The following is a 230,686-nucleotide window of genomic DNA, read 5'->3' on the forward strand; positions in this document are numbered from 1 at the left end:
AATTCCCAAGATTCAAGTCTAAAAAGAGATCAATGCCGAAGTTCTATCAGGACAACGTTAAAATACAATTCAGTAATACCCACGTTAAGTTTGAAGGCTTTTCTTCCAACAGGAAAGCAAATAAGCAGAAAATGAATTGGGTAAGACTTGCAGAACATGGACGTATTCCAACAGATGTTAAATATATGAATCCGAGAATATCCTTTGACGGATTGAACTGGTGGATCAGTGTATGTGTGGAATTTCCTGATTGCAAGGAAACACTTAATGATGATGGAGTTGGTATAGACTTAGGAATCAAAGATTTGGCTGTCTGCTCTGATGCTGTTAAATATAAGAACATTAATAAGGGTCAGAAAGTAAAGAAACTAGAAAAACAGAAACGCAGATTACAGCGTAGTATCTCTCGTTCTTACGAGAAGAATAAGAAAGGGGAAAGTTACTGCAAAACCAATAATGTAATCAAAAAGAAAAAACTTTTATTAAAACGAAATCACAGATTAACAAACATCCGTAAAAACTATTTGAATCAGACCATATCTGAGATCGTAAATCGAAAGCCAAGATTTATCTGTATTGAAGATCTGAATGTCAGCGGAATGATGAAAAATAGACATTTATCCAAAGCAGTTCAGGAACAAGGATTTTTTTGGTTTAGAAAACAGCTTGAATACAAATGCAGTGATAAAGGGATCCAGCTTATTGTGGCGGATCGGTTTTATCCATCATCAAAGCTTTGCAGCTGTTGTGGAAACATCAAAAAAGATTTGAAATTATCTGACAGGGTTTATAGATGTGCGTGCGGGAATATAATTGACAGAGATTTCCAGGCATCTATAAATCTCAAGGCTTATGGAGAACGATTTGCAAGCTGACACTGAAACGTTAATGCGAATATATACGGATACGTTAGTCCGGAATTTACGCCTATGGAGAGTACAAGAACTTGTGAGTAGATAGATATTTATATCATCAAAAACATACTCGTTGAAGTAGGAATGAAACATAGAAGTTCATAACTTTTTATAAGTTTTCAGTAACGACAGATTATGGAAGCATACACTCTGGATTGGCAAAAAGGACAGCTTATTCAGGATAGGATGCAAGAAGCAAATTACAAGAGGATAAGTGATAAAAAAATAGATGATACTATGAAGGTTCAGATTATGAATCTGAAAGAATACGAACAGATTAAGGAATATATTCCACATAAGAAGAATCTTCTATACGGTATGAATCATGTCAGGTACTGTAAAGTAGATTCGTTTCATGATTGCGTACAGGGAATTATGCGGGTGCCAGATTTGAAAAATCATGAAATGTTCGTATTTGGCTTTTGCATGTATAAGCAGACTCTTTATTTTGTGGAGGAAACAAATCAGATTCAACTTCTTATGGAACATGTGAAGAATGATGTCTATAAAAACTGCAGACTTCATGAAGTTTTGCTTATGATCTTAAACTATCTGATTGATGATGATGTGTACAGAATGCAGAAGATTGAAGAACAACTGGAGAAAATCGAAGAAAATGTAATTGGACATGTCCAGAAACATCTGGATGAAAGAATTATGAAGTATCGGAAACATTTTTCGGAACTGATGGTTTCTTATGATCAGATGACCAATATGGGTGAGCATATGCAGATTTATATGAACAGAAATGGAATCCAGGATGAAGAAATGGGTTGGGAGCGTTATGTTCATAGAACTGAGCGTTTGCATCAGTATGCCGCGGAGATGAAAGAGTATACTCAGCAGATCCGTGAAATTTATCAGACCCAGATTACCTTGCAGCAAAATAGAGTTATGAATTTTCTGACAGTAGTGACGACAATATTTATGCCATTGACATTGATTACCGGGTGGTATGGAATGAACTTTTATAATATGCAAGAACTTCACTGGCAATATGGATATATTTGTGTCATCATAATATCAATCGTAGTAATTATTGCGGAATGTATTTACTTTAAAAAGAAAAAAATGTTATAAAGCAGGAGGAGAACAGGAATGAGCAAGCCGGACAAGATAAAAATCGGACTTTTAGGACTGGGAACAGTTGGAAGTGGGGGATATAAGTTAATTGAAAAGCAAAAAGAGGAGTTTTGTAAAAAGGCAGGAGCAGATGTTGAGATTGTAAAGATTCTTGTACACAATATGGAGAAAAAGCGTGAAGGTGTGGATCCATCTCTTCTTACCGATAACTGGAGAGATATTATTGATAATGATGAGATTCAACTCGTAATTGAGGTGATGGGTGGAATTGAGCCGGCAAGAACCATGATTCTGGATGCTTTAAATGCAGGGAAAAATGTTGTGTCTGCTAATAAAGATCTGATTGCTGAGCACGGAAAAGAACTTCTGGATGCAGCAGAAGAGCATGGTGTGGATTTTCTGTTTGAGGCTGCAGTAGCCGGAGGAATCCCGATCATCCGGCCGTTAAAGCAATGTCTGGCGGCAAATGAGATTGATGAAGTCATTGGAATCATGAATGGTACAACAAACTATATCCTGACAAAGATGTTTGAAGACAATATGGATTTTGATGAAGCATTGGCAAAAGCGACAGAGCTTGGATATGCAGAGGCGGACCCGACAGCAGATATTGAAGGATTAGATGCCGGACGTAAAGCAGCAATTCTGGCTTCCATTGCATTTCATTCCAGAGTTGTGTTCAAGGATGTATATACAGAGGGAATTACAAAGATTTCTTCAAGAGACATAGCATATGCAAAAGAATTTGGCAATGTTATCAAATTACTTGGCGTGGCTCATAATACAGAAGATGGAATTGAAGTGGGTGTTTATCCGATGATGATTTCACAGAATCACCCACTGGCATCTGTCAGAGATTCTTTTAATGCCGTATTTGTGCATGGAGATGCAGTTGGAGATGTAATGTTCTATGGACGTGGTGCTGGAGAGCTCCCGACTGCCAGTGCAGTTGTCGGAGATGTGATCGACGTAGTGCGTGACACGCAGTATCACTGTACCGGAAGAATCAGTTGTACCTGTTATCGGACAACACCAGTCAAGGATTTTAAGAATGTGAAAAATAAATTTTTCCTCCGTATGCAGGTGGAGAATAAACCTGGAGTTCTGGCTTCCATTGCCATGGTATTTGGTGTTCACAAGGTCAGCATTACAAAAGTCATGCAGAAGGAACAGTGCGAGAACGCTGATGTAGCTGAACTTGTTATTGTAACAGAGGCTGTCAAAGAAAGCCAGATGCTGGATTCTCTGGAGCATCTCAAAGATATGGAGACAATTCGCGAAGTCAGCAGTGTCATTCGTGAATATTAGTAGAAATATTGGAGGGTTAGGTTTGGAAGAAAGTGTAAAGGTCAATCCGCTTGCAACAGAGAAGGTCGAACGGTTGATATTAAAATTCTCCATCCCGGCAATCATCAGTATGCTGGTCAGCTCGCTTTATAATATTGTAGACCAGATATTTATTGGACAAGGTGTAGGACTTCTTGGAAATGCAGCGACTAATATCGCATTTCCAATTACGATTATTTGTACTGCAACGGCATTGCTTCTTGGGATTGGAAGTGCTTCAAATTTTAATCTGTCCTCGGGGGCAGGAGAGCAGGAATGTGCGTGCAGGTATGCAGGAACAGGACTTGCAATGCTGATGCTTTGCGGTGTGACGATCGCGGTCGTCGTATTATTGTTCTTAGATCCGCTGCTTCATGTATTCGGTGTTACAAAAGACGTCCTGCCTTATGCACAGGATTATACAGGGATTACAGCATTTGGCATTCCTTTTCTGATCCTGACGACAGGGGGGAATCATCTGATCCGTGCAGACAGAAGCCCGACTTATTCTATGACTTGTATGCTTACGGGGGCAATCATCAATACGATTCTGGATCCACTGTTTATTTTTGGATTCCATTGGGGAATTAAAGGAGCTGCATGGGCAACTGTAATCGGTCAGATCGTGTCTGGGTGTCTGGTAATTGTGTATTTTGTACGTTTTAAAAAGATGGGACTGACAGTGGAGATGCTAAAGCCCCGTGGAATGTATATCAAAGGCATTCTCACACTTGGTATGGCTTCATGCATCAATCAGATAGCTATGGCAATCGTGCAGATCGTGTTAAATAATACATTGAGATATTATGGTTCTCTTTCTGTATATGGATCAGATATTCCACTGGCGTGTGTCGGTGTAATTGCAAAAGTCAATATGGTGTTTATGGCAATCTGTATCGGTCTTGCCCAGGGATGCCAGCCAATCTGGGGTTTTAATTATGGAGCAGGCAATTATGTGAGAGTCAGACACACATATAAGCGATCCATGCAGATAGCGCTTGTGGTCGGCGGTATCTGTTTTGTGTGCTTTCAAGTATTTCCAAGACAGATCGTCAGTATTTTTGGAAATGGAAGCGAAGAATATTTCCGGTTTGCAGAGAGGTATTTCCGCATTTATATGTTTATGACGTTTGTAAATGGAATCCACCCGGTCTGCTCGCAGTTTTTCACTGCAATCGGAAAAGCTACAAAGGGAGCAGTTGTGTCTCTGACGAGACAGATATTATTTCTTTTGCCACTCATTATTATATTCCCGATATTTATCGGAATTGATGGTGTAATGTATGCAGGTCCGATCGCGGACGGAACGGCAGCAGTAGTTGCAATTGTGCTTGCGAGAAGTGAGATAAAAAAGATGAGCTGATAAGTAAAGAGAAGGTTGTCAGGATCTGGGATTAAAAGAAAGGATAAGGCGTATGCAAAAGAAGAGAACGATAGGATTTATGTTCAAGCAGATAAATAATGTGTATGAGAAGGAATTTAATAACCGGCTGCGTACGCTTGGCATTACCGCATCACAGTGTGCAGTACTGGATTATCTGTTCGACTGTGAGAAAGAAGAAGTGACACAGAGGGACATTGAAAAAGGATTGAATCTCAGAAATCCTACCGTGACCGGTCTGCTGAAACGGCTGGACGAAAAGGGATATATCTTATCAGTTCCAAGTAATACGGATAAGCGCTGCAAGAACATTTACCTGACGGAGAAAGCTTACGATATCCAGAGACGCATGGAGAATCAGAGACGGAAGCTGGATAAGATGCTGACAATCGGAATGAATAAAAAAGAAATTGAGGCTTTGGAGAAGATGCTGAACAAAGTATTGTATAATATTGCAGAGCCGTAGGAAATATAAAAGGTATCATGTATGAAAATGCATGGTGCCTTTTTTGATAAAAGACAATCATTTAAAACAGTTGCATTAAACTAACCACCTATGATATTATAAACATGCAAATGATAATCAAAATCAATTACGGATGAGGATATGCAATGTCAAAAGAAGTAGTGTCTTATATGTTATCTGGTATGGATAATATGAAAAGTCTGCAGGTTCAGTTAATTCTGCAGTGTGCGCCGTTTCTGAAAGGAATCAAGATTGCCTGTATTTTGAATATTACGGAAGAAAACAGTAGAGAGCTTTATGAAATCCTGGAAGGAACAGGGATCAAATTTAAAATTCTGACAAGAAATCATGGAAAATGTCTTGTATTTTTGTACCGGCGCGAGTCGTTTTCCAGATATTTGAAACGGACAGATGTCAGGGAGTTTTTAGGTTCCTACGGATATGAGGACGTGGAACCGGAGAAGATGCTGGAACGTCTCTCGAAACGTGTCTGTCAGTATTCAGATGGAGAAATCTGTTTTCCGCATGAGATAGGAGCATTTTTAGATTATCCGATCGATGATGTAAAATGTTTCATTGAAAAAGATGGAAAAGACAGTCTGTTTTCCGGATACTGGAAAGTCTATAACAATCCAGGGAGAGCAAAAATGATTTTCTGGGCGTATGATAAGGCAAAGACCAGTGCGGTAAATGAATATCTGATTGGAAAGAACATTCGAGATATTGCATATGTGGCAGCGTGTTAAATGATAGTTGATTAAATAGAACAGCAGGAGGATAATAAATCATGAGTATTTCAGTAGTATATTGGAGCGGAACAGGTAACACACAGGCAATGGCAGAGGCAATTGGAGAAGGAATTGAAAGTGCAGGAGCACAGGCAAATGTAATCTCTGTAGATCAGGCAAATGTAGATGTGCTGGCAGAAGAAGATGTGTTTGCCCTTGGTTGCTCTGCTATGGGAGCTGAGGAGTTAGAAGAGTCTGAGATGGAGCCATTTGTAGCTGAGCTTGAAGGAAAAGTAAGTGGAAAGAAGATTTTGTTATTCGGATCCTATGGTTGGGGAGACGGAGAATGGATGAGAAGCTGGGTAGAACGTATGACGGCAGCCGGAGCCGAGATGGCAGAACCAGAAGGCGTAATCGCAAATGAGACACCGGGAAGTGATGATTTGGATGCATGCAAGGCGGCAGGAGCAAAACTTGTTGATTAATATGGAACAGGATACAGCAGATCAGGAATGGAAGAAAGCAAGACATAAATTATGCTGAAATATTCGTGGTCTGTGGCATTGCTAAAAGGACAGGTGATAAAAATGAGTGTAGTAATCATTGGCGGCAATGAAAGAATGGAACAGCAGTACAAGCAGATCTGTAAAAAGCATAAATGTAAAGCAAAAGTATTCACGAGAATGTCCGGTAATCTGAAGACACAGATCGGACAGCCAGATTTGATCATCTTATTCACATCAACTGTGGCACATAAAATGGTACATTGCGCATTGAAAGAAGCAGAGCGTTACAATATCCGCGTGGAGCGTGCACATTCCAGTAGCGCAAGTGCATTGGAAAATGTACTTCAGGGCTGCTGTTAATAAGGATATGTTTTCACAAAATAAAAAGAGGAATGTAAAAAAATAACATTGCATTCCTCTTTTTTTTGTATGCAATTCATGGTACAATAATCAAATGGTTTGATGCTACAAAGCAATAAATGATAAGAATGCAGGAGGAAAGGCAAATGAGTTATGCCGATCAGGTATTTATAGATATGTGCCGCGACATCATCGACAATGGAACAGACACAAGAGGGGAAAAAGTGCGTCCGGTGTGGGAGGATAAAACACCGGCTTATACAGTAAAGAAATTTTGTGTGGTAAACCGGTATGATCTGTCTAAGGAATTTCCGGCACTGACACTTAGAAGAACTGCGATTAAGAGCTGTACAGATGAACTTTTATGGATATGGCAGAAGAAATCGAACAACATTCATGATCTGAACAGCCATATCTGGGACAGTTGGGCAGATGAAGATGGATCGATTGGAAAAGCCTATGGATACCAGATGTCTGTAAAACATCAGTACAAGGAGGGAATGTTCGATCAGGTAGACCGTGTGATCTATGATCTGAAGAACAATCCGTACAGCAGAAGGATCATGACGAATATTTATGTACATCAGGATCTTCATGAGATGAACCTGTACCCGTGTGCGTACAGTATGACATTTAATGTTACGAAAAAAGAAGGACATGAGAAGCTTTCTCTGAATGGAATGCTCAATCAGAGATCCAATGATGTACTCACTGCGAATAACTGGAATGTATGTCAGTATGCAGTGCTTCTTCATATGTTGGCACAGGTGTGTGATATGGAAGTCGGGGAACTGGTACATGTGATTGCAGATGCACATATTTATGACCGCCATATTCCACTCGTGGAGGAATTAATAAAAAGAGAGCCGCTTCCGGCACCGAAGTTCTGGTTAAATCCGGAAGTGAAGAATTTCTATGCTTTTACACCGGATGATGTGAAACTGATCGATTATGAGACACATGAGCAGATTAAAAATATTCCGGTGGCAGTTTAAGATAAAAATAAAGTAATAAAAAACAGGGGGAAACCGGCATGAATTTGATTGTGGCAGTGGATAAAAATTGGGCAATTGGAATGGACAATAAGTTACTTGTAAGTATTCCGCAGGACATGAAGTTCTTCCGGGAAACGACAAAGGGGAAGGTCGTTGCCATGGGAAGAAAGACATTGGAAAGTTTTCCGGGCGGACAGCCTTTAAAGAACCGAGTCAATGTTGTTCTGACATCAGATAAAAAATACAATGTGAAAGGAACTGTTGTGGTCCACAGCATTGACGAAATGGTGGAAGAACTGAAAAAATATAACGATGAAGATATTTTTGTGATCGGGGGAGAGAGCATTTACAGACAGCTTCTGCCATACTGTAAGACGGCATATATTACAAAGATCGATCACGCTTACCAGGCGGATACATTTTTCCCGGATCTGGATCAGGACCCACAGTGGCAGATGACCAAGATCAGTGATGAGCAGACGTATTTTGATCTGGAGTATGTATTTACAATTTACGAGAGGGTATCATGAGAATTTTAAATGTAACAGCGCAGAAACCGAACAGCACCGGCAGTGGGATTTTTTTGTCGGGGCTTATGACGGAATTTGCAAATAAGGGACACACACAGGCACTGGTAGCCGGTGTGTATCCTGAGGAGGAAACACCGGTACCGGATCGGGTCACATTTTATCCGGTATATTTTGAACAGGGGAAACTGAACTTTCCGATTGTAGGAATGTCAGACGAGATGCCATATCCGAGTACCAGATACCGGGATATGACACCAAAGATGGAAGCGGCATTCAAAGAAAGTTTTATGAAACAGCTGGATGAGGCAGTAAGAGATTTGAATCCAGATCTGATTTTGTGCCATCATCTTTATCTTTTGACTGCCATCGTACGGGAACATTTTCCAGACCGGAAGGTCTTTGGCTTTTGCCATAATACAGATTTGCGGCAGATGCAGAAGACAGATTTGGAACGGGAGTACATTACGGGGCAGATTCGAAGACTTGATCGGATTTTTGCACTGCATGCAGAGCAGAAGCGGACCATTCAGGATATTTATGATGTGCCGAAAGAAAAAATACAGGTGATTGGAATGGGGTATAACAGCCATATTTTCAAGAATGAAAGCCTGCGTGTGAATGACGGTGTGACAAGAATTGCATTTGCCGGAAAGATTTCGGTGAAAAAAGGAGTGGAAAGCCTGATCCGGAGCCTGGATTATCTGGAATATGAAAAGGAAAGGATTGAGCTTTTTCTTGCCGGAGGAGCCGGGAATAAAGAAGAGTATGAGCAGATAGTAGAGCTTGCGAAAAAATGTCCGTATAAGGTGACATTTTTAGGCAATCTTCCACAGAAAGAGCTGGCAAAGGTCTACAATTCCTGTGACATCTTTGCACTTCTGTCATTCTCTGAAGGACTGCCTCTTACGGTCATTGAGGCGCTTGCATGCGGAGACAGAGTAGTCATGACAGACTTGCCCGGAGTGAAAGAATGGATTGATACTTATGCGCCGGGGGCAGATATAAGATATGTGACACTGCCATTGATACGTAATGTGGATGAGGCAGTTCCTGCGACACTGCCGGATTTTGAAAGGCGGATCGGTCAGAGAATCTGGGAGTCTGTGGAGGCAGGTAAAACAAAAGAAGTAGATGTCAGCGGACTTTCCTGGACAAAAATTGCAGGCGAAGTGCTGAAAGTATTATCTCTGATATCATAAAATATATCAAGAAAACAGATGAAAAATGTCATTGACAGTAACACAAAGTTATGATTATAATATATAAAAATATTCGATAAAACAGTTTTGTGAAATGCAATGACGGGGAGGAGTACATAAATACCGGAAGCTAAGAGAGAAGACGGGTGGTGTAAGTTTTCATGAAGGGTTTATGGAAGTAGCCTCTGAGCAGTGAACCGAAAAGATGAATGGCTGATAGTGCTTTTGAAAGAAAGCATCTATAGTTACATGATCTGAGTAGACTTCAACGTCTGTCCCGACGTTACAAGGGAGCAATATCGGATAATCGTTATGGTTTCCCGTATTGACATGAGTGCAGAGAGAATTCTCTGAATTTAGGTGGTAACACGGATGGGATATTCGCCCTAAGCTATTTCGCTTAGGGCGTTTTTCTATATCTGACGGGAAATGCATACTCTGTTGGATATCATGACGAAGCAAAATCTGGGAATGTTAAAGGAGGAAGACATTTATGAAGAAAATCAGTGGCAATAAGTTATTAGTAAAAGCCTTAAAAGAAGAAGGAGTAGATACTCTGTTCGGTTATCCTGGGGCATGTACCATTGATATCAGTGACGAACTTTACAAGCAGGATTTTACGAAAGTAATCTTGCCAAGGCAGGAAGTGGCACTTGTCCATGAGGCCGATGCCTATGCAAGATCTACCGGAAAAGTCGGTGTTTGCCTTGTCACAAGTGGTCCGGGAGCAACGAACTTGGTAACAGGTCTTGCAACAGCATATTATGATAGTGTTCCGCTTGTGTGCTTTACCGGTCAGGTGTCCAGACATCTGATTGGAAATGATGCATTTCAAGAGGTTGACATTGTAGGAATTACAAGAAGTATCACCAAATATGGAGTAACGGTGCGAAATAGAGAAGACCTTGGGAGAATATTAAAAGAAGCATTTTACATTGCAAGAACAGGACGTCCAGGTCCGGTCCTTATCGATCTTCCAAAAGATGTTATGGGAGAACTTGGAAGCGCAGAATATCCGGAAACTGTTAATATCCGTGGTTATAAGCCGAATACAAGCGTACATATCGGACAGTTAAAACGTGCGATCAAAATGCTTGGACGTGCAAAAAAACCATTATTTTTAGCAGGTGGAGGTGTGATTATTTCCCGTGCAAACGAAGTATTTACCAAATTGGTGGAGAAGACGAATATTCCGGTCGTAACAACAGTAATGGGACGCGGGGCAATTCCGACAAACCACCCACTCTACATCGGAAATCTTGGAATGCATGGAGCATATGCCTGCAATATGGCTGTCAGTGATTGTGATCTGCTGTTTTCAATCGGAACTAGGTTCAATGACCGAATTACCGGAAAGCTGCATTCATTTGCACCGAATGCACAGATTGTACATATCGATATTGATACAGCTGCAATTTCAAAAAATGTACAGGTAGATATTCCGATTGTTGCAGATGCAAAAGATGCGATCGAGAAGATGTTAGAGTATGTAGAGCCGAATGAGACATCAAAGTGGCTGGAACAGATTGAAAGCTGGAAAGAGGAACATCCTCTGAAAATGAAAGAAAAACCGATCATGACACCTCAGGATATTATCGAGACGATCAACCGTATGTTTGATGAAGCAATTATTGTAACTGATGTAGGACAGCATCAGATGTTCACGGCTCAGTTTGCTGAGATTACACAGAAGAAGAGACTTCTTATGTCAGGTGGACTTGGAACAATGGGGTATGGACTTCCGGGAGCGATTGGTGCTAAAATCGGTAATCCGGATGTACCGGTCATTTCCATCTCCGGTGACGGTGGGATGCAGATGAATATTCAGGAACTTGCAACAGCAGTATTAGAGGAACTTCCAATCATTAGCTGTATTTTTAATAATTATAACCTTGGAATGGTTCGCCAGTGGCAGAAATTATTCTATGGAAAACGTTACTCTATGACGAATTTACGATCCGGTGCTGCAAGCAGAAGGGCAGCAGATGATGAGAATTTTGAATATCCGGAGTATACACCGAACTTTATCAAACTGGCAGAAAGTTATGGCGCAGTAGGAATCCGTGTGGAGAAAAAAGAAGATATTGAGCCTGCATTCAGAGCAGCACTTGAAAATAAACACAGACCGACGATTATCGAGTTTATGATCGATCCGGAGGATCTTGTATACCCAATGATCAAACCGGGCGGAACTCTGGAAGAGCTGATCATGGATTGTTAGAAAGGAGAAAGGAATTATGAGTGGAACAAATAATGGAATGAAAAAACGCTGGATATCACTTTATGTAGAAAATCAGGTAGGTGTTTTGTCTAAAATTTCCGGACTCTTTTCTGGAAAGTCATATAATCTGGACAGCCTTACTGTAGGAACAACAGAAGATCCGACTGTATCCAGAATGACAATAGCAACGGTCAGTGACGATGAGACGTTTGAACAGATCAAAAAGCAACTCAACCGTACGGTAGAGGTTATTAAAGTCATTGATTTTACAGATGTTTTTGTAAGAATGAAAGAAATTATGTACATTAAAGTTCAAAAATGTACACCGGAGGATAAGGTGGAATGTTTCCAGATCGCAGAGACGTTTAAGGCAAAAGTTATTGACTACGGAAGAGATAGTCTTTTGCTGGAATTTGTACAGACAGGAACCAAAAATGACGCAGTTATCAAGCTGATGAAAGAAGAGTTCAAGAGTATTGAAGTTGTGCGTGGAGGAAGCGTTGGAATTGAGTCTATTAGTATGATGGAAAGATAATCCAAAAAAAACAGAGCGCACTCTTGAATTTCGGATATGATGGTATTATAATAATGTCAGTAGAATAGTTAAAAATTAAAGTTATATAGATGAACGGAGGAAATTATCATGGAGAAAAAGAACATTGACTGGTCAAACATCGGATTTGGCTACATGCAGACAGATAAGAGATATGTATCCAACTACAAAGACGGAGCATGGGATGAAGGAACTCTTACCTCCGACGCAACCATAACAATCAGCGAGTGCGCAGGTGTACTTCAGTATGCGCAGACATGCTTTGAAGGAATGAAAGCTTACACAACAGAAGACGGACATATCGTAACTTTCCGTCCGGATTTAAATGCAGCAAGAATGGCTGATTCAGCAGCAAGACTTGAGATGCCGGTATTCCCAGAGGACAGATTCGTAGATGCAATCAAACAGGTCGTAGCAGCTAATGCAGCATATGTACCGCCTTACGGGTCAGGAGCTACACTTTATGTAAGACCGTATATGTTTGGTTCCAGTCCGGTTATCGGAGTAAAACCTGCAGAGGAGTATCAGTTCCGTGTATTTGCTACACCAGTTGGACCATACTTTAAAGGCGGCGCTAAGCCGATCACAATTAAGGTTTCAGACTTTGACCGTGCCGCACCGCATGGAACAGGTCATGTAAAAGCAGGTCTTAACTATGCAATGAGCCTTCATGCAATCGTGACAGCACATGGAGAAGGATACGATGAGAATATGTATCTGGATGCTGCAACAAGAACAAAAGTAGAAGAGACAGGTGGAGCAAACTTTATCTTCGTAACAAAAGACAATAAAGTCGTAACACCGAAGTCATCTACAATCCTTCCTTCTATTACAAGACGTTCTCTGATGTATGTAGCAGAGCATTATCTTGGACTGGAAGTAGAAGAAAGAGAAGTATACCTTGATGAAGTAAAAGACTTTGCAGAGTGTGGACTTTGTGGAACAGCAGCAGTTATTTCACCAGTTGGCAAGATTGTAGATCATGGAAAAGAAATCTGCTTCCCAAGTGGAATGGAAGAGATGGGACCAGTTACAAAGAAGCTGTATGAGACATTGACAGGAATCCAGATGGGTCACATTGAAGCACCAGAGGGCTGGATCTGCAAGATCTGCTAGGATTGAGAAAAAGCCAGGCACAAGAACAATCACAGACTCTACATTGTTTTCAGATAATATAAGATTCATATGCGAGATGAGGTTGACGGGAAAATGAGAATTTTGTAAAATGATGTCAAGACATATGGAGCGGGACAGAAACGCGAAAATCTGTCCCGCTCTTTTCGCAATATAAATAGAAACTGTGAATATAAGATTTGAATTCACATACAGAAAATAAAAGAACAGAGGTTTTGAAGTATGTTTGGCAATCAGCTGACCTATGCCTTTTACCGGAATCCGGGAGAGGACATGATGCGGGGACTCTGCTTTTGATGGAAAAGTATCATATTCCATTGATTCTGTTATCTATGGGCAAGAAATGAAAAGGAACTTGGAGAGATGCTGGAGTTTGCCAATGCAGCAGCATCTATTGTAACAACAAGAAAAGGGGCGCTTCGGGTAATGCCCAAGTTAGAGGAGATTTTGCATGTGCAAAGAGGAGTGTAAGTCAGAAGAAATGAAATATCGCCTGGCGGAAGCTGTGAAAGTCTGCATGAAGACGACATCGGTGGAGAAGATTACGGTAAAGGAAATCGTAGATGCGTGCGGAACGACCAGACAGACATTTTACCGGCATTTTCAGGATAAATACGACCTGGTTAACTGGTATTTTGATAAGATCATTCTGGAATCATTTGAACATATGGGAGAAGGCGAGACCATCTATGAAGGACTGGTGAAAAAATTTCAGTATATTCAGAAAGAGAAACTTTTCTTTAAAATGGCATTTAAATCTGATGATCAGAACTGTCTGAGAGACCATGATTTTGAACTGATTCTGGCATTTTATTCAGACCGGATCCAGGAAAAATCCGGAAAGCCATTGTCGGAAGATTTAAAATTCCTGCTGGAAATGTATTGCCAGGGTTCTATTTACATGACTGTACAATGGGTGTTTGGAAGGGTGAAACGCACGCCGGAGGAACTGGCAGCAGATCTCGTGAAAGCAATGCCGGAAGAACTGGCGGGGGTGTTTGAAAGACTGGATCTTTTATGATCCGGTCACGTTACATTTTCATAATTTTGTAACTTTCATTTTTTTAATAACATTGTTAAAATAAAAACATAAGAGCTGAATAAGAGCAAATTATGTCATGTAAGAAAAGGAGAGATTGAAATGGCAAACAGAATTATGCTGAATGAGACATCTTATCACGGAGCAGGAGCAATCAAGGAGATTGCAACAGAGGCAAAATCAAGAGCATTTAAGAAAGCATTTGTATGCTCTGATCCAGACCTGATCAAATTTGGGGTAACAAAGAAAGTGACAGATGTATTAGATGAGGCTGGACTCGCATATGAGATTTATTCTGACATCAAAGCCAATCCTACGATTCAGAACGTACAGAATGGTGTTGCAGCATTCAAGAGTGCTGAGGCTGATTACATTGTAGCAATCGGTGGAGGATCTTCCATGGATACAGCAAAAGCAATCGGTATCATTATTGCTAATCCGGAATTCGAGGATGTAAGAAGTCTGGAAGGTGTTGCGCCAACTAAGAAACCTTGTGTACCGATCATTGCAGTTCCGACAACAGCAGGTACAGCAGCAGAGGTTACGATCAACTACGTTATTACAGATGTAGAGAAGAAGAGAAAATTTGTCTGTGTTGACCCACATGATATGCCGGTCATCGCAGTTGTAGACCCGGATATGATGTCCTCTATGCCAAAAGGACTGACAGCTTCCACAGGTATGGATGCTCTTACACATGCAATCGAAGGATATACAACAAAGGCTGCATGGGAGATGACAGATATGTTCCATATCAAAGCAATCGAGATTATTTCCAAATCCTTAAGAGGAGCAGTTGAAAATGAGAAAGAGGGTCGTGAGGGAATGGCTCTTGGACAGTATATCGCAGGAATGGGATTCTCAAACGTAGGTCTTGGAATTGCTCATTCTATGGCTCATACACTTGGAGCTGTTTATGACACACCACATGGTGTTGCATGTGCTATGATGCTTCCAATCGTTATGGAGTACAATGCTGACTGCACAGGCGAGAAATACAAAGAGATCGCAAGAGCTATGGGTGTCAAAGGTGTTGATGATATGTCTGTAGAAGAATACAGAAAAGCAGCAGTAGACGCTGTTTCGCAGCTTTCTATCGACGTTGGAATCCCAACAAAACTGGAAGCGTTAAAAGAAGAAGATCTTGACTTCTTAGCTGAGTCTGCACACGCAGATGCATGCGCTCCGGGTAATCCGAAAGACGCAAGCGTTGAAGATCTGAAGAATTTGTTCAGAAAATTAATGTAATGATGCCAGAGCGGATTGTGGGAGTGCAAAGCATGGAGTAATCCGCATGCATCATGCATTATTACATAATCTAAGATAAGAGAACTCCTGACATTGATATCCAGTGCCAGGAGTTTTTAATATTCCGAAAAATAAAATGAGAAGAAAACAGTATAAAACAGTTGACAACTGTTATATACTGTTTTATACTGTTTATAACGAAGGAGGAGTTTTATGGATATCATAGTAAACCATTCATCCATGCAGCCAATCTATGAACAGATTGGAAATCAGATAAAAGAAAAGATCATGCATGGTATATTAAAAGCAGATACCCCGCTCCCGTCAGTTCGTACTTTAGCTAAAGAACTTAAGGTCAGTGCATTGACCGTGAAAAAAGCATATGATGCTCTGGAAGAAGAAGGATTTGTAATTACGATTCATGGAAAAGGAAGTTTCGTAGCATTTGCAGATCAGGGGCTGATGCTGGAGAAGAAGAAAAAGGAAGTGGAAGCTGATTTGGAGATGGCCATCCGAAAAGGCAAAAGCTGTGGAATGACGGATCAGGAATTACTGGAGTTGTTTCAGATTGTTTTGGAGGATTGATAAGTATGTTGAAATTTGAAGGTGTGAAAAAGCACTATGAAGATTTTGAACTGGATCTTACCCTGGAAGTACCGGAAGGTTATGTTACCGGACTGATCGGAGCCAATGGTGCAGGAAAAAGTACAGCGTTTAAAGCAGCATTAGGTCTGATCAGACCAGACGCAGGTGTTGTAAAGATGCTGGGAAAAAATGTAGAAGATTTTACAGTGCAGGATAAAGAGTGGATTGGAGTTGTTCTGGCTGATTCCGGTTTCAGTGGATATTTACGTGTGAAAGATATACTTCCGATGCTTGAAAGTATGTACCATAAGTTTCAGAAAGAAGATTTCCTGGAAATGTGCAAAAAATACCAGTTGCCATTAGACAAAAAGATCAAGGAGTTTTCAACGGGAATGAAACGTAAATTACAGATTGCAGCGGCAGTTTCACATGGCGCAGATGTGTTGCTTCTGGACGAACCGACCGCAGGACTTGATGTTATGGCAAGAGATGATATGCTGGAAATTTTAAGAGAATATATGGAAACTCCGGGACGTTCTATTCTGATTAGTTCACACATTTCCACAGATCTGGAAGGAATCTGTGATGACATTTATATGATTGATGAAGGAAAGATTCTTTTGCATGAAGAGACCGACAAACTTTTGGATCAGTATGGACTTTTAAAGGTGAAGGCAGACCAGTACGAGGCGCTTGAAAAGGAGTACATTTTGGCGCATAAGAAAGAAGAGTATGGTTATAGCTGCCTGACAAATGAACGGCAGTATTATCAGGAAAACTATCCGGATATCACTATTGAAAAAGGGAAAATTGATGATGTGATCATTATGATGAAAAGGGGGAAGCAAGAATGAAAGGATTGTTGATCAAAGATTACAAACTCATGTTGGGACAAAAATCCTTTTTGGGAATGGCAGCTCTTATGGCGGTGTTATATCTCGTTATTTATAAAGACCCTACATTTGCTGTTGTATTCATTACGGTCATGTGTACTATGTTTACAATTAGTACACTAAGTTATGATGAATATGAAAATGGAATGGCTTATTTGTTCACACTTCCAATCAGTAGAAACATATATGTATTAGAAAAGTATGCATTTGCATTGGTGAATAGCATCGTGACAGGAGTGATCATGTATGCTATGGCATATGGTGTCGTTAAAATCCGTGGACTGGCGATATCACAAAGTGATATGTATTCAGGTCTGGCCGGTGCCTGCTTTGTATCAATTATTATGATAAGCTATATGATTCCGTTGTATATAAAGTTCGGAATGGAAAAGAGCAGAATTGTGTCAGTAAGCGGAATGGCAGCCATATTTTTAATACTGTACCTCGGAATAAAAATATCAAAAGAACGAAATGGGTCGATAATGAAAATCATAAGTCGAGCTGAAAAATTAAGTGATGGAATTGTAATTTTACTGATTTTTGCAGTTTCGGTTATCCTAATTTGCATTTCAGTAGTGTGCGCAATGAAAGCAATGAAAAAGCGCGAATTTTAAAAAGGGACAGGTGTGAGAAACAGTAAAGACTGAGAATACGTGATGGTAAAAAAATTGGGGACGGGGTTTTTTTAGAAAAACCCCGTCCCCAATTTTTAAAAAATGCAGTTTTATTGTCTGTGGCTTGCAATTATCAGCCGTACTGTCCGGTACAGATAAGGCTTATATTCTTCGATGGACAGTGGTTCGTTATATAAAATCGAATTATATGCCGTGGATCCGGTCAGTTCTACGATGGTGAATAGCATAACGTCCGGACATTCGTATTTGTAAGAATCTTCATTAACGAGATTGAGAAATTCTTCATAAAAATCTGGTTCAGTCCGTTCTTCGGTGAGAAGGGCGGAGCGAAGTGCGCCCATGACTAGATTCTTGGAAATAAAGTTTAACAATGCCTTATTGCTGGCGAGAGCATCTATAATGTAATCAATGATAAAGATTAATTGTTCTTCCAGCCCGGAAATGTCTGCTTTCCGTAATGCTTTTGCTGCTTTCTCAAATAGTTCATGAGTCTTGAAAGCGGTAAGTTTATTCTTGATATCATATTTGTCTTTAAAATATAAATAAAAAGTTCCTTTTGCAACACCGGCTTTTTCTACAATATCAGAAATAGCAGTAGCATGGATACCTTTTGTGGTAAAAAGTTCGTATGCGGTGTTGAAGAGGGCTTCTTTTTTCTTCTTTTTATTTTCGTCTACTTTTCCCATGATTATCCTCTTTTCTGTTCAACAGCAATTATAACTGTACGGCAAGGTAATGTGCAAGTTAATTTTTTGCTTAAAGGTAGAAAACGTGAGTGTATTTCTAATGTATGATTGTAAAAGTAATGTGTCATATTTTTGTTGATGAAAATATCTTAGCACAAAAATGACTAATAGTCAAAAAATATATTGACTATTGGTCATTTTTGGTGTATTATTCTGTTTGAAAAAGAAAATGACTAACGGTCATAAATGAAAGGGAGAAGGAGTTATGGTTAACTTTGGAAAGAAAGTGGTGAAATACAGAGTATTGATACTGATACTTGGCGTGCTGTTGCTGATTCCGTCAGTCTTCGGTTATCTGAATACCCGGGTCAATTATGATGTGCTGACTTATCTTCCAGACAATATCGAGACGATGAAAGGACAGGATATTCTAGTGAATGATTTTGGAACCGGAGCATTTTCTATGTTCATTGTTGATGGTATGGAAGAGAAAGATGTAGCGGAACTGAAAGAGAAGATTGAAAAAGTCGATCATGTGGCAAATGTAATATGGTACGACTCTATTGCAGATATTTCCGTGCCGATGAGTATGTTGCCGGACGACATTTACGATGTATTTAATTCTGATACCGGAACGATGATGGCGATTTTCTTTGATGAGGGAACATCTTCAGATGGAACGATGGATGCAATTGCACAGATTCGGAAAATTGCCGGCAAGCAATGTTTTTTAAGTGGAATGTCCGCAGTAGTTACGGACACGAAGAATCTGGCAGAAAAAGAGACTCCGGTCTATGTACTGATTGCCGTTATTTTGGCGGTCATTGTACTTGGACTGACAATGGAATCATTTTTCGTACCATTACTTTTTATGCTGAGTATCGGAATGGCAATCATTTACAATCTGGGAAGTAACTATTTTATGGGAGAAATTTCTTATATTACGAAAGCGTTGGCAGCGGTATTGCAGCTAGGTGTTACGTTAGATTATTCCATTTTCCTGATGCACAGTTATGAAGAACAGCAGGTGAGATACGACGGAGATAAGAAGCGTGCCATGGCACATGCGATTTCCCAGACATTTTCATCTGTTATGGGAAGTTCCATTACAACAATTGCCGGATTCATTGCATTATGCTTTATGTCCTTTACACTGGGACTGGATATTGGAATCGTTATGGTAAAAGGAGTTATCTTTGGAGTGATTGCATGTGTGACCATTCTTCCGTCTATGATTCTTTGTTGTGACAAAATCATTGAGAAGACGAAACACAAACCATTCCTCCCGGATATTGGAAGAATTTCTGACAAGGTTACGAAACGATACCTGGTATATGTAGTATTGTTTTTGCTATTCTTATTTCCTGCAATTTATGGAAATAACCATACAGCAGTTTATTACAACCTGGACGAGACATTACCAAAGGATCTGCCAAGTATCATTGCAAATGAAAAGTTAAAAGAAGATTACGATATGAATACAACGCACATGATTCTGGTGGACAGTTCCGTATCTTCAACAGATGTCAATAAAATGATAAAAGAAATGGATAAGGTAGACGGTGTCAAATGGGCACTTGGGCTGGACTCTCTTGTAGGTCCGTCAGTTCCGTCTGATATGATTCCGGAGTCCGTATCCAGTATGCTGAAAAATGATAAATATCAGCTGCTTCTTGTAAACTCTGAATATAAGGTAGCATCTGATGAAGTCAATGCCCAGATTAAGACATTGAATAAGATTTTGCACAAATATGATAAGACCGGAATGCTGATTGGTGAAGGACCGCTGACCGCAGATCTGATTGATATTACAGATCAGGATTTTAAGACAGTCAGTGCAGTATCCATTGGAATTATATTTGTCATTATCCTTGTGTTATTCAAATCCATTTCACTTCCGGTCATTCTGGTAGGTGTTATTGAATTTGCAATCTTTGTAAATATGGGAATTCCTTATTACACAGGCACGAAGCTTCCGTTTGTTGCTTCTATCGTTATCGGAACGATTCAGCTGGGATCTACGGTTGACTATGCAATCCTGATGACGACAAGATATAAGCGTGAACGAAACCATGGGGCAAATAAACATGATGCCATTACGACAGCCCACCGTGTATCAGCACAGTCCATTATGGTCAGTGCCTTAAGCTTCTTCGCAGCGACCATCGGAGTCGGACTTTATTCCAACATTGATATGATCAGTTCGCTGTGTATCCTGATGGCAAGGGGAGCACTGATCAGTATGGTAGTCGTAATCTTCGTACTGCCATCCATGTTTATGGTATTTGACAAAGTAATCGTAAAAACAAGTAAAGGTTTTCTGCCGAAAGAGGCATAAGATTCACAGGAGGGATCACTATGAACGGAAATAAAAAAATCGCAAAAAAAATTGTAGCAGGATCTATGGCAGTTATGATGGCTGCCGGACTTGCCGGAACATATGAATATCACAATAATGTCATGCAGGTACAGGCAGCAGAGCAAAAGGACAAAGACACTCAGGAATTAAAAGAGACTGCGGAAAATGTATTGGCAGACCACGCAACAGATTCTGAGGATACAGGATTTTCAAAAGAGGAATCTGTGTATGTAAAAGCAGATGCAAGTGGAAATGTAAAGAAAACGACGGTATCTGAATGGCTGAAAAATCCGGAAAAAGGAACCATTTCTGACACATCTGAATTGAAAGATATTAAAAATGTAAAAGGTGACGAAACATTTGAGACAGGAAGCAACAACAACGTAAGCTGGAAGTCTGAAGGAAATGACATTTACTATCAGGGAACAATAGATAAAGAGCTCCCGGTAGATGTGAAAGTATCCTACAAACTGGATGGAAAGAGCATTTCCCCGAAAGATCTGAAAGGTAAAAGCGGAAAGGTTGAGATTCAGTTTAGCTATGACAACAAATCAAAACAGACTGTCAATGTAAATGGTGAAGATGTAGAAATGTACACACCATTTACCATGGTCAGTGCAATGATGCTTTCCTCTGATGAGTACAGCAATGTGTCTGTTGAAAATGGAAAACTTATTTCTGACGGAGATAAAAAGATTGTAGTCGGAGTTGCATTCCCGGGACTTGCAAATAATCTGAATCTGAAAGATCTGGATATGGACATTGATATTCCGGAGACAGTAACAATTACAGCAGATGTCAAAGATGCAACAGTCGGAACAAGTATTACAATGGCTTCCGCAGAGCTGATGAATGAATTCGGACTGGACGACATCGACAGCTTTGATGACTTGCAGGATTCTATCGATGATCTGGAAGATGCAACAAATCAGTTGGTAGATGGATCAAAGGAAGCAGCAGATGGATCAAAAGAGCTGGCAGACGGAGCTGGAACATTGAATGACGGAGCCGGAACACTGGCAAGTGGAGCCGGAACACTGGCGGACGGTGTGAATACACTGGATGAAAAGAGTGGAACACTGGTCAGCGGAGTGAACACACTGGCGAGCGGAGTGCAGGCATACACTGGTGGAGTAGAAGAATTATATGCTGGAAGTAATAAACTGGCAGTAGGAGCAGAAAGCGCAGCAACAGGAGCTGCAGGAGTGGCAACAGGAGCTGCTGGAATAAATCAAGCAATTAATGGAGAGGGTGGAGTGAGTGACTCTGTAAATACACTTGCTGGATATGCGACATCAGTAAATAATGGTTTAGGAGGAATTAGTGCTGCAGTTAATGGAGGGGTAAGTGCATTGCAGTCTATTACCCAAGATAGTATAAAAGCAAGTGTGACTTCAACAGGCGCAACAGCTAAAATAACTATTACAAAAGATGAGATTGCAGCTAAAATAAAAGATACAGACTCCACATTATCAGCGAATCAGATTAATGCTCTTGCAAATGCAGTTTATGCCCAGGTATCAGACGAGAGTGCAATAGAAGTACAACAGGGTACAGTTGAGTTAAATGATACTGGAAAAACAATTGCAAATGGCGCCTCTCAAGCATTAGGAGGGTTGAAACAAGTTCAGATAGGAATGCCAACCATTACAAAAGGTGCAGAAGGTGTTGCAACAGGACTTAGTGCATTATCTGGAAATATGGAGCAGCTTGGAACAGTAACAGCAACAGTTGCAGACGGAAGCACATCACTGAAAGAAGGTGTTGGACAATTACAGACAGGAATTGGAGCACTTCAGGCAGGTGCTAAAAAGCTTCATGATAATAGCAGTACATTAAATGCTGGTTTGACAACTCTTAAAGATGGCGGTGCCCAGCTTGCAAATGGTGTTAGCCAGTTAGCAAGTGGTGCTAATCAGGTTGCTGACGGAGCCGGAACATTGGCTGGTGGAACTCAGACATTATTAGATGGAGCCAACACATTAGCAGATGGAAACCAGACTCTGGCAGATGGAATGCAGGAGTACAAAGAAGAAGCAATTGATAAATTGACAGATCTCTTTAATGGAGATATTAGCGGTGTGACAGATCGAATTGATGCAATGACTAACCTTGCAAAAGAGTATAAATCATTTGCAGGAATCAGTGACGGAGTATCCGGAACAACAAAATTCATCATCGAGACAGAAGGTATCGATGACTAGTTATTTCTTCATTACAAATGTAAAGAGAAATAAACAAACACAGGGCGGGAGTGAAAAGACTTCCGTCCTGTTCAATCTTATTTCTTAAGGAAAAGATAAGAAAATATTTCTTGAGATTATCACATGACTATGCGATTCTATCTACACGCAGACGATGGTTCTAATTATCTGCAAAGTATCTATATTAATTTCATTCATTTTCGGAGCCGGAAGAATCGGCAGTAATTCCCAAAGTGATGATAAGCAGACAGATAAATGAAGTAAAAAAATGATGTGAAATTATGTTCATATACTGGAATATACTGAAAGTATATGTTAATCTATAAGTAGAAATCATAGCATTTTCTTTTGAACAGACATTTATCTGCAAAAAGAAAGCAGAAGCTATAGCAACAAATTCCGAGCATCAGGCGAAGCTTTTAAAAGAACTGGGGCTGTAGACGACATGTTTAATGTATATACTAGTAGTTTTCGATAGTTTTCAGAAGCAAAATCTGCATTGTTTACTAGTTGGCATATCCGGAAAAATAAGATATAATGGACGATGGTAACGGATGCGCTACCTGGAATATGATACGAAAGTATAGAAGGAGTCTTTCTGAATATGGAAGCTTATACGAGTTTTGCGAGGGTATATGATATCTTTATGGATAATGTGCCATATAAAGAGTGGGCGGATTATCTGGGGAAAATATTAAAGGAATATGGAATTGATGACGGGCTTGTTCTGGATCTTGGCTGTGGAACTGGAAGCATGACAGAAATGCTGGCTTCATCCGGTTATGATATGATCGGTGTGGATAATGCAGAAGAGATGCTGGAGATTGCCATGGAGAAGAAGGTCGAGAGTGGACATGATATTTTGTATCTTCTTCAGGATATGCGGGAATTTGAATTATATGGAACGGTCAGAGCGGTTATAAGTGCCTGCGATTCTGTGAACTATATTACGGACGATGAGGACCTGACGGAAGTTTTCCGGTTGGTGAATAATTATCTGGATCCGGAAGGGCTGTTTGTATTTGATTTTAATACGGAGTATAAGTATCGGGAGATACTTGGAGAACAGACAATTGCAGAAGACCGTGAGGAATGCAGCTTTATCTGGGATAATTATTACGATGAAGACGAACGGATCAATGAATATGAACTGACTCTTTTTGTGCGGGACGAAGAACAACCACAGCTTTATCGTAAGTATCAGGAAGAACATTTTCAGAGAGCATATACGCTGGAGCAGATCAGACATATGCTTACGGAGGCAGGACTTGAATATGTAACTGCCTACGATGACTATACAAAAGAAAGTCCACATGACCGGAGTGAGAGAATCTGCGTCGTGGCAAGAGAACATGGGAAAGGATTGGCATAAGATAGATGATGGAAGATTATATTGTAAGAGCGACGGCAGCAGGAGGACAGATGCGTGCATTTGCTGCGACAACGAAAAACCTTGTAGAGTCTGCAAGAGTGCATCATAATACAAGCCCGGTTGCGACTGCGGCACTTGGAAGGACACTGACAGCAGGGGCAATCATGGGAAGTATGATGAAAAATGATACAGATATGCTGACACTTCAGATTCGTGGAGACGGCCCAATCGAGGGCATCACTGTAACTGCAGACAGCCATGCAAATGTAAAAGGATATGTTGGAAATCCGGACGTGATGCTTCCGCCAAAGAATGGCAAGCTGGACGTCGGAGGAGCAGTTGGTATCGGTCTTTTACAGGTGATTAAAGATATGGGACTGAAAGAGCCTTATGTGGGACAGACAATTCTTGTAAGCAGTGAGATCGCAGAAGATCTGACTTATTATTTTGCGAGTTCCGAGCAGGTACCTTCCTCAGTGGGACTTGGTGTTCTGATGAATAAAGATAATACTGTACGCTGTGCAGGTGGATTTATTATTCAGTTGATGCCATTTGCAACAGAAGAGACTATCAGCCAGTTGGAGGAGAATCTGAAGGATGTGACTTCTGTTACAGATTTTCTGGACAAGGGCTATACACCGGAGCAGATGTTAGAGAAACTGATCGGACATCTGGATCTTGAAATCACAGATACTATTCCAACACAGTTTTACTGTAATTGTTCGAAAGAACGCGTAGAGCAGGCAGTTGCAAGTATCGGAAAGAAAGACATTCAGGAAATGATCGATGAAGGAAAAGACATTGAAGTAAAATGTCATTTTTGCAATACGGCATATAACTATACAGTCGAAGACTTGAAGAACATTCTGAAAAGAAGTAAGAAATAATCAGGTGAATAGACCGGATAATAGAATAGTAGAGAGAGAATTGCGGTCAAATTTATGACCGCAATTCATTATAAGATATTAGATGTAAATTTATATGGAGGAAGATTATGAGACATGGTTTTATAAAAGTCGCGGCAGCAACACCGGATATCCGGGTAGCGGATGTGGATTACAATAAAGGGCAGATTATAAAGCAGATGGATGAGGCAGCAGAAGCAGGTGCCAAGATTATTGTATTTCCGGAGCTTTGTATTACAGGATATACATGCAGTGATCTTTTCCTTCAGGATATTTTATTAAATAGTGCGAAAAAAGCACTTGTAAAAATTGCAGAACATACAAAAAATCTGGATGCGCTTGTGTTTGTGGGAGTCCCTATTGCAGTTGGCGGGGAACTTTATAATGCAGCAGCAGCTTTGAACCATGGAAATATATTAGGTTTCACAACGAAGAGCTTTCTGCCCAATTATGGGGAATTCTATGAGATGCGCCAATTCCGTCCGGGACCGAAAAAAGCAGAGAAAATTCTGTTTGGCGGAAAAGAGATTCCATTTGGACCGCAGCTTTTATTTGTGGAAAATCAGATGGCTAATCTGATCGTGTCAGCAGAAATCTGTGAGGACGTGTGGTCACCGGTTCCACCGAGCATTGAGGCGGCAAGAGAGGGAGCGACTGTGATCGTCAACTGTTCGGCCAGTGATGAGACGATTGGAAAGGCTTCTTACCGGGAGGCATTAATTTCCGGGCAGTCTGCAAGGCTGATCAGCGGGTATATCTATGCCAACGCAGGAGAAGGTGAATCGACTACAGATCTTGTATTTGGCGGACATAATCTGATCGCGGAAAATGGAACGATTCTGGCAGAGGCGAAGAGATTTTCGAACGGGATTATTTATACAGAATTTGATGTACAGAAAATTGCGAATGAACGCAGAAAAAATACGACATTTACAGAGACACAGGAACATGAGCTTCCGAGGATTCCGTTTGGATTAGAACAGACAGAAACTATTCTTACAAGAACATTTCCGTCCAGACCATTCGTTCCTCGTGATGATCAGGAGAGGGCAAAGCGCTGTGAGGAGATTTTAACAATTCAGGCGATGGGACTGAAAAAGCGGCTTGCACATACTCATGCAAAAAGTGCAGTAGTTGGAATATCCGGAGGTCTGGATTCCACATTGGCACTGCTTGTGACAGCCAAGGCATTTGATGCACTGGGACTTGAGCGCAGCGGTATTACGGCAGTGACCATGCCGTGTTTTGGAACGACAGACAGAACGTATCAGAATGCATGTAAAATGTCTCTGAAAGTCGGAGCAACTCTCAGAGAAGTCAGAATCGGTGATGCAGTCATGCAGCATTTTAAAGATATTGGACATGACCCACAAGACCACAGCGTAACTTATGAGAATTCACAGGCAAGGGAACGGACACAGGTGCTTATGGACATTGCTAATCAAACGGGAGGACTTGTAATCGGAACCGGAGATATGTCAGAGCTGGCACTTGGCTGGGCAACCTACAATGGAGATCATATGTCTATGTACGGAGTAAATGCTTCCGTGCCAAAGACGCTGGTCAGACATCTGGTTCATTATTATGCAGACACTTGTGAGGATCCATCATTGAAAGAAGTGCTTTATGATGTGCTTGATACGCCGGTAAGCCCGGAGCTTCTGCCGCCAAAAGACGGTGAAATCGCGCAGAAGACAGAAGATCTTGTAGGGCCATATGAACTTCATGACTTTTTCCTGTATTATTTCCTGAGAATGGGATATGAGCCAGGAAAGATTTACCGGATTGCGAAGCTTTCCTTTGCCGGGGAGTATGACGACGAGACAATTTATAAATGGCTTCGTACATTTTGCTGGAGATTCTTTTCACAGCAGTTTAAGAGGTCCTGCCTGCCGGACGGTCCGAAGGTCGGAACAGTCGCTCTATCTCCGAGAGGCGACTGGAGAATGCCAAGTGATGCGTGTGTAGCATTGTGGATACAGAATCTTGAAAAAGAGGCGGGAAAATAACGTCTATAAAGGTAATAAGAGATCAAAAAAGGAACATAGCCGAATTATAAAGATTATGGGAATGTTCCTTTTTTGTTGCCAAGCATACGACAAAAAGGTCCGGTGGACCTTTTTTAGTTTTACAAGTAAATGAAAAGTTTTATAATTGGATGTTCTTGAAAAGATCGCCAAGGCTTGTTCCGATGTCTTCGCTCTTTGGAATCTCAACCTTAACTTCTTCCTCCTCCTGGATGGCTTCCTCAAGAGCTTTCATGCTCAGGCTGATCTTGCCATCTTTGACACCGATGACTTTGACCTGAACTTCATCACCTACATTCAGGACATCTTTTGGGAATTTGATACGTTTCTGGCTGATCTGGGAAACGTGTACAAGTCCGGAAAGTCCGTCTTCCAGACGTACAAATGCACCGTAGTTCTGGAGGGATTCTACGGTTCCGGTAAGAACGCTTCCTACTTTGATGTTTGCAATCTTTTCTTCACGCTCTTTTTTCTCTTTTTCTTTGAGAAGTTCACGGGCGGAAAGTACCAGCCGGTTATTTGCCTGATCTACATCAATGACCTGAACTTCGATATCTTTTAACAGATAAGATTCCAGATCTTCGATATAGGATAAAGAAAGTCGGGAAGCAGGAATAAATCCACGGATTCCTTCTACCATTGCGATAGCACCGCCATTTACAATTCCTTCGATTTTTACAGGGAGTACAGTTCCTTTTTCGAGGTAGGACTGAACTACATTCCATGGATTGGCATCATCAAAATGATCTTCCAGATCTGCCATAGTTACATTTTCTTCGTTGAATTCTTCGCTCATAGTATATTCCTTCCTATCAGTAAAATTGTTGCTTTTAGTATAGCATAAATAAACTGCTTGTACAAAGAAAATTAACTATGTTAGAATATGTTGTAGAAAATAAGTAACAGTTCGAGTGAGATATACGAATTATTGGAAAAATGATGAGTATAGCTGAATGCAATCAGAAAAACTGATATGGACTGCTCGAATTAGCAAGAAGATAATAGGGTGATATATATGGGAAAGAAAAAAGAAAAGATTTATGTGATCGGACATAAGAATCCGGATACAGATTCTATCTGTTCCGCGATTGCCTATGCAGATCTGAGGCAGAAAGTGACCGGACAGGTTCATGAGGCAAAGCGGGCAGGACATGTGAATGATGAGACTGCTTATGTACTGGATCGTTTTGGGGTAGAGGCTCCTAAGCTTCTTACAGATGTCAGACTTCAAGTGAGAGATCTGGATATTCACGAGATGCCGGGGCTTAAGCCCAATGCGTCCATTCGTGATACATGGGAGCGTATGCGGCAGGAGCAGGCAAAGACACTGCCAATCGTGAAGGATGATGAGCTGGTAGGAGTAGTATCTACCGGAGATATTGCAAAATCTTATATGGATGTGTATGATAGTGAGATATTATCAAAAGCGAGAACTCAATATCGGAATATTATCAAGACACTGGACGGTACAATGATAACAGGTAATGAGCATGGGTATTTTATGAGAGGAAAAGTAGCAATCGGAGCCTCAAGTCCGAATCTTATGGAAGAGTTTATTGAAAAGGACGATCTGGTGATATTAGGAGATCGTGAGGAAGCGCAGGCATGTGCCGTGAATATTGATGCCAGCTGTATGGTTATCTGCAAAGATGCAGAAGTTTCTCCGAAATTGATTCAGAAGGCAAAAGAACAGAGTATAGTGATCATTCAGACTCCGTATGATACATTTACGACAGCAAGACTGATTAATCAGAGCATTCCGGTGAAGTTTTATATGACCTCTGGACCACTGACTATGTTCCGGATGAATGATTATGTTGATGATATTAAAGATATTATGGCGAAAAAGCGTTTCAGAGATTTCCCGATTCTGGATCGTCATGGCAGATTTAAAGGATTCATTTCCAGACGTCGTTTCCTCGGTGCCAGCAAGAAAAAAGTAATCCTGGTGGATCATAACGAACGGTCACAGGCAGTTGATGGAATTGAGGAAGCAGAAATCATTGAGATTATTGATCATCACAGACTTGGAGATATCGAGACAGTCAGCCCGATTACGTTCCGTAATCAGCCAGTGGGATGCACGGCGACGATTATTAACCAGATGTATGAGGAGAATGAGATCGAAGTTCCAAGAGAGATTGCCGGGCTTTTATGTGGCGCAATTATTTCGGATACATTATTGTTCCGTTCACCGACCTGTACGCCGTTAGATGAAAGGACTGCGAAAAAACTGGCAAAAATTTCAGATATTGACCTGGAGCAGATGGCGCAGGAAATGTTCAATGCAGGAAGCAACTTGAAAGGCAAGAGTGCAGAGGATATCTGTTTCCAGGATTTCAAGCAGTTTACAGTCAACGACACGATATTTGGTGTAGGACAGATCACGTCCATGAGCAAAGAAGAACTGGCAGCTATTCGCGATATGATGACGGAGCATTTGCCAAAGGTACTGGAAGCACATAACCTGAATATGATTTATTTTATGTTGACAGATATTCTGGCAGAATCCACGGAGCTTTTGTGTGTGGGAACCGGTGCGAGAGGAATTGCCCTCAGCGCATTTGATCTTCCGGATAATGCAAAGAGTCTGATATTAAAAGGAGTTGTGTCCAGAAAGAAACAGCTGATACCAGTGCTGGTCGAGACCATGCAGCGGATGTAGAAAGGATAACGTACTATGGGAAAAGAATTATGGAAACCGGGGAATATGGTGTATCCGCTCCCGGCGGTTATGGTAAGTTGTGCGGACAAAGAAGGGCATGACAATATCATTACAATTGCATGGACAGGGACAATCTGTACAAATCCGGCAATGTTATATATATCCGTGCGTCCGATGAGATATTCTTATCATTTGATTAGGGAAAGCGGAGAATTTGTAGTGAACCTGACGACAAAAGATCTGGTAAAAGCGACGGATTGGTGCGGGGTGCGTTCAGGAAGAGATGTGGACAAATGGAGTGAAATGCATCTGACTCGCGGAAATGCCCAGACACTTATCTATGCTCCGATAATTGAGGAAAGCCCAGTCAATATTGAGTGTCAGGTCGTGAAAGTCGAAGAGTTGGGTTCACACCACATGTTTCTTGCAAAAGTGACCGGCGTGCAGGTGGATGACCGGTTCATGCAGGATAATGGAAAATTTGCACTGAACAAAACAGGACTTCTGGCATATTCCCACGGGGAATATTTTGATCTTGGAAAATCACTTGGAACATTTGGCTACAGTGTGAAAAAGAAGAAAAAGGTGAAAAAGAAAAAATAATAAAGCGCAGGATTTCATATATATAAAGAGACTGGTAGTGCAAAGGTAACAGGTCTCTTTATTATGAAAGAATGGAAATTAAAAAAAGTGATACAGATTCTTACAGCGTGTCTGGCAATGATAGTTGTTTTAAATGTTTCAGGAATTTCTATGAAAACAATGCAAACAATTGATATTAATAAGAAAGAATCAAAAACGAACAGACGAGATTCAAATCTGCAAATGGAGTCAGAAACACGGGAAACAATATCCCGGATTTTGAATGAGCAGATACAGACAGAGCTGCCTCAGATTGCCATTACATTTGATGACGGACCCAGTATGTGCACACCGGCACTTCTTGACGGATTAAAAGAGAGAGGTGTGAAGGCAACATTTTTTCTAGTAGGAGAAAATGTTGAGACCTATCCGGATATTGTGAAACGAATTTATGAAGAAGGACATTTAATTGGAAATCACACGTATCATCATGTTGAGATTACGAAACTTTCTGATGAAGAAGCAATGTATGAAATTAACAAGACTGATGAGCTGATTGCGGCAATTACCGGACAGCGCGTGCAGTATATCCGTCCGCCCTTTGGGGTCTGGAAGAGAGAACTGGAGAATTATCTGGACGTATTACCTGTCATGTGGACGGTAGACCCTTTGGACTGGACTACGGAAAATGCAGATGAAGTTGTGAATAAAGTAGTGTCGCAGGCGAAGGAGAATGATATTATTTTATTACATGATTGTTATAAATCCTCGGTAGAGGCGGCGCTTCGGATCGTAGATCTTTTAAAGGCAGAAGGCTTTGAATTTGTGACAGTAGATAAACTGATTCTTGAGTAAGGAAAACCAGAAGAAATCAGGAAGAATGGAGATAGAAAAAGCATGGATTTGTTTGAATATGCAAGACAGAAAAATATGGATCAGGAGGCACCGCTGGCGTCCAGGCTTCGGCCGACAACGCTGGAGGAAGTGGTAGGACAGCAGCATATTATTGGAAAAGACAAGTTGTTGTACCGTGCAATCAAAGCAGATAAGTTAAGTTCTATTATCTTTTATGGGCCGCCGGGAACCGGTAAGACGACACTGGCGAAAGTGATTGCCCATACGACAAGTGCAGAATTCACCCAGATCAATGCAACGGTGGCGGGCAAGAAAGATATGGAAGAAGTGGTACAGAAAGCGAAAGAGACGCTGGGCATGTATCAGAAGAAGACCATTCTTTTTGTAGATGAGATTCATCGTTTTAACAAAGGACAGCAGGATTATCTGCTTCCATTTGTGGAGGACGGAACAATTATTCTGATTGGAGCTACCACGGAGAATCCTTATTTTGAGGTCAATGGAGCATTAATTTCCCGTTCCAGTATCTTTGAACTTCATCCGCTTGAAAAAGAAGATATCAAAACACTTTTGAAGCGGGCAGTCTATGATCAGGAAAAAGGTATGGGAAGCTATCATGCGGAAATTGACGAGGAAGCACTGGAGTTCCTTGCAGACATTGCAGGAGGAGATGCGAGAAATGCATTGAATGCTATTGAACTCGGGATTCTCACGACAGAGCGAAGTGCGGACGGAAAGATCCATATTACACTTGACGTGGCGTCCGAGTGCATTCAAAAACGTGTAGTGCGCTATGACAAGACAGGAGACAATCATTACGATACAATCTCTGCATTTATCAAAAGTATGAGGGGGTCAGACCCTGATGCGGCAGTATATTATCTTGCAAAAATGCTATATGCAGGGGAGGACGTGAAATTTATTGCCAGAAGGATCATGATCTGTGCATCGGAAGATGTTGGAAATGCAGATCCGATGGCGCTACAAGTGGCTGTGTCAGCAGCCCAGGCAGTAGAGCGGATCGGAATGCCGGAATCGCAGATCATTTTATCTCAGGCAGTGACATATGTGGCAACAGCACCAAAGAGTAATGCGGCAGTCAAAGCAATCAGTGCCGCTATGGAAAACGTAAGAAATTATAAAACTACGGTGCCGGCGCATTTGCAGGATGCTCATTATAAGGGTTCACAAAAACTTGGACATGGTGTGGGTTACAAGTATGCACATGATTATCCGAACCACTATGTGGAACAGCAATACATGCCTTCCGAAATCCAAAAAGCAAAGTTTTATGAGCCGAGTGACAATGGACATGAAAAAGAAATAAAAGAATGGATGGAGTTTTTAAAGAAGAATTCATAGAAAAGCTTGAATTTTTTATAGAGAAAACGTATAATCGAAGCAGAATCTGTACTGTCGTCAGAAATGTGGCGCCAGAGTGTATGTTATTATCAGGAGGAAAAATAAAATGAAGGTATACGATTCAGTAAACAAAACAGAAGTAGAAGTAGACGGAACACAGGGTCTTGTTGACATCATGGTATCCGGACGTCAGGTAGATGTTTATCTTAAAGGAGAGAAATCTGATGCAGATGGATATCTGACATGGGATGTTGAGCACTGGTCAAGCATTGACAAGCAGAGATTTATCCGCTGCTATTCTTACAAAGGAAGGGTTCTGAGCGAGTCTACAGGACACAACATCTACGATTTACAGAACGACTTCAAGCCAGAAGAGGCAGAGAAGATCGAGTTAAGCTAATATAAAAAATCAAAGTAGCTGAAAACAAAAGAATTTAAATCTGTAATAAAGAAACTGACAGATGCAATTTTTCCCAATTGCATCTGTCAGTTTCTTTCGTATAATGGAAAGATTATTTTTTTTCATATTTATTTCACAAAAAAAGTAAGAAATGTTGTTGACAAAAGTCAAATCGAGTGATACATTAATAGTCGAAAGGTGTTAGCACTCCAATATAATGAGTGCTAACAAATCCGAAAGAAGGAGGCATATGATGATTCAGGAACAGGAACTGAGCGAACGAAAATTAAAGATCCTTCAGGCAATCATTAAGAATTATCTGGAGACAGGCGAGCCGGTGGGTTCCAGAACAATTTCCAAGTACACGGATCTGAACTTAAGTTCAGCAACCATTCGTAATGAGATGGCGGATCTGGAAGAACTTGGATATATTTTACAGCCTCATACGTCTGCCGGACGTATTCCTTCGGATAAAGGCTACAGACTCTATGTAGATATGCTGATGGAGCAGAAAGAACAGGAACTAAGTGAGATGCAGGAACAGATGCTTGAGAAAGCAGATAAGATGGATCAGCTTTTGAAACAGGCAGCAAAAGTTCTGGCGAACAGTACAAACTATGCGACACTGGTTTCTTCACCGATGAACAATCGCAACCGGATTAAGTTCATACAGCTTACGATGGTTGATGAGGAACAGATGATTGCAGTGATCGTGCTTGATGGAAATGTGATCAAGAATAAGATCATACATGTAGATGAGCCAATCAACAATGAGAACTTGTTAAAACTCAACATGCTTCTGAACACAACACTTAATGGCATGTCTATAGAAGAGATTAATCTTGGACTGATCGCGAGACTGAAAGAAGGAGCCGGAATCCACAGCGAGGTTGTGGGGAATGTATTGGATGCAGTCGCAGATGTTATTCAGGTCGATGAAGACATGCAGATCTACACAAGCGGTGCAACAAATATTTTTAAATATCCGGAACTTAGTGATAAGCAGAGTGCGCAGGAAATTATCAGTGCATTCGAAGAAAAGCAGCAGCTTACAGATCTCGTTACGCAGACCTTATCCAATGAAGAGAACACAGGCATTCAGGTATATATCGGAGATGAGGCTCCGGTGAAGACTATGAAAGATTGCAGTGTTGTCACCGCCACTTATGAATTAGGGGACGGTGTAAAGGGAACGATAGGTATTATCGGACCGAAAAGAATGGATTATGAGAATGTGTTAAAGTCAATGAAGCGTCTCCAGAGTGAACTGGATCAGATGTTTCATAAAGAGGAATAGAAAGGTGGAATTGATCCTTGGAAGATAAAGAAAAGAAAAGTCAGGAAGATATGGTAAAAGAAGCCGTAGAAGAGGCAAAGAAAGAAGCAGAAGCTTCAAAAGATGAAGCAGAAGAAGCCAAGACAGAAGAAGTTTCTGAAGAACAGGAAGCAGGGACAGAGGATCAGACAGAAGAAAAAGCTTCAAAAAAATTCTTCGGCAAGAAGGATAAGAAAGACAAAAAGGACGAGAAGATTGAAGAACTGACAGACAGACTTACTCGTCAGATGGCAGAGTTTGATAACTTCCGCAAACGTACAGAAAAGGAAAAATCCCAGATGTACGAAGTAGGAGCGAAAGATATCATAGAGAAGATTCTCCCGGTGGTAGATAACTTCGAAAGAGGATTAGATGCAGTTCCGGAAGAGAAAAAAGAAGACCCGTTCATTCAGGGAATGGAAAAGGTCTACAAACAATTTATGACAGTTCTGGAGAGCGTTGAGGTTAAGCCGATAGAGGCACTTGGCAATCAGTTCGATCCGAATTTCCATAATGCAGTGATGCATGTGGAAGATGAAAACTTCGGAGAGAATGAAGTCGCAGAAGAGTTCCAGAAAGGTTATATGTATCGTGACTCAGTAGTGAGACACAGTATGGTAAAGGTAGCAAATTAAGGAGGAATAGATTATGGGCAAAATTATTGGTATTGACTTAGGAACAACAAACAGCTGTGTAGCCGTTATGGAAGGTGGACAGCCAACAGTTATCGCAAATACAGAAGGAGCAAGAACAACACCATCAGTTGTAGCATTTACAAAGACAGGTGAGCGTCTTGTTGGTGAGCCTGCAAAACGTCAGGCAGTTACAAATGCAGAGAGAACAATCTCTTCTATTAAGAGAGAGATGGGATCTGATTACAGAGTAACAATCGATGATAAGAAATATTCTCCACAGGAGATTTCAGCTATGATCCTTCAGAAATTGAAAGCAGATGCAGAAGGATACTTAGGAGAGAAAGTAACAGAGGCTGTTATCACAGTACCTGCTTACTTCAACGATGCTCAGCGTCAGGCAACAAAAGATGCTGGTAAGATTGCAGGACTTGATGTAAAACGTATCATCAATGAGCCTACAGCAGCAGCACTTGCTTATGGACTTGACAATGAGAATGAGCAGAAGATCATGGTATATGACCTTGGTGGTGGTACATTTGATGTATCTGTTATTGAGATTGGTGATGGAGTTATCGAAGTATTATCAACAGCAGGTAACAACAGACTTGGTGGAGATGATTTCGATCAGAAGATTACAGACTACATGATTGCTGAGTTCAAGAAACAGGAAGGCGTTGACTTATCTACAGATAAGATGGCACTTCAGAGATTAAAAGAAGCTGCAGAGAAAGCGAAAAAAGAGCTGTCTTCCGCAACAACAACAAACATCAACCTTCCGTTCATCACAGCAACTGCTGAAGGACCGAAGCATTTTGATATGAATCTTACAAGAGCTAAATTCGATGAACTGACACATGATCTTGTTATGAAGACATCTGAGCCGGTACAGAGAGCTCTGTCTGATGCAGGAATTACAGCATCTGAACTTGGTCAGGTACTTCTTGTTGGCGGATCAACACGTATCCCTGCTGTACAGGAAGAGGTAAAACGTCTGACAGGTAAAGAGCCAAGCAAATCTCTGAACCCAGATGAATGTGTAGCACTTGGAGCATCTGTTCAGGGTGGTAAACTTGCCGGAGATACAGGCGCTGGAGATATCCTTCTTCTTGATGTAACACCATTGTCACTGTCTATCGAGACTATGGGTGGAGTTGCTACAAGACTGATCGAGAGAAATACAACAATTCCTACAAAGAAGAGCCAGATTTTCTCAACAGCAGCAGATAACCAGACAGCTGTTGACATCAATGTTGTACAGGGTGAGAGACAGTTCGCAAAAGACAACAAGTCTCTCGGAAGATTCCAGCTTGATGGAATCGCACCAGCTCCAAGAGGAGTACCGCAGATTGAGGTTACATTCGATATCGATGCCAATGGTATCGTAAATGTATCTGCAAAAGACCTTGGAACAGGTAAAGAGCAGCACATCACAATCACAGCAGGATCTAACATGTCTGATGATGAGATTGATAAGGCTGTAAAAGAGGCTGCAGCATTTGAGGCTCAAGATAAGAAACGTAAAGAGGGAATCGATACAAAGAATGAGGCAGACGCTTTAGTGTTCCAGACAGAGAAAGCTATCCAGGAAGTTGGAGATAAACTGGATGCTAACGATAAAGCTGGTGTAGAGGCTGACTGCAAAGCACTGAAAGAGATTCTTGAAAAAGTAAATATGGACGATATTACAGACGCTCAGATTGCTGAGATTAAAGCTGGTAAAGAGAAGCTTTCTGAAAGTGCTCAGAAACTGTTCACAAAGATGTATGAGCAGGCAGGAGCAGCTGCACAGGGAGCACAGGGAGCAGGTGCTCAGGCAGGACCAGAGGCAGGACCGGCACCGGATGGATTCCAGGGAGACGATGTAGTAGACGGAGATTATAAAGAAGTCTAAAGCATAAAAAGGCGGAATAATACCGCATCGAATGCGAAGGCTGTTCCGCGGAATGTGACTGAATTTTAAGGAGGTCAGGTTTCGCGGAACTTCCTTTTGTTAAGGAGAGAAAGTAATGGCAGAAGCAAAGAGAGATTACTATGAGGTTCTCGGCGTCAGTAAGGATGTCGATGAAGCGACTTTGAAAAAGGCATATCGTAAAGTTGCCAAAAAGTATCATCCGGATATGAATCCGGGAGATGCAGAGGCGGAGAGGAAGTTTAAAGAAGCTTCGGAAGCATATGCTATACTTAGCGACCCTGAAAAGAGACGTCAGTATGATCAGTTTGGTCATGCAGCATTTGAAGGAGGAGCAGGAGGAGCCGGCGGATATGGCGGCTTTGATTTTAATGGAGCTGATTTCAGTGACATATTTGGTGATATCTTTGGGGACATATTTGGTGGTGGAAGAAGCAGAAACCGCAGCCAGGGACCGATGAAGGGTGCAAGCATCCATAAGGCAGTAAGAATTTCATTTGAAGAAGCAGTATTTGGATGTGAGAAGAAGATTGATGTAATTTTAAAGGATCCGTGCCCAAAATGTAATGGAACAGGTGCAAAACCAGGAACGACTCCGGAGACATGCTCAAAGTGCGGCGGAAAAGGTCAGGTTGTATACAGCCAGCAGTCACTGTTTGGTATGGTACAGAATGTACAGACTTGTCCGGATTGTCACGGAACTGGTAAGATTATTCGTGAGAAATGTCCGGATTGTGCCGGTACAGGATATATTTCCAGTAAGAAGAAGATTTCTGTCAAGATTCCGGCAGGAATTGATGACGGACAGAGTGTAAGAATTCGTGATAAAGGTGAACCGGGAGTGAATGGCGGACCAAGAGGAGATCTTCTTGTGCAGGTCACAGTATCCAGACACCCAATTTTTCAGCGTCAGGATGTACACATTTTCTCAACGGTTCCGATTTCCTTTGCACAGGCAGCACTTGGTGCAGATATCCGCATCAAGACAGTAGATGGAGAAGTTATCTACAATGTGAAACCAGGTACTAAGACAGATACGAAAGTACGCTTGAAAGGAAAGGGTGTTCCATCACTTCGTAATCCGCAGGTTCGCGGTGATCACTATGTAACACTGGTGATCCAGACACCGGAGAAGTTGAGCCATGAGGCAAAAGAAGCACTTCGTAAGTTCGATGAACTGGCGGGAAATACACTAAATCAGGCAGGAAAAAATGACGGTGAGAAAGAAAAGCCGGAAAAGAAGAAAAAAGGATTTATGGATAAAGTAAAAGAAGCCTTTGATGATTAAGTTCATCAGGGGCTTCTTCCCGTTGTGCCAGAAAAATGAATCACCTGTTATGCGGTGGACATGACTTGAGTTAGAAAAAAATAGAATATTTTAGATGAAATGAAGAAGAGTACGATATTGATTTATGAAAAGCCGTAATAATCTGTGAAAAATGCAGGAATCGAGCCGTCAATATTAACAAAAAAACGGTATGAATTTGTAAAATAAACACAATTGACATACTAGCATGTAAGCTGTAAGATTGAATCAAGAAAACAAAAACCAAACAAAAGAGGAGGAAGCAAAATGAAAAAATTAATTGCAGCAATGTTATGTGCAGTCATGACTTTTGGGTTATGTGCATGTAGTTCCGGATCATCTGGCAGTTCAGGTTCTGGAAGTAAAAAAGAGGGATACAAAATTGGATTCACAGATAACTACAACGGAAATAGTTATCACCAGTCCATGGAAAAGTATATGACAGAGACAGCAGATAAGCTGAAGGATGAAGGTCATATCAGTGAACTTACAATTGTTGAAGCTAATCAGGATGCTGCAACACAGATTTCACAAATTCAGGATTTTGTAATGCAAGGATATGATTTGATCGTTGTTGATCCATGTTCAACGAGTTCCTTGAACAGTGCAGTTCAGGAAGCCTGTGATGCAGGAATTCCAGTACTTGTTATCAATGATGGTCCAATCGATTTTGAAGATGATAATTTATATCAGCTTAACTTTAATTTCGTTGATCTTGCAGAGACATTGACAAAAACTGTTTGTGAGAAAATTGGTGGTAAGGGAAATATTATCGAACTTCGTGGTACGGCAGGAACAACATGTGATACAGATATGCATCAGGGCGTTTTAAATGCTTTGAAAGATTATCCAGATGTAAAAGTTGTTTCAGAGATTTATACAGATTGGACAGGATCTAAAGCGCAGAGTGAACTGAACAGTGTACTTCCGACACTTGATAAGGTGGATGGTCTTGTGACTCAGGGAGGAGATGCTTATGCAGCAGTTCAGGCATTTATTTCAGCAGGATATACAGAACTTCCGGTAATTGCAGGAGATAACAGAGGTTCTTTCTTAAAATGGTGGATGAATGAAGCACCAGAAGGTTACGAAACTATTTCAGGAGCATGTAATCCATGGGACGGCGCTATTGCAATGTATATTGCAGTTGATATTCTGAACGGTGAAAAGGTTGAGAATAATATGAATTGTCCATTTGGATACGTTGAAGCAGATGACTTATCTGAATATTCTGACATAGCAGAAGATGATGTTGCAGCAACAACATATGAGTGGAATAAAATTAAGTCTGATATTGAAAGCGGCAAATAAGAAGTGAAATAAAGGTTGGGGGAATGGATGCCGTATAGGCACATTTCCCCTTTTTTGAAAGGACGAGATGTAATGAATGCTGTAGAAATAATGCAACAATTATTGGCTAATGCTGAGTTTATTGACATGACAAGGATTATGGAGGAAGGAATGCCATATTGGCCGACACAACCAGCATTTGAAGCAGAAACAATTGAATCTCAAGAATTGGGAAATGAGTCTTATTTTCGAAAGATTGTAATGTGTGAACATACAGGAACACACATTGATGCCGGATGTCATTTTGTTCCGGGAAAACAGAGTGTTGATGAAATACCAGTAACACAGATAATTGGACGTGCTTTGAATATTGATGCAACTGATACACCGGCTTGTGGAGTTGCAGATGTAAATGTTATTAAAAGATTTGAAAAACAATTCGGATCTGTTCAGAATGGGGATATTGTTTTTTTTAGATTTGGATGGGATGAAAAATACGGTTCAGATAACTACATGCAGGATTGGCCGGGACTTTCGTTGGATGCTGGAAAGTATCTTTTTCAAAAAGGCGTAAAAGCAGTTGGATGTGATTGCATGGCATTGGATGCATTTGGAAGTGATAATCCTAATCATCCGTATTTGCTAGGTAATGACGTAAATATATTAGAAAATGTTGACAAATTGGGAATATTACCGCCGATATTTTCAATAATTGGTTTGCCGTGCAAATTTAAAAACGGTTCGGGTTCACCGATTAGATTAATTGCGGTTATAGATAAAGAAATGTAAGAAGAAAGGGAGTGAATGCAAGTGCAGCATAAAAAAGGACAAAATCCGTATTTTAAACTTAAAGATATTGCAAAAACATTTGGAATTACCAAAGCATTAAGTGGTGTTACACTGGACATTTATGCAGGTGAGGTCATAGGTCTTGTGGGGCCAAATGGTGCGGGAAAATCAACTCTTATGAAAATTTTGACCGGTATTCTTCCGCAGACAGATGGAACAATCGAGATCGAAGGCAGAACAGAAGAACATTATAATACAAAACTTGCAAAAAAATATGGTGTTGCCTGTGCATATCAGGATTTATCTCTTTGTACAAATTTAAGTGTGTATGAAAATTTTGCACTGTTAAATGTAAGTCATAAAATTGTAGATAAACCAGGGTGGAGAACACAGGCAAAGAAAAATGCGAAAGAACTTTTGGAAAAATATTTTCCGGGGAATGGAATTGATGTTACAAAACCAGTTTCAAAGTTGAGTCTGGCAGATCAACAAGTAGTTGAAATTTGTAAGACATTGATGACGGACAATTTGAAAATTTTGATTCTAGATGAACCTACGAGTGCGTTGTCAACCGACAAAGCAGGACAATTACATAAAGTTGTAGAAGAATTAAGTCAGAAAGGTGTTGCTGTAATCTACATTTCACATAAATTAGATGAAATAGGAATCGTATCTGATCGTATCGTGATTTTGAGAAATGGACAAAATGTTGGAGAATTTTCTTCAAAAGAAGTTACACAAGACGATCTTATAGGACTTATGGGCGGTGAGAAGAAAGAAAAAAAAGAACATACCACTAAAGAAAATATAATTGGAGAAAATCTTGTTGAAATCAAAGGACTTACAACTAATATTTTAAATAACATTGATATTCACATCAAAAAAGGTGAAATTGTTGGTATTTCTGGATTAGCAGGTTCAGGTCAACAAGAACTGTTGCAGGCAATTTACAGTGCAAAAAGCCATATCGGAACAGCTGGAAAAAATGGTGTTCAAATCAATAGCACAATCGCATATGTGTCCGGAGACAGAACAAAGGAAGGAGTATTTCCATTATGGGATATTCGAAATAATATATTGATTGCAAATCTGGATAGAGTAAAAGGTAAAATTCTTCTAAATAAAAAAGAATGTGACGACAGTGCTAATTACTGGTATGACAAACTGAAATTCCGTGCAGAGGGTATAGAAAGTAATATTATGTCTCTTTCAGGTGGTAATCAACAGAAAGCGTTGATTGCCAGAGGAATTGCATCGGAAGCAGATATTATTATTTTGAATGATCCGACAGCAGGTGTAGATATTGGAACAAAACAAGATATTTATGCACTTCTTGATGAAGTAAAACGCATGGGAAAAGCAGTTATCTTATATTCTACAGAAGATGCGGAAATTGAAATTTGTGATCGAGCATATATTATTCATGAAGGCGCAATTACAGAGGAACTCAAGGGAGAAGACATTACAGTATCAAACATTGTAAAGGCTTCATTTAAAAAAGTTGAAAAGCGCGAGAAAACTGAGAAAAAGAATTCTCTAATAGGACGTCTTTTGACTTCTCGAATTGCACTTCCATTGCTGACTATGTTGCTTATATTTGCAGCTAACGTAGCAAATAACCCTAATATGATGTCATATATGGGATTGCGAATGAAGTTGAATTCTACTTTGCCGTTAATTTTTGCATCACTTGGACAGATGTTCATTATTTTGTCAGGTGATTGTGATATGGGTAATGGGTACTCGATTGCACTTGTAAATGTAATTGTTGGAGTGCTTCTTACAGGAAATCCATTAGTTGGTATTGTTGGCTTGCTTATTTTCATAGCAGCTTACATGGGAATGGCAGCATTGATTCATTTGAGAAATATCCCTGCAATTGTAGTTACGCTTGGAGCTCAGTTTGTATGGTATGGCATTGCGTTAATTATATGTCCGACACCTGGTGGAAAATGTCCTGAGCTTATTAGCAATATTCTGAGAATTCAGACTCCGGTTGTTCCACTGCCGATTATTATTGCAGTTCTTGCTGGACTATTATGCTGGTTCATATTGTACAGAAGCAGATATGGAATGGTAATGCGCGGAATTGGTAATAATCCTAATTCAGTGGAAAGATCAGGATGGAATTATCTGACGGCGAAAATGACAAATTATGGAATGGCAGGTTTAATGGTAGTTCTGTCAGGTATGACATTCACAGCTTCCTGTAATGGTGCAGATGCAAATAGTTCTGTGAATTATTGTATGCTTTCTATTGCAACGGTTATCCTTGGAGGATGCGAGATGGCTGGTGGAATTGTTGAACCAGCAGGTGTTGTTATTGCTGCGATTGCTATGAACCTGATTAATTCATTACTTACCGCAATGAAAGTAAATTCTAATTATCAGACAGCGATCATTGGATTGATATTGATTGCAGTGCTTGCATTTAAATTTGTAATTCACAGAAAGGAGGCTGCAAAGAATGAATAAAATAAAAGAAATTACACAAAAAAATGCATGTATTTGGCCAATTGCAGGTTGTGTTGTTCTGTTAATCATGATTACAGCAGTAACAGGAAGCTTTAATTTAAGTGTTATAGCATCTGGAGCTAAGTTATGTGTATTTGCATTGTTACTCGGTCTTGGACAGATGATTGTAGTTACAAGTGGTGATGGAGCAATTGATCTTTCACAGAAATATATCCTGACTTTAACAGCATATGTATCCTGTACAGTAATGGCTAAAAATGTATTGTTAGGTCTGGTTGCAGCTATTATTGTTGGTGCTCTTTGTGGATTTATCAGTTCTTGTGTAAATGTATTTTTGAAAGTGCCTGCAATGATTACAACTTTGGCAACAGGGTATTTATTTTATACAGTTATTTTAGTTGTATCTTCAAAGTGGTCAAGTATTCCGGCTAAAGGATTTGTTAAATTTGTAAATAAAAATCTTATCGGAATTAATATGATGACAATCGTATGTATAGTAGTAGCAGTTATTTTATGGTTCTTACTTTATCGTACCAAATATGGTCATCAATTACATGCAGTAGGACAAAAACGTGAAGCAGCAAGGCTTGCCGGAATTCATGTGGGAAAAACAGTTATAATAGCATTTGTTATTAACGGTGCACTTTGTGGACTTGCTGGAGCTATGGCAGCAGCATATTGCGGAGGAGCAAATCAAGATTTGGGAACTACTTATTTCCTGCCTTCCGTTGCAGCAGCATTTGTAGGAGGCACGAATGCAGCAGGAGGTAAATCCAGTGTAGTAGGAGTTAGTATAGGAGCATTAATGATGACATTGATGTCAACATTCTTAAATGCTGCAAAGTTAGATGTAGGTGTACAACGTTTGATTCAAGGTGTATTCCTTGTATTCTTGCTTGTGGTAGCAGTGTCTGATGCATCAAAGAAAAAGTAGATAGTAGATAGTAGATAGACATATATAAAGGAGATAATAAGAATGAAAGCAGTACAGATTGTAAAACCGAATGATTTACGCATTGTTGATATGGAAAAGCCTGGGATCGATCAGGAAAAAAATGTTCTGATCAAGATGACAGCATCTGGAATTTGTGGAAGTGATGTGGGAATTTATCACGGCACAAATGCAGCAGCAACATATCCACGTGTTATTGGACATGAAATTGTTGGTGTAGTAGACGAAATTGGCGAGGGTGTTACAAAAGTAAAAGTAGGAGATCGAGTAATCATTGATCAGATTACTGCATGTGGACATTGTTATGCCTGCAAAAAGCACAGACCTAATGTGTGTGGTGAACTGAAAGTAAAGGGAGTTCACATTGATGGAGGATATCGGGAATATATTGCTGTAAAAGAAGATGATTGTTATCTGCTTCCAGATGATCTTTCTGATGAAGATGCTGTTATGATAGAGCCTACCACAATTGCGGTGCAATGCTTGAGTCGTGCACAGATTGAAAAAGAAGATACAGTACTTTTGATTGGTGCAGGAGCTCTCGGAAGCAGTATTTTAAAAATTCTAAAACTACACGCACCTAAAAAGATCATCGTGTCTGATATTGAAGACTCAAAGTTGGAAGAAGCATTAAAAAATGGGGCAACAGATGTAATTAATAGTAAGCATGAGGATGTATCAGAAAAGTGTCACGAATTGACAGATGGTTATGGTGTAACACTTACAATTGATGCAGCATGTGTAAAGGGAAGCCTTTTGACTGCGCTGAAAGCAACCGGAAATGCAGGAAGAGTTATCACCATGGGATTCAGTGTTGCACCAGATGAAATAAACCAGTTCCTGATTACTTCAAAGGAATTGGATGTACGTGGAAGCAGACTGCAGAATGGAAAGTTCCAGGAAGTGATTGATCTTGTAAAAGAAGGTAAGATTGATTTGAAGGGAAGTATATCTCACAAATTTTATTTTGAAGATGCACAGAAAGCATTTGATTTTGTGGATACGAAAGATCCATCTATTCGAAAAATTGTATTAACATTTGAAAAATAATATTAAGAAATATTTCTGATAAAGTCCTTGAAAAAGCAGCATGCGAGTCGGATAATAATAAGGTATTGTTAGAAAAAAACTTAGTAATGAAGAGGAAAAAGAAATAATATGCATGTTACAGAACGTTTAAAAGGAGAAAGCAGCAAGGAGTATGCGATGCGTGTAATCCGGGAGAATATAATCAGTTTGGAACTGGAACCGGGAACAAGTGTCAGCGCGAATGAGCTTGCATCAGAAATACCTGTATCACGTGGCCCAATCAGAGAGGCATTAAGTGAATTGAGTAAAATTGGGATTGTTGAAGTGTATCCGCAAAGTGGATGTAAAATATCTATGATTGATTATACAGTTGTAGAGGAAGCCAGATTTCTGAGAAATACATTAGAATGTGCTATTGTTAAAGAAGCATGCCAGGTGGCTGAAGCTGTTAATATATTGAGACTTCAGGAAAATGTAAATCTTCAGAAGTTTTATATGGAAAATCATAAAACAGAAGAATTATTGGAAATGGATAATGAGTTTCATAAATATCTATTTCAGTTTACAAATAAAATTGAAATTTATAATCTTATGAAAAATTTTGATATTCATTTTGATCGAATCAGAAGTGTATCTATTCGTTCAGTCAAAAATCTTAAAATAGTGGAAGATCATGAGAAGATTTTAGACTGTATTAGAAATTCTGATGAAGAAGAGGCTTCCAAAATTATGAACATCCATTTAATGCGTGATAAAATTGATAAAGAAGAGCTGAAAGAAAAATATGGCCGATATTTTAGATAAACACTCTTTTTTGTCAGCACAATGACTACACAATAGTAGAGAAAGAGGCAAAAAATGGAAATGACGATGCGTTGGTTCGGAACGAACTATGATACAGTTACACTGGAACAAATCAGACAGACTAGATATGCAACAGGCGTGATAACTACTTTGTATAACAAGATGCCGGGTGAAGTCTGGGAACTGGATGAAATATTGAAATTGAAAAAAGAAGTTGAAGATGCAGGACTTCATTTATCCGGTATTGAAAGTGTAAATGTCAGTGATGCAATAAAGACTGGTGGACCAGATAGAGACAAAGATATTGATGCATACATAAAAACACTGGAAAACTTAGGAAAAGCAGATATCCATATGGTTTGCTATAATTTTATGCCAGTATTCGACTGGACAAGAACAGAATTAGATCGAAGAAGAGAAGATGGCTCTACGGTTATGGCTTATAATCAAGAAGCTATTGATCAGATGGATCCGGAAAAAATGTTCGATGCAATTAAAGATGATATGAATGGTACGGTTATGCCAGGCTGGGAACCAGAACGTATGGAAAAAGTGAAAGAACTTTTCAAACTTTATAAAGATATTGATGAGGATAAATTATTTGATAACTTAAAGTATTTTTTGGAGGCGATTATGCCTGTTTGCAATAAATATGATATAAATATGGCAATTCACCCGGACGATCCAGGCTGGAGTGTATTTGGACTTCCGAGAATCATATCTTCACAGGAAAAATTAAAACGTATGATGGATATGGTACCGGATAAACACAATGGAGTAACATTCTGTATGGGATCTTACGGCACTAATCTGAAAAATGATTTAATTTCAACGATTCATATGCTGAAAGGAAGAATACATTTTGCACATATTCGAAATCTTCGTTTCAATGATGGAATGAAAGATTTTGAAGAAAGCGCACATCTGAGTGAAGATGGAACATTTGACATGTATGCTGTAATGAAAGCGCTTTATGAGACAGGATTTGACGGACCAATTCGTCCGGATCATGGAAGAATGATCTGGGGTGAGAAAGCAATGCCTGGTTATGGACTATATGACAGAGCATTGGGGGCTGCTTATCTTTGCGGACTTTGGGAAGCGGTTAAGAAAGAAGCAAGAGGTGAATAGTATGAAATTAACATTAGAAGGTATAAAAGAAAAAAAAGACTGGGAAAGTGCTGGAGTGAAACTTCCGTCATATGATATTGATACGATTGTTGCAAGAACAAAAGAATCACCAGAGTGGGTTCATTTTGGAGCAGGAAATATTTTTCGTATTTTTTTAGGCGGCATCGCAGATAAGTTGATTTCCGAAGGAGAAATGGAAAAGGGAATAACATGTGTAGAGACATTTGATTTTGATGTAGTAGATAAGATTTATAAGCCATATGATAATCTTGTCCTGGCAGTTACATTAAAAGCAGATGGTTCTACAGATAAGCAGATTCTTGGATCTTTAACAGAAGCTGTTAAGGCACAGTCGAATGTGAAAGAGGAATGGGACAGACTGATTGAGATTTTTAAGAACCCTGAACTGAAGATGATTTCTTTTACAATTACAGAAAAAGGTTATGCATTAAAAAATGCAGAAGGTAAATATTTCCCATTTATTGAACAAGATATCGAAAACGGACCGGAAAAAGCAGTATCGGCAATGGCTGTTGTATGTGCGCTTTTAAATGAGCGTTTCAAAGCGGGAAGAAGTCCGTTGGCAGTTGTATCTATGGACAATTGCTCTCATAATGGAGAAAAGCTTAGAAGTTCCATTCTTACTATGGCTTCAGAGTGGAAGAATAAAGGATATGTATCAGAAGAATTTGTTGAATACATTTCTGATGAGGATCAGGTGTCATTTCCGTGGTCAATGATTGATAAGATTACACCAAGACCGGCAGAAAGTGTATGTGAGTCTTTAAAAGAACTCGGAATTGAGAATATGGAGCCGGTTATTACTTCTAAAAATACATATATTGCACCGTTTGTAAATGCAGAAGGACCGCAGTATCTTGTAATAGAGGATAAGTTCCCGAATGGAAGACCAGCTCTTGAAAAGGCAGGAGTATATCTGACAGATAGAGATACTGTAAATAAAGTAGAACGTATGAAAGTAACAACATGTTTAAACCCATTACATACAGCATTAGCTGTCTATGGATGTCTGTTGGGATACACACTGATCGCAGATGAGATGAAAGATGTAGAGTTAAATAAACTTGTGCATGAAATCGGACCTGATGAGGGCATGCCGGTTGTTACAAATCCAGGAATATTATCTCCAGAAGCTTTTGTTGATGAAGTAATTAATGTTAGAATACCAAATCCGTTTATGCCGGATACACCACAGAGAATTGCAACCGATACTTCTCAGAAAGTAGGAATTCGTTATGGAGAAACAATCAAATCTTATGTTTCTAAATACGGAGATGCAAAAAAACTGAAAGCAATTCCGCTTGCCATTGCGGGATGGTGCAGATATTTGCTTGGAGTAGATGACAATGGAGAAAAATTTGAAAGATCATCAGATCCGATGCTTTGTGAACTGACAGATATTCTGAAAGAAATTGAAGTTGGAAAGCCAGAAACTTATAAGGGACAACTTAAAACAATTCTTTCTAATAAAAATATATTTGGCAGTGATCTGTATGAAGCAGGAATCGGAAATCTTATTGAAGAGATGTTTAAAAAAGAAATTGCAGAACCAGGTGCAGTTCGTAAAACATTAAAAGAATATTTATAAATCAATTTGTAAATGCTAAATAAAGGGATGTTATATCATTTGTAATCTGAAAAAATGGTATAACATCTCTTTTTGTGTCAACTATAAATTCAAGTCGGAGATTGGACTCCCACTGAGACAAATTTGCTATTACTCACCACCTGAAGAGGTGGGAGTCTTCTCGACTGAGATAAACCACGCGCTAAGCGGACTGACGTCTCATACGGCCTGCAATAAGCGCAAGACTTAAGAACGCGAGGGCGAAGAGGAGCTGTATGCCGTAGCAGGTGTACAGGGTGTGAATCTGTGTTCCACTGAATGTGTTGTGGCTTTTCAGCAGGTTATTTGCAACTTCGTACCAGTAGACCGGAAGAAACTGGGCAATTTTCTGTACACTTTTTCCGAGGATATCCATACTGACGAAGACTCCGCACAGGAAGGACATTCCAAGGCTGACCACATTGACGACTGCACTGATCAGTTGTTCTTTGTCTGTAAATGTGGAGACAAAGAATGCCAGGCTTAGTGCGGACAGAGACATCATAAAACTGTTGGTAAGATAGTATGTAAGGTTTGTGTCAGCCAGAAATGTTTTTCCATACAATATGATTGGAAGGAGTGTGCATAAAAACCAGACGGCAAGTCCGATGACTGTGCAGCCGAGCGCAAGCTGCAGGTTGTACTTCCGGTTGGAAATGGAAGTACACAGTATTCGTGAGCGGACTTCTGGATTGTTGAATGACATCATGATTGTTATAATGACATAGCATAGAATGGACAGGATAATGTAAGGCATATACTGATACATGTATGCGTGCATCGGAATATTTCCACCATATCCGTTCTGATCCAGCATCGTTACATGAGATTCTTCTGTCATAGCCTCCTTAAGCATTACAGTGGCATCTTCGGCTGAATAACCGGAGGCAAGAAGCATATGCATTTCCTGAACCCATGCATTGACCTGACTGTCTACATAGTAACCACTTGTACTGCCCGGAACTTTTGTGACGGTAAGACTTGCAGTTTTGCTTTTACAGCTTTGAGTGAAATCTTTTGGAATCGTCAATACATAATAGACGTGCCGGTAGAACAGGTTATCCTGAATGGCAGTTTTGGTATCCGGAATATCAATCAGATTGTGCCGGGAAGCCAGATAATCGGTCAGGGCTTCGGACACCGGACTTTTGTCATGGTCAATGACTGCAATGTCGAGTTTTGTCTGTTCAAACATTTTATCGGTATCTGTAAGTTCACTTTTTTGTACAGCAATTGTAATTGTGAGAAAAATGATAATATACATGAAAACATATCCGAGATTTCTTTTTGTAATTGTCAAAAATCCTTTAAATACTGTCATAACGTTCCCTCCTTACTCCTAAGAATGCAATACCAAGGAAAAGAATACTCATGATCAGCAGAGTAATCATACATCTCTGGTATCGTAACGTGTCATTGTAGACACTGATGCAATAGTAAGCATCACTTAAAACAGCCGCCGGATTGATACGGTTCAGAATGGGGGCATTCTGTTCTATTACATCTTTCATATTGCCAAACATCAGACCAGACAAAAAACCGGTCAGTAAAGTTGTGGAGGTACAGATGCCGATTTTTGCTGAAAATGTAAGTTTTCCGATGCAGCCGATCATGAGTCCCAGGCAGATTCCGATGAGACTTCCCATAAAATTCGTGGCAAGGATAGCCAGATAATTATTTCCCAGGTCAATGTCAAGAATACAGTTCAAATAAAAAGTCAGAATCATTACATTTATGAAATGTATAAAAATCAGCACCAACATATCAATAAAAATAAGAAATTGTTTTCGGTAAGGGGTGATACTTCGTCTGGCTCCTAAGGGACTTAAGTTCGCCTGGGTATCATGTACTGCTTCGATACTTAGATATGCACCGGACATACAAGCATAGGCAATCAGGGCGAAGAAATACAATACAGTCGGATTTAATGTTTTTCCACCGACACTTTTTTCCGTGATGAAACTGCCATTCGTCTGCAAGGAAGCAACAGCATCAGTCAGACGCTCCGGATGAGTCTTGGCAATTACTTTGAACAGATGTGCATTCTGGTTATAAGTATTTAAAAGAGAAGTCAGAATACTTTGGCTGACTCCATTTTTTGTAATCGTAAGAGACGGGGTCTCTTTTACATAGTAGATTCCAAGAATCTCATCATTTTCCAGTTTCTTTTTCGCGTCTTTTTCATTCTTTACGTCTTGAATATCTAGAACGCTACCGTTCATGGCGTCAAGGAAATCTGCAAAAAATGTACCGGATGACTTCGTTTCAAGCTTATTGATAACAGCAACGGGTACCGGATCCCAGTCGGAGTCTCCGGTGGCAGATATGCCGATATTTCCAAAGGAAATGTAGAACAGTGTGCCGAGAATCATTGGGAATGCAAGTGCCCAGAACATCATAGGCCGATTCCTTGTAATCTGTAGAAAACGATATTTTATTAAATGCCACATAAAAATTCCTCCTAGTATAATAATGATGTAGTCAATCAAGACTACTTGGTTAATAAGTTTCTATAAATCAGATAACAGAAGAAGGGATTCTTCCTTCATCAGATGTTATCCATAATAATGATCATGTCTGACGGTTCCTGATAGACACTAGATAAAACATAAGGTATCATCTCTTAGGATAGGACAAAGAATGTATTTCTCCTTGGGACACTGATTATCAGTGGATACCTGTAATTAAGTCAATTAGTCCATTCGACAGGGTTTTATGTTTTAGCTGGTTGGGAGCCGGAAGGCCATACCCGAATAACGCGCTAGGTTGTGTACCTGCCAGATTGGAAATGGATTCCTATCAGAAAGGAGCTATTGCTCATGTCAAACAAAGTTTTCTTTAATCTCGATGATTTATTCATCTCTGTTGGTATTGATATCGGTGCTGATTTCTCATGGATGTCTATAGCACTTCCAAACCAACAATTCGTAGGAAAACCTTACAAAATCCTACATAACAGTATTGATTCCCTTACAACCGCTGTTTCTAAAATAAAAGAAGCAGAAGAGTTGTATTCTTTGGAAAGTCACATTTTCCTCGAATCCACGGGAATTTATCATTACCCACTCTTCTGCTATCTTCGTGATAAGGGTTTTAACTGCTCGGTTATTAATCCTATCATCACTAAGAATAGCACAAACATCAACATACGAAAAGTACATAATGATCGTTTTGATTCTAAAAAAGCTGCTTTGGTTGGTTTGAAACCTGATTTAAAGGTTTCACTTATGCCTTCAGATCTTGCTCTAAACTGCCGTAACCTATGCCGTGAATACTACGATTTAATGGATAATCGCAGTGCCTATGTGAATAAGCTTCAGGGTGAATTACGCATGGTGTTTCCACAGTATCTTGACATCTTTTCCAAGGTTACTATCAACACTTCTCTTACATTATTGGAGACTTATACCTCTCCATCAGCTTTTCTTAAAGCAGACAAGCAAGAGATTATTGATATCATCAAATCAACAGCTCGCTTTGGACTTACATATGCTCAAAATAAGTATAATGCCATAATTCAGGCGGCAACTGATGCAAATCAGTTTGGTTACATCATAGACAGCAACATCAAGCGTATTCGCCTTTGTATCAGCTTCATACGTAAATATGATGAAGAAATCAACAACATTCTTGAATCGCTCCATGAGCTTGTTGATGCTAATGAAGATGCCGACTTTGTCAAGCAGATTCATTTGATTGAAACATTTAAAGGTGCTGGTTTCTTGTCTGCTGTATCCATCATGGGTGAGATTGGTGACTTTTCAGCATTTTCAAAACCAAAACAACTTTTCGCTTATTTCGGTCTTGATCCGGCAGTAAAACAATCCGGAAAATTTGAAGGTACCAAGGTTCAAATGTCTAAGCGTGGTTCTGCCATAGCTAGACGTGTGATTCACACGTTAACCTTACAAAGCATCAGTATCTCCCGTAATGGAGAAGCTAAAAATCCAGTTCTTCGTGAGTACTACCTCAAGAAATGTGACTCAAAACCAAAGCTCGTAGCAATGGGAGCTGTTTCACATAAGGTATGCAATATGATATTTGCAATACTCAGAGACAACAAACCATTTAAAATCATTGCTCCTCAGGAGCATATCAAACAAAACAAAGCTGCTAAATGCGACACAGCTGCGTAAAACACTATAAACACAATGATTCAATATCTTTCAAAAAATGATATTTTCACCAAGGGGGAAGTTTGCNCATTTAAAATCATTGCTCCTCAGGAGCATATCAAACAATACAATGCTGCTAAATGCGACATAGCTGCATAAAATACTATGAACCCAATGATTCAATATCTTTCAAAAAATGATATTTTCACCAAGGGGAAAGTTTGCCCTTTTTTAGTCAGAAAACAAAATAATTTTTTTCTCATTTAACTATTGACATTTATTAGCTGGACTTAGTCCCGAAGTTCTTTTCCCGTGATTTCCAAGAAGACATCGTTGAGTGTTGGAAGTTCTGAAAATACACGCCCGAAAGAAATGTTGTGATCTCCCAGGTATTTTAAGAGGCTGATCAGATTGTGTTTCCCTCCACTTAGGCGGATTTTTAATACCTGTTCTTCATAGGTCAGTTCAAATACATTTGGCATTGTACGGATTTCAGAGAGTGTTTCCGGATTTAGGTTTATAGCTTCGATGGTGATCGTCTCACCGGTTTTGATCATATTTTTCAGCTCTTCACATGTTCCGGTCGCAAGTACATGGCCATGATCAATGATTGCAATACGGCTGCAGATCTGTTCAACTTCTTCCATATAATGGGAGGTATAAATGATTGTAGATCCCTGACGGTTCAGTTCTAAGATTCCTTCCAGGATCCGGTTCCGGCTCTGTGGATCGACAGCTACCGTTGGTTCGTCCATGATGATAAGCTTTGGCTTGTGGGCAATACCGCAGGCAATGTTGAGTCTTCTAAGAAGACCGCCGGACAATTTTCCGGGACGTTTTTTTGCATATTCCGCAAGTCCAACAAAATCCAGTGCTTCGTCCACCAGCTTTTTACGCTTTTGTTTGTCAGTTACATACAGACCACAGAAATAGTCTACATTTTCACGGACACTCATCTGATGAAACACAGCCACATTTTGCATGACAACACCAATCTCTTTTTTGATATCGTAACTGTCCGGGGTCATGTTTTTGCCAAAAATCTGAATCGTACCTTTGTCATATTTCAATAGCGCCAGCATACAGCCGATCGCGGTGGATTTTCCGGAGCCGTTTGGTCCCAGAAGTCCAAAAATCTCCCCTTCTTTAATGTCCAGGTTCAGGTGATCTAGTGCGATCAGATCACCATATCTTTTTACAAGATTTTCAATATGGATCATAGGAAATTCCTCCAGTTCTTAGTTTTGAGACTTGCATATTTCTTACTTGTAATTATAAATGTCTTATGCTTATAATGTTAGTGGCAGACGTCATAAAACGATGTGACAAATGTCATGTTTTGCTTTTTAGAAAAGTTAGGAGAGAACAAATATGAGAAGAATGACAGGGCAGCTTCTGTTAATTTTATATAGTTTTCTTTTTTTGTTGCTTTCGCCGGCTGACTTGAATTTTGTGGTGGGCTTTCTGGTGTCATGGATCTGTATTGGCATGCAGATGTTCTTAAAAGATGACTGGGAAAGGTATGTTCTGTTAATATGTATTTTAGCCGGAAGTTGGTACTGTGTGGGAATCTGTGAATTCCTGCCGGTTCTTTTTTATGGATTCTGGACGAAAGAGAAACGGGGTATCATGATACTCGCTGTGGCAGGAGGGATATTTACAGGTGCGTCAGGGAATGTGAATCTAAGTCATGGGCAAATGTATCTTTTGATAGTTGGAATTTTACTGTCGCTTGTGTTGAAGTTAAAAGAAGAGGCTTATGAGGAGTTGGAACAGGAATACCGGAAAACCCGTGATGACAGTAAGGAAAGGAATCTGCTTTTACAAGAAAAGAATCGCAGCCTGATTGAGAAGCAGGACTATGAAATTTATACGGCAACACTTCAGGAGCGAAATCGCATTGCAAGAGAAATTCATGACAATGTGGGACATTTGCTATCAAGATGCATCCTTATAGTGGGTGCAATGAAGATTGTAAATGAAGACGAAAAACTGTCCTCTTCCATTGAACAATTGGAGGAGTCGTTGAATACAGCCATGACCAGTGTGCGGGAGAGTGTCCATGACCTTCATGATGATTCTGTGAATCTGAGAGAAGTGACAGAAGAACTGGTGGGAGAGTTTACATTTTGCCCGCTAGATTTATCTTATGATATGGGATATGATGTTCCAAGAGAGATTAAATACGGCTTTATCGCAATTGTAAAAGAGGCACTTCACAATATTGTAAGGCACAGTGATGCAAGTAAAGTGAAGATAGTCATGCGGGAGCACCCAGCGCTTTATCAGCTGATTGTGGAAGATAATGGGACTGTGAAAGAACCAATACAAAGTGGCGGAGCAAAAACTGTATCCAGGGAATTTCAGTCTGGACAGGGTATGGGACTTCGCAATATGAGCGACCGCGTCCGGATGCTTGGAGGCATGATGCAAATTGTAAGAAAAGAGGGATTTCGTATTTTTATTACGATTCCCAAGGAGGTATCTTAAAATGAGAATCGTGATTGCAGATGATGATATGCTTGTATCAGGAGCACTTAGGACGATTCTGGAAAAAGATCAGGATATAGAAGTTCAGGGTATTGCCTCAAATGGGAAGGAAGCTATAGAACTTTACCGGAAATATGAACCAGATGTGCTGCTGATGGATATCCGCATGAGTCCAATGAGCGGTCTGGAGGCATCGGAAGAGATTTTAAAAGAAAAACCAGAGGCAAAGATATTGCTCCTTACAACATTTTCTGATGACGAGTATATTGTAAAAGCGTTGAAATGTGGTGTGAAAGGATATCTTTTAAAACAGGATTATGCAAGTATTCTGCCGGCAATCCGGGCAGTGTGCACGGGGCAGACGGTGTTCGGAACTCAGATCATATCCAGACTGCCGGAACTTTTAGAGCGAAAGAGTGCTTTTGATTATGAGACTTATGAGATTACAGAAAAAGAACGCGCTGTTATGAAGCTTGTGGCAGACGGAAAGAGCAATAAAGAAATTGCAGGGGAAATGTTTTTAAGCGAGGGAACGATCCGAAATTATATCAGTGGGATTTTGGATAAATTGAATTTAAGAGACCGTACACAGCTTGCAGTTTTTTATCTCAGAAATTGCACATAAAATCATTGGCAATATCAGAATTGCAGCTGTGGATGAAAAATATAGAAAATAGAAAAAAGAAGGAGAAATTGATGATGCAGAGTTTTGTACAGTATACCCCAACGAAAGTTGTATTTGGAAAAGCCACACAGAAGGAAGCTGGAAAGCTGGTCAGTGAATTTGGGATAACGAAGGTATTTCTTGTATATGGCGGTGGAAGTGCAATCGATACAGCAAAAGGAATTGCGATAGGTGCTGCAAATCCGGGCACAGATATCTGGGAGTTCTGGAAGAAGATTATGATGCTATGAGTGAAATCATGTGGTGCGGAAGTATTTCCCATAACGGAATTACCGGACTTGGAAGACCAAAGGATTTTCTGTGCCATAAGCTGGGACATCAGCTTGGTGCAAAATTTGACGAAGCCCACGGTGCAACATTGTCTGCAGTCTGGGGAAGCTGGGCGAGATACGTCTATCATCTGGACGAGGCAAGATTTGCAAATTACGGAAGAAAAGTATGGAACATGGATGAGGAAAATGATGAAAAAACGGCTGTGGAAGCGATTGAGAAAACCGAAGAATTCTTCCGGTCTTTGCATATGCCGACTTGTCTGGGAGATATGAAAATGGGTGTACAGCCGGATGAAGTATTAAAAGAAATGGCTGGCAAGGCGACTGCAGGGGATACCATGAAAGTGGGCGCTTTCCAGAAAATGGGCGCTTTCCAGAAAATGGGGGAAAAAGAGTTATATGAGATTTATAAAAAGGCAAACCACAGATAATCTAAATATTGACTGGCATGCATTTTACAGAAATGTATTTGCCTTAATTATTCCAATGGCGCTCCAGAATCTGATCAACGTCGGAGTGACTGCAGTTGATGTTATGATGCTTGGAAGAGTGGGAGAAAAAGTGTTGTCTGGTTCTTCGCTGGCAGGACAGATCCAGTTTATTATGATGCTGATTTTTTTCGGCATCACATCTGGAGCAACAGTACTGACAGCGCAGTACTGGGGAAAGAAAGATATCAGAACTATTGAGAAGATTCTTGGTATGGGACTTACAATCTCACTTGCAATTGCGGTAATTTTTATGACATTGGCCTTGACTATTCCGGGCCCTTTGATGCGTATTTTTACATCGGATCCGGAAGTAATTGCAGAGGGAGTGAAATACTTACGGATTGTTGGAATATCTTATCTTTTCATAGCGGTAACGCAGGTTTATCTGAATATTATGAGAAGTATTGAACGGGTGATGATTGCTACTTTTGTATATTTTATGTCTTTGGTTGTCAATGCAATTATGAATGCAATTTTGATTTTTGGACTTTTGGGATTTCCGGCACTTGGAATACAAGGAGCTGCAATCGGCACATTATGTGCCAGAATGACAGAGACATTGATCGTGCTTATTTATGCACATTTCATGAATCGGGATGTGAAAATTCGTCCTCGATTTATGATACAGATTGACAGGGTACTTGCAAAAGATTATCTAATCTATGCCATGCCGGTTGTGTTAAATGAAATGATGTGGGGACTTGGAGTCTCTGCGAATACTGCTGTCATCGGTCATCTTGGGAGTGCGGCGGTTGCATCAAATTCAGTTGCACAAGTAGCGAGACAGCTTGCCCAGGTCGTTGTATTTGGAATTGCAAATGCGACAGCCGTCTATCTGGGTAAGACGATCGGGGAGCGTAAATTCGATTATGCGAAGGCTTATGCAAAAAGATTTATTCGGCTGGCACTTATTATGGGTTGTTGTGGTGCATGTGTAATTTTAATCTGTGCTCCGATTGCAAATACATTTCTTGTATTATCGCCTGAGGCAAAAGAATATCTTTATATGATGTTTGGCGTCATGTCTTATTTTGTCATTGCACAGTCAGTCAATACAACATTGGTAGTAGGTGTATTTCGCTCAGGAGGAGATACGAGATTCGGATTAATTCTGGATGTGTCTACGATGTGGGGATTTTCCATATTACTGGGTGCAGTCGCAGCATTTTTCTTACACGCAAGTGTACCGGTCGTTTATATACTTCTGATGAGTGATGAGCTGGTGAAATTACCGCTTACGCTAAAGCGGTACCGCAGTTACAAATGGCTCAAAGATGTCACGAGGAATAACCTGGAAATTTAAAGCTGTGAAAAAGGGAGTAAAAGCAAAGATTAAAGGTAATTCAAGGTTGATAAATTACCTGAAAAGGTAGTACAATAGATTCAGAGCTCAGAAATACAGAGCAGTTTCAGAATAATGAAAGAGAGGTATAGGATTATGAAAGTAATCGCAACAGAAAAAGCACCGGCAGCAATCGGACCATATTCACAGGCATATGTTAATAACGGAGTTCTTTATACATCCGGACAGCTTGGAATCAATCCTGAGACAGGAAATCTTGGCGGAGATACAATCGAAGAGCAGACTGAGTGGTCTTGCAAGAATGTAGGAGAGATTTTAAAAGCAGCAGGTACAGATTACGAGCATGTACTTAAAACAACATGTTTCCTGGCTGATATTGCTGATTTCGGAGCATTCAATGAAGTTTATGCAAAATATTTCACATCTAAACCAGCAAGAAGCTGTTTTGCAGTGAAAGATCTCCCTAAGGGAGCACTGTGCGAGATCGAGGTAATCGCAGCAGTAGAAGAGTAAAAGGGGCCAGAAAGGAAGTTTTAGTTATGTCAGAGAATCAGAACGGCTGCTCACCATCCGATTGTCAGGGGTGTGCACATGCAGGGACTTGTAATAGTAAACCGCAGGATTTTCATAAACCGGCGAATGCAAAATCACACATTCGTAATGTGATCGCAGTTGTCAGTGGAAAGGGCGGAGTCGGAAAATCGATGGTAACTGCATCATTGGCAAGAATGATGAGAGAACAAGGATTTTCTGTAGGAATTCTGGATGCAGATATTACAGGACCGTCTATTCCGAAGATGTATGGAATCCATGATACAGCAAAAGGAAGCGATGATGGAATCTTTCCGGAGATTGCAAAAGACGGAACAAAGATTATGTCTGTCAACCTGCTTTTACCGAATGAATCGGATCCGGTAATCTGGAGAGCACCGATTATTACAAGTGTTGTGACGCAGTTCTGGACAGATGTTATCTGGGGAGATCTGGATTATCTCTTTGTAGATATGCCGCCTGGAACTGGTGATGTTCCACTTACAGTATTCCAGTCTCTTCCGGTGAATGGAGCAGTGATCGTAACATCTCCACAGGATCTTGTGCGTATGATCGTAGAGAAAGCTTACAAGATGGTAAGACAGATGAATATTCCAGTGCTCGGAATCGTAGAGAATTACAGTTATCTGACTTGCCCGGATTGTGGAAAGAAGATTTCCGTATTTGGAGAAAGCCATATCGATGAAGTGGCAGCTGAGTTAGGTATTCCGGTTCTTGGTAAGATGCCGATTGATCCGGCTCTTTCTGAGATGGTAGAGAATGAGAAGTTCTATGAAGTTTCGAATGAGTACCTGGCAGATGCAGTAAATAAAATATAAGAAGATTACAAGGAATACTTTGAAAAATATTTGCTAATAAGAGTGCAGAGATGTACTTCATGTAACAATAAAAGAAAGAGTAACCGACTGATATGTGAGAAGAAAGATATCAGTTGGTTATTCTTTTTTTATCCTAATTTCATGTAATTAAAATAATGTTGGTACCAAAAGCTCCAACTATGATGCCTACGGATTGTTTCGTGCTTTGCACTCCCACAATCCTCCCAATTATTCGCATATCGTGGGATTGTCATCCCACTTTTAGGCTCATATTGGGGCGGGCCCCAAGGTCTTTCATCCACTTATGAGCAAGCTCATGTGGATGAAAGACCTTTTGACCCTGGCATCGTTAAAATATAAATTGACAAATCGAACAAATGTTCTTATAATAAAAACAGAACAGATGTTCGCATTATGATATTAGGAAAGCAGGAAAGAATATGAAGATACAGAATTCCATGTCTATCTATGAAAAATTAAATATTTTATCGGATGCAGCAAAGTATGATGTGGCGTGTACTTCCAGTGGAACGAAGAGAAAAGGTGATGGTTCCGGAATGGGAAACTGTACACAGTGTGGAATCTGCCACAGTTTTTCTGCAGATGGCAGATGTATTTCACTTTTAAAAATCCTGTTTACGAATGAATGCATTTTTGACTGTAAGTACTGCGTGAACAGAAGAAGTAATGATGTAGTGAGGACTTCTTTTACACCTGATGAAGTTTGTACGCTTACAATGGAATTCTATCGGAGAAATTATATTGAAGGACTATTTTTAAGTTCCGGCATTCTGGTAAGTCCGGATTATACGATGGAGTTAATCTGTGCAACACTTTATAAGCTGAGAAAAGAGTGTAATTTTCAGGGATATATCCATGTGAAAGCCATTCCGGGAGCAAGTCAGGAACTGATCCAAAAAGCAGGATTTCTGGCGGACAGAATGAGTGTGAATCTGGAACTTCCGACAGCAGAAGGATTGAAACTATTGGCACCGCATAAATCCAGAAAGAATATCCTCGCACCGATGAGACTCATCCAAGAAGGGAGGAATGAAAATAGCCGTGAACTGTCATTATACCGTCAGGCACCGAGATTTGTACCGGCAGGGCAGAGTACCCAGATGATTATCGGAGCAACTTTGGAATCGGATTATCAGATTATGAAGGTGACAGAGAGTCTGTATAAGAAGTTTGAATTGAAACGAGTGTTTTATTCTGCATTCGTACATGTGAATGAAGATAAAGCACTTCCGGCAAGGACAGATGACGGACCGCCGCTTCTTAGAGAACATCGGCTTTATCAGGCAGACTGGCTGCTTCGTTATTATCATTTTCAGGCAGATGAATTACTGTCGGAGGAGGAACCTAATTTTAATGTTCTGTTTGATCCGAAGTGTAACTGGGCGCTGAAGCATCTGGAGTATTTTCCTGTGGAGATCAACAGGGCAGACTATGAGATGCTGCTCCGTGTACCAGGTCTTGGATATAAATCAGCAACAAGAATTGTGAAAGCGAGAAGACTTGGAATGCTGGATTTTGCAGATCTTAAGAAACTTGGAGTAGTACTGAAACGGGCGGTGTATTTTATTACCTGTAATGGGAAGACCATGTATCCGCTCAGGATAGAAGAGGAATCCATAGCCAGAAATCTTCTGGATTCCAGAGAAAAACTGCCACAGGAGGTGAGAAATCTCGGTTACAGACAGCTTTCATTATTTGATGATGTCAGGTTCCGGGAGAATTTCTATGAAAAAGATTTATGTGTGTAATGATACAATCACAGGAATATTTTCTGCAATTTATGATGCATGGAAAGAAGGAAGAGAAGAAAAAGAGTGTGGGATTGCAATAAAGGGAATGTTAGAACAGGAGCTTTTTTGTGAGTACATGTTGGTGGAGGAGAATCTTCACAAGGAACAGGCAGTAGAACGATTGATCCGAAAACATCTGGGAGGACAGGCTTATGCTGATATCTGGCATGCATCTCTTGCTTCGGATAAGGATAAGGCAGATGCAATTTATGGGACAATGCTGGCTGCAAGAAGGCTTCGTGACAGTAAAAAGGTTATGGAACATTTGAGCCACCCACAGGTGGAACGTGTATTTGAACTGCGCAGGAAGGTAGGAAGTGAAGCCCATAATTATAAAGGATTTTTGAGATTTCGGGAGTTGTCTGGCGGGATTTTGTATGGAGGGATTGCACCAAAGAACAGGATACTGACTTGTATTGCTCCACATTTTGCTAACCGGCTTCCACAGGAAAACTGGCTGATCCATGATAAGACACATCATATGTATGCAGTGCATGAGGCGGGAAAGGAATGGGTATTGGTAGAAAATGAATGGATTCAGGAGGAGAGGCTGGGGCATATATCGGAAAATGAACAGATGTATGCAAGTCTGTGGACTGCTTTTTGCAGGACAATATCTATTGAATCCAGGGAGAATCCAAGAAGTCAGATGCAGCATCTTCCACTCAGATATCGGCCGGAGATGACTGAGATGGCAGGCGAGGTGTAAAATTACTTTAAAATATTTTATATTTATGTGTTATAATATGGGCGTTTACAAGAAGTGTCAGGGAAAGGAAGAAACACAATGGATCTTGAACAGCCTGTGATTCGCATTTCTGTGCGAAATCTGGTGGAATTTATACTTCGTGCGGGAGATATAGACAATCGAATAGCGTCGACAGATAAAGATACTATGCAGCTTGGAAGCAGAATCCACAGGAAGATTCAAAAGCAGATGGGTCCGGATTATCATGCAGAGATTTCACTAAAATATGAGATTCCATGTAAAGATTTTACGCTGAAACTGGAAGGAAGAGCAGATGGAATTATTGAGCTTCCGGAAGGAATTGTCATTGATGAAATTAAAGGTGTGTTAAGAGAACTGAATCAGATTAAAGAGCCGGTACCGGTACATCTTGCACAGGCAATGTGTTATGCGTATATTTATGCGGCATCTCATAATTTGCCGGAAATTGGTGTGCAGATGACTTACTGTAATATGGAGACAGAGGAGATAAAGCGTTTTCAGAGTGGTTACATATTCGAAGATTTGGAACGGTGGTTTTATGAGCTGATCGGAAAGTATGAAAAGTGGGCGAGATATCAGATTCAGTGGAAGAAAAAGAGAGATAAGTCGATCAAGGATGTGGAATTTCCATTTGCATACAGAGAAGGGCAGAAGAACCTGGTAACCTCGGTATATCGGACGATACTTAGAAAAAAGAAGCTGTTTATTCAGGCACCGACCGGAGTTGGAAAGACGATCGCAACATTATTTCCGGCAGTGAAAGCAGTAGGAGAGGGATTGGGAGATAAGATATTTTATCTGACAGCGAAGACGATCACAAGAACAGTAGCCTGGCGGGCATTTGAGACATTACGGGAACAGGCGCTTCGCATGAAAGTAATTGTTCTGACAGCAAAAGATAAAATTTGCTTTTGTGAAGAGACAAATTGTAATCCAGATCATTGCTCTTATGCGAAAGGACATTTTGACCGGGTGAACGATGCAGTCTATGAACTTCTGACATCTTCTGATGAACTGAACCGGGAGATACTAGAGGAACAGGCAAGAAAATGGAAGGTGTGTCCGTATGAGATGAGTCTGGATGTGGCGGTCTGGGTTGATGCAATTATCTGCGATTATAATTATGTATTTGACCCACAGGCGCATTTGCGCAGATTTTTCGGAGAAGGAAATAAAGGCGATTATCTGTTTTTAATTGATGAAGCACATAATCTGGTGGAACGGGGCAGGCAGATGTACAGTGCCAGTATCTGCAAAGAAGATTTTCTTGGAATCAAGAAAAAGGTCCGGTATGAGGATGAGAAGCTAACAGAGAGACTGGAAGATTGTAACCGGGGGCTTCTGGCAATGAAACGGGAATGCGAAGAATATAAAGTTCTAAATAGTGTATCGCATATTTACCTCAAGCTTTTAAATCTGATGACAGAACTGGAACGTTTTCTGGAAGAATGTGAGAAAGAAGATATCCGGGAAGAAGTTCTGGAGTTTTATTTTCACATTCGAAGCTTTATGGATATACATGAGCGGTTAGATGAGAATTATGTGATTTATAGTGAACTGGATGGGGAAGGGAAATTCCGGGTACATCTGTTCTGTGTCAATCCAGCGGGAAATTTGGGAGAATTTCTGCAAAAGGGAAACAGCACAATTTTCTTTTCAGCTACATTATTGCCAATTACATATTATAAAAAACTGCTTTCCACGGGAAAAGAAGATTATGCAATCTATGCAGAATCCCCATTTGATGTAGAGCATCGCCTGCTAATGGTTGGAGGAGATGTAAGTACAAAGTACACACGGAGAAATGAAGAGATGTATCAGAGATATGCCAGGTATCTGTGGAAGCTTGCAAATGGAAAGAAAGGGAACTATCTGGTATTCTTTCCGTCTTATCGTTTTCTGGAAGATGTCTATGAAGCTTTTGAAAAGATTCAGGAAAAGGAAGAGTTAGAAGCCTTCCCGGCTTTGGATCATCAAATTACTTGTGTGACACAATCTCAGTCTATGTCAGAAAAGGGCAGAGAGGAATTTTTGAATACATTTGAAGAGGAAAGAAAGGAAAGCCTGATTGGATTTTGTGTCATGGGTGGTATCTTTTCAGAAGGAATTGATTTGACGGAGGATAAGCTGATCGGGGCCGTGATTGTAGGCACAGGACTGCCACAGGTTTGTCGAGAACGGGAGATTTTAAAGGATTATTTCGATCAGCACGGGCAGAGGGGATTTGACTATGCTTATCTGTATCCGGGAATGAATAAGGTACTTCAGGCAGCCGGACGTGTCATAAGAACAGACGAGGATAGAGGAGTGATATTGTTGCTGGATGATCGCTTTTTCGACAGGCGGTATCAGGAGACTTTTCCAAGAGAATGGGAAAACCAAAGAAGCTGCAGCCTTGGAAATATGGCAGAGCAGATAGAAGAGTTCTGGAAAAAAGAAAAGGAAGAAGCACAGACCGTCCGGAAAAAAGAATAAATATTGATGCATTGTTTTTCTCGCGTCAGGCGGTCTGTGATTTTGCAGATTCATATATATCAGCTGGGAGATGACTCCCACCTCTATAGGTGGTGAGAAACAAGCTGGTATCAGTGGTGGGAGTCAATCCCCCAGCCGATATAGCCTCCGGCAGGGCGCAAAACCATTGTCCGGTGGACAATGGTTTTGCGCCGACCGAAACGGAGTGTAGACTTGCAGAGGTGCGCAGTAGAAGTATGTCATGCAATTGCATGACGCGCACCTCGCAGCAAGAATGCCGAGGCATTCTTGAACTGGTCTATGTTGTGAATAATGCTGTTGCTGTATAACGATTATGCCAGATTTAATTTACGGTTCAGACGATAATAAGTAATAATATAAAGAATCACACTCCATATAATCATCAAAGCCAGAGAGATTCCCAAAAGACCGAGCATATACTGAGATGGTGTAGACATATAAAGTGTTGCACTTGTTTCAATAGTTACAGTCTGGGTGTTTAGCAGCCCAAGTGGGATAAAAATCAAAAGACAGCTAATGCTTTCTACAAATGTAACGATAAAGTACATGGCAACAGCGCCAAAGACGCGATGACCGGTAAATATCTGTCCCAGAGAGATGCAGGCGTAATATAATATAACATTTGCAACTGTTCCGGCTATCATGAAAAAGATGTAAAAGGCAATTGATCCAAAGACTCCAAGATGGGATCCCAAACCGAAAATTTCCATTAGGAGAGCTTTATTGACGGAGAGAGAATCTTTTACATATGGCACCCAGGCAGCAATGTATATAGCGGCAAAGAGTCCAATTATGTCGATTATGCACCAGATTGTTCCTGCAATGACTTTTGCAAACAGGAGAGTTCCTTTTTTGACCGGAAGGGTGTGGGTCAGATATCCTTCGTCAGAGTATGTACTCTTATAAAAATGCACAGCAATGATAATTGAGGTTGCAAAAGCAACACAGGTAAGCAGGATAATACCAAAAGAAACAGTCAATCCAAGAATTAAGAAGTAAGTATTACCCAAGTTATGAACATTGTTGGCTGTAAGTCTGCCTGTGATCAGTATACGGATAAAAAATGCATATATAAGCAGAAATGCATGAATGATGATTAAAAAACGATTCATGGCTTTCATATCGTATTTGATGATTTTTCCTAACATTTGAATACCTCCCGGAATAATGCGTCAACAGATTTCTTTTGTTCTGACCGGATATCATCGACGGTTGCATTTAATACGAGTTCACCGTTCTGGATAAAGAGTACGCGGTCTAAAATATTTTCAATATCGGAAATCAGATGTGTTGAGATCAAAATCGTTGCATGTTCATTGTAATTATTTAAAATCGTGTGTAAGATGTAATCTCTGGCAGCAGGGTCAACACCTCCGATCGGTTCATCAAGTATATATAGTTTGGAGTCACGGCTCATAACAAGAATCAGTGCTACTTTTTCCTGATTTCCTTTGGAAAGAGTTTTCAAACGTGCTGTCTGATCTATGTTCAGGTCCTTCAGCATCGAAGTGGCTCGGATTTTGGAAAAATCTTCATAAAAGTCAGCAAAGTAAGAAACCAGATCCTGGATTTTCATGGAACCGTCCAGATAACTGTGGTCTGGGAGATAGGATACGATATTCTTACTGTGGACACCAGGAAGTTCTCCGTTGATAAGAACAGTCCCTTCTGTCGGTGTTAAGAGGTCGTTGATCAGTTTGATCAGTGTAGTTTTCCCGCTACCGTTTGGACCAAGCAGTCCGATGATCTGACCATGGTTCAGTGTCAGGTTCAGATTGTGGAGAGCGTAGGCACTTTTATTGTACTTTTTGGAAAGCCCTTTACATTCTAAAATGGGTTTCATATTATTTTTCCTCCTTCATTGTATCTTGAACCAGTTCCAGGATTTCCGGTCTGGTAAATCCAAGATGTTCCATTGATTTTAAAAATTCACGGATATGCTCGGTGGCAGTCTCTGTTTTTAATTGTTTTATCATTGTTTCGTCCTCCGTAATAAATCGTCCGCTTGTACGGCGGGAGTGTACCAGACCAATTCTCTCCAGTTCGGAAAGTGCTTTTTGCATTGTGTTAGGATTTACGGATGCTTCCATAGCAAGTTCGCGAACAGAAGGAAGTTTGTCCCCGGGTTTATAGGTGCCGGAGATAATATCATGTTGAATTCGTTCCATGAGCTGAAGATAAATGGGACGGTCACTATCTAAATTCCATGGCATATTATGTACTCCTTTCATTTTGTATTATTGTACTATCTGAGTAATACAATAATACAGACGCTCGCAAGTGTCAAGCACAATTGTGAAAAAATGATTCATTTAAATATCAGGGGGCATTTTACAAGAATCTGTCAGTAGAGTTTGCTGGAAATGAGTAACAAAAAAGCAGCAAACCATGAAGATTTACTGCTTATATTTTTAATTTTCATTTTCTGCAATAATATTATCCGGAAAATTCTTATCGAACTGGCTGGCTCTTAACATTGCAATCTCATATTTGTATGGTGCGTAAGATTTCTTCTCTTTTGTTGGAGAAGGAATATATGGAGTTTCAAGGATTTTCGGAATTTGTTCAAAATCCGGGTGGTGTACGATATAGGAGAGGGCATCGAATCCAATTTCTCCAGTGCCGAGATTGGCATGCCTGTCTTTCTTTGCACCACGCACATTTTTACTGTCGTTAATATGAAAGACCGCAATCTGATCTTTACCGATCAAATGATCAAACTCGTCGATCACACCGTCGAAATTACCACGGATATCATAACCACTGTCGTGAGTGTGGCAGGTATCAAAACAGACACGCAGCTTGTCGCTGTAGACTACGCCGTCATAGATTGCTGCAAGTTCTTCAAAAGACCGGCCAAGTTCCGATCCTTTTCCCGCCATGGTTTCCAGTGCAATATGAAGAGGCGTGTCTTTTGTCAAGACTTCATTGAGCCCCTTTATGACCTGTTGAAGTCCGGTTTCAATTCCGGCACCGACGTGGGCACCAGGATGCAGAATCAAAGTCTGGCTTTTGCAGGCGGCCGCGCGGTCAATTTCTTTTGCCAGAAATTCCACGGCCAGTTCATATGTCTCAGGTTTTACGGTATTACCAAGATTGATAATATAAGGAGCGTGAACGACGATATCTGAAATATTTTTTTCGTTCATATAGTTCCAGGCGGCATCAATATTGAGTTCAGAAATCTCTTTTCTTTTGGTGTTTTGTGGTGCTCCTGTATAGAACATAAATGTATTTGCTCCATAGGATTCAGCTTCTTTTGCAGAACCAAGGAGCATGCTTTTTCCGCTCATGCTGACATGAGATCCAAGTTTTAAATTCATAGTTAACCTTTACCTTTGCTTAAATTTATCCTTGCCCTGTTTACAGATTGGACAGACAAATGTGTCTGGAAGTTCTTCAAATGGAATATCACCATCATAGACATATCCGCAGATACTACACACCCATTTGCCATTTCCGGAGGAATTACTGGAGGTGATTGAAGAATCAGAAGAAGCAGAATCTACCGTATCCAGATCTTCCGGCTGGTAAGTCGGTGCATTTTTCGGACTCTTGCCTTTGATGATATTGTGATAGTAGGCATAGGTCATAGGTGTTTCCTGATTCAACATATCACAGTCAATGATTTCCCCAAGAAAGACTGTGTGGGTATTTGTTTCCATTTTATCGATGACCTTACAGACAAGATAACCGCATGCATCATCGACAACGGCAATATTATGCTTTGTAATAAAAGGAACATTCATAAACTTGTCCACATCTCTGGAAGACTGAAATCCAAGCTGGCTGATGATATTGGGGTCAGTCTTTTCAGAAAGTATGGAAACTGCGAACATTCCACTTTTTTCAATGCATTCATGCGTATAATTATCATGATTCATACTGACAGCTAAAGTTGCAGGGGAAGAAGTAATCTGCATAATACTGTTGGCAATGCAGCCGGACATACGATTCTCCCCAAGTGCCGAAACGGCATATACACCATAAGATAAATTTCGAAGTACTTTTTTGTTCATAGGTAACCTCCCATCTTGTATAATAACAGTAATTATTACTATTATAATAGCATGGATTTGCTGGAATAGCAACCAGACTTTCTAAAAAAGCGTTGAAAATCTTGTGTGTGAAAAGAATTAAGGTTGTTGGCTTTATTTTCTTGTGCTAAAATACAATGTGACATATTTTGTAAATGAAAAATTACGATAAATAAGAGGTAGAGAGCATGAAGAGAATATCAGATTTTATAGCGGAAGAACTGGCAGCAGCTTTCGAAGCAGCAGGATATGACAGGAATTATGCAAAAGTAACATTGTCGAACCGCCCGGATCTTTGCGAGTATCAGTGTAATGGTGCTATGGCAGGAGCAAAAGCTTATCATAAAGCACCGATTATGATTGCACAGGATGTTGTGGCAAAATTAGAAGGAAGTGGTTGCTTCTGCGATGTTCAGGCAGTAAATCCGGGCTTTATCAATCTGAAATTAGACGAAAGATTTGTAGCAGATTATCTGGATGAGATGGAGACGGATGAAGACCTCGGACTGAATAAGACTGACAAGCCTAAGATGATCGTGATCGACTACGGCGGACCGAACGTGGCAAAACCGCTTCATGTAGGACATCTTCGTTCTGCAATTATTGGTGAGAGCGTAAAACGAATTGCAAGAAAAATGGGACATAATGTTCTTGGAGATATCCATTTGGGAGACTGGGGATATCAGATGGGACTGATCATTACGGAATTAAAGGAAAGAAAACCAGAACTTCCATATTTTGATGAGAATTTTAAAGGAGAATATCCGGCAGAGGCTCCATTTACCATATCTGAGTTGGAGGAGATCTATCCGACAGCAAGTGGAAAAGCAAAAGAGGATGAGGAGTACAGAGAGCGTGCATTGCATGCCACATATTTACTCCAGAACGGACATAAAGGTTATACAGCAATCTGGAACCACATTATGCATGTATCTGTAAATGATTTGAAGAAGAACTATGCGAACCTGAATGTGGACTTTGATCTGTGGAAAGGTGAGTCTGATGCACAGGCTTACATTCCGGATATGATTGAGCAGCTAAAAAAAGAAGGATTTGCACATGTCGATGACGGAGCTCTTGTGATTGATGTACAGGAAGAGTCAGACACAAAGGAAATTCCACCATGCATGATCCAAAAGTCAGATGGAGCATCTCTCTACGGAACGACAGACCTTGCAACGTTGGTTCAACGAGTGGAAGATTACCATCCGGACAAAGTCATTTATGTTGTAGATAAGCGTCAGGAGTTACATTTTGTACAGGTATTCCGTGCAGCAAAGAAGACAGGAATCGTTCCTTCTGAGACAGAACTGAAATTCTTAGGTTTCGGTACCATGAATGGAAAAGACGGCAAACCATTTAAGACAAGAGAAGGTGGTGTTATGCGTCTGGAGAATCTGATCGCTGAGATTCAGGAGGAAATGTACAAGAAGATCACAGACAACCGTACTGTAGAGGAAGAGGAAGCGAAGAACACTGCGAAAACGGTAGGTATGGCTGCAATCAAGTACGGGGATCTGTCCAATCAGGCTTCCAAAGATTATGTCTTCGATGTAGACAGATTTACTTCCTTTGAGGGAAATACAGGACCGTATATTCTGTACACCATCGTGCGTATCAAATCTATCCTGAACAAATACCAGGAAGAAGGAAAAGCGGTCACTGGACTTAAGGTAAATCAGCAGTCCGGCGAGAGCGAGAAAGCATTGATGCTTGCGCTGGTAAAATATAACGAGATGATGGAAAATGCTTACGAAGAACTTGCACCACATAAAATCTGTGCGTATATTTATGATCTTGCAAATGCATTCAATCATTTTTATCATGAAACCAAAATTCTGGCAGAGGAAAACGAAGCAAAGAAACAGGGATACATTGCACTGCTTATACTGACAAAGAAAGTATTGGAGTCCTGCATTGATGTTCTTGGATTCGAAGCACCAGAGAGAATGTAATGATAACAAGGTCGGATTGTGGGAGTGCATAGCACGGAGCAATCTGAAGGTATCATGAAGAGTAGTATATATTACAGGAAGGATTTATAGGTAACATGACAGACAAGTTGTACTACGAAAGTAGTCATAGAAGAGATTTTGAGGCACAGGTAATTTCATGTGAGCCGGAAGGAGAAGGATACAAAGTAGTTTTGGATAAGACAGTATTTTTCCCGGAAGGCGGCGGACAGTATGCAGATACAGGAATTCTTGGAGGGGTTCATGTGCTGGACGCGCAGGAGAAGGATGGAATTATCTATCATTACACAGATGGCGCACTGACACCGGGCGAGATCGTTAAAGGCGAAATTGACTGGGAAAAGAGATTCGAAAGTATGCAGCAACATAGCGGCGAGCATATCATTTCAGGAATTGTACATGGAAGATTCGGATACAACAATGTAGGATTCCATCTTGGAGCTGATTACTGTACGATGGATTTTGACGGACCGATTACAAAGGAGCAGTTGAAAGAAATCGAAGAAGAGGCGAATCGCATCGTTTACAAGAATTTGAATATAGAGATTCTTTACCCGACAAAGGAAGAGTTGAAAGATCTGACTTACAGAAGTAAGATTGAAATTGAAGGGCAGGTCCGTATTGTGAATATTCCGGGCGTGGATGTCTGTGCATGCTGTGCACCACACGTAGATAGAACTGGGGAGATTGGAAATATCAAACTGGTGGATATGGTGTCATACAAAGGCGGCGAACGCATCACTATGTTAAGTGGAAGCCGTGCACTTACAGATCATCAGCAGAAAGAGGAGAGCGTGAAGAAGATTTCTGCACTGCTCTGTGCAAAGGATACAGAAGTTGCCGAAGCTGTAGAAAAATTAAAAGAAGAGCAGCTTGACCTGAAAAATCAGGTGTCTGCTCTCAAACAAAAATTACTGGCTTATCAGGCAAAGGAGATTGACGTTACTCCGGAACTGGTAAAGGTATTTGACAGTGAACTTAGTGGAAATGAACCGAGAGAACTAATGAACCTTCTATTAGAGAGAGGTGCAAAGATTTGTGCAATTTTTGCAGGAAATGATGAAGAAGGATATCGTTATGTTATCGGAAGCCATTCTGAAGATGTAAGAGTGATCAGCAAAAAATTAAATGAGGCTTTCCAGGGCCGTGGCGGTGGAAAACCTCAGATGGTGCAGGGATCCTTAAAAGGAACTGCTAAAAATATTTCAGAAATTCTGTAGCTGCCTTGGAGATGGGAACGCGGTCATTGTAAGCAATGACCAGTTCTCTCACCGGCAGTTTTTCTTTTGTCTCAACAATAAATAATTTTTCCAGATCTTTTCCGGTAACACAGTAATCGGGTATACATGCAATGCCGAGCCCGATTTTTGCAAGGTCAATGAGAAGATCATTACTGCTCAGCTCAATTTCCGGCACGAGATCTAACTGGTGCTGTAAAAAGAGATTATGCAGGAATTCGCTGGTTGTACTTTTTTTATCCAGCATCAGAATCGGATGTTCTAAAAGTTCTTTGTAGCTTAAGCATCTTCCGACAAGTTTATCAAAAGAATGATTTGCAACAAACACGTCCTGGAAAGAGCGGATATGTTTTGTTTCACAGTTTCCGAGATATGGATTTGGAGAATTGACAACAATCAGGTCAACCTGTCCATTTTCTAATAGTTCTACACAGTGGATAGAAGTTGCATTTGTTACTTTGATGTGAGCTCCCGGAAATTCCTTATGGAAACGCTCCAGGTAAGGAACAAGAAAATAACGGCAGATAGTGTCACTGGCACCGATGCGAAGTTGTCCTACACCTTCAGAAGCTTCTAAAAGCTGGATTTCCCCACGGTGAATCAGATTCATAGCTGGTTCCACATGACGAAGAAGCAGTTCGCCTTCCGGTGTCAGGCGTACCTTTTTGGTACTCCTGATAAAAAGCTTTTGATTTAATTTTTTTTCCAACGCTTTGATAGACTGGCTTACGGCTGACTGAGAGATAAATAATTTATTCGCAGCTTCCGAAAAACTTAGTGTAGTTGCTACGTGGTAAAACACTTTATATAATTCGTAATTAATATCCATAATAAGACTCCCTAATAAATACTAATTTGATTATAAGGTAAATTAATGCAAAATGCAATGGCAGAATTTGTTTTGAAGTGATTTTTCTATACAGATATGAGATATCTTGGTATAATACTAGAGATAAAAACCTGGATCGCAAAAAATGCGCAGGTAGTTTAGGAAAGAAAAGGAAGATAACATGAAGATCTGGTACAGAGTTACCATTACATTTACGATGCTCCTGGTAATCTTTGCATTGCTGATTACTGGATTTCAGCTTGCAGTTTATGGAGACAGCCATTACGGATTTTATAAAAAGGAATATGAAAAGTACCGGGTCACGGACGATCTGAATATGAAGATTGACAATGTGATGGCAGTGACAGAACATATGATGGCTTATCTGATTGGAAAGGAAGAAAAGCTGTCAATTGTCACAGATGTGGACGGTGAGCATCAGGATTTCTTCAATGAACAGGACAGGCTTCACATGGCAGATGTGAGGAATTTGTTTCTGGGAGGTTTGAAGCTTCGGAATTATGCGGTGATTCTTGCAACTATTTTAATGATTGTTCTTAGGGCAAAAAAAGCAGATTTCCGAAGACTGGTTCCGCTAGGATATTTGCAGGCGCTGTTTGTTTATCTTATTTTGGCGGCAATTCTGGGAGTTGCCATGAGCATTGATTTTACAAGCTGTTTTACGCTGTTTCATAAATTGTTTTTTACAAATAATCTCTGGATCTTTGACCCGGAGACAGATTATATGATCCGCATGCTGCCAGAAGGATTTTTCTCAGACATGGTAATCCGGGTCGGCGTGATATTTATCGTATTACTTGCCGTGCCGGGAGTTGCAGCGGTCGTGTACAACTGGAAATGGAAAAAAGAAAGAAATTAGTAAAACTTATAAAAGGATTTAAATATATTAATTTTAATAATAATGATGGGTATGTTACAATGAAATAAATAATGAGGATTTAAAGTAACAGAACTATTACCAAATAAAAATATAAACACAATGGAGGAAGACGAATGAGTAATGTAAGAAGAGTGTATGTTGAGAAAAAGGGCAGCTATGATGTCCAGCAGAAGGCACTTGCACATGAGATTCGCAATTATCTTGGAATCAAAGACGTAGAGTATGTGCGTATCCTGAATCGTTATGATGTGGAGAACGTATCAGATGAGACATTTGAAAGAGCATGCAATGGTATCTTTGCTGAACCGCCGGTAGATGTCCTTTGGAACGAGGAGGCTCCTGTTGGTTCCGGAGACAGTCTGTTTTCCGTAGAATTTCTTCCGGGTCAGTTCGATCAGAGAGCAGATTCTGCTGTTCAGTGTATCCAGTTCGTAAAAGAGGACGAGCAGCCGGTCATCCGTACTGCAACGACTTATATTATTCATGGTAAGAATGGAGCTATTACAGAAGAAGAACTTCAGAAGATTAAGGAACACTGCATCAACCCGGTAGACTCAAGAGAAGCAGCAGAGGAGAAGCCGGAGACACTAGTGACAAAATTTGACGAGCCTGCTGATGTTATTGTATTTGACGGATTTAAGGATATGAAAGAGGAAGAGCTTAAGAAATTATATGATTCTCTTGGACTTGCAATGACATTCCGTGACTTCCAGCATATCCAGAATCATTTCAAAGGGGAAGAGCACCGCGATCCTTCCATGACAGAGATCCGCGTACTGGATACTTACTGGTCAGACCATTGCCGTCATACAACATTTTCAACAGAACTTACAGAAGTTTCCTTTGGAGACGGAGATTATCGAAAACCGATGGAAGATACTTACAAGCAGTACCTTCGCGATCACAGCGAGATTTTTAAAGGGCGTGAGGACAAATTTGTATGTCTGATGGATCTTGCATTGATGGCTATGAGAAAGCTGAAAAAAGAAGGCAAGCTTCAGGATCAGGAAGAGTCAGATGAGATCAATGCCTGCAGTATTGTTGTACCGATTAAGGTAGATGGCGTGGAAGAAGAGTGGCTTGTGAACTTTAAAAATGAAACACACAACCATCCGACAGAGATTGAGCCTTTTGGTGGAGCTGCTACATGTCTTGGCGGAGCAATCCGAGATCCATTATCAGGACGTACTTATGTATACCAGGCAATGCGTGTGACCGGAGCAGCAGATCCGACTGTATCTATCAAAGATACAATGAAAGGAAAGCTTCCTCAGAAGAAACTGGTTCGTGAGGCAGCTCATGGATATAGTTCTTATGGTAACCAGATCGGACTTGCAACTGGTGCAGTTAAGGAAATCTATCACCCGAATTATGTGGCAAAACGTATGGAAATCGGAGCTGTTCTCGGAGCAGCACCAAGACGTGCAGTAATCCGTGAGACTTCAGATCCTGGTGATATCATTATCCTGCTCGGTGGACGTACCGGACGTGACGGCTGCGGTGGAGCAACCGGATCTTCTAAAGTACATACAGAGGAGTCTATCGAGACTTGTGGAGCAGAGGTACAGAAAGGTAATCCGCCGACAGAGCGTAAGATCCAGAGACTGTTCCGCAGAGAGGAAGTCAGCAAATTAATTAAGAAATGTAACGACTTTGGAGCCGGAGGAGTTTCTGTTGCAATCGGAGAACTTGCAGACGGACTTCAGGTAGATCTGGACAAAGTACCGAAGAAATACGCAGGACTTGATGGAACAGAAATCGCAATTTCTGAGTCTCAGGAGCGTATGGCTGTTGTTGTAGACCCGAAGGATGTAGATGAATTTATGGGATATGCAGCAGAAGAGAACTTAGAGGCAACAAAGGTAGCTGTCGTAACAGAGGAGCCAAGACTTGTATTATCCTGGAGAGGTAAGAAGATCGTAGACTTATCCAGAGCATTTTTAGATACTAACGGTGCTCATCAGGAGACAAAAGTAGCTGTAGATATTCCAAGCCGCAAAGACAGTATCCTCGTAAGAGAAGAAGTGACAGATGTCAAAGAAAAGTGGATGGAGACATTAAAAGATCTGAATGTGTGCTCACAGAAAGGTCTTGTGGAAATGTTTGACGGTTCCATTGGAGCATCTTCTGTATTTATGCCGCATGGCGGACAGTATCAGATGACAGAGACACAGGCTATGGTTGCAAAGCTTCCTGTACTGACAGGAGACTGCGATACGGTTACAATGATGAGTTTCGGATTCGATCCGTATCTGTCAACATGGAGTCCGTACCACGGAGCTATTTACGCAGTGACAGAGTCTGTAGCAAAAATTGTGGCAGCAGGAGGAGATTACAGTAAGATCCGTTTCACATTCCAGGAGTACTTCCGCCGTATGACAGAGGATCCACATAGATGGAGCCAGCCATTCGCAGCACTTCTTGGTGCTTACAGTGCACAGCTTGGATTTGGTCTTCCTTCTATCGGTGGAAAAGACAGTATGTCCGGAACATTTGAGCATATTGATGTACCACCGACACTGGTTTCTTTTGCAGTGGATGTGGCAACAGAAAAAGATATTATTACACCGGAGCTTAAGAAAGCAGGAGATAAGCTTGTATGGCTTCAGATCCCGACAGACGAGTATGATGTTCCGGTTTATGAAAAAGTTATGGACCAGTATGGTAAATTTACTGCTGATATCCATGACGGCAAGATTGTGGCAGCTTATGCACTTGACAGACACGGAATCGTTCCGGCTGTCAGCAAGATGGCATTTGGTAATCGCATGGGTGTAACATTAGATGCGAGCGTAGAGGCAAAAGACTTGTTCGCACCTGCATTTGGAGATCTGATCGCTGAAGTTCCGGCTGACAAGCTGGATGGACTGACGATTGATTACACAGTCATCGGTGAAGTGACAGAAGAGCAGAATTTTGAATACAAAGATACAAAGATTGCCCTTGCAGATGCCCAAAAAGCATGGGAGAGTACACTAGAGAGCGTATTTGCTACAAATTCCAAAGCAGAGGGACAGGACGAGAAGATCGACACAGGTCTTTTTGATACAAAAGAAGTACATATCTGCGAACACAAGATCGCTCAGCCGACTGTATTTATTCCGGTATTCCCTGGAACAAACTGTGAGTATGACAGCAAGAGAGCCTTTGAGAGAGCAGGAGCAAAAACAATCGTAAAAGTATTCCGCAATATGAGTGCTTCCGATATTGTAGATTCTGTCGATGTATTTGAAAAAGCAATCGCGCAGTCTCAGATGATCATGTTCCCAGGTGGATTCAGCGCTGGTGATGAACCGGATGGTTCTGCGAAATTCTTTGCAACTGCATTCCAGAATGCGAAGATGAAAGAGGCGGTTGAGAAACTTCTTGGGGAGCGTGACGGGCTGGTACTTGGTATCTGTAATGGATTCCAGGCTCTTGTAAAACTGGGACTTGTTCCAAATGGAACAATTACAGGACAGACAGAGGATTCTCCGACACTGACTTACAATACAATTGGACGCCACATTTCTAAGATGGTGTACACGAAAGTAGTCAGCAACAAGTCTCCATGGCTTTCCGGAGCAAAGCTTGGCGGAGTTTACACAAACCCGGCATCTCACGGAGAGGGACGTTTTGTTGCAAGCAAAGAGTGGCTTGACAAGCTGATCGCAAATGGACAGGTTGCAACTCAGTACTGCGACCCACAGGGAAATGTATCTATGGATGAGACATGGAACATTAATGGATCCTATCTTGCAATCGAAGGTATCACCAGCCCGGATGGAAGAGTATTTGGTAAAATGGCCCATTCAGAAAGACGTGGACGTTCCGTTGCAATGAACGTTTACGGAGAACAGGATCTGAAGATCTTTGAGTCTGGAGTGAAATATTTTAAATAAAAATAATCAGGCGCTTGCAAATTTTGCAGGCGCTTGTTCTGTATTTTGGCAAAAATACAAAATTATGCAGGAAATGAAAATTAAAAATGCACAAAATATAAAAATAACATTTTTTTGCAAAAAAATCTTGTGTTATAAAGTAAAATACTTTACAATATTAAAGGACAAAAGCGTCGAAGGAGAAGAACGGTTTTGCCGTCCTTCTTTTTTTTGAATAATGAATGCAAATAAATCAAGAAATATGGCGCTTTAAATTTCATAATAACATTTTTTCAGGAGGTACAAAGGTATGTCATATGTTGATGAAGTACTGGAAAAAGTAGTGGCAAAGAACCCTGCTGAGCCAGAATTCCACCAGGCAGTAAAAGAAGTATTGGAATCATTGAGAGTGGTAATCGAAGCAAACGAGGAGAAATTCAGAAAAGACGCTTTGCTTGAGAGACTGGTTGAGCCTGAGAGACAGATCAAATTCCGTGTTCCATGGGTAGACGATAATGGACAGGTTCAGGTAAATACAGGTTACCGTGTACAGTTCAACAGTTCAATCGGACCATACAAAGGAGGCTTACGCCTTCATCCTTCCGTAAACCTTGGAATCATCAAATTCCTTGGATTTGAGCAGGTATTCAAGAACTCACTGACAGGTCTTCCAATCGGAGGAGGAAAAGGTGGTTCTGATTTCGACCCTAAGGGAAAATCCGACAGAGAAGTTATGGCATTCTGCCAGAGCTTTATGACAGAACTTTGCAAATATATCGGTGCTGACACTGACGTTCCGGCCGGAGATATCGGAACAGGCGCAAGAGAGATTGGATATATGTTTGGTCAGTACAAGAGAATCCGCGGAGTATACGAAGGTGTACTTACAGGTAAAGGATTAAGTTACGGTGGATCTTTAGCAAGAACAGAAGCCACAGGTTATGGACTTCTGTATCTGACAGAGGAACTTCTGAAACTCAACGGAAAAGATATCAAGGGTATGACAGTTGCAGTATCCGGTTCCGGTAATGTTGCAATCTACGCAACACAGAAGGCTCAGGAGCTTGGAGCTAAGGTTGTTACAGTCAGCGATTCTACAGGCTGGGTATATGATCCAGAAGGAATTGATGTTGCAGCTCTGAAAGAAATTAAAGAAGTAAAACGCGCAAGACTGACAGAGTACAAGAACTATCGTCCGAACTCAGAGTATCATGAGGGACGTGGCGTATGGTCTGTAAAGGTAGATCTGGCTCTTCCATGTGCAACGCAGAACGAGCTTCACTTAGAGGATGCAAAACAGTTAGTAGCAAACGGTTGTGTAGCTGTATGCGAGGGTGCTAACATGCCTACTACATACGAGGCAACTGAGTATCTGCAGGAGAACGGTGTAATCTTTGCACCTGGAAAAGCAGCGAATGCCGGTGGTGTTGCTACATCTGCTCTTGAGATGTCACAGAACAGTGAGAGACTTAGCTGGACATTCGAGGAGGTTGATGCAAAACTGAAGAACATCATGGTAAATATCTGCCACAACATGGTAGATGCTGCAAAACGTTACGATATGGAAGGTAACTACGTAGCAGGAGCTAACATTGCAGGATTTGAGAAAGTTGTAGATGCTATGACAGCTCAGGGAATTGTATAAAAAACACTAAAATATTTGGAAAGTCCCGGATTTACGGGGCTTTCTTTTTGCATAACAGGAATTTTATTTCCTGTTATGCAAAAAGTCTCCGGCAGAATCAGTACTTTATGTTCAAAAGATTTTCCACTTATTAAAAAAGTAATTGAATTTTATGCAAAAAAGAGTATAATATAAACGACTAATGTTATCATGATAACATTGAAAAGCGTGCGGGAAATTTTATACAGAAAGGATGAAAAAATGGGATCAAAAATGGAAGTGTCTGAGGCGGAAATCCAGAAAGTCTACCACAGGGATTGCATTCTTCTGGCAGGGTTTGCAATATTTATGTGGTGTATTTTAAGTACGATATTACGACAGGCTTTACAGGTAGCGGGAGATTCGACTACAAGAACAATTATGATTTGTATTGCGTTGGTGACTGGAAGTGCATTGTCCCTCGGACTTTTTGCAGTTTACAGACACTTAAAAAGAAACAAAGATGTGATTTATAAAGAGGATCTTGAAAATTTGAAATTGCAGAAGAAAGATGCGTAGCAGGAGTGACAGAAGATGGAAAATAAAAAAGAAACGAAAAAAGAAAAAATAATGCAAGTGATAGATGTGTTTTTCGTAATGATCCTATGCTTTGTGGTTTTGCTTGTGACGATGCTTTTTCAAAATCTTGCAGGTGTCAAGGAGGCAGGAAAAGCATATGTGATCCAGGCATCTACACTGGTGCCGGTTGTAGTTGCGCTGGCAGCATATGTAACATTTCTTGTGAAAAGAAGCAAAAAAGATTTAAAGGAAATTATTGAACTGGAATATAGCGAAAAGGAGCAGGAACAGGTATGAGCATATGGACAATTATAAATATTGCAGCATGGGTATTATGTGCAGTATTTCTTTATTTGATTTTGAGTGATCTGATAAAAGTGGAAAAAAGGAACAGAGAAGAGAAAAAGCTTGAAAAGAAAGACTAAGAGGCATACTTATGGAGAAAGAAAAGACAAATGAAAAGAGTCAGGGACTTTCGAAAGTTCTTGGACCAATGCATATCTGGGCTCTTGGAGTAGGAATTGTACTTGTTGGAGAGTTCATGGGATGGAATTTTACGGTCGCAAAAGGAGGATCGATTGGTTCTGTTATTGCACTTTGGATGGTAGCCATGCTTTATGTCATGATTGTGATGATGAATACGGAGATGGGTTCTGTCATGCCGGAGGCAGGCGGACAGTATACAATGGCGAAATATATGCTTGGACCTTTAGCTGCATTTAACGTAGGGCTGATGCTTGTGCTGGAATATGCAATGCTGGAAGCAGCCGATGTTCTGGTCGTTGGACAGATACTTGAATCATTGAACCCGAATGTGAAAGCGCTGCCGTTTATCATATTAAGTCTGCTTGTGCTGACATATATGAATTACCGTGGTGTCTATGCAACCTTGACCCTGAATTTTGTGATTACGGCAGTTGCATTTGTGACGATATTTATTTTATTGTTTTCAACAAGTTTTTATGATCCACAGATGACTTTGATTAATTTGAAAAAAATGACAGATGGACTTCCATATGGTTATCTTGGAATTATTGCAGCCATGCAGTTTGCAGTCTGGTTTTTTCTGGGAATCGAAGGAGGAGCACTGGCGGCAGAAGAATGCAGGTCTACCAGCAGAGCTCTGCCACTGGGAACTATGATAGGTTTGTCTGTGCTGCTGATTGGTGCTACTACAACATGGTTTGTGTGCTCAGGTCTTGTCCCGGCAGAAAAGCTTGGTGAGTCTGCATATCCGTTGTATGACGCGGCATTGGCAACTGGAAAATTATATGTTATCATTGCATTGTTTGTTGGTACGATCATGGCGTGTCTGGCTTCAGCAAATGGCTGCATTAACGATGCAAGCAGAGCTTGGTTTGCAATGTCAAGAGATGGGCTGATCCCGCCTATATTTGCAAAGACACATCCGAAATATAAGACACCGTACCGGGCAACTGTATTTTTACTGCCGATATCTATGGCATTTGCATTTACAGGAATGTTGGATCAGGTTGTTACATTTTCTATATTTTCAGCGTTGATAGTATATGTGCTGACAGTGATCATGATGTTCCGGTTCCGGAAAATGTATCCCCTTGGAACGATTGAGCGTGGATATGTTGCACCAATCCATCCGGTACCTGCATTGATCGCAGCAGTGTTGATCGGTATAACGCTGCTGGGTATGTATCTGGGTTATTGGATAAATATACTAGGCGGAGTTGCTTTTTATTTCCTGGCATCTGTCTGGTTCTTGAAAAGGAGACTGAAGTTTATAGATAAATCACAGTTCTTAAAAGCCGGTACTCAGAAGTGGCCGAAACCGAAGGAATTATAATCGGAAGATTGTACTTTAATATTTTTATTTTACGAAATTCATACAATTTTCATAATATAAAACTGGAATAATCAGACAAAAACTGTTACCATATAAAAGAAAATTGAATTCGATATTGACAGAATGGAGGAATGATTATGGAACAAGTGAAACGGCCGAAAAAACCGTTGATGTTTTATTATACGATTGTGCTGATTATCCTGATATTATTTAACATTATTGCGATGCCTTACATAAAGGAAAAGCAGATCAAAGATGTAGATTATGGAACATTTATCTCTATGACCGAGAAAAAGGAGATAAAAAAAGTAGAATTGCAGCAACAGGATAATACGATCTTATTTACAGGAAAAGACGGGAAGACTATTTACAAAACGGCGATGGTCAATGATCCGGATCTGACGAAACGATTATATGAAGCGGATGTTTCTTTTTACGGAGAAGAAATTGATCAGTCATCTCCGATCCTGGTTAATATTTTATCCTGGGTGCTTCCAATCTTGTTTTTTGTGGCATTGGGAGAATACATGTCCAGAAAATTGATGAAGCGGGCTGGTGGGGAAAATGCCATGTCTTTCGGAATGGGAAAAAGCAGTGCGAAGATTTATGTGAAATCATCCGAGGGAATCCGTTTCCGTGATGTTGCAGGTGAAGATGAGGCGAAAGAGAATTTAAGCGAGATTGTAGAATATCTTCATAACCCGGCCAGATATAAAGAAATCGGAGCATCGATGCCGAAAGGAATTCTTCTTGTAGGACCTCCGGGAACAGGTAAGACGATGCTTGCAAAAGCAGTTGCCGGTGAGGCAAATGTTCCATTTTTCTCCATGTCCGGTTCTGAATTTGTAGAGATGTTCGTTGGTATGGGTGCATCAAAGGTGCGTGATCTGTTCCAACAGGCAAAAGAAAAAGCACCATGTATTGTGTTTATTGATGAGATAGATGCAATCGGTAAGAAGCGGGATGGACAGATAGGTGGAAATGATGAACGTGAGCAGACCTTGAATCAGTTGCTGACAGAGATGGATGGATTTGAAGACAACACGGGCGTGATCATTCTTGCGGCAACGAACCGTCCAGAATCCCTGGATCCGGCTCTTTTAAGACCGGGACGGTTCGACAGACGTGTGCCGGTAGAACTTCCTGATCTGAAAGGAAGAGAAGATATCCTGAAGGTTCATGCAAAAAAAATAAAAGTTGGTGATAATGTAGATTATAATAAAGTGGCACGTATGGCTTCCGGAGCTTCTGGAGCGGAACTTGCTAATATTGTAAATGAAGCAGCACTTCGTGCAGTTCGTGACAACCGTAAATTTGTAACGCAGGAAGATCTGGAGGAGAGTATTGAGGTTGTTATCGCCGGATATCAGAAGAAAAATGCGATCCTGACAGATAAAGAAAAGCGTATTGTGGCATATCATGAAATCGGGCATGCGCTTGTGGCTGCAAAACAGACTAATTCAGCTCCGGTACAGAAGATTACCATTGTTCCCAGAACGTCGGGGGCTCTTGGCTATACGATGCAGGTCGAGGAAGGCAATCATTATCTGATGACAAAAGAAGAAATCCTGAATAAGATCGCGACTCTTACAGGAGGAAGGGCAGCGGAAGAAATTGTGTTTGGTTCAGTCACGACGGGAGCTTCCAATGATATTGAACAGGCAACCAAGCTTGCAAGGGCTATGATCACAAGATATGGAATGACGTGTGATTTTGATATGGTTGCAATGGAAGTGCAGACGAATCAGTATCTGGGCGGAGATTCTTCCCTGACCTGTTCGGCAGAGACGCAGACAAAGATTGATGAGAAGGTTGTGGAAGTTGTTCGAAGTGAACACGAAAAAGCAGCTGGAATATTGATGGAGAACAGAGAAAAACTGGACGATCTGGCAAGGTATCTGTATGAGAAAGAAACGATTACAGGAGAAGAATTCATGAATATTTTAAACGCCTGATCAGGAAGAGGAGTAAATATACTCGGTGAGAATGTGCAGGAGTTCGGGAAAATATATCTACGAGGTAAAAACGGATTCCACGCACAGACTCACTTTTTCTTTTGATTATCTATTGGAACACCGGTATTTACTGATGCGAGGGACGGAATAAAAGATGGAATTTTTGCAAATGTAGAAAAAATTGAAAAATTTTAAAAAATATGTTGACGAAAGTAGAATCTTATTGTAAACTTAGTAGGCTGGTTCAAGAGAGCAGCGAATATAAATATGGCGGGATAGCTCAGTTGGCTAGAGCACGCGGTTCATACCCGCGGTGTCGCTGGTTCAAATCCAGTTCCCGCTACTTGGAAAGAGAATTCACATTGTGTGTTCTTTTTTTTATACTCTAACATAGAAAAATATGGACATGAGAAAATAAGAAGTGCTATAATTAAAATAATATTTTGGGCAAAACAGACGAAAGTCTGCGACGCAAAGCTATAGGACCTGTAAAATGGTAGCCAGTTGTAAAAAAAGAATGTACACTGTCTATTTTAGATGGTGTTTTTTATATAATCTGTTGATACGAAACTATTAGTAAAGATAATTCATGAATTAGTGGAAAACAATTTCACAAGGGAGAGCATATTGAAAAAGAAAAAATGGAACAGCTTCCGAATATCAATGTTGAATTTGTAGTAGGCAATAATGACCTGGATTTCTACAAGTTTCTTAAGGAAAACGGTGGATTTCCGGATATTATAACCTGCTGTCGTTTTTCGCTTCACGATGCAAGTCCTCTGAAAGACAGTCTGATGGATCTTTCTACAACTAACGTGGCAGGTGCTGTCTATGACACATATCTTAATAATTTTATGAATGAAGATGGAAGCGTAAACTGGCTTCCGGTGTGTGCGGATGCGCATGGCTTTGTAGTGAACAAAGACCTTTTTGAACAGTGAAATTGCGGTGGAGATCCTTAATGAATATGGCTTCCTGGTTGATACAGCAGAAGATGGAGCAGAGGCAGTGGAGAAGGTTAAGAATTCAACAGCAGCTGGCTATGATCTGGTGCTGATGGATGTGCAGATGCCTGTGATGAATGGATATGAGGCAACAAAGCAGATCCGTGCACTGGAGGATCCCAAATTGGCGGGAATTACAATTCTTGCTATGACTGCCAATGCTTTTGAGAAAGATAGAAAGAAAGCACTGGAATGTGGTATGGATGGATTTTTATCCAAGCCAATTGTTATTAAAGATTTGATTGATGCGTTACAACATAATCTGGAGAGAGTTTAGTACAGCAAAAATCAAACAAAGAAGGAGACGATGAGATATGGAACAAGAAAATTATTCAATCGTATTCAGTAGTTCAACTGGTAATACAAAGAAGCTGGCTGATGCAGTCTATGAAATATTGCCAAAAGATAAGTGTGATTATTTTGGGGAGAATGATTCAAAGATCCCTCCATCCGATTTGTTGTATATCGGATTTTGGACTGACAAAGGGAGTGCGGATACCAAGACATTAGAATTATTAGCGAAACTAAAAAACAAGAAGATTTTTCTGTTTGGAACGGCTGGGTTCGGTGGAAGTGATGTATATTTTGAAAAGATCCTCGGACAAGTCAAACAATCCATTGATTCAAGCAATGCTGTTATTGGAGAGTATATGTGCCAGGGAAAAATGCCACAATCTGTGCGTGAACGATATGTAAAGATGAAAGAAAATCCGGAACATCCAGCGAATCTTGATATGTTGATCGCAAATTTTGACTGTGCATTGTCACATCCTGATATGGACGATCTGGAAAAATTAAAAAAGATAATAAAAAAATAAAAAAAGTTATTGACAATACTCACTATATTGATGTATACTAACGAAGTCGGTTCGAGAGAGCCACAAGATATGGGATCATAGCTCAGCTGGGAGAGCATCTGCCTTACAAGCAGAGGGTCATAGGTTCGAGCCCTATTGGTCCCATATATACCTCAATATATGGCGGGATAGCTCAGTTGGCTAGAGCACGCGGTTCATACCCGCGGTGTCGCTGGTTCAAATCCAGTTCCCGCTACTTGTGTAAGAAAAGGAATTTGCAAAAGCAGATTTCTTTTTTTTGTATAAAAAGTGAAAATTGGCTTGAGGTTGATTTTTCACGCTGGGGGAATAAATCGCAAGATAATGCTATGTTTCAAAAGGTAAAGGAAGCAATCATATCACACAAAATGCTTTGTATTGTTTATGTGAATACTCGTGGAGAAGTGATTGAAAGAGTTATCTGTCCGCTTAAAATGGTGTATAAAGCGAAAAGCTGGTATATAAAAGCCTTTTGTATGAATAAGTCCGATTTCCGTATCTTTAAATTGACACGTATTATACAAGCAAGGATTATGGAAAAATTTTTTAATCCTATGGAATTTCCACAAGAAGAAAAAAAGGAAATAAAAGCAAATTGTGAAAATATTATACTGCGTTTTCCTCAAGAAATGGCTTATCGGATTTATGATGAATTTGAAGTTGATGAAATCAATCAAGACGATAATGGTGATTTTATAATTTCCGCTACAATGCCTATAGATGAATGGCTGATTGGTTATCTTCTTTCTTTTGGTTCAAAGGTTTGTATCATAGAACCAAAGTATTTAAAAAAAATTGTCTACAATGAAGCAAAAAAAATATGCGAACAAAATAAACCATGACATATGTTGTCAAGGTTATTGTGATATAATACAGATGAAAAAATATTAAGGGGTGAACTATTTATGAATGAAACATTTATGAACTTAACGTTGGATAATCTGGACACAGAACATATATGTTGTGCAATTTCGGATAAAAAACATCAAGTTGGAGTATCAGTAAAAAAGCAATGGCTTAAGAAACGAATTGAAGAAGGTCATATTTTCCGTAAACTTGATAAAAAAGGAAAAGTATTTATTGAATATGCTCCGATAGAAACAGCATGGGTTCCTGTTTCTGGAGAAAACTATCTGTATATTTACTGCCTTTGGGTATCTGGCTCTTTTAAGGGAAAAGGATATGCAAAATCTTTACTTGAATATTGTATTCATGACGCAAAGGAAACTGGGAAATCAGGTGTATGCGTTTTCAGTTCAAAAAAGAAAAAGCCTTTTTTATCTGATAAGAAGTTTTTTCTGAAATATGGTTTTGAAGTGGTAGATACGGTTGGGAATGATTATGAGTTATTGTCATTGTCTTTTGATGGGAATAAGCCTTGTTTTTCTGAAAACGCAAAAAAAATGACAATAGAGCAAAAGGAGCTGACAATCTATTATGGATTACAGTGTCCATATATTCCTAATTGCATTGAACAAGTACAGGAATACTGTAATAAAAATAATATACCATTAAATCTAATTGCTGTAGATACTTTAGAAAAAGCTAAAAATGTTCCTTGTATTTTCAATAATTGGGCTGTATTTTATAACGGTGATTTTGTGACTAATCATCTTTTGAATGAAACTTTTTTAAAAAAGAAATTTCAATTATAAAGGTATAGTTTATGCACTTAAAAAAAGTGAAAGGGATTTTATCTTCATCAAATGGAATGAACCTATATCGAGGTTGTACGCACGGCTGTATATATTGTGACTCAAGAAGCAAATGTTACCACATGGAACATGCTTTTGAAGATGTTGAAGTCAAAGAAAATGCTATTATCCTTTTAGAAAATACTTTAAAAAGAAAACGATTAAAATGTATGTTGAGCACTGGTTCTATGACAGATCCTTATATTCCGCTTGAAGATGAATTTAGTAGTGTCAGAAAAGCATTATCGTTAGCATATAAGTACGGTTTTGGTTTTACTCTGATAACAAAATCTAATCGTGTATTAAAGGATTTAGATTTATTAAAGGCTATCAATGAAAAAACAAAATGTGTAGTACAAATGACATTAACGACTTATGATGAGGATTTATGCAAAAAAATTGAACCAAATGTCAGCACAACAAAAGAAAGAGTTGAAGCTCTAAAAAAACTACATGATGCTGGTATTCCCACAGTTGTCTGGCTTTGCCCTATTCTGCCTTTTATCAATGATACAGAAGATAATATTAAAGGAATTTTAAATTATTGTATTGAAGCAAAAGTTTATGGTGTTATCTGCTTCGGAATGGGACTAACGCTTCGTGAGGGAAATAGAGAATATTTTTATAGTCAGTTAGACAGATTATTTCCGTATTTGAAAGATAAATATATACAAACTTATGGTATGCAGTATCAGATAAACAGTCCAAATAATGCGATATTGATGAAACTTTTTCATCAAATATGTGAAGATAACGGGATAGTACATGATAACAAAATTATCTTTGAATATTTAAGCAAATTTGAAGAGAAAAGCAAAGGTATTCAGCTAAAGTTATTTGATGACATATTATAGAATAATTGTTCTTGTGAAATTTATTATGAAAGTTGTTGATATTATGGGAAAATATTAGTTGCAGAATTTACAGATAAAGAAGAACAGATTTTTAATCAGCTCGTAGAATGGCTGTCAAATACTTTGTGTACTGCACCTGTTTTTTTAAGCAAAGAAATTGCATTTTCTATTATGCAAAAAAACTCTGGCTATAGTGGCCTTTCGTTGACTCTGAATATTCTCTCATGTATAATAAAAAAGGCATTGACAACGGAGAATGAAAAAAGTTTTGTGGAGGAATTAAAATGCGAGTTGGTTTGGGATACGATGTTCACAAATTAGTAGAAGGAAGAGATCTGATTATCGGAGGTGTCCAGATACCGTATGAGAAAGGTCTTTTGGGACATTCGGATGCGGATGTGCTTCTCCATGCGATTATGGATGCCCTTCTCGGAGCAGCAGCGCTTGGAGATATTGGGAAGCATTTTCCGGATACAGACTCAAAATATAAAGGAATTTCCAGTATAAAGCTTCTGGAGTATGTACGGGAGCTGATTGATGATGAGCTGTATGTGGTTGGAAATATTGATGCGACAATCATTGCACAGCGTCCGAAGCTGGCACCTTATATTGAGCAGATGAAAAAAAATATTGCAGATGCCCTTGCAATTGAAGTAAGTCAGGTGAATATTAAGGCAACTACAGAGGAAGGACTTGGATTTACCGGAAGCGGAGAAGGTATTTCGGCGCAGGCAATTGCGTCACTTGAGACGATTGTGAATTACAGTTACGGTGTCGGTCCGGCAGATGTAAGTTCTGGTTGTGCAGGCAGTTGTGGCGGATGTACGGGCTGTAGTGGATGCCAGAATCCGTAGGTATCATAGTTGTGTGCTTTTGAGCCCAACATCTATATAATCTGGAATTATAAAGTAAAATGTACAGTGTGGCTGGAGGAAAGGACATATGAAAATTGAAAAGCTGGAAGTTTCACAGCATTTAGATACGAGAAAGCTTTATGAAGAGGTGTTTTCAAAAGACGAGAAAAGCTTTGTAGATTATTATTATCAGGAGAAGACAAAGGACAACATCATTTATGTTGTCCGGGAAGACGATGATATTCAGGCTATGCTGCATTTAAATCCATATACACTGATGGTCAATGGAACTGAAAAGGAATCCTATTATATTGTGGCAGTTGCAACGAGAAAGGAATACCGTGGCAGAAGGTATATGGCCGGACTTTTAAGAGAGTCTCTTTTGGATATGTACCAGGCCGGTGTAACATTTACTTATCTGATGCCGGCAGCGGAGGCTATTTATCTGCCACATGATTTCCGGACGATGTATGAACAGAATATTGAATATTATGCTCCGGAGGAGAAGCTGGCGGAAAGTATTACTGTACAGGCGGCTGAAGACAAAGATTGTGATGAAATTGCAGCCTGGGCACAGAAAGAACTGGCGGGGAAATATCAGGTTTACGCCAAGCGTGATAAGAATTATTATGAACGATTACTGAAAGAGCTGGCATGTGAAGATGGAAAGCTTATCATCTACAGAAAAGATGGACAGATTGTTGATGTAAGACCATATTATGAAGAATCTAAAGAGACGGAAGAAGCGGAAAAACAAGAGGCAAAACCGAAGATTATGATTCGGATCGTTGATGTCAGAAGAATGTTGATGTCGCTGAAGTTAAAAAGTCTTATGGCAGTCAGCTTTCAGGTTACAGACCCACTGATTCCGGAGAATAACCGTTACGTTACAATGACAGGAACGGAGTTTTCAGGACTGATGCTTATGGACGGAAAGCCAGAAACCAGTGAAGGTATTCTGCCGGTCAGTGCATTGGGAGAACTTGTCTTTGGTGCAAAAACGGTAGAAGAAATCAGTAAAGAAGAAGGAGTTTCCATGTCGGGACGAATGGAATCGGAGCTTGAAAAGATTATTCCACTTTCCAGGATTTATCTGAATGAAGTAGTTTGATTCAAGAACGCTATTGGCATTCTTGAATTCTGCAATAGACGAATACCGAAAACTATGTTATGATAAAAAATGATGTAGTCATCGTAAATATTGGCGGGCAAAGCATTATTTCACAAAAAGATTGCCCTGCATATTTATAGATTTACTTAGGAGGAATGAAAGATGAAATTTTGTCACAAATGTGGAGCTCAGTGTGAGGACGGAGCAAAGTTCTGTAAACAGTGTGGAGCAGCTTTAGCTGATGTGAATGCGAATCAAAGTCAGCAGACATACGAAGTACCACGACAGGCTCAGTATACAAGTGCAGATACGAATAATAGTCAGAATGCATATGGAAATCAGAATAATTATGGAAACCAGAATCAATATGGCGGCCCGGCAGGCGGCATGAATCAGAGATTCCCGGGAATCCAGGAGAGAAATATTGCGATTGCAGTCATTCTTTCGATTGTAACATGCGGACTCTATGGAATTTACTGGATGATCAAGCTGAATGACGAGGTTAATCAGATTTGTGGCGATACACAGGCGACAGGAGGCGGACTTGTATTTCTGTTCACGTTGATTACATGTGGAATCTATGGATGGTACTGGATGTACAAGATGGGTGAAAAATGCGATCAGATCAAGGGCGTGAATGGAAGTTCAGGAATCTTATATCTGATCCTTGGAATTTTCGGCCTCGGAATTGTAAGCTATTGTCTGATGCAGGATACAATTAATAAAGCAATTATGTAGAATCTGTGATTGACAAAATGTATTTTTTCACATATTATATATTCTAAACAGGCAAAGACCTAGAACGGAAAGAGTAACAGAATAAGAATCTGACAGAGAGAGAACGTCACCGGCTGAAAGCGTTCTTAAGAGGAATATCTGTGAAGTGCCTCCGGGAGTTGACTGGGCGAAGGATTTATCGGAATCTGGTAGTGCAGTACGTGGATACGCGTTAAGTATGAAAAGTGGAGATTGGTGTCTGCATAAGATCATAAGACAGAATCTCTAAAAGAGTGGAACCGCGGATATACTTCGTCTCTTATTATGAGAGACGAAGTTTTTTTATATATGATGCCAGGGTCAAAAGGTCTAAATCCACATGAGCTTGCTCATAAGTGGATGAAAGACCTTAGGACCCGCCCCAATATGAGCCTAAAAGTGGGATGACAATCCCACGATATGCGAATAATTGGGAGGATTGTGGGAGTGCAAAGCACGGAACAATCCGTAGGCATCATAGTTGGGGCTTTTGCCCCCAACATCTATATATTTGATCATTATATGTCAAGGGAGGAACTTAAAATGGGAGTTGTATCCTATGTCAAGGAAGAAATTCAGGTGATTCGTGAGCGGGATCCTGCAATCAAATCGAATATGGAAGTATTTTTATACCCTAGTTTTAAGGCAATTCTTCATTACAGAGTCGCACATAAATTATACAAAAAGGGACATTATGTTATGGCGCGCTGGATTTCTCAAAGAGCAGTCAGAAAGACAGGAATTGAAATCCATCCGGGTGCGACTATTGGAAAAGGTCTTTTTATTGACCACGGAAGTGGCGTTATCATTGGTGAGACGGCAGAACTTGGTGATAACATTACTTTGTATCAGGGGGTAACACTTGGCGGTACAGGAAAAGAGCAGGGAAAACGTCATCCGACGCTTGGAGATAATGTTATGGTCAGCGCAGGAGCAAAGGTTCTTGGATCATTTAAAATTGGCGAGAATTCAAAAATCGGAGCAGGATCCGTTGTGTTGAAAGAAGTACCGGCTAATTGTACAGTTGTTGGTGTCCCTGGAAGAATTGTAAAGCAGGATGGCGCAAAGATTCCACGTATGGATATGAACCAGGTAGATCTTCCGGACCCGATCAGCAATGACATCAAAGAGCTTCAGGTTGATAACCTGCGTATGCATAAAAAGCTTATGGAACTGGAAAATCAGTTAAAAATGGTTGCGCATGCCCAGTGCGCAAAAGAAGAGAAGGAGCAATAAAAATGAAGATTTATAATACAATGTCCAAGAAAAAAGAAGAATTTATACCACTTGAAGAAGGAAAAGTCCGCATGTATGTATGTGGACCTACTGTATACAACTTTATTCACATTGGTAATGCAAGACCGATGATCGTATTTGATACTGTCAGAAGATATTTCGAATATAAAGGATATGATGTAAATTATGTATCGAACTTCACGGATGTAGATGATAAGATTATTGCAAAGGCAAATGAAGAAGGTGTGACTGCTGAAGAGATTTCACAGCGTTACATTGAAGAATGTAAGAAAGATATGGCTGGCATGAATGTAAAGCCTGCAACAACAAATCCGCTTGCAACACAGGAAATTGAAGGTATGATTCAGTTGATCCAGACACTGATGGACAAGGGATATGCTTATGAAAAGAACGGTACTGTTTACTACAGAACCCGCCAGTTCAAAGAGTACGGTAAATTGTCCCACAAGAATCTGGATGATCTTCGCTCCGGAGAGCGCTCACTTCTTGTATCTGGTGCAGATGAGAAGGAAGATCCATTGGATTTTGTTCTCTGGAAACCGAAAAAAGAAGGAGAGCCATTCTGGAAATCCCCATGGAGTGACGGACGTCCGGGGTGGCATACAGAGTGTTCTGAGATGTCCAAGAAATATCTTGGAGAGCAGATAGATATTCATGCCGGTGGAGAAGATCTTGTATTCCCACATCATGAAAATGAGATTGCCCAAAGTGAGGCTGCCAATGGAAAGACATTTGCAAATTACTGGATGCACAATGCATTTTTAAATATTGACAATCGCAAGATGAGTAAGTCTCTCGGAAACTTCAGAACTGTCCGTGAGATCAGTGAGCAGTATGATCTTCAGGTGCTTCGTTTCTTTATGCTGAGCGCACACTATAGAAGTCCATTGAACTTCAGTGCTGAGCTTATGGAAGCAGCTAAGAGCAGTCTGGAGCGAATTGTAAATGCAGTAGATAACCTGAACTTCCTTATAAAAAATGCAAAGGATGAGCCGATGACTGCAGAGGAAGCAGAACTTTTCGCTCAGACAGATTCGTTTGTAAAAGCATTTGAAGATGCGATGGATGATGATTTTAATACAGCAGATGCAGTAGCTGCAATTTTTGAGCTTGTAAGATACAGCAACACCAATGCAGATGCCAAGAAGACAAAAGAGTATCTTGGAAAGATCAAAGACTTGATCGTGAAGCTTGCAGATGTTCTTGGTCTTATTGTAGAGAAGAAAGAAGAAATTCTGGCAGAGGATATTGAAAAACTTATTGAGGAGCGTCAGGCTGCAAGAAAAGCAAAGGACTTTGCAAGAGCAGATGCGATTCGTGATGAATTATTAGAAAAAGGTATCATTTTGAAAGATACAAGAGAAGGAGTACAATGGAAAAGAGCGTAGATTGGCAGTTTGACAGTTATATGCAGGAGATTTTCCAGATGAAAGAGGTGGATATCAGAGAATATTCACCTCTTGCTCTGGCTTATATTGGAGACTGCATTTTTGACCTTGTAATTAAATCTTTAGTGATGAATGAGGGAAATAAACAGGTTCAGAAAATGCATAAGGAAACCAGCTCTTATGTACAGGCATCTGCCCAGTCCAAAATGATGCGTACCATTCAGGAACATTTAACAGAAGAAGAGCATGGCATATACAAACGCGGAAGGAATGCCAAAAGTGTGTCTCCTGCAAAGAATCAATCCATCACAGACTACAGACGTGCTACGGGATTTGAAGCGTTGATGGGATATCTGTATCTGAAAAAGGACTGGAAACGACTGCTGGATTTGGTGAAGATCGGGCTTTGCAGTGTTTCTGACAGGTCCGCTTTAAAGGAAGAAGAATAGCTGGCAGCAGGATTTGAGTAAGTTTTGAAGAAGGAGAATTTCATGATAGAACACAAAGACAAACATGGAAATGAAAATATGATTGAGGGACGCAATGCGGTCTTAGAAGCATTTCGTTCCGGAAAACCAGTGGACAAATTATTTGTTCTGGACGGCTGCCAGGACGGCCCGGTGCGGACGATTGTACGTGAGGCAAAGAAGCATGATACTTTGGTTCAGTTTGTAGATAAAGAACGTCTGACACAGCTTTCGCAGACAGGAAGACATCAGGGAGTGATTGCTTATACAGCGGCTTATGAGTATGCACAGGTAGAGGATATGCTGGCACTGGCAAAAGAGCGGGGAGAGGATCCATTTCTTATTTTGCTGGACGATATTGAAGACCCACACAACCTGGGTGCGATTATCCGTACTGCAAATCTGGCAGGTGCGCATGGAGTCATTATTCCTAAACGAAGAGCGGTAGGACTGACGGCGACTGTGGCAAAGACATCGGCAGGAGCAATCAACTATACACCGGTTGCAAAAGTGACTAATCTGACTAAAACGATGAAAGAATTAAAAGAAAAAGGGCTTTGGTTCGTGTGTGCGGATATGGGTGGTGAGTCTATGTATAAGCTGAATCTGACAGGTCCGATCGGTCTTGTGATTGGAAATGAAGGAGAAGGTGTCAGCCGTCTTGTAAAAGAAACCTGTGATTTTGTTGCAAGCATTCCGATGAAAGGGGATATTGATTCCCTGAATGCATCTGTGGCAACCGGAGTTCTTGCATATGAGATTGTAAGACAGAGGCTTGGATAATTATGGACAGATATGAGAAGATGACAGATGAACAACTGATTCAGAAGCTGCGCGATGGAGACAACAGAATCGTAGATTATATTATGGAAAAATATAAAAATCTTGTACGAAAAGAAGCGAATGCTATGTATCTTCTTGGAGGAGAAAATGAAGATCTGATCCAGGAAGGTATGATCGGTCTTTTTAAAGCGGTGCAGAATTATGAGCCGGATCAGAATAGTTCATTTTTCAGCTTCGCAAAACTGTGTATTTCCAGACAGCTTTACTCCGCAATCGAGGCTTCCAGGAGAAAGAAACACAGTCCGTTAAATTCTTATGTTTCACTTTATGATATGACGGAGGAGAAAGAACCTCTGATCAATACGATGGAAGCACATAAAAACAGCAATCCGGAAGAACTATTAGTCAGCCAGGAATACGCAGAACTTCTGGAAAGTAAACTGGAAGAGAGCTTAAGTGATCTTGAGAACCGTGTACTTTATCTGCATCTTATGGGCACCGATTACCGCACGATAGCAAGGCTTCTAGACAAAAGTCCAAAGACGGTGGATAATGCCTTGCAAAGAATTAAAGCAAAGACGCAAAAGATTCTGGAAAAAGAGAAGTTATGAAAAACAGGAATGCTGAAAAATAGAAATACTCGATTAGGCATTGACAACAAGTGCCGGATATTGTATATTATTAACGTTGCATAGAACATATGCGCGCTGCCTTGGCTCAGTCGGTAGAGCGTCGCCTTGGTAAGGCGGAGGTCGGCGGTTCGATTCCGCTAGGCAGCTTGTTTAAATTAACCTCGTAAATTCGCGAAGAACGTGAGTTTACGGGGTTTTTACTATCTGACTTTTTAAAATCGTATGACTGCAGGGCAAAGAAGAGTATAGCTGAAAGAAGAATTTTGGGTGTTAGAAGAGAGGTGTAGAGAGAAAATATGAGTAAGAAAAGTACAGTGATGACAGAAGGGGCAATTTGGAAAGAAATTTTATTCTTCTCCATTCCGCTCATCTTGGGAAATTTATTTCAACAATTATATAATACAGTAGATTCTATTATTGTGGGAAACTGGATTGGGAGTGAGGCATTGGCAGCAGTCGGATCCAGTGGCGCGATTATCAATCTTCTGGTTGGATTCTGTATCGGTGCATCCGCAGGTGCCGGAGTCGTTGTTTCTCAGTTTTTTGGAGCCGGGAATCGTGAAGGAGTAAGGAAAGCAGTACATACGACACTTGCAATTGCCGTGGCAGCAGGAGCGATATTGACAGTGGCAGGGGTTATGACAACACCGATGATTTTGCGGGCAATGGACACACCGCAGGAAGTATTTGAACAATCATCACAGTATCTGCAGGTGTATTTTGGCGGAATATTTTTTTCTGTTATTTATAATATGTCAGCAGGAATTCTCAATGCAGTGGGAAATTCCAGACGGTCATTAATCTACTTGATTATTGCAGCGGTTTCCAATATATTTTTAGATATATTTTTTGTTGTGATTTTGAAAATGGGAATTATTGGAGCGGCTCTTGCAACAGATATCAGCCAGCTTTTATCCTGTATTTTTATTCTGGGATTTTTAATGAGAAGCCAGGAAAGTTATCATGTAAGACTACGTGATATTCGGTTTTATGATAATCTGCTTGGAAGGATTTTGAAGATCGGTCTGCCGACAGGATTTCAAAATATTGTTATATCCATTTCAAATGTTATTGTACAGTCCAGCGTCAATAGCTTTGGTGCAGTTGTAATGGCAGGCTATGCAGCTTATGTAAAAGTAGATGGATTCAATATTCTTCCGGTGCTGAGTTTCAGTATGGCGGCCAGTACATTTGCAGGTCAGAACGTAGGCGCAGGAAAATATGACCGCGTGAAGAAAGGAATGTGGGTATCAACAGGTATGGGCGTCGGATATACCATTATTTCCGGAATATTATTGTTAATTTTTGCGCCGCAGGTCATTGGAGTATTTTCTGGCAAACCAGATGTAGTCCAGTATGGAATTTATGTTATGAAGTTTTTCTGTCCGTTCTACTGGCTGCTTGGTTTCTTACATGTTATGGCAGGAACAGTCCGGGGAACAGGAAAGACATTTCAGACAATGGTTGTATTCCTTGTATCCTTATGTGTATGCAGAGTTATCTGGATTTGGGCGGTACTTCGAATCGACCACAAACTGTCTTATGTTATGACGGCATATCCGGTGACATGGCTGATCGGTGCAGTACTGATCGCACTCTATGTATGGAAGGGAAAATGGATGCCAGAGGCGTATTATCGAATGAAGAAAGAAGTATAGAAAGTGAGTGATGTATCATGACAGCTTTTTTAAATGATTTTAGCAAGTTTTACGGAACTGGTGAGAAAAATGAGGCGGGACAGAATCTGGAAGAATTCCTGGAACTGTATGATTCGAGAAAATATGAAACACCAAGCAATACGACAGATGCAGTCATATTTGCATATGAAGGGGAAAGCTGTGATTCTATTGACGGATTAAAGGTTCTTCTTGTAAAGAGAAGCAATCACCCAAGTATTGGTTACTGGGCACTGCCGGGCGGTTTTGCCAATATGCGGGAGAATTTAGATGAGACTGCAAGGCGTGAGCTGGAAGAAGAGACAGGTGTAAAGGGGCTTGTTATGGAACAGATTGCAACTTATGGGGATTATGACAGAGACCCGCGGACCCGCGTGATCACGACTGCATATATGGCGGTCGTTCCGGAAAATGCTGTGAAAGTACAGGCAGGTGATGACGCCGCGGATGCTGTGTGGTGTGAGGTGAATCTACAAGGAGTCAGCACAGAAGAAAGAGAGAATGATTTGAAATGCTATGAAGGCGCTGTGTCAGATCTGGAAAAACAGATGGAATATCACTATAAACTTCACGTGAAAAATGTAAGCAGAGGCTTGGATACAGAGGCAGAAGTTGTACAGACGATCCGTGGCGAGCTGGTGCGCGAGGAACATTTTCAGGTGGAAAAAGCAGGTGAGATTGCGGTCGACCACAGTGCAATTATTGTACAGGCAATTTTAACGCTCAAAAAACGTTTGTAATCTGTGCCGTCATAGGGTAAAATATTGAGTGATATGGGAATGGAAGAAGCAAGAATGCTGAGGCATTCTTGAATTAAAATAATTCATATAAATCAGGAGGAGAGAAATGGCAGAAGAGACAGTTTCTAAGAATTTTATAGAGCAGGAAATCGATAAAGATCTGGCAGAGGGAGTTTATACAGAGGTCTGCACAAGATTCCCGCCAGAGCCGAATGGATACCTTCATATCGGACATGCAAAGTCTATTCTTTTAAATTCCGGACTTGCGAAAGAATACGGTGGAACATTTCATTTAAGATTTGACGATACGAACCCGATGAAAGAGGATATGGAATTTGTAGAGTCTATCAAAGAAGATGTGCAGTGGTTAGGAGCAGATTATAAAGACCATCTGTATTTTGCTTCTAACTATTTTGATACCATGTATGAATGTGCAGTAAAATTGATCAAAAAGGGAAAAGCATATGTGTGTGATCTCAGTGCTGATGAGATTCGCGAGTACAGAGGAACACTGACAGAGTCAGGGAAGGACAGCCCATATCGTGACAGAAGTGTTGAAGAAAACTTAGAGCTTTTTGAACGCATGAAGAATGGTGAGTTTGAAGATGGAACAAAGGTACTTCGTGCGAAAATCGATATGGCGTCTCCGAACATTAACATGCGAGACCCGGTCATTTACCGTGTGGCACATATGACACATCACAACACAGGGGATAAATGGTGCATTTATCCGATGTACGATTTTGCTCACCCAATTGAGGATGCAGTAGAGCATATCACACATTCTATCTGTACACTGGAGTTCGAGGATCACAGACCGCTCTATGACTGGGTCGTAAAAGAGTGCGAGTTTGATCCGGCACCGCGTCAGATTGAGTTTTCAAAATTATACCTGACAAATGTTGTGACAGGTAAGAGATACATTAAGAAACTTGTTCAGGACGGCATCGTAGATGGCTGGGATGATCCAAGACTTGTTTCCATCGCAGCACTCAGAAGAAGAGGATTCACACCGGAATCTCTGAAAATGTTTATCGAACTGTGTGGAGTATCCAAGAGCCAGAGTTCGGTAGACTATGCAATGCTTGAGTATTGTATTCGTGAGGATTTAAAATTGAAACGTCCGCGTATGATGGCAGTACTAGATTCAATTAAACTTGTGATCGACAATTATCCGGAAGGAGAGGTGGAATATCTGGAAGCAGATAATAACCTGGAGAATCCGGAACTTGGAAAGAGACAGATTCCATTCTGCAAAGAGCTTTACATTGAGCGTGACGATTTTATGATCGAGCCTCCGAAGAAATATTTCCGTCTCTTCCCAGGCAATGAAGTACGTCTTATGAATGCATATTTTGTGACCTGTACAAGTTATGAGACAGATGAAGATGGAAATGTGACAGTTGTTCACGCTACTTATGATCCAGAGACAAAATGCGGAACAGGATTTACAGGACGTAAAGTGAAAGGAACGATCCACTGGGTAGCAGCACCTTATGCAAAACAGGCAGAAATTCGTCTCTATGAGAATCTTGTAGATGAAGAGAAAGGTGTATACAATAAAGAGGACGGTTCTCTGAACCTGAATCCACATTCTCTTGAAATCCGCAAGAACTGCTATGTAGAGGATAGCTTTGCAGAGGCAAAGGGATGTGACAGCTTCCAGTTCGTAAGAAATGGATACTTCTGCGTTGACAGTAAAGATTCTACACCGGAGAATCTGGTGTTCAATAGAATCGTGTCACTGAAGAGCTCTTTCAAACTGCCTAAGAAATAAAGAGGAATAACATGAACGAACTGACCATGAATCTGAAGACAGATTCAAAAGTTCCCCTCTATGAACAGATTTACAACTATATAAAAAGTGATATCCAGAATGGCAGGATTTCTTATGGAGAGAAGCTCCCTTCCACAAGAGCTCTTGCCAGACATCTGGAAATCAGCCGCAGTACGGCAGAGCTTGCGTATGAACAGTTACTGTCAGAAGGCTATATAGAATCGGAGCCGTGCAGAGGATATTTTGTAGCAAAGATTGATGAGTTATATCAGATCCGTCCTGCAAAAACACCAACAGAAGAAAAAAAAGAACAGAAGCCACGATACCGTTATGACTTTACGCCAAACGGAGTGGATTTAAAAAGCTTTCCCTACAATGCGTGGAGAAAGCTTTCTAAAGATATACTGACAGATGATAAAACAGAGCTGTTCAGATCCGGTGAATCCAAAGGGGAACTTGGGTTCCGGCAGGCAATCTGTAATTATCTGCATCAGGCCAGAGGCGTGAATTGTACACCGGGACAGGTAATTGTTGGTGCCGGAAGTGATTACATTTTAATGCTTCTTGGTATGATACTTGGAAGAGAACATGTCGTTGCATTTGAAAATCCGACATACAAACAGGCATATCGTCTCTTCCGGGGACTTGCCTATAAGACTGTTCCGGTCGGTATGGACAAAAATGGAATGAAAGTGACAGAATTGTCTGATAGTGGGGCAGATATTGCATACGTGACTCCGTCTCACCAATATCCGACAGGGATCATTATGCCGATTGGACGAAGACTGGAACTTTTGAAATGGGCGAAAGAAGAACCGGATCGTTATGTGATCGAAGACGATTACGACAGTGAGTTCCGTTATAAAGGAAAACCGATTCCGGCACTGCAGGGATATGACCGGGACGGAAAAGTTATTTATCTTGGTACATTTTCAAAATCCATTGCACCGGCAATCCGTATGAGCTATATGGTGTTGCCGGAAAAACTGCAGAAACGCTATGAACGAGAATATAGTTTTGTGAATTCAACCGTTTCAAAAGTCGATCAGATGATCGTACAGCGATTTATTGAAGAGGGCTATTATGAACGGCATTTGAATAAGACAAGAGCTATGTATAAAGGACGTCATGATACGCTGATTGAGGAATTAAAGCCTCTTTTGGGAAAATGCAAGATTTCCGGAGAACATGCAGGTGTGCATCTGCTTCTGACGTTTGAAGATGGGTATTCAGAACAGGAACTGATCGAACTTGCAAAAAAATCAGATATCCGGGTCTATGGAATGTCAGATTATCGGGTGGGTGAAGAAAACAGTAGGAAAGCAACGATTCTTCTTGGATATGCCAATTTAAGCGAAGAACAGATTAAAGAGGCGGCAAGAACCCTGTGTAAGTGCTGGGGAGCATAGAAGAGTGCAGATGGATGACTGCGATAGTAGTGAAGCAGCTGCGCATAATATAAAATATCAGTTTATGTATAGAAAAGGAGCTGCTTTTTGGCAACTCCTTTAGTAGTTTTTTAGTAAATCTTTTCGTAATTCCCTGTTAAATTTCTTCCTGTTCGGAAGTCTCTGCACCTCTACATTCCTCGGCGGCCTCATTGGATTCTGCATCAGCTTCTTCAGCTTCTTTGGCAATCGCTTCGTCTATATGTTCTTCGTCAGCTTTGTCAGCTTCCTCAACAGCTTCAGGAGCTTCTTCATCATCAGAAGCGTCTGCGTCTTCTGCCTCTTTTTTAGGTGTAAGCGGAACGTAGCCGCGCTCGCCAACTGGCTTCAGATCATTATCTAAATCAAAATCATCATCGTCCAGTTCATCATCAAAATCATCAAGGTCAAGCTCTTCTTTGCTCTTAAGATAATAAACAAGACCTGCTGCAGCTCCTCCAATTGCTGCGAGACCTAATAATTTCTTTCCCCATTTAGCCATAATAATAAAATCTCCTTTCGTACGATGAAATTTCTACTAATAGCAATATTGTAATACTTTTTTAACAAAATTGAAAGGGAGAGTCTATAAAAAATATATAAATTTCCCGTAACATATTTAATAAAAATGTGAGAAATATGTCGAGCCGGGGTTGTTGAGACAAATGGGAAAATGTGCTAAAATATAAAAAGAGTATTTGTGAGAAATGACGAAACGACAGTCTAGAGGAACGCGAAGAAGGAGAAAGACATGAGTAGTGAACAGAATTTTAAAAAGTCAAAAGTAGCAAAAGTAGCAAAAAAGGGCCTTTTTCGAATTGTTTTCAGCCGAACTGGTATCATGCTGCTCCTGATTCTGATTCAGCTTGGAATCTTTATTATGATTCCATATTATCTGAATGCTTATACAACTTACATATATGGAGCATTCCGCGCAGTGAGTCTTCTGGTACTGATCCATATCATCAATTCCAAGGGGAATCCAGCGTTTAAAATGACGTGGACACTTTGTGTTCTTGTGTTTCCTGTAGTGGGAAGTTTATTCTATCTGTTTGTCCAGTTTCAGATAGGAACCAGATTTTTGAAAGCAAGACTCGCGGAACTTAGGATAGAGACAGACCTGTATATGCAGCAGGATCAGGAAATCGTAGAGGCAATTTGGGCGAGCAAATCAGCCAATGCACATTTGTCCTATTTTCTGTCACATCAGGTAGGATTTCCGACATACCGTAATACTGCAGTTAAGTATTTCCCGTTGGGAGAAGATAAATTTGCTTCCATGGTCCAGGAATTGAAAAAGGCAAAAAAGTTTATTTTTATGGAGTATTTTATCGTAGAAGAGGGATATATGTGGGAGACGATCCTGGATATATTAAAGGAAAAAGCGGCAGAAGGTGTAGAAGTCCGGTTTATGTATGATGGCATGTGTGCCATTTCGATGCTCCCTTACGATTATCCGGAACTCATCAGAAGTTATGGAATCCAGTGTAAGATGTCTAACAAGATCAAACCGTTCTTATCTACTTCACAGAATAATCGGGATCATAGAAAAATCTGTGTTATTGACGGCAAAGTAGCATATACGGGAGGTGTGAATCTCGGTGATGAATACATTAATCGAAAAGTCCGTTTTGGACATTGGAAAGATACCGCGGTTATGTTAAAAGGCGATGCTGTCCAAAGCTTTACTATGATGTTCCTTCAGATGTGGAATATTGAGGCTAGAAAACCGGAAGATTACCGCAAGTATCTGACACCGAAGGTTAAGGGGCTCAGACGGGAACTTGGATATGTTATTCCGTATGCAGATAGTCCATATGACGATGAGAACGTGGGCGAGGAAGTATACTTCCATATTTTAAATCATGCAAAGAAATATGTGCATATTATGACGCCGTATCTGATATTGGACAATGAGATGATCACAACATTGACTCGTGTGGCAAAATGCGGAATCGAAGTAATTATTATAATGCCGCATATCCCGGATAAATGGTATGCTTTTGCAGTTGCAAAAACTTATTACAAGGAACTGATCGAGAGCGGAGTACAGATTTATGAATATACACCAGGATTTGTGCATGCAAAGGTATTCGTATCGGACGATGATACTGCGACGGTAGGAAGTATTAATCTGGATTATCGGAGTTTGTATCTGCATTTTGAATGTGGAGTATTTATTTATAATAATTCTGAAGTTGACAAAGTGGAACGGGACTTTCAACAGACACTTGCAAAAAGCCATAAAGTGACGCTTATGGAAGTGAAAAAACAGACACTTGCAACCAAAATATCCGGTCAGGTATTGCGCCTGATTGCTCCACTTATGTAAAAACAGCGGATTTCTGTCGGTTTTTGTGAAAATACATTGTACAAGTGGAGAAAAATATAGTATAATGCATAAGGTGATTTATTATGTTAATAACACAGGAGGAATAGATATGGTTAAAGCAGTAGTAGGTGCAAACTGGGGAGACGAGGGTAAAGGTAAGATTACTGATATGCTCGCTCAGGAAGCGGATATCATCGTACGTTTTCAGGGAGGTGCCAACGCAGGGCATACCATTATTAATAATTATGGAAAATTTGCGCTTCACACATTACCATCCGGTGTGTTCTATGGACATACAACAAGTATTATCGGTAATGGTGTAGCACTTGATATTCCTGTATTGATGAAAGAGATTAATTCTATCGTGGAAAGAGATGTCCCGATGCCGAAGATCCTTGTATCTGACAGAGCACAGATGGTAATGTCTTACCACAAGAATTTTGACGCATATGAGGAAGAAAGACTTGGAGGAAAGTCATTCGGATCTACAAAGTCCGGAATTGCTCCGTTCTACTCAGATAAATATGCTAAGATTGGATTCCAGGTCAGTGAGTTATTTGACGATGACTTGTTAAAAGAGAAAGTTGTACGTGTGGCAGAGCAGAAGAATGTTCTTCTTGAGCATCTGTATCACAAACCGCTGATCAATCCAGACGATTTATATAAAGAGCTGCAGGAGTACAAAGAGATGATCGCACCGTATGTATGTGATACATCATTGTTCCTTCACAATGCAATCAAAGAAGGAAAGAATATCTTGTTAGAGGGACAGCTTGGTTCATTGAAAGACCCAGATCACGGAATCTATCCGATGGTTACATCATCTTCTACATTAGCCGGATATGGTGCGATCGGAGCTGGAATCCCACCATACGAGATTCAGAAGATTGTAACTGTATGTAAAGCATACTCCAGTGCTGTTGGAGCAGGAGCTTTCGTAAGTGAGATTTTTGGAGATGAGGCTGATGAACTGAGACGCCGCGGTGGAGATGGCGGAGAGTTCGGCGCTACAACCGGACGCCCGAGAAGAATGGGCTGGTTCGACTGTGTTGCTTCCAAGTATGGATGCAGAATGCAGGGAACAACAGATGTAGCATTTACAGTTCTTGATGTGCTTGGATACCTGGAAGAGATTCCGGTATGTGTAGGATATGAGATTAATGGAGAGATTACAACAGACTTCCCACCGACACATTATCTTGAGAAAGCAAAACCAGTTCTTAAAAAGCTTCCAGGATGGAACTGTGATATCCGTGGTATCAAGAAGTATGAAGAGCTTCCGGAAAACTGCAGAAAATACATCGAGTTTGTTGAGCAGGAGATTGGATACCCGATTACAATGGTATCTAACGGACCAGGACGTGAGGACATCATTTATCGTGAGTCACCACTCAGTAAATAATGATTGAAAATCAGAGATTGCAGACTGAAAACTGAGAGTTATAGTCATGGATCTTATACTGTAAGACGAAATAATAAGAGATTACTTCGAATGGGAGGTAATCTCTTTTTTATATGTTAGGAAAGTTCTTTCCTAACATATAAAAAACGCTCCGCTAGGGATGCGCACTGCGGCGTACAAGGTAGGTGTCGCAAGCGACCGCCGCAGGCGCAAGAATGTGCCGAGGCACATTCTTTGTTCTAATCGGAAATTGCATTTATTTTATAAATTCATAAGGTTTTCTTCAGATTCCTTCCACAGGTCGTACACATTTTCCTGTTAATATTACAGATGTCAGATGAAAAATCATCTGGCGGGGAGTTCATAAATGTTGCAGAGACAAAAATATATAGAACAAAAGCAGTCATAAAAGCAGACATAGCACCATATAATAGTAAAGTCGGGATAAACAGACTGATTAACAGGTGTTGTAGGAGGTATTGCAATGGAGAACAATAACAGGGAAACGAAAGATTACCAGCAGCCAATATCGCCGCTGGAGTATTTGAACAAAAGAAAAGAGAAAAAAGAGAAACGAAAATATGGATTTACTTCGGACTATTCTGGTCGCCCTGGTCCTCTGAGTTTATGTCAGTGTCTCTTCTAGTAACACGGTACACAAGAATATAGGCATAAATCAGTACCGGGAGAATAATCGTGCATGCAATGGAAGCCCTGAGGAAAGTCAGGGATACATCCGAGTCGATAAATGCAAATATAAGTGTGCTGGCGTAGAGTGCGAATAAAAGCATGGCACCGGCAAGAGCAAGAATACGTTTTACTTTTTTCATAAGAAAGTCCTTTCAATTTGATCAACTAGCATCATTATATAAAATCGGCAGTAAAAAAGCAAACAGGTCTTTGAAAATATGAAAAAATGTTATATAATAAGACGGATAGGATGAAAAGATACAAAGGAGTATATTAAGATGAGTCGTACATTATTAGAGCAGTGGAAAGATATTGCATATGACGAGAGCGCTGACAGAGCAACTCTGCAGAGATTCTGGGGAACATATTTCCAGATTGAGAAAGAGATTTATGAACAGCTTCTTTCTAATCCGGACGAGGAAGTAAAAGGAACAGTAAAAGAACTTGCTGAGAAGTATGGACAGGAAGTTCTGACTATGGTAGGTTTCTTAGATGGAATCGATGAGAGCTTAAAAGAACCAAATCCGATTGAGACAATGGATGAGAATACAGTTGTAAGCCTTGCATTTGATAAAGAGAAGCTTTATAAGAACATGGTTGCAGCAAAAGCTGACTGGTTATATGAACTTCCACAGTGGAAAGAGATTTATTCTGAGGAAGAGCTGAAGAAGCTTTACAAAGAGCAGAAAGAATCCACAACAATCCGCAAGGAGAAGAAGATTGGAAGAAATGATCCATGTCCGTGTGGCTCCGGTAAGAAATACAAGAAGTGCTGCGGTAAGAATCTGTAAGAACTTCTTGACAACCACATCTTCGATGCTATAATGAGACATATGAAAACACGATGAAGAGACGAGTAAGTTGGGAACGTGATACCAGAGAGAGAAGCCGCAGGCTGAGAGCTTCTTATCCACAGAACCTTCTGAAGACTACCTCTGAGTGGCTGTAAAGCAGTCCGGTGACTCCGTTATCGTCAAGAATGAAGTGAATCTGATTTTATTTATGATCAGATTAAGCAGGGTGGAACCGCGAGAAGAGAACTCGTCCCTTACAGCATATTTGCTGTGAGGGACTTTTTGTATAATGAAAATTACATCTTCTATTATACAAAAGCCTCCGGCAGGATGCACCAAGACACATTCGTTGTTCTTGTATTACTTAGAAAATTCAGGCAGGTGATAAGATGAATTCAATGAAAGATTGTTATGAACTGGAAAATGGTGTGAAGATTCCGTGCATGGGATATGGCACCTACAAGGCAGCAGAAGGAAATAATGAAGGCATTATAAAAACTGCGATTGAAGCAGGATACAGGTATTTTGATACAGCATCTTTCTATGATACAGAAGAAGCGCTTGGAAGAGCGATTCATGAGTCGGGGATTCCAAGAGAAGAATTCTTCCTGACTTCCAAGGCATGGAAGACGGAGATGGGATATGAAGAAGTAAAGAAAGCATTTGCACAAACGCTTGAAAAACTAGGAACAGATTATCTGGATATGTATCTGATCCACTGGCCGCTTCCAAATCCAGAATATAAAGATTGGAAAGAACTGGATGTTGAGACGTGGAGAGGATTGGAAGAATTATATAGAGCAGGTAAAGTAAAAGCAATCGGAGTCAGCAATTTCCTTTTGCATCATTTGGAAAACCTGATTCAGAATTGTGAGATCATGCCAATGGCAGATCAGATTGAATTCCATCCGGGATTTACACAGGAAGCGACAGTTCGTTATTGCCAGGAAAAAGGAATTTATGTGCAGGCCTGGTCACCGCTTGGAAGAAAACGAGTTCTGGAACATCCACTATTAGGAGGACTTGCAGAAAAATATAACAAATCAGCAGCGCAGATCTGTCTTCGCTATGAGATACAACGACAGGTCATACCACTTCCGAAAGCATCGACAAAGGAACGGATGGTACAGAATTATCAAGTGTTTGATTTTGAGATTGAAAAGGAGGATATGTATCGGATCGATTCTATGCAGCCAGCAGGCTGGTCAGGAGAGCATCCGGATTTTCCAAGAGTAAAATAAGGAATATTTAAGAAGCATAAGATGAGTGAACAGACAAAAACATGGAATAAATATATCCACAAAGTACAGAATTACGAAACAGATCAGATGGGAATCGTACATCATTCCAATTATATCCGCTGGTTTGAGGAAGCAAGATGCGACCTTTTGGATTACATGGGCGTCGGATTTGCAGATCTGGAGAAACAGGGGATAATCAGTCCGATTCTTTCGGTGGAAGCGGATTATCTGAGAATGGTCTATTACGGAGATACGGTCAGTATTGACGCATATATTAAGGAATATAACGGAATAAAACTAACCGTTGGATATGAAGTTAAGGACGATAGAACAGGAATGGTTCATTGTCGTGGAACAAGCAAGCATTGTTTCATAGATAAGACAGGAAGGCCACTGGTACTTCGAAAGTCTTTCCCGGAACTCAATGAAGCATTTGAGGCTGGGGTAAAGATACATAAAGAAAACAAAAAGCATTAATAAAGAAGAGAGAGGATAAATAGCATGAAGATCACATTAAAAGACGGCTCTGTAAAAGAGTATGAACACAGCATGTCAGTTATCGACATTGCAAAAGATTTAAGCGAAGGACTTGCAAGAGTTGCAACATCAGGAAGAGTCAATGGAGAACTGGTAGATCTGCGTACAGTTGTAGATTCTGACAGTGAAGTAGAAATCCTGACATTTGATAATGAGGAAGGAAAAGGAGCATTTTTCCATACAACATCTCATATCATGGCTCAGGCAATCAAGAGACTCTATCCGGAGACAAAACTTGCGATTGGACCTTCCATCGAAAATGGATTTTATTATGATTTGGATCGTGAGACGCCATTTGTGGCAGAAGATCTTGAAAAAATCGAGAAAGAGATGAAGAAGATTGTTAAAGAAGATCTTGAAATCACAAGATTTACGAAGCCAAGAGATGAGGCTATCGCTTACTTCAAAGAGAAGGATGAGCCTTACAAAGTAGAATTGATCGAGGATCTTCCGGAAGATGCAGAAATCAGTTTCTATCAGCAGGGTGAGTTCGTTGATTTATGTGCAGGCCCACATCTGATGACAACAAAGCCGGTAAAAGCAATCAAGCTTACAAGTCTTGCAGGTGCTTACTGGAGAGGAAATGAAAAGAACAAGATGCTTACAAGAATTTATGGTATTTCTTATCCTAAGAAAGCACAGCTTGATGAGTATCTTACAATGTTGGAAGAAGCTAAAAAACGTGATCACAGAAAACTCGGTAAAGAGCTTGGACTCTTTATGATGTGTGAAGAAGGACCGGGATTCCCATTCTTCCTTCCGAAAGGAATGGTTCTTAAGAATACACTGCTTGATTACTGGAGAGAACTTCACAAAAAAGCAGGTTATGTAGAAGTATCTACCCCAATTATCTTAAGCAGACATCTTTGGGAGACATCCGGACACTGGGATCACTATAAAGAGAACATGTACACAACACAGATCGACGGAGAAGACTATGCTATAAAACCAATGAACTGTCCAGGTGGAATGCTTGTGTATAAAGCAGAGCCACGTTCATACAAAGACCTTCCACTTCGTGTCGGTGAGCTTGGTTTAGTACATCGTCATGAAAAATCCGGTCAGTTACATGGACTGATGCGTGTACGTTGCTTCACACAGGACGATGCACATATCTTTATGATGCCAGAGCAGATTCGTGACGAGATCAAAGGCGTTGTAGCATTGATCGATGCGGTATACAGCCTGTTCGGATTTAAATATCATGTAGAACTTTCTACACGTCCGGAAAACAGTATGGGAACGGACGAAGACTGGGAGCTTGCTACAGAAGGACTTCGTGGTGCGTTAAATGACCTTGGACTTGATTATGTAGTCAATGAAGGCGACGGAGCATTTTACGGACCGAAGATTGACTTCCATCTGACAGACTCTATTGGCAGAACATGGCAGTGTGGAACAATTCAGTTAGATATGCAGCTCCCACAGAGATTTGAACTTGAGTACACAGGAGCTGACGGAGAGAAACATCGTCCGATCATGATCCACCGTGTAGCATTCGGTTCTATTGAGCGATTCATTGGAATCCTGATTGAACATTTCGCAGGAGCATTCCCGACATGGTTAGCTCCGGTACAGGTAAAAGTACTTCCAATCTCTGATAAATATATGGATTACGCCAATAAAGTTCTTGATGAGTTAAATGCAGCAGGTGTTCGTGCTGAGGTCGACTCCAGAGCAGAGAAGATCGGATACAAGATTCGTGAGACTCAGATGCAGAAGATACCATACATGCTTGTTGTAGGTGAAAAAGAGCAGGAGGCAGATCTCGTATCAGTAAGAAGCCGTTTTGCAGGAGATGAAGGACAGAAGAATCTGGAAACATTTATTGCAGATATTCAGAAAGAGATTGCTGACAGAGTAAAACGAGAAGTTGTAAAAGAAGACGAAAAATAAAATAATAAGAATATTTTTGCGGCGTGAGGGCATAATAAGCTATGTTATAAAATAAAGGAGGTAGCATTATGCCAGAATTAAAATGTACAGTACAGACATGTCTGCATAACCAGAATTATTATTGTGATCTTGATAGTATCAAAGTAGGTGGAAGCTCTGCAAAACATGCACAGGATACATGCTGTGACAGCTTTGAAGAGAGAAAAGATGGAAACAGTTACAGTAATACTATGAAAGAGGCATCTCCAAAGAGTGAGATTGACTGTAAGGCTACAGAATGTATGTACAATGAACAGTGTCACTGTCATGCCGGAAAAATCAGTGTGGAAGGCGGAAATGCCAGTCGATGTCAGGAGACAGAATGCGCAACATTTAGTTGTGGCTGTCATTAGCTAAAAATGAATATATGTGATTAGAAAAAGAGAGGCAGGTCCTCTCTTTTTTTTGTATAATAGGAAATTGCATTTCCTATTATACAAAAAGCCTCCGGCAGGATGCGCACTCGCGCGAATAAGAATTATGTCGCAAGCGACCGCGCTCGGCGCGAGAATGTGCCAAGGCACATTCTTTGTTCTATATTTTCTTTAGAATTTCTTCAAAGTTTCGCAGTTGACGGGGTATATTTCTGAGGGTATAATAATTATACATGCTTAGGAAAGAAGAGAAGAATATGGGTAATATAGAAATTAAAACTCGAGAAGAAAAAAAACAACGTGAAAAAGCCTATTACGAGGAAGCGCCACAGATTGGAGGACGCAGACCCTCCAGAATACGGCAGCAGATCAACCGGGGAATGACAGTATTTGTAATTGTTGCAGCCTGTATTCTGTTTTATTTTGCGCTTTTAAGATTAGGACATATTTCGGATGTGATTTTTAAAATTATAGATGTATTAAAACCGGTATTGTACGGGTGTGCTATTGCATATCTCTTAAATCCGATTGTAAAAAGGGTAGATGCATTTTTGATTCCCAAGCTTCAGGAACGCATGAAAAAGCCGGAGAAGGCTGAAAATGTATCCAGAAGTGTCGGTATCTTCGTATCGTTAATCATATTAATTGTGTTGATTACGCTATTATTAAATATGCTGATACCGGAACTCTACAGCAGTATCCGTAATATGGTACTGACATTGCCAAAACAGGTCAATGATGCACTGGATAAGATTAATTCTATCCAACTGGAAGACAGTACAACAGTTGCTATTTTGAAAAATGCGCTGGAAGAAGGAACGACAATGTTGACAAATTGGCTGCGTACTGATCTGATGACGCAGGTGAACAGTCTGATGTCGAACCTGACAGTCGGAATCTTCAATGCTATCAGTGAAGTTTTTAACATGCTGATTGGTGTAATTGTATCTGTTTACATACTTTATAGTAAAGAAATATTTGCACGACAGTGTAAGAAAGCGGTTTATGCATTGTTCCGTGCAGATCGTGCCAATATGGTTCTTCATATTACAACAAAAAGTAATGAGATCTTCGGAGGATTTGTGATCGGCAAGATTCTGGATTCAGCAATTATCGGTCTGTTGTGCTTTATTGGCCTGACAATTCTGAATATGCCATATACAATGTTGGTAAGTGTGATTGTAGGAGTGACAAATGTAATTCCGTTTTTTGGGCCATATATCGGAGCGATTCCAAGTGCGATATTGATCGCATTGGAAGATCCAATGAAAGGAGTTTATTTCCTGATATTTATTTTGGTTTTACAACAGTTTGACGGGAATATTCTGGGACCGAAGATTCTTGGAAACTCTACCGGACTGTCAGCATTCTGGGTCGTAACATCTATTTTGCTCGGTGGCGGATTGTTTGGCTTTGTCGGTATGGTTATGGGGGTCCCGACATTTGCAGTCATCTATTATATTGTAGATATGATTCTGGATAATAAGTTAAAGAAAAAGAAACTGCCTGTCCGGTCAGATTCATATGACGAATGGAGTTATGTGGATTCTTCGGGAGAGTATATCCATTCAGAAGAGATTAAGAGTAAAGCAGAGGAAAAATAAAAGAAAAGCAGAAGGGAGCATAAATTATGCCAATTCGTGTACAAAATGACCTTCCGGTAAAAGAGATACTGGAAAAAGAAAATATATTTGTGATGGATGAACATCGTGCAACACATCAGGATATCCGTCTGATAAAAATTGGACTTCTGAATTTGATGCCGCTTAAGGAGGATACAGAACTGCAGATTTTACGATCCTTGTCCAATACACCGCTTCAGATTGATGTAACATTTGTGGCTGTATCCAGTCATGAATCTAAGAATACATCGTCCAGCCATCTGAATAAATTTTACGAGAAATTTTCAGATATAAAAGATCAGAAATTTGATGGATTTATCATTACCGGAGCACCGGTAGAACAAATACCATTCGAAGAAGTGGATTACTGGAAAGAGTTAGAAGAGATTATGGAGTGGACCAAGACACATGTTATGTCTACCATCCATCTGTGCTGGGGAGCTCAGGCAGGATTGTATTATCATTATGGAATTCAGAAAGAACAGTTAGACCATAAATTATTTGGAGTGTTCAGACACCGTGTCCTGAACCGTAGAATTCCGCTTGTACGTGGATTTGATGATGTGTTCTATGCGCCGCATTCCAGACATACAGATGTGCCGGTTGAGAAGCTGCGTGCAGATGACAGAATTACAATCCTGGCAGAATCTGATGAAGCAGGAGCATTTCTGTCTATGGCAAAGGATGGACGTCAGATTTTTGTGATGGGGCATCCAGAGTATGATCGCATGACACTGGATCAGGAGTATAAGAGAGATCTTTCAAAAGGACTTCCGATTGATATACCGAAGAATTATTATCCAGATGATAATCCGGACAATCGTCCGCTTCTGACATGGCGTGCACAGGCGAACAATCTTTACACAAACTGGCTGAATTACTACGTTTATCAGGTAACTCCGTATGACCTGGACGGAACGCCGGATCTGGAGGAGTTTACGCGGTTTCAGAAGGCTTCTGCGGAAGAAGACGGATAATACGGACTGAATATTCGAGCAATACTATCAGCTGCCAAAGCATCTTTCGAATGAAATCGATAAGCTGGATAATGAATTGGAAAAACTCTCAGAGTCAGGAGAAGAGATTATTGATTCAAGATACAAGCAAGAAAAGAAGAACAGCATTATTACATTTCCTGGTGATTCGTTGGTTGTGTAATTATGATATGGATTCTGTTTCAGATATAGCCTTTACAACCTATCATAATTATAGTAAAATTATATCATAATAAATGGAGGTGATATGATGATTATAAAAGCATCAACAGCGTTGAGAAATGATTATGCTGGAATATCCAATCTTGCGAAAGAGACGAATGAGCCGATTTATATTACAAAGAATGGTGACGGTGATTTGGTTGTTATGAATATAGAAGCATTTGAGAAAAGAGAGCAGATGCTGGAATTAAGAGAGAAAGTTCTGAAGGCAGAGCAGGAGCGTATCGAAGGACAACCGACCATGAGTGTTGCAGAAGCAAGAAGACGATTGAGAGAACGGGCAAATGAAGTATAAAGTAGAGATTCCCCCAGCAGCATGGGAAGATTTAAAGAAGATTGAAGATTGGCATTTAATCAATTTTGATGTGGAGACAGCAATAAAAGTCAGTGACCATATTTTAGACGGAATCGAAAGGTTAGGGGACTTTCCGGATTCTGGATCAAGGACACCTGATGACTGGCTGAACGAACAAGGCTATAGAATGGTGATAAGCGGTAAACATGTGTCAATTTACAGAGTAATCAAGAACACAGTATATATTTATCACATTGCGGATACGAGAACTGAATATACGAAGTTATTCAAATAAGGAAGGTCTTCCAGTGGGCATACTGGAAGGCTTTCTTTATGCATAAAATATGAAAGAAAAAGGTATAAAATAAGTTCCCGTGGAGACAAATTGGTGGTATTATAATATTACGTGGAGACAAAAAGTCTGGAAAAGCCTATAACTGCACGGTTTTAGAATATAATAACAGTAAGTAACTGGTTAAATTACTACGTTTATCAGGTAACCCCTGTATGTTATGAAAGATACATAGAAAGAGAGGTCTTAAATATGCCATTACCAAAAGAAAATTATGGTTGCACGGTTGATGATATTTATGCTTTGCCAGAGTAGAACGTGCAGAACTTTTAGATGGGAAAATTTATGATATGGCACCGCCAACTTCAACACATCCATTCATGCTTGGAGATTTACATTACAGTATACGTGATTTTATATTGAATCATAAAGGCTCATGTCAAGTGGGAATGGCTCCATTTGCCGTTTTTTTTGAATGATGACGATAGAAATTATGTTGAGCCGGATTTATCAGTGATTTGCAATCTATCAAAGATTGATGAAAAAGGCTGTCATGGTGCACCGGACTGGATTATTGAAATTGTATCCCCGAGTAGTGAGAGAATGGACTATGTTGTAAAACAATTTAAATATCGGACTGCCGGAGTGCGTGAATATTGGGTGATTGATAAGCCGTTACAGAAGGTCACGGTATTTGATTTTGAAAATGATAAGATGTTTGAATATGATTTTACACAGAAGATACCGGTTGCTATATATAATGGAGAACTGGAAATAGAATTATCAAGGTTTGCTTAGGTGTTAACTAGTGGACCAAGTTCGCCGAGGCATTCTTGAATGGAATGATTCTCTCTATCTGTTCAAGACCGAGAATTGTACGTATCAAATAACTTGACGCAAAGTTTGACAGATGTCTTTACTACGATAGGTGAGACGGCTTTAAAAACAGAAACACCGATTTGTTTTTTATTGATGAAATACAATATATGAAGCAAGAACAGTTGGGATCATTAATTGCGGCGTTGCATAGAACAAATTTCCGGGTACATTCAAAGACTTGATGAATATAAAAAATGGAATAATCAATAATAGTAAACACTCATTTAAAGAGTGCCTGGATATGCTGGCAGATGGAAGCTATTTATTATGAACTTTATCCTGATAGAATGATTATGCTGATGAAAGAACGGCATAGACAACTGAATACAAGAAAGAGACGGAAGCCTCAGTAGTTAAGAAAAAAACTACTGAGGCTTTTTTCTTTTTAAAATTACTTTTTACATACATTTAACATTTGACTTAACATAGATTTTACGAAGATACGTTACACTGATTTTGATAATGAGGAGGAACATGTAATGACAAGAAAAAAATGGTCATTTTTATTTACAGTCTGTCTGGTGACTGCTTTAATTGGCTGCGGACAGAAAAACTCTCAGGTAGATAAAAATAATAATGAAGAACTTAATAAACTCGGGCAAATTCAGGTGATTTCCAGGGAAGAAGGCTCAGGGACAAGAGATACATTTGCTTCGCTTGCAGGATTTAATAAAGACGGAGCTGATGGTATAGACAAAACAGTGAATACAGCTACCATTGCTGACAGTATGGACTCCGTCATTGAAACTGTGAATAAAAATCCATCTGCGATCGGTTATGTGTCAGCGGAAACTACCGGGATCGAGGGTGTAAAGACTTTGGAAATCAATGGAGAAGCGGTTTCTGATAATAAGGGGAAATATCCGCTGACTCGTTCGTTCTATCTTGCCTACAGTGGAACACTTAATGATGTGGAACAGGATTTTATGACATATGTTCAAAGTGCAGGACAGGAAATTGTAAGTGGGCATTATGAAACAATTGCGAAGAATGCGACATTTTTATCGAACCAGTCAGAAGGAACAATACGAATCGAAGGTTCAACATCAATGGCTGCCCTGATGAAGGAAATCGCAGATGCATATATGAAGATTAATACACATGCAACTATTCAAGTTACGGCAACGGATTCTACAAAGGGTCTGAACAGTGTTATGTTAGGAAATTGTGACATGGCAATGTCATCAAGAGATTTAAAAGATTATGAAAAAGAACTTTTGAACTATAATACGGTGGCAAAAGACAAAATTGCAGTGATTGTAAACCAGAAAAATCCACTATCTGATATCACATTATATATGCTGAAAAGTATATATACCGGTGGCGTTAAGAACTGGGAAGACTTACAGTAAGTAGCGTATGAAAAAGAGAAAGAGGAGAATTCGAAGATGAATGAAAAGTTACAGATTGTATTTGGCCTGCTAGGTGGTCTTGCAATATTTTTGTATGGTATGAATATGATGAGCGAATGTCTGCAGAAGGCAGCAGGAGAGAAAATGAAGACGATTCTTGCATTACTTACAAAGAATCCGATCCTTGGTGTTTTGGCAGGTGCGCTTACAACAGCAGTGCTTCAGAGCAGTAGTGCAACGACAGTTATGGCAATTGGTTTTGTCAGTGCAGGACTTATGAATCTGCCACAGGCAATTTCGATTATAATAGGTGCAAATATCGGTACGACAATGACAGCTCAGATTATCGCATTTAAGTTGAGTGATTATATTTACATCATTATATTTATTGGATTTATTATTTCATTTATTGTAAAATCAGAAAGAGCAAAGAGTATCGGACAGACTATTTTTGCATTTGGTTTATTGTTCCTTGGAATTGAGACTATGGGAAGTGTTATGAAGCCACTGGCATCCAGTCCGTTTTTCGTAGACTTAATTGCAAAAGTTGCAGATATGCCGGTGCTTGGTGTTGTAGTTGGAACGACGATGACGCTGGTTGTACAGAGTAGTAGTGCGACCATCGCAGTACTGCAGAATTTTGCATCTCAGGCAGGTCCGGATGGTGTAACCAGTATTCTGGGACTAACCGGTGCAATCCCGATTCTTTTAGGAGACAATATCGGAACAACGATTACGGCACTTCTTGCCAGTGTCGGACAGCCAAGAGATGCCAAGAGAACTGCGGTTGCACACTGTGTTTTTAACCTGTCCGGTGCACTGATCTTTATCTGGCTTATCAAACCATTCGCATATGTGATCCAGATGATCTCACCTAAGGGACCGGAGGTTCAGGTGATTTCCCGACAGATTGCAAATGCACATACAAGCTTTAATATTGTGATGACATTGATCTGGATTCCACTGATCTGGCTGATGGTGAAGATTGTTATGAAAATCATTCCGGACGCAAAGACAAGTGAAAAGAGAGAGCCTTCACGTCCGCAGTTTCTTGATGATAAACTGATCGGACAACCGACAGTTGCACTGAGCCTTGCGAGAAAAGAGATTACAAGATGCAGTGAGATGGCAGGTGAAACACTCCAGAAATTGATCAATCTTGTGAAAGGGGAAACCAGGGAACAACTGGAAGAAGTGATGGAACAGGGACATGACGTAGGAAAATTAACAGAGCAGATTAATGAGTATCTGACAAATATGTTTTCTTCCGGTTCCCTGACAGAGAAGCAGACTACCCAGACAGCAGGGCTTATGTATATGCTTGGAGATGTAGACCGCGTCAATGGTCTGAGTATGGAGATTGCAGAAGCTGTCCGTGAGAAGAAAGAACAGAAGTACAAATACTCCAAAGAAGCCATGCGTGATCTGACGAATAGTCTGGAGCAGATTCAGGGTATGTACCGGGAGGCAATTCAGGTACTTATGACGGGCAGTACAGAGAATGCAAAAAAAATTGTGAAGAAAAAAGAAAAGGTTCTGGATCTCACCATACATATGGGAAAATCCCATGTCGAGCGTGTAGGAAAGGGAAAATGTTCCAGTAAGCTGACGGTACCGTTTAACCATGTTCTTCAGAATATCGGAAGAATGGGAAACTGTTGTGTAAATATTGCAGATGCTGTACTTGCGCAGTCTGATTTAAATGAATTTACAGCATTTGTAAAGGAGGAAAATTAAGTAAAATGACAAATGAAACGATATTTATGAATCGGGAATTATCCTGGCTGAAATTCAATGAAAGAGTGTTGGAAGAAGCAGAAAGTGAGAAAAATCCGCTCTGTGAACGACTGACATTTGCATCAATTTACCAGAGTAATCTAGATGAATTTTTCATGGTGCGTGTAGGATCTTTGATTGATCAGATGATTGTTTCGAAAAATGTAAAAGACAATAAGACTGGAATGACAGCAAAAGAACAGATTCAGGCAATCCTGGCACGGGTCGCAAAGCTGAACCGCAGAAAAGATACAGTCTATGAAAATCTGATGGATGAAGTTGCACAGGCAGGGATTCGCCTTGTGGATTTCCGTAAAATTGGCAAAAAAGAAGGAAAATATCTGGAACAGTATTTTGATGCAGAGATTGCCCCGCTCATTTCTCCAATTGTTGTCGGAAAAAGACAGCCGTTTCCATTTTTGAAAAATAAAGGTATCTATGCAGTTGTCGTACTGGAGAAGAAAAACGGAAAAGAAAAACTTGGAATTATTCCGTGTAATTCCGGTGTATTCCCGAGACTTGTGCAGGTGCCGGCGGAAGAAGAAACGTACATGCTGGCAGAAGAGCTGATCCTCCACTTTATTTCGAAAGTATTCAAAGGTTATTTTGTGAAGGCAAAATCTCTGATCCGCGTAACGAGAAATGCGGATATAGATGCAGATGCGTTGTATGATGAAGATTTGGATTACCGCGATTTTATGGAAGGAATCATCAAGAAAAGAAAGCGTCTGCTTCCGGTAAGAGTGGAGTTTTCCAGAGAACTGGATGGAGATATCGTGGATAAGATCTGCGAGTATCTGGATCTGGATGGCAAATATGTATTCCGTGGAAGTTCACCACTTGATCTGTCTTTTGTATTTCAAATCCAGGACAGCCTGCGCAATCATCCGGAATTGTTCTATGAGAAACGAGTGCCTCAGAAGTCTACACAGATTGACAGCAAAAGATCGATTCTGGAGCAGATCAAGGAGAAAGATAAATTATTGTCTTATCCATATGAGAGTATACGTCCGTTTCTAGATATGCTTTCTGAGGCTGCAAATGACGATGAAGTTGTATCAATCAAGATGACACTGTATCGTGTCGCAAAGCAGAGCAAGGTCGTGGAAGCTTTGATCGATGCGGCGGAAAATGGAAAAGAAGTATTGGTTCTTGTAGAGTTAAAAGCAAGATTTGATGAGGAAAATAATATTGAATGGTCAAGAAGACTGGAAGAGGCTGGTTGTACAGTCATATATGGTCTGGACGGATATAAGGTTCATTCAAAATTGTGTCTGATTACAAAAAAGACGAATGGAAAAATCGAGTATTATACACAAATTGGTACTGGAAATTATAATGAGAAGACAGCAAGACTGTACACAGATCTGTCTCTTATGACGTATGATCAGGAGATTGGTGAGGAGGCAGCAGCAATCTTCCAGGCATTATTTATGGGAGAAACGGTTCAGGTCAGCAAAAAACTTCTGGTAGCGCCAAATTGTCTTCAGAACCGATTACTTGATATGATCGAGGAAGAGATCCGTCATGCAAAGAGAGGAGAAGAAGCTTATATCGGTGTGAAAATGAATTCTCTGACTGATAAAAAGCTGATGGATAAATTGATTGAGGCATCTCAGGCAGGCGTGGAGATAGAACTTATTGTACGTGGAATCTGCTGCCTTATCCCGGGAGTGGAAGGGTATACAGAAAACATCCGGGTCATCAGTATTGTAGGACGTTTTCTGGAACATTCCAGAATTTATATATTTGGAAAAGAAGAAAGACAGAAAATTTATATAGCATCTGCAGACTGGATGACGAGAAATACGGTACATAGAGTCGAAGTGGCGGCACCGGTGGAAGATCCGGATCTGAAGCTGCGTCTGAACGAGATGTTTATCACGATGCTCAGTGACAATGTACAGGCAAGAGAACTGAAAAGTAACGGAAAATATACGAGATTACAACCGGGAGAAGAGGCACCGCTTAATTCACAGGAGTTCTTCTATGAAAGTGCATATGAGGCATTAGAAAGTCAGGAGAAAAATAAGATTATTTTGCAATAGATACGAAAAATACTGAAGAATTGCAAAAAAAGAACTTGACAAAACAAGTTTAACACGTTAAAGTATAGAACATAAATAAAAACAAATATTTATAGAAACCGTTGAGAAAGAGAAGTAGATGATTTGACGAAGTTTCAGAGAGCGGCAGGTGGTGTGATTGCCGTACTAAGTGGATAATCGAATGGACTTTCGAGGGCAGCCGGAAATTCTGAATACAGAAGATTATGGTTTGTCGGGAACCGAACCCGTTATCAATCAGGAGTGTATGTTAGTACATGAGAAAAGTGGACATTATGTCAAGTTGAGTGGTACCGCGATAATAGATAATATTACCGCCTCAAACAGTTTGTTTGAGGCGGTTTTCTTTATATCCAGATAAATCCCTCAGAACATTTTCTCTCCTAACAAGTGGTCAGTCGGCTGGCGATATGCAGACTGCAGACAGGAAAAATTTAAACAAAGAAAAGGAGACAAAATTATGAAGAAAAAATTAGTAGCAGGATTATTAACAGGAGCAATGATGGCAGCATTACTGACAGGATGTGCAGGATCCGGAAGCGACAAGAGCAGTGATGCAAAAGAAAGTTATACGATCGGAATTGAACAGTTTGCAGAGCATGATTCCTTAGATAATTGCCGGGAGGGATTTTTACAGGGACTGGAAGAAGAAGGAATCAAAGAAGGAGATAACCTAAAAGTTGAGACGAAGAATGCAGCAGCAGATATGGGAACAGCAGGACAGATTTCCGATAGTTTTGTATCTGATAAAGTAGATCTGATCTGTGCAATTGCAACACCAAGTGCACAAAGCGCATACAACGCAGCAATGGATGCTGGAATTCCGGTCATTTATACAGCAGTTACAGATCCGGTTGCAGCAGAGCTTGCATCAGAAGATGGAACCCCGGCAGGGGAGGTGACAGGAACATCTGATAAACTTCCGGTAGAAGAGCAGCTTAAGATGATCCGTGAGATGCTTCCGCAGGCAAAGACGATCGGAATCATGTATACAACAAGTGAGGCAAATTCTGTATCAGCAATCAAAGAATATGAAGGCCTTGTAGGTAAATATGATTTTGAACTTGTGACAAAAGGAATTGCAACAACTGCAGATGTTTCTCTCGCAGCGGATGATCTTTTAAGTAAAGTAGACTGCATTACAAACCTGACAGATAATACAGTTGTTGCTTCTCTTCCAACGATACTTGAAAAAGCGAATGACAAGAAAATCCCGGTATTCGGAAGTGAGATTGAGCAGGTAAAGATCGGATGCCTTGCAGCAGAGGGAATCGATTACATTTCTCTTGGAAAACAGACTGGTAAAATGGCAGCCCAGGTATTGAAGGGTGAGAAAAAAGCATCAGAACTTAATTTTGAGACAATTACAACTCCAGGATTCTATGTGAACAATAAAGTGGCAGAGAACCTTGGAATTACAGTTCCAACAGATCTTTCAGACAATGCAGTAGAAGCATTTGACGAGATCACACAGAGCAAGTAAACGGAGGCATTTTCATGAATCTTATCGTAACCATATTAGAACAAGGTCTTATCTATGGAATTTTATCACTTGGACTTTACATTACATATAAAATACTGGATTTTCCAGATTTGACAGTAGACGGAAGCTTTCCACTGGGGGCGGCTGTAACAGCAGCCCTCATTACAAGAGGAGTGAATCCATATCTGACGCTTCCGGTGGCATTTGCAGCCGGTGTGCTGGCAGGTATCTGTACAGGGCTTATCCATGTAAAATGCAAAGTACGTGATCTTCTGTCAGGTATTATTATGATGACAGCTCTGTGGACCATGAATCTGTATATTGCAGGAACGGCAAATGTACCGCTGTTTTCACAGCAGAGTATTTTTAAAAATGATTTTATAAATGGACTTCCGTCAGGAATAAAACCATATATGACTCTGATTCTGATTCTGGTTCTGACGATAATCTGTAAAATCCTTCTGGATCTTTACATGCAGACAAAATCAGGCTATCTGTTAAGAGCAGTAGGAGACAATCATGTGCTTGTAACTTCTCTTGCAAAAGACCAGGGAAATGTAAAGATTCTCGGACTTGCTATTTCAAATGGACTTGTCTCTCTGGCAGGCTGTGTATTTGCTCAGGAGGAGCGAGTGTTTGAGATTTCTATGGGAACAGGAGCAATGGTCATTGGACTTGCGAGCGTCATCATTGGAACGAGTATCTTTAAAAAGATTTCATTTGTGAAGACAACAACGGCAGTTCTGGTTGGCTCGATTATTTACAAAGCATGCGTGGCAGTGGCAATTCGTAACTTTGAGCCACAGGCAATGAAGCTTATTACAGCAATATTATTTCTGGTTGTTCTTGTAATCAGCATGGGTGGAAAGAAGAAGGTGAAAGGAAATGCTTGAATTAAAAGGAATTTCAAAGTATTATAATGTAGGATCCGTCAATGAGATGTGTCTTTTTCAGGACTTTAATCTGAATATTGAAAAAGGAGAATTCCTTTCCGTAGTCGGAAGCAATGGTTCCGGAAAGACTTCCATGTTGAATATTATCTGTGGAAGTATCCCGGTTGAGTCTGGACAGATTCTGATCGGGGATACAGATATTACAAAAGAAAAAGAATATAAGAGAAATAAAAGAATTGGCCGTGTTTATCAGAACCCGTCCATGGGCACGTGTCCGAGTATGACAATTCTGGAAAATATGGCACTGGCAGACAATAAAGGAAAATTATATGGTCTTGGACGTGGGACGAATAAAGCTCGGATAGAATATTACAGAGAGCAGCTTGCCCAGCTTGGTCTCGGACTGGAAGATAAGATGGACGTGAAAGTCGGTTCTTTATCCGGAGGTCAGAGACAGGCAATGGCACTTTTAATGTCCACTATGACACCGATTGAATTTCTGATCCTTGATGAACATACAGCAGCACTGGATCCAAAGACGGCAGAGCTGATCATGCAGCTCACTGATAAGATTGTAAAAGAAAAACAATTGACAACGATTATGGTCACACACAATCTGCGCTATGCAGTAGAATATGGGAATCGCCTCGTGATGATGCATAATGGTCACATGATACTGGACAAAAAAGGCAAAGAGAAAGAAGATATGGCAATCGATGATATTCTTACCTTATTTAATGAAATCAGTATTGAATGTGGCAATTAATACGGGAGATTTCAAAAAAATGTAAGGGAAAAAAGGAGAACATATGATGGCAAAGAGAATCGCACAGTTTCACAAAGTAAGTTTTGAACAGTTCGCAGAAGGATTTCAGGACACCTTCGGAGAAATGAAAGAAGGGGAATTAAAGGAAATCTATCAGTCAATCAAGCTTCCGAAACGTGCAACGGCCGGATCTGCCGGATATGATTTCTATACACCGATCCCGATTGTGCTCGCACCAGGGAAAACAGTAAAGATTCCGACTGGAATCCGTGTGGAGATGCAGGAAAACTGGGTGTTAAAATGCTACCCGAGAAGCGGACTTGGATTTAAGTACCGTCTGCAGCTTAATAATACGGTAGGAATTATCGATAGCGATTATTTTTACTCAGACAATGAAGGACACATTTTTGCAAAACTTACGAATGATTCCAATGAAGGAAAGACTGTAGAACTGGAAGCAGGAAGTGGGTTTATGCAGGGAATCTTTGTGGAATACGGAATTACAATGGATGATGATGTAACAACTGTGAGAAATGGCGGGTTCGGAAGTACATCCCAGAGATAATTAGAAGGATTACTGAAAATGTCAGGGCATCAAGTATGATACTGCAAGTTTCAGACATACTATTATCATAGATTTTGACTTATTATTACTTTTCAAGATATACCGATTAACAGATGAAACAACGAAAAGAAAATGTAAGTAGAATTTTAGAAGATGAGGGTAAATGTATGGCTGACAAGACAAAAGTTTTTTCAAAAAGAGATAAAAATGTAGACTATATGAATCAGATGCTGCCAGTAGAAGACAGTTTTGATATCGTTCAAAGGGATATACAGATTGGAGGAAAAGACGCTACATTTTACTTTATAGATGGTTTTACGAAAGATGAGTCTATGTTAAAAATCATGGACTCTTTTTTTAATATCAAAGAGGAAGATATGCCAAAGGACGCAGCGGCGTTCGCAACGACCTGCATTCCCTATGTGGAAGTGGACGTGATCGGGGATTTTGATCAGATTTTCCGGAATCTTTTGTCAGGAGTCACGTGTTTGTTCATTGACGGATATCAGGCTTGCCTTGCCATCGACTGCAGAACATATCCGGCGAGAAGTGTGGATGAACCGGACAAGGATAAATCTCTTCGTGGTTCCAGGGACGGGTTTGTGGAGACAATCGTATTTAATACCGCCCTCATGCGGCGGCGTATCCGTGACCGGCATCTTGTTATGAAAATGCTGGAGGTTGGAGAAAGTTCCAGAACGGATGTGGCACTTTGTTATATGGAAGACCGGGTAGATCAGGAACTTTTAAAGAATTTAAATTACCGAATCCGGGATATCAAAGTGGATGATCTTCGCATGAATCAGCAAAGTCTGGCAGAGTGCCTGTTTAAACGGAAATGGTACAATCCATTCCCGAAATTTAAATTTACAGAGCGGCCGGATACCGCGGCTGCCTGTCTGCTGGAAGGGAAAGTCGTGATCCTGGTGGACAATTCACCGTCTGCAATGATTCTGCCAACGTCAATTCTGGATATTATTGAAGAAGCAAATGATTATTATTTTCCGACATTGACGGGCATGTATTTGAAAATATCCCGGGCGCTTATTACATTTCTGACCATCTTTCTGACACCAGTGTTTTTGTTATTTATGCAGAATTTGAGCTGGCTGCCGAAAATTTTTGCATTTGTGGCGGTAAAAGATACCGTCAACATTCCGCTTATTTTTCAGCTTTTGATGCTGGAAGTGGCTATTGATGGTCTGAGGCTTGCAGCGCTGAACACCCCGAGCATGCTTAGTACGCCTTTGAGTGTGATTGCCGGTCTTGTTATGGGAGAGTTCTCCGTGAAGTCCGGATGGTTTAACGCAGAAGTCATGCTGTACATGGCATTTGTGGCAGTTGCGAACTATACGCAGCCTAATTTTGAGCTTGGATATGCGTTAAAATTTATGAGACTGGAATTACTGGTACTGACTGCGGTATTTAACTGGATTGGATTTCTGGCAGGAACGGTGATTGTGATCTGCAGCATCTGCTTTAACAAAACGCTGTCCGGACGGAGTTATTTGAATATCAGATTGAATTAAAGCATTAGAATTGTGTGAGATAGCCTCCAGCAGGATTGCAGGGGGGCACAGTAGAAGTGTGTCATGCAATTGCATGACGCGCACCTCGCAGCAAGAATGCTGAGGCATTCTTGAAGTTAATAGCAAGTTAATAGAAAATATAAGAAAAATTTTGCAACCTTCCTATAAACATGGTATGATATTGCATAGGTGAATATAGCATTTATACACTGCCAAAAAGCGGTTATATAAGGAGGACTTGCGATGAGCGACTATATTATTACTGTAAACAGTACCGTAGATACAACGAGAGAATGGCTGACCGAGAGAGGCGTGCCGTATATTCCGTTGAAATATACAATTGATGGACAGACATATTCGGATATGGAAGGTCTGTCTTCAAAAGAATTCTTTGACAAATTAAGAGAAGGAAAAATGTCTACTACTTCCCAGATCAATCCGGACGAAGCACGTGAGGCGTTGGAGCCATATCTGAAAGAAGGAAAAGATATTTTGCATCTTTCATTTTCATCTGGATTAAGTGGAACATGCAACAGTATGAAAATTGCGGCAGAGGAACTTCAAGAGGAGTATCCAGAACGTAAGATTATTGTAATTGATACACTGTGTGCATGTCTGGGAGAGGCGTTACTTCTATATTATGTATTAAAACAAAAGGAAAACGGGGCGACGATTGAGGAGGCTGCAAAGTGGGCAGAAGAGAATAAGCTTCATATTTGCCATGATGTAACAGTGGATGATCTGAATCATCTGCATAGAGGCGGACGTGTGTCCAAGACAAGTGCTGTACTTGGAACAATGGTACAGATTAAACCAATCATCATTATGGATGATAATGGATGTCTGAAAGTAGTTGGCAAAGAGCGTGGCAGAAAGAAGTCTTTGAACAAGATCGTAGACATGGCCGCAAAGCAGGCGGAGAGATATGAAAATGAGATCATAATGATCACACATGGCGATTGCCCGGAAGATGCAGAGTATGTTGCAAAAAGAGTTCAGGAAAAAATGGGAATCCAGAACATTTATATTAACAATATCGGAACTGTTATCGGAGGACATACCGGTCCGGGTGTTGTAGCAGTATTCTGTATGGGAGATAAAAGAGAAGTAAAGCTGTAAGGTCAGCATAGGAAAGTGTTGAAATGTCAAAAAGTCAAAAATATTTCAGGAAAAGTCAAAAAAGTTGTTGACACTACAGGATTGATGTGTTAATCTATCACTTGTGTGAAAGAAAAACAAAGTAGAGTATCCACTCTCACCATAGCACAATCGGGTGACTATTGGTCAGATATTGAGCTGATAACCATAACAGGATTATGATGCAGATATAAGTGGATAGTCTCGAACTATTCACTTATTTTATTTTTATGATGGGGGTGCACGACAATTAGCGATTTAATGATTAACGGACAGATCAGAGACAAAGAAGTAAGAGTAATTGCAGAGAACGGAGATCAGTTAGGTGTAATGCCGGTTAAGGAAGCCATGAAACTGGCTCAGGAAGCTGAATTAGATCTGGTCAAGATTGCTCCAAAGGCTCAGCCACCTGTATGCAAGATTATCGACTATGGTAAATACAGATATGAGCTTGCAAGAAAAGAAAAAGAGGCTAAGAAGAAGCAGAAAACCGTTGAGGTGAAAGAAGTAAGAATTTCACCTAACATTGATACCAACGACCTGAACACGAAGGTAAACAATGCAAAGAAATTTATCGCAAAAGGAAACAAGGTAAAAGTTACATTACGTTTCCGTGGTCGTGAGATGGCACATATGCAGCAGAGCAAGCATATTCTTGACGATTTTGCCGAGATGCTGGCAGAGGTTGCAGTAGTAGAGAAGCCGGCCAAACTGGAAGGTAGAAGTATGAGCATGGTTTTAACTGAAAAACGTTAAAAATAATTACATGTAATTTCATTAAAGGAGGAACTATATCATGCCAAAAATTAAAACAAGCAGAGCAGCAGCAAAGCGCTTCAAAAAGACAGGTACAGGAAAATTAAAAAGAAATAAAGCTTACAAGAGCCATATCTTAACAAAGAAGTCTACTAAGAGAAAGAGAAACTTAAGACACGCTACAATCGCAGACGAGACAAACGTAAAGAACATGAAGAAAATCTTACCATATTTGTAAGATTTTCAGCAGATAGATTGAAGGAGGAAAATAAGACATGGCAAGAATTAAAGGCGGACTTAACGCTAAAAAGAAACACAATAGAACTTTAAAATTAGCAAAAGGATACAGAGGAGCACGTTCTAAACAGTACAGAGTTGCAAAACAGTCTGTAATGAGAGCTCTTACATCTTCATATGCAGGAAGAAAACAGCGCAAACGTCAGATGCGTCAGCTCTGGATTGCTCGTATCAACGCAGCAGCCAGATTAAATGGACTTTCCTACAGCAAGATGATGCACGGACTTAAAGTTGCTGGTGTAGATATCAACAGAAAGATGCTTGCAGAGATGGCTGTTAATGATGCAGAAGGATTTGCAACACTTGCAGAGCTTGCTAAAAGCAAAATCGCTTAATTAAATTAAGAATACTTATTTGAATAAGAATAAATCAGAGGACAAGATGTATATATTTTGTTCTCTTTTTTTTGTTTTTTTATCTACAACTGCACTTGCATTATTCACAAAGATTATATAATATAGAAAATAGAGAGCAAAATGTCGAAAAAAGTATTGGAGGGTTATAGATTATGAAGATATTAGTCGTAATTGACATGCAGAATGATTTTATTGACGGTGCGCTTGGAACAAAAGAAGCTCAGGCGATTGTGCCAAAAGTGGCAGAGAAGATCAAGAATTTTGATGGAAAGGTGTTCTATACCCGTGATACACACGATGAAAAATATCTGGAGACACAGGAAGGAAAGAATCTTCCGGTTAAACATTGTATCCGTGGTACAGATGGATGGAAACTGACTCCGGAAATTGATGTACTCTGTGAAGGAGATATTTTAAATAAATCATCATTTGGAAGTATTGAACTTGGATTTAAGCTGAATGATTACAGAAGTAATCTTCGTGTCATTAAGAATGAAAGAGTGGAGAGTATTACACTGATTGGTGTCTGTACAGATATTTGTGTGATTTCTAATGCAATGATTCTTAAAGCCTTCTTCCCGGATAAACCGATTATCGTTGATGCAGCATGCTGTGCCGGATCAACACCAGAAGGCCATAAGAATGCACTGGCAGTCATGAAGACATGTCAAATTCAGATTGAAAATGAAGAATAAGATTATTCAGGATAGATCAATCTTTCATCAGTAATATCGTTCAGGACTTCGGCCAGATACTTTTTGGAAAGGTATTTGGCCATTCCTAAATTCTGATCCAGGTAGTTGCCACAGTCACGGGCAGCGGCACCAGGAATATCGCCTTCGAATTCAGCGATAAATGTAAACATACGCTTCATTAGAGGAACGATGTCGCGAGACTTGTATTCACCTGCAAGTACAAGGTAGAAACCAGTACGACAGCCCATAGGTCCGAAGTAGATGTCTTTTTCACCGAATTCCGGATCGTTTCTGAGGAATGTTGCGCCAAGGTGTTCCATGGTGTGCATCTCTGCAGTGTTCATAACAGGTTCGCGGTTCGGGGCAGTCATACGAAGGTCAAAAGTTGTAACCGGATTGCCTGCAACATAATCTACGCGAGATACGTAGACTCCAGGTAACAGTTTCAGATGATTTATGGTGAAACTTGTGATTTTTTCCATAATAAAATACTCCTTTTCATTGTGATTTATTGTATTGGAACATTAGAATATGCATCAATACAATAATATCAGTATAACATCTGGCAGATAGATATGCTAGAAAAATGCGAGATTGAAATGCAAAATTTGTTTTTGCAAAATAGAATTTTAGGGAACAGGTGACAGATTATGAAGTTATATTTAGTCAGGCATGGACAGACAGACTGGAACAAAGAAAAAAGACTACAGGGACAGGAAGACATTCCGTTAAATGATTTTGGAAGACATCTCGCGAAAGAGACAGGGATCGGTCTTCGCAATGTCAGATTCGATCTTTGTTTTTCAAGTGATTTAAAAAGAGCACTGGAGACGGCTAATCTGATTTTAGATGAAGGAAGCAGTAAAGTTCCAATTATTATGGATAAAAGACTGAAAGAAATTGCCTTTGGTGAATGGGAAGGAAAAAGTGTAGCAAGAAACCAGATGGAAGTTCCGGACGAATTCCTGAAATTCTACGATGATCCGGAACATTTTGCAGGAGCACCGGGTGGAGAATCCTTTGCAGAAGTAAAAGAACGTACAGATGATTTCCTTAAATGGCTTGTAGGACAGGAAGAATACGAAGATAAAAATATTCTTTTGGTCACACACGGAGTTGCGCTGGCAACATTACTCAATAATATAAAAAAAGCACCATTATCCGAACTTTGGGCTGGCAGCATTCATAAAAACTGCGCAGTCACAGAAGTAGAGATCAAAGACGGAGAAATGCAGATACTGTCCGAAAATCAGGTATATTACGAAGATGAGGTGCCGGATTGGGCGCAGTAGAATAGTGTGAAAATATAAATAGAATCCCAAACCATAGCGTCTTGAACACGAAGGATTTTCCGGCATCAGTTGCGTCGTTTATTTTTTCGTGAATATGTAAACTCGCCTAAAAACAGGCTCAGACAGTACATATTCACGAAAACTCTACTCACTGATGCTCGGAAAATCCTTCTACCGTTCAATCCATTATAGTTTGGGATTTTTAATTCTCATCACTACTCTGACGATTAGAAGAATTTTGGTATATATTTGTTTAATTCACTTAAAAAGTTAGTAGCACACAGATATTTAGAATTCAAGAATGCCATAGTCCAGGCTTATTATTTACAAATAACACTATATTTCTAAATACCTCATCAGATTCTCATAGTTCCGCTTCATAAGGTGATATCCATGTTCGTAAAATTCTCTTAGAACGTCACAGTCCTGCTCCAGTCTTGATACGGTTGGGACGAGTGGCCGCAGTACGAAAATCCGTCCTTCATGTTCTAATTTTTCGATGAGCTCCATTTCTTTGTTATACATATAATTCCGGCGGATCATAGTCTTGACAGCCTCCGGATATTTGCCATAAGCGCGGCGATATAACTTTGCCATGCCTTTTGTCATTGGCTTTTTGCGATATCCCGGATTGCGAGTCAGAATCACAACAATCTTCGCATTGTTCTGATGCAATGCATGTCGGATTGGAATGGAATCTGCAAGTCCGCCGTCCAGATAAGGTACATCGTCAATATTAACCATAGGACACAGAAGAGGCATGCTGCTTGATGCCCGGCAGATACGCAACAGTCTGTCAAAATCTTGTGTTTCAATCATATATTCTGCTTTTCCGGTAATGCAGTTCGTTGTGACCTGCTCGCAGACCACGCCTTGTTCACAGGATTTCTGAAATGTTTCGAAATCAAATGGAAAGATTTCGCGTGGGTACTTGTCAAAAACCATGTCCATATCCAGAAGACTCTTTTCACGCATGAAATCACGAAGATTATTGTGATAGTTGTATTCTTTATCTTCCACAATCATACAGTTCCGTGTACGCCCAATTTGTTTTGACACGTAATCCACGGCATTACATGCTCCTGCAGAAACACCAATAACGTGGGAGAGATAAGTATCCTGTTCCATAAGATAATCTAAAATTCCCGAAGTGAATACACCTCTGGTGGCACCGCCTTCCAGTACGATTGTTGCATTTATCATAATCAACACCTCTTGTTTTGTAATAATTCGATAATAGTTTTCGGTGAAACATGATTCAAAGGCAGGGATTCCTGACTTTGGAAACATTTTCTAAGTGATATTATATAACGAAAAATAGAATCATGAAAATGCCTTTTTACAAAAAATCAGTTAAAAATGCAGGAAGTAGATAAAAAAGCAGTAAAAAGATGCGACGGAAATAGAAAAAGTGCGTAAAGTGCCGAAAAACAGTGGTTTCCCGGCTTGCTATTTTGACGTATCTTTGGTAAGATATTCTTCGTATGAGCTAAGACGTGATTGATAGATAAAAAGGAGCAAATATAATGATCAGTACAAGTAATATTACATTACGAGTTGGAAAAAAAGCATTATTTGAAGACGTTAATATTAAATTTACAGAAGGGAACTGTTATGGTCTGATTGGTGCCAATGGTGCAGGTAAGTCTACATTTTTAAAGATTCTTTCCGGACAGCTTGAGCCGACCAACGGAGAAGTCATCATCACTCCGGGACAGAGACTTTCATTCTTACAGCAGGATCACTTCAAATATGACGAGTATCCGGTTCTTGATACAGTTATGCTTGGAAATGCGAGACTGTACGACATTATGAAAGAAAAAGAAGCAATCTATGCAAAGGAAGATTTTACAGACGAGGACGGTATCAAGGCAAGTGAGCTGGAAGCAGAGTTTGCGACCATGAATGGCTGGGAAGCAGAGTCTGATGCAGCAACATTGTTAAATGGTCTTGGAATCGGAACAGAACTTCACTATGAGATGATGAAGAACTTAAATGGTCCTGAGAAAGTAAAGGTTCTGCTTGCACAGGCATTATTTGGTAATCCGGATATCCTGCTTCTCGACGAGCCTACGAACCACTTGGATCTGGATGCGATCGCATGGCTTGAGGAATTTTTGATCAACTTTGAAAACACAGTCATCGTTGTATCACATGACCGTTATTTCCTGAATAAAGTCTGTACACAGATTGCAGATATTGACTATGGTAAGATTAAGCTCTATGCCGGAAACTATGACTTCTGGTACGAGTCCAGCCAGCTTCTCATCCGCCAGATGAAAGAGGCGAACAAGAAGAAGGAAGAGAAGATCAAAGAGCTGCAGGAATTTATTTCAAGGTTTAGTGCAAATGCTTCAAAATCCAAGCAGGCTACTTCAAGAAAGCGTGCATTGGAGAAAATCCAGCTTGATGATATCCAGCCATCCAGCCGTAAATATCCATACATTGATTTCCGCCCGAACCGTGAGATTGGAAATGAAGTATTAACAGTAGAAGGACTGAGCAAGACCATTGACGGAGAAAAAGTATTAGACAACATTTCTTTTACATTGGGACATGATGATAAAGTCGCATTTGTCGGAAGCAACGAGCTTGCCAAGACAACACTGTTCCAGATCCTTATGGGAGAGATGGAGCCAGATGAGGGAACATACAAATGGGGCATCACAACTTCTCGGGCATATTTTCCATTAGACAGTGGAAGTGAGTTTGAGAATGATTATTCAATTGTAGACTGGCTGACACAGTACTCTGAAGAGAAAGATGCGACTTATGTACGTGGATTCCTCGGACGTATGCTTTTTGCCGGAGATGACGGAGTAAAGAAAGTGAAAGTTCTGTCCGGAGGAGAGAAAGTGCGCTGCCTGTTATCCAAGATGATGATTTCCGGTGCAAATGTACTGATTTTTGATGAGCCTACGAACCACTTGGATATGGAAAGCATCACTGCACTGAACAATGGAATGACAAAATTCCCAGGTGTCATTCTCTTCTCATCAAGAGACCACCAGATTGTTCAGACAACTGCAAACCGTATCATGGAAATTGTTCCGGGCGGAAAGATGATTGACAAGATAACAACATATGACGAATATCTGGAAAGTGATGAGATGGCAAGAAAACGTCAGACATACACAGTCCAGAATGACGACGAAGACTAAAAAGTAAATTTAATATGTAGAGATGAAAAGACTGTAACTTGTAAGATTGAGTTGCAGTTTTTTTGTATCATAGTGAGAATTGCATTTTCTATTATATCAGCTAGGAGATGACTCCCACTTCTATAGGCGGTAAGAAATAAGCTGGTTTCAGTGGTGGGAGTCAATCCCCCCAGCTGATGGAGGCATTCATGAAAAGAAACCTCAACAGGCTCTTTTATTATATGATGGAATTTGTTATACTAAAATCGTATGATGATAGGATAAAATATCATTACAGTTTAAATACAGGGAGTATAAGATTATGAGAAATATAAAAATTACAATTGAATATGATGGCAGCCGTTATCAAGGCTGGACAAGACTTGGAAAAGATGAATCTAACAACACAATATCTGCCAAGATTATTGATGTATTAGGGAAAATGACTGGTGAAAAGAATATTGAGCTGAATTGTGGCTGCCGTACAGAAGTCGGTGTACATGCTTACGCACAAGTGGCGAATTTTAAGACTTCTTCTAATCTGAGTACAAAAGATATTCAGCATTATCTTAATCGGTATCTGCCAATGGATATTGCAATTACGGAAGTTGAAGAGGTTCCGGATCGTTTCCATGCCCAGTTGAATGCAGTATCAAAAACTTATGTTTACCGTATGACGATTATGGATGTTCCAAGTGTTTTTGAGCGTAAGCATACTTACCATTGCTTTAAGACACCGGATAAAAAGGCAATGCAGCAGGCTGCTCTTTTATTTATCGGAGAACATGATTTCCGTAATTTCTCTACTGCAAAGAAGAGCAAGAACACGACACGTGAGGTCTACGACATTGACATTTATGGAGATAATGAGGAAATGCAGATCCTCATTCAGGCAGACGATTTTCTGCACAACATGGCAAGACTTATGATCGGAACACTTCTGGATATTGGGTTTGGACTTCGAAAGAAAGAAGATATTGAGGCAATTTTTAACGGAGAAAAGACAGTTGGAAATCCTTGTGATCCGAAGGGACTGTATTTACAGGAAGTAGAATATTAATATGAAAGTAGAAAGCAGAAAAGTATCGGATTCCAGAGTAGAGACCGTTCATATTGTAAGACCAAACCATCTGAATGCAGCAGGACGTCTGTTTGGCGGCATGCTCATGCAGTGGATTGATGAGGTGGCTGCACTTGTGGCAAAACGTCATACCCACACAAATGTGACGACTGCAAGTGTGGATAATTTAAGTTTTTTAAAAGGAGCTTATCCAGGTGACAGTGTTGTGATCATTGGCCAGATTGTCTATGTGGGACGTACTTCCATGGACATTAAGGTGGATAGCTATGTAGAATCCATGGATGGCACAAGAACATTGATTAATCATGCTTATCTGACAGTGGTAGCACTGAATCAAAACGACCATCCGATTCCAGTGCCAAGGCTTGAACTTACAACAGAAGATGAAGCCACAGAATGGGAAGAGGCAAAACGACGCAGAGAACTTAGAAAATCACTGTAATTTTATAATGATAAAAGAGATAAGAGAGCTGGGATTATTTCCCGGCTCTCTTAGCATATCCGGAAACCATCCGGACCATGCGGTCAATCTGTGCCTGCTCTTCCTTTGATTTTCCATCTTTTAAGATTTCCAGAACAAAGGACATTTCCTCCGGAGAAAAAGTGATTCCCTTTTTATGGGCACTGCTGATCAGAGACATCATGACCGGGGCGAGTGATTTCCCGTTTTTCCCCTCTGTTTGTTTCGCAGCAAGCTTTATCAGCTCCAGTTTCACGGGATCCATATTTTTCAGTGCCGGGTGGTTCAACCATTCATTCATTGTCGAAAACTCCTTTCATAAAATCCATAGGGGAGAAACCATTTTCCCCATCGGAATCAGAATTCATAGTCTGCATCATTTCCATCATATTCATGAGATCTTCCATTTGTGACATCTGCGTCTGTTCTTCCGGGCTTAAACAGGATTTTAACTGCTCCAGGACGGAACTAGGATGGTCTGTATTTAGAAATCCATAGAAATGTTCCATCGTAGCTTTCAGTTCCGAAAATTTTATGTAGATAGCTAAGGAGCGCTGCATGGAAGCAGGTGCAAAAGGCAGCATCAGCTTTAGTGTATAAAGAGAAGAGGAAGTAACAAGCATGTCAAAAGGAGTCATTAATTTGGGCTTCTGATCCATAAGCGCTCCTTAAATTATCGTTGTAAATATATATGTGATTTGAATGGAAATTATGAAAAACGGGCATATTTTATAGTAAGAAGATATTTTAAGGTGCTAGTGGAAGTGCGTAGAAGGAAGCAATCTTAAGGCATCATATGAAAGGAGATTAAAAATGAGTAGAAAGTTGATTATAGATGGAAATGCCGTATACGAACTGGATGAAAATTGTATGCTGAAAAAGAGACTGGAAGATGTACAGACGGAAAAGAACCAGATGGAAGAGAGGAGAAGAACTCAGGAGAATTTGAACGAATATAAACGTATGCTCAGGATGCGGCAAGGATAGTTGTAACATTCGGAAAAATGTAACAGAATTGTAAGAAATCTGTAATGGCAATTCCTGAAATAGTATGGTAATCTATCGACATGCGGATGATGCTTCTTTATCATCCGCAAAATGTATCTGCAAATTTCAATCATTTCGGAGCCTAATAGTAATCAGGTAATATTCCAAAGTGGTGAATAAGTGACAATAATATGTTTATAGCAATATATCTTGAATATATTTTGAATATGAGATAATATAATTATATATTTCTTTCGGACATATTACATTTGTCAAAGAAAGGAGAACGAAGAAGATGAAAAAAGACGTAGAAAACATGATGCAGCCGGACAGAGTGGCAGAGGCAGTGACTTATCTAGCAGAGAAAAAGAAGCAGGGAGAGTATACCATCTCGGATTACTATGCCATTCCTGAAGATGTGAGGGCTGAACTGATTGATGGTGTGATCTATGATATGGCACCGCCTCTAAGCGTACATCAGTTGCTGTCGGCTAAAATACATAGATATTTAGCAAGATACATAGAGAAAAAAGGCGGATCATGTATTCCGTTTTTTGCACCAATAGGTGTGCAATTGGATAAAGATGATAAGACAATAGTAGAGCCGGATATTTTAATTGTGTGTGACAGAAATCAGATTACGAGACGTGGGATTTACGGAGCGCCGGATTTTGTGATAGAGATTTTATCTGAAAGTACAAAGAAGAAAGACTCTTACCTGAAATTAATGAAGTATCAAAATGCCGGGGTACGAGAGTACTGGCTTGTTGATCCGGAAAAGAAAAAAGTGATCGTCTATGATTTTGAACAGGAAGAAATTCCGAAAATCTATGGATTTGATACGCAGGTTCCGGTTGGAATATTCGGAGGAGAATGCAAGGTGGATTTTGCGGAAATCTATGAAGAAATCAGATTTATTTATAAGATTATATAAATAATTAGGAAAGTCATAAAAAGGTGTACGTATATGTGCGTGCATCTTTTTGCGTAAATAGATAATATTTAATTAAATAGACTGAAAAAAAAGTGTATAGAAAAAAATAATAACTAAAAATAAATATAAAAAATAAATATAAAAAAAGCAACAATAAAAATTGACAATAGACTGAAAAAATGATATATTACGTTTAACGTAGTTAATGGTTAAGGTGCTAAAAAATAAACGTGCTAAAGGAAAGGGTATGGAAATGAAGTATAATTTTGATGAGGTTATAGATCGATACGATACGAATTCGGTTAAATATGAAAATGCAAAAGAAGAAGAACCAGATTTGAAAGATGATTTTATTCCGCTGTGGATTGCAGACATGGATTTTGCATGTCCTCCAGAAGTAATTAAAGCAATGCATGAAAGATTAGATAGGAAAATTTTAGGCTATAGTGATATATTGGATTCTAAATATATGGACGCAGTTAAAAATTGGATGTATATGCATTATGAGTGGATTCCCCCAATGGATCACATGGTAATAAGCCCAGGAGTAGTTCCGGCTATATCAAATTTGATACAATTGTTGACTGATGAAAATGATAAAGTATTAATTCTTACTCCAGCTTACAAACCATTTTACAGTGCAATTGTAAATAATAAACGAATTCCAATATATTCTTCGTTAATATATGAGGATAAAAAGTATAAACTTGATTTTGAAAATTTAGAAAGACAATTACAAGATGCAAAATTATTTGTTTTTTGCAGTCCACATAATCCAACAGGAAGAATATGGACGGAAGAAGAATTAAGGAAAGTAGTGGCTTTGTGTGAAAAGGAAAGTGTTTCAATCATTTGTGATGAAATACATCAAGATATTCATAGGGAAGGAAAACAGTATATTCCATTGATGAAATTATTTCCAGAAAAAAATTATATATATACATGTACAGCACCGAGTAAAACTTTCAATATGGCAGGAAATCATTTATCTAATATTTTTATTCCGAATAATGATATTTTAAAAAAATGGTGTGACAAATTTTATTATTTACCTAATCCACTTTCAATTGCAGCAACTGAAGCAGCATATTCGAAAGGCTCGGAATGGGTAAAAGAATTAAATATGTATATTGATAAGAATTTTGAATTTATTAAAAATTTTTTTGAACGATATATGCCGAAAGTACAGTTTGAAATACCAGAAGGAACATATTTGGCATGGTTTAATATGAAAAATTATGGATTGAGTGATAAAGATGTACATGACATTTTTATTAAAGATGCCGGAGTATTTATAGAAGGTGCAGGAATGTTTGTAAAAGATGATGAAGATTGGATTAGAATGAATATTGCATGTCCAAAAGTTATTTTAGAACAAGCGTTAAATAGAATGAAAGATGCTTTTGCAAATAATTAGGGTTTATGGCGTTTGCATAAACAAAACGCATATTATATTTAATCCAAAGGAGGAAAAGAGATGAAAAAAAAGGTAGTAGCAGTATTATTAATGGTGAGTATGGTTGCGGCTCTTGCTATTGGCTGCGGAAGTAAAAAGGAAGGAGGAAGTGAAAAAAACGAGGGAACTACGGAAAAAACAAAATATGAACAAATTATGGAAAAGGGAGTTTTAAAAATTGGAACAGAAGGAACTTATAAACCTTTTACATATCATGATGATAAGGATGAATTAACAGGATATGATGTAGAAGTTGCAAAAGCAATTGGTGAAAAGATGGGAGTTAAAGTGGAATTTTCTGAAATTACTTGGGAAGGTTTATTAGCTTCAATGGATAATGGAACGGTTGATCTAGTACTTAATCAAGTGGGGGTGACTGATGAAAGAAAAGAAAAATATGATTTTTCAACGCCTTATCTTTATAGCTATATTGCATTAATTACAAAAGATGATAATAATGATATTACTACTTGGGACAGCGCAAAGGGAAAAAAGACATCCCTTAATGTATCAAGTAATTATGCAAAAATTGCTGAAAAATATGAAATGGATATTACAGCATCTGAGACATTTAGTAAGGATATCGAATTATTGTTAGCTGGAAGAACAGATTGTGTTATTAATAATACAATCGCATTTGCAGATTATTTAAATGAAAAACCAGATACTCCGATAAAAATTGTTGATGTGGATGAAAATGCAGATACAGTTGCAATACCAATTGTAAAAGGAAATGACGATTTGGTAGAAGCAGTTGATAAAGCAATTAAAGAGTTACAGGATGATGGAACTTTGACAAAATTGTCCGAAAAATTCCTTGGAAAAGATTTCTCTAGAGAGTTATCAGCAGACGAAATAAAAAAATAAAAACGAAAGGCGAAAAAAATGGATGGAAGAGTTGTAAGTATTATAACAGAATCATTTTGGCCTATATTAAAAGCTGGATTCCAATATACAATACCGTTAACATTGATTTCATTTGCGCTAGGAACATTTATTGCAGTGATTGTAGCAGTAATACGCATTTCTAAAGTAAAAGGATTGGATTTGATTTGCCGTTTTTATGTATGGGTAATAAGAGGAACACCTTTGCTTGTACAGTTGTTTGTTGTTTTCTTTGGACTACCTAGAGTGGGAATTATAATAAAACCAATTCCAGCTGGAATATTGGTATTTTCCTTAAGTGTTGGCGCTTATAGTTCAGAAATTTTTAGAGCGGCGATCCAGTCGATTCCAAAAGGACAGTGGGAGGCATCTTCATCTTTAGGTATGAGTTATATACAAACTCTTAGAAGAATTATTTTGCCGCAAGCGGTAAAAATTGCAATTCCTCCACTATTTAATAGTTTTATAGCTTTAGTTAAAGATACATCTTTAGCATCTACGATTACTGTTACAGAAATGTTTTTGGTTACGCAAAGAATTACGGCTAGAACTTATGAACCATTAATTATGTATTTAGAAGTGGGTTGTATTTATTTAGTATTTTGCACAGTGCTTAACTGGATTCAAACCTATACAGAAAATAAGTTGATGCTTACCCAGAGTGAGAAAAAGAAGGTAAAAGAAATTACAGAGGCACAAATATAGGAGGCAATTATGCTTGAAATAAAAAGGATAAATAAATATTTCGGGGATAATCATGTTCTTAAGAATGTTGATTTGCAAATCCAATCGAATAAAACGACAGTAATTATTGGCTCCTCTGGATCAGGAAAATCTACGTTGCTAAGATGTATCAATTTGTTGGAAATTCCAGATTCTGGAGTAATAAAATGGGAGAATGAGATTTTAGATTTTGAAACAAAAATTTCTAAAAGTGTATGCCAAAATTTTACAAAAAAAACGGGGATGGTATTTCAGAGTTTTAATTTATTCCCTCATAAAACAGCGATTGAAAATATAATAGAAGCACCGATTACTGTGTTGAAAAAAAGTAAAGAAATAGCCGTTGGAGAAGCAGTTGATTTACTTAAAAAAGTTGGGCTGGAAGATAAAAAAGACAGTTATCCATGGCAACTATCAGGAGGACAACAACAGCGAATAGCAATTGCAAGAGCATTGGCAATGAAACCAGAAATTTTGCTGTTTGACGAACCCACAAGTGCATTAGATCCGGAACTTGAAGCAGATGTTTTGAAACTGATTAGAGAGTTAGCAAAAGAAAATTATACAATTCTTGTAGTGACACACAATATGGCGTTTGCAAGGGATGTAAGTGATGAAGTAGTTTTTGTCGATAAGGGCGAAATACTTGCGCATGGAAGCTACGATGAATTAACGCAACTGGAAAATGAAAGAATTAAACAATTTTTAAGCTTTTTTAAAGATTAAGTCTGTAATACTCAGTAATATATTTACAAAGGTAAAACAATTACTGAGTGTTACTTTATGGAGGAATAACTATGATGAAAAAAATATTTGAGGTGCAGAAACCAATTATTGGAATGATTCATTTAAAGCCATTGCCGGGCTCACCAAATTATGACAAAAATAAATTTGATATGAATGCAATCGTAAAATATGCAGTAGAAGAAGCTAAGATTTTAGAACAGGCAGGCGTGAATGGATTACAAATAGAAAATTATTGGGATATTCCTTTTGTAAAAGGCGAAGAAATAGGATATGAAACTTGTGCTGCTATGACAGCGGCAGCTTGTGCAGTAAAAAATTCAGTTAATATACCTATTGGAATAAACGTTCATATGAATAGTGGAAAGGCAGCAATGGCAATTGCGTGTGCATCTGGAGCTAAATGGATTCGAGTTTTTGAATTTGTAAGTGCTTATGTATCTTATACAGGATTAACAGAAGGAATTGGTGGAGAAGTGGCCAGATACAGAAAAATGTTGGATGCAAAAGATATACAGCTGCTTTGTGATGTCAATGTAAAGCATGGGAGCCATTTTATAGTACATGATCGTACAGTGAATGAACTAGCTATTGATGCACAAGAACAAGGAGCTGATGGAATAATAATTACTGGATTTAGTACAGGAATAGCACCTACAAAAGAGAAGGTTATAGAAGCCAAAAATGGAATTCATTTACCGATAATTTTGGGAAGTGGTATTAATAAGAGTAATGCTGCTGAATTGTTACAGGCATCAGATGGAGCAATTGTAGGAAGTAGTTTTAAAGCGGAGGGAAAAATTGATAATATAGTTGATTTTCAAAGAACTAGAGATTTCATGAAAGAGGTGGAGAAAATTAGACAGGAGGGCTAATTTAATGGTGGTAAATAAAACTTTTGGGAAAATTTTTTGCATAGGATCAATTATTATGGACGTTTCAATTAAGTGTAAAGAATTTCCTCTTGTTGGTGAAACTGTTTATACCCCGTATTTTTATGAGATTTCACCTGGAGGAAAAGGTGGAAATCAAGCAACTGCTGCTGCTCGTATGGGCGGAAATGTTAGGATATTAGGAAGAATTTCGGATGATACTTATGGCAATGAATTGAAAATAAATATGCAGAAAAATGGAATAGATATTTCAAAATTACGAATTGATTCTAATGAAAAATCGGGAGTTGCGTTTGTTTGGATTAATGAAGCTGGATATAATAGAATTATATGTTCACCAGCGGTAAATAAGAAGTTATCAATGGAAGATATTGATAATGGATTAGTGGATTTTGAAGCGGGAGATATTTTACTTGCTACATTAGAATCTGATTTAGAATTATTGAAATATACATTTGAAAAAGTGAAAGAAAAGTCTGGAATTATTATTTTAGATCCTTCAGCAGATAAAAAAAATGAAACTTATTTATCAATTATGGGAATGGTTGACATTATAAAACCAAATGAAATTGAAGCAGAGATGTTGACAGGGATAACAATCAACGACGAGGATGAAGCAAAAAAAGCATTGGAAGTTTTAAATAAAATGGGAATAAAGTACCCGATAATATCATTGGGGGCAAAAGGTCTTGTTTATATGAAAAATAATAAAGTTTTTCATGAACAAGGTATTCCAGTGAATGCAATAGATACTACAGCGGCGGGCGATACTTTTATTGGTACATTGGCATGTGAGATTTCTAAAAGAAAAAATTTAGATGATGCAGTAAAGATTGCCAATAAGGCAGCCGCTATATGTGTCCAGCGGATGGGAGCACAAAAAGCTATTCCTTATGCAACAGAAATATAATTACAAACAATACCAACAAATCAGTTCTACTTAATAATAATTCGCTTGAAAAATAATAAGAATATTCGTAAAATAATATTAAAAGAATAGAAACGAGAAAATACTAATGGAAGATAAGAAATTTGAATTATTTTATGATGTTATGAAAGAAATGGATAAGGCATATGATTTGATGGTAGAATATGATTCCTTACCGCACAATTATGGAAATTATGTATTATATCAAGTCGAATCGCATATGATTGATTGCATAGGAAGAAATGCAGGTATTACAATTACTGAATTAGCAGATGATTTTGGGAAAACTAGGAGTGCTTGTTCACAAATGGTAAAAAAACTTCGTGATAAAGGTTGGGTTGAACAAGTTAGAAATAAAGAAAATAATAGGGTATATAATTTATTTTTAACAGAAGAAGGAATGAGCATTTTTAGGAACCATGCTCAATTTGAATACCAGTGTTATAAGCGTGGATTTGAAGGGTTGAAAGCATTTACTTATGAAGAATTGGAAATTTATTTAGCAATTCAAAGGAAAATTAATGAATCGTTTCAAAGAGATGTAGAAGAAAGTTATGATTATTTTGAAACAGACGAAAAATAATACGTCAAGAGACGAGGGAGATTCAACCGAATCTCCCTCATTTTGACTTTATAAAACAGTCTACGCAATTGCTTTGAAAGATGTGAACTAGCAGCATTCGTTGCCACAGCCGCATCCACCGCAGCCACCACATCCGCCACAGCCATTTCCAAGTCCGCCACAGCAGATGAGTAATAAGATGATCCACAGGCAACTGTCATTGCCATATCCGCCACAGCCATTGCCACATCCGCCACAGCAGATGAGTAATAAGATGATCCACAGGCAGCTATTATTTGCAAATCCGCAATCATTACCGCATCCGCAGCTATTTCCTCTTCTTCCGTCATCGCATCCACAGCCACAGTTTGTTGCGCTTAAATCGCTCATGTTGATTCCTCCGCATAAAGAATATTTACACTATATCCTATGTCTGGAGGGGAAATGTGTGAATAAATTATATCTTTTAATATTACGCATTATATTAGATTTTGCAGGAAAGCTGTGAGTAATAACATAACATTTTAATAATGCTTTAGACCTTAATAGCGCAGCAACTTCTTCACAGAATGCTGATAGCGGTAAGCCCGGTTCTGCAGTTTTAACTTTTCAATTTTGTTCATATCATTCTTTTCATGCTCGTCATAAAGCTTCAGAAGATATGCAAGATTATAATTCCGGTTCTGATACCATTTGAACAGAAGCCAGTTCATAATATCCGGATACCAGTAGCGCTCCGGAATTTTTGCTTCGCGCAGCAGAATGATATGATGCAGTGCCTGAATCGCAAGTTCACCTAGTCTGGCGGCGTTTTCTCTTTGGCGGAACAGGGCATTGCTTTGCTCGATGATGTCATATAAGGCACCGGCTGCTTTCCAGTAAGTTACAAATGTAGGATGATCTGGGTCTTCAACTTCTTCAGATTCTTCATAGAGATTAAATGTCTGCATTTTCGAAGGACGGTTTCCGCGGATTTCCCGGTCATATTCGGCACGCTTTACCGGATCGGAAAGAACAAGGTAAGCCTCCAGAATTTCCTGCATCTTATCAGTTGTATCAATTCCGTTCCTCATATTGACGTCCGGGTGATAACGCTTGGCCAGTTTATTTTTAGCCAGTGTAATCTCCTGTGCGGACGCCTTTACGGAAACTTCAAGTATATCATAATAGTTTTTGGATTCCATAAATTTCCTCCCCTTATGGTGTCACTATTTACTCCCCAGTAATTAGCAAGAATATCATACGACAAATGCGTGAAGAAATCAATTTCTATTTCGTCGAATATTCTATTTTTAAAGGAAATATTTTGGAGAGACATTTATGGATCGTGTAAAAAAGATGGTGCATTATTGGTGTGATGATATAAAAAAAGCAGGGCTTACCGGAAAAGGGGTGACGGTTGCGGTTCTGGATACCGGACTTGCGCCGCATCCGGATTTTAAGAGCAGGGTTGTCGGCTGGCGGGACTGTATATATAGGAAAGAAAAATGTTATGATGATAATGGACATGGAACTCATGTGGCAGGGATCTTAGGTGGAAGTGGACAGATGTCCGGTGGGATTCTGTCCGGAATTGCTCCGCTTTGTCGATTTGTTATTGTAAAAGTGTTGGATCAAAAAGGGGAGGCAAATGTAGCGAGTATTCTTGCAGGTCTTAAGTGGGTGGAAATGAATCACAGAAAATATAAGATACGGATTGTGAATCTGTCAGCAGGAGCTGGGAAAAATCTGGAGCCTGGGAAAGAAAAAATGTTGATCGAAGCTGTAGAACATCTCTGGGACTTAGGTCTGGTTGTTGTGGTGTCGTCTGGAAATAACGGACCGGGAGAAGGAACCATTGCAATTCCGGGAAACAGTCGTAAAGTGATTACGGTCGGTGCTGTAAAAACAGAAAAAGCAGAGAAGGGGAACTGCTCGGGATCCGGTCCTACGAAAGAATGTGTAGTGAAACCGGACGTAATAGCACCGGGATACCAGATTATTTCCTGCAACAGTCAGATACACGGAAAGAAAGATGCGTATACGGTAAAAAGTGGAAGTTCCATGGCGACCCCGGTCGTGTCCGGTGCTGTCGCTTTATTGATGGAAAAATATCCGAGGGTTACCAATGTAGAGGTGAAATTAAGACTCAGGGAGACGTGCACACATTTACCCGGAGCAGGCGAACAGGGGTGGGGGATGCTGAATATCCGCGATTTTCTGAAACTTTAGAAGTCTAAAGAGGAAGGAATAGGGATTGTATGCGAAAAAATACAATAAAAATATAAGTGTAAAGAAAAAATACTTGACACCATGAGGCGTATCGTGTATGATAACACAGGTGATAAATGTGAATGAGATTCTAAAACAGGCTCTTCTGTTTGATTTCTATGGAGAATTACTGACAGATCATCAGAAAGAGATATACGGACAGTTTCTATTAGAGGATCTCTCCCTTGGGGAGATTGCCAGGGATGCCGGTATCAGCAGACAGGGAGTACATGATATTGTAAAGCGGTGTGAACAGGCACTGGCAGGATATGAAGAAAAGCTTCATCTTGTTGAGAAGTTCATGACCGTGAAGAATAAAGTAAAACAGATTGATGAATTGCTGGATGAGTATGAGAAAGAACGCAGGGAAGATATTTTAAGCGGAATTCGAATCTTGTCCGGAGAAATCATAGAGGAGTTATAGTATGGCGTTTGACAGTCTGACAGAAAAACTGCAGAATGTATTTAAGAATCTTAGAAGTAAAGGAAGACTTACGGAAGCAGATGTGCAGGAAGCGTTAAAGGAGATTAAGCGTGCGCTTCTGGCGGCAGATGTAAACTTCAAGGTTGTAAAGGATTTTATTAAGACTGTTCAGGAAAGAGCGGTCGGCCAGGATGTTATGAATGGTCTGAATCCGGGTCAGATGGTAATTAAGATTGTAAATGAAGAACTTTGTAATCTGATGGGATCTGAGACAACCGAGATCAAGCTTCAGCCGGGAAGTGCCATTACAGTGATTATGATGGCAGGTCTTCAGGGAGCAGGTAAGACGACTACAACAGCAAAGCTTGCCGGGAAGTTTAAGTTAAAAGGCAAGAAACCGCTTTTGGCTGCCTGCGATGTTTATCGTCCTGCAGCAATTAAGCAGTTACAGATCAACGGGGAAAAGCAGGGTGTGGAAGTATTTACCATGGGTGACAACCATAAACCGGCGAATATTGCAAAGGCTGCAATTGAGCATGCCCAGAAGAATGGCAATAATCTGGTGATCCTTGATACGGCAGGACGTCTTCATATCGATGAAGATATGATGGCTGAGCTGGAAGAGATTAAGAATACTGTTACTGTACATCAGACAATTCTTGTTATTGATGCTATGACCGGACAGGATGCGGTCAATGTGGCAAAAGAATTTGACGAAAAGATTGGTGTAGACGGTGTGATCGTGACCAAACTGGACGGTGACACAAGAGGTGGTGCTGCGTTATCCGTTAAGGCAGTAACCGGAAAACCGATTCTGTATGTCGGTATGGGCGAGAAGCTTTCTGATCTGGAGCAATTTTATCCGGATCGTATGGCAAACCGGATTCTCGGTATGGGAGATGTCTTGTCTCTGATTGAGAAGGCGGAAGCAGAACTTGACATTGACGAGGACAAAGCAAAAGAGATGTCCAAGAAGATGAAAAAAGCCCAGTTTGATTTTGATGATTATCTTGAGAGCATCAAGCAGATGAAGAAGCTTGGAGGACTTGGAAATATCATGAACATGTTGCCGGGACTTGGCGGTATGGGAATGGGCAAGATGAAAGGTCTTGGCGATGAGCAGATGGATGAAGCAGAAAAAGGTATGGCACGTATGGAAGCTATGATCCATTCTATGACACCAGCTGAGAGAAGAGATCCGGATCTTTTAAATCCATCAAGAAAGCACAGAATCGCAAAAGGAGCAGGTGTAGACATCAGTGAAGTAAACCGTATGATCAAGCAGTTCAACGAAGCAAAGAAGATGATGAAGACATTTGCAAAACCAGGCAAAAAAGGCAAGTTCAAGTTGCCTTTCTAAAAATGGTATATGGTGCAAGGCACTTTATATAAATAAAACTATTAAAAATAAATATTTTCATTTATGGAGGAAAAGAACAATGGCAGTAAAAATCAGATTAAGAAGAATGGGACAGAAGAAAGCACCTTTTTATAGAATCGTAGTAGCAGATTCCAGAGCCCCAAGAGATGGAAAGTTCATCGAGGAGATTGGAACATATGATCCAAACCTTGAGCCAAGCGGAATTTCTGTAGATGAGGAAGCAGCTAAGAGATGGTTAAATACAGGAGCTCAGCCGACAGAGGTTGTAGGAAAGATCTTTAAAGCAGCTGGAATTGAGAAATAGATAATTCGTGCCTGGAGGTACAAAGATGAAAGAGTTAGTTGAAGTTATTGCAAAAGCTCTTGTCGATGATCCGGAAAGCGTAACGGTAAACGAACGCACGGAGAAGAAGACAACTATCCTGGAAGTACGTGTTGCAGATTCTGATATGGGGAAAGTCATCGGAAAACAGGGACGTATTGCCAAGGCTATCCGTTCAGTAGTAAAAGCAGCGGCAGCGAAGGAAGACAAGAAAGTGATTGTAGATATTCTGGATTAATCAGGATGGATATAGGGACAGACCGGGTTTTACCAGGCCTGTCTCTCTTTATGAAGAAAGAAATGTGTCCGCCAGAACAGTGAAAGTTCTTCGGACGTTACCAGATATAGATATATACGAATTGATTCGAAAAAGCGGAGGAATGTATGGAACAGTTATTGCAGGTAGGTGTCATCACACAGCCACACGGGGTGCGCGGAGAAGTAAAAGTCTTTCCGACTACAGATGATCCGGTAAGATTTAAGAAACTGAAAAAAGTAATTCTGGATACGGGAAAAGAAAAACTGGCTCTGGAAGTGGAACATGTGAAGTTTTTTAAGCAGTTCGTTATTGTTAAATTTAAAGAATTTGACAATATTAATAATATTGAGCGTTATAAACGCTGTCCGCTGCTCGTGACGAGAGAAAATGCTGTGCCGCTGGAAGAAGATGAGTATTTTGTTGCAGACATGATCGGCATGAAAGTTATAACAGAAGATGGAACAGAATTCGGAACACTGAGTGACGTGATGGAAACAGGGGCGAATGATGTCTATGTGATTGATTCAAAGGAGCATGGAGAGGTTCTTATGCCTGCAATTAAAGAATGTGTTCTGAACGTAGATATGGAAAGTGGGATCATTACTGTTCATCTGATGAGTGGTCTGATTTAAGGAGTGTAATCATGCAGTTTTATATTATGACATTATTTCCGGACATGGTGATGGACGGTCTGAATACAAGTATTATCGGACGTGCCATGGAAAAAGGACTTTTGGATATAGAAGCGGTAAATATCAGAGACTATGCATTTAACAAACACAACAGCGTAGATGATTATCCTTATGGTGGGGGAGCAGGTATGCTGATGCAGGCAGAGCCTGTGCATCAGTGCTATGAGGCTGTGAAAAAGAAAATAGAAGCGAAAGCTTTGCTAAGCGATCCGGGTACCAGGAAAAACCCGCGTGTGATTTATCTGTCTCCACAGGGAAAGACATTTAACCAGACGATGGCAGAGGAATTTGCCCAGGAAGAAGATCTGGTATTTTTGTGCGGACATTATGAAGGAATTGATGAACGGGTATTAAATGAAGTTGTCACAGACTATGTGTCGATTGGAGACTATGTCCTGACTGGCGGAGAGCTTCCGGCTATGATTATGATCGATGCGATTTCCAGACTGGTGCCGGGGGTTCTGCATAATGATGTGTCCGCAGAATTCGAGAGTTTTCAGGATAATCTTCTTGAGTACCCACAGTATTCCAGACCGGAGATCTGGCATGATAAGCAGGTGCCAGCCATACTTTTGTCCGGTCATCATGCGAATATAGAAAAATGGCGCAGAGAGCAGTCTGTGATCCGCACAGCAAAGAACCGTCCGGATCTGATTGAAAAAGCCAAACTGACAAAAGAAGAGCAGAAGCTGGCGAAAGAAATTATGCTTGAAGCTACAGGACAGTAGAATTTAGAAAACTTTCAATTTACAATCTGGAAAGATTAAAAACATTGAAAGGATTGCCGGAAAAATAAATAAAAAAATAAAATTAAAAACTTCTTGCAACATAAAGAAGTTTGTGATAAAATATAGCATGTTGTGAAGAAAAACGAGATGGTCCTCTGGTACATTTTGTATTAAGAACGTCCAATTAAACAAGGAGGTCACACAGATGAACGATATTATTAAGAATATTGAGGCAGCTCAGTTAAAAGAGCAGGCTCCAGAATTCAGAGTTGGAGATACTGTAAAGGTTTACGGTAAGATTAAAGAGGGTAACCGTGAGAGAATTCAGATTTTTGAAGGAACTGTTCTTAAGAGACAGGGTGGCGGTTCAAGAGAGACATTTACAGTTAGAAAGACATCTAATGGAATCGGCGTTGAGAAGACATGGCCAGTTCACTCACCTAACGTAGAGAAGGTTGAAGTAGTAAGAAGAGGTAAAGTTAGAAGAGCTAAACTTAACTACTTAAGAGACCGCGTTGGTAAGAAAGCTAAAGTTAAAGAGCTGGTAAAATAATTAAACGAAGAGAACAGAGTAAAAAAGGACAACTACATACATGTAATTGTCCTTTTTCTGATATAGGGATAAATCTATGAAAAAAAGTTCGATAAGGGGTAATTTTACGGGCAGAGAGAATGCCAGAAAAAGGGCGGCAAAGAAACGCCGGAAACAGCGGGAAGCTAAGAGAAGAAAACTTTTAAGACAGCAGAAGAGAATGCAGCAGCCGACAAAGAAAAAAGTTGTAAAGCTGTTAAGAAGCATAGACTGGTCTTTAATCCCAGTTATTGGAAAGTGGATTTTTCAGATTGCATTGACAATACTGATCGCATTTGTGTGTGTATGGTATTTCGGACAGCGTGTGAGTGTTGTCGGAGATTCGATGAAGCCGGTTCTTGAAAACGGGGATATTGTGCTCGCCAACCGGATTGTGTATAATGCAAGCAAGCCGAAGCGTGGCGATGTCATTATATTTAAACCAAAGGGAAATGAAAATTCCCATTATTATATTAAGCGGATCATTGCTCTTCCAGGAGAGAGCGTGGAGATTATCGAAAATTCAGTCTACATCAATGGTGAAAAGCTGCAAGAAGATTATGAGACTTCCAAGATTGATGATGTAGGCATTGTAAATGAAAAGATAAAATTAGGCAGTGATGAATATTTTGTTCTTGGTGACGACAGGCAGAACAGTGAAGACAGCCGTAATGCCAATGTAGGAAATGTGAAATACAGCTACATTTACGGAAAAGCCTGGTTTGTCATCTCGCCAAAAACACACTTTGGATTTGTAAAGGAGTAGAAATATGCATTTTCAGTGGTATCCGGGTCATATGACAAAAGCAAAGCGTATGATGCAGGAAAATATTAAATTGATTGATTTGATCATTGAGCTTGTAGATGCCAGGGTTCCGTTATCCAGCAGGAATCCGGATATTGATGAGCTTGGTAAGAATAAAGCGAGACTGATCATTTTGAATAAATCAGATCTGGCAGAGGAAAGATGGAATGAGGCATGGACCGAATATTTTAAGAAAAAAGGATTCCATGTTGTGAAAGTAAATTCAAGAAAAGGTGGCGGAGTAAAATCCGTACAAAGCGTGATCCAGGAGGCATGTAAGGCGAAAATCGAGCGCGACAGAAAGCGTGGGATTCTGAACCGTCCGGTTCGTGCCATGGTCGTTGGAATTCCGAATGTAGGAAAGTCTACATTTATTAATTCACTTGCCGGAAAAGCAGCCGCTAAAACCGGTAACAAGCCAGGTGTAACGAAAGGAAAACAATGGATCCGCCTGAACAAACAGGTAGAGCTTCTGGATACACCGGGAATTCTTTGGCCAAAATTCGAAGATCAGACAGTAGGATTGCGGCTTGCGCTGATCGGTTCGATTAAGGATGAGGTGTTACAGACAGAAGAGCTGGCAGCAGAGCTGATCCGTTTTCTGGCAGCAAATTATCCGGGTGTACTGGAGAATAAGTATACCATTACAGCTGCCCAAGACCCATATGTAATGCTTGGGCGTATTGCAGAAAGCAGACATTGCCTTGTCCGTGGAAATGAACTGGATACGGAGAAGGCAGCCATGCTTTTGATGGATGATTTCCGGGAAGGAAAGCTTGGACGACTTACGCTTGAGTATCCACAGACAGAAGAAGCGTAAAGGTAAATAGAAATCAGAAAGGGGAACTTACTTTCTATGTCAAGAAGACGAAGAAGGAGAGAGCCGGGAATTATAAGAGAGATATTAGGGTGGATTTTTTATATTATAGTCATTCTTGTCTTAACATATGTCATCATTACTTATGTGGGACAAAGAACAAGTGTCAGCGGGTCATCCATGGAGACGACCCTAAGCGATGGAGATCAGCTTCTGGTGGACAAGCTGTCTTACCGGTTCCAAGATCCGAAACGTTTTGATATTATTGTATTTCCATATCAGTATGAGGAAAATACTTACTATATAAAACGTATTATCGGGCTGCCGGGAGAGACGGTACAGGTAGTAGACGGTTATGTCTATATCAATGGCAGCCGCTTGGAATCAGACATTTATGGAAATGAACTGATGGACGATCCGATGGCGGCATCGCAGCCAATTACCCTTGGAGAAGATGAATATTTTGTACTTGGCGATAACCGGAATCACAGTCAGGACAGCCGTGACCCGAGTGTAGGAGAAGTGAAGAAAGATACGATCATGGGAAAAGCGTGGGTGCGTATCTATCCATTTGACAAGATGGGAGTGATCAGGCATGAATAAGCGGGAAGAAGAAAAGCTGAAAAAACAGCAGGAACGTCTGGAAAAAGAGATTGCAAGAACAAAAGCAATGAGCACATTTGAAGAAGAATACAAGGATTATCCGTACATTTGCGGGATTGATGAGGTCGGACGAGGACCGTTGGCAGGTCCGGTCGTGGCAGGAGCTGTGATTCTGCCCAAAGATGATATGATCCTGTATCTGAATGATTCAAAAAAGCTGTCCGAAAAAAAGCGTGAAATGCTGTATGACGAGATCATGAACCGCGCGGTAGCAACGGGGATTGGTATGGCAAGTCCTGCGAGAATTGATGAAATTAATATTTTGCAGGCCACTTATGAAGCAATGCGTATGGCAATTGATAATCTGAAAGTGCGTCCGGACATTTTGTTAAATGATGCAGTGACGATTCCACAGGTAGACATTTTGCAGGTGCCGATCATCAAAGGTGACGCGAAAAGCATTTCTATCGCGGCAGCGAGTATTATTGCAAAAGTGACGAGAGACCGGCTGATGGTGGAATATGACAAGGTACTGCCGGGGTATGATTTTGAAAGTAATAAAGGATATGGAACGAAAGCGCATATTGCAGGGTTAAAAGAACTGGGACCGACACCGATCCACAGAAGATCTTTCATACATAATTATGTATAAGAAGAATAATCGCAGGACAGGCACCGGCTATGAAAGGAAAGCAGGTGCTTATCTTGAATCTTTGGGATACAAGATCGTGACATATAATTATCGCTGCAGGCTGGGAGAGATCGATCTGATTGCAAGAGACGGAGAATACCTTGTCTTTGTAGAAGTGAAATACAGAACTACGGGTGTAAGCGGCTATCCGGCAGAGGCGGTCGATGCCCGTAAACAACAGACTATCGCAAAATGTGCCATGCATTTTCTGATGAAGCAGGGGAACGATGACGTACCATGCAGATTCGACGTGGTTGCCATAGCCGGAGCTGAGGGTCAGGAAGAAATCACGCTATATAAAGATGCATTTACACTGATGTAGTTAATGTAGCTTTTGAATTTGAAGATATGTAAATGCAGCAACGAAGTATGGACAGATGAAGTTAGGAGAAATATATGAGTCTTGGATTAAAATATAAGAATAATGAGCAGATATTTGTAGAGCGGCAGCGCGGCGGTGTGCCGTATCTGTCCTATCCGCTTTTGGAAAATACAGGAATCGTTAACCACGGATTTTCTACCAGACTGGGTGGAGTCAGTACCGGGTGCTTCAGTTCTATGAACATCAGCCTGACAAGAGGAGATGATCCGGAGGCGGTGAAAAAGAATCGTGAACTGATTGCGCAGGCAATCGGCGTAGAAGTGGCAGATTTTACTTATACGCAGCAGACACATACGACGAATGTAAAGCGCGTGTACGCCAAGGAGAAGGGACAGTCCTTTCCTGAGACAGACGGAATGATTACGGACGTGCCGGGAATCTGTCTTGTAACTTCTTATGCAGATTGTGTACCACTTTATTTTGTGGATCCGGTGAAGAAAGTCATTGGACTGAGCCATTCTGGATGGAGAGGAACAGTTGGAAAGATTGGAAAAGTAACTGTGGAAAAGATGGAGGAAGAGTTTGGTTGTGATCCGGCAGATATTTTAGGAGCGGTAGGACCGTCTATCTGTCAGGATTGTTATGAAGTCAGTGAAGATGTTATTAAAAAATTCTGTGAGAATTATGACGAAAATCTCTGGCCTGAAATTTTTTATCAGAAAAAAAATGGAAAATATCAGTTGAATTTATGGAAGGCAAATGAGTCTGTTTTTTTAGAATCAGGAATTCTTCCGGAGCATATTGCAGTGACCAATGTATGTACACACTGCAACCCGGATATTTTGTTCTCACACAGAACAACAGGAAATGAACGCGGAACATTGAGTGCATTTCTTGCCCTGAAGAAATAGAGAGACTGGATATGAAAATGTAAACTAGAAAGTAAAGCAGGAGACAATAATATGAATAGCATGTTGTTAAAATTGGCAACCACACAGGGGACATCCTTAAAAGTGGATTCAGGGGATGTGCCACAAGGGGTGGCAGATGCGACAAAAGGAGTGACAGATGCAACGCAGGATGCAGTGAATGAGATGAATCAGGCAACGCAGTATCTGCAGGAGCATCTTTCAGACCTGATCGGATTTGGAGTGAAAGTGCTGATTGCAATTGCAGTATTTATGATCGGGCGTGTTCTGATCCAATTTATACGGAAAATTGTGAGAAAATCGCTGGCAAGGTCCAGTGCAGATAAAGGAGTAGAGCAGTTCGTAGACTCTGTTTTGAAATTTTCTTTATATTTTCTGTTGATTTTTATGATTGCAGCAAAATTAGGAGTTGATACAACTTCAGTGGCAGCGATTATTGCTTCTGGCGGTGTAGCAATCGGTCTTGCTCTGCAGGGAAGCCTTTCTAATTTTGCAGGCGGAGTATTGATTCTGCTTCTGAAACCATTTGAAGTGGGAGATTATATTATTGAGGATACAAACCACAACGAAGGGACGGTAAAGGAAATTCAGATTTTTTATACAAAGTTATCGACCGTTGATAATAAAACGATTGTGATCCCAAATGGAATGCTGACCAATAACAGTCTGACGAATGCAACGGCTAAGGCGGAGCGGAAGCTGGATCTGAAAGTAGATATTGCTTATGAAGCGGACTTGCGAAAAGCAAAGGCGGTCATTGAGGAGATTATCAGACAGGACGATGCGACCATCAAGAATGAAGAAATTCTGGTATTTGTCCATGAACTTGCAGAAAGTTCGGTAGTCATTGGTGCCCGTGCATGGGTGAAGAATGAAGATTACTGGAATGCAAGATGGAGGATTCTGGAAGAAATCAAACTGAAACTGGATGAGAATGAGATTGAGATGGCATATCCGCATCTGACTGTCCAGATGGGAAAAGAGAACTGATAAGAAGCAAGAAGTAAAAAATGCTTCAGAAATGCTTCAGAAACTAAAAAAGTTCTTGCAAATCTGAGAAGATTCGATATAATAGTAGTTGTGGTTGTCGTACGTCAATCACAACACTTGCTGGAATAGCTCAGTTGGTAGAGCACTTCACTCGTAATGAAGGGGTCGTCGGTTCAAGTCCGATTTCCAGCTTCTTTTTATATAGATGTGCATATAAGGGTTCTTCGAGAAAGAAGGATCCTTTTCTTATTACAAGATGTCAAATGATACATAAAAATTATACGGATAATAAAAATGGAGGAATTTTTATGTCGGATGAAATAGCTTTTGCCAATACCGCTTTGGAAAGTTTTGCAGCATTAGTTACATTCGTATTGCTGTTTGCATGTATTGCAAAGATTAAAATGCAACGTGGAATCAAACATGTTACATCGAAGGAAGCAAAGAGGAATACATTAGATTATATTCTGATCATCTGGCTTGTGATTCACATGATCGTACTTACGGCAGATGTACTGAGCTGGACCGCTATGGATTTCGGAAAGAATGAAGTGTGGCTTCTATTTATGTTGAATCTGACATTTACCTGTCTCTCTCTGGAATGTATGGTCTATACCTATTATGTAAAAGAGACAATCTATCAACACGAGAAGATTGGAAATACTTACGTGTATCTGGTCATGCTGTCAACAGTGATTGCAATCATATTATGGATCTCCAGTGATATCAGTGGGAAGTTTTATTATCTGGACACACAGGGGGATTATACACAAGGTTCGATTTATTGGCTGTGTCAGTTTTATTGTATTATTGTGATGTGTGGAAACATTGTGATTTTGTTAAAACACAGGAAAGCACTTGTCAGACATGATGTGTTAAGCCTTCTTATGTACGGATTGATACCGATTGCATCGATTCCGGCACAAATGCTTTGGAAATCAACCACATTTAATCTGGCGACAACGCTGGCGCTGATCTATATTTGCATTAGTGTCCATATGGCACAGTATGATCGAATCGTAGAACAGGAAAAGATTCTGATACAGCAGGAACATGAATTGTCCATGAATCAGATGCAAATGATGATTGCCCAGATCCAGCCACATTTCCTATATAATTCGCTGACAGCACTGGCGCAGCTTTGCAGCAAAAATCCAAAAGAAGCGAAGAAGGCAATCATCAATTTTGCGGATTACTGGCGCAATCATATAAACGCAATTGACAAAAAAGAATCAATTCCATTTGAAGAAGAACTAAAATATGTTAAAATATATTTATATCTGGAACAGCTTCGATTTGGAGATGATCTGCATGTAGAATATGATCTGCAGAAAACTGATTTTAAAGTGCCAATGTTATCTGTGCAGCCCTTTGTTGAGAATGCAATAAACTGGGGAGTTGGACAGAAAGAAGATGGGGGAGCTGTTCGAATTACGACAAGAGAGAATGAAGAACAGATTGAACTTTGCATCATAGATGACGGAGTCGGGTTTGATATATCAAAGATGGAAGAGCAAAGTGATGGAAGACAGCACATAGGAGTCCGTAACGCAAGAATCCGGTTTCAAAAGATGTGCAATGGAACTGTAGATATTTACAGTGAGAAGGGAAAAGGAACTAAAATACGAATTAATTTACCGAAAGGGGACAATCATGAACATTATAATAGCAGATGATGAACCATTGGCATTGGAGATGACGTGCGAAGCTGTCCGGGAGGTATGCCCGAAAGCAAATATTTACCCATTTAGCAAACCGTCCAGATTACTGGAGTTTGCAAAGGAGACGAGATGCAAAATCGCATTTTTAGATATCTGTATGCGTGGTGTGAGCGGCATCGATGTGGCAAAACAGTTAAAAGAAATTATTCCGGACATTAATATTATCTTTGTTACAGGATATGATGAGTACACAAAAGACGCAATGGCAATACATGCCAGCGGTTATATTGAAAAACCAGTAACGGCTGGGAAAATCAGAAAAGAGACGGAAGATCTTCGCTATCCATTGCCGGCTGAAAATGAACCAAGACTGAAATTTCAGTGCTTTGGCAATTTTGAAGTATATGACAGAACTGGAAAGCCGGCACATTTCAGCAGATCGAAGGCGAAAGAGGTAATGGCATATTTGGTGGATCGCAACGGTTCTTCCTGCTCAGTGAAGGAACTGGCAGCAGTTTTATTTGAAAATGAACCCTATGATAAAAAACAACAGTGGTATATTCAGAAGATTTTGTCATCACTGCAACAGACGTTGAAGGAGCTGGAAGCAGAAGACGTAATAGAGAAAAGCTACAATAATATTGCCATTGTTCCGGAGATGATCGACTGTGACTATTACAAATTCAATAAAAAAGATGCAGAGGTTATGAATGCATATAAAGGGGAGTATATGTCACAGTACGAATGGGCTGCGTACAATAAAAAGTATCTGAATGACATTCATAAGAGATGGAAAAAGGAAAATAAATAAAACGGTTTTTAGAGAAAAAGCTTCCAGATGAAATGTATTTGTATCTGTATCTGGAAGCTTTTTCTGTGTATTCCTTTTTCTTATGTATTCTATCTCCTGAGAAGATTCCTGCTATAAGTGGCAGGTGAATTATAAAATATCGATGTATTCGCCGGCAAGTGCTTTGTTCATGCTTCGTACGGCACAGAATTTGCCACACATACTGCATGTATCACTGTGGTCATCCTCCGGACGGCGGCTGTCGCGGATCGCTCTTGCAGTATCCGGGTCAAGAGCACAGGCGTACTGTGCTTCCCAGTCCAGTTTCTGGCGTGCATCAGCCATTTTATCATCAATATCTCTTGCACCAGGGATACCTTTGGCAATGTCAGCGGCGTGGGCGGTAATCTTAGAAGCGATGATGCCTTGTTTTACATCGTCGACATTTGGCAGTGCCAGATGCTCGGCAGGTGTTACGTAGCAAAGGAAAGCAGCACCGTTCATGGCAGCAACTGCGCCTCCAATGGCAGCAGTAATATGGTCATATCCAGGAGCAATATCTGTGACGAGTGGTCCAAGTGTGTAGAATGGAGCGCCCATACAGATGCTTTGCTGAACTTTCATATTGGCTGCGACCTGGTCAAGTGGTACATGTCCAGGACCTTCGACCATGACCTGTACATTATGTGCCCATGCACGTTTTGTCAGTTCGCCGAGGCGTACAAGCTCTTCAATCTGGCATACGTCTGTGGCATCGGCCAGACATCCCGGTCGGCATGCATCACCAAGGGAGATGGTAACATCGTATTCTTCACAGATATCCAGAATCTCGTCGAAATGTTCATAGAACGGATTTTCTTCCCCGGTCATGCACATCCATGCAAATACAAGACTTCCTCCGCGGCTTACGATATTCATTTTACGTTTGTGTTTTTTGATCTGTTCAATAGTTTTGCGGGTGATTCCACAGTGCAGTGTTACAAAGTCCACACCGTCCTCAGCGTGAAGACGTACTACATCGACGAAATCCTGTGCAGTCAGAGTAGCAAGATCTCTCTGATAGTGGATGACGCTGTCATAGACCGGAACAGTTCCGATCATTGCCGGACATTCGTGTGTCAGCTTCTGCCGGAAAGGCTGAGTGTTGCCGTGGCTGGATAAATCCATAATGGCCTCTGCTCCGAGATTTACAGCACTCATCACTTTCTGCATTTCGATATCGTAATCTTTACAGTCTCTAGAGACTCCGAGATTTACATTGATCTTCGTGCGAAGCATACTGCCGACGCCTTCCGGATTCAGACATGTGTGGTTTTTGTTGGCACAGATTGCAACCTTGCCTTCAGCAACGAGCTTCATCATCTCGTCAGTGGACATATGCTCTTTTTGAGCGACGGTCTTGATTTCAGGCGTGAGAATTCCTTTTCTGGCTGCATCCATTTGTGTAGTGTAGTTTCTCATGTTCATTTTGCCTCCATTTTCATTTTTTGTCTGAGTTTTTCTATAGCGGTACAAGGTGGTGTCCCCAATGTATCGCTTGTATAAAAAAAGAAGATGCGTAGAGCATCTTCCTTAATTATCGCGTTAAGATATGTTCCCTACGTTGGCATTATCCAAATCAGGTTATGGGTCGAAGCGGAATTACGCTTCCTCTCAGCCGGTTTTCACCAGCTCCCCATATGTAATTTTCGAAATGTCCATGAAATGATATGTATTGCATGGGGCGTTCCGATTTACCAGTTATTATAGACCTGAAAAAACGTAAAAGCAAGATGAAAATGTGATTTTTGCCATTTTTCCCATAACTGGAAGCATTGAAAAATAGAAATAGAAATTAGTTTCCTGCATAGGGCAATGTGTGGTAGAATAGAAACATCTTGTGAGCTATAACACATGATGTTTTGAAAAGAGAATGTTCAAGTAGAAGGGAAGATATATATATGAGTGGAAAGAAAGGGAAACATGAACCGGAAAAAGAAGGGGTACTTGCAACGATATGGGATTATGCCAAGACATTTCTTATTATTTTTCTGGTCGTGTTTGCACTAAATAAACTGGTCTATATCAATGCGGTGATTCCGTCTGAATCTATGCAGACAACAATTATGAAGGGAGACCGGATCATCGGCAGCCGGTTTGCATACAAATCAAAAGATCCGCAGAGGTTTGATATCGTCATTTTTAAATATCCGGATGATCCATCTAAGATATTTATAAAAAGAGTCATTGGTCTGCCTGGGGAGACTGTGGAAGTGAAAGACGGAAAAGTGTACATAGATGGATCAGAGAAGCCATTGGATGATAGTTTCTGCAACGAAGTACCGATCGGAGATTTCGGACCATATGAAGTTCCACAAAACTGCTATTTTATGATGGGGGATAATCGTAATAACAGTTTGGATTCCAGGTACTGGAAGAATCATTTCGTAGAAAAAGATGCGATTCTTGCAAAGGCCGTTTTCCGCTACTGGCCGTTCAGTGAGATTGGGAAGGTTGAGTAGACCGGACTAATAAAAGTAAGAAAAAGGATTTGAGAGGGATAAAACAATGAGTACAACAAACAAAGAAGAAAAAGTGGCAGATGTCAGTACGGAGAATATATACCGGCTGAACGGAAGAGTGCCACTGAAAAAAGCAATTCCATTCGGGCTGCAGCACGTACTGGCCATGTTTGTATCAAACCTGGCGCCGGTGCTGATCGTTTGCAGTGCCGCGCTTGTAAGAGGAACAGGGGAACACTTGACTTCTGCAGAGATCACCCAGCTTTTACAATGTGCGATGTTCGTGGCAGGTATCGGAACATGTATGCAGTTATATCCGGTGTGGAAGATCGGGTCGGGGCTTCCGATAGTTATGGGAGTCAGCTTTACGTTTCTTGGAAGTCTGTTAGTAATCTGTACCAATCCGGAACTTGGATATGAAGGGATGGTTGGTGCTGTTATTTTAGGAGGTATTTTTGAAGGACTGGTGGGGCTTAGTGCCAGATACTGGAAGCGCTTCCTGACACCGGTCGTATCCGCGTGTGTAGTTATCGCAATCGGACTTTCGTTATTGTCCGTAGGTATGGATTCCTGGGGCGGCGGAAGCGGAGTTGCTGATTTTGGCGCATGGTATCATCTGGTTGTTGGAGCATTTACCCTGATTGTATGCCTGGTAGCCAGATATTTACTGAAAGGGGTATATAAGAATTTGAATGTCCTGGTGGGATTGATTCTTGGATATCTGTTGGCGATCATTTTTACAGTTGCAGGTATTGCGCCGATGGTAGACTTTTCCGGAATTACAAAGACTGTACAGGAAGTTGGAGTCTTCAGTCTGCCGAAGCTGGTCTTTCTGACCAGCCATAAACCAATCTTTGATCTGGGAGCATTTTTGACAATTGCTATTGTATTTCTTGTATCTGCGGCAGAGACAACTGGTGCAACAAGCGCCGTATGTACCGGTGCTTTGGATCGCGAGATCAAGATGGAAGAATTGCAGGGGTCACTTGCTGTAGATGGATTCTCCAGTGCACTTTCCGGCTGTTTTGGATGTCTGCCGTTGACTTCTTTCAGCCAGAATGTGGGACTTGTAACGATGACGCAGGTCATCAACCGGTTTGCGATTTTGATGGGAGCATTTATTTTGATTTTGTCATCACTTTTCCCGCCGCTGGGAGCATTTTTTAATTCCCTGCCACAGGCAGTTCTTGGTGGCTGTACAGTTATGATGTTCGGGTCTATTATGTATGAAGGAATCAAGATGCTCAAAGAATGTGAGTTCGATGACCGGACGATGGTCATTGTATCACTGGCATTTGCAATCGGTGTAGGACTGACACAGACATCCGGCAACTTCTTCAGTGCATTTCCACATGAGGTGGGAGATATCTTCAATGGAAATGCAGTGGCAGGTGTGTTCGTGGTATCTCTGCTGTTGAGTTTGTTTTTGCCGAAAAAGAAAAAATAATTTTGTGAATAAAATAGCATATGTTGACCAAAAGTAGTTTGGCAGGTTATAATAAACAAAGATAATTTAAAAGAAAATAATTAAAAAAGACTCTGACGGCAAGGTAATCCGAGCGGGAATAGTCGAATATATCAGACACAGGGAAGATGCAGTTGGGGAAAGTGCATCTTCCTTGTACAAGAATCCATCATGCAGAAATCGCATCTGTACAGATTTCTCAGGGTGAATACTACTTTAGTGGCAGATATAAGGACTTTTTTCCGGAAGGAGAAAGGTCCTTTTTCGTTGGGGGAAATTGGGAGGGAGACATGTTAAAGGTAGCGATTTACGGAAAAGGTGGAATTGGGAAATCCACAGTAACTTCGAATCTGGCGGCAGCATTTGCTACAATGGGGAAAAGAGTCATTCAGATAGGCTGTGACCCGAAAGCAGATTCTACAATTAATCTGCTGGAAGGAAAGCCTCTTCGTCCGGTCATGAACTATATGCGGGAGGAAGACGAGGAACCGGAGAAATTAGAAGATATTTCAAAGGAAGGATTTGGCGGCGTACTCTGTATAGAGACAGGCGGCCCGACGCCGGGACTGGGATGTGCTGGCAGAGGTATTATTGCAACATTCCAGCTTCTGGAAGATTTGAGACTTTTTGAGACATACAAGCCGGATGTAGTGCTTTACGATGTTCTCGGAGATGTTGTGTGTGGCGGCTTTGCAGCACCGATCCGGGAAGGCTATGCAGAAAAAGTATTGATTGTAACGTCCGGAGAAAAGATGGCGTTGTATGCGGCTAATAACATTTCCAGCGCAGTTCGTAATTTTGAAGACCGAAGCTATGCACGGGTGTTTGGCATTGTGCTGAATCACAGAAACGTGGAAAATGAGGTGCAAAAAGTGCAGGCATTTTCTAAGGAAAGCGGAATTCCAATCGTGGGAGAGATTCCAAGAAGCAATGAGATCATCCGTTACGAAGATCAGGGGCAGACGGTGATTGAAGGAAATTCAGAGTCAGAGATCAGTGGAAGATTCTATGACCTTGCAAAAAAATTACTGGAAAGCGAGGAGTAAGGACATGGTGGGAATTACGAAGATGAAAGCAGAAAACCAGAAAGTGGAAAAAGAAGCATTTTTCTGTACAACGAAAGAACTGAGCAGGCTTGGCCTGGAACAGATTCCGACACAGTTTCAGTCACATAAGCATCTGATCTACAGTTCGCCGGCTACACTGGCATTCAATTCACCGGGAGCAGAAGGCTTTGGCGTGAAGCGTGCCGGTCTTGCAGTACCAGATTCCATTATGTTGATCGTGGCTCCGGGGTGTTGTGGAAGAAATACTTCACTGATCAGTTCGATGAAGGAATATAATGACCGGTTCTATTATCTGATGATGGACGAGACCGATATTGTGACAGGAAGACATTTGAAAAAAATTCCAAAAGCAGTAGAGGAAATCTGCAGTGTCTGTCCGAAAAAACCATCGGTCGTTATGATCTGCATTACCTGTGTGGATGCCCTTCTTGGAACGGATATGGAGCGGGTGTGCAAAAAGGCGGAAGAACAGGTAGAGATTCCGGTCAGACCTTGTTATATGTATGCGCTTACAAGAGAAGGCCGAAAACCACCGATGGTACATGTAAGGCAGTCCTTATATTCACTGCTTGAGCCGGGAAAAAAGAAAGGCAATGTAGTCAATCTTTTGGGATTTTTCTCGCCGCTTGTGGATGACTGTGAGATATATGATCTGCTGCATAGTGCGGGAGTGAAGACGATTCATGAGATTTCCAGATGTAAGGATTATATGGAATATCAGACTATGTCAGAAGCAAATTTCAATCTGGTACTGCACCACGAAGCAAGATTTGCAGCAGAAGATTTTCACAACCGGCTTCAAATTCCATTTATCGAGCTTCGAAGACTCTATCAGATAGACAAGATTGAAAACCAGTATCATGCACTTGGTAATGCACTCGGTGTTGCATTTTATGATGAAAAATATAAAAAGCAGGCAGAAGATGCACTGGAAAAATTCTGGCAGAAGTGTCCGGATGCTTCTTTTGCAATCGGAGAATGCCTGAACGCTGATCCATTTGAACTATCATTAGCCTTGATACGTTACGGATTTTCTGTACCGGAAATTTACGGGACAATCACGGTGGAGAACTTCACATACATTCGTTCTCTGGCAAAAATAAGTCCAGAGACGAAAGTATTTTCCAATATGGAACCGACGATGATTTATTATGACCCGGCGAAAAGCGATGTGAATCTGGCAATCGGAAAAGATGCCTGTTATTATCATCCGGATTGTCCATATGTCATGTGGAACGGGGAAGAACAGCCATATGGATATGCAGGAGTGAGAAGATTATTCGAACAATTACTGGAGGTAGTATAGTGAGAGGACTTAGAAAATATCTGACACCATTTGCACCGGATCAGTCTGGTGCGGTGTCCGTGTTATATGAACTTGGGGGACTGATCGCAATCTGTGACGCCGGCGGCTGTACAGGAAATGTATGTGGTTTCGACGAGCCGCGCTGGTTTGAACAAAAAAGTGCCTTGTTCAGTGCGGGACTGCGTGATATGGACGCAATTCTCGGACGAGATGACCGTCTGGTGGAGAAGCTGGTGGATGCAGCTTCAAAGCTCGATGTAAAGTTTGTAGCAATCATTGGGACACCGGTTCCGGCAGTAATCGGAACGGATTACAAGGCACTTGGAAGAATGTGCGAGAAAAAATTAAATATGCCTGTTATCACCATTGATACAGATGGTATGGAATTATATGATGTGGGCGAAGAAAAAGCATGGCTGGAGCTTTTCCGGACATTTGCAGAAAAGGAAATGATTGATAAGGCAAGTGAAAGAATTAAGCCGAATCTGGATATTGAGAAAAAACAGGGAAAGATCGGGGTTCTTGGATTAACGCCGCAGGACATAAGTGACCTTCAGGCACCAAAGAAGATTCGAGAATATTACCAGGAAAAAGAAGGAAAAGAAGCAATCTGCTACTGCATGGGAGAAAATGTCTGCCGGAGCACGGATGGTCTTGATAATCATCGAACAGCAGGCGAGGTTGAAAAAAATATTGTAGTTTCCCCGGCGGCTCTGGCAGCTGCGAAATATCTGGAAAAAACATTTGGCACACCTTATGAGGTCACTTACCCAATTGTAGAAGAGCTGGTTCCGGGTATGGATTATCGGAGAAAGAAAATCCTAATCGTGCATCAGCAGGTTATTGGAAATGCAATGCGTGCAGAAATCAGACGAAGATGCCAGAAAGTAAATGGGGATCTATCTGTTGATAACAATGCAGTTATCACGGTAGCAAGCTGGTTCATGATGAAGCAGGAACTCTCCGAAGAAGGTGATATTTCACTTCGAGAAGAAGATGATTATATGGAGCTTATCAAGAAAGAGGATTACGACATTGTTTTTGCAGATCCGATGATGAAACGCATGACTGAAGATGCTTATAAAATGGCTGGAACAGGTTATGTGGCAGATGCACATGAGACGGAAAGAAAAAGAATTTTTATAGATGCCACACATTTTGCCGTGTCAGGAAAATTGCTTGAGGAAATGAAAAAGCGGGAGGCGTAGAGATGAAAGAAACAGTGACCAGACGAATCCGTGTCTACGGAATTGTTCAGGGAGTCGGTTTTCGTCCAACCGTAAGCCGTCACGCAACGACTTGTAATATCCATGGGAGCGTCAGTAACAAAGGTCCTTATGTAGAGATTTTCGCACAGGCGCCAGAAGCACAGGTGGATAGATTTGTGACCATGATCCGTGAACAGTCTCCGAAACGTGCAGCAATCTTGAAGATGAATATAGAAGACGTTGAAAATCCGGAAATTTATAAAGATTTTCAGATTGTTGAGAGCGAAAAGACGAAAGGGGAAATCTTTGTCTCTCCGGATATTGCAATCTGCGAAGAGTGCAAGGAAGAGATGTATCAGCCGGGGAACAGACGGTATCTGCATCCATTTATTAACTGTACATGCTGCGGACCGAGACTGACTATTTTAGATGCACTTCCGTATGACCGGGAACGTACCAGTATGAAAGAATTTCCAATGTGCCAGGACTGTGCACACGAATACCATGATCCAGAGGACCGCAGATTTGACGCACAGCCTGTTTGCTGCAATAATTGTGGACCACAGGTGTATCTGGCAGAAAGAAGCGAACGAGGACGAGACGCGGTTACTTACGCCAGACGCGTAATCGCGGAAGGCAAAATTGTGGCAGTCAAAGGAATCGGTGGGTTTCATTTGTGCTGTGATGCGACAAAGGAATCAGCCGTGGAACTTTTGCGGACAAGAAAAAAACGTCCGGTCAAACCATTTGCAGTGATGGCACGTAACGAAGAGGCGGTGCGCCGTGTATGTGAACTTAGCGAAGAACAGGAAAAGATACTGACCGGGCATCAAAAACCGATACTGTTGCTGGATAAAAAAGAAGGCGTAAGCAAACTTGCAAAATCGGTAGCTCCTTTTAATCCGAAGGTGGGGATAATGCTTCCTTATGCACCGGTTCAACTATTGTTATTTCAGTATGATGACGGCATTCAGATGCCGGATTTTCTCGTGATGACCAGTGGAAATATTTCCGGTGCACCAATTTGCAGAGATGACCGGGAAGCAAAAGAGGAACTGTCACATTTATGCGACTGCATACTTTCTCATGACCGGAAGATCCGTATCCGTGCAGACGATTCCGTGATGGATTTTTACCGGGAAGAACCGTATATGATCCGAAGAAGCCGGGGGTATGCACCACTCCCATATATGCTTTCAAAAGCGTGGCAAGGGCAGGTGCTTGCTGTGGGCGGAGAATTGAAAAATGCATGTTGTATTGGACATGATGACCGGTTTTATCCGGCGCCGTATGTAGGAGATCTGGAAGATCTTCGGACGGTGAAAGCGCTTCAGGAGACGATCACGCGGCTGACTGCTTTGCTGGAAGTAGAGCCAGAGCTTGTAGTGGCAGATCTGCATCCGAAGTACAATTCCACAATGGTGGCGCATGAAATGAAGCTGCCAATGATACAAGTGCAGCATCATTATGCGCACATTTTATCCTGTATGGCGGAAAATGACTGCGCAGGTCCAGTCATTGGCGTTTCCTTTGATGGAACCGGATATGGAACGGATGGTACTATCTGGGGCGGTGAGATTCTGTACGCAGATTATGAACATTTCAAACGAATAGGCAGTATTGAGCCATTCTGGCATGTAGGCGGAGACATTGCTTCCCAGGAAGGATTTCGTATTGCAGTCTCCATCATTGGTGGGCTTGTGAGGGAGAAAGAAAACGCAAAAAATATCATAAAAGAATTGGAATTATGTACCGAACCAGAAGCAAATGTGATTCTTACTATGGCACAGCGACATTTGAATGCAATTGAGTCTACAAGTGCAGGAAGGCTGTTTGACGCAGTAAGTGCGATCTTGGGGATTCAAAAAAGCTCTACATTTGAAGGGGAAGCGTCCATGGCACTGGAATTCGCAGCAGAGGCATGGCAGAAAGAACATGAGGCAAAGAATAAGGAAAATACCAAAAACGCCAAAAATGCCGAGAATGTCAAGAATGCCCCAAATGCTAAGAATGGTAAGCATACAGATGTTAAGGAGCATGAACATATTTTCTTGCAGACGAATGCAATTGTCTGGCAGATGATTGAGGGCAGAAGACAAGGGGAAGATGTCGGAAAGCTTGCGTATGTATTTCATCAGTTGCTTGCAATGGAGATCTGCGCAGCCTGCGAAAATGTACGAACGCAGAAGAAATGTAATCAGGTGGCGTTAAGTGGCGGCGTATTTCAGAACCGTCTATTGCTGGAACTCGTGGAAAAGGAACTTTTAAATCGAAAGTTCCAGGTATTGCGGCATCATCTGATTCCACCAAATGATGGCGGTATCGGGCTTGGCCAGGCAGTTTACGGCATGGCATATCTGAATAAAAAGAAGCAGACAGATAGTAAAAATGTAAAGTAAAAACAGATCTTGAAAGATAAAAAGAATAGATTATGGGAGGTTAAGAGCATGTGTGTTGGATTATCAGCAAAGGTAGTGCGAATAAATGAAGGCATGGCAGTGGTAGATGCTGATGGAGCAAAGAGGGAGGTTTCTGCGGAACTTCTGGATGAACTGGAGCCGGGAGATTATGTAATGGTACATGCAGGAGTTGCAATCGCGAAGATTACGGATGAAGATGAAAGTGAGACAGATCAGCTCATGGAGGATTTATTATAATGGAAGAAAAAAAGAAAACAGCCAGAGAGATCATCGAAGGCTATGATGGTCCTCCGGTGCGGATCATGGAAGTGTGCGGAACCCATACACATGAGATTTTCAGACTTGGAATCCGGAAACTTTTGCCAGAACAGGTGGAACTGATTTCGGGACCGGGGTGTCCGGTCTGTGTAACACAGGTCGGATTCATTGACGAAGCAATTTATCTGGCACTGGAAAGGCAAGTGACAATCTGTACATTTGGTGATCTGGTACGTGTACCGGGAACGAATATGAGTCTTGCCGGGGCAAGAGAAAAGGGTGCGAAAATCCGTATTGTCTATTCTCCAGTAGATGCGAAGGAGTATGCCAAAGAACATCCAAAGGAGCAGGTTACATTCCTTTCAGTCGGATTTGAGACCACCACTCCGTCTGCTTGTCTTTCTGTGAAAAAAGCAAGGGAAGAGGGCTTGACGAACTACTCGATTCTGACAGCGAATAAAACGATGCCGCAGGCATATGAAGCATTGAAGGGAAGCGCAGACATTTTCCTGTATCCGGGACATGTTAATGCGATCACCGGGACGAAGCTGTGTGAAGAACTGGCAAAAGAAGGAGTCAGCGGTGTGGTAGCAGGATTTACAGCAAAAGAACTTTTGACAGCGCTGGCAGTGGCACTGGCACGGTTTCAGGAAGGCAGGCCATTTTTTGTAAATTGTTATCCGCGTGTAGTAACAGAGAATGGAAGCCCACAGGCGCAGAAGCTGGTAGAAGAGATGATGGAACCTTGTGATAGTGAATGGAGAGGACTTGGCGTAATCAAAGGTTCAGGAATGAGACTTCAAGAGGAATGGAGCGCATTTGACGCACGGAAGAAATACAAGATTCCGCCGATTCAGGGAAAAGCAAATCCTGCATGCCGGTGCGGAGATGTTCTTCAGGGAAAATGTAAACCTTCTGATTGTAAGGTGTTTGGTAAGGTCTGTACACCACAGCATCCGGTTGGCGCATGCATGGTGTCAGGAGAAGGTGCATGTTCCGCGTACTATATGTACGGCGAAGCAGAGAAAATGAAATAAAAAGCTGGGAGTGATATATTATGAATAATGGAATAAAAGATCAGACAGTCACCATGGCACACGGTGCCGGAGGACGTCAGACATCAGAATTAATCGATAACATATTTGCGGCACATTTTGCAAATCCGGATCTGACTGCGGATGATGCGGCTGTGTTAAATCCGCCAGTTGGAAAAATGGCAGTGTCTACCGATGGATTTATCGTATCACCTGCATTTTTCCCAGGAGGAAATATCGGAAAACTGTCTATCTGCGGAACAGTCAATGATCTGGCGTGTATGGGAGCAAAGCCACTGTATCTGACCTGTGCATTTGTCATTGAGGAAGGATTTCCAATGGACAAACTGGAAGAAATTGCGTCAGCAATGGAAAAAACAGCCAAAGAAGCAGGTGTTCACATCGTGTCCGGTGACACAAAGGTAGCCGGAAAAGGGCAGGTGGACGGAGTATTTATCACAACAACAGGAATGGGACAGATTGAAGATGGAGTTAAAGTCGGCGGCGAGCTTGCGAAACCCGGTGATGCGGTTATTGTAACAGGAGATATCGGACGCCATGGCTGTACAATCCTGCTTGAGAGAGAAGATTTGGGAATTGAGGCCGATATCAAGAGTGATTGTGCACCCCTTTGGAAGACGGTGGAAGCAGTGATGAACAGGACACACGAGCTGCATGTTATTCGTGATGCGACACGTGGCGGCGTGGGAACTGTATTATATGAAATTGCGAAGCAGAGCCAGGTAGGCGTACAGCTTGACAGCGCCAATATTCCGGTTCAGCCGGAAGTAAGGGGTGTCTGTGGCATGTTGGGACTGGAACCATTGTATCTTGCATGTGAAGGAACTATGGTCATCATTGCACCGAAGGAAGAAGCAGCGAAGATTGTGGAGACATTGCGTCAGTGCCCATATTCAGAAAATGCTGCTATTATTGGTGAAATTACAGAAGAACAGCCGGGAAAAGTCGTAATGATGACGGAGATTGGAACCCAGGCATTATTGCCACAGCCAGGCGGAGAATTATTGCCGAGAATCTGCTAAGATCAGATTACTTAGAAATAAGAGCAGGGAGAGAAAGTATGGAAACAAGAGTAGCAGTGATTTCTATTATTGTAGAAAACCCGGAGGCGACGGAGCAGTTGAATCAATATCTGCATGAGTCTGGAAAATATATTATTGGAAGAATGGGAATCCCGTACCGTCAAAAAGGAATCCATATTATCAGTATTGCGATTGATGCACCGCAGGATGTGATCAGTGCGCTTTCTGGAAAAATAGGGCGTCTTAAGGGAGTGTCGGCAAAGACTGCTTACTCCAATGTCATCACCAAACCGGAGGAATTATCATGTTAAAAATTGCAGTTTATGGCAAAGGCGGTATCGGAAAATCTACGACAGTATCCAATATGGCGGTCGCACTGGCTGAAAAAGGATTATCAGTTATGCAGATTGGCTGTGATCCAAAGGCAGATTCTACGATTGCCTTGCGCGATGGAGAACCTATGCCGGCAGTATTGGATATCTATAATGAGAAAAAAGGCAATGTGACTTTGAAAGAGATTACAAGAATCGGATACAAAGGAGTTGTCTGTGTGGAGTCAGGAGGACCGACCCCGGGACTTGGCTGTGCAGGACGCGGAATTATCACTGCACTGGAGAAACTAAAAGAGACCGGAGCATATGAAGTCTACAAACCGGACGTAGTCCTTTACGATGTACTTGGCGATGTAGTGTGTGGCGGATTTTCCATGCCTATGCGGAGTGGGTATGCAGACTATGTATTTGTTGTAACTTCGGGAGAAAACATGTCCATTCATGCCGGAGCGAACATTGCAATGGCGCTGGAACGCTTCCAGAATCGCGGATATGCAAAACTTGGCGGATTTATTCTGAACCGGAGAAATGTGCCAAGAGAAGAAGAAAAAGTGCAGGAACTGGCAGAAGATTTCCACAGTGGTACTATTGGGTACCTCTCCAGAAGCGAGCTTGTAATGTCAGCTGAAGAGCAGAAAAAAACGTTGATGGAGTGTTATCCTGACAGTGAGATGGCAGATGAATACCGCGCTCTGAGTGAGGCGGTTCTGGCGATATGTAAGAACTAAGCTGCCGGGGCATTTTTGAACAAAATGTGAAATGTAGTGGGAAAGAATTTAGAGAGGGAATTTATGTTAAAACGAGTAGGACAGACGGAAATGGAGAAAAACTATGTAACCCCGGAAGGAGCCATGATCAGAATAAAAGATGCGTCCTATCCGGCACCATTTCATCCGGGATTGGAGTTTAACTCTCCGGTTCATGGAAACTGGAATATTGTACACACCGGAATGTTGATGCCGGAGACCATTCAGATATATGTCTGTGCAGATAACTGTATGCGTGGTGTTGTATTGACGGCGGCCGAGATGAATGCGGCAGATCGTTTTTCATACGTGATCATCGAAGAAGACGATCTGTTGAATGGAAATCTGGAGGATATCACAATTGAAGGCGTCACAGATGTATTAAAGAAACTGGAACGAAAACCCAAAGCAGTGCTCTTGTTTACCGTGTGCCTCCATCATTTTCTTGGCTGTGATCTTAAGATGGTCTATGAGGAACTTGACAGGCGTTTCCCGGAAATTGCATTTGTACGCTGTTATATGGATCCGATCATGCAAAAAACTGGTCTGACACCAGATCAGAAACTGCGAAAAGCAATGTATGATCCATTAAAAGTGCAAAAAGCAGATCCACATATCGTCACGTTGCTTGGACATAATTTCCCATTGGACGAAACTTCTGACATCAAACGATTCCTGAAAAAATGTGGCTGTGAACTCAGAGAGATTACGACTTGTGATACATGGAACAAGTATGAGAAACTTGGTGAAGCAAATATATTTCTTTCTATCTATCCGACAGCAAAATACGGGGCGCAGACGCTGGCAAAAAGACTGGGACGAGAACACATTTATATGCCGGCAAGTTTTGATTATGAAGAGATAAAGCAGCAGATGGAAAGACTGGCAGAGATACTGGAAAAGACATTGGTATCTAAGATAATTCAGACGTCTGAAGAACAGATAGAGACATTAAATGTGTTGATAGATGCACAAAAAGATTCCTATTACGAAAAAGAGGTTGAAGCTTGCGAAGAAACTATTAAAAAAGTAAGAGAAGTTGTTGGAGATACACCAATCGTCATTGACTATCTCATGCATCCGAGACCGCTTGGACTGGCAAAATATCTTTTAGAACATGGATTTTGTGTGGAAGCTGTTTATCTGGATGGTGTAAGCCCGGAGGAAGAACAGGAATTTTACTGGCTTAGCAAACATGCGCCAAAACTGGAGCTTCGCGCGACCATTCAGCCAAAGATGCGCGTGCTTCCAAGAAAGCATGAAGGAAAAATGCTGGCACTGGGACAAAAAGCAGCATGGTTCACCCAGAACCCATATTTTGTGAATGTAGTTGAAGGTGCAGGGTGGTATGGATTTGATGGAATCCGGAAAATGGCAGAACTTATGATCCGGGCTTACGAAGAAGAAAAAGAAGTGGAGGATCTGGTTGTGCGAAAAGGATGGGGGTGCGAAAGCTGCATATGAGACAGACATACAAAATGATACCAATTTACACGGCGGATGTGTCGGGTGTCTGTTCTGCACTTTATGAACTGGGCGGTATGACAGTGATGCATGATCCGTCCGGCTGTAATTCTACTTATAATACACATGATGAAATCCGCTGGTATGACCAGGACAGCCTGATCTACATCTCGGGACTTACTGAAATCGATGCGATTATGGGAAATGATGAAAAGTTCCTGAATGATATCATGGATGCAGCACGGGAATTAAAACCGAGGTTTATTGCACTTGCCGGATCGCCGATTCCATATATGAACGGAACGGATTTTCCGGCACTGGCAGAAGTGCTGGAACAGGAACTTGGGATTCCTACATTTTCTGTACCGACCAATGGTATGCACGACTATGTATATGGTGCAGGACTAGCTCTGGAGCAGATTGCAAGGCAGTTTGTGTCTGCAAAGGCAGTTTGCGAAGAGAAAAATATACAGCCACATACGGTTAATCTTCTTGGTGTCACGCCACTTGATTTTGGAGCATATAGCCGTGCCGGATATATGAAAAAAAATCTGGAAAAATGTGGCTGGAAGGTGTTATCAACCTGGGCGATGGGAGATGATCTTGAAGTATTGAGCCATGCACTGGAAGCAGAAGTAAATCTTGTTGTATCTTCCGTGGGATTTCGCACCGCAAAATATCTGGAAAAAGAATATAAAATGCCATATGTAGTTGGGACGCCGGTAGGAACATTTACAGAAGAAATCGTACAGGCATTGGAGAAGAAAGAACGATACCCATATAAAAGATTACGTGAAGAAAATTTGGATAAGGAGCAGCCGGGAAGCGGCAAAAACGATAAAGAAGTTATGCTGATCGGTGAACCGGTCACGACAGAGTCACTGGCTCTGGCTATTGAACAGAAATATGGAATATCAGTTCATGTATTATGCCCGTTACAGGAGACGGAAGATTTATTGTTTCGAACAAGCCGGAAGGTTCTTGGAGAGGAAGACATGGAAGAAGCTTTAAAAGATGCAGATATCATAGCAGCAGATCCATTGTACCGTCCGATCTGTTCGAAAAAATGTGAGTTCTATGAACTTCCACATCTGGCATTTTCCGGAAGAATTTACAAGAAAAAGCTGGAAAAAATCGAAGATTTCTGGAAGTATTAAAATCAATGAAGACATGGAAAAAGTCTGAGAAAAACAAGTTGTCATTAATAGAAAAATTGCTATACTATTAAGTAGAGGTAGTATAGTAGAAAAGCCTTATCATATAAGATGAGGCTTTTTGCAAAAAAATATTTATAGCAGGGGAGCATGGTTCGTGAAGAATAACATTTTATTTCATGGAAGTAATGTAACAGTATCAAAACCTAAGATTTTGATTAACGGATATTATAAAGATTTTGGGTATGGATTTTATTGTACAAATATAAAAAGACAGGCAACGCGTTGGGCATTGACTAAAAAAGGTGCATCCATTATCAATAGCTATTCTTATACAGAAAATGAAAGTTTAAAAGTGCTTCAATTTGAGACAACAACAGAAGAATGGCTGCAATTTGTAGTGAATTGCCGCAGAGGAATCGAGCATGCATTTGATATTGTAGAAGGACCTATGGCAGACGATCAGATTTGGGATTATGTAGAAGACTATATGTCCGGCAAGATTTCTAAGGCAGCGTTCTGGGAACTTATTAAGTTTAAATATCCAACACATCAGATTGTGTTTTGTACAGAGGACGCGTTGAAGACGTTACATTTTGAAAGGAGTGAAACGTTATGATGAATATATATTTTCCAGACGAAGAGATAACAGACAACGACCTCTATTTTATCTGTTATATGATAGAGCGCGTGGCGAGAAAGCTTCATCAGAAGAATAAATATGTGGTAAATACAATTGGAAGAGATGCATTAAAACATCTGATTAGTGTGGCAAATGTACTACACTGCGAAAATCCCCTGCAAGTTGAAGATGATTGGATTGAAGAATACCATCTTCAGGAAGGTGATTATGACATCACGGATGTTGACAGAGAACTGGCGGAGATTATCCCCACACCTTTGGAAATGGGAAAAGTTTATAAGAGGTTGATTATAGATACATTACAGCTTGGGGAAGATTATGTAGATGGGATTCTTCGAGTTTACAATAATGAACTCTGTAATGTGATTGACAATTATAACTGCAGTGCATTTTATGAGCCATCTTATGTGATCGCAAGAGCATATCAGAACGGTGGGTTTTAAATGAAGGTATGTAAAAAGGAGGGAGCGTATGTCGAATATTACCGTCTGGACTAAACAGCATGAAAATGTGTTAAAAGAGTTGGAGACGACCGGTCGTTACATTGTGAAGCGGGAGTATATCAGGATGGATTTGAAAGAACAGGCTCCGGTCGTGCTGGAAGCTTATGACTGGCTGGTGAAACACGGACCGGACAGAGCGAATAAACCGGCAGATGTGGAGTATCCGGTATGGGTGTCATTTACCAACGAAGGAACAATGATGAACAGTGAAAATACAGTAATTTTAGAGTTGTCACTGGATCCTGCAATCATTACATCCGTTAATATCGCAAAGTGGGGACATATTTTAAATTACGGATATATTCCGAAAGACGAAAATGACTTAAGACGCCACAGACAACTTCTGGATGATTATGGAATCAGTGATGTAAAAGCAGTTATTTCCCAGTTCTATCCACAGATTAAACGGGAGATACAAAATAGCTGGGAGCGGCTGTTTGATGATACAATCCTTATGGGAAGCGAAGCGAAATATGGAAATATATGGGAGTTGAGAAGAGAATGGCTGACAGATGTAATACGATAAGACTGTATTCTTTTCAGACTGATGTTGTATATCAGGTATTGAAACGGGACGGCGTATGTTATTCAAAAGAAGAGTATGTACGAAAAAAATATAAGGAGTCTGCGAAGGTATTTATAAATGCATATGGCTGGTTTGTAAAGGAGGCGCAGCATATAGTTCCAAAACCAGAAGGAGCCGAGTATCCATACTGGGCATTCACAGATCTTTATAATGTGGATCAGACAGGAGATGGACATGTGCTGACGTTAGACGTGCCAATAGGAGAAGCAATCTTGTTCGATATGTTCGACTGGACGAAGATTATGCAGATGCATTATATCGGTGAAAATGAATCGGAAGAAGCAACATTTTCCGAAAAATTGAAAAATATGGGGATGAATGAATTTCAGATTATGACCAGTAATTTTTATCCGGAGCAGAAAGCAAGAATTCAGGAAAGCTGGAAACGTCTGTTTGGTCATCAGCAAGCAATCGAGGCGGGGGATAACAGTGGTGTTCACAGTGTGCAGGCAGGACTGTGGTGCATCAAAGATGAGTGGATTGTAAAAGAATAATCATTGTGAGTTTTCCAAAAATATGCTATAATTACAAAAAATGTCATAATTTGACAATTAGTGACGTATCGCTATATCATCTGGGAGATGACTCCACCTCTATAGGTGGTGAGAAACAAGCTTGTATCAGTGGGGGAGTCAATCCCCCAGCTGATATAGCCTCCGGCAGGGCACACATTGTCCGGTGGACAATGGTTTTGCGCCGACCGAAACGGAGTGTAGACTTGCAGAGGTGCGCAGTAGAAGTATGTCATGCAATTGCATGACGCGCACCTCGCAGCAAGAATGCCGAGGCATTCTTGAATTTATGTAAGCAATTACTTAACGGATAAGTATAGAAAAATATTATAGCAATAAATATTGATATTGGATGATGAGTATGACTAATAAAAGGAAAAAAGGATTTACATTAGTAGAGCTGATGGTTGTCCTTGTGATTCTTGGGATTATAGCGGCAATTGCAGTACCATTATTTATAAATTATTGGAAAAAAGCAGAGTTTCGCAAAAACGAAGAAAATGCAAAGACAGTTTATCTGGCAGCAGAGTCAAGACTGACTTACTACAGATCTTCCGGACAGTGGGAACAATTTAAAAAAGAGATTCAGGATGCGGTAAAGGACACAGACAGCGAGATCGCACAGAAAGCTGTGTTCAAAGACAATAAGGATATCAGGCTGAATGGCCGCATTTATACAATTAAGCTGAACAAAAGCGCGGCAGATCAGACAAAAGAGAATAATCTGGTCTTGCGTTTGTTGGACGATTATACATATGATAAAGGATTCTTGGATGCCTCTATTTCGATCGAGATTGATATCGAGTCGGGAGAGGTCTATTCTGCGTTCTATGGATCTAGATGTAAAGGACTGAATTATAAGGCAGATGACGTTGATGGTTATTTGACCATGCAGAAGCGTGACTATGATAGCAGAAGTAAGAGACTGCTTGGTTACTATTCTACAGAAGATACCGTCAATACAGTCAATCTCGAGACGAAGCGGCTTCGTATTACAACGATCAATCTTGTAAACAGTGAAAAGTTATCTCTGGACTGGTCCAGTAACGTAGGGGCAGATCTTGGAGTAGATTATGAAGTGTCATTTTATAAAAATGATGATAATACAAAGTTATTTACCTTGAGAGTTTCACCGTTTGACATGGGACAGCAGGGCTGGAGTACAAATGCAGATTCTACGGCAGGTATGGCAACCTTAGAACTGACAAAAGCAGATGGAACAAAAGACACTTCAAATTGGATGTTCCCGGTGACATACAGTGATAACAAATATTCGGTTGTATTGGATGCTATGATGTCTGCAAAAGTACAGGCAGCTTTAGACGGCCAAACAAATGAAAGTGCGAAATCAGAATTAGAGAAGACCTCCAGTACAAGCATTACACGACTTGCTACGATTATTACAGCACTGTCAGAGCCACAGAATATATATGCAAAAGTAAAAGCGACAGCTTATACAGGTTCTTCTAATGTAAATATAAGCCAGGAGTACCGCGACAGTGAACAAGTATCTTCCAATGTGGCGAACACAATGTTCGGGGATAATACAAAAGGAAGTGACATACAGGTAGCAGCATTCCGCCATCTGTCCAATATGCGTTATTATGAGAAGAATCATGACAGCGCAACATTTACATTGACGAATAAGAATATGGACTGGGCATCTGTCGGAACCGGCCTTTATGATTTTAAAGCGGAAGCACAGCCGGATGGAACAAAAGTTGAGAAGCTTGCATGGCGCGAGAATACGAAGACAGAGACAGTGGGATTCCCGTCTATAAAAGAACTTCCAAAAGAATATACACTGACCGGAAAAGGCAGCCAGACACTCGTGTCAAATCTGCATCTGGATGAAGAATCTGTGGCAGACGATACGACAACAACCAATCTGAATGTTTCAAGATCAGAGTTCCTTGGTCTGTTTTGTGAGTTAAAAGGAACTGTGAAAGATGTTGTGTTCCGTGACCCGACGCTTATGATCGGTCAGAAAGGTGAGAATGACAGCGCAGGGAATTGTAAGTCACTCAAAGGAGTCGGAATCCTTGCGGGACGAAGCGAAGGCAAACTGACAGAGATTGCAGTTACAAGAACGAAACAAAACTCGAATACCGTTGAAACGAACGTGAAGGTAGATGTATCAAATGCAAATGTATCTGATAACAAGGACACACTCGGTGTTGGAATGTTAGTTGGAGTTCTGGCAAAATATGAAAACGGTACAATACAGACATTGAGTTCCGGAACTGTATCAAATCTTACAATTGAAGGGAAGCTGGAAGCGGTTCTTCCAAGTTCTGTAAAACAGACAGATGCGTATGGAATTGGCGGAATTATCGGATATGCAAATCTGAATAATAAAAATGGAACAATCCAAATCAACGGATGTATGAATGATGCAGATGTATCTGGCAATGTAAATACCGGAGGAATCGTAGGACGGCTGGATGGAACATTCCGTTATAATAATGGTACGAAGTATACAACATCAAAATTAAAACAGAAAGCAGATATTCTGAACTGCAATGACAATGGCTTAATCCTTTGTGACAATATCAGTACACAAAAAGCAGGTAGTACTATTGAGGGAAACTATTTTGGAGGCATTGTAGGCTACAGCAATCAGGCACTTGTATATAATGCGGTCAGTGCTTTGGGACGTTCTGGAAGTTTCCGCTATAGCAGCGATAATCAGAAAGAACTTCTTCAGGGCAGATATGTAGGCGGAATTGCCGGATATGGGGAACACACACTTCTTTCGAATTGTTCTACAGAGAAGAATGGTTATGTACTTGGAGATGAGTATGTAGGCGGAATTGCCGGAGGACTCGGCGGAGGTGTCCCGAATGCAATTCAGGCATCGACAGAAAGCGGTGCTTCTGTAACGGCCAATGCAAGTTATGTGATCGGTAACGGCTATGTTGGTGGAATCGTAGGAGAAAATGCTACGAATGTTACACTTAAGAATTGCATCAATCAAGGTGTTGCAGCAGGATACAAACGGTATGTCGGCGGAATTGTAGGATATAATCAGGCAGATTCTACAATTGCAGACTGCGCAAGCTATCTTTCTGACTATGATAATTCTGTTTACAATATGATCGTTCATAAATGGAAAGCGACAGCAAGCTTTGCCGGAGGAATTGCAGGATATAACGATGGAGCAATCACATTTTCTGATGAAAGCGAAGCAATTACTGTGAAATCCGTATCCAGTATTGTAGTAGGGCAGAATTATGTAGGAGGAATTGCAGGATTTAATGATGAAAATGCGACCATTGATGTCCATTATACACTGATTGGCGGCCGCATCTATGCATATGGGAAATGTGCCGGCGGCGCATTTGGGCTGAATGCATCTGCAAAAGTATTGAATCAGGAACTTACAATCAAACCACAGAGTATTCAGGGACAATATTTTGTTGGTGGTGTGATCGGTGCAAATGTTGTGAACCTGACACAGGATATGACTATGAACCAGATGCGCACCGATAATATTCTTGGACGTATAACAGGAGAAGCGTTCTGTGGAGGAATTGTTGGCTATCAGAGAACTTATGCTGCCAGTCAGCTTGGAACAGCAGAGCTGAAAAATGTTGCACTTGAAATACTTCCTGGACTGGACTCTAATGGAGTGCCTGCTTACCCGAGAAATACGTTGGCAGTATCACAGAATCCAAACCAGTTGACCATCACGACGACGAACAATATTCCAATCCGTGCAGGGCTGTATGCCGGAGGAATCGTGGGCTATTGCGAGAAAGACAGCTATCTGCTTCTTAAGAACTGTACGAACAGTGGAGACATAGCACAGACAGCGTCTGTCTGGAAAAATGGTGTCGTATTAGGAAGCTATATTGAAAGTAACGAAATTGGCAGAACAAAATCAGAACTGCCGTCTGGCACAGACGGAGTGGACAGTGTGCGTATGCATTTTGCTGGAGGAATTCTCAGTGTCAATCTGGAAAATCAGATTATTGACAGCTGCTTTAATACCGGAAATATGTCTGGATATGCTGGAACCGGTGGAGTAGTAGGATTAAACGCAGGTCTTGTATATCAGTGTCAATTACAGCAGCATTTTGGAAATGCAGCGCTGAACTATATTGGCGGGATTGCCGGAATCAATGTTGGGGCAAAGAATCAGACAGAAAAAAGCTATAGTTCAGGATCGAACGTTGTTCAGTACACGGCGGGAACAATTCAGAATTGTACAACTGCACAGAACAAGACCGTATCTGGAAGCTCCAATGTCGGAGGTCTGGTCGGCTGGAATCTGAATGATGGAGTTCTGACAAAAAATACGAGCAATGCTAATATTTCTGCATCTGGGAAAGAAAATGCCGGCGGAATTGCCGGACGTAACAATGGAAATATTATAATTGAAAACAGCAGAAGCGTTATTACGCGAAGTGTATCAGCCGGAAATGCAACAGGTGTTGGCGGTCTGGCAGGTATGAATGAGGCGAACGGAACGATCCGGGTTACCGGAGACGGAGAAACGAGTGGAGAAATCATTGCGGTAGACGCAGGTCTGTCTGTCAGTGGGTCTTCAAAAGTTGGAGGAATTGTCGGAATCAATCACGGTGTGGTCGGAGAGGATGGTACGACAGCGTTACCAAAACACCTGGTATGTAAAGCAAAGAACGTCCGCGCATCACATGGTTTTGCCGGAGGAATTGCCGGAGAGACAAATGGAAATGTAATCTGTGCAGTCAACCGTTCAGCAGAAGTAATCGCTTATGAGGGAACGGCCGGAGGAATTACTGCTGTAAATACGAAAGGCAAGATGATTCAAAACTGTACGAATTATGGAAAAGTAACAAGTAATCATGGTCATGCTTCCGGAATTGCGGCAGAGAATGACGGAATGATCAAAGACTGTACCGTAAAAAGCAGTAAATCAACCGAAACAACAGAAATCTACAGCCGTGGCGGCAATGAAATTGGCGCGATTACTTCATTAAATAAAGAAAACGGAATTGTAGAAAACAGCAAAACAGAACGAAATGTAGTGTTGTCCGGAGATGCTTCTATTATAGGAGGATTGGTCGGAGCCAATGAAGGAACTGTCAGAATGGTTGATAGTTCGATCATTCCAAAGGTAGACAGCAGCAAGAGCAATCTGACAGTTGGCGGTGTGGTAGGAGAGAACCGCGAAAATGCAAATGTGACAGGTATTCAGGTGAAAGTAGGCGTGACAACGGACTCTTCTGCACTGATCGGCTTCAAAGATTACCAGTATCTTGGAGGTATTGTAGGGCAAAACAGCGGAACAGTAAGTGACGCAGCATTTTCAGGAACAATTGAAGAAAAAAATGGTTCTGCCGGAAACTGTTATGGTGGAATTGCCGGAATCAATATGTCAGGTGCAGAATTAAAGAATTGCAGTGTTGGTAAAATTACGATGACGATCAACGGTGTCTATACTGCTACAAGTACAAGTACTGCAGCGCAGAAAGAGGCATTGGCAACACATGCCGGAGGAATTGTTGGTAAGAATGAAGAAAATGCGGTAATAGACGGCTGTACACTGGAAAATAATGCTGACAGCAAATTGACAGCAAAATACGGTATGCTTGGTGGAGTTGCCGGATTCAATAAAGGTAAGATAACGATGTCCGGAAGCAGTATCACACCTGATGTAATGAACGGTGCAGATACAACCGATGAACTGGCGGCAAATGCAATCGGACAGGGCTTGAGTGCAGATGGTACTTATGTAAATACTAGAAGTGCAAGTACAATTGAAAATATGAAATATAATGGCGGGACAACGTTATCTGCCGGAAAATTAGAAATGTACATGCTTCATAACGGTAACATAGGAGGTATTACAGCCTATAACGGAACAGCCGGCCAGTTGAGTGAATGCGTATCCGGAAAATGGTTCTTAAATAACAAATCTGAGGCAATCGGAGTTGGTACTGGTGGAATCATTGGTATGAATGAGTCTCAAAAAGATCTGAGCAAACTGGTAAACGGTGCTTTTGTCGGCAGACAGATCGGAAGTGGAGACACGAACCGTTTTGCCGGAGGAATCATCGGAAATCAGAACAATGCTACCGGCAGCGACTGGCTGATTGAAAAATGTATCAATTATGGTACCATTTATTGCTACAACAGCCATTATTCCGGTGGCATTATGGGACAGTGGACCGGAACCGGAGGAACGATCCAGAATTGCCGTAATTATGGAAACCTTCAGACTACATTTGCCGCAAATTGGGTCGGAGCATCCGGCGGTATTGTAGCTCAGCTATACCATGCAAATGAAAATAACGAATATAACATTATCAGTTGTGAGAATTATGGAAGCATTTATAAGAGTGCGGGTTCAGGCGGAAGCGGAGCGAATGATAGTGCAGGAATTTTAGGAAATATTACGACATATCAGGTAAGTAATGTTTCGAATGCAAACCGCTTTACAGTCAGAATATTGGATTGTATGAACGAACCGGGAGTCAGCATTTATTCAAATTCTATGGCTTCAGGAATTTTCGGATTTCTTTCCTGCGATAATGCAAATAGTAATTCAATTATAAAATCTACACCAAATGTTAAAATGCAGATTGAACGATGCAGAAATTATGCGAGACATTTAATTGGAAACAGCTTCGTTGGAGGCATTTTTGGTGCACGTTATGATGGCTGGAGCAACAACACAATTGTGAATGATTGTTATTCACCTAGCTTTGGAAATCGAGATTATAATAAAACAGGAAATCCTATTTATTCGAATGGAATCGTCAGAGGAAGTCAAAACCCGACGTTCATGAGTGCAGAAAATAGAAAAAACAATTTCTTTTATGATGGAATAGGGGAGCGGACTAACAGAAAGCAAGATGGCTATCTGGGCGCAGATTTCACAATCGGAGTTAAGACTATTGAAGGAACAATTATAAAAGGATCTGATCGATCACAGAATATAGTGAGAGTTTCGGATAATAAGCTCAGTTTTGGCAAGATTATAGAGAATACTCAGATTATGAGAAAAGCAGATGACGGAGCATACGTTGTCACACAAATATACTCAGGAGTGAACTCGATCAACGGAGCAAATTGTTATATAGATCAGGATGGATACATAAAAGACGGTTCAGGTACAAGAATTGGACAGGTGCTTTATTATGTAGGTAATGAGCAGTATCCAAATCATGATAATATTTATTATATTGGAGCAACCATCACAGATCCTTCCAAGAACTTACTTGCATATAATTCCCGTGAAAGTTATCGCCGTCTGGAAGGTGTAGAAAAGGAGAAAAATGAACTCCTTGCACCGGCTTTTGCTGAAGCAAAAGTGGAAACCGGTAAGATCACTGTAAAAGTCGTACCACAGACAATGGACCATGCACGAAATGGAAGCGAACTGTATGATAGCACGACAGCATGCGATCCATTCATGTATGAAGTGCGGGTGGCAAACGGAACGAATGAAAAGATTTACAAGATTTATTCCGAAAACGAAAGCTTTTCTATTTCAAAAGAAATAACAGGAAAGGTAAAGATTTCTGTTCGCGCAGTCAGTATGTTTGACGATGTGGAGCCTTCGAAGTGGTATGATCTGCCGGAACAAAGTATCAACAAAGTACTTCCGGATCCGGATGTAAGGATTGAACTTATTTCAAAACAGAATGCAGATAACAACCATGTTTACCGGTTTGTACTCAATAATCTGGATGAATACAATGCAACAGATGAAAATGGTAACGCTATTTATCCAAACTGGCAGGTGAAGATCAAGGTTGCAGGAATTGGTAATCTGACGCTGAATGCATCGAATCCGACAGGAACAATGAAAGTGGCACACAGAGAAGATGGGGCTTATACTTACCAGATGACAGCCCAGGCATCTACTACAAGTGGAACAACCATGGCAGAGTCGTCCAAAGAGATTTCCACAGCGACACAGCTCCCAGGATACAGACCGCCAATTACTTTGAAGGAATGGAATCCACAGTTGGTACAGAACGTAACGGTTACAGGAACAACACTGGATGACCTTTCGGTAAAAGTCGAGCTGGATGCCAAAAATCAGAAAATGAATACCCCGCCAATCTACCGTGCAGAGTTGATCGGTACGTGGAATGGTGAAGAAAACGTTGTATTTGCAAAAGAAGATATTCTGACCGTATCGGCCGGAAAAGCTTCTGCAACATTTACAAATCTGCCAGAGTACATAGGGCAGGCAAGTAACTTAAGAGTACGTATCTGGTATGCATCTTCTGGTCTTGGTCCGGTATATACTTATTACGATGTAGATGCCAGCCAGATTACAGAAGCAAATGTAAAAGAACTGACAGATGTGGATGAAAATGGAACTGCACAGTGGACGTACTCACACAGCACGATACTGGAAAACTATGCAGGATATTTTACAAATTATCAAAATGTAACATCTAAGCTTTGGGAGTGGCTTCCGGCACCTGTACTTGAAGGAGCAGATCTGGATACATATCTGGAGCCGGTCATCGGAACCAATGGTGAGATGTTGTATACATTCACATGGGATTCAGATATAGCAGGCACTTCATCATCGGAATATCAGGTGTCTATGACGGGTGTTGACGTATCTGGCAGAGAAGTGAAGATCAATCTTGGTGATGCTTATACAGGAGGCAAGTCACTGACAGTTGATGGTACAGACTGGAATTACTCCAAGATAAAACTGAAAGTGACGCGTGTTGGAAAAAATACGTCTGCAGTAAAACAGATCGGCCTTGCAACAACCGGAACTTACAATGTAAAACAAAGACTGGAACAGCCATCACAGTTGACAGCCGAGAATCCGGATACCAATGAATTGATCTACAGATTATCCTGGTCACAGATCACATCAGAGGAAGGCTGTAACGGATATCAGGCATATATACGTGTATATGATGACAAAGAAAAACTTGGTGAAGAGAAAGAACTGGGTACTCAGGTCACAACTGCGCAGAATGCCAGCGGTACATATAGCGAAGATGTGGATCTGGAAGCATATGCAGGTAAGCGTGTAGTCATTTACCTGAAAGCAAAAGCAGCTGCAGACAGTGCGTACCTTGACAGTGTGGCAGGTATTACAAATGAACTTGAAATACCGACCCGTTTGCCGAAACCGAAGGTTACATGGCAGACAAACTGGACACATCACGCGGACAACTATATTGCAGCAGAAGCATTTACAAATGGAGGAATGACCGTTACTCTTACACCGAATGATAATGCCAGCGTACCGCCGGGAGGCAGTGCATATCTGTTAAAGGCTTATGTCTATGACAGCGCGGCAAAAGCAAAAGCGGCAACACAGACAGACCCGGGAGATTATGTTCAGGCATATCCAATCGAAGGGTCAGTTGCACAGATGGAAGTGGCAGATCATAAGTATTCACAGGATATGCAAGGACTGTCAATCCAATATGCAGGAAAATGGATTGTATTTTACGCAAGAATTTCATCTGGCGGTGGAAATATCAGTTCCGAGTGGACGAGGTCAGACAGCTACAGACTTCCGTATGTAAAACTTCAGTCACCACAGGTTGAGTCAAATGAAGCCGATACAGAGCTTACGGCAAATGTTTCAACAACACCGGAGGTTGCGGGAGAAGATAAGGTATGGACAGCGAAGCAGACGGTACTGAGCTGGAACAGTGTAGATTGTGCAGATATATTTACACTGAATCTGAATGGAACCATTAAAGATGCGTCAGCCCAGGGAGGTAAGACACAACTGGACAAAAAGGTCCGTATGATAGAAACTGCGGATGGAGTACAGGTTCAGGTATACCGTCTGGTTGAGGTTCAAAAAGAGATAAACGGTGAAATAAGGACTGTGGAAGAATGGCAGTGGGTAACAATTGACGAGAATGACACTGCAAGTCAGTATCCGGAAGGAACACCGGAGACAGAAATCCACCACGAATTCGACATTACCGACTACAGTGTGAAGATTACATCCGCATACAAAGCGGAAAATGGTTCCACACCGACTTACGAACTCACACTTTCAACAAAGCTTGATGTTGTGAAGAATGCAGATGGTACATACAGTTATACCTTGAAGCTTCCGGATGTGTCAGATGTCAAAGCAGAAGATGGAAATGTAGAACATACGAACTTTCATATTTCTAATAGCATGGTCTTTAAGGCAAATGTGACAGAGAATATTGAGGAAGATCAGATCCTTCAGAAGAGTGAGGCTTATGTGGAGTCTGATGAGACGAAGGTGGAGTGGAAGAACAACTAAAGGAGAAAGAATTTATGAAATGTAAAGGCTGGCAGCAATTGCGGGCAAATGCAAAAAACGGAATATCGATGGCACTTGTGCTTTGCGTATCTGCATTTTTTATTGCATTTGCTGCTGCCATCCTGTACACAGCAGGAATGCTGACTGCCCAGTCGAATCAGAGATTAAAAGAAGAACGATGCTATCAACTGGCAAAAAGTTATTCAGATGTGTTGAAAAATGAGCTGACAAAATATGACAAAAAGTATACAGATGATGGAAGCACGGTTGGAGATGGCACTTTTTATGCATTTGCAAATAAATTCCTTGATGATGAAAAATATCTAGAGTATAATTCTGACTATAAAGATAGCACAAAGTACAATTTTGTCGAAGATGGTTCGAATTTGTCTGATATATCTAGTTCTCCGTTGTCAGATAAAGGTTATGGCAACATTTCCGTGACGTTAAAAAAGGAACAGAACAGTGATGAAAATGTAGATAAAATTTTGAGTGGTGGTGAGATTACCGGCTCTTCAGGAGGAGATTATTCCAGTGCGATCAAGAACATTGAGAATACGACAGTCCGCCAGTACATATTTACGGTAGAAGTGACTGCATATTATGAAGATGCTGCTTACACATATCGTACAGAGTATACGAGAGCGGAGAAATATCCGGTCACATTTACACATAATGGCAAAACAATTGTGTGGATAGAGAATGCCGGAGGCGGCGGTATATGGAAAGTCGGCAACAGTAGTGGAGGGGTGTATACAATTGAGGATAATACGCCAATCCATTACATGTATAACCGGACAGCATCGACCTCCTGTCGATTTGAAGAGAACATATATCAGGATAGTCAGGAAGGAGGAGATACAAGTGCGGCCAATTAAGAAATCAAGGGCGAATGCCGGCGAAACGTTGGTGGAAGTAGTAGCCAGTATCTTTATATTTCTGATATTAATGGGAATCTTACAGGGGGCAATTACTTATAGCAGTAATTCCCTGAAGAAAAATAAAGAAATTCGAAGTGACAATGCAAAAATCATGGAAGCATTGCAGAATACAGAAGTGACTTCCGTAGAGAACAATAAGAGTATTGATTTTAACGCGACAAACTCCGATATGTCGATCAAAGGAAATCATGTATTTTCAGTAGCAACGGATTTGAATAAAAAAATTGTGACTTATACGGATTCAAAAGGAGAAGAACAGACAATCACATTCTACCTTTATGGAAGTCCGGATGCAGACGCATCACAGAATGAGGAACAGGTACATACAACACCAGAGGGTGGTGGCAATTCGTGAAATTAACAGATAGAAGACAAGCTGGAAAAAGAAAAGAACAATTGTCACATGCGAAGAACCTTGTAAAAGACCGAAAAGGAACAACGCTTGTTGAGACAATGGTCACATTATTTCTCATCAGCATTCTGATGGCAATGGCGGCAAGCGCCTTAAGCTCCGCCTCCAGAATATTTGTCCGGATCCAGAAGACCCAGTATGCACAGTCTGTTTTAGATACAACTATGACGGAACTTCGGACGATCACAAAGGACGCGGCCGGGTATGTAAAATTATATGAAAGAACAACCGCGATGGAAGATAATTATGGTGGTTCAAAGGGGACAAATACAAAAGGAAATGCAATTGAATTCATGACTCCGGAAGGTTTTGTAGAATTAGTGTCTGCCAATGGCTGCCCAGAGACAGAAATCCATATAGGCGATAAAGTCACAGGAACAGCAAATGCAGTTGAGACGGGGCAGTTACTGACCCGGTACTACTTTCGAAACAGTAACACCGGACAATATATCTTTACTCAGAATGGAAAGCCCGTCGCAAGAGCCGTAGCAAATGTGTTCACAAAAGGCTTTTATATGGGCAATTACGTGGAGGTAGAATATTCGTATCCGGCGAAGGTATCGGATGGAAGCAAGATAAGCAGCATTACAGCAAAAGTGACTGTCTATTCGGAGTATGATAAAGCAACAAAAAGTTTAAAAAATGTGATGGCAACTGATACAGAAGTTCTGGAATTCCGCAATCCGATCACAGTAAAAGGAAATGCAGATTCCGCTATCACAGCAATTCATGAATAGATTATATTAATAATGGTATGAACGCTTGCACCGAGGCGTTTATATAGATTCTCAAAAGAAAAAAGCAATAAAGGAGACGAGAAAAATGTTTAAGAAATTAAAAGAGAAAAAAGGATTCACATTAGTAGAGCTGATCGTAGTATTAGTAATTCTGGCAATCCTTGCTGCACTGTTAATCCCAGCACTGACAAAGTATATTGATAAGGCAAAAGAAAAATCAATCACAGCAGAGACACGTCAGGTTGTAATGGCTGCACAGACACTTGTAGATGAAAAATGGGCTGGAGATCAGAAAACACCAATCACAATTGGTGAAAAGGGAACAGGAATTATTTCATACGATGATGTAAAAGATTTAGCAGAAGTAAAAGATGGAACTATTTCAGACGTAACAATTACAGGTGGAAAAATTACACAATTAATATTTACGCATGCAGGAAAGAAGTGTGTATATAATCCAGATGGATCACCAAAATATGCAGTTTCTGCGGATAAATAATTTTAGAAAGGCATGAACTCATGAGCCAACAACAGCAAGAATCAAAAGTTACTCAAATTAAATATCGTTGGATCAAGAGTTTACTTACGATCTTAATTATTATCCTGCTTGCAATAGTGACAGTGATACCCGGAGCGCTCCGACTTTTACATCGGGCAGACGCTCAAGTGGCTCTGGGGCATGCAAAATCGGTGCGGCTGGCGCTCCAGGTAACTGGACAGGAATGCTATGGCAGGAGTGGTACTTTTTTCGACGCTTCCCAGGAGGGAGGCGTCACTGAGAGTATCCGGACAGAAGTGCTTAACTTAAGCAAAGCACCGGGAGATTTCTGGGTGCTTCAGATGGCAGAGGACGGATATACTGTTGAAAAGTTCGTTTACCGGGAAGGTGATTACACCGTCTGGTACACATTAGATTCAAAATCATATACGGTCTACTATGAAGACTATATGGCTGGCAAAGAAGAATAAGACAGATGAGTAGAATAACATGTTAATTGTATTAGAAAGTATTTTATGGGTGATCCGGTTCTTTTTCGGAGCCTGTATCTTTAGTTTTTTGAATGTGGTGATTGACCGCTTGCCAAGAGGAGAGAGTGTGGTAAACGGAAGAAGTCATTGTACGAATTGTGGCAGAGTATTACATGCATGGGAACTGATCCCGTGTGTCAGCTACATTTTCCTGCGCGGACGATGTGCAGGTTGTAAAAGCCGCATTCCGGGAAGAGATTTCTTTGTGGAAGTAATTGGCGGCGCAGCATTTATTGGCTGCGGGATTCGTTATGGCTGTGGCAGTCTTGGATTGTTATCAATGCGTGGTACAGTCATGTTGATTTATTTTGGAATACTACTTGTGGCAGCCCTTATTGATTGGGATACCCAGATTATTTATGATAGATTTCACATTTTTATATTGATATTAGCAATTGCAAATATATGGCTCGTTCCGGAGCATGGGCTTATGGACAGGCTGATCGGGGCGCTGATCATCTCTGTTCCGATGCTGCTTCTGGCACTTGTGATCCCGGGAGCATTTGGCGGCGGGGATATCAAGTTAATGGCGGTCTCCGGAGCATTTCTTGGGACAGGACCGGTAGTGTGCGCCATGTTTTTCGGGCTGCTGACAGGAGGCGCTTACGGAGCATTTATGCTAAAGAGCAAGAAATTAGGAAAAAAAGATGTATTTGCATTCGGACCATTTCTTGCATTCGGACTGGCGCTGGCGGCATTATATGGAGACCAGATCGTTACATGGTATCTGCATTTTTTATAAAGAGTTCTGAACAGTTACTAAAGAGATAAAAATCAGGTATAGATAAAATAGAAAGAAAGAGGAAGTTCGCACATGGCACGTTTTAAATACGTCGCAAAGGATATGAGTGGCAAGGTTCATAAGGGTACTGTGGAGGCTGCATCCGAGAATGCGCTGACGCAGCAACTACGGGAAGAGAACCTCTATCTGGTTGAAGCGAAAGATTTAAATGGAGCAAAAAAGCATAAAAAGTTAAAAGCGAAGCAGCTTGCAGCCTTTTGCCGGGAACTGTCCACACTTCTGGCATCAGGTGTCACGCTTGTAAGAGCGCTCGACATCATTTCCGAGCAGGAAGGAATGAACAAAGACGAGCGGGATATTTATAAGGATGTGTTACAGGATTTAAAACGCGGTATCAGTCTGTCTGATGCCATGGAATCCAAGGAATGCTTTCCGGATCTGATGATCGGGATGATCCGTTCCGGTGAGGGAAGTGGTAACCTGGATCTGGTGACACAGAGATTATCGATTCAGTATGAGAAGGATTATAAGCTGACCCAGCAGGTGAAGTCAGCCATGACTTATCCATGTATTTTGCTGGTGCTCTGTGTTGCAATTGTGATTTTGATCGTAACCTTTATTCTGCCACAGTTTCAGAGTCTGTTTGATCAGATGGAAAGCCTTCCAATGATTACGAATATTTTGATCGCAGTTTCCAACTTTCTTGTTCAGAAATGGTACATTGCATTATTGGCTGTTGCAGTGATTATTGCACTGATTCGTATCATTGTCGGAATTCCGTCAGTGCGAAGAGGCGTAGACTGGATGAAGGTTCATATGTGGGGCTTTGGTAAGTTGTTCAAAGTTGTTTATACGGCACGTTTTGCCAGAACACTGAGCAGCCTTTACTCCAGTGGTATGCCCCTTGTTTCAGCAGTTGGAGTGGCTGCAAAGACGATTGGAAATGGTTATGTAGAGTCGCAGTTTGACGAAGTTATCACAATGGTCCGCGGCGGGGTTCCGCTTTCACAGGGGCTGCGTGAAGTAGACGGATTGCTAAAAAAACTCTCCAGCACGATTCTGGTCGGAGAAGAAAGCGGACGTCTGGATGTGATGCTGGATTCCATTGCAGAGACATTGGAAGCGGATGCAGAACAGGCTACAAAGCGGATGGTCACGCTTCTGGAGCCAATCTTGATTATATTTATGGCGCTGATCGTCGGCTGTATTATGATTGGAGTTATGCTTCCAATCTATCAGTCTTACTCAGCGATCGAAAATGCGTAATTACGAAGGAGGAACTTACAGGTGAGCGATACTGTTATTGTTTTACAGGAAGAATGTATTTTGGCTGCAAGTGGAAAAGCAGGACGAAGACCAAAAATCAGCAGGACAGACATGATCCCGACCGAAGTTCACACAGACCCTTTTGAACAGTGGAAAAGGGCGCTTCTTGCATATAAGGCAAAGGAACATCCAGGTTCTGTAAAGCTTGTGCTTCCATCTAATTATTCATCCGCACGAATTTCACAGATTCCGTTTGCGACAGGTAAGCAGCTTGCAAAGATGGCAGAACATGTTGTTTCAGAGTCTGCAGCAGAAGGAATTGTAGATTATGGTATTACATATGCAGATAAAAAGCAGGGCGTGACCGTATGCTGTGCCAGCGTAGAAGAAAATATTTGTAACAGGCTTTTAGCAATGTGTGAGGAGATAAATCTTCCGGTGCGTGCAATTACTGTGCCGATGGAAGCATACTTAAGAGGGCTGTCCCAGTTAAAGACTTATGCCAACAAGACGGCTATCTTCTTGTTTTTTGAGGACTCTGGTATGACCAGTATCCTGTATAAGAACGGAGTATATCTGTATTCTACAAGAAGCCGTATCTTCAGCGAGCGCGGGACGCTGGATTTTGGGACAGAGATTGTCCGGAACATTTCCGGTATCGTACAGTTTTACGCAACGACGACGTCTGGAATCCCGATTACAGACATTTATTATGCAGGCTGTATGGAGGATGATTTTGAAGTATGTCTCAATGGAATCCATATGATGAACCTTCAGGCGGCTTTGCTTCAGGTGGATGCGGTTTATGAAGCCCAGGGAAATCCAGAGGACTGGCTTGTGTGTGCCGGAGCATTGGTGGATGATAAGACGAAGCAGGTCAATCTCTATCAGAAATGGAAGAAGTCCGGCGGTATGGACAAAGTGGTGGAGAAAGAAAGCTTTGTAAAACATATCGTCCCACCGGTGCTCACATTGGCTGTATGTATGGCGTTATTTGGAGCAGTATCTGTCTGGAATCTGCTTGAGAGGAAGAAGATTGATGACATCAATGACTGGATCAACGACAGTCAGATCCAGCAGCAATATCAAGAGGCAGATGAGGTCATGAAAGAGGGCGAGCGTTTAGTCGAGCAGAAACAGCAGGTGGAGCAGATGAAGCAGAATCTGGCGACTTATCCGGATCTGGATGCAGATATAATAGCCAGAATCGCGGATGTCAGCGGAAGCAACATGAATGTGGAAGTTAAGTCCATGGATGCAGAAACAGGACTTCTTACATTTCATGCGGTGAGCAGTGCAGTCATTGATATTCCGGGATATGTCAATAAACTAACGCAGACAGGATTATTTTCAAGTGTAGATTATAGCGGCTATCAGTATCAGGACGGCGAATACACGCTGGATCTGTCCTGTATACTAAAGGCTATAGATGCAGGAGGTGACAAGTAATGAAGCTGGAAACAGAATTAAAACCAGGGGATATTGTATTATTAAAAGTGCTTGCCTGCATATTGATCTTATTTTTTACACTTCGCTTTCTTGTATTTCCGGGGTTGGAGAAGAACCAGGATCTGCAGAATGAGAAAGAACAGGTAGAGCAGACGAAGCAGGAGATGCAGGATACAATCAAACAAAAGAGTATTGTTGAGAAGAAAATCGTAAAGCAAAAAGCAGAGCTTGTGGATGCTTCGCAGGGATTTTATGATCTGCTTGAGAATCAGCAGGTCGATGAACTGGTGACAGGAATTGCGTTAAAGCACAATTTAAAACCAGTGTATCTTAAAATCGAAGGAACCGAAGCAGGAGTACCGGCAGCTTATCAGACTGTCACACAGACAGACGAGTCCGGTGCCCAGACGGCAAAATCTGCACAGGAGGAGCTGGATGAGAACAGCCAGGAGTCTTCGTCTGAGACAGATTATGAACCGGAAGTTGTCTTGCAGTATGTAAATACAACGACGGTGTCCATGACTTTACAGGGAAATGAGCCGCAGATCCGGGAAATGTTAGATGATATTGCAAAAAATTATCCGGGCGTACAGGTGCGTTCCTTTGATATGAATGAAAATACTTATGTAGATTCCAGTCTGCAGCAGATTTCACAGAATAACTGCGAGTGTGTGCTGGCTGTCTATACTTGCGGGCAGCTTGGTACTACTGCATCCGGAGAGGAGAACTAGAAGTGAGAACGAATCTGAGAATTGGAGAAATCCTGGAAGATAAAGGGTATGTCACCGCAGAGCAGATCGGACAGGCTCTTGCGTATCAAAAAGAGCATAGAGATAAACGAGTCGGCCAGATATTGATGGAGTTGGGATTTGTAACCGAGAATCAGGTATTAGAGGCATTGGCAGACAGACTACATCTTGAGATTGTAGATGTGGCGCAAATCCCAGTCAATCTTAAGGCAGTCGGAATGATCAATCGTGAGCTGGCAGAGAAGAATCTGATTCTTCCGGTCAGTGTAAAAGAGCATAGTATGGTTCTTGTGACCAATGATCCACTGAATTATTTTGCCCTGGAAGAAGTCAGACAGCAGACAGGCTGCCACCTTGAAATTCAACTCAGTGAGGAAGCACCATTAAAAAAAGCAGTATCTTATTATTATGCAGAGGTTCATGCAAGAAAAGCAGCAAAGCAGGCAAATGTAGGATTCTCAACAACCGATATAGATGAGCTGGAAATCGAAAATCTGGATAATCCGGATGAAGCACCGATCATTCAGCTTCTTAATAGCCTGATCGAGCGTGCAATTAAAGCGGAAGCCAGTGATATTCATATTGAACCGTTTGAGCAGGAGACAAATGTGCGGATGCGTATTGATGGTGTGGTATCGGAATATGTTAAGATACAGAAAAATATTCACGGACCACTGATTGCCCGTATTAAGATTCTGGCAAATCTGGACATTGCAGAAAAGAGAATCCCACAGGATGGACATTTTCGGGTAGCACTTGGAGATGGACAACAAGTCAATATCCGTGTATCGGTACTTCCGACCGTATTTGGTGAGAAGGCAGTATTGCGTATTATGGCAGCAACGTCTCATCTGGATCATGCAGATCATTTTGGAATGGATGAGTACAGTTATAACCTGTTCAGACCGCTTCTGGATTATCCGAATGGAATCATTTATATTACAGGACCGACTGGAAGTGGAAAATCTACGACACTTTATATGATATTAGATTACCTGTCAGGCAGACAAGTGAACATTTCTACTATTGAAGACCCGGTGGAGAAGAATTTGTCTGGAATTAACCAGACACAGGTCAATCCGACAGCAGGACTTACATTTGATGTAGGACTTCGTGCCCTTATGCGTCAGGATCCGGATATTATCATGGTTGGCGAGACCCGTGACGGTGAGACTGCCGGAACGTCTGTCCGCGCTGCTATTACCGGACATATGGTGCTTAGTACACTTCATACTAACGATGCGGTGTCAAGTATTGTGAGACTGGAAGACATGGGAGTTGAGACTTATCTGGTCGCAAACTCTCTCGTAGGTCTGATCGCACAGCGTCTGCTCCGTAAAGTCTGCCAGAACTGTGCAAAAGAAGTAGAGACGACAGAGCAGGAGAGGATTCTTCTGGGAGAAGATGTGCGTACAGTCAAACGTGGTATGGGCTGCTCTCAGTGCAACCATACTGGATACAGGGGACGTATCGCAGTGCATGAGATTCTGGCAATTAACCAGGATATCCGAAGAATGATTATGGAGCATGAATCCGTGGAAAATATCACAAAATATGCAAGAGAACATCAGCAGATGCGCACGCTGAAAGAAAGCGGACTGATTCTTGTAAAAGAAGGAGTCACGACACCGGAAGAATTGATGAAGATCAGCTATGAATAAATTGCAGAATAAGAAGATAGGATAGGGGAGAAGAATATGTTAGATCGAAGACAGATTCATACAGTGATCGATACGCTTATCAGGGAGGCAAGGATCCGTTCGGTCTCCGATATTCATATTACAGAGGGGATGCATGTGTGGTACAGGATTCACGGGTGCCTGACACAGGCCAGGGACGTATTGAAGGAGTATGATATCCGTGAAGTACTTCTTGGAATGATGAATGAGAAGCAAAGAAAGCAGTTCGAAGATGGTCAGGATGTGGATTTTGCCTGGCAGACCACCGATGGCTGCCGCCAGCGAGTGAATATTTTCTGTGAACAGAAAAAAATCGCAGCAACGATCCGGCTGCTGAATCAACATATTCCGACTCTGGAAGAACTCAAAATTCCAACGACATTGTATCAGCTTTCCGAGGAGCCAAGAGGAATTATCCTTGTTACCGGACCGACAGGAAGTGGTAAATCAACAACTCTTGCAGCGGTCATTGAGGCTATGAATCAGAAGTATGACAGACATATTATTACGATCGAAGATCCAATTGAGTATGTCTACGAGTGCAAGAAATCTCTAATCCATCAAAGAGAAGTGGGGCAGGATGTGACGAATTTTGCTTCCGCACTTCGAAGTGCCCTGCGTGAAGACCCGGATGTGATTCTGGTAGGAGAAATGCGCGATTATGAGACAATCTCAGCAGCACTTCTTGCGGCAGAAACAGGACATCTTGTATTGTCTACACTTCATACGACAGGTGCAGCCCAGACGGTGGAGCGTATCATTGACGCCTGCCCGGCAGAAAGCCAGAACCAGGTGCGTATCCAGCTTGCCGGTACCTTAAAGGGAATCATAAGCCAGTGCCTGATTCCATGTGGAGGGGGTATGACCCGTGTACCTGCAACCGAATTCCTGACAGGTTCTGATGCCATCCTGAACCTGATACGTGAAGGAAAAACGCACCAGATTTCCGCTATGATGCAATCTTCAGCGGCGAGCGGGATGCATACACTGAATATGGATCTTTCCAGATTGATGCAACAGGGATATATTACAAGAGAAGAAGCAATGAAATTTACTAATAATAAAGCGGAGTTAACACAGTATATGTAAGTAAAACAAAAAACACGCTATTATGTACAGGACCGTCACAAGAGGTGATAGGTCCTTTTTTCATATAATAGGAAATTGCACATTCTTTGTTCTACAAAAAAGAATTGAGATATTAGTAATGCTTCCGGCACCAACGCTCAAGTAGATTGATGAGCGAATAGAGAAGTGTTGCCATGAGACAGAGAAGAAGGATACTCATAAGAAGCCAATCCATCTTAAAGACCTGGCTCGCGTAGATGATCAGATATCCAAGCCCTTCTCTGGCAGCCAGAAATTCACCGATGATCACGCCTACGAGGCAGAGTCCGATGTTGACTTTCATGTTACTGATGATTGTCGGAAGAGAAAAAGGAAGTACGACCTTTAGAAGCGCGTGCCTCCGATTTCCACCCAGTGTATAGATGAGTTTCAGTTTTCCTGGATCGACGGTCATAAAACTGGTGTATAAGTTCAGAATGCTTCCAAAGATTGCTACAGACATTCCGGCGACGATAATTGTTGTTTTTGTTGCTCCAAGCCAGACAATAAGAAGTGGTGCCAGTGCAGACTTCGGCAGACTGTTCAGTACTACCAGGTAAGGATCCAGGATCTCTGATAACCGTCTGCTGAACCAAAGAAGAATGGTAACCAGAATGCTGGTGGCAGTGACGAGCAGGAAGCTTAAGATTGTCTCGTATAGTGTGACATTGGTGTGCAGAAAAATGCTTTTATCCAGCACCATGCCCCAGAAACATAGTGCAATCTTTGACGGGCTGCTAAAGATGAAGGAGTCGATGATACCTAAATTTGCAGTGAATTCCCAAAGAAAGAGAAAACTGAAAAGAATCAGAATCCGGGAGATACCGACAATGCATTTGTGCTTCTTTTGCTGTTTCAGATAATTGATCTGATTTTCAGAAAGTTCATTTAAAAATTCAGTCATCTGTATTCAGCTCCTTCCATATTAAGTTGAAGTAATGTTTGAATTCCGGGGAGTTCCGGCGGTTCAAAGGAGTATCCTGTTCCAAATCAAAAATGAGTGGAACAGTCTGACGTATATTAGCCGGGCGTCCGGAAAGGACAATGATCCGGTCGGCAAGGGAGATGGCTTCTGACAGGTCGTGTGTTACAAGAACGGCTGATTTTCCTTCCTGCCGGATGATCTGACCAATATCGTCCCCGACATTTAAGCGGGTCTGATAGTCCAATGCGGAAAATGGTTCATCCAACAGTAGGAGATCTGGATCCAGAACGAGCGTACGGATCAGGGCGGCCCGCTGGCGCATGCCGCCGGAAAGTTCCGAGGGCCTTGCATTTTCAAACTGTTTCAGCCCATAGATGTCTAAAAGATTATGTGCCTTTTCCCGGGTCCTTGCAGTCAGCATATGCTGAATTTCCAGTCCTAAAATAACATTATTGTAAATGGTCCGCCATTCGAAAAGTTCATCATGTTGTAACATATAGCCTACATTTGTAGTGCTTTCGTGAAGGTATTTCCCATTGATTTTAATGAAGCCTTTTTCCGGTATGAGAAGTCCGGCAATAATAGAAAGAAGCGTTGACTTTCCGCAACCCGAAGGTCCGACGATGGCAACGAATTCTCCTTTATTCAGGATAAAGGAGATGCCATTTATGGCAGGAGTTTCTCCGTCCGGATTGTGGTAAGCATAGTGAATATTCTTAAGTTCCAGTACTTGATCCATGGAAACCTCCGCAAATGATAATCCTATATCTTATCATATGTATCTTGAAAGAAAATGTGTGGTCAGTTTTATATCAAACGAAAAATGTATTTTTTCGTGGTCATAAAATGGTTCATAAATATGGATTTTCCCTTGTCATCTTGTTATGAAAAAGTTATAATTGCATGTGAGTACGCAAGATAGGAACGATGAGTATGAATTATCAAAAAGAATTAGACAAGTTATTGGATACGCTGACAAAAGAAGGGCGTGTTCCAAGGCTTCTGTTACACAGTTGCTGTGCTCCATGCAGCAGTTATGTGTTAGAGTATCTGAGCAATTATTTTGAAATCACAGTGTTCTACTATAATCCGAATATTTATCCGGAGACAGAGTATACGAAGCGGATTCTGGAACAACAGAAACTGATCGATGATATGAATTTCAAATATCCGGTCAGCTTTGTAGCGGGAGAATATGAGAAAGAGAAATTTTACGAGATGGCCAGGGGACTTGAGGAGGTCAAAGAAGGCGGCTCCCGGTGCATGAAATGTTATGAGCTGCGTCTCAGAGAGACTGCAGAGATTGCAAAAGCAGGAGAATATGACTATTTTACAACCACGCTTAGCATCAGTCCACTGAAGAATGCAGCAAAGCTCAATGAAATCGGGCAGAGTCTGGCAAAAGAATATGGTGTGGAATATTTGATTTCAGATTTTAAGAAGAAAAATGGTTACAAGCGTTCCACAGAACTGTCAAAAATTTATGGTTTGTACAGACAGGATTACTGTGGTTGTGAATTTTCCCAGAGACAACGAAAGTAAGACACTGTTGACTTTAGATAAAAATATGGTACACTTTTATACAGTACAGTATTAAATGACGGAAAGGAAGAGATTATGGCACAATTATGGGGAGGTCGTTTCACAAAAGAGACTGACCAGTTAGTATATAAGTTCAACGCATCTATCTCATTTGACCAGAGATTTTATGAGCAGGATATCAAAGGAAGTATGGCACATGTTACCATGCTTGCAAAGCAGGGAATCCTGACCGATGCAGAAAAAGAGACAATTATTACAGGACTTCAGGGGATTCTTGATGATGTGAAATCAGGAAAACTTAAGATTACTGATAAATATGAAGATATTCACAGTTTTGTTGAGGCAAACCTGATCGACCGTGTGGGAGATGCTGGTAAGAAGCTTCATACAGGGCGAAGCAGAAATGATCAGGTTGCACTGGATATGAAGCTTTATATCCGTGATGAAGTGCAGGAGACAGATGCACTGATTAAGGAGATGTTAGAGGCGATTCTTGGAATTATGGAGAATAGCCTTGAGACATATATGCCGGGATTCACACATTTACAGAAAGCACAGCCAATCACACTGGCTCACCACATGGGCGCGTATTTTGAGATGTTCAAAAGGGATCATGAGCGTATGAAAGACATTTATACAAGAATGAATACATGTCCGCTTGGATCTGGAGCCCTTGCAGGAACGACTTACCCATTAGACCGTGCCTATACAGCAAAGCTTCTTGGATTTGCCGGACCAACTATGAACAGTATGGATGGTGTTTCTGACAGAGATTATCTGATTGAGTATTTGTCAGCGCTTTCCATGATTATGATGCATCTGAGCCGTTTCTCAGAGGAAGTGATCATCTGGAATTCTAATGAATATAAGTTTGTTGAGATTGATGATGCTTATAGTACCGGAAGCAGTATTATGCCGCAGAAGAAGAATCCGGATATTGCAGAGCTTGTAAGAGGTAAGACTGGACGTGTCTATGCTGCACTGACCGGACTTCTTGTTACAATGAAAGGAATTCCGCTTGCATACAACAAAGACATGCAGGAAGATAAAGAACTTCCATTTGATGCAATCGATACAACAAAAGGATGCTTACAGTTATTTGCAGGCATGCTTCGTACGATGACATTTAAGAATGACCGCATGGAAGAGAGTGCAAAGCACGGATTTACAAATGCGACAGATGCAGCGGATTATCTTGTGAATCACGGAGTTCCGTTTAGAGATGCACACGGAATCGTAGGACAGCTTGTGTTACTTTGTCTGGATAAGAAGATTCCGCTTGATGATCTTCCACTTGAGGAGTATAAGAAGATTTCACCTGTATTCGAGGAAGATATCTATGAAGCAATCAGTTTAAAGACATGTGTAGAGAAACGTAATACAACTGGTGCACCGGGTGTGAAACCGATGCAGGAAGCAGTGGATAGTTATAAAAAATATATGGAAGAGTATTAGAAAGGAGACATACGAGATGGATCAGAAATTAAGAGTCGGAATATTAGGAGCAACAGGAATGGTTGGACAGCGCTTTATTGCACTTCTGGAGAACCACCCATGGTTCGAGGTTGTAACAGTTGCAGCCAGCCCGAGATCAGCAGGCAAGACATATGAAGAAGCAATCGGAGACCGCTGGAAAATGGATACACCGATGCCGGAAGGAGTTAAGAAACTGATCGTTGCGAATGTTAATGAAGTCGAGAAAGTAGCTTCTTCTGTAGACTTTGTATTTAGTGCAGTTGATATGACAAAAGACGAGATTCGCGCAATCGAGGAAGCGTATGCGAAGACAGAGACACCGGTTGTCTCCAATAACAGTGCACACCGCTGGACAAAAGATGTTCCGATGGTAGTGCCGGAGATTAACTCAGACCACTTTGAACTGATCAATGATCAGAGAAAACGTCTCGGCACAACTCGCGGATTTATTGCAGTAAAACCAAACTGCTCTATCCAGAGTTACACACCTTGCCTTGCAGCATGGAAAGAGTTCGGACCAAAAGAAGTTGTTGCTACAACATATCAGGCAATTTCCGGAGCAGGTAAAACATTCAAAGAGTGGCCGGAGATGGTAGAGAATATTATTCCATACATCGGTGGAGAGGAAGAAAAGAGCGAGCAGGAGCCGCTTCGTGTTCTTGGAACATATGAGAACGGACAGATCACACTTGCAGATGCTCCGAAGATTACATGCCAGTGTCTGCGTGTGCCGGTTCTGAACGGACATACAGCCGCAGTATTTATCAACTTTGAGAAGAAACCTACAAAAGAGCAGCTTATTGAGAAACTGGAAAGCTTCAAAGGATTTCCGCAGGAGGCAGGACTTCCAAGTGCACCAAAGCAGTTTGTCCGCTACATGGGAGAGGATAACCGTCCACAGGTAAGATTAGACGTAGACTATGAGAACGGAATGGGTGTATCCATCGGACGTCTCAGAGAAGATTCTATGTTCGACTTTAAGTTCGTAGGACTTTCACACAATACAGTCCGCGGAGCAGCAGGCGGAGCTGTACTCTGCGCAGAAGCACTGACGGCAAAAGGATATATTCAGGCAAAATAATTATAAAAACAGAAATGCAGCCAGTTATATAAAACAGAAACTGGCTGTATTTGTTTCTGAAAAATTATAAATATATTATAGAAAGCAGATATGAAAAAGGAGGACGAGGCTGATGAGTAAAGAGTTATTGAATTATACCCAGAACAGGGAGTTATCCTGGCTTAAGTTCAATCAAAGGGTACTGGAAGAGGCACAGGACGAGTCGGTGCCGCTTCTTGAAAGGATGAAATTCGTTGCAATTTTCACCAGCAATCTGGATGAATTCTTTATGATTCGTGTTGGAAGTCTTTATGATATGGTGCACACAGATGCCAAGGCAAAAGACAGCCGGTCCGGCATGACAGCGCAGGAGCAGATCCATGCAATCCTGACAGAAGTTGCACCTTTATATAAAGAGCGCGATAAGACTTATGCTGAGATTAAGAAAGAACTGCATCCGTATGGAGTGTGTGGACTTGATTATAAAGAATTGGAATCCCAGGAGAAGAAGTATGTAAAGTTTTATTTTAAAGATCAGATTCTTCCGATTCTTTCCCCGCAGATTGTGGATGCGAATCATCCATTTCCGCATCTTTTGAATAAAGAATTGTATGTAACGGCAAGTTTGAAGATGGATAACAAAAGTATGATGGGAATTGTTCCGGTTCCACAGTTCGTGTCGGACATTTTGTGCCTTCCGGGACATGATATCCGATACATTCGTATGGAAAAGGTCATCCTGGAGCATCTGAACCTGGTATTTCCGAAGTACGAAGTGTCGGAAGCGAATTATATCTGTGTAACGAGAAATGCTGATGTGTCTCCGGATGACGAGGCTTTGGAAGTGACGGATGATTTCCGGTATCTTATGCAGCAGACTATTCACAAACGCCGCCGTATGGCGGTAGTCAGACTGGAGACTGCAAATAAACTGTCTGAAGAGACACAGAAATATTTCTGTGAGAAGTTTGAGATTGAGCCGAATCAGATTTTTCGAACAAAGATGCCGATGAAATTAGATTACATTTTTGGTATCAGTGGGAATTTACCGGAAGCTATGAAACGCTCTCTGACTTATACGCCATTTTCGCCACAGAACAGTGGACATGTGGCAGCAGGTAATGTGATGCGCCAGATAAAGAAAAAAGATATCCTGTTATTCTATCCGTATGAGAGTATGGATCCGTTTTTGCGCCTTATAAAAGAAGCGTCGGTGAATCCGGATGTTATGACGATCAAGATTACGATTTATCGTCTGGCAAAGAAAGCAAGGCTGGTAGAATATCTGTGTGCGGCAGCAGAAAACGGAAAAGAAGTAACGGTTCTGATCGAACTGCGTGCAAGATTTGATGAGCAGAATAATATTGACTGGTCTGAGCGCCTGGAAGAAGCAGGATGCCGTGTGATCTATGGATTTGACGGTTATAAGGTGCATTCAAAGATCTGTCTTATTACTTATAGAAGCCGCGGAGAAATCCAGTATATTACACAGATTGGAACTGGTAATTACAATGAAAAGACAGCGGCAATGTATACAGATCTGTCGCTCATGACAGCAAATCCGGCAATAGGGAAAGATGCGGCAGAATTCTTTAAAAATATGTCAATTGGTAATCTGGCAGGACAATATGATTATTTGATCGTATCACCGACCAGCCTGAAGCAGAAGATTCTTTATCTGATGGATGAGGAAATCAAAAAAGGTTCTAATGGGCGGATCATTATGAAAATGAATTCTGTTACGGATGTAGATTTTATACAGAAAGTATCAGAAGCATCACGCTCAGGAGTGAAAGTGGATCTGATCGTGCGGGGAATCTGTTGTATTTTGCCGGGCGTAACTGGCTATACGGACAATGTCCGTGTGATGAGTGTTGTCGGAAGATATCTGGAGCATCCGCGTATTTTCAGTTTTGGAAGTGGAAATGATCAGAAGATTTATATTGGATCAGCAGACATGATGACACGTAATACTGAGAAGCGTGTAGAAGTAGCTGCCCCGATACTGGATCAGGATATCCGCAGGCAGATCAATCACTATTTGAAAGTGATGTTAAGTGATAATGTAAAAGCAAGAGTTCTTGGAAGTGACGGAAAATACAGGCGCAAAGAGCAGAAAGAACCGTATATTGATTCACAGAATGTCTTTATGCAAGAGGCATTGCAGGCAAAACCGTCACAGGAAGTACCGGAGAAAATTGGTTTATTGAAGAGAATCGGACGGATATTCAGCAGGTAAAAAATTAATTTGCCAGTATTCTATGAGGATGATAAGAATTCGGATGTAATTAATAAAAAAGGTAAAGTAAGGAGTTAACGTAATAATATGGGGAAATCACTATATATAGCTGAGAAACCCAGTGTTGCACAGGAGTTTGCGAAGGCATTGAAGCTGAACACCAGAAGGCAGGACGGGTATCTGGAATCAGAGGATTCCATTGTGACCTGGTGTGTAGGACATCTGGTGACTATGAGTTATCCGGAGGAGTATGATCCTGCCTTGAAAAAATGGAGTCTTCAGACGTTGCCGTTTATACCGACAAGATTCAAATATGAAGTTATACCGTCGGTGGCGAAACAGTATAAGATTGTAGCAGGGCTTTTGAACCGGCCGGATGTAGAGACGATCTATGTCTGTACCGATTCAGGACGCGAGGGAGAATATATTTACCGTCTGGTAGAACAACAGGCGCAGGTACATGGAAAAAATAGACGAAGAGTGTGGATTGATTCTCAGACAGAGGAGGAAATACTGCGAGGAATCCGTGAGGCAAAGGATTTAAGTGAGTATGACAATCTGGCAAGTGCTGCTTATCTGCGAGCCAAGGAAGATTATCTCATGGGAATCAATTTTTCAAGATTATTGACATTAAAATATGGAAATAGTATTTCTAATTATCTTGGAACGGATTACTCAGTTGTCTCTGTAGGGCGTGTAATGACTTGTGTTCTTGGAATGGTTGTAAGAAGAGAACGCGAGATCCGTGAGTTCATCGAGACACCGTTTTATCGTATTCTTGCGACAATTGGAGAACAGGGTCAGACATTTGAAGGAGAATGGCGCGCAGTAAAGGGTTCCAAGTGGTTCGAGTCATTTGATCTATATAAGGAAAGTGGATTTAAAGAGCGCGAAAAGGCGCAGCAGGTCATAGATTATCTGACGCAGGAACAACCGGTCATAGGTCAGATTGCGTCCATTGAAAAGAAAAAGGAAAAGAAAAATCCACCGTTGTTATTTAACTTGGCGGAGCTGCAGAATGAATGTTCGAAACGCTTTAAAATCAGTCCGGATGAGACACTGAAAATTGCGCAGGAACTTTATGAAAAGAAATTGACGACCTATCCGAGAACCGATGCCCGTGTGCTTTCCACGGCTGTGGCAAAAGAGATACATAAGAATCTCAATGGACTTATGAAATATGAGCCGGCCGTTTTGTTTTTACAGGAGATTGTAGAATTCGGAAGTCATAAAGGTCTGGCGAAGACAAGATATGTCAATGACAAACAGATTACCGATCACTATGCCATTATTCCAACCGGACAAGGCATGAGTGCGCTAAGTGGACTTTCCTGGACGTCACGGGCGGTCTATGATGTAATCGTAAGACGATTTTTAAGTATATTTTATCCGGCGGCGGTTTATCAGAAGGTTGCCATTACAACAAAGGTAAAAGAAGAGTCTTTCTTTGCAAGCTTTAAAGTACTGGCAGAGCCTGGCTACTTAAAAGTTGTTGGAGTTCCGGGAGAAAAGAAGGGAGAATCTGGCAGCGCTGCAGGAGCAGAAGACAGAAATGTAAGTGGAAGTGTGACTCCCGCAGAAACAGGTGATGGTTCCGGTGATAACAATTCGGGTGACAATGGTGACGGTAACGAAGATATGGCATCTTCCCAGGCATTTTTTGAAAAAATCCAAAGCCTGAAAAAAGGGATGACTCTCCCGATCCAGGGAATGGAGATTAAGGAAGGAAAGACATCTCCACCGAAACGCTATAATTCCGGTTCCCTGATCCTTGCTATGGAAAATGCAGGACAATTGATTGAAGACGAAGAGCTTCGCGCACAGATTAAAGGAAGTGGAATCGGAACCAGTGCGACCAGAGGTGAAATCCTAAAGAAGCTTTTTAACAATAAATATCTGGCACTCAATAAGAAGACACAGATTGTCACACCGACCATGCTTGGAGAAATGATCTATGATGTGGTTGACCATTCTGTACGGTCGCTTTTGAATCCGGAGCTGACAGCAAGCTGGGAGAAGGGGCTGACCTATGTGGCAGATGGAGATATTACCTCTGATGAATACATGATGAAATTGGACCGTTTTGTATCCAGCCGCACGGAAGGCGTTAAAGGACTGAATAATCAATATCAGCTCCGTGTCTGTTATGACCGGGTCGCACCGTTTTATAAGAATGAGAAGCAGGCGGCGAAGTACACAAAATCCGGGCGCGCAAAGAACAGAACAAAGACCAGTACGAAAAAAGAATATAAAAAATAATAAGTAAACTGTGAACAGGAGGTAGTTAACAGTTAAATATAAATTATAAAATTATATAAGTTGGTGTTGAGCTTTATAAGATATTAGACTAGAATATTATTGAAAGGAGTTGATACTTTGAGTAAATATTATTCTATACACGAATTTTCAAAAATTATAGGCGTATCTGCTCAGACATTACGAAATTGGGATGCCAATGGAAAACTTCATCCGCATCATACTACAGTAAGTGGCTATAGATATTATTCTGATGAGCAACTCAGCCAAGTAATAAATGTAAAGCCTAAAAATCGCATTACAATTGGATATTGTCGCGTTTCCAGCCATAAACAAAAAGATGATCTGGAACAACAGATTGATAATGTTAAGACATATCTTTTGGCAAAAGGACAGCCGTTTGAGATAATAAGCGATATCGGTTCTGGGATTAATTATAAGAAAAAAGGACTTCAGGAATTGATTAGACGAATCTCTCAAAATCAAGTTGAAAAGGTTGTTGTTTTATATAAAGACAGGCTATTGCGATTTGGTTTTGAGTTGATAGAATATATCGCTTCACTTTATAATTGTGAGATTGAGATTATTGATAATACTGAAAAATCGGAACAGCAGGAACTTGTTGAAGACCTGGTTCAAATAATCAAAGTATTCAGCTGCAAATTACAAGGAAAACGAGCGAACAAAGCTAAGAAACTTATCCGGGAATTGATACAGGAGGAAACAGATGGTAAAAGCCATAAAAGTAATGCTGATACCAAACAACGTACAGAAAACTAAGATGTTTCAGTACGCAGGTGCTTCAAGATTTGCTTATAACTGGGCTTTGGCCAGGGAAAAAGAAAATTATGAAAAAGGTGGCAAATTCATTTCAGATTCAGAACTCAGAAAAGAATTTACAAAGCTTAGACATTCTGATGAATACGCATGGTTATTAAATATTTCAAATAATGTAACCAAACAGGCAATCAAAGATGCCTGTACTGCGTATAAGAACTTTTTCAAGGGTCTGCAAAAATTCCCAAGATTCAAGTCCCAAAAGAGATCAATGCCGAAGTTCTATCAGGACAACGTTAAGATACAATTCAGTAATACCCACGTTAAGCTTGAAGGCTTTTCTTCCAGCAGGAAAGCAAATAAGCAGAAAATGAATTGGGTAAGACTTGCAGAACATGGACGTATTCCAACAGATGTTAAATATAGGAATCCGAGAATATCCTTTGATGGATTGAACTGGTGGATCAGTGTATGTGTAGAATTTCCTGACTGCAAGGAAACACTTAATGATGATGGAGTTGGCATAGACTTAGGAATTAAAGACTTAGCTGTCTGCTCTGATGCCGTTAAGTATAAGAACATCAATAAGAGTCAGAAAGTAAAGAAACTAGAAAAACAGAAACGCAGATTACAGCGTAGTATCTCTCGTTCTTACGAGAAAAATAAGAAAGGGGAAAGTTACTGTAAAACAAATAATGTAATCAAAAAGGAAAAACTTTTATTAAAACGAAATTACAGATTAACAAACATCCGTAAAAACTATTTGAATCAGACCATATCTGAGATCGTAAATCGAAAGCCAAGATTTATTTGTATTGAAGATCTGAATGTCAGTGGAATGATGAAAAATATACATTTATCCAAAGCAGTACAGGAACAAGGATTTTTTGGGTTTAGAAAACAGCTTGAATACAAATGCAATGATAAAGGGATCCAGCTTATTGTGGCGGATCGGTTTTATCCATCATCAAAGCTTTGTAGCTGTTGTGGAAACATCAAAAAAGATTTGAAATTATCTGACAGGGTTTATAGATGTGCGTGTGGGAATATAATTGACAGAGATTTCCAGGCATCTATAAATCTCAAGGCTTATGGAGAACGATTTGCAAGCTAACACGGAAACGTTAATGCAAATATGTACGGATACGTTAGTTCGGAATTTACGCCTATGGAGAGTACAAGAACTTGTGAGTAGATAGATATTTATATCATCAAAAGCATACTCGTTGAAGTAGGAATGAAACATGGGAGTTTATAACTTTTTATAAGTTTTCAGTAACGGAGTTTAGAAATGTTCGAAGAAATGACAGTAGCAAAGATGTATAATCTTAATGAGACAATTGCAAAGGATATCTTTGAAGGAGTGACTTACCCATGGGAAGTACTTCCGAAGATCAGTGATTTCATTGTAAAACTGGGAGAGACACTTCCGGCAGACGAGTATGATAAAGTAGGAGAAAATGTGTGGATTGCAAAATCTGCAAAAGTATTTGAATCAGCATATATCCACGGACCGGCAATCATCGGAAAAGATGCAGAGGTTCGCCACTGCGCATTTATCCGTGGCAATGCAATTGTAGGAGAGGGAGCCGTAGTCGGAAACTCTACAGAACTTAAGAATGTTATACTGTTCAATAAAGTACAGGTTCCACATTACAACTATGTTGGAGATTCCGTACTTGGATACAAAGCACATATGGGAGCAGGATCTATCACTTCCAATGTAAAATCAGACAAGAAACTGGTCGTAGTAAAATCGCCAGAAGGACAGATTGAGACCGGAATCAAGAAATTCGGAGCCATGCTCGGTGATGAAGTAGAAGTTGGCTGCGGAACAGTATTGAATCCGGGAAGTGTAGTCGGAAGCCACAGCAATATCTACCCGCTGTCCAGTGTCAGAGGATTCGTACCTGCAAACAGTATCTACAAAAAGCAGGGTGAAGTAGTAGAGAAATATTAAAAATCCGCATGTATCCAATTATATAAAAACACAGGAGAGGCTGTACACGATTGTACAGCCTCTTTCTGTGTTCTTAGAAATATCTGGCATGCGGAAGGCAGTGCCCCAAAAAACGGAAGAGGTGACAGAAAAAATAAGTTCTCTGTATTGACAATATATTTCCCGTATGATATTGTACAGAAAGACTTTAACACTTTAAAGCACAACGGTTTAAAGTAATAAATTTAAACAAAAGACTAGTTATTTGGAGGAATGAGAGATGTCAAAGGAAGTATTATGTATTATCTTGCTTGTCGTGTTCTTTGCGATTATGATCTATGTCGGATTTTATTCCAGAAAGCATGCGACAGATGTGAATGGTTTTGTTCTTGGAGGGCGTGGCGTTGGTCCGTGGCTGACGGCTTTTGCATTTGGAACGTCATATTTTTCAGCTGTTATTTTTGTAGGCTATGCGGGACAGTTTGGATGGAATTTTGGTCTTGCCAGTACGTGGGCAGGACTTGGAAACGCATTTATCGGGTCATTGCTTGCATGGAATGTGCTTGGAAGAAGAACCCGTATTATGACACAGCATGTAGATGCTAAGACGATGCCGGATTTCTTTGGTAAGAGATTTGACAGTGAGCCGCTTAAGGCAACGGCATCGGTCATTGTATTCATTTTCCTGATTCCGTACACGGCGTCCTTATACAATGGACTTTCCAGTCTCTTTGGACTTGTGTTTGATATTCCGTACTGGCTTGTTATTTTAATTATGGCGGTACTGACTGGATTCTATGTTATTTTCGGTGGATACATGGCAACGGCGATCAATGATTTTATTCAGGGAATCATTATGCTGTTTGGAATCTGCGCGGTAATCGGAGCAGTACTTGCCGACAATGGAGGATTTCAGGAGGCAACAAAGGCGTTGGCTTCTGTGACAGGCGATGCGGGCTGGCAGGGAGCATACACCGCGTTTCTTGGACCGGATCCGATGGCGCTTTTATTTGTGGTAATTCTGACTTCCCTTGGAACATGGGGGCTGCCACAGATGGTCGGTAAATTTTATGCCATTAAGAGCGAGAAAGATATACATAAAGGAACGGTTATATCCACAGTGTTTGCCATTATTGTTGCCGGAGGCTGCTATTTCCTTGGAGGATTCGGAAGACTGTATGCAGATAGAGTAACCATCAATCCAGCTACCGGAAAACCGTTGTTTGACACCATTGTGCCGACCATGTTATCCACACTTTCGGCACTTGTCATAGCGGTGGTCATTGTGCTTGTATTATCCGCATCTATGTCCACCCTTTCATCACTGGTGCTGACATCAAGTTCTACATTTACACTGGATGTGATCAAGCCTGCATCTAAGAAAGAAATGTCTGAGAAAAAGCAGGTGTTTGTTATGAGAGTGTTTATTGTATTTTTTATTTTTGTATCGGCAGTGATTGCAATCTTTAAAGATGCACATCCGGAAGTAACATTTATCGCACAGATGATGGGAGTTTCCTGGGGCGCTCTTGCAGGGTCATTTTTGGCACCGTTCTTATATGGATTATACTGGAAAGGCGTGACAAAAGCTTCTGCATTTGTTTGTTTTATATGGGGGTGTGCGGCAGCAGTGATCCAGCTTGTCATTACACTTGGAGGAGTTGATGTGAGCGGCTGGGGACCGATACTTGGATACATTTTCAAATCTTCAATCAATTCCGGTGTGATCGCTATGGTCGGTGGACTTATTCTTGTTCCGGTTGTAAGTCTCTTTACAAAGAAACAGGCGAAGAAAGTAATCGATGATCTGTTTGCATGTTACGAAGAGAAAGTTATGACGACAAGAAAAGAAGCTCTTGAGGATGAGTAAAAAAATGACAGAAAAATTGAGTCTTGAACTCAAAAAAGCATAAGAATATTAAAAAAAATCAAGGAAAGTGATTAAATATGTCACTTTCCTTTTTTTTATTCCTGTGTTAGTATGAGTAAGTCTTAAAAAAAGACAACTAATTTGATGAAAATTAATTTGGAAGGGTGATAGATATGAATAATTTTGAAAAGTACGAAAAGACTTATTTTATGCCACCGGTCGTCACATATGATTGGGTGAAGAAGACAGAGATTGAAAAACCGCCGGTATGGTGTAGTGTTGACCTGCGAGATGGTAACCAGGCGTTGATCGAGCCAATGAGTCTTGAGGAAAAGTTGGAGTTCTTCCAGATGTTAGTAGATATCGGATTTAAGGAGATCGAGGTTGGATTCCCGGCAGCATCCGATACCGAGTACAAGTTCATGAGAACGCTGATTGAGAAGAATATGATCCCAGATGATGTGACCGTTCAGGTACTGACTCAGGCAAGAGAGCATATTATTAAGAAGACATTTGAAGCTGTTAAGGGAGCGCCTCATGCGGTGATCCATCTGTACAACTCCACATCTGTTGCACAGAGAGAGCAGGTATTCAGAAAAAGCAAAGAGCAGATCAAGAAGATTGCAGTCGATGGAGCAGAATTACTTCTGAAGCTGGCAAATGAGACAGATGGTAACTTTACATTTGAATACAGCCCGGAGAGTTTCTCTGGAACAGAGGTTGATTATGCGGTCGAAGTTTGTAATGCAGTCTTGGACGTATGGAAACCAAGTGCGGACAACAAGGCAATCATCAATATTCCGACAACCGTTGAAAATGCGATTCCACATGTATTTGCGTGCCAGTTAGAGTATGTAGATAAAAATCTGAAATACAGAGATAATGTTGTATTAAGCCTTCATCCACACAATGACCGTGGTTGTGGTGTTGCTACTGCGGAACTTGGAATTCTGGCAGGAGCTGACCGTATCGAAGGTACATTATTTGGAAATGGAGAGCGTACCGGTAATGTAGATATTGTGACATTAGGTTTAAATATGTTCTCTCACGGAGTGGATCCAAAGCTTGATTTTACTGATATGCACCATATTCGCGAAACTTATGAGAGACTGACAAGAATGCATGTCTATGAGCGTCAGCCGTATGCAGGAGATCTGGTATTTACAGCATTTTCAGGATCACATCAGGATGCTATTGCAAAAGGAATGGCGTGGAGAGAAGAGAAGAAGTGCGATACATGGACAGTTCCATATCTGCCGATCGATCCACAGGATGTTGGAAGAAAATACGATTCAGATGTTATCCGCATCAACAGCCAGTCTGGTAAAGGTGGTGTGAACTACATTCTGAAACAGAGCCATGGAATCAATCTTCCAAAAGAGATGCGTGAGGAAGTCGGATATCTTGTGAAAGGTATTTCTGACCGTGCACATAAAGAGCTGACTCCGGAACTTGTATATCAGATTTTCTCTGATAACTACATTAATACAAAACCGGTATTCCATATTGATGAGTGTCATTTCAAACAGGTCAATGGAATTACAGCTGAGGTTACGATCAATCATGAGAAAGAGAGCCAGGTCATCACCGCAACGGGTAATGGACGTTTGGATGCGGTCAGCAATGCAATCAAACAGTATTTCAACGTCAGCTATGAACTGAGCTTTTACGAGGAACATTCTCTGACAAAAGGATCATCCTCCAAGGCTGTTGCATATGTTGGTATAATCTGCCAAGGAAAGACATTTTGGGGTGTTGGAATTGACGCCGATATTATCAAGGCATCCATTGAGGCACTCACAGTTGCAGTTAATAAGCTGGAAGAGATTGGAAATTCCAATACATGTAAAGACGCACGTATGATTGAAATTATGAATTATATTCAGGAGAACTATATTGATATTACATTAGATGACCTTGCTGAGAAGTTCTTCTTGTCTAAACCATACATTTCCAAATACATTAAGGAGAAATCCGGCGTCACATTTGGAGAACTGGTAAAGAAAATCCGTATGAAGAAAGCAAGAGCACTTCTTAAGAGCAGCAATATGACAGTGGAAAATATTGCATTATCTGTCGGATATCAGAATGTGGAGCATTTCAATCGATTGTTCAAAAAGGCATATAATATGACTCCAATTCAATTTAGAAATGAAAAATAAACAGAATTTATAGACCTATAAAAGCGGTTTTGAGCTAATTGCCCAAACCGCTTTTTGATTTTTAACAAAAGTCATAAATAATTAACAAAATTTGTCAAATCCTTAACAAATGTATCTTGTAGGCGTTGCCATTTTTCGGTAAAAAAGTTATAATAAATTTGGCGAAATTTTGGTATAACCATATTTTAATAAAGAAAATGGAGGGCTAAATTATGGGCAACATGGCAACAGAAAATGCAGCAGGTAATCGCATTGAACAGTTACTTGATGCAGGCAGCTTTGTTGAAATCGGCGGAGCAGTAACAGCCAGAACAACAGATTTCAACATGCAGGAAAAGAAAACTCCGGCAGACGGTGTCATTACCGGTTATGGAGTGATCGATGGTAATCTGGTATATGTGTACAGCCAGGATGCTTCAGTATTGAAGGGATCAATTGGTGAGATGCATGCCAGAAAGATCGCGAACATTTATGATATGGCAATGAAGATGGGGGCTCCTGTTATTGGACTTGTAGATTGTGCAGGTCTCAGACTCCAGGAGGCAACAGACGCACTTGAGGCATTTGGAACATTGTATTTAAAACAATCACTTGCATCAGGAGTAATTCCACAGATTACAGCAATTTTCGGAACCTGTGGCGGAGGCTTGTCCTTAGTACCAGCTCTTACAGATTTTACATTTATGGAAGAAAAGAATGCGAAGTTATTCGTAAATTCTCCGAATGCGATTCCAGGAAATACAGTAGATAAATGTGATACATCTTCTGCAAAATTCCAAAGTGAAAAGACAGGTCTTGTAGATGGTGTCGGAACAGAAGAAGAGATTCTTTCAGAGATTCGTACATTAGTAAGCATTTTACCATGTAATAATGAGGAAGATGCATCATACACAGAATGTTCAGATGATCTGAATCGTGCATGTTCAGAGATTGAAAATGCAACAGAAGATACAGCAATAGCCCTTGCTGAAATCGCAGATGATCATGTATTCTTTGAGACTCAGAAGAATCATGCAAAAGACATGGTAACAGGCTTTATTCGTTTGAATGGTATGACAGTTGGTGCTGTTGCAAACAGATCTAAAGTTTATGATGAGAATGCAGAAGTTGTAGAAGAGTTTGATGGAGCACTTTCTGCAAGAGGCGCAAGAAAAGCAGCCAGATTCGTAGAGTTCTGTGATGCATTTAATATTCCGGTTCTTACACTGACGAATGTATCAGGATTTGCGGCAACTATGTGTGCAGAAAGAAGCCTTGCAAAGGCAGCGGCAAAATTAACTTATGCATTTGCAAATGCAACTGTACCGAAAGTTAACGTTGTAATCGGAAAAGCATTTGGAAGTGCCTATGTGACAATGAACAGTAAATCTCTTGGTGCTGATATGGTCTATGCATGGCCGACAGTAGAAATCGGAATGATGGAAGCAGATCTTGCAGCAAAAATTATGTATGCAGATGCTGATGCTGAGACAATCAACGAGAAAGCAAAAGAATATGCCAAGCTTCAGTCCAGTCCGGTTTCCGCAGCAAGAAGAGGTTATGTAGATACAATTATCCAGCCTGCTGACACTAGAAAATATGTCATCGGAGCATTTGAGATGTTATTTACAAAAAGAGAAGAAAGCCCGATGAAAAAGCATGGAACAGTTTAGAGAGGTGAGGCAAAGTGAAGAAAAAGATTAGCTTATTGCTCTGCCTGATGATGACCGCAATCGTATGCCTGACAGGATGTGGTAAGACACAGACTACTTTGGAATATGATGAGGCAATGATCGAGCAGGAGACAGAGTTTCTGATAAACTACTGCCAGAATGTAGACAGTGATACACTGGCACAGTGGAACGACCAGAACGAATTCAGCAAAGAGTATCAGTTCATGATGTCTGGATTGAAGTTCACACCGGACAGCTTTGATGGCGCAGTTGACAGCTGGCAGGCAGGAATCAAAGAATGCGGTGAGTATGTCGGACATGGAGATTATACATTTGAAGCGAAAGATGATGAGCTGACAGTATCTGTACCGGCACAGTTCAAAGATCGTGATGCTACGATTGAATTTGTGTTTGATAAAGATTTATACCTTGAAAGTATGACAGTCAGTGCGAAGTTCTCACTGGGAGAGATTGTGGAAAAGGCAGGCTTAAATACACTGCTTGGAATGGGAACTGTATTTGCAGTACTGATCTTCATTTCATTCCTGATTTCTTTGTTTAAATACATTCCGGCAATCCAGAATGCATTTGGCGAGAAAAAAGATGAGAAGAAAGAAGAAACGAAAGCGGCCGTAAGTGGGACAGTCGAAGAAGTGGATGAAACGGATGATCTGGAATTGATCGCTGTTATTTCAGCAGCAATTGCAGCAGCAGAAGAGACAACGACAGATGGATTTGTTGTCCGCAGCATTAAGCGCCGTCCGTCAAATAAATGGAATTCATAGTGAGTAATTAGGAGGATATCAGAATGAAAAATTATACAATTACAGTGAATGGTAATGTTTATGATGTAACAGTAGAAGAGACAGGAGCAGGTGCAGCACCTGCACCAACTGCACCGAAAGCAGCACCAAAAGCAGCTCCAAAGACAGCACCGAAAGCGACAGCAGGAGCAGCCGGATCTATTGAAGTAAAAGCAGGAGCAGCCGGAAAAGTATTCAAACTTGACACTACTGTAGGTCAGGCAGTGAAGAAGGGTGATGCTGTTCTTACAATCGAGGCAATGAAGATGGAAATCCCAGTTGTAGCACCGGAAGATGGAACTGTAGCAAGCATCAACGTAGCTGTTGGTGATGCAATCGAATCCGGAGCAGTATTAGCAACATTGAAATAATACTGCCGACACATATACGACTGGAGGTTAAGAAATGGAATATATAACAACAACATTAGGAAACCTCGTGCATCAGACGGCGTTTTTTAGTCTTACATGGGGCAATGTGGTCATGATTGCGGTGGCGTGTTTCTTCTTGTACCTGGCAATCAGACATGGATTTGAGCCTCTGCTTCTTGTGCCAATTGCATTTGGTATGCTGCTTGTAAATATCTATCCGGATATTATGTTACATGCAGAGGATGCATCAAATGGAACGGGTGGACTTCTCTACTATTTCTATAAGCTGGATGAGTGGTCAATTCTTCCGTCACTGATCTTCCTTGGAGTAGGTGCGATGACAGACTTTGGACCGTTGATCGCGAATCCAAAGAGTTTCCTTCTTGGAGCAGCAGCACAGTTCGGTATTTTTGCTGCATACCTTGGAGCAATGTGCATGGGATTCTCCGACAAAGCAGCGGCAGCAATCTCAATTATTGGAGGAGCAGATGGACCGACATCTATCTTCCTCGCAGGTAAACTGCAGCAGACGGCGATCATGGGACCAATTGCAGTGGCGGCCTATTCTTATATGTCACTGGTGCCGATTATTCAGCCACCGATTATGAAATTACTTACAACGGAGAAAGAACGTAAGATCAGAATGGAACAGTTAAGACCTGTATCTAAACTCGAGAAGATTCTCTTCCCGATTATTGTTACAATTGTAGTCTGCGTCATTCTTCCAACAACAGCACCACTTGTAGGTATGTTGATGCTTGGTAACCTGTTCCGTGAGTCAGGCGTCGTTAGACAGTTGACAGAGACAGCATCCAATGCATTGATGTATATTGTAGTTATCCTGCTTGGTACATCAGTAGGAGCTACAACAAGTGCGGAAGCATTCCTGAACTTTGATACATTGAAAATCGTTGCGTTAGGTCTGATCGCATTTGCATTTGGTACAGCAGCCGGAGTTGTCTTTGGTAAAATCATGTGTGTGGTTTCACATGGAAAAGTAAACCCTCTGATTGGTTCAGCAGGAGTTTCTGCGGTTCCTATGGCTGCGCGTGTATCTCAGAAGGTTGGTGCAGAGGCAGATCCAACGAACTTCCTTCTGATGCATGCAATGGGACCGAACGTAGCTGGTGTTATCGGTACTGCCGTAGCTGCAGGTACATTCATGGCAATCTTTGGAGTAATGTAACAGTCAATATTGTAATTGACAATATATGGAGGAAATTATAATGGCAGAAATTGAAAAAAAACCAATTAAGATAACGGAAACAGTTCTGCGTGATGCGCATCAGTCTTTGATCGCTACTCGTATGACTACAGAGCAGATGCTTCCGATTGTGGAAAAAATGGACAAAGTTGGATATCATTCTGTAGAGTGCTGGGGTGGTGCTACATTTGATGCATCTCTTCGTTTCCTGAAAGAAGATCCATGGGACAGACTTCGCAAATTCCGTGATGGATTTAAAAATACAAAATTACAGATGTTATTCCGTGGGCAGAATATCCTTGGATATCGTCCATATGCTGATGATGTGGTAAGATATTTTGTACAGAAATCTGTTGCAAATGGAATAGATATTATTCGTATTTTTGACTGCCTGAATGATCTTCGCAACCTTCAGACAGCAGTAGATGCAGCGAATGAGGAAAAAGCAGAGGCGCAGGTAGCTCTTTCTTATACACTTGGTGATGCTTATACACTGGATTACTGGGTAGAGACAGCGAAGAGAATTGAGGATATGGGAGCGAGTTCTATCTGTATCAAAGATATGGCCGGACTTCTTGTACCATACAAAGCAACAGAGCTTGTACAGGCATTGAAAGAAGCTGTAGATCTTCCAATTCAGCTTCATACCCACTATACGTCAGGAGAGGCGTCTATGACTTACTTAAAGGCTGTAGAGGCAGGGGTCGATGTAATTGATACTGCAATGTCACCATTTGCACTTGGAACATCACAGCCGGCTACAGAAGTTATGGTTGAGACATTTAAGGGAACTCCTTATGACAGTGGACTGGATCAGAACTTACTGGCAGAGATTGCTGATTACTTCAGACCGATTCGTGATGAGGCTCTTGAGAGTGGACTTCTGAATCCTAAGAACTTAGGGGTTAATATTAAGACACTTCTTTATCAGGTACCGGGAGGAATGTTGTCTAACCTGACTTCCCAGTTAAAAGAACAGGGAGCGGAGGACAGATTCTACGACGTACTTGAGGAGGTCCCAAGAGTTCGTAAAGATCTTGGTGAACCGCCACTTGTAACACCATCTTCACAGATTGTAGGTACACAGGCTGTATTTAATGTGCTGATGGGAGAACGCTACAAAGTTGCAACACAGGAGACAAAAGACATCTTAAGTGGAAAATATGGTAAGACAGCAAAACCATTTAATCCAGATGTCGTAAAGAAAGTTCTTGGAGATAATCCGGAAGTTATCACTTGCCGTCCGGCAGATTTGATTCCGGATGAGCTTGACACACTCAGAAAAGAATGTGCTCAGTGGATCCAGCAGGATGAAGATGTATTATCTTATGCATTGTTCCCACAGGTAGCAACAGAGTTTTTCAAATATCGTCAGGCACAGCAGACAAAGGTCGACCAGACAATTGCTGATACTGAGAATGGGAGTTATCCAGTATAGCAGAATATAAAATAATGAAAACGGGCGGAAAGTCAAAGATGCATTTATGCGGAAGATTTTCCGCCTGTTTTATTATGCTGGCTTAAAAAAGATATCAGAGGTGCGCATTAGAAATATTTAAGGCAGATTTGAGATAGATTAAGATAGAATTAAGATAGATGATTGAGATAGATAGGATTAAAGGTTGAAGATTTCTCTATTACATCTTATAATAGAAACGATGTAATAGAAAAGGAAGACGCTATATGGGAACACAAAATGAATTAGTGCAAAGATTAGAAGACGGATATAACAAGTTCAGTAAAGGGCAGAAAAAGCTGGCGGATTTTATCCGTGAAGATTATGATAAAGCAGCATTTATGACGGCTGCAAAAATGGGTGAAGAGGTTGGAGTCAGTGAATCGACAGTTGTAAGATTTGCAACAGCTCTTGGATATGAAGGTTATCCCCAGTTTCAAAGGGCGCTTGGCGAGATGGTCCGTACAAAACTTAATTCCATTCAACGAATGGAAGTGACGTATGGACGGATCAGTCAAGGAGAGATTCTAACATCGGTTCTACAGTCGGATATAGAGAAGATAAAGCTGACAATGGAAGGAATTGACCATGAGGCGTTTGAAATGGCTGTAGACACGATTCTGAATGCAAGGCGAGTATATGTAGTCGGAATACGAAGCTGTGCACCACTTGCAAGCTTTCTGTCTTTCTATCTCAATTTGATTTGTGATAATGTGACAGCGGTTCATACGAACAGTTCCAGTGAAATCTTTGAGCAATTGCTGCGAATTGATGAAGAAGATGTGATCATTGGGATCAGTTTTCCGAGATATTCTATGAGAACGCTTAAAGCATTGGAATTTGCAAGTAACAGAAAGGCTAAGGTAATCACGATTACGGATAGTGTACATTCGCCGATGAACCTGTATTCTTCCTGTAATTTGATTGCAAGAAGTGATATGGCTTCGATCGTAGATTCTCTTGTAGCACCACTTAGCGTGCTCAATGCTCTTGTGGTGGCACTCTGCATGAAGAAGCAGAAAGAAGTAATCACTACACTGGAGGCGCTGGAAGATATCTGGGATGAGTATCAGGTCTACAGTGGAGATGAACTGAATATGGTAGGCGATACAGTCAAAATGAATGACTAGAATAAGAGGATAATATAAATGAGTCATGTTATTGTAGTAGGTGGCGGAGCAGCGGGAATGTTTGCGGCAATTGCAGCGGCAAAAAACGGACATCAAGTCACGCTGTATGAAAAAAATGAAAAACTAGGAAAGAAAATATTTATTACTGGAAAAGGAAGATGTAATATTACAAATGCCGCAGATATGGAAGAATTGTTTGATGCAGTTGTGACGAATTCTAAGTTTTTGTATAGCAGCTTTTATGGTTATACGAATCAGAATGTGATAGATTTCTTTGAAGATGCAGGGGTGCCAGTGAAGATAGAGAGAGGAAATCGAGTGTTTCCGATCTCAGATCATTCATCTGATGTTATCCGCGCATTGGAACGGGAAATGAAAAAAGTGGGCGTGAAAGTCTGCTTAAATACAGAAGTGAAAAGTGTAGAAGCTGAAAAAGGCAAGTTTAACAAGGTGGTATTAAAAGACACTACTACACAAGCCGCAGATGCATGTATTGTTGCAACAGGTGGATTGTCTTACCGTTCCACAGGATCTACAGGTGATGGATTCCGATTTGCCGAAAACGTTGGGCATAAAGTAACACAATGCTTTCCGTCTCTTGTGCCGATGGAGACAAAAGAACCATGGATCTGTGAATTGCAGGGGCTTTCGCTTCGCAATGTAGAAGCAAAGATATTGGATGGAAAGAAAGAATTATATAAAGATTTTGGAGAAATGCTGTTTACACATTTTGGTGTCAGTGGTCCATTGATTATCAGTGCCAGCAGTTATGTGGGCAAAAAATTCATGGATAAAAATGGACAGAAAAAGGAACTGACATTGGAAATTGATTTGAAACCGGCTCTTACAGAAGAACAACTGGATCAGAGAGTGCTGAGAGATTTTGAAGAGAATCATAACCGGCAATTTAAAAATGCAATCACAAAGCTGTTTCCAACTAAATTAATTCCGGTCATGCTGGAACTTGGCGGGATTGATCCGGAGAAAAAGGTTAACAGTATAGAGAAAGAAGAACGGAAACAGTTTGTTCATTTAATCAAGCATTTTCGTATGACGCTTACCGGACTTCGCGGCTATCTGGAAGCGATTATTACAAAAGGCGGAGTTAATGTGAAAGAAATTGATCCTGGAACGATGGAATCAAAGCTTGTAAAAGGGTTATATTTTGCGGGAGAAGTACTGGATCTGGATGCATTGACCGGAGGCTTTAATCTGCAGATTGCCTGGTCGACTGGATATGCGGCAGGAAATGCAATCCAGTAATTAAAAGAAATATAAAGCAGATTGAGAAGGAGAAAATATGGGTTATAATGTTGCGATTGATGGCCCGGCTGGTGCAGGAAAAAGTACGATTGCCAAACGGGTTGCGAAAGAAAAAGGATATATATATGTAGATACGGGAGCAATGTATCGCGCGCTTGCTGTCTATTTTTTGGACAAAAAAATGAATCCGGAGAATCTGGATGCTATTGCCGCGGCATGTGAAGGTGCAGAAGTGAAAATACAGTATGAACAAGGTGAACAGCAAGTGTATCTGAATGGCGTAAATATTACTTCCAGGCTTCGAAATGAAGAGGTTGGAAATATGGCTTCTAAAGTATCCGCGGTTCCGGAGGTGAGGGAACATTTGCTGAATCTTCAAAAAGAACTTGCAAGAACTCAGGACGTTGTGATGGATGGAAGGGATATTGGAACCTGTGTGTTGCCTGAAGCGGATGTGAAGATTTTCTTGACAGCAAGTGTGGAGACGAGAGCGCTCCGTAGATACAAAGAACTGGAAGAAAAAGGTGTTTCATGTGATTTGGAAGAAATTACGAAAGATATCAAAGAACGCGATGAACGCGATTGTACAAGAAAAATTGCACCTCTCAGACAGGCGGAAGATGCAGTGTTGATCGATAGCTCAGATATGACAATCGAAGAGGTTGTAAAAGCAATCACAGATAATATCGTGTGAGAAAAAGAAAAGGTGGGATGAACATGCAGGTAGAACTGGCGAAATCGGCAGGCTTCTGCTTTGGTGTACAGAGAGCTGTGGATACGGTATATAAGCAAATTGAAGAAAATTCGGCAGAGAAGATCTACACTTATGGTCCGATCATTCACAATGAAGAAGTCATCAAAGACATGGAGAAAAAGGGAGTTGAAGTAATCCTGTCAGAAGAAGAACTCAAGCAGATAAAATCAGGAATCGTGATCATCCGTTCCCACGGCGTTCCAAAGAGAATCTGTGATCTTCTGGATGAAAACGGAGTACGTTATGTAGATGCAACCTGTCCATTTGTGAAGAAAATACATAGGATCGTGGAAGAAAAAAGCCGGGACGGATATCATATTGTAATTATAGGAAACCGTGAACATCCAGAAGTTATGGGAATTGAAGGATGGGCGCAAGGCCCGGCTACGATCATTCAGACAGAAGAGGAAGCAAGGGCATTTGAACTGATCTCGGAGAGTGAAAAAGTTTGTGTAGTAGCACAGACGACATTTAATTACAATAAATTTAAAGATTTAGTTGAAATTATTTCTGAAAAGCGTTATGATATTATTGTTTTAAATACGATTTGTAATGCAACGAAAGAGCGTCAGGAAGAGGCTTATGACATTGCAAAGCGGGTGGATGCGATGATTGTCATCGGAGACAAGAGAAGCTCAAATACCCAAAAGTTATTTGAAATCTGCAGCAATGCATGTGCGGATACGTACTATATACAGACACTTGGCGATTTGAATATGAATCAATTAAGGTCCGTGGAAACAGTAGGTATTACAGCAGGGGCATCCACGCCCAATAAAATAATTGAGGAGGTTCAAAATAATGTCAGAATTAACTTTTGAACAGATGTTGGAAGAGTCTTTAAAAACAATTAGAAACGGAGAGGTAGTAGACGGTACTGTCATCGATGTTAAACCAGATGAGATCGTTTTAAATATTGGTTACAAAGCAGATGGTATCATTACAAGAAGTGAGTACACGAACGACAGCAATGCAGATCTTACTACTATGGTCTCCGTAGGTGACCCTATGACAGTGAAGGTTCTGAAAGTAAACGACGGAGAAGGACAGGTGTTGCTGACATATAAGAGATTAGCTGCCGAGAAAGGTAATGAAAGATTAAAAGAGGCTTATGAGAACCATGAAGTTCTGAAAGCTCCTGTTACACAGATTCTTGGCGGAGGTCTCAGTGTAGTAGTTGATGAAGCAAGAGTATTTATTCCTGCAAGCCTTGTGTCAGATACTTATGAGAAAGATTTGAGCAAATATCAGGATCAGGAAATTGAATTTGTGATCAGTGAGTTCAATCCAAGAAGAAACCGTGTAATCGGTGACAGAAGACAGCTTCTTGTTGCTGAGAAAGCTGAAAAACAGAAAGAGCTGTTTGAGAAGCTTCATGTTGGTGATACAGTAGAAGGTGTTGTTAAGAATGTTACTGATTTTGGTGCATTTATCGATCTTGGTGGAGTTGACGGACTTCTTCATATTTCAGAGATGTCCTGGGGACGTGTTGAGAATCCGAAGAAAGTATTTAAAGTTGGCGATGAGTTAAAGGTTCTTGTAAAAGATATTCACGATACAAAGATTGCTCTTAGCCTGAAATTCCCAGAGTCTAATCCATGGGCTAATGCAGCAGAAGATTATGCTGTTGGAACAGTAATTACAGGTAAAGTTGCAAGAATGACAGACTTTGGCGCATTTGTAGAACTTGCGCCTGGAGTAGATGCATTACTTCATGTATCTCAGATTTCAAAAGCACATGTTGACAAACCGTCAGATGTACTGAAAGTTGGAGAAGAAGTAACAGCTAAAATTGTTGATCTGAATGAAGCAGAGAAGAAGATCAGCCTTAGCATGAAAGCTCTTGAGGCAGCTGATGAAGAGACAGCTGACGCTGAGTAATAGATTATAAGATGCAAATAATAAGGGGTGGAAAGTTGTAGAACTTTCGCCCCTTTTCTTTGTTAATAAAAGAACGAGCTGTATTACATAATATACAAGAAAATCGAAGCTAACACTGGAAAAATCAGATATTTTCTAGTATAGTATAAAAAGATAAATTAGGAAGGAAGGATAAAAGGATGTCATTGTTAACATTTAAAGGTGGAGTTCATCCGAATGACGGCAAAGCTCTGGCAAAAGATAAAGCAATTGTCCAGGTACAGCCGAAAGGTGATCTGGTATATCCGATGTCACAGCATATCGGTGCACCGGCAGTACCGATTGTGGCAAAAGGTGACCATGTCCTTAGAGGACAGATGATTGCGGAAGCCGGTGGTTTTGTATCAGCGCCAATTTACGCATCAGTTTCTGGAACCGTAAAAGTTATTGAACCGCGTTTCACTCCGGCTGGCTCCAAAGTCAACAGCATTGTGATTGAAAATGACGGAGAGTATGAGGAAGTTGAGTACAGTACACCAAAGGCAGTGTCAGAGATGTCAAAAGAAGAAATCCTGAATGCAATCGGAGATGCCGGAATTGTCGGTATGGGTGGAGCTGGATTTCCAACAAAGGTAAAATTATCTCCAAAAGAACCGGATAAGATCGATTATATCATTGCCAATTGTGCGGAGTGTGAGCCTTATATTACAGCAGATTACAGACAGATTTTGGAGCATGGCGAGGAGTTAGTAGAAGGTATGAAGATAATTCTTCGACTGTTTGACAATGCAAAAGGTCTTTTTGGAGTAGAAGATAATAAACCGGACTGTATTGAAAAATTAAAAGAACTGACAAAAGATGAGCCGCGTATGGAAGTGCTGAAACTCCAGACAAAGTACCCACAGGGGGGTGAGCGTCAGCTCATTTATGCAACAACTGGACGTGCGATTAATTCATCAATGCTTCCGGCTGATGCTGGTTGTGTTGTAGACAATGTTGCTACGATTTCAGCAATTTACCGTGCAGTTGCAAAAGGTGAGCCATCTATGGATAGAATTGTAACAGTCAGTGGAGATGCAGTTCATGAACCTGGCAACTTCAAAGCGCCATTTGGTATGAATCAGGCAGAATTGATTGAAGCAGCTGGGGGCTATAAGGTTGATCCGGAGAAGATTATTTCCGGAGGTCCGATGATGGGATTTTCTATGTTTACAGTGGATGTTCCGGTAACAAAGACTTCTTCATCCATTCTCTGCTTCACAAAGGATGAAGTTGCACAGTACGAGCCGACAGCATGTATTAATTGTGGAAGATGTGTGGAGGTCTGTCCAAGTCGTCTGATTCCATCAAGACTTGCAGATTATGCGGAACACCATGATGAAGAAGCATTTACGAAACACGAAGGCCTGGAATGCATGGAATGTGGATCTTGTAGTTATGTCTGCCCGGCTAAGCGTCAGTTAAAGCAGGCAATCGGTTCTATGAGAAAAACAGCACTTGCAAATCGCAAGAAGAAATAAGAAAGAATAAGAGGTGAATCAACGTGAGCAATCAAACATTAAAAATGTCATCATCACCACATATCCGTGATAATATGACAACCAGCAAGATTATGCTCATGGTAGTAATTGCACTGCTGCCTGCATCTGCGTTCGGTATATATAATTTTGGAGTTCCGGCGCTCATTATGCTCATCAGTACGACAGCATCTGCAGTACTGACAGAATATATTTATGAAAAATTAATGCACAAAAAAATTACAATCGGGGATTACAGTGCTGTTGTAACAGGACTGCTTCTGGGGCTTAATATGCCACCTACAGCACCATGGTGGATGGGTGCACTTGGAAGTGTATTTGGTATCTTGATTGTAAAACAGCTTTTTGGAGGTCTGGGACAGAACTTTATGAACCCGGCACTTGGAGCAAGATGCTTCCTTTTGATTTCTTTTACAAGTCAGATGACGACATTCGTCTATGACGGAGTAACAGGAGCAACACCACTGGCGCTTCTGAAGTCAGGGAAAGCTGTTAATTCTATGGACATGCTGATTGGAACAATTCCTGGAACAATCGGTGAGACTTCAGTGATTGCAATTATCATTGGAGCAATCTTCTTAATTTTAATGGGAATTATTGATCTTCGTATCCCTGGTACATATATTGTGACATTCGTTATCTTTATTGGTATTTTTGGACATTTCCAGAATCCGGCTGTAGGATTTTTTGATGCACAGTATATTACAGCACATCTGTGTGGCGGTGGACTGATGCTTGGTGCATGGTTCATGGCAACGGATTATGTAACATGTCCGATCACGCCAAAGGGACAATACGTATATGGAATCTTGCTTGGAATTCTGACTGGACTCTTCCGTCTGTTCGGCGGTTCCGCAGAGGGAGTTTCCTATGCGATCATTATCAGTAACTTAATTGTACCATTGATCGAGAGAGTTACTCTCCCAAAACCATTTGGTAAAGGAGGAGAGAAATAATGAATAAGATTTTGAAAAACACATTGATTCTGACTGCTATCACTTTGATTGCAGGACTTGGACTTGGTCTCGTTCATGAGATAACTCTGAATCCAATCGCCCAGGCGCAGGAAAAGGCGAAAAAAGAAGCCTGGCAGGCTGTATTTCCAGATGCAAAGCTTGATGAGTTTAAAGAGACAGATGTAGATCAGAAGGCTGCAAAGCAGGCAATCAGTGATCTTGGTGTTAATGCAACTATTGATGAAGTCTGTACAGTTGGTGATACAGGATATGTCATCACAACAACCGATAAGGACGGATATGGCGGAGATATTCAGGTTAGTGTTGGTATCCAGTCTGATGGTACTGTGACAGGTGTTTCCTTCCTTTCTATCAGTGAGACTGCAGGTCTTGGTATGAAAGCAAAAGAACCGTCTTTCTATGAACAGTATGTAGGAAAGAATCCGACAAAGTTTGCTGTGTCAAAGGATGGAGGAGACGGTGAGCAGATAGATGCTTTAAGTGGTGCAACAATCACTTCAAGAGCAGTGACCGGAGCTGTCAATGCGGCCCTTGGCTATTATCAGAATGCATTTGGACAGGGAGGTAATTAAAGATGAATAAATGTACGGAAAGAGTTTATAATGGACTGATTAAAGAGAACCCTACTTTTGTTCTGATGCTTGGTATGTGTCCGACACTTGCGGTTACGACATCTGCAATCAATGGAGTTGGTATGGGACTTTCAACAACAGTTGTACTGGTCCTTTCCAATATGTTGATTTCCATGCTGCGTAAGATCATACCGGATTCAGTCAGAATGCCGGCGTTCATTGTAGTTGTTGCTTCATTTGTAACAATTGTTCAGTTCCTGTTAGAAGGATTTGTGCCGAGTCTTTATGATGCACTTGGACTTTACATTCCACTGATTGTAGTAAACTGTATCATTCTTGGACGTGCTGAGAGCTATGCATCCAAGAACCCGGTTCTTCCTTCTATCTTTGATGGAATTGGTATGGGACTTGGATTTACATTTGGACTTGCATGCATTGGTATTGTTCGTGAGTTCATCGGAACAGGAGCAATTTTCGGAAAACAGATTCTGCCGCTTGCAGATCTTGCAGCCGGACAGGGCGGTTATGTCCCGGCAACAATCTTTATCCTGCCACCAGGAGCATTCCTTGTTCTTGCATTCTTGGTTGCAGGTATGAATAAAATCAGAAAAAATGCTGAAAAGAAAGGCAAGAAAATCGCAGAGCCTCAAGGATGCTGCTCAGACTGTGCCGGATGTGCCGGATGTAGCGGAAAAGTATTTCCAACAGGCGATGAAGAATAGGAGGAGTGCAGAGTATGAAGACATTATCAGAATTACTGATTATTGCAATCGGTTCAGCTATTGTAAATAACGTTGTACTCAGCCAGTTTCTTGGAATTTGTCCATTCCTTGGAGTATCCAAAAAAGTTGAGACAGCTACAGGTATGGGAGGAGCGGTTGTGTTTGTTATTACACTTTCTTCCCTGCTGACAAGTTTGATTTATAAATTTATTCTTGTTCCATTAGGATTTGAATATCTGCAGACGATTGTATTTATATTATTTATTGCAGCACTCGTTCAGTTTGTTGAGATGTTTCTGAAAAAAGCGATGCCATCACTTTATCAGGCACTTGGAGTATATCTTCCGCTGATCACAACAAACTGTGCGGTTCTTGGTGTAGCACTTACAAATGTCCAGAAAGATTATACAATTTTAGAAGGCGTTGTAAATGGTGTTGGAACATCTGTTGGATTTTTGATTGCAATCGTAATTATGGCAGGTATTCGTGAGAAGATTGAGTACAATGATATTTCAGAGTCCTTCCAGGGGACGCCAATTGTCTTGCTTACAGCATGTCTTATGGCAATTGCGTTCTGTGGATTTTCAGGACTGATATAGGAGGGATAGACAATGAATATTACAGCTGTTATTATTGCTGCCGTTATCGTAGGTGGTACTGGCTTGTTCATTGGTGTATTCCTTGGACTTGCCGGAAAGAAATTTGCGGTTGAAGTAGATGAGAGAGAAGAGGCAATTCTTGGAGTGCTTCCGGGAAATAACTGTGGCGGTTGTGGATATGCCGGATGCTCCGGCCTTGCGGCAGCAATTGCAAAGGGAGAAGCGGAAGTTGGAAGCTGTCCGGTCGGAGGTGCACCAGTCGCAGCCAAGATTGGTGAGATTATGGGAGTGTCTGCAGGCGAGCAGATCCATGAAGTAGCATTTGTAAAATGTGGTGGAACATGTGAGCAGGCAGCAACAGATTACGAATATTATGGAATTGGTGACTGTGTCATGGTCAATATGATGCAGAATGGCGGGCCAAAGACTTGTACATATGGATGTCTTGGAGAAGGAACGTGTGTGAAAGCCTGTCCATTTGATGCAATCCACATTGTTGATGGCGTTGCTGTGGTTGATAAAGAAGCTTGTAAAGCTTGTGGAAAATGTGTTGCCGCGTGTCCTCGTAAATTGATTGAGATTGTGCCATATGACATGAAACATCTTGTAAAATGTAATTCTAAAGACAAGGGTAAAGATGTCATGAAGGCATGTAAAGTTGGATGCATTGGCTGCAAGATGTGTGAAAAAGCATGCCAGTTTGATGCTGTTAAGGTTCTGGATAATGTTGCGCATATTGATCCGGAAAAATGTACCGGATGCGGTGCATGTGCGGCAAAATGTCCGAAGAAAGTTATTCTCTAGAAAGAATTAAAGTGGAAGATGGAGAAAAAACGTAATCTGAAACAAAGATTAAAAATTGGAAAAACGATATTTTTTAAAGATGTGAAACATGCAAAATGGGCGATACTTTCAGTATTCGCCTATTTTGTGTTGCTTAGGAAATTTTTTATTACAATCTGTCCGGCTGTGCTGATTACCGGACTTCCGTGTCCGGGTTGTGGCATGACGAGAGCATTTATACATCTTTTGTATCTGGATTTTGCGGGAGCTTGGCAGATGCACCCATTTGTATATCTTTTTATGATTTTTATTCTGTGGTTCGGAATACGAAGATATATATTGGGAATTTCTGATACAAAAAAAGCATGGAAAATTCTTGCCATGCTTGGAATATTGATGATTTTGTTTTATATCTGGCGGATGCTCAGGTATTTTCCCGGAAACCCGCCAATGAGTTATTATTATGGAAATGTGTTATTGAATCTGCACCATATTATTAAAAGCTTCTTACAAATCTGAAAGATGAAATAAGTATTTGCCGGAATTATCGAAGAAAATTCTTTGTGTAGTGAATTTCGTTGTCATTTGTAATAAACAATGCATCTACATTTTCTAACTGATCGATCAGATCGCTTGCAGCTTCATATCCCATGAGATAACATACCGTACTCAGAGCATCAGCTGTCAGGGAAGAATCAGTAATGATTGTATCACTGTACAATGTATTCTCACATGGATAACCTGTGCGAGGATCAAGAATGTGATGGTAAATTTTCCCATCTGCCTCAAAGTAACGCTGGTAAATCCCGGTTGTAACAACAGATTTATTTGCTACTTTGATGGAAGTGATCGGTTCTCCGGTCTCGCCAAAGGGTTTCTGGATTCCGATGTTATATTTGGAGCCGTCGGTCTTGGATCCGAGCAGAAGGATATTTCCACCCAAATCTATGACTGCATGTTTTACACCATTTTTTTTCAGATAATCTTTGATACGATCCGCAATATATCCTTTGGCAATAGCACCTACATCAATGGAGGCGTTTGGATCCAAAAGCTGGACGGTGTTATCAGATACACTGATATTTTTGTAATTTACGTGACTGAGCGCAGAGGCAATTGCATCTGCATCTGGAACAGTTCCGGAACCAGAAGTAAAATCCCATAATTGGGAAACAGATCCAATCGTGATATCAAAAGATCCATTGGATAAATCGCCGTAGTAGATACCTTTTTTGATAAGTGTCGCAGTATCAGAGGAAACGGCTACCGGCATGCCTTGGGCATGATTGATATTGTAAATGTCACTGCCTTCTACATACATAGAAAACATGGTATTGTATTTTTGACAAAGACTTTTTAATCCGCTCATGACATTCTCGTTTACAGGATCCAGAATCTGGACCTTTACAACTGTATCGTAAAGTGTGTCGGAATAAGTCTGGTCTTTTGCATTCACAGAACTGCAGCCACATAAGAGCATGGCAACTGAACTTAGAACAGCAATCATTTGTTTTAGTTTCATAATAATCTCCATTTTCAAGTATTTATAACTATGGTAATTATAACATGAAATATGAGATATGCAATGATATTGTTCTTTCAGACGCTTGACACTAGCTGCCTTAAGTTTAAGAAAGTGATTCTGGTGAAAGAAACAATCGAACATGTGGTTGCGTAGATAGAAGTACTGTGCTAAAATATCCGTAGAGAGGTAGCCGAGATGAAAAATAGATTGAAGAAAAAAGATATTGTACTAATGATCATCATTCTGGTAGTGGCGGGATCGTGTGTGTTGTTACATAGGATTATTGGAGAGAAAAGCGCAGATTACATTACTGTAAAGGTGAATGGAAAGATAGAAGGCGTATATAGTCTGGCAGATGATCAGGAGATCGTGCTGAATAATGGAAGCAATGTTTTGAAGATCAAGAATGGAGAAGCTGATATGATCCGTGCGGATTGCCCGGATCAGCTTTGCGTGAAGCAGAAGGCGGTTTCTAAGAATAAAGAAAGTATTATCTGCCTGCCGAATAAGATTATTGTGGAAGTTGACAGCCATCAGAACAGCCAGTATGATGCGGTAAGTAATTAAAGTTCAGAATTAGTGTCCGTGAAGCAGTAGCATTAAGTGCCACAGAGGATAAAGAATAAGAAAAAGCGGCCTGATATAGTAGGAGGAGACATAAAAGTGAAAAACCGCGTAGCATATTTTGGAGTATTTACAGCGCTTGCATTGATTTTTAGCTATATTGAAACTCTTGTTCCGATTTCGTTTGGAATCCCGGGAGTCAAGCTTGGGCTGGCTAATCTGATTATCGTGATTGCACTTTATAAGATACCGCTTAGGGAAGTGTATGTATTATCTATAGTACGTGTCCTTTTAAGCGGTGTTTTGTTTGGAAATTATTTTAGTATTGCGTATAGTCTGGCAGGTGGATTACTTAGTTTAACTGTGATGGCACTTTTGAAAAAGGCAGGAGGATTCAGTGTTATTGGAATCAGTATTGCAGGCGGTGTCTGTCACAATATTGGACAACTGGTTGTTGCAATGATTGTGGTTGAGACATTTGCAATGTCATATTATATGCCGGTGCTTCTTGTTGCCGGACTGATTACAGGATTTTTGATCGGTGTTGTTGCAGACCAGGTGCTTAGGAGAATAAGCAACATTATGTTTTTAGAGTAGAAGGAGCAGAGGAGGTACTATGATATCATATATACGAGGTGAGCTGGCTGCTCAATATGAAGATAAAGTAATTGTAGATGTAGGAGGCGTAGGATATGGAATTTATATGTCAGCGCAATCTATGAGTAAGCTTCCACCGGTTGGAAGTGAAGTGAAGATACATACTTATTTGAATGTCAAGGAAGATTCCATGCAGCTGTTTGGATTTCTGACAGTAGATGATTTGAATGTATTTAAGTTACTGATCGGAGTCAGTGGAATCGGGCCTAAAGGAGGTCAGGCAATTCTGTCGGTATTGTCACCAGATGATCTGAGGTTTGCAGTTATGGCTGATGATGTGAAAGCCATTTCATCCGCACCTGGGATCGGGAAAAAAACAGCGCAGAAGTTGATTGTGGAACTTAAGGATAAGTTGAGTATCGAAGATGCTCTGGAACATGCAATAACAGAAGATGGTGCTTTAAAAGCCCAGATGTCAACAGGAGGAGAGATTCAAAGCGAAGCGGTTCAGGCGCTGGTTGCATTGGGATATGGCAATACAGAAGCACTGAAAGCTGTGAAACAGGTGGAAATCACATCAGACATGCAGGTGGAAGAATTGCTTAAACGAGCATTGAAGTTCATGTTCTGATTACTGCAAGGGGAGAGATATGAGCAGGAGAATTATAACAACAGAGAATCTGGAAGAGGATGTCAAGATTGAAAGTCACCTAAGGCCCCAGCTTTTAGATGATTATATTGGACAGGAAAAAGCAAAAGAGATTTTAAATGTATACATTACTGCGGCAAGAGAGAGGGGGGAAGCCCTGGATCATGTACTTTTTTATGGCCCTCCAGGCCTTGGTAAAACAACACTGGCCGGAATTATTGCTAATGAGATGCATGTGAATATTAAGATTACATCTGGACCGGCAATTGAAAAGCCGGGTGAGATGGCAGCAATCCTCAATAATCTGCAGGAGGGAGATGTACTTTTTGTGGATGAAATTCATCGTTTGAATCGTCAGGTGGAAGAAGTCCTTTATCCGGCTATGGAAGATTATGCGATAGATATTATGATTGGAAAGGGAGCAAGTGCCAGATCCATTCGACTGGATCTTCCGAAGTTTACATTGGTGGGAGCAACAACTCGTGTCGGCATGCTGACGGCACCGCTCAGAGACCGATTTGGTGTGATTCACCGATTGGAGTTTTATACAGTTGAAGAACTTAAGAGAATTATTGCCCGGTCAGCAAAGGTTCTTGATGTAGGGATAGATGATGCCGGAGCTACTGCGCTTGCGAGACGTTCCAGGGGGACGCCGAGACTTGCAAATCGTCTTTTGAAACGTGTGAGAGATTTTGCTCAGGTGAAGTATGATGGATATATTACAGAAGATGTGGCGAATTATGCACTGGATCTTCTTGACGTAGATAAGTGTGGACTAGATCAGACAGACCGGAATCTTTTAATGACGATTATAGAAAGATTTGATGGCGGTCCTGTTGGATTGGATACTCTGGCGGCTTCTTTGAGTGAGGATTCAGGAACAATAGAGGATGTGTACGAGCCATATTTATTGAAGAATGGATTTATTCAGAGAACACCGAGAGGGCGGAT

At 40.8% G+C, this 230,686-nt stretch carries 216 protein-coding genes, 5 tRNA genes, 3 pseudogenes, 2 riboswitches and 4 other annotated features (1 of these 230 cut by a window edge); of the genes and pseudogenes, 201 read left to right on the forward strand and 23 right to left on the reverse strand.

Translation table 11 applies throughout. From position 1 onward, the window contains the following. The 20 genes and pseudogenes from C7E02_RS00005 to C7E02_RS00100 form a co-directional block, all read left to right on the forward strand. A partial coding sequence (locus tag C7E02_RS00005) for an RNA-guided endonuclease InsQ/TnpB family protein (protein ID WP_105308987.1) occupies window positions 1-875 on the forward strand: 875 nt, incomplete at its 5' end. A 291-nt stretch (window positions 876-1,166) separates the two neighbouring features. Then, window positions 1,167-1,994 (forward strand): magnesium transporter CorA family protein, encoded by an 828-nt coding sequence (locus C7E02_RS00010; RefSeq protein WP_242827090.1) that lies wholly within the window; start codon window positions 1,167-1,169, stop codon window positions 1,992-1,994. 18 nt (window positions 1,995-2,012) lie between these two features. Further along, window positions 2,013-3,305, forward strand: a complete 1,293-nt coding sequence (locus C7E02_RS00015) for a homoserine dehydrogenase (protein ID WP_105308493.1) — start codon at window positions 2,013-2,015, stop codon at window positions 3,303-3,305. Between the two features lie 22 nt (window positions 3,306-3,327). Next, window positions 3,328-4,686 carry an MATE family efflux transporter gene (locus C7E02_RS00020; protein WP_005337718.1) on the forward strand — a complete coding sequence of 453 codons (1,359 nt, stop codon included), beginning with the start codon at window positions 3,328-3,330 and terminating at the stop codon, window positions 4,684-4,686. A gap of 52 nt (window positions 4,687-4,738) precedes the next feature. After that, a complete protein-coding gene (locus tag C7E02_RS00025) occupies window positions 4,739-5,170 on the forward strand; it encodes a MarR family winged helix-turn-helix transcriptional regulator (protein ID WP_005331573.1) in 432 nt (143 codons plus the stop codon). A 146-nt stretch (window positions 5,171-5,316) separates the two neighbouring features. Continuing rightward, on the forward strand, window positions 5,317-5,916 hold the full coding sequence (locus C7E02_RS00030; protein WP_005337717.1) for a DUF3793 family protein: 600 nt from the start codon (window positions 5,317-5,319) through the stop codon (window positions 5,914-5,916). Between the two features lie 41 nt (window positions 5,917-5,957). Beyond that, window positions 5,958-6,383, forward strand: coding sequence for a flavodoxin (locus tag C7E02_RS00035; protein WP_005337715.1), 426 nt, complete (start codon window positions 5,958-5,960; stop codon window positions 6,381-6,383). A 102-nt stretch (window positions 6,384-6,485) separates the two neighbouring features. After that, the gene (locus C7E02_RS00040; protein WP_029731900.1) at window positions 6,486-6,764 is read left to right on the forward strand and encodes a DUF2325 domain-containing protein; all 279 of its coding nucleotides are present in this window, start codon (window positions 6,486-6,488) and stop codon (window positions 6,762-6,764) included. Window positions 6,765-6,910: 146 nt separating this feature from the next. After that, window positions 6,911-7,759, forward strand: a complete 849-nt coding sequence (gene thyA / locus C7E02_RS00045; RefSeq protein WP_005337714.1) for a thymidylate synthase — start codon at window positions 6,911-6,913, stop codon at window positions 7,757-7,759. Window positions 7,760-7,797: 38 nt separating this feature from the next. Then, on the forward strand, window positions 7,798-8,289 hold the full coding sequence (locus C7E02_RS00050) for a dihydrofolate reductase (protein WP_005331567.1): 492 nt from the start codon (window positions 7,798-7,800) through the stop codon (window positions 8,287-8,289). Beyond that, window positions 8,286-9,488 carry a glycosyltransferase family 4 protein gene (locus C7E02_RS00055; RefSeq protein WP_105308494.1) on the forward strand — a complete coding sequence of 401 codons (1,203 nt, stop codon included), beginning with the start codon at window positions 8,286-8,288 and terminating at the stop codon, window positions 9,486-9,488. The genes C7E02_RS00050 and C7E02_RS00055 overlap by 4 nt, the downstream gene beginning before the upstream one ends. A gap of 90 nt (window positions 9,489-9,578) precedes the next feature. Further along, window positions 9,579-9,880 (forward strand) — a binding site (T-box leader). Window positions 9,881-9,981: 101 nt separating this feature from the next. Next, window positions 9,982-11,709, forward strand: coding sequence for a biosynthetic-type acetolactate synthase large subunit (ilvB, locus tag C7E02_RS00060; protein ID WP_005331565.1), 1,728 nt, complete (start codon window positions 9,982-9,984; stop codon window positions 11,707-11,709). Between the two features lie 16 nt (window positions 11,710-11,725). Continuing rightward, window positions 11,726-12,244, forward strand: coding sequence for an acetolactate synthase small subunit (gene ilvN, locus C7E02_RS00065; RefSeq protein ID WP_005331564.1), 519 nt, complete (start codon window positions 11,726-11,728; stop codon window positions 12,242-12,244). A 108-nt stretch (window positions 12,245-12,352) separates the two neighbouring features. Then, complete coding sequence (locus tag C7E02_RS00070) at window positions 12,353-13,378, forward strand: branched-chain amino acid aminotransferase (RefSeq protein ID WP_005331563.1); 1,026 nt, start codon at window positions 12,353-12,355, stop codon at window positions 13,376-13,378. A 363-nt stretch (window positions 13,379-13,741) separates the two neighbouring features. Next, window positions 13,742-13,867, forward strand: a pseudogene (locus C7E02_RS20385) (carbohydrate kinase); the annotation flags it as partial. Beyond that, the gene (locus C7E02_RS00080) at window positions 13,848-14,417 is read left to right on the forward strand and encodes a TetR/AcrR family transcriptional regulator C-terminal domain-containing protein (RefSeq protein ID WP_005337708.1); all 570 of its coding nucleotides are present in this window, start codon (window positions 13,848-13,850) and stop codon (window positions 14,415-14,417) included. The pseudogene C7E02_RS20385 and the gene C7E02_RS00080, both read left to right, overlap by 20 nt. A 120-nt stretch (window positions 14,418-14,537) precedes the next feature. Further along, window positions 14,538-15,683, forward strand: a complete 1,146-nt coding sequence (gene fucO / locus C7E02_RS00085) for a lactaldehyde reductase (RefSeq protein WP_005339110.1) — start codon at window positions 14,538-14,540, stop codon at window positions 15,681-15,683. A gap of 213 nt (window positions 15,684-15,896) precedes the next feature. Next, window positions 15,897-16,268 (forward strand): GntR family transcriptional regulator, encoded by a 372-nt coding sequence (locus C7E02_RS00090; protein ID WP_005339112.1) that lies wholly within the window; start codon window positions 15,897-15,899, stop codon window positions 16,266-16,268. A gap of 5 nt (window positions 16,269-16,273) precedes the next feature. Next, a complete protein-coding gene (locus C7E02_RS00095) occupies window positions 16,274-17,122 on the forward strand; it encodes an ABC transporter ATP-binding protein (RefSeq protein WP_022279809.1) in 849 nt (282 codons plus the stop codon). Beyond that, window positions 17,119-17,775, forward strand: coding sequence for an ABC-2 transporter permease (locus C7E02_RS00100; RefSeq protein ID WP_105308495.1), 657 nt, complete (start codon window positions 17,119-17,121; stop codon window positions 17,773-17,775). Before C7E02_RS00095 ends, C7E02_RS00100 begins: the two co-directional genes overlap by 4 nt. Before the next feature lie 110 nt (window positions 17,776-17,885). Here the strand turns inward: C7E02_RS00100 and C7E02_RS00105 are convergent, their stop codons facing one another. Further along, a complete protein-coding gene (locus C7E02_RS00105; RefSeq protein ID WP_005339117.1) occupies window positions 17,886-18,482 on the reverse strand; it encodes a TetR/AcrR family transcriptional regulator in 597 nt (198 codons plus the stop codon). A gap of 265 nt (window positions 18,483-18,747) precedes the next feature. Between C7E02_RS00105 and C7E02_RS00110 the strand changes: the two genes are divergently transcribed. From C7E02_RS00110 to C7E02_RS00130, 5 genes are all read left to right on the forward strand, one after another. Continuing rightward, window positions 18,748-20,820 (forward strand): efflux RND transporter permease subunit, encoded by a 2,073-nt coding sequence (locus C7E02_RS00110; RefSeq protein ID WP_029731895.1) that lies wholly within the window; start codon window positions 18,748-18,750, stop codon window positions 20,818-20,820. Window positions 20,821-20,840: 20 nt separating this feature from the next. Then, entirely contained in the window at window positions 20,841-23,045 is a 2,205-nt protein-coding gene (locus tag C7E02_RS00115) for a hypothetical protein (protein ID WP_105308496.1), read from the forward strand. 604 nt (window positions 23,046-23,649) lie between these two features. Beyond that, window positions 23,650-24,417, forward strand: a complete 768-nt coding sequence (locus tag C7E02_RS00120) for a class I SAM-dependent DNA methyltransferase (RefSeq protein ID WP_005339126.1) — start codon at window positions 23,650-23,652, stop codon at window positions 24,415-24,417. Between the two features lie 8 nt (window positions 24,418-24,425). Beyond that, the gene (gene hslO / locus C7E02_RS00125) at window positions 24,426-25,304 is read left to right on the forward strand and encodes an Hsp33 family molecular chaperone HslO (RefSeq protein ID WP_029731893.1); all 879 of its coding nucleotides are present in this window, start codon (window positions 24,426-24,428) and stop codon (window positions 25,302-25,304) included. Between the two features lie 107 nt (window positions 25,305-25,411). Further along, window positions 25,412-27,331, forward strand: coding sequence for an NAD(+) synthase (locus C7E02_RS00130; RefSeq protein WP_105308497.1), 1,920 nt, complete (start codon window positions 25,412-25,414; stop codon window positions 27,329-27,331). A 139-nt stretch (window positions 27,332-27,470) separates the two neighbouring features. Here the strand turns inward: C7E02_RS00130 and C7E02_RS00135 are convergent, their stop codons facing one another. After that, window positions 27,471-28,145, reverse strand: coding sequence for a S1 RNA-binding domain-containing protein (locus C7E02_RS00135; RefSeq protein WP_005331537.1), 675 nt, complete (start codon window positions 28,143-28,145; stop codon window positions 27,471-27,473). A 219-nt stretch (window positions 28,146-28,364) separates the two neighbouring features. Between C7E02_RS00135 and C7E02_RS00140 the strand changes: the two genes are divergently transcribed. From C7E02_RS00140 to C7E02_RS00220, 17 genes are all read left to right on the forward strand, one after another. Beyond that, window positions 28,365-30,014 carry a putative manganese-dependent inorganic diphosphatase gene (locus C7E02_RS00140; protein WP_105308498.1) on the forward strand — a complete coding sequence of 550 codons (1,650 nt, stop codon included), beginning with the start codon at window positions 28,365-28,367 and terminating at the stop codon, window positions 30,012-30,014. 15 nt (window positions 30,015-30,029) lie between these two features. Continuing rightward, window positions 30,030-30,617 carry a flavin reductase family protein gene (locus C7E02_RS00145; protein WP_105308499.1) on the forward strand — a complete coding sequence of 196 codons (588 nt, stop codon included), beginning with the start codon at window positions 30,030-30,032 and terminating at the stop codon, window positions 30,615-30,617. A 63-nt stretch (window positions 30,618-30,680) separates the two neighbouring features. Next, a complete protein-coding gene (locus C7E02_RS00150; RefSeq protein WP_005339155.1) occupies window positions 30,681-31,451 on the forward strand; it encodes a polysaccharide deacetylase family protein in 771 nt (256 codons plus the stop codon). 42 nt (window positions 31,452-31,493) lie between these two features. Continuing rightward, entirely contained in the window at window positions 31,494-32,813 is a 1,320-nt protein-coding gene (locus tag C7E02_RS00155) for a replication-associated recombination protein A (protein WP_029731889.1), read from the forward strand. 106 nt (window positions 32,814-32,919) lie between these two features. After that, window positions 32,920-33,213 (forward strand): hypothetical protein, encoded by a 294-nt coding sequence (locus C7E02_RS00160; protein ID WP_005339159.1) that lies wholly within the window; start codon window positions 32,920-32,922, stop codon window positions 33,211-33,213. Between the two features lie 253 nt (window positions 33,214-33,466). Next, window positions 33,467-34,510 (forward strand): heat-inducible transcriptional repressor HrcA, encoded by a 1,044-nt coding sequence (hrcA, locus tag C7E02_RS00165; protein WP_005339161.1) that lies wholly within the window; start codon window positions 33,467-33,469, stop codon window positions 34,508-34,510. A 50-nt stretch (window positions 34,511-34,560) separates the two neighbouring features. Beyond that, window positions 34,561-35,163, forward strand: a complete 603-nt coding sequence (gene grpE, locus C7E02_RS00170; RefSeq protein WP_173789658.1) for a nucleotide exchange factor GrpE — start codon at window positions 34,561-34,563, stop codon at window positions 35,161-35,163. 13 nt (window positions 35,164-35,176) lie between these two features. Continuing rightward, window positions 35,177-37,054: a molecular chaperone DnaK gene (gene dnaK, locus C7E02_RS00175; RefSeq protein ID WP_005331515.1), complete on the forward strand. Its 1,878-nt coding sequence runs from the start codon at window positions 35,177-35,179 to the stop codon at window positions 37,052-37,054. Window positions 37,055-37,169: 115 nt separating this feature from the next. After that, on the forward strand, window positions 37,170-38,360 hold the full coding sequence (dnaJ, locus tag C7E02_RS00180; protein WP_105308500.1) for a molecular chaperone DnaJ: 1,191 nt from the start codon (window positions 37,170-37,172) through the stop codon (window positions 38,358-38,360). Window positions 38,361-38,645: 285 nt separating this feature from the next. Further along, on the forward strand, window positions 38,646-39,689 hold the full coding sequence (locus tag C7E02_RS00185; protein WP_005339165.1) for a substrate-binding domain-containing protein: 1,044 nt from the start codon (window positions 38,646-38,648) through the stop codon (window positions 39,687-39,689). A gap of 72 nt (window positions 39,690-39,761) precedes the next feature. Next, a complete protein-coding gene (locus tag C7E02_RS00190; RefSeq protein ID WP_158682952.1) occupies window positions 39,762-40,457 on the forward strand; it encodes a cyclase family protein in 696 nt (231 codons plus the stop codon). 15 nt (window positions 40,458-40,472) lie between these two features. Continuing rightward, window positions 40,473-42,932, forward strand: a complete 2,460-nt coding sequence (locus tag C7E02_RS00195) for an ATP-binding cassette domain-containing protein (RefSeq protein ID WP_044911965.1) — start codon at window positions 40,473-40,475, stop codon at window positions 42,930-42,932. After that, window positions 42,925-43,866: an ABC transporter permease gene (locus tag C7E02_RS00200; RefSeq protein WP_105308501.1), complete on the forward strand. Its 942-nt coding sequence runs from the start codon at window positions 42,925-42,927 to the stop codon at window positions 43,864-43,866. Before C7E02_RS00195 ends, C7E02_RS00200 begins: the two co-directional genes overlap by 8 nt. Before the next feature lie 42 nt (window positions 43,867-43,908). After that, on the forward strand, window positions 43,909-44,934 hold the full coding sequence (locus C7E02_RS00205; RefSeq protein WP_005339169.1) for an alcohol dehydrogenase catalytic domain-containing protein: 1,026 nt from the start codon (window positions 43,909-43,911) through the stop codon (window positions 44,932-44,934). Window positions 44,935-45,042: 108 nt separating this feature from the next. Further along, window positions 45,043-45,717: a GntR family transcriptional regulator gene (locus tag C7E02_RS00210; protein WP_105308502.1), complete on the forward strand. Its 675-nt coding sequence runs from the start codon at window positions 45,043-45,045 to the stop codon at window positions 45,715-45,717. Between the two features lie 54 nt (window positions 45,718-45,771). Next, window positions 45,772-46,848: a mannonate dehydratase gene (gene uxuA / locus C7E02_RS00215; RefSeq protein ID WP_005339174.1), complete on the forward strand. Its 1,077-nt coding sequence runs from the start codon at window positions 45,772-45,774 to the stop codon at window positions 46,846-46,848. Window position 46,849: 1 nt separating this feature from the next. Beyond that, the gene (locus C7E02_RS00220) at window positions 46,850-48,457 is read left to right on the forward strand and encodes a mannitol dehydrogenase family protein (protein ID WP_105308503.1); all 1,608 of its coding nucleotides are present in this window, start codon (window positions 46,850-46,852) and stop codon (window positions 48,455-48,457) included. A gap of 181 nt (window positions 48,458-48,638) precedes the next feature. Here C7E02_RS00220 and C7E02_RS00225 read toward each other — a convergent pair whose 3' ends face one another. Together C7E02_RS00225 and C7E02_RS00230 are read right to left on the reverse strand one after the other, a co-directional pair. Next, window positions 48,639-49,796, reverse strand: a complete 1,158-nt coding sequence (locus C7E02_RS00225; protein WP_105308504.1) for an ABC transporter permease — start codon at window positions 49,794-49,796, stop codon at window positions 48,639-48,641. Next, window positions 49,783-50,925, reverse strand: coding sequence for an ABC transporter permease (locus C7E02_RS00230; RefSeq protein ID WP_105308505.1), 1,143 nt, complete (start codon window positions 50,923-50,925; stop codon window positions 49,783-49,785). The genes C7E02_RS00225 and C7E02_RS00230 overlap by 14 nt, the downstream gene beginning before the upstream one ends. A 369-nt stretch (window positions 50,926-51,294) precedes the next feature. On the opposite strand from C7E02_RS00230, the gene C7E02_RS00235 reads away from it, so the two are divergent. Next, entirely contained in the window at window positions 51,295-52,611 is a 1,317-nt protein-coding gene (locus C7E02_RS00235) for an IS110 family transposase (RefSeq protein ID WP_105308506.1), read from the forward strand. A 269-nt stretch (window positions 52,612-52,880) separates the two neighbouring features. On the opposite strand, the gene C7E02_RS00240 is transcribed toward C7E02_RS00235, so the two are convergent. Then, window positions 52,881-53,810 (reverse strand): ABC transporter ATP-binding protein, encoded by a 930-nt coding sequence (locus C7E02_RS00240; protein ID WP_105308507.1) that lies wholly within the window; start codon window positions 53,808-53,810, stop codon window positions 52,881-52,883. 151 nt (window positions 53,811-53,961) lie between these two features. On the opposite strand from C7E02_RS00240, the gene C7E02_RS00245 reads away from it, so the two are divergent. From C7E02_RS00245 to C7E02_RS00285, 10 genes are all read left to right on the forward strand, one after another. Further along, entirely contained in the window at window positions 53,962-55,080 is a 1,119-nt protein-coding gene (locus C7E02_RS00245) for a sensor histidine kinase (RefSeq protein WP_105308508.1), read from the forward strand. A gap of 1 nt (window position 55,081) precedes the next feature. Next, the gene (locus C7E02_RS00250) at window positions 55,082-55,705 is read left to right on the forward strand and encodes a response regulator transcription factor (protein ID WP_005339183.1); all 624 of its coding nucleotides are present in this window, start codon (window positions 55,082-55,084) and stop codon (window positions 55,703-55,705) included. Between the two features lie 74 nt (window positions 55,706-55,779). Further along, window positions 55,780-55,995, forward strand: a complete 216-nt coding sequence (locus tag C7E02_RS19525; protein ID WP_242827089.1) for a hypothetical protein — start codon at window positions 55,780-55,782, stop codon at window positions 55,993-55,995. After that, entirely contained in the window at window positions 55,992-56,468 is a 477-nt protein-coding gene (locus C7E02_RS00255; RefSeq protein ID WP_330406714.1) for an iron-containing alcohol dehydrogenase, read from the forward strand. Before C7E02_RS19525 ends, C7E02_RS00255 begins: the two co-directional genes overlap by 4 nt. Further along, a complete protein-coding gene (locus C7E02_RS00260; protein ID WP_105308510.1) occupies window positions 56,437-57,831 on the forward strand; it encodes an MATE family efflux transporter in 1,395 nt (464 codons plus the stop codon). The genes C7E02_RS00255 and C7E02_RS00260 overlap by 32 nt, the downstream gene beginning before the upstream one ends. A gap of 135 nt (window positions 57,832-57,966) precedes the next feature. Further along, on the forward strand, window positions 57,967-58,344 hold the full coding sequence (locus C7E02_RS00265; RefSeq protein ID WP_022279828.1) for a RidA family protein: 378 nt from the start codon (window positions 57,967-57,969) through the stop codon (window positions 58,342-58,344). A gap of 26 nt (window positions 58,345-58,370) precedes the next feature. Beyond that, a complete protein-coding gene (locus C7E02_RS00270) occupies window positions 58,371-59,201 on the forward strand; it encodes an Mrp/NBP35 family ATP-binding protein (RefSeq protein ID WP_005339188.1) in 831 nt (276 codons plus the stop codon). Window positions 59,202-59,641: 440 nt separating this feature from the next. Beyond that, window positions 59,642-60,970, forward strand: a complete 1,329-nt coding sequence (locus tag C7E02_RS00275; RefSeq protein WP_022279829.1) for a putative DNA modification/repair radical SAM protein — start codon at window positions 59,642-59,644, stop codon at window positions 60,968-60,970. After that, complete coding sequence (locus C7E02_RS00280) at window positions 60,948-61,721, forward strand: TIGR03915 family putative DNA repair protein (protein WP_105308511.1); 774 nt, start codon at window positions 60,948-60,950, stop codon at window positions 61,719-61,721. Before C7E02_RS00275 ends, C7E02_RS00280 begins: the two co-directional genes overlap by 23 nt. Before the next feature lie 78 nt (window positions 61,722-61,799). Continuing rightward, window positions 61,800-64,217: an ATP-dependent DNA helicase gene (locus tag C7E02_RS00285; protein WP_105308512.1), complete on the forward strand. Its 2,418-nt coding sequence runs from the start codon at window positions 61,800-61,802 to the stop codon at window positions 64,215-64,217. Window positions 64,218-64,549: 332 nt separating this feature from the next. On the opposite strand, the gene C7E02_RS00290 is transcribed toward C7E02_RS00285, so the two are convergent. The 5 genes from C7E02_RS00290 to C7E02_RS00310 all read right to left on the reverse strand — a co-directional run bounded on the left by C7E02_RS00290 (window position 64,550) and on the right by C7E02_RS00310 (window position 68,257). Next, window positions 64,550-65,386 carry a hypothetical protein gene (locus C7E02_RS00290; RefSeq protein ID WP_005339193.1) on the reverse strand — a complete coding sequence of 279 codons (837 nt, stop codon included), beginning with the start codon at window positions 65,384-65,386 and terminating at the stop codon, window positions 64,550-64,552. After that, window positions 65,380-66,081: an ABC transporter ATP-binding protein gene (locus tag C7E02_RS00295; RefSeq protein ID WP_105308513.1), complete on the reverse strand. Its 702-nt coding sequence runs from the start codon at window positions 66,079-66,081 to the stop codon at window positions 65,380-65,382. The genes C7E02_RS00290 and C7E02_RS00295 overlap by 7 nt, the downstream gene beginning before the upstream one ends. A gap of 1 nt (window position 66,082) precedes the next feature. Beyond that, a complete protein-coding gene (locus C7E02_RS00300) occupies window positions 66,083-66,451 on the reverse strand; it encodes a GntR family transcriptional regulator (protein ID WP_005339195.1) in 369 nt (122 codons plus the stop codon). 198 nt (window positions 66,452-66,649) lie between these two features. Next, window positions 66,650-67,561: a deoxyribonuclease IV gene (locus C7E02_RS00305; RefSeq protein WP_105308514.1), complete on the reverse strand. Its 912-nt coding sequence runs from the start codon at window positions 67,559-67,561 to the stop codon at window positions 66,650-66,652. 9 nt (window positions 67,562-67,570) lie between these two features. Then, window positions 67,571-68,257 carry a flavin reductase gene (locus C7E02_RS00310; protein ID WP_005331488.1) on the reverse strand — a complete coding sequence of 229 codons (687 nt, stop codon included), beginning with the start codon at window positions 68,255-68,257 and terminating at the stop codon, window positions 67,571-67,573. 206 nt (window positions 68,258-68,463) lie between these two features. Here C7E02_RS00310 and argS point away from each other — a divergent pair, with 206 nt between their 5' ends. Next, window positions 68,464-70,230, forward strand: a complete 1,767-nt coding sequence (gene argS, locus C7E02_RS00315) for an arginine--tRNA ligase (protein WP_105308515.1) — start codon at window positions 68,464-68,466, stop codon at window positions 70,228-70,230. A gap of 95 nt (window positions 70,231-70,325) precedes the next feature. Then, the gene (locus C7E02_RS00320; RefSeq protein ID WP_029731874.1) at window positions 70,326-71,468 is read left to right on the forward strand and encodes a serine-tRNA(Ala) deacylase AlaX; all 1,143 of its coding nucleotides are present in this window, start codon (window positions 70,326-70,328) and stop codon (window positions 71,466-71,468) included. Here the strand turns inward: C7E02_RS00320 and C7E02_RS00325 are convergent. Beyond that, window positions 71,443-72,315 carry a LysR family transcriptional regulator gene (locus C7E02_RS00325; RefSeq protein WP_005339204.1) on the reverse strand — a complete coding sequence of 291 codons (873 nt, stop codon included), beginning with the start codon at window positions 72,313-72,315 and terminating at the stop codon, window positions 71,443-71,445. The two genes, C7E02_RS00320 and C7E02_RS00325, sit on opposite strands and share 26 nt — an antisense overlap. 181 nt (window positions 72,316-72,496) lie before the next feature. Here C7E02_RS00325 and C7E02_RS00330 point away from each other — a divergent pair, with 181 nt between their 5' ends. From C7E02_RS00330 to pdxR, 30 genes and pseudogenes are all read left to right on the forward strand, one after another. Further along, window positions 72,497-73,195 (forward strand): TIGR01906 family membrane protein, encoded by a 699-nt coding sequence (locus C7E02_RS00330; protein WP_105308516.1) that lies wholly within the window; start codon window positions 72,497-72,499, stop codon window positions 73,193-73,195. 134 nt (window positions 73,196-73,329) lie between these two features. Then, window positions 73,330-77,097, forward strand: coding sequence for a phosphoribosylformylglycinamidine synthase (locus C7E02_RS00335; RefSeq protein WP_105308517.1), 3,768 nt, complete (start codon window positions 73,330-73,332; stop codon window positions 77,095-77,097). A 289-nt stretch (window positions 77,098-77,386) separates the two neighbouring features. Then, window positions 77,387-78,721, forward strand: coding sequence for an NADP-specific glutamate dehydrogenase (gdhA, locus tag C7E02_RS00340; protein WP_005339209.1), 1,335 nt, complete (start codon window positions 77,387-77,389; stop codon window positions 78,719-78,721). 240 nt (window positions 78,722-78,961) lie between these two features. Next, window positions 78,962-79,258 (forward strand): hypothetical protein, encoded by a 297-nt coding sequence (locus C7E02_RS00345; protein WP_005339212.1) that lies wholly within the window; start codon window positions 78,962-78,964, stop codon window positions 79,256-79,258. Window positions 79,259-79,273: 15 nt separating this feature from the next. Further along, the gene (locus C7E02_RS00350) at window positions 79,274-79,555 is read left to right on the forward strand and encodes a hypothetical protein (RefSeq protein ID WP_029732576.1); all 282 of its coding nucleotides are present in this window, start codon (window positions 79,274-79,276) and stop codon (window positions 79,553-79,555) included. Further along, window positions 79,552-79,683, forward strand: coding sequence for a hypothetical protein (locus C7E02_RS20020; RefSeq protein WP_005331475.1), 132 nt, complete (start codon window positions 79,552-79,554; stop codon window positions 79,681-79,683). The genes C7E02_RS00350 and C7E02_RS20020 overlap by 4 nt, the downstream gene beginning before the upstream one ends. Before the next feature lie 11 nt (window positions 79,684-79,694). Then, complete coding sequence (locus tag C7E02_RS00355) at window positions 79,695-81,077, forward strand: APC family permease (protein WP_105308519.1); 1,383 nt, start codon at window positions 79,695-79,697, stop codon at window positions 81,075-81,077. Between the two features lie 137 nt (window positions 81,078-81,214). Further along, a complete protein-coding gene (gene ftsH / locus C7E02_RS00360; protein WP_029732575.1) occupies window positions 81,215-83,032 on the forward strand; it encodes an ATP-dependent zinc metalloprotease FtsH in 1,818 nt (605 codons plus the stop codon). A 269-nt stretch (window positions 83,033-83,301) separates the two neighbouring features. Continuing rightward, window positions 83,302-83,375: transfer RNA gene (locus C7E02_RS00365), tRNA-Met, on the forward strand. Between the two features lie 93 nt (window positions 83,376-83,468). Continuing rightward, a riboswitch (cyclic di-GMP riboswitch) is annotated at window positions 83,469-83,544 on the forward strand. 129 nt (window positions 83,545-83,673) lie between these two features. Then, a complete protein-coding gene (locus tag C7E02_RS00370; protein WP_242978712.1) occupies window positions 83,674-83,973 on the forward strand; it encodes a hypothetical protein in 300 nt (99 codons plus the stop codon). Next, window positions 83,963-84,313: pseudogene (locus C7E02_RS00375) on the forward strand (response regulator); the annotation flags it as partial. The gene C7E02_RS00370 and the pseudogene C7E02_RS00375, both read left to right, overlap by 11 nt. Before the next feature lie 37 nt (window positions 84,314-84,350). Next, a complete protein-coding gene (bilS, locus tag C7E02_RS00380) occupies window positions 84,351-84,854 on the forward strand; it encodes a flavodoxin family protein BilS (RefSeq protein WP_005331472.1) in 504 nt (167 codons plus the stop codon). Between the two features lie 71 nt (window positions 84,855-84,925). Continuing rightward, a tRNA-Val gene (locus tag C7E02_RS00385) sits at window positions 84,926-84,998 on the forward strand. 17 nt (window positions 84,999-85,015) lie between these two features. After that, window positions 85,016-85,089, forward strand: a tRNA-Met gene (locus C7E02_RS00390). A gap of 19 nt (window positions 85,090-85,108) precedes the next feature. Continuing rightward, a complete protein-coding gene (locus tag C7E02_RS00395) occupies window positions 85,109-85,714 on the forward strand; it encodes a WYL domain-containing protein (protein WP_105308521.1) in 606 nt (201 codons plus the stop codon). 63 nt (window positions 85,715-85,777) lie between these two features. Continuing rightward, window positions 85,778-86,527: a GNAT family N-acetyltransferase gene (locus tag C7E02_RS00400; RefSeq protein WP_105308522.1), complete on the forward strand. Its 750-nt coding sequence runs from the start codon at window positions 85,778-85,780 to the stop codon at window positions 86,525-86,527. An 11-nt stretch (window positions 86,528-86,538) separates the two neighbouring features. Beyond that, a complete protein-coding gene (locus C7E02_RS00405) occupies window positions 86,539-87,420 on the forward strand; it encodes an SPL family radical SAM protein (RefSeq protein ID WP_005339226.1) in 882 nt (293 codons plus the stop codon). 284 nt (window positions 87,421-87,704) lie between these two features. Further along, window positions 87,705-88,274, forward strand: a complete 570-nt coding sequence (gene ispF, locus C7E02_RS00410; RefSeq protein ID WP_105308523.1) for a 2-C-methyl-D-erythritol 2,4-cyclodiphosphate synthase — start codon at window positions 87,705-87,707, stop codon at window positions 88,272-88,274. A gap of 88 nt (window positions 88,275-88,362) precedes the next feature. Further along, entirely contained in the window at window positions 88,363-89,385 is a 1,023-nt protein-coding gene (locus C7E02_RS00415; protein ID WP_029731667.1) for a GNAT family N-acetyltransferase, read from the forward strand. Window positions 89,386-89,547: 162 nt separating this feature from the next. Continuing rightward, window positions 89,548-90,123, forward strand: coding sequence for a DUF4234 domain-containing protein (locus C7E02_RS00420; protein ID WP_005331468.1), 576 nt, complete (start codon window positions 89,548-89,550; stop codon window positions 90,121-90,123). A 51-nt stretch (window positions 90,124-90,174) separates the two neighbouring features. Then, window positions 90,175-90,425 (forward strand) — a binding site (T-box leader). 259 nt (window positions 90,426-90,684) lie between these two features. After that, window positions 90,685-91,377, forward strand: a complete 693-nt coding sequence (gene cysE, locus C7E02_RS00425; RefSeq protein ID WP_005339233.1) for a serine O-acetyltransferase — start codon at window positions 90,685-90,687, stop codon at window positions 91,375-91,377. A 2-nt stretch (window positions 91,378-91,379) separates the two neighbouring features. Continuing rightward, on the forward strand, window positions 91,380-92,786 hold the full coding sequence (gene cysS / locus C7E02_RS00430; protein WP_005339235.1) for a cysteine--tRNA ligase: 1,407 nt from the start codon (window positions 91,380-91,382) through the stop codon (window positions 92,784-92,786). Next, window positions 92,771-93,235 (forward strand): Mini-ribonuclease 3, encoded by a 465-nt coding sequence (locus C7E02_RS00435; protein ID WP_005331457.1) that lies wholly within the window; start codon window positions 92,771-92,773, stop codon window positions 93,233-93,235. The genes cysS and C7E02_RS00435 overlap by 16 nt, the downstream gene beginning before the upstream one ends. A gap of 42 nt (window positions 93,236-93,277) precedes the next feature. Then, window positions 93,278-94,036 (forward strand): 23S rRNA (guanosine(2251)-2'-O)-methyltransferase RlmB, encoded by a 759-nt coding sequence (gene rlmB / locus C7E02_RS00440; RefSeq protein WP_005331454.1) that lies wholly within the window; start codon window positions 93,278-93,280, stop codon window positions 94,034-94,036. Between the two features lie 2 nt (window positions 94,037-94,038). Next, a complete protein-coding gene (sigH, locus tag C7E02_RS00445) occupies window positions 94,039-94,647 on the forward strand; it encodes an RNA polymerase sporulation sigma factor SigH (RefSeq protein WP_005331453.1) in 609 nt (202 codons plus the stop codon). A gap of 95 nt (window positions 94,648-94,742) precedes the next feature. Then, window positions 94,743-94,815 (forward strand) — tRNA-Thr (locus C7E02_RS00450). A 149-nt stretch (window positions 94,816-94,964) separates the two neighbouring features. Then, the gene (locus C7E02_RS00455) at window positions 94,965-96,326 is read left to right on the forward strand and encodes an MATE family efflux transporter (RefSeq protein WP_005339238.1); all 1,362 of its coding nucleotides are present in this window, start codon (window positions 94,965-94,967) and stop codon (window positions 96,324-96,326) included. 17 nt (window positions 96,327-96,343) lie between these two features. After that, entirely contained in the window at window positions 96,344-97,084 is a 741-nt protein-coding gene (locus tag C7E02_RS00460; protein ID WP_105308524.1) for an NUDIX domain-containing protein, read from the forward strand. Between the two features lie 106 nt (window positions 97,085-97,190). After that, window positions 97,191-98,861 (forward strand): glutamine--tRNA ligase/YqeY domain fusion protein, encoded by a 1,671-nt coding sequence (locus tag C7E02_RS00465; protein ID WP_105308525.1) that lies wholly within the window; start codon window positions 97,191-97,193, stop codon window positions 98,859-98,861. 11 nt (window positions 98,862-98,872) lie between these two features. Then, window positions 98,873-100,270, forward strand: coding sequence for a MocR-like pyridoxine biosynthesis transcription factor PdxR (pdxR, locus tag C7E02_RS00470; protein WP_005339243.1), 1,398 nt, complete (start codon window positions 98,873-98,875; stop codon window positions 100,268-100,270). Window positions 100,271-100,406: 136 nt separating this feature from the next. Here the strand turns inward: pdxR and C7E02_RS00475 are convergent, their stop codons facing one another. Next, on the reverse strand, window positions 100,407-100,790 hold the full coding sequence (locus tag C7E02_RS00475) for a hypothetical protein (protein WP_022279073.1): 384 nt from the start codon (window positions 100,788-100,790) through the stop codon (window positions 100,407-100,409). Between the two features lie 249 nt (window positions 100,791-101,039). Between C7E02_RS00475 and cls the strand changes: the two genes are divergently transcribed. Together cls and C7E02_RS00485 are read left to right on the forward strand one after the other, a co-directional pair. Further along, window positions 101,040-102,620, forward strand: a complete 1,581-nt coding sequence (gene cls, locus C7E02_RS00480) for a cardiolipin synthase (protein ID WP_105308526.1) — start codon at window positions 101,040-101,042, stop codon at window positions 102,618-102,620. A 109-nt stretch (window positions 102,621-102,729) separates the two neighbouring features. Beyond that, entirely contained in the window at window positions 102,730-104,022 is a 1,293-nt protein-coding gene (locus C7E02_RS00485) for an adenylosuccinate synthase (protein ID WP_005339246.1), read from the forward strand. A 587-nt stretch (window positions 104,023-104,609) separates the two neighbouring features. Here C7E02_RS00485 and C7E02_RS00490 read toward each other — a convergent pair. After that, entirely contained in the window at window positions 104,610-104,852 is a 243-nt protein-coding gene (locus C7E02_RS00490; protein WP_005339248.1) for a hypothetical protein, read from the reverse strand. A 138-nt stretch (window positions 104,853-104,990) separates the two neighbouring features. Here C7E02_RS00490 and C7E02_RS00495 point away from each other — a divergent pair, with 138 nt between their 5' ends. From C7E02_RS00495 to C7E02_RS00615, 23 genes and pseudogenes are all read left to right on the forward strand, one after another. Next, window positions 104,991-105,503, forward strand: coding sequence for an SEC-C metal-binding domain-containing protein (locus C7E02_RS00495; RefSeq protein ID WP_005339251.1), 513 nt, complete (start codon window positions 104,991-104,993; stop codon window positions 105,501-105,503). 44 nt (window positions 105,504-105,547) lie between these two features. Continuing rightward, window positions 105,548-105,764 (forward strand) — a binding site (T-box leader). Window positions 105,765-105,895: 131 nt separating this feature from the next. After that, the gene (locus C7E02_RS00500; protein WP_022279075.1) at window positions 105,896-106,747 is read left to right on the forward strand and encodes an aldo/keto reductase; all 852 of its coding nucleotides are present in this window, start codon (window positions 105,896-105,898) and stop codon (window positions 106,745-106,747) included. Between the two features lie 21 nt (window positions 106,748-106,768). Continuing rightward, entirely contained in the window at window positions 106,769-107,224 is a 456-nt protein-coding gene (locus C7E02_RS00505; protein WP_105308527.1) for an acyl-CoA thioesterase, read from the forward strand. A gap of 24 nt (window positions 107,225-107,248) precedes the next feature. Then, window positions 107,249-109,180, forward strand: coding sequence for a threonine--tRNA ligase (thrS, locus tag C7E02_RS00510; protein WP_105308528.1), 1,932 nt, complete (start codon window positions 107,249-107,251; stop codon window positions 109,178-109,180). A gap of 68 nt (window positions 109,181-109,248) precedes the next feature. Then, window positions 109,249-109,572: a DUF1540 domain-containing protein gene (locus C7E02_RS00515; RefSeq protein ID WP_005339256.1), complete on the forward strand. Its 324-nt coding sequence runs from the start codon at window positions 109,249-109,251 to the stop codon at window positions 109,570-109,572. A 278-nt stretch (window positions 109,573-109,850) separates the two neighbouring features. Next, complete coding sequence (locus tag C7E02_RS00520) at window positions 109,851-111,197, forward strand: AI-2E family transporter (RefSeq protein ID WP_005339258.1); 1,347 nt, start codon at window positions 109,851-109,853, stop codon at window positions 111,195-111,197. 26 nt (window positions 111,198-111,223) lie between these two features. Further along, window positions 111,224-112,192 carry a homoserine O-acetyltransferase MetA gene (gene metA, locus C7E02_RS00525; protein WP_005339261.1) on the forward strand — a complete coding sequence of 323 codons (969 nt, stop codon included), beginning with the start codon at window positions 111,224-111,226 and terminating at the stop codon, window positions 112,190-112,192. Window positions 112,193-112,460: 268 nt separating this feature from the next. After that, window positions 112,461-112,727, forward strand: a complete 267-nt coding sequence (locus C7E02_RS00530) for a type II toxin-antitoxin system prevent-host-death family antitoxin (protein ID WP_022279080.1) — start codon at window positions 112,461-112,463, stop codon at window positions 112,725-112,727. After that, window positions 112,717-113,022, forward strand: coding sequence for a type II toxin-antitoxin system RelE/ParE family toxin (locus tag C7E02_RS00535; RefSeq protein ID WP_029731658.1), 306 nt, complete (start codon window positions 112,717-112,719; stop codon window positions 113,020-113,022). Before C7E02_RS00530 ends, C7E02_RS00535 begins: the two co-directional genes overlap by 11 nt. A gap of 249 nt (window positions 113,023-113,271) precedes the next feature. Beyond that, window positions 113,272-113,817: pseudogene (locus C7E02_RS20390) on the forward strand (Uma2 family endonuclease). Window positions 113,818-114,377: 560 nt separating this feature from the next. Next, window positions 114,378-115,250, forward strand: coding sequence for a substrate-binding domain-containing protein (locus tag C7E02_RS00550; protein ID WP_105308529.1), 873 nt, complete (start codon window positions 114,378-114,380; stop codon window positions 115,248-115,250). 36 nt (window positions 115,251-115,286) lie between these two features. Further along, the gene (locus C7E02_RS00555; protein WP_005339271.1) at window positions 115,287-116,987 is read left to right on the forward strand and encodes a Na/Pi cotransporter family protein; all 1,701 of its coding nucleotides are present in this window, start codon (window positions 115,287-115,289) and stop codon (window positions 116,985-116,987) included. Between the two features lie 5 nt (window positions 116,988-116,992). Then, window positions 116,993-119,074 carry a polyphosphate kinase 1 gene (ppk1, locus tag C7E02_RS00560; RefSeq protein WP_105308530.1) on the forward strand — a complete coding sequence of 694 codons (2,082 nt, stop codon included), beginning with the start codon at window positions 116,993-116,995 and terminating at the stop codon, window positions 119,072-119,074. A gap of 92 nt (window positions 119,075-119,166) precedes the next feature. Further along, window positions 119,167-119,417 (forward strand) — a binding site (T-box leader). A gap of 135 nt (window positions 119,418-119,552) precedes the next feature. Continuing rightward, window positions 119,553-120,575, forward strand: coding sequence for an ABC transporter substrate-binding protein (locus tag C7E02_RS00570; protein ID WP_105308531.1), 1,023 nt, complete (start codon window positions 119,553-119,555; stop codon window positions 120,573-120,575). Window positions 120,576-120,589: 14 nt separating this feature from the next. Then, window positions 120,590-121,468 carry an ABC transporter permease gene (locus C7E02_RS00575; RefSeq protein WP_022279086.1) on the forward strand — a complete coding sequence of 293 codons (879 nt, stop codon included), beginning with the start codon at window positions 120,590-120,592 and terminating at the stop codon, window positions 121,466-121,468. After that, window positions 121,461-122,234, forward strand: a complete 774-nt coding sequence (locus C7E02_RS00580) for an ABC transporter ATP-binding protein (protein ID WP_005339276.1) — start codon at window positions 121,461-121,463, stop codon at window positions 122,232-122,234. Before C7E02_RS00575 ends, C7E02_RS00580 begins: the two co-directional genes overlap by 8 nt. Window positions 122,235-122,280: 46 nt before the next feature. Then, window positions 122,281-122,799 (forward strand): deoxyuridine 5'-triphosphate nucleotidohydrolase, encoded by a 519-nt coding sequence (locus C7E02_RS00585; protein WP_029731653.1) that lies wholly within the window; start codon window positions 122,281-122,283, stop codon window positions 122,797-122,799. A gap of 167 nt (window positions 122,800-122,966) precedes the next feature. Continuing rightward, window positions 122,967-124,328 carry a spore germination protein gene (locus tag C7E02_RS00590; protein WP_005339277.1) on the forward strand — a complete coding sequence of 454 codons (1,362 nt, stop codon included), beginning with the start codon at window positions 122,967-122,969 and terminating at the stop codon, window positions 124,326-124,328. Between the two features lie 243 nt (window positions 124,329-124,571). After that, on the forward strand, window positions 124,572-125,447 hold the full coding sequence (locus tag C7E02_RS00595; RefSeq protein WP_105308532.1) for a DegV family protein: 876 nt from the start codon (window positions 124,572-124,574) through the stop codon (window positions 125,445-125,447). Window positions 125,448-125,726: 279 nt separating this feature from the next. Beyond that, window positions 125,727-126,221 (forward strand): translation initiation factor IF-3, encoded by a 495-nt coding sequence (infC, locus tag C7E02_RS00600; RefSeq protein ID WP_005333055.1) that lies wholly within the window; start codon window positions 125,727-125,729, stop codon window positions 126,219-126,221. A 40-nt stretch (window positions 126,222-126,261) separates the two neighbouring features. Then, window positions 126,262-126,459 (forward strand): 50S ribosomal protein L35, encoded by a 198-nt coding sequence (gene rpmI / locus C7E02_RS00605; protein ID WP_005333054.1) that lies wholly within the window; start codon window positions 126,262-126,264, stop codon window positions 126,457-126,459. Between the two features lie 37 nt (window positions 126,460-126,496). After that, window positions 126,497-126,853, forward strand: coding sequence for a 50S ribosomal protein L20 (gene rplT, locus C7E02_RS00610; RefSeq protein ID WP_005333053.1), 357 nt, complete (start codon window positions 126,497-126,499; stop codon window positions 126,851-126,853). Window positions 126,854-127,026: 173 nt separating this feature from the next. Further along, window positions 127,027-127,569, forward strand: coding sequence for a cysteine hydrolase family protein (locus C7E02_RS00615; RefSeq protein WP_022279088.1), 543 nt, complete (start codon window positions 127,027-127,029; stop codon window positions 127,567-127,569). A gap of 2 nt (window positions 127,570-127,571) precedes the next feature. On the opposite strand, the gene C7E02_RS00620 is transcribed toward C7E02_RS00615, so the two are convergent. Continuing rightward, a complete protein-coding gene (locus C7E02_RS00620; protein WP_022279089.1) occupies window positions 127,572-128,051 on the reverse strand; it encodes an S-ribosylhomocysteine lyase in 480 nt (159 codons plus the stop codon). Between the two features lie 168 nt (window positions 128,052-128,219). Between C7E02_RS00620 and C7E02_RS00625 the strand changes: the two genes are divergently transcribed. Continuing rightward, entirely contained in the window at window positions 128,220-128,861 is a 642-nt protein-coding gene (locus tag C7E02_RS00625; RefSeq protein WP_105308533.1) for a histidine phosphatase family protein, read from the forward strand. Window positions 128,862-129,197: 336 nt separating this feature from the next. Here C7E02_RS00625 and C7E02_RS00630 read toward each other — a convergent pair whose 3' ends face one another. After that, entirely contained in the window at window positions 129,198-130,064 is an 867-nt protein-coding gene (locus C7E02_RS00630) for a patatin-like phospholipase family protein (protein ID WP_105308534.1), read from the reverse strand. Window positions 130,065-130,387: 323 nt separating this feature from the next. Between C7E02_RS00630 and C7E02_RS00635 the strand changes: the two genes are divergently transcribed. From C7E02_RS00635 to C7E02_RS00645, 3 genes are all read left to right on the forward strand, one after another. Further along, window positions 130,388-132,022, forward strand: a complete 1,635-nt coding sequence (locus tag C7E02_RS00635; RefSeq protein WP_105308535.1) for an ABC-F family ATP-binding cassette domain-containing protein — start codon at window positions 130,388-130,390, stop codon at window positions 132,020-132,022. Window positions 132,023-132,323: 301 nt separating this feature from the next. Further along, window positions 132,324-133,061, forward strand: a complete 738-nt coding sequence (gene truA, locus C7E02_RS00640; RefSeq protein ID WP_022279092.1) for a tRNA pseudouridine(38-40) synthase TruA — start codon at window positions 132,324-132,326, stop codon at window positions 133,059-133,061. Between the two features lies 1 nt (window position 133,062). Next, window positions 133,063-133,524 carry an acyl-CoA thioesterase gene (locus C7E02_RS00645; RefSeq protein ID WP_105308536.1) on the forward strand — a complete coding sequence of 154 codons (462 nt, stop codon included), beginning with the start codon at window positions 133,063-133,065 and terminating at the stop codon, window positions 133,522-133,524. A 34-nt stretch (window positions 133,525-133,558) separates the two neighbouring features. Here C7E02_RS00645 and C7E02_RS00650 read toward each other — a convergent pair whose 3' ends face one another. Together C7E02_RS00650 and C7E02_RS00655 are read right to left on the reverse strand one after the other, a co-directional pair. Then, complete coding sequence (locus tag C7E02_RS00650) at window positions 133,559-133,843, reverse strand: hypothetical protein (protein ID WP_022279094.1); 285 nt, start codon at window positions 133,841-133,843, stop codon at window positions 133,559-133,561. Beyond that, the gene (locus tag C7E02_RS00655; protein WP_022279095.1) at window positions 133,836-134,201 is read right to left on the reverse strand and encodes a hypothetical protein; all 366 of its coding nucleotides are present in this window, start codon (window positions 134,199-134,201) and stop codon (window positions 133,836-133,838) included. The genes C7E02_RS00650 and C7E02_RS00655 overlap by 8 nt, the downstream gene beginning before the upstream one ends. 154 nt (window positions 134,202-134,355) lie before the next feature. Here C7E02_RS00655 and C7E02_RS19345 point away from each other — a divergent pair, with 154 nt between their 5' ends. The 9 genes from C7E02_RS19345 (at window position 134,356) to C7E02_RS00695 (ending at window position 141,675) form a co-directional block, all read left to right on the forward strand. Then, on the forward strand, window positions 134,356-134,529 hold the full coding sequence (locus C7E02_RS19345) for a hypothetical protein (RefSeq protein ID WP_005339299.1): 174 nt from the start codon (window positions 134,356-134,358) through the stop codon (window positions 134,527-134,529). Window positions 134,530-134,824: 295 nt separating this feature from the next. Continuing rightward, entirely contained in the window at window positions 134,825-135,463 is a 639-nt protein-coding gene (locus C7E02_RS00660; protein WP_105308537.1) for a Uma2 family endonuclease, read from the forward strand. A 247-nt stretch (window positions 135,464-135,710) separates the two neighbouring features. Beyond that, a complete protein-coding gene (locus tag C7E02_RS00665) occupies window positions 135,711-136,880 on the forward strand; it encodes a MalY/PatB family protein (RefSeq protein ID WP_158682953.1) in 1,170 nt (389 codons plus the stop codon). A 60-nt stretch (window positions 136,881-136,940) separates the two neighbouring features. Further along, complete coding sequence (locus C7E02_RS00670; RefSeq protein ID WP_105308539.1) at window positions 136,941-137,786, forward strand: transporter substrate-binding domain-containing protein; 846 nt, start codon at window positions 136,941-136,943, stop codon at window positions 137,784-137,786. An 18-nt stretch (window positions 137,787-137,804) separates the two neighbouring features. After that, window positions 137,805-138,509, forward strand: coding sequence for an amino acid ABC transporter permease (locus C7E02_RS00675; protein ID WP_105308540.1), 705 nt, complete (start codon window positions 137,805-137,807; stop codon window positions 138,507-138,509). A 9-nt stretch (window positions 138,510-138,518) separates the two neighbouring features. Continuing rightward, complete coding sequence (locus tag C7E02_RS00680) at window positions 138,519-139,253, forward strand: amino acid ABC transporter ATP-binding protein (RefSeq protein ID WP_105308541.1); 735 nt, start codon at window positions 138,519-138,521, stop codon at window positions 139,251-139,253. A 71-nt stretch (window positions 139,254-139,324) separates the two neighbouring features. Further along, window positions 139,325-140,146 carry a BtpA/SgcQ family protein gene (locus tag C7E02_RS00685; protein ID WP_242978713.1) on the forward strand — a complete coding sequence of 274 codons (822 nt, stop codon included), beginning with the start codon at window positions 139,325-139,327 and terminating at the stop codon, window positions 140,144-140,146. 4 nt (window positions 140,147-140,150) lie between these two features. Next, window positions 140,151-141,074 (forward strand): ribokinase, encoded by a 924-nt coding sequence (locus tag C7E02_RS00690; protein ID WP_105308542.1) that lies wholly within the window; start codon window positions 140,151-140,153, stop codon window positions 141,072-141,074. Between the two features lie 106 nt (window positions 141,075-141,180). Beyond that, a complete protein-coding gene (locus C7E02_RS00695; protein ID WP_105308543.1) occupies window positions 141,181-141,675 on the forward strand; it encodes a MarR family winged helix-turn-helix transcriptional regulator in 495 nt (164 codons plus the stop codon). An 87-nt stretch (window positions 141,676-141,762) separates the two neighbouring features. On the opposite strand, the gene C7E02_RS00700 is transcribed toward C7E02_RS00695, so the two are convergent. Next, on the reverse strand, window positions 141,763-142,044 hold the full coding sequence (locus tag C7E02_RS00700; RefSeq protein WP_105308544.1) for a chorion class high-cysteine HCB protein 13: 282 nt from the start codon (window positions 142,042-142,044) through the stop codon (window positions 141,763-141,765). 152 nt (window positions 142,045-142,196) lie between these two features. Next, window positions 142,197-142,838 carry a J domain-containing protein gene (locus C7E02_RS00705; protein WP_005339315.1) on the reverse strand — a complete coding sequence of 214 codons (642 nt, stop codon included), beginning with the start codon at window positions 142,836-142,838 and terminating at the stop codon, window positions 142,197-142,199. 136 nt (window positions 142,839-142,974) lie between these two features. Here C7E02_RS00705 and C7E02_RS00710 point away from each other — a divergent pair, with 136 nt between their 5' ends. The 18 genes from C7E02_RS00710 (at window position 142,975) to C7E02_RS00795 (ending at window position 155,910) form a co-directional block, all read left to right on the forward strand. Next, window positions 142,975-143,865, forward strand: coding sequence for a S8 family peptidase (locus C7E02_RS00710; RefSeq protein ID WP_105308545.1), 891 nt, complete (start codon window positions 142,975-142,977; stop codon window positions 143,863-143,865). Window positions 143,866-143,962: 97 nt separating this feature from the next. After that, complete coding sequence (ylxM, locus tag C7E02_RS00715) at window positions 143,963-144,328, forward strand: YlxM family DNA-binding protein (RefSeq protein ID WP_005333016.1); 366 nt, start codon at window positions 143,963-143,965, stop codon at window positions 144,326-144,328. A gap of 1 nt (window position 144,329) precedes the next feature. After that, window positions 144,330-145,688: a signal recognition particle protein gene (gene ffh, locus C7E02_RS00720; protein WP_105308546.1), complete on the forward strand. Its 1,359-nt coding sequence runs from the start codon at window positions 144,330-144,332 to the stop codon at window positions 145,686-145,688. Between the two features lie 79 nt (window positions 145,689-145,767). Beyond that, the gene (gene rpsP / locus C7E02_RS00725; protein WP_005333014.1) at window positions 145,768-146,013 is read left to right on the forward strand and encodes a 30S ribosomal protein S16; all 246 of its coding nucleotides are present in this window, start codon (window positions 145,768-145,770) and stop codon (window positions 146,011-146,013) included. Between the two features lie 25 nt (window positions 146,014-146,038). Then, complete coding sequence (locus C7E02_RS00730; RefSeq protein WP_005333013.1) at window positions 146,039-146,269, forward strand: KH domain-containing protein; 231 nt, start codon at window positions 146,039-146,041, stop codon at window positions 146,267-146,269. A 146-nt stretch (window positions 146,270-146,415) separates the two neighbouring features. Then, window positions 146,416-146,922, forward strand: a complete 507-nt coding sequence (gene rimM / locus C7E02_RS00735) for a ribosome maturation factor RimM (RefSeq protein WP_105308547.1) — start codon at window positions 146,416-146,418, stop codon at window positions 146,920-146,922. 11 nt (window positions 146,923-146,933) lie between these two features. Next, window positions 146,934-147,710: a tRNA (guanosine(37)-N1)-methyltransferase TrmD gene (gene trmD / locus C7E02_RS00740; protein WP_105308548.1), complete on the forward strand. Its 777-nt coding sequence runs from the start codon at window positions 146,934-146,936 to the stop codon at window positions 147,708-147,710. A 205-nt stretch (window positions 147,711-147,915) separates the two neighbouring features. Beyond that, window positions 147,916-148,263: a 50S ribosomal protein L19 gene (gene rplS / locus C7E02_RS00745; RefSeq protein WP_005333002.1), complete on the forward strand. Its 348-nt coding sequence runs from the start codon at window positions 147,916-147,918 to the stop codon at window positions 148,261-148,263. A gap of 76 nt (window positions 148,264-148,339) precedes the next feature. Beyond that, window positions 148,340-149,047 carry a signal peptidase I gene (gene lepB, locus C7E02_RS00750; protein WP_005339328.1) on the forward strand — a complete coding sequence of 236 codons (708 nt, stop codon included), beginning with the start codon at window positions 148,340-148,342 and terminating at the stop codon, window positions 149,045-149,047. Between the two features lie 4 nt (window positions 149,048-149,051). Continuing rightward, on the forward strand, window positions 149,052-149,906 hold the full coding sequence (gene ylqF / locus C7E02_RS00755; RefSeq protein WP_005339329.1) for a ribosome biogenesis GTPase YlqF: 855 nt from the start codon (window positions 149,052-149,054) through the stop codon (window positions 149,904-149,906). A gap of 36 nt (window positions 149,907-149,942) precedes the next feature. Then, entirely contained in the window at window positions 149,943-150,506 is a 564-nt protein-coding gene (gene lepB, locus C7E02_RS00760) for a signal peptidase I (RefSeq protein ID WP_005332996.1), read from the forward strand. Then, entirely contained in the window at window positions 150,499-151,158 is a 660-nt protein-coding gene (locus C7E02_RS00765) for a ribonuclease HII (RefSeq protein WP_022279103.1), read from the forward strand. The genes lepB (C7E02_RS00760) and C7E02_RS00765 overlap by 8 nt, the downstream gene beginning before the upstream one ends. Further along, window positions 151,151-151,519 carry a YraN family protein gene (locus C7E02_RS00770; RefSeq protein WP_005332992.1) on the forward strand — a complete coding sequence of 123 codons (369 nt, stop codon included), beginning with the start codon at window positions 151,151-151,153 and terminating at the stop codon, window positions 151,517-151,519. The genes C7E02_RS00765 and C7E02_RS00770 overlap by 8 nt, the downstream gene beginning before the upstream one ends. Window positions 151,520-151,593: 74 nt before the next feature. Next, window positions 151,594-152,430, forward strand: coding sequence for a peptidoglycan editing factor PgeF (gene pgeF, locus C7E02_RS00775; protein ID WP_105308549.1), 837 nt, complete (start codon window positions 151,594-151,596; stop codon window positions 152,428-152,430). 51 nt (window positions 152,431-152,481) lie between these two features. Further along, a complete protein-coding gene (locus C7E02_RS00780; RefSeq protein WP_105308550.1) occupies window positions 152,482-153,438 on the forward strand; it encodes a mechanosensitive ion channel family protein in 957 nt (318 codons plus the stop codon). Window positions 153,439-153,557: 119 nt separating this feature from the next. Further along, window positions 153,558-153,630 (forward strand) — tRNA-Thr (locus C7E02_RS00785). Between the two features lie 116 nt (window positions 153,631-153,746). Then, window positions 153,747-155,114: a sensor histidine kinase gene (locus C7E02_RS00790; RefSeq protein WP_029731641.1), complete on the forward strand. Its 1,368-nt coding sequence runs from the start codon at window positions 153,747-153,749 to the stop codon at window positions 155,112-155,114. Beyond that, a complete protein-coding gene (locus C7E02_RS00795; protein WP_005336124.1) occupies window positions 155,092-155,910 on the forward strand; it encodes a LytR/AlgR family response regulator transcription factor in 819 nt (272 codons plus the stop codon). Before C7E02_RS00790 ends, C7E02_RS00795 begins: the two co-directional genes overlap by 23 nt. A 129-nt stretch (window positions 155,911-156,039) precedes the next feature. On the opposite strand, the gene thiC is transcribed toward C7E02_RS00795, so the two are convergent. Continuing rightward, entirely contained in the window at window positions 156,040-157,350 is a 1,311-nt protein-coding gene (gene thiC / locus C7E02_RS00800; RefSeq protein WP_105308552.1) for a phosphomethylpyrimidine synthase ThiC, read from the reverse strand. Between the two features lie 116 nt (window positions 157,351-157,466). Further along, window positions 157,467-157,577, reverse strand: a riboswitch (TPP riboswitch). Between the two features lie 252 nt (window positions 157,578-157,829). Here thiC and lepB (C7E02_RS00805) point away from each other — a divergent pair. From lepB (C7E02_RS00805) to C7E02_RS00950, 29 genes are all read left to right on the forward strand, one after another. Then, window positions 157,830-158,390 (forward strand): signal peptidase I, encoded by a 561-nt coding sequence (gene lepB, locus C7E02_RS00805; protein ID WP_105308553.1) that lies wholly within the window; start codon window positions 157,830-157,832, stop codon window positions 158,388-158,390. Window positions 158,391-158,436: 46 nt separating this feature from the next. Beyond that, window positions 158,437-159,837: a uracil-xanthine permease family protein gene (locus C7E02_RS00810; protein ID WP_005336135.1), complete on the forward strand. Its 1,401-nt coding sequence runs from the start codon at window positions 158,437-158,439 to the stop codon at window positions 159,835-159,837. A 308-nt stretch (window positions 159,838-160,145) separates the two neighbouring features. Then, window positions 160,146-160,901: a nucleotide-binding protein gene (locus C7E02_RS00815; RefSeq protein WP_005336137.1), complete on the forward strand. Its 756-nt coding sequence runs from the start codon at window positions 160,146-160,148 to the stop codon at window positions 160,899-160,901. Window positions 160,902-160,905: 4 nt separating this feature from the next. Next, the gene (locus C7E02_RS00820; RefSeq protein WP_203226939.1) at window positions 160,906-162,228 is read left to right on the forward strand and encodes a nitrogenase component 1; all 1,323 of its coding nucleotides are present in this window, start codon (window positions 160,906-160,908) and stop codon (window positions 162,226-162,228) included. After that, a complete protein-coding gene (locus C7E02_RS00825; protein ID WP_105308554.1) occupies window positions 162,228-163,436 on the forward strand; it encodes a nitrogenase component 1 in 1,209 nt (402 codons plus the stop codon). Before C7E02_RS00820 ends, C7E02_RS00825 begins: the two co-directional genes overlap by 1 nt. A 2-nt stretch (window positions 163,437-163,438) precedes the next feature. Next, entirely contained in the window at window positions 163,439-165,835 is a 2,397-nt protein-coding gene (hypF, locus tag C7E02_RS00830) for a carbamoyltransferase HypF (protein ID WP_105308555.1), read from the forward strand. 48 nt (window positions 165,836-165,883) lie between these two features. Next, window positions 165,884-166,093, forward strand: a complete 210-nt coding sequence (locus C7E02_RS00835) for a HypC/HybG/HupF family hydrogenase formation chaperone (RefSeq protein WP_005336157.1) — start codon at window positions 165,884-165,886, stop codon at window positions 166,091-166,093. Further along, window positions 166,093-167,151, forward strand: a complete 1,059-nt coding sequence (hypD, locus tag C7E02_RS00840; protein WP_022279111.1) for a hydrogenase formation protein HypD — start codon at window positions 166,093-166,095, stop codon at window positions 167,149-167,151. Before C7E02_RS00835 ends, hypD begins: the two co-directional genes overlap by 1 nt. Before the next feature lie 20 nt (window positions 167,152-167,171). Beyond that, window positions 167,172-168,191, forward strand: coding sequence for a hydrogenase expression/formation protein HypE (hypE, locus tag C7E02_RS00845; protein WP_105308556.1), 1,020 nt, complete (start codon window positions 167,172-167,174; stop codon window positions 168,189-168,191). A 38-nt stretch (window positions 168,192-168,229) separates the two neighbouring features. After that, on the forward strand, window positions 168,230-168,502 hold the full coding sequence (locus C7E02_RS00850; protein WP_005332971.1) for a TM1266 family iron-only hydrogenase system putative regulator: 273 nt from the start codon (window positions 168,230-168,232) through the stop codon (window positions 168,500-168,502). Then, complete coding sequence (locus C7E02_RS00855) at window positions 168,496-169,251, forward strand: nitrogenase iron protein NifH (protein ID WP_005336164.1); 756 nt, start codon at window positions 168,496-168,498, stop codon at window positions 169,249-169,251. The genes C7E02_RS00850 and C7E02_RS00855 overlap by 7 nt, the downstream gene beginning before the upstream one ends. Window positions 169,252-169,314: 63 nt before the next feature. Further along, window positions 169,315-170,733 carry a nitrogenase component 1 gene (locus C7E02_RS00860; protein WP_105308557.1) on the forward strand — a complete coding sequence of 473 codons (1,419 nt, stop codon included), beginning with the start codon at window positions 169,315-169,317 and terminating at the stop codon, window positions 170,731-170,733. After that, window positions 170,730-171,890 (forward strand): nitrogenase component 1, encoded by a 1,161-nt coding sequence (locus C7E02_RS00865; protein WP_105308558.1) that lies wholly within the window; start codon window positions 170,730-170,732, stop codon window positions 171,888-171,890. Before C7E02_RS00860 ends, C7E02_RS00865 begins: the two co-directional genes overlap by 4 nt. Window positions 171,891-172,044: 154 nt before the next feature. Beyond that, entirely contained in the window at window positions 172,045-172,506 is a 462-nt protein-coding gene (locus tag C7E02_RS00870; protein WP_005336169.1) for a DUF3990 domain-containing protein, read from the forward strand. Continuing rightward, window positions 172,503-172,973 (forward strand): hypothetical protein, encoded by a 471-nt coding sequence (locus C7E02_RS00875; protein ID WP_005336170.1) that lies wholly within the window; start codon window positions 172,503-172,505, stop codon window positions 172,971-172,973. Before C7E02_RS00870 ends, C7E02_RS00875 begins: the two co-directional genes overlap by 4 nt. Before the next feature lie 28 nt (window positions 172,974-173,001). Continuing rightward, window positions 173,002-173,559: a DUF3841 domain-containing protein gene (locus C7E02_RS00880; protein WP_105308559.1), complete on the forward strand. Its 558-nt coding sequence runs from the start codon at window positions 173,002-173,004 to the stop codon at window positions 173,557-173,559. Continuing rightward, the gene (locus tag C7E02_RS00885; protein WP_044911616.1) at window positions 173,535-174,113 is read left to right on the forward strand and encodes a DUF3841 domain-containing protein; all 579 of its coding nucleotides are present in this window, start codon (window positions 173,535-173,537) and stop codon (window positions 174,111-174,113) included. The genes C7E02_RS00880 and C7E02_RS00885 overlap by 25 nt, the downstream gene beginning before the upstream one ends. A 379-nt stretch (window positions 174,114-174,492) precedes the next feature. Continuing rightward, window positions 174,493-184,359 carry a type II secretion system protein gene (locus tag C7E02_RS00895; RefSeq protein ID WP_158682954.1) on the forward strand — a complete coding sequence of 3,289 codons (9,867 nt, stop codon included), beginning with the start codon at window positions 174,493-174,495 and terminating at the stop codon, window positions 184,357-184,359. 14 nt (window positions 184,360-184,373) lie between these two features. Continuing rightward, window positions 184,374-185,237 carry a hypothetical protein gene (locus C7E02_RS00900; protein ID WP_105308562.1) on the forward strand — a complete coding sequence of 288 codons (864 nt, stop codon included), beginning with the start codon at window positions 184,374-184,376 and terminating at the stop codon, window positions 185,235-185,237. Further along, complete coding sequence (locus C7E02_RS00905) at window positions 185,224-185,655, forward strand: type II secretion system protein (RefSeq protein WP_029731441.1); 432 nt, start codon at window positions 185,224-185,226, stop codon at window positions 185,653-185,655. Before C7E02_RS00900 ends, C7E02_RS00905 begins: the two co-directional genes overlap by 14 nt. After that, on the forward strand, window positions 185,652-186,449 hold the full coding sequence (locus tag C7E02_RS00910; RefSeq protein ID WP_105308563.1) for a prepilin-type N-terminal cleavage/methylation domain-containing protein: 798 nt from the start codon (window positions 185,652-185,654) through the stop codon (window positions 186,447-186,449). The genes C7E02_RS00905 and C7E02_RS00910 overlap by 4 nt, the downstream gene beginning before the upstream one ends. Before the next feature lie 85 nt (window positions 186,450-186,534). Further along, on the forward strand, window positions 186,535-186,948 hold the full coding sequence (locus C7E02_RS00915; RefSeq protein WP_005336182.1) for a prepilin-type N-terminal cleavage/methylation domain-containing protein: 414 nt from the start codon (window positions 186,535-186,537) through the stop codon (window positions 186,946-186,948). Window positions 186,949-186,968: 20 nt separating this feature from the next. Next, window positions 186,969-187,418 (forward strand): hypothetical protein, encoded by a 450-nt coding sequence (locus tag C7E02_RS00920; protein ID WP_005336183.1) that lies wholly within the window; start codon window positions 186,969-186,971, stop codon window positions 187,416-187,418. A gap of 19 nt (window positions 187,419-187,437) precedes the next feature. After that, entirely contained in the window at window positions 187,438-188,220 is a 783-nt protein-coding gene (locus C7E02_RS00925; protein WP_105308564.1) for a prepilin peptidase, read from the forward strand. Window positions 188,221-188,292: 72 nt separating this feature from the next. Continuing rightward, a complete protein-coding gene (locus C7E02_RS00930; RefSeq protein WP_105308565.1) occupies window positions 188,293-189,486 on the forward strand; it encodes a type II secretion system F family protein in 1,194 nt (397 codons plus the stop codon). 21 nt (window positions 189,487-189,507) lie between these two features. Further along, on the forward strand, window positions 189,508-190,935 hold the full coding sequence (locus tag C7E02_RS00935; protein ID WP_105308566.1) for a hypothetical protein: 1,428 nt from the start codon (window positions 189,508-189,510) through the stop codon (window positions 190,933-190,935). Then, a complete protein-coding gene (locus C7E02_RS00940) occupies window positions 190,935-191,666 on the forward strand; it encodes a hypothetical protein (RefSeq protein ID WP_105308567.1) in 732 nt (243 codons plus the stop codon). Before C7E02_RS00935 ends, C7E02_RS00940 begins: the two co-directional genes overlap by 1 nt. Before the next feature lie 2 nt (window positions 191,667-191,668). Further along, entirely contained in the window at window positions 191,669-193,345 is a 1,677-nt protein-coding gene (locus tag C7E02_RS00945; RefSeq protein WP_105308568.1) for a GspE/PulE family protein, read from the forward strand. Between the two features lie 36 nt (window positions 193,346-193,381). Then, window positions 193,382-194,452: a type IV pilus twitching motility protein PilT gene (locus tag C7E02_RS00950; RefSeq protein ID WP_005336192.1), complete on the forward strand. Its 1,071-nt coding sequence runs from the start codon at window positions 193,382-193,384 to the stop codon at window positions 194,450-194,452. A gap of 112 nt (window positions 194,453-194,564) precedes the next feature. Here the strand turns inward: C7E02_RS00950 and C7E02_RS00955 are convergent, their stop codons facing one another. Both C7E02_RS00955 and C7E02_RS00960 read right to left on the reverse strand, forming a co-directional pair. Further along, entirely contained in the window at window positions 194,565-195,374 is an 810-nt protein-coding gene (locus C7E02_RS00955) for an ABC transporter permease (protein WP_105308569.1), read from the reverse strand. Next, a complete protein-coding gene (locus C7E02_RS00960) occupies window positions 195,367-196,134 on the reverse strand; it encodes an ABC transporter ATP-binding protein (protein WP_005332946.1) in 768 nt (255 codons plus the stop codon). Before C7E02_RS00960 ends, C7E02_RS00955 begins: the two co-directional genes overlap by 8 nt. 194 nt (window positions 196,135-196,328) lie before the next feature. On the opposite strand from C7E02_RS00960, the gene C7E02_RS00965 reads away from it, so the two are divergent. The 27 genes from C7E02_RS00965 to C7E02_RS01095 all read left to right on the forward strand — a co-directional run bounded on the left by C7E02_RS00965 (window position 196,329) and on the right by C7E02_RS01095 (window position 226,919). Further along, window positions 196,329-196,937: an epoxyqueuosine reductase QueH gene (locus tag C7E02_RS00965; RefSeq protein ID WP_005336198.1), complete on the forward strand. Its 609-nt coding sequence runs from the start codon at window positions 196,329-196,331 to the stop codon at window positions 196,935-196,937. Between the two features lie 75 nt (window positions 196,938-197,012). Continuing rightward, window positions 197,013-198,392: an argininosuccinate lyase gene (argH, locus tag C7E02_RS00970; protein WP_105308571.1), complete on the forward strand. Its 1,380-nt coding sequence runs from the start codon at window positions 197,013-197,015 to the stop codon at window positions 198,390-198,392. 16 nt (window positions 198,393-198,408) lie between these two features. Continuing rightward, entirely contained in the window at window positions 198,409-199,494 is a 1,086-nt protein-coding gene (gene asd / locus C7E02_RS00975; protein ID WP_005336202.1) for an aspartate-semialdehyde dehydrogenase, read from the forward strand. Window positions 199,495-199,606: 112 nt separating this feature from the next. Continuing rightward, window positions 199,607-201,712 carry a polyphosphate kinase 1 gene (ppk1, locus tag C7E02_RS00980; RefSeq protein WP_022278617.1) on the forward strand — a complete coding sequence of 702 codons (2,106 nt, stop codon included), beginning with the start codon at window positions 199,607-199,609 and terminating at the stop codon, window positions 201,710-201,712. 87 nt (window positions 201,713-201,799) lie between these two features. Continuing rightward, on the forward strand, window positions 201,800-203,971 hold the full coding sequence (locus C7E02_RS00985; protein ID WP_105308572.1) for a DNA topoisomerase: 2,172 nt from the start codon (window positions 201,800-201,802) through the stop codon (window positions 203,969-203,971). Window positions 203,972-204,088: 117 nt separating this feature from the next. Then, complete coding sequence (locus C7E02_RS00990; protein WP_105308573.1) at window positions 204,089-204,748, forward strand: IS607 family transposase; 660 nt, start codon at window positions 204,089-204,091, stop codon at window positions 204,746-204,748. Next, entirely contained in the window at window positions 204,696-205,859 is a 1,164-nt protein-coding gene (locus C7E02_RS00995; protein ID WP_105308574.1) for an RNA-guided endonuclease InsQ/TnpB family protein, read from the forward strand. The genes C7E02_RS00990 and C7E02_RS00995 overlap by 53 nt, the downstream gene beginning before the upstream one ends. 177 nt (window positions 205,860-206,036) lie before the next feature. Then, complete coding sequence (locus C7E02_RS01000; protein ID WP_005332919.1) at window positions 206,037-206,705, forward strand: UDP-N-acetylglucosamine pyrophosphorylase; 669 nt, start codon at window positions 206,037-206,039, stop codon at window positions 206,703-206,705. A 259-nt stretch (window positions 206,706-206,964) separates the two neighbouring features. Next, a complete protein-coding gene (locus C7E02_RS01005) occupies window positions 206,965-208,554 on the forward strand; it encodes a sodium:solute symporter family protein (RefSeq protein WP_105308575.1) in 1,590 nt (529 codons plus the stop codon). A gap of 173 nt (window positions 208,555-208,727) precedes the next feature. Further along, complete coding sequence (locus C7E02_RS01010) at window positions 208,728-210,716, forward strand: 2-isopropylmalate synthase (protein ID WP_005336221.1); 1,989 nt, start codon at window positions 208,728-208,730, stop codon at window positions 210,714-210,716. 212 nt (window positions 210,717-210,928) lie between these two features. Then, complete coding sequence (locus C7E02_RS01015) at window positions 210,929-212,368, forward strand: acyl-CoA carboxylase subunit beta (protein WP_105308576.1); 1,440 nt, start codon at window positions 210,929-210,931, stop codon at window positions 212,366-212,368. 14 nt (window positions 212,369-212,382) lie between these two features. After that, the gene (locus C7E02_RS01020) at window positions 212,383-213,153 is read left to right on the forward strand and encodes an OadG family transporter subunit (protein WP_242978714.1); all 771 of its coding nucleotides are present in this window, start codon (window positions 212,383-212,385) and stop codon (window positions 213,151-213,153) included. A 23-nt stretch (window positions 213,154-213,176) separates the two neighbouring features. Further along, the gene (locus C7E02_RS01025; protein ID WP_005336227.1) at window positions 213,177-213,542 is read left to right on the forward strand and encodes a biotin/lipoyl-containing protein; all 366 of its coding nucleotides are present in this window, start codon (window positions 213,177-213,179) and stop codon (window positions 213,540-213,542) included. A 34-nt stretch (window positions 213,543-213,576) separates the two neighbouring features. Then, window positions 213,577-214,728, forward strand: coding sequence for a sodium ion-translocating decarboxylase subunit beta (locus tag C7E02_RS01030; RefSeq protein ID WP_105308577.1), 1,152 nt, complete (start codon window positions 213,577-213,579; stop codon window positions 214,726-214,728). 40 nt (window positions 214,729-214,768) lie between these two features. Then, window positions 214,769-216,184 (forward strand): oxaloacetate decarboxylase subunit alpha, encoded by a 1,416-nt coding sequence (locus C7E02_RS01035; RefSeq protein ID WP_005336230.1) that lies wholly within the window; start codon window positions 214,769-214,771, stop codon window positions 216,182-216,184. Window positions 216,185-216,429: 245 nt separating this feature from the next. Further along, window positions 216,430-217,332, forward strand: coding sequence for a MurR/RpiR family transcriptional regulator (locus C7E02_RS01040; protein ID WP_005336231.1), 903 nt, complete (start codon window positions 216,430-216,432; stop codon window positions 217,330-217,332). An 18-nt stretch (window positions 217,333-217,350) separates the two neighbouring features. Further along, window positions 217,351-218,595, forward strand: coding sequence for an NAD(P)/FAD-dependent oxidoreductase (locus tag C7E02_RS01045; RefSeq protein WP_005336233.1), 1,245 nt, complete (start codon window positions 217,351-217,353; stop codon window positions 218,593-218,595). 37 nt (window positions 218,596-218,632) lie between these two features. Continuing rightward, window positions 218,633-219,289 (forward strand): (d)CMP kinase, encoded by a 657-nt coding sequence (gene cmk, locus C7E02_RS01050; protein WP_105308578.1) that lies wholly within the window; start codon window positions 218,633-218,635, stop codon window positions 219,287-219,289. Window positions 219,290-219,312: 23 nt separating this feature from the next. Beyond that, window positions 219,313-220,170, forward strand: a complete 858-nt coding sequence (gene ispH / locus C7E02_RS01055; RefSeq protein ID WP_022278413.1) for a 4-hydroxy-3-methylbut-2-enyl diphosphate reductase — start codon at window positions 219,313-219,315, stop codon at window positions 220,168-220,170. After that, a complete protein-coding gene (gene rpsA / locus C7E02_RS01060; RefSeq protein ID WP_005332898.1) occupies window positions 220,151-221,230 on the forward strand; it encodes a 30S ribosomal protein S1 in 1,080 nt (359 codons plus the stop codon). Before ispH ends, rpsA begins: the two co-directional genes overlap by 20 nt. Before the next feature lie 179 nt (window positions 221,231-221,409). Then, window positions 221,410-222,729 (forward strand): electron transport complex subunit RsxC, encoded by a 1,320-nt coding sequence (rsxC, locus tag C7E02_RS01065; RefSeq protein WP_005332896.1) that lies wholly within the window; start codon window positions 221,410-221,412, stop codon window positions 222,727-222,729. Window positions 222,730-222,773: 44 nt separating this feature from the next. Beyond that, window positions 222,774-223,703: an RnfABCDGE type electron transport complex subunit D gene (locus C7E02_RS01070; RefSeq protein WP_040015481.1), complete on the forward strand. Its 930-nt coding sequence runs from the start codon at window positions 222,774-222,776 to the stop codon at window positions 223,701-223,703. Continuing rightward, window positions 223,703-224,296, forward strand: a complete 594-nt coding sequence (locus C7E02_RS01075; RefSeq protein ID WP_005332886.1) for an RnfABCDGE type electron transport complex subunit G — start codon at window positions 223,703-223,705, stop codon at window positions 224,294-224,296. The genes C7E02_RS01070 and C7E02_RS01075 overlap by 1 nt, the downstream gene beginning before the upstream one ends. A gap of 2 nt (window positions 224,297-224,298) precedes the next feature. Next, window positions 224,299-225,018 carry an electron transport complex subunit RsxE gene (rsxE, locus tag C7E02_RS01080; protein WP_005336239.1) on the forward strand — a complete coding sequence of 240 codons (720 nt, stop codon included), beginning with the start codon at window positions 224,299-224,301 and terminating at the stop codon, window positions 225,016-225,018. Between the two features lie 14 nt (window positions 225,019-225,032). Then, entirely contained in the window at window positions 225,033-225,617 is a 585-nt protein-coding gene (locus tag C7E02_RS01085; RefSeq protein ID WP_005332884.1) for an electron transport complex protein RnfA, read from the forward strand. A 12-nt stretch (window positions 225,618-225,629) separates the two neighbouring features. After that, window positions 225,630-226,421, forward strand: a complete 792-nt coding sequence (locus C7E02_RS01090; RefSeq protein WP_005336247.1) for an RnfABCDGE type electron transport complex subunit B — start codon at window positions 225,630-225,632, stop codon at window positions 226,419-226,421. Window positions 226,422-226,439: 18 nt separating this feature from the next. Then, the gene (locus C7E02_RS01095; RefSeq protein ID WP_105308579.1) at window positions 226,440-226,919 is read left to right on the forward strand and encodes a DUF2752 domain-containing protein; all 480 of its coding nucleotides are present in this window, start codon (window positions 226,440-226,442) and stop codon (window positions 226,917-226,919) included. Between the two features lie 25 nt (window positions 226,920-226,944). Here C7E02_RS01095 and C7E02_RS01100 read toward each other — a convergent pair whose 3' ends face one another. After that, on the reverse strand, window positions 226,945-227,922 hold the full coding sequence (locus C7E02_RS01100; protein ID WP_105308580.1) for an FAD:protein FMN transferase: 978 nt from the start codon (window positions 227,920-227,922) through the stop codon (window positions 226,945-226,947). Between the two features lie 198 nt (window positions 227,923-228,120). Between C7E02_RS01100 and C7E02_RS01105 the strand changes: the two genes are divergently transcribed. The 4 genes from C7E02_RS01105 to ruvB all read left to right on the forward strand — a co-directional run. Next, window positions 228,121-228,492, forward strand: a complete 372-nt coding sequence (locus C7E02_RS01105) for a NusG domain II-containing protein (protein ID WP_022278407.1) — start codon at window positions 228,121-228,123, stop codon at window positions 228,490-228,492. 96 nt (window positions 228,493-228,588) lie between these two features. After that, window positions 228,589-229,086 carry a Gx transporter family protein gene (locus tag C7E02_RS01110; protein WP_005336255.1) on the forward strand — a complete coding sequence of 166 codons (498 nt, stop codon included), beginning with the start codon at window positions 228,589-228,591 and terminating at the stop codon, window positions 229,084-229,086. Window positions 229,087-229,105: 19 nt separating this feature from the next. Next, the gene (ruvA, locus tag C7E02_RS01115; RefSeq protein ID WP_005336257.1) at window positions 229,106-229,717 is read left to right on the forward strand and encodes a Holliday junction branch migration protein RuvA; all 612 of its coding nucleotides are present in this window, start codon (window positions 229,106-229,108) and stop codon (window positions 229,715-229,717) included. 19 nt (window positions 229,718-229,736) lie between these two features. After that, window positions 229,737-230,686, forward strand: partial view of a Holliday junction branch migration DNA helicase RuvB gene (gene ruvB, locus C7E02_RS01120; protein ID WP_105308581.1) — the 5' portion only. Its footprint extends 58 nt past the window's final position; the window shows 950 of its 1,008 coding nt (coding positions 1-950); its start codon is at window positions 229,737-229,739; the stop codon falls past the right edge of the window.

This window comes from Dorea sp. Marseille-P4042 (assembly GCF_900290215.1).
Classification (GTDB): domain Bacteria; phylum Bacillota; class Clostridia; order Lachnospirales; family Lachnospiraceae; genus Dorea; species Dorea formicigenerans.

Excerpts from the sequence above, each read along its gene's own strand:
- C7E02_RS00010 (WP_242827090.1), top strand. The coding sequence starts at position 1,167 with ATGAATCTGAAAGAATACGAACAGATTAAGGAATATATTCCACATAAG.
- C7E02_RS00015 (WP_105308493.1), top strand. The coding sequence starts at position 2,013 with ATGAGCAAGCCGGACAAGATAAAAATCGGACTTTTAGGACTGGGAACA.
- C7E02_RS00025 (WP_005331573.1), top strand. The coding sequence starts at position 4,739 with ATGCAAAAGAAGAGAACGATAGGATTTATGTTCAAGCAGATAAATAAT.
- C7E02_RS00030 (WP_005337717.1), top strand. The coding sequence starts at position 5,317 with ATGTCAAAAGAAGTAGTGTCTTATATGTTATCTGGTATGGATAATATG.
- C7E02_RS00035 (WP_005337715.1), top strand. The coding sequence starts at position 5,958 with ATGAGTATTTCAGTAGTATATTGGAGCGGAACAGGTAACACACAGGCA.
- C7E02_RS00040 (WP_029731900.1), top strand. The coding sequence starts at position 6,486 with ATGAGTGTAGTAATCATTGGCGGCAATGAAAGAATGGAACAGCAGTAC.
- thyA (WP_005337714.1), top strand. The coding sequence starts at position 6,911 with ATGAGTTATGCCGATCAGGTATTTATAGATATGTGCCGCGACATCATC.
- C7E02_RS00050 (WP_005331567.1), top strand. The coding sequence starts at position 7,798 with ATGAATTTGATTGTGGCAGTGGATAAAAATTGGGCAATTGGAATGGAC.
- C7E02_RS00055 (WP_105308494.1), top strand. The coding sequence starts at position 8,286 with ATGAGAATTTTAAATGTAACAGCGCAGAAACCGAACAGCACCGGCAGT.
- ilvB (WP_005331565.1), top strand. The coding sequence starts at position 9,982 with ATGAAGAAAATCAGTGGCAATAAGTTATTAGTAAAAGCCTTAAAAGAA.
- ilvN (WP_005331564.1), top strand. The coding sequence starts at position 11,726 with ATGAGTGGAACAAATAATGGAATGAAAAAACGCTGGATATCACTTTAT.
- C7E02_RS00070 (WP_005331563.1), top strand. The coding sequence starts at position 12,353 with ATGGAGAAAAAGAACATTGACTGGTCAAACATCGGATTTGGCTACATG.
- C7E02_RS00080 (WP_005337708.1), top strand. The coding sequence starts at position 13,848 with ATGTGCAAAGAGGAGTGTAAGTCAGAAGAAATGAAATATCGCCTGGCG.
- fucO (WP_005339110.1), top strand. The coding sequence starts at position 14,538 with ATGGCAAACAGAATTATGCTGAATGAGACATCTTATCACGGAGCAGGA.
- C7E02_RS00090 (WP_005339112.1), top strand. The coding sequence starts at position 15,897 with ATGGATATCATAGTAAACCATTCATCCATGCAGCCAATCTATGAACAG.
- C7E02_RS00095 (WP_022279809.1), top strand. The coding sequence starts at position 16,274 with ATGTTGAAATTTGAAGGTGTGAAAAAGCACTATGAAGATTTTGAACTG.
- C7E02_RS00100 (WP_105308495.1), top strand. The coding sequence starts at position 17,119 with ATGAAAGGATTGTTGATCAAAGATTACAAACTCATGTTGGGACAAAAA.
- C7E02_RS00105 (WP_005339117.1), bottom strand. The coding sequence starts at position 18,482 with ATGGGAAAAGTAGACGAAAATAAAAAGAAGAAAAAAGAAGCCCTCTTC.
- C7E02_RS00110 (WP_029731895.1), top strand. The coding sequence starts at position 18,748 with ATGGTTAACTTTGGAAAGAAAGTGGTGAAATACAGAGTATTGATACTG.
- C7E02_RS00115 (WP_105308496.1), top strand. The coding sequence starts at position 20,841 with ATGAACGGAAATAAAAAAATCGCAAAAAAAATTGTAGCAGGATCTATG.
- C7E02_RS00120 (WP_005339126.1), top strand. The coding sequence starts at position 23,650 with ATGGAAGCTTATACGAGTTTTGCGAGGGTATATGATATCTTTATGGAT.
- hslO (WP_029731893.1), top strand. The coding sequence starts at position 24,426 with ATGGAAGATTATATTGTAAGAGCGACGGCAGCAGGAGGACAGATGCGT.
- C7E02_RS00130 (WP_105308497.1), top strand. The coding sequence starts at position 25,412 with ATGAGACATGGTTTTATAAAAGTCGCGGCAGCAACACCGGATATCCGG.
- C7E02_RS00135 (WP_005331537.1), bottom strand. The coding sequence starts at position 28,145 with ATGAGCGAAGAATTCAACGAAGAAAATGTAACTATGGCAGATCTGGAA.
- C7E02_RS00140 (WP_105308498.1), top strand. The coding sequence starts at position 28,365 with ATGGGAAAGAAAAAAGAAAAGATTTATGTGATCGGACATAAGAATCCG.
- C7E02_RS00145 (WP_105308499.1), top strand. The coding sequence starts at position 30,030 with ATGGGAAAAGAATTATGGAAACCGGGGAATATGGTGTATCCGCTCCCG.
- C7E02_RS00150 (WP_005339155.1), top strand. The coding sequence starts at position 30,681 with ATGAAAGAATGGAAATTAAAAAAAGTGATACAGATTCTTACAGCGTGT.
- C7E02_RS00155 (WP_029731889.1), top strand. The coding sequence starts at position 31,494 with ATGGATTTGTTTGAATATGCAAGACAGAAAAATATGGATCAGGAGGCA.
- C7E02_RS00160 (WP_005339159.1), top strand. The coding sequence starts at position 32,920 with ATGAAGGTATACGATTCAGTAAACAAAACAGAAGTAGAAGTAGACGGA.
- hrcA (WP_005339161.1), top strand. The coding sequence starts at position 33,467 with ATGATTCAGGAACAGGAACTGAGCGAACGAAAATTAAAGATCCTTCAG.
- grpE (WP_173789658.1), top strand. The coding sequence starts at position 34,561 with ATGGTAAAAGAAGCCGTAGAAGAGGCAAAGAAAGAAGCAGAAGCTTCA.
- dnaK (WP_005331515.1), top strand. The coding sequence starts at position 35,177 with ATGGGCAAAATTATTGGTATTGACTTAGGAACAACAAACAGCTGTGTA.
- dnaJ (WP_105308500.1), top strand. The coding sequence starts at position 37,170 with ATGGCAGAAGCAAAGAGAGATTACTATGAGGTTCTCGGCGTCAGTAAG.
- C7E02_RS00185 (WP_005339165.1), top strand. The coding sequence starts at position 38,646 with ATGAAAAAATTAATTGCAGCAATGTTATGTGCAGTCATGACTTTTGGG.
- C7E02_RS00190 (WP_158682952.1), top strand. The coding sequence starts at position 39,762 with ATGAATGCTGTAGAAATAATGCAACAATTATTGGCTAATGCTGAGTTT.
- C7E02_RS00195 (WP_044911965.1), top strand. The coding sequence starts at position 40,473 with ATGCAAGTGCAGCATAAAAAAGGACAAAATCCGTATTTTAAACTTAAA.
- C7E02_RS00200 (WP_105308501.1), top strand. The coding sequence starts at position 42,925 with ATGAATAAAATAAAAGAAATTACACAAAAAAATGCATGTATTTGGCCA.
- C7E02_RS00205 (WP_005339169.1), top strand. The coding sequence starts at position 43,909 with ATGAAAGCAGTACAGATTGTAAAACCGAATGATTTACGCATTGTTGAT.
- C7E02_RS00210 (WP_105308502.1), top strand. The coding sequence starts at position 45,043 with ATGCATGTTACAGAACGTTTAAAAGGAGAAAGCAGCAAGGAGTATGCG.
- uxuA (WP_005339174.1), top strand. The coding sequence starts at position 45,772 with ATGGAAATGACGATGCGTTGGTTCGGAACGAACTATGATACAGTTACA.
- C7E02_RS00220 (WP_105308503.1), top strand. The coding sequence starts at position 46,850 with ATGAAATTAACATTAGAAGGTATAAAAGAAAAAAAAGACTGGGAAAGT.
- C7E02_RS00225 (WP_105308504.1), bottom strand. The coding sequence starts at position 49,796 with ATGACAGTATTTAAAGGATTTTTGACAATTACAAAAAGAAATCTCGGA.
- C7E02_RS00230 (WP_105308505.1), bottom strand. The coding sequence starts at position 50,925 with ATGTGGCATTTAATAAAATATCGTTTTCTACAGATTACAAGGAATCGG.
- C7E02_RS00235 (WP_105308506.1), top strand. The coding sequence starts at position 51,295 with ATGTCAAACAAAGTTTTCTTTAATCTCGATGATTTATTCATCTCTGTT.
- C7E02_RS00240 (WP_105308507.1), bottom strand. The coding sequence starts at position 53,810 with ATGATCCATATTGAAAATCTTGTAAAAAGATATGGTGATCTGATCGCA.
- C7E02_RS00245 (WP_105308508.1), top strand. The coding sequence starts at position 53,962 with ATGAGAAGAATGACAGGGCAGCTTCTGTTAATTTTATATAGTTTTCTT.
- C7E02_RS00250 (WP_005339183.1), top strand. The coding sequence starts at position 55,082 with ATGAGAATCGTGATTGCAGATGATGATATGCTTGTATCAGGAGCACTT.
- C7E02_RS19525 (WP_242827089.1), top strand. The coding sequence starts at position 55,780 with ATGCAGAGTTTTGTACAGTATACCCCAACGAAAGTTGTATTTGGAAAA.
- C7E02_RS00255 (WP_330406714.1), top strand. The coding sequence starts at position 55,992 with ATGAGTGAAATCATGTGGTGCGGAAGTATTTCCCATAACGGAATTACC.
- C7E02_RS00260 (WP_105308510.1), top strand. The coding sequence starts at position 56,437 with ATGAGATTTATAAAAAGGCAAACCACAGATAATCTAAATATTGACTGG.
- C7E02_RS00265 (WP_022279828.1), top strand. The coding sequence starts at position 57,967 with ATGAAAGTAATCGCAACAGAAAAAGCACCGGCAGCAATCGGACCATAT.
- C7E02_RS00270 (WP_005339188.1), top strand. The coding sequence starts at position 58,371 with ATGTCAGAGAATCAGAACGGCTGCTCACCATCCGATTGTCAGGGGTGT.
- C7E02_RS00275 (WP_022279829.1), top strand. The coding sequence starts at position 59,642 with ATGAAGATACAGAATTCCATGTCTATCTATGAAAAATTAAATATTTTA.
- C7E02_RS00280 (WP_105308511.1), top strand. The coding sequence starts at position 60,948 with ATGAAAAAGATTTATGTGTGTAATGATACAATCACAGGAATATTTTCT.
- C7E02_RS00285 (WP_105308512.1), top strand. The coding sequence starts at position 61,800 with ATGGATCTTGAACAGCCTGTGATTCGCATTTCTGTGCGAAATCTGGTG.
- C7E02_RS00290 (WP_005339193.1), bottom strand. The coding sequence starts at position 65,386 with ATGTTAGGAAAAATCATCAAATACGATATGAAAGCCATGAATCGTTTT.
- C7E02_RS00295 (WP_105308513.1), bottom strand. The coding sequence starts at position 66,081 with ATGAAACCCATTTTAGAATGTAAAGGGCTTTCCAAAAAGTACAATAAA.
- C7E02_RS00300 (WP_005339195.1), bottom strand. The coding sequence starts at position 66,451 with ATGCCATGGAATTTAGATAGTGACCGTCCCATTTATCTTCAGCTCATG.
- C7E02_RS00305 (WP_105308514.1), bottom strand. The coding sequence starts at position 67,561 with ATGAATTTAAAACTTGGATCTCATGTCAGCATGAGCGGAAAAAGCATG.
- C7E02_RS00310 (WP_005331488.1), bottom strand. The coding sequence starts at position 68,257 with ATGAACAAAAAAGTACTTCGAAATTTATCTTATGGTGTATATGCCGTT.
- argS (WP_105308515.1), top strand. The coding sequence starts at position 68,464 with ATGAAGAGAATATCAGATTTTATAGCGGAAGAACTGGCAGCAGCTTTC.
- C7E02_RS00320 (WP_029731874.1), top strand. The coding sequence starts at position 70,326 with ATGACAGACAAGTTGTACTACGAAAGTAGTCATAGAAGAGATTTTGAG.
- C7E02_RS00325 (WP_005339204.1), bottom strand. The coding sequence starts at position 72,315 with ATGGATATTAATTACGAATTATATAAAGTGTTTTACCACGTAGCAACT.
- C7E02_RS00330 (WP_105308516.1), top strand. The coding sequence starts at position 72,497 with ATGAAGATCTGGTACAGAGTTACCATTACATTTACGATGCTCCTGGTA.
- C7E02_RS00335 (WP_105308517.1), top strand. The coding sequence starts at position 73,330 with ATGAGTAATGTAAGAAGAGTGTATGTTGAGAAAAAGGGCAGCTATGAT.
- gdhA (WP_005339209.1), top strand. The coding sequence starts at position 77,387 with ATGTCATATGTTGATGAAGTACTGGAAAAAGTAGTGGCAAAGAACCCT.
- C7E02_RS00345 (WP_005339212.1), top strand. The coding sequence starts at position 78,962 with ATGGGATCAAAAATGGAAGTGTCTGAGGCGGAAATCCAGAAAGTCTAC.
- C7E02_RS00350 (WP_029732576.1), top strand. The coding sequence starts at position 79,274 with ATGGAAAATAAAAAAGAAACGAAAAAAGAAAAAATAATGCAAGTGATA.
- C7E02_RS20020 (WP_005331475.1), top strand. The coding sequence starts at position 79,552 with ATGAGCATATGGACAATTATAAATATTGCAGCATGGGTATTATGTGCA.
- C7E02_RS00355 (WP_105308519.1), top strand. The coding sequence starts at position 79,695 with ATGGAGAAAGAAAAGACAAATGAAAAGAGTCAGGGACTTTCGAAAGTT.
- ftsH (WP_029732575.1), top strand. The coding sequence starts at position 81,215 with ATGGAACAAGTGAAACGGCCGAAAAAACCGTTGATGTTTTATTATACG.
- C7E02_RS00370 (WP_242978712.1), top strand. The coding sequence starts at position 83,674 with ATGGAACAGCTTCCGAATATCAATGTTGAATTTGTAGTAGGCAATAAT.
- bilS (WP_005331472.1), top strand. The coding sequence starts at position 84,351 with ATGGAACAAGAAAATTATTCAATCGTATTCAGTAGTTCAACTGGTAAT.
- C7E02_RS00400 (WP_105308522.1), top strand. The coding sequence starts at position 85,778 with ATGAATGAAACATTTATGAACTTAACGTTGGATAATCTGGACACAGAA.
- C7E02_RS00405 (WP_005339226.1), top strand. The coding sequence starts at position 86,539 with ATGCACTTAAAAAAAGTGAAAGGGATTTTATCTTCATCAAATGGAATG.
- ispF (WP_105308523.1), top strand. The coding sequence starts at position 87,705 with ATGCGAGTTGGTTTGGGATACGATGTTCACAAATTAGTAGAAGGAAGA.
- C7E02_RS00415 (WP_029731667.1), top strand. The coding sequence starts at position 88,363 with ATGAAAATTGAAAAGCTGGAAGTTTCACAGCATTTAGATACGAGAAAG.
- C7E02_RS00420 (WP_005331468.1), top strand. The coding sequence starts at position 89,548 with ATGAAATTTTGTCACAAATGTGGAGCTCAGTGTGAGGACGGAGCAAAG.
- cysE (WP_005339233.1), top strand. The coding sequence starts at position 90,685 with ATGGGAGTTGTATCCTATGTCAAGGAAGAAATTCAGGTGATTCGTGAG.
- cysS (WP_005339235.1), top strand. The coding sequence starts at position 91,380 with ATGAAGATTTATAATACAATGTCCAAGAAAAAAGAAGAATTTATACCA.
- C7E02_RS00435 (WP_005331457.1), top strand. The coding sequence starts at position 92,771 with ATGGAAAAGAGCGTAGATTGGCAGTTTGACAGTTATATGCAGGAGATT.
- rlmB (WP_005331454.1), top strand. The coding sequence starts at position 93,278 with ATGATAGAACACAAAGACAAACATGGAAATGAAAATATGATTGAGGGA.
- sigH (WP_005331453.1), top strand. The coding sequence starts at position 94,039 with ATGGACAGATATGAGAAGATGACAGATGAACAACTGATTCAGAAGCTG.
- C7E02_RS00455 (WP_005339238.1), top strand. The coding sequence starts at position 94,965 with ATGAGTAAGAAAAGTACAGTGATGACAGAAGGGGCAATTTGGAAAGAA.
- C7E02_RS00460 (WP_105308524.1), top strand. The coding sequence starts at position 96,344 with ATGACAGCTTTTTTAAATGATTTTAGCAAGTTTTACGGAACTGGTGAG.
- C7E02_RS00465 (WP_105308525.1), top strand. The coding sequence starts at position 97,191 with ATGGCAGAAGAGACAGTTTCTAAGAATTTTATAGAGCAGGAAATCGAT.
- pdxR (WP_005339243.1), top strand. The coding sequence starts at position 98,873 with ATGAACGAACTGACCATGAATCTGAAGACAGATTCAAAAGTTCCCCTC.
- C7E02_RS00475 (WP_022279073.1), bottom strand. The coding sequence starts at position 100,790 with ATGGCTAAATGGGGAAAGAAATTATTAGGTCTCGCAGCAATTGGAGGA.
- cls (WP_105308526.1), top strand. The coding sequence starts at position 101,040 with ATGAGTAGTGAACAGAATTTTAAAAAGTCAAAAGTAGCAAAAGTAGCA.
- C7E02_RS00485 (WP_005339246.1), top strand. The coding sequence starts at position 102,730 with ATGGTTAAAGCAGTAGTAGGTGCAAACTGGGGAGACGAGGGTAAAGGT.
- C7E02_RS00490 (WP_005339248.1), bottom strand. The coding sequence starts at position 104,852 with ATGAAAAAAGTAAAACGTATTCTTGCTCTTGCCGGTGCCATGCTTTTA.
- C7E02_RS00495 (WP_005339251.1), top strand. The coding sequence starts at position 104,991 with ATGAGTCGTACATTATTAGAGCAGTGGAAAGATATTGCATATGACGAG.
- C7E02_RS00500 (WP_022279075.1), top strand. The coding sequence starts at position 105,896 with ATGAATTCAATGAAAGATTGTTATGAACTGGAAAATGGTGTGAAGATT.
- C7E02_RS00505 (WP_105308527.1), top strand. The coding sequence starts at position 106,769 with ATGAGTGAACAGACAAAAACATGGAATAAATATATCCACAAAGTACAG.
- thrS (WP_105308528.1), top strand. The coding sequence starts at position 107,249 with ATGAAGATCACATTAAAAGACGGCTCTGTAAAAGAGTATGAACACAGC.
- C7E02_RS00515 (WP_005339256.1), top strand. The coding sequence starts at position 109,249 with ATGCCAGAATTAAAATGTACAGTACAGACATGTCTGCATAACCAGAAT.
- C7E02_RS00520 (WP_005339258.1), top strand. The coding sequence starts at position 109,851 with ATGGGTAATATAGAAATTAAAACTCGAGAAGAAAAAAAACAACGTGAA.
- metA (WP_005339261.1), top strand. The coding sequence starts at position 111,224 with ATGCCAATTCGTGTACAAAATGACCTTCCGGTAAAAGAGATACTGGAA.
- C7E02_RS00530 (WP_022279080.1), top strand. The coding sequence starts at position 112,461 with ATGATTATAAAAGCATCAACAGCGTTGAGAAATGATTATGCTGGAATA.
- C7E02_RS00535 (WP_029731658.1), top strand. The coding sequence starts at position 112,717 with ATGAAGTATAAAGTAGAGATTCCCCCAGCAGCATGGGAAGATTTAAAG.
- C7E02_RS00550 (WP_105308529.1), top strand. The coding sequence starts at position 114,378 with ATGACAAGAAAAAAATGGTCATTTTTATTTACAGTCTGTCTGGTGACT.
- C7E02_RS00555 (WP_005339271.1), top strand. The coding sequence starts at position 115,287 with ATGAATGAAAAGTTACAGATTGTATTTGGCCTGCTAGGTGGTCTTGCA.
- ppk1 (WP_105308530.1), top strand. The coding sequence starts at position 116,993 with ATGACAAATGAAACGATATTTATGAATCGGGAATTATCCTGGCTGAAA.
- C7E02_RS00570 (WP_105308531.1), top strand. The coding sequence starts at position 119,553 with ATGAAGAAAAAATTAGTAGCAGGATTATTAACAGGAGCAATGATGGCA.
- C7E02_RS00575 (WP_022279086.1), top strand. The coding sequence starts at position 120,590 with ATGAATCTTATCGTAACCATATTAGAACAAGGTCTTATCTATGGAATT.
- C7E02_RS00580 (WP_005339276.1), top strand. The coding sequence starts at position 121,461 with ATGCTTGAATTAAAAGGAATTTCAAAGTATTATAATGTAGGATCCGTC.
- C7E02_RS00585 (WP_029731653.1), top strand. The coding sequence starts at position 122,281 with ATGGCAAAGAGAATCGCACAGTTTCACAAAGTAAGTTTTGAACAGTTC.
- C7E02_RS00590 (WP_005339277.1), top strand. The coding sequence starts at position 122,967 with ATGGCTGACAAGACAAAAGTTTTTTCAAAAAGAGATAAAAATGTAGAC.
- C7E02_RS00595 (WP_105308532.1), top strand. The coding sequence starts at position 124,572 with ATGAGCGACTATATTATTACTGTAAACAGTACCGTAGATACAACGAGA.
- infC (WP_005333055.1), top strand. The coding sequence starts at position 125,727 with ATGATTAACGGACAGATCAGAGACAAAGAAGTAAGAGTAATTGCAGAG.
- rpmI (WP_005333054.1), top strand. The coding sequence starts at position 126,262 with ATGCCAAAAATTAAAACAAGCAGAGCAGCAGCAAAGCGCTTCAAAAAG.
- rplT (WP_005333053.1), top strand. The coding sequence starts at position 126,497 with ATGGCAAGAATTAAAGGCGGACTTAACGCTAAAAAGAAACACAATAGA.
- C7E02_RS00615 (WP_022279088.1), top strand. The coding sequence starts at position 127,027 with ATGAAGATATTAGTCGTAATTGACATGCAGAATGATTTTATTGACGGT.
- C7E02_RS00620 (WP_022279089.1), bottom strand. The coding sequence starts at position 128,051 with ATGGAAAAAATCACAAGTTTCACCATAAATCATCTGAAACTGTTACCT.
- C7E02_RS00625 (WP_105308533.1), top strand. The coding sequence starts at position 128,220 with ATGAAGTTATATTTAGTCAGGCATGGACAGACAGACTGGAACAAAGAA.
- C7E02_RS00630 (WP_105308534.1), bottom strand. The coding sequence starts at position 130,064 with ATGATAAATGCAACAATCGTACTGGAAGGCGGTGCCACCAGAGGTGTA.
- C7E02_RS00635 (WP_105308535.1), top strand. The coding sequence starts at position 130,388 with ATGATCAGTACAAGTAATATTACATTACGAGTTGGAAAAAAAGCATTA.
- truA (WP_022279092.1), top strand. The coding sequence starts at position 132,324 with ATGAGAAATATAAAAATTACAATTGAATATGATGGCAGCCGTTATCAA.
- C7E02_RS00645 (WP_105308536.1), top strand. The coding sequence starts at position 133,063 with ATGAAAGTAGAAAGCAGAAAAGTATCGGATTCCAGAGTAGAGACCGTT.
- C7E02_RS00650 (WP_022279094.1), bottom strand. The coding sequence starts at position 133,843 with ATGAATGAATGGTTGAACCACCCGGCACTGAAAAATATGGATCCCGTG.
- C7E02_RS00655 (WP_022279095.1), bottom strand. The coding sequence starts at position 134,201 with ATGGATCAGAAGCCCAAATTAATGACTCCTTTTGACATGCTTGTTACT.
- C7E02_RS19345 (WP_005339299.1), top strand. The coding sequence starts at position 134,356 with ATGAGTAGAAAGTTGATTATAGATGGAAATGCCGTATACGAACTGGAT.
- C7E02_RS00660 (WP_105308537.1), top strand. The coding sequence starts at position 134,825 with ATGAAAAAAGACGTAGAAAACATGATGCAGCCGGACAGAGTGGCAGAG.
- C7E02_RS00665 (WP_158682953.1), top strand. The coding sequence starts at position 135,711 with ATGGAAATGAAGTATAATTTTGATGAGGTTATAGATCGATACGATACG.
- C7E02_RS00670 (WP_105308539.1), top strand. The coding sequence starts at position 136,941 with ATGAAAAAAAAGGTAGTAGCAGTATTATTAATGGTGAGTATGGTTGCG.
- C7E02_RS00675 (WP_105308540.1), top strand. The coding sequence starts at position 137,805 with ATGGATGGAAGAGTTGTAAGTATTATAACAGAATCATTTTGGCCTATA.
- C7E02_RS00680 (WP_105308541.1), top strand. The coding sequence starts at position 138,519 with ATGCTTGAAATAAAAAGGATAAATAAATATTTCGGGGATAATCATGTT.
- C7E02_RS00685 (WP_242978713.1), top strand. The coding sequence starts at position 139,325 with ATGATGAAAAAAATATTTGAGGTGCAGAAACCAATTATTGGAATGATT.
- C7E02_RS00690 (WP_105308542.1), top strand. The coding sequence starts at position 140,151 with ATGGTGGTAAATAAAACTTTTGGGAAAATTTTTTGCATAGGATCAATT.
- C7E02_RS00695 (WP_105308543.1), top strand. The coding sequence starts at position 141,181 with ATGGAAGATAAGAAATTTGAATTATTTTATGATGTTATGAAAGAAATG.
- C7E02_RS00700 (WP_105308544.1), bottom strand. The coding sequence starts at position 142,044 with ATGAGCGATTTAAGCGCAACAAACTGTGGCTGTGGATGCGATGACGGA.
- C7E02_RS00705 (WP_005339315.1), bottom strand. The coding sequence starts at position 142,838 with ATGGAATCCAAAAACTATTATGATATACTTGAAGTTTCCGTAAAGGCG.
- C7E02_RS00710 (WP_105308545.1), top strand. The coding sequence starts at position 142,975 with ATGGATCGTGTAAAAAAGATGGTGCATTATTGGTGTGATGATATAAAA.
- ylxM (WP_005333016.1), top strand. The coding sequence starts at position 143,963 with ATGATAACACAGGTGATAAATGTGAATGAGATTCTAAAACAGGCTCTT.
- ffh (WP_105308546.1), top strand. The coding sequence starts at position 144,330 with ATGGCGTTTGACAGTCTGACAGAAAAACTGCAGAATGTATTTAAGAAT.
- rpsP (WP_005333014.1), top strand. The coding sequence starts at position 145,768 with ATGGCAGTAAAAATCAGATTAAGAAGAATGGGACAGAAGAAAGCACCT.
- C7E02_RS00730 (WP_005333013.1), top strand. The coding sequence starts at position 146,039 with ATGAAAGAGTTAGTTGAAGTTATTGCAAAAGCTCTTGTCGATGATCCG.
- rimM (WP_105308547.1), top strand. The coding sequence starts at position 146,416 with ATGGAACAGTTATTGCAGGTAGGTGTCATCACACAGCCACACGGGGTG.
- trmD (WP_105308548.1), top strand. The coding sequence starts at position 146,934 with ATGCAGTTTTATATTATGACATTATTTCCGGACATGGTGATGGACGGT.
- rplS (WP_005333002.1), top strand. The coding sequence starts at position 147,916 with ATGAACGATATTATTAAGAATATTGAGGCAGCTCAGTTAAAAGAGCAG.
- lepB (WP_005339328.1), top strand. The coding sequence starts at position 148,340 with ATGAAAAAAAGTTCGATAAGGGGTAATTTTACGGGCAGAGAGAATGCC.
- ylqF (WP_005339329.1), top strand. The coding sequence starts at position 149,052 with ATGCATTTTCAGTGGTATCCGGGTCATATGACAAAAGCAAAGCGTATG.
- lepB (WP_005332996.1), top strand. The coding sequence starts at position 149,943 with ATGTCAAGAAGACGAAGAAGGAGAGAGCCGGGAATTATAAGAGAGATA.
- C7E02_RS00765 (WP_022279103.1), top strand. The coding sequence starts at position 150,499 with ATGAATAAGCGGGAAGAAGAAAAGCTGAAAAAACAGCAGGAACGTCTG.
- C7E02_RS00770 (WP_005332992.1), top strand. The coding sequence starts at position 151,151 with ATGTATAAGAAGAATAATCGCAGGACAGGCACCGGCTATGAAAGGAAA.
- pgeF (WP_105308549.1), top strand. The coding sequence starts at position 151,594 with ATGAGTCTTGGATTAAAATATAAGAATAATGAGCAGATATTTGTAGAG.
- C7E02_RS00780 (WP_105308550.1), top strand. The coding sequence starts at position 152,482 with ATGAATAGCATGTTGTTAAAATTGGCAACCACACAGGGGACATCCTTA.
- C7E02_RS00790 (WP_029731641.1), top strand. The coding sequence starts at position 153,747 with ATGTCGGATGAAATAGCTTTTGCCAATACCGCTTTGGAAAGTTTTGCA.
- C7E02_RS00795 (WP_005336124.1), top strand. The coding sequence starts at position 155,092 with ATGAACATTATAATAGCAGATGATGAACCATTGGCATTGGAGATGACG.
- thiC (WP_105308552.1), bottom strand. The coding sequence starts at position 157,350 with ATGAGAAACTACACTACACAAATGGATGCAGCCAGAAAAGGAATTCTC.
- lepB (WP_105308553.1), top strand. The coding sequence starts at position 157,830 with ATGAGTGGAAAGAAAGGGAAACATGAACCGGAAAAAGAAGGGGTACTT.
- C7E02_RS00810 (WP_005336135.1), top strand. The coding sequence starts at position 158,437 with ATGAGTACAACAAACAAAGAAGAAAAAGTGGCAGATGTCAGTACGGAG.
- C7E02_RS00815 (WP_005336137.1), top strand. The coding sequence starts at position 160,146 with ATGTTAAAGGTAGCGATTTACGGAAAAGGTGGAATTGGGAAATCCACA.
- C7E02_RS00820 (WP_203226939.1), top strand. The coding sequence starts at position 160,906 with ATGGTGGGAATTACGAAGATGAAAGCAGAAAACCAGAAAGTGGAAAAA.
- hypF (WP_105308555.1), top strand. The coding sequence starts at position 163,439 with ATGAAAGAAACAGTGACCAGACGAATCCGTGTCTACGGAATTGTTCAG.
- C7E02_RS00835 (WP_005336157.1), top strand. The coding sequence starts at position 165,884 with ATGTGTGTTGGATTATCAGCAAAGGTAGTGCGAATAAATGAAGGCATG.
- hypD (WP_022279111.1), top strand. The coding sequence starts at position 166,093 with ATGGAAGAAAAAAAGAAAACAGCCAGAGAGATCATCGAAGGCTATGAT.
- hypE (WP_105308556.1), top strand. The coding sequence starts at position 167,172 with ATGAATAATGGAATAAAAGATCAGACAGTCACCATGGCACACGGTGCC.
- C7E02_RS00850 (WP_005332971.1), top strand. The coding sequence starts at position 168,230 with ATGGAAACAAGAGTAGCAGTGATTTCTATTATTGTAGAAAACCCGGAG.
- C7E02_RS00855 (WP_005336164.1), top strand. The coding sequence starts at position 168,496 with ATGTTAAAAATTGCAGTTTATGGCAAAGGCGGTATCGGAAAATCTACG.
- C7E02_RS00860 (WP_105308557.1), top strand. The coding sequence starts at position 169,315 with ATGTTAAAACGAGTAGGACAGACGGAAATGGAGAAAAACTATGTAACC.
- C7E02_RS00865 (WP_105308558.1), top strand. The coding sequence starts at position 170,730 with ATGAGACAGACATACAAAATGATACCAATTTACACGGCGGATGTGTCG.
- C7E02_RS00875 (WP_005336170.1), top strand. The coding sequence starts at position 172,503 with ATGATGAATATATATTTTCCAGACGAAGAGATAACAGACAACGACCTC.
- C7E02_RS00880 (WP_105308559.1), top strand. The coding sequence starts at position 173,002 with ATGTCGAATATTACCGTCTGGACTAAACAGCATGAAAATGTGTTAAAA.
- C7E02_RS00885 (WP_044911616.1), top strand. The coding sequence starts at position 173,535 with ATGGCTGACAGATGTAATACGATAAGACTGTATTCTTTTCAGACTGAT.
- C7E02_RS00895 (WP_158682954.1), top strand. The coding sequence starts at position 174,493 with ATGACTAATAAAAGGAAAAAAGGATTTACATTAGTAGAGCTGATGGTT.
- C7E02_RS00900 (WP_105308562.1), top strand. The coding sequence starts at position 184,374 with ATGAAATGTAAAGGCTGGCAGCAATTGCGGGCAAATGCAAAAAACGGA.
- C7E02_RS00915 (WP_005336182.1), top strand. The coding sequence starts at position 186,535 with ATGTTTAAGAAATTAAAAGAGAAAAAAGGATTCACATTAGTAGAGCTG.
- C7E02_RS00920 (WP_005336183.1), top strand. The coding sequence starts at position 186,969 with ATGAGCCAACAACAGCAAGAATCAAAAGTTACTCAAATTAAATATCGT.
- C7E02_RS00925 (WP_105308564.1), top strand. The coding sequence starts at position 187,438 with ATGTTAATTGTATTAGAAAGTATTTTATGGGTGATCCGGTTCTTTTTC.
- C7E02_RS00930 (WP_105308565.1), top strand. The coding sequence starts at position 188,293 with ATGGCACGTTTTAAATACGTCGCAAAGGATATGAGTGGCAAGGTTCAT.
- C7E02_RS00940 (WP_105308567.1), top strand. The coding sequence starts at position 190,935 with ATGAAGCTGGAAACAGAATTAAAACCAGGGGATATTGTATTATTAAAA.
- C7E02_RS00950 (WP_005336192.1), top strand. The coding sequence starts at position 193,382 with ATGTTAGATCGAAGACAGATTCATACAGTGATCGATACGCTTATCAGG.
- C7E02_RS00955 (WP_105308569.1), bottom strand. The coding sequence starts at position 195,374 with ATGACTGAATTTTTAAATGAACTTTCTGAAAATCAGATCAATTATCTG.
- C7E02_RS00960 (WP_005332946.1), bottom strand. The coding sequence starts at position 196,134 with ATGGATCAAGTACTGGAACTTAAGAATATTCACTATGCTTACCACAAT.
- C7E02_RS00965 (WP_005336198.1), top strand. The coding sequence starts at position 196,329 with ATGAATTATCAAAAAGAATTAGACAAGTTATTGGATACGCTGACAAAA.
- argH (WP_105308571.1), top strand. The coding sequence starts at position 197,013 with ATGGCACAATTATGGGGAGGTCGTTTCACAAAAGAGACTGACCAGTTA.
- asd (WP_005336202.1), top strand. The coding sequence starts at position 198,409 with ATGGATCAGAAATTAAGAGTCGGAATATTAGGAGCAACAGGAATGGTT.
- ppk1 (WP_022278617.1), top strand. The coding sequence starts at position 199,607 with ATGAGTAAAGAGTTATTGAATTATACCCAGAACAGGGAGTTATCCTGG.
- C7E02_RS00985 (WP_105308572.1), top strand. The coding sequence starts at position 201,800 with ATGGGGAAATCACTATATATAGCTGAGAAACCCAGTGTTGCACAGGAG.
- C7E02_RS00995 (WP_105308574.1), top strand. The coding sequence starts at position 204,696 with ATGGTAAAAGCCATAAAAGTAATGCTGATACCAAACAACGTACAGAAA.
- C7E02_RS01000 (WP_005332919.1), top strand. The coding sequence starts at position 206,037 with ATGTTCGAAGAAATGACAGTAGCAAAGATGTATAATCTTAATGAGACA.
- C7E02_RS01005 (WP_105308575.1), top strand. The coding sequence starts at position 206,965 with ATGTCAAAGGAAGTATTATGTATTATCTTGCTTGTCGTGTTCTTTGCG.
- C7E02_RS01010 (WP_005336221.1), top strand. The coding sequence starts at position 208,728 with ATGAATAATTTTGAAAAGTACGAAAAGACTTATTTTATGCCACCGGTC.
- C7E02_RS01015 (WP_105308576.1), top strand. The coding sequence starts at position 210,929 with ATGGGCAACATGGCAACAGAAAATGCAGCAGGTAATCGCATTGAACAG.
- C7E02_RS01025 (WP_005336227.1), top strand. The coding sequence starts at position 213,177 with ATGAAAAATTATACAATTACAGTGAATGGTAATGTTTATGATGTAACA.
- C7E02_RS01030 (WP_105308577.1), top strand. The coding sequence starts at position 213,577 with ATGGAATATATAACAACAACATTAGGAAACCTCGTGCATCAGACGGCG.
- C7E02_RS01035 (WP_005336230.1), top strand. The coding sequence starts at position 214,769 with ATGGCAGAAATTGAAAAAAAACCAATTAAGATAACGGAAACAGTTCTG.
- C7E02_RS01040 (WP_005336231.1), top strand. The coding sequence starts at position 216,430 with ATGGGAACACAAAATGAATTAGTGCAAAGATTAGAAGACGGATATAAC.
- C7E02_RS01045 (WP_005336233.1), top strand. The coding sequence starts at position 217,351 with ATGAGTCATGTTATTGTAGTAGGTGGCGGAGCAGCGGGAATGTTTGCG.
- cmk (WP_105308578.1), top strand. The coding sequence starts at position 218,633 with ATGGGTTATAATGTTGCGATTGATGGCCCGGCTGGTGCAGGAAAAAGT.
- ispH (WP_022278413.1), top strand. The coding sequence starts at position 219,313 with ATGCAGGTAGAACTGGCGAAATCGGCAGGCTTCTGCTTTGGTGTACAG.
- rpsA (WP_005332898.1), top strand. The coding sequence starts at position 220,151 with ATGTCAGAATTAACTTTTGAACAGATGTTGGAAGAGTCTTTAAAAACA.
- rsxC (WP_005332896.1), top strand. The coding sequence starts at position 221,410 with ATGTCATTGTTAACATTTAAAGGTGGAGTTCATCCGAATGACGGCAAA.
- C7E02_RS01070 (WP_040015481.1), top strand. The coding sequence starts at position 222,774 with ATGTCATCATCACCACATATCCGTGATAATATGACAACCAGCAAGATT.
- C7E02_RS01075 (WP_005332886.1), top strand. The coding sequence starts at position 223,703 with ATGAATAAGATTTTGAAAAACACATTGATTCTGACTGCTATCACTTTG.
- rsxE (WP_005336239.1), top strand. The coding sequence starts at position 224,299 with ATGAATAAATGTACGGAAAGAGTTTATAATGGACTGATTAAAGAGAAC.
- C7E02_RS01085 (WP_005332884.1), top strand. The coding sequence starts at position 225,033 with ATGAAGACATTATCAGAATTACTGATTATTGCAATCGGTTCAGCTATT.
- C7E02_RS01090 (WP_005336247.1), top strand. The coding sequence starts at position 225,630 with ATGAATATTACAGCTGTTATTATTGCTGCCGTTATCGTAGGTGGTACT.
- C7E02_RS01095 (WP_105308579.1), top strand. The coding sequence starts at position 226,440 with ATGGAGAAAAAACGTAATCTGAAACAAAGATTAAAAATTGGAAAAACG.
- C7E02_RS01100 (WP_105308580.1), bottom strand. The coding sequence starts at position 227,922 with ATGAAACTAAAACAAATGATTGCTGTTCTAAGTTCAGTTGCCATGCTC.
- C7E02_RS01105 (WP_022278407.1), top strand. The coding sequence starts at position 228,121 with ATGAAAAATAGATTGAAGAAAAAAGATATTGTACTAATGATCATCATT.
- ruvA (WP_005336257.1), top strand. The coding sequence starts at position 229,106 with ATGATATCATATATACGAGGTGAGCTGGCTGCTCAATATGAAGATAAA.